At 40.5% G+C, this 230686-nt stretch carries 205 protein-coding genes and 2 pseudogenes (2 of these 207 only partly in view); 110 read left to right on the top strand and 97 right to left on the bottom strand.

The genetic code is table 11. The features are described from left to right. On the top strand, nt 1-64 hold the 3' end of the coding sequence (gene puuE, locus PESP_RS18175) for an allantoinase PuuE (RefSeq protein WP_089349432.1). 875 nt of this gene lie to the left of the window's left edge; only the last 64 of its 939 coding nucleotides appear in the window; its start codon lies beyond the left edge, outside the window; it ends in the stop codon at nt 62-64. A 293-nt stretch (nt 65-357) separates the two neighbouring features. Here the strand turns inward: puuE and PESP_RS18170 are convergent, their stop codons facing one another. The 4 genes from PESP_RS18170 to PESP_RS18155 form a co-directional block, all read right to left on the bottom strand. Then, nucleotides 358-1047, bottom strand: a complete 690-nt coding sequence (locus tag PESP_RS18170; protein ID WP_089349431.1) for a LuxR C-terminal-related transcriptional regulator — start codon at nt 1045-1047, stop codon at nt 358-360. Between the two features lie 173 nt (nt 1048-1220). Continuing rightward, a complete protein-coding gene (locus tag PESP_RS18165; protein WP_089349430.1) occupies nt 1221-2723 on the bottom strand; it encodes a trehalase family glycosidase in 1503 nt (500 codons plus the stop codon). 15 nt (nt 2724-2738) lie between these two features. Further along, nucleotides 2739-3977, bottom strand: a complete 1239-nt coding sequence (locus tag PESP_RS18160) for an MFS transporter (RefSeq protein WP_089349429.1) — start codon at nt 3975-3977, stop codon at nt 2739-2741. Nucleotides 3978-4136: 159 nt separating this feature from the next. After that, entirely contained in the window at nt 4137-5177 is a 1041-nt protein-coding gene (locus tag PESP_RS18155; RefSeq protein ID WP_281255091.1) for a LacI family DNA-binding transcriptional regulator, read from the bottom strand. Between the two features lie 246 nt (nt 5178-5423). Here PESP_RS18155 and PESP_RS18150 point away from each other — a divergent pair. After that, nucleotides 5424-7673 (top strand): annotated as a pseudogene (locus PESP_RS18150) (TonB-dependent receptor). Between the two features lie 33 nt (nt 7674-7706). Here the strand turns inward: PESP_RS18150 and PESP_RS18145 are convergent. From PESP_RS18145 to PESP_RS18125, 5 genes are all read right to left on the bottom strand, one after another. Beyond that, the gene (locus PESP_RS18145; protein ID WP_089349427.1) at nt 7707-8228 is read right to left on the bottom strand and encodes a hypothetical protein; all 522 of its coding nucleotides are present in this window, start codon (nt 8226-8228) and stop codon (nt 7707-7709) included. Between the two features lie 59 nt (nt 8229-8287). After that, nucleotides 8288-9838, bottom strand: coding sequence for an EAL domain-containing protein (locus PESP_RS18140; RefSeq protein ID WP_089349426.1), 1551 nt, complete (start codon nt 9836-9838; stop codon nt 8288-8290). Nucleotides 9839-9966: 128 nt separating this feature from the next. Further along, nucleotides 9967-10590, bottom strand: a complete 624-nt coding sequence (locus tag PESP_RS18135; protein WP_089349425.1) for a GDSL-type esterase/lipase family protein — start codon at nt 10588-10590, stop codon at nt 9967-9969. Further along, on the bottom strand, nt 10590-11102 hold the full coding sequence (locus PESP_RS18130; RefSeq protein ID WP_089349424.1) for a DsrE family protein: 513 nt from the start codon (nt 11100-11102) through the stop codon (nt 10590-10592). Before PESP_RS18130 ends, PESP_RS18135 begins: the two co-directional genes overlap by 1 nt. A 64-nt stretch (nt 11103-11166) precedes the next feature. Beyond that, a complete protein-coding gene (locus PESP_RS18125) occupies nt 11167-11640 on the bottom strand; it encodes a flavodoxin family protein (protein WP_089349423.1) in 474 nt (157 codons plus the stop codon). 77 nt (nt 11641-11717) lie between these two features. On the opposite strand from PESP_RS18125, the gene soxR reads away from it, so the two are divergent. From soxR to PESP_RS18105, 4 genes are all read left to right on the top strand, one after another. Further along, nucleotides 11718-12200, top strand: coding sequence for a redox-sensitive transcriptional activator SoxR (gene soxR / locus PESP_RS18120; protein WP_089349422.1), 483 nt, complete (start codon nt 11718-11720; stop codon nt 12198-12200). Between the two features lie 150 nt (nt 12201-12350). Then, nucleotides 12351-12656 (top strand): DUF1330 domain-containing protein, encoded by a 306-nt coding sequence (locus tag PESP_RS18115; RefSeq protein ID WP_089349421.1) that lies wholly within the window; start codon nt 12351-12353, stop codon nt 12654-12656. A gap of 179 nt (nt 12657-12835) precedes the next feature. Beyond that, nucleotides 12836-13480: a hypothetical protein gene (locus tag PESP_RS18110; protein WP_089349420.1), complete on the top strand. Its 645-nt coding sequence runs from the start codon at nt 12836-12838 to the stop codon at nt 13478-13480. After that, nucleotides 13470-14555: a rhomboid family intramembrane serine protease gene (locus PESP_RS18105; protein WP_089349419.1), complete on the top strand. Its 1086-nt coding sequence runs from the start codon at nt 13470-13472 to the stop codon at nt 14553-14555. The genes PESP_RS18110 and PESP_RS18105 overlap by 11 nt, the downstream gene beginning before the upstream one ends. Before the next feature lie 62 nt (nt 14556-14617). Here the strand turns inward: PESP_RS18105 and PESP_RS18100 are convergent, their stop codons facing one another. Both PESP_RS18100 and PESP_RS18095 read right to left on the bottom strand, forming a co-directional pair. Further along, nucleotides 14618-15124 carry a DUF6795 domain-containing protein gene (locus PESP_RS18100; RefSeq protein WP_245852302.1) on the bottom strand — a complete coding sequence of 169 codons (507 nt, stop codon included), beginning with the start codon at nt 15122-15124 and terminating at the stop codon, nt 14618-14620. Nucleotides 15125-15148: 24 nt separating this feature from the next. Continuing rightward, nucleotides 15149-15532 (bottom strand): DUF1294 domain-containing protein, encoded by a 384-nt coding sequence (locus tag PESP_RS18095; protein ID WP_089349418.1) that lies wholly within the window; start codon nt 15530-15532, stop codon nt 15149-15151. A gap of 53 nt (nt 15533-15585) precedes the next feature. Between PESP_RS18095 and PESP_RS18090 the strand changes: the two genes are divergently transcribed. Next, nucleotides 15586-16116: a hypothetical protein gene (locus PESP_RS18090; protein ID WP_089349417.1), complete on the top strand. Its 531-nt coding sequence runs from the start codon at nt 15586-15588 to the stop codon at nt 16114-16116. Nucleotides 16117-16176: 60 nt separating this feature from the next. Here the strand turns inward: PESP_RS18090 and PESP_RS18085 are convergent, their stop codons facing one another. Continuing rightward, a complete protein-coding gene (locus PESP_RS18085; protein WP_089349416.1) occupies nt 16177-16719 on the bottom strand; it encodes a carboxymuconolactone decarboxylase family protein in 543 nt (180 codons plus the stop codon). Nucleotides 16720-16851: 132 nt separating this feature from the next. Between PESP_RS18085 and PESP_RS18080 the strand changes: the two genes are divergently transcribed. Then, nucleotides 16852-17439, top strand: coding sequence for a TetR/AcrR family transcriptional regulator (locus PESP_RS18080; RefSeq protein ID WP_058547860.1), 588 nt, complete (start codon nt 16852-16854; stop codon nt 17437-17439). 88 nt (nt 17440-17527) lie between these two features. Here PESP_RS18080 and PESP_RS18075 read toward each other — a convergent pair whose 3' ends face one another. The 5 genes from PESP_RS18075 to PESP_RS18055 form a co-directional block, all read right to left on the bottom strand. Next, nucleotides 17528-19648, bottom strand: a complete 2121-nt coding sequence (locus PESP_RS18075; protein ID WP_089349415.1) for a methyl-accepting chemotaxis protein — start codon at nt 19646-19648, stop codon at nt 17528-17530. 99 nt (nt 19649-19747) lie between these two features. After that, nucleotides 19748-20965: an organoarsenical effux MFS transporter ArsJ gene (arsJ, locus tag PESP_RS18070; protein ID WP_089349414.1), complete on the bottom strand. Its 1218-nt coding sequence runs from the start codon at nt 20963-20965 to the stop codon at nt 19748-19750. 29 nt (nt 20966-20994) lie between these two features. After that, nucleotides 20995-22005 carry an ArsJ-associated glyceraldehyde-3-phosphate dehydrogenase gene (locus PESP_RS18065; protein ID WP_058404758.1) on the bottom strand — a complete coding sequence of 337 codons (1011 nt, stop codon included), beginning with the start codon at nt 22003-22005 and terminating at the stop codon, nt 20995-20997. A 38-nt stretch (nt 22006-22043) separates the two neighbouring features. Then, nucleotides 22044-22397, bottom strand: coding sequence for a metalloregulator ArsR/SmtB family transcription factor (locus PESP_RS18060; protein WP_089349413.1), 354 nt, complete (start codon nt 22395-22397; stop codon nt 22044-22046). A gap of 174 nt (nt 22398-22571) precedes the next feature. After that, nucleotides 22572-23000, bottom strand: a complete 429-nt coding sequence (locus PESP_RS18055) for an organic hydroperoxide resistance protein (RefSeq protein ID WP_089349412.1) — start codon at nt 22998-23000, stop codon at nt 22572-22574. 136 nt (nt 23001-23136) lie between these two features. Between PESP_RS18055 and PESP_RS18050 the strand changes: the two genes are divergently transcribed. Beyond that, a complete protein-coding gene (locus PESP_RS18050; protein WP_064387177.1) occupies nt 23137-23595 on the top strand; it encodes a MarR family winged helix-turn-helix transcriptional regulator in 459 nt (152 codons plus the stop codon). 3 nt (nt 23596-23598) lie between these two features. Here the strand turns inward: PESP_RS18050 and PESP_RS18045 are convergent, their stop codons facing one another. Beyond that, nucleotides 23599-24498 carry a LysR family transcriptional regulator gene (locus tag PESP_RS18045; RefSeq protein WP_245852299.1) on the bottom strand — a complete coding sequence of 300 codons (900 nt, stop codon included), beginning with the start codon at nt 24496-24498 and terminating at the stop codon, nt 23599-23601. A gap of 116 nt (nt 24499-24614) precedes the next feature. Here PESP_RS18045 and PESP_RS18040 point away from each other — a divergent pair, with 116 nt between their 5' ends. The 3 genes from PESP_RS18040 (at nt 24615) to astB (ending at nt 28490) form a co-directional block, all read left to right on the top strand. Continuing rightward, complete coding sequence (locus PESP_RS18040; protein ID WP_089349410.1) at nt 24615-25625, top strand: zinc-binding alcohol dehydrogenase family protein; 1011 nt, start codon at nt 24615-24617, stop codon at nt 25623-25625. A 2-nt stretch (nt 25626-25627) separates the two neighbouring features. Then, nucleotides 25628-26731, top strand: a complete 1104-nt coding sequence (locus PESP_RS18035; protein ID WP_089349409.1) for an L-dopachrome tautomerase-related protein — start codon at nt 25628-25630, stop codon at nt 26729-26731. Nucleotides 26732-27143: 412 nt separating this feature from the next. Then, nucleotides 27144-28490, top strand: coding sequence for an N-succinylarginine dihydrolase (gene astB, locus PESP_RS18030; protein ID WP_089349408.1), 1347 nt, complete (start codon nt 27144-27146; stop codon nt 28488-28490). A gap of 80 nt (nt 28491-28570) precedes the next feature. Here astB and PESP_RS18025 read toward each other — a convergent pair whose 3' ends face one another. Continuing rightward, the gene (locus tag PESP_RS18025; RefSeq protein WP_089349407.1) at nt 28571-29425 is read right to left on the bottom strand and encodes a mechanosensitive ion channel family protein; all 855 of its coding nucleotides are present in this window, start codon (nt 29423-29425) and stop codon (nt 28571-28573) included. 282 nt (nt 29426-29707) lie between these two features. Between PESP_RS18025 and PESP_RS18020 the strand changes: the two genes are divergently transcribed. After that, entirely contained in the window at nt 29708-30388 is a 681-nt protein-coding gene (locus PESP_RS18020) for an SDR family oxidoreductase (RefSeq protein WP_089349406.1), read from the top strand. A 228-nt stretch (nt 30389-30616) separates the two neighbouring features. Further along, a complete protein-coding gene (locus tag PESP_RS18015) occupies nt 30617-31297 on the top strand; it encodes an SDR family oxidoreductase (protein WP_089349405.1) in 681 nt (226 codons plus the stop codon). A gap of 209 nt (nt 31298-31506) precedes the next feature. On the opposite strand, the gene PESP_RS18010 is transcribed toward PESP_RS18015, so the two are convergent. Both PESP_RS18010 and PESP_RS18005 read right to left on the bottom strand, forming a co-directional pair. Continuing rightward, nucleotides 31507-31845: a hypothetical protein gene (locus tag PESP_RS18010; protein WP_089349404.1), complete on the bottom strand. Its 339-nt coding sequence runs from the start codon at nt 31843-31845 to the stop codon at nt 31507-31509. 482 nt (nt 31846-32327) lie between these two features. Continuing rightward, on the bottom strand, nt 32328-33488 hold the full coding sequence (locus PESP_RS18005; RefSeq protein WP_089349830.1) for a protein kinase family protein: 1161 nt from the start codon (nt 33486-33488) through the stop codon (nt 32328-32330). A 404-nt stretch (nt 33489-33892) separates the two neighbouring features. Here PESP_RS18005 and PESP_RS18000 point away from each other — a divergent pair, with 404 nt between their 5' ends. Then, complete coding sequence (locus tag PESP_RS18000) at nt 33893-35206, top strand: M20/M25/M40 family metallo-hydrolase (RefSeq protein ID WP_089349403.1); 1314 nt, start codon at nt 33893-33895, stop codon at nt 35204-35206. Nucleotides 35207-35221: 15 nt separating this feature from the next. Here PESP_RS18000 and PESP_RS17995 read toward each other — a convergent pair whose 3' ends face one another. After that, entirely contained in the window at nt 35222-36121 is a 900-nt protein-coding gene (locus PESP_RS17995; protein WP_089349402.1) for a LysR family transcriptional regulator ArgP, read from the bottom strand. A gap of 105 nt (nt 36122-36226) precedes the next feature. Here PESP_RS17995 and PESP_RS17990 point away from each other — a divergent pair, with 105 nt between their 5' ends. Beyond that, nucleotides 36227-36829 carry a LysE/ArgO family amino acid transporter gene (locus PESP_RS17990; RefSeq protein WP_089349401.1) on the top strand — a complete coding sequence of 201 codons (603 nt, stop codon included), beginning with the start codon at nt 36227-36229 and terminating at the stop codon, nt 36827-36829. A 68-nt stretch (nt 36830-36897) separates the two neighbouring features. Here the strand turns inward: PESP_RS17990 and PESP_RS17985 are convergent, their stop codons facing one another. From PESP_RS17985 to PESP_RS17975, 3 genes are all read right to left on the bottom strand, one after another. Then, entirely contained in the window at nt 36898-37695 is a 798-nt protein-coding gene (locus PESP_RS17985; protein WP_089349400.1) for a response regulator, read from the bottom strand. A 122-nt stretch (nt 37696-37817) separates the two neighbouring features. Next, nucleotides 37818-38534, bottom strand: coding sequence for an SIR2 family NAD-dependent protein deacylase (locus tag PESP_RS17980; protein ID WP_089349399.1), 717 nt, complete (start codon nt 38532-38534; stop codon nt 37818-37820). Further along, a complete protein-coding gene (locus tag PESP_RS17975; RefSeq protein WP_089349398.1) occupies nt 38531-39547 on the bottom strand; it encodes a Kelch repeat-containing protein in 1017 nt (338 codons plus the stop codon). The genes PESP_RS17980 and PESP_RS17975 overlap by 4 nt, the downstream gene beginning before the upstream one ends. Before the next feature lie 478 nt (nt 39548-40025). Here PESP_RS17975 and PESP_RS17970 point away from each other — a divergent pair, with 478 nt between their 5' ends. From PESP_RS17970 to PESP_RS17960, 3 genes are read left to right on the top strand one after another with little or no spacing between them, the layout of a single operon-like run. Then, nucleotides 40026-42086, top strand: coding sequence for a TonB-dependent receptor plug domain-containing protein (locus PESP_RS17970; protein WP_089349397.1), 2061 nt, complete (start codon nt 40026-40028; stop codon nt 42084-42086). Between the two features lie 8 nt (nt 42087-42094). Continuing rightward, nucleotides 42095-42625 carry a YfiR family protein gene (locus tag PESP_RS17965; RefSeq protein ID WP_089349396.1) on the top strand — a complete coding sequence of 177 codons (531 nt, stop codon included), beginning with the start codon at nt 42095-42097 and terminating at the stop codon, nt 42623-42625. A gap of 3 nt (nt 42626-42628) precedes the next feature. Beyond that, on the top strand, nt 42629-44662 hold the full coding sequence (locus PESP_RS17960) for a bifunctional diguanylate cyclase/phosphodiesterase (RefSeq protein ID WP_089349395.1): 2034 nt from the start codon (nt 42629-42631) through the stop codon (nt 44660-44662). A gap of 2 nt (nt 44663-44664) precedes the next feature. Here the strand turns inward: PESP_RS17960 and PESP_RS17955 are convergent, their stop codons facing one another. The 5 genes from PESP_RS17955 to trhP all read right to left on the bottom strand — a co-directional run bounded on the left by PESP_RS17955 (nt 44665) and on the right by trhP (nt 51743). Beyond that, nucleotides 44665-45300: a methyltransferase family protein gene (locus PESP_RS17955; protein WP_089349394.1), complete on the bottom strand. Its 636-nt coding sequence runs from the start codon at nt 45298-45300 to the stop codon at nt 44665-44667. A 134-nt stretch (nt 45301-45434) separates the two neighbouring features. After that, nucleotides 45435-48362 (bottom strand): TonB-dependent receptor, encoded by a 2928-nt coding sequence (locus PESP_RS17950; RefSeq protein ID WP_089349393.1) that lies wholly within the window; start codon nt 48360-48362, stop codon nt 45435-45437. A gap of 269 nt (nt 48363-48631) precedes the next feature. Further along, a complete protein-coding gene (locus tag PESP_RS17945) occupies nt 48632-49957 on the bottom strand; it encodes a methyl-accepting chemotaxis protein (protein ID WP_089349392.1) in 1326 nt (441 codons plus the stop codon). A 131-nt stretch (nt 49958-50088) separates the two neighbouring features. After that, a complete protein-coding gene (locus tag PESP_RS17940) occupies nt 50089-50343 on the bottom strand; it encodes a YfhL family 4Fe-4S dicluster ferredoxin (protein WP_089349391.1) in 255 nt (84 codons plus the stop codon). An 11-nt stretch (nt 50344-50354) separates the two neighbouring features. Beyond that, nucleotides 50355-51743 carry a prephenate-dependent tRNA uridine(34) hydroxylase TrhP gene (gene trhP, locus PESP_RS17935; RefSeq protein ID WP_089349390.1) on the bottom strand — a complete coding sequence of 463 codons (1389 nt, stop codon included), beginning with the start codon at nt 51741-51743 and terminating at the stop codon, nt 50355-50357. A gap of 224 nt (nt 51744-51967) precedes the next feature. Here trhP and ndk point away from each other — a divergent pair, with 224 nt between their 5' ends. The 9 genes from ndk to der all read left to right on the top strand — a co-directional run bounded on the left by ndk (nt 51968) and on the right by der (nt 62529). Continuing rightward, on the top strand, nt 51968-52399 hold the full coding sequence (gene ndk / locus PESP_RS17930) for a nucleoside-diphosphate kinase (RefSeq protein ID WP_008111339.1): 432 nt from the start codon (nt 51968-51970) through the stop codon (nt 52397-52399). A 185-nt stretch (nt 52400-52584) separates the two neighbouring features. Continuing rightward, entirely contained in the window at nt 52585-53715 is a 1131-nt protein-coding gene (gene rlmN, locus PESP_RS17925) for a dual-specificity RNA methyltransferase RlmN (RefSeq protein WP_089349389.1), read from the top strand. A 125-nt stretch (nt 53716-53840) separates the two neighbouring features. Continuing rightward, nucleotides 53841-55721 (top strand): type IV pilus biogenesis/stability protein PilW, encoded by a 1881-nt coding sequence (gene pilW / locus PESP_RS17920; RefSeq protein WP_089349388.1) that lies wholly within the window; start codon nt 53841-53843, stop codon nt 55719-55721. After that, entirely contained in the window at nt 55718-56617 is a 900-nt protein-coding gene (locus tag PESP_RS17915; protein ID WP_089349387.1) for a RodZ domain-containing protein, read from the top strand. The genes pilW and PESP_RS17915 overlap by 4 nt, the downstream gene beginning before the upstream one ends. 5 nt (nt 56618-56622) lie before the next feature. Continuing rightward, nucleotides 56623-57741, top strand: a complete 1119-nt coding sequence (gene ispG, locus PESP_RS17910) for a flavodoxin-dependent (E)-4-hydroxy-3-methylbut-2-enyl-diphosphate synthase (RefSeq protein ID WP_089349386.1) — start codon at nt 56623-56625, stop codon at nt 57739-57741. A gap of 137 nt (nt 57742-57878) precedes the next feature. After that, complete coding sequence (hisS, locus tag PESP_RS17905) at nt 57879-59159, top strand: histidine--tRNA ligase (RefSeq protein WP_089349385.1); 1281 nt, start codon at nt 57879-57881, stop codon at nt 59157-59159. 19 nt (nt 59160-59178) lie between these two features. Then, entirely contained in the window at nt 59179-59799 is a 621-nt protein-coding gene (locus PESP_RS17900) for a YfgM family protein (protein ID WP_089349384.1), read from the top strand. A gap of 10 nt (nt 59800-59809) precedes the next feature. Further along, complete coding sequence (gene bamB, locus PESP_RS17895) at nt 59810-60988, top strand: outer membrane protein assembly factor BamB (protein ID WP_089349383.1); 1179 nt, start codon at nt 59810-59812, stop codon at nt 60986-60988. A gap of 74 nt (nt 60989-61062) precedes the next feature. Further along, entirely contained in the window at nt 61063-62529 is a 1467-nt protein-coding gene (gene der, locus PESP_RS17890) for a ribosome biogenesis GTPase Der (RefSeq protein ID WP_089349382.1), read from the top strand. A 57-nt stretch (nt 62530-62586) separates the two neighbouring features. Here der and PESP_RS17885 read toward each other — a convergent pair whose 3' ends face one another. Together PESP_RS17885 and PESP_RS17880 are read right to left on the bottom strand one after the other, a co-directional pair. Next, nucleotides 62587-63090 carry a TFIIB-type zinc ribbon-containing protein gene (locus PESP_RS17885; protein ID WP_089349381.1) on the bottom strand — a complete coding sequence of 168 codons (504 nt, stop codon included), beginning with the start codon at nt 63088-63090 and terminating at the stop codon, nt 62587-62589. Between the two features lie 34 nt (nt 63091-63124). Beyond that, complete coding sequence (locus PESP_RS17880; RefSeq protein ID WP_089349829.1) at nt 63125-63712, bottom strand: DUF4202 domain-containing protein; 588 nt, start codon at nt 63710-63712, stop codon at nt 63125-63127. Between the two features lie 217 nt (nt 63713-63929). On the opposite strand from PESP_RS17880, the gene PESP_RS17875 reads away from it, so the two are divergent. Continuing rightward, nucleotides 63930-65657, top strand: coding sequence for a DUF885 domain-containing protein (locus tag PESP_RS17875; protein WP_089349380.1), 1728 nt, complete (start codon nt 63930-63932; stop codon nt 65655-65657). 155 nt (nt 65658-65812) lie between these two features. Further along, complete coding sequence (locus PESP_RS17870; RefSeq protein WP_089349379.1) at nt 65813-67120, top strand: DASH family cryptochrome; 1308 nt, start codon at nt 65813-65815, stop codon at nt 67118-67120. Between the two features lie 26 nt (nt 67121-67146). Here PESP_RS17870 and PESP_RS17865 read toward each other — a convergent pair whose 3' ends face one another. Further along, entirely contained in the window at nt 67147-68223 is a 1077-nt protein-coding gene (locus PESP_RS17865; RefSeq protein WP_089349378.1) for a YeiH family protein, read from the bottom strand. 137 nt (nt 68224-68360) lie between these two features. Here PESP_RS17865 and PESP_RS17860 point away from each other — a divergent pair, with 137 nt between their 5' ends. Continuing rightward, nucleotides 68361-69239, top strand: a complete 879-nt coding sequence (locus PESP_RS17860; protein WP_089349377.1) for a LysR family transcriptional regulator — start codon at nt 68361-68363, stop codon at nt 69237-69239. A 94-nt stretch (nt 69240-69333) separates the two neighbouring features. Here the strand turns inward: PESP_RS17860 and PESP_RS17855 are convergent, their stop codons facing one another. Further along, complete coding sequence (locus PESP_RS17855) at nt 69334-71193, bottom strand: retron Ec67 family RNA-directed DNA polymerase/endonuclease (RefSeq protein WP_245852296.1); 1860 nt, start codon at nt 71191-71193, stop codon at nt 69334-69336. A 329-nt stretch (nt 71194-71522) separates the two neighbouring features. After that, nucleotides 71523-71981 carry a thioredoxin family protein gene (locus PESP_RS17850; RefSeq protein WP_089349827.1) on the bottom strand — a complete coding sequence of 153 codons (459 nt, stop codon included), beginning with the start codon at nt 71979-71981 and terminating at the stop codon, nt 71523-71525. A gap of 128 nt (nt 71982-72109) precedes the next feature. On the opposite strand from PESP_RS17850, the gene PESP_RS17845 reads away from it, so the two are divergent. The 4 genes from PESP_RS17845 to PESP_RS17830 all read left to right on the top strand — a co-directional run bounded on the left by PESP_RS17845 (nt 72110) and on the right by PESP_RS17830 (nt 77341). Further along, on the top strand, nt 72110-74665 hold the full coding sequence (locus PESP_RS17845) for a CotH kinase family protein (RefSeq protein ID WP_089349376.1): 2556 nt from the start codon (nt 72110-72112) through the stop codon (nt 74663-74665). A gap of 76 nt (nt 74666-74741) precedes the next feature. After that, nucleotides 74742-75659 (top strand): polyphosphate polymerase domain-containing protein, encoded by a 918-nt coding sequence (locus tag PESP_RS17840; RefSeq protein ID WP_089349375.1) that lies wholly within the window; start codon nt 74742-74744, stop codon nt 75657-75659. Between the two features lies 1 nt (nt 75660). Further along, nucleotides 75661-76248, top strand: coding sequence for a DUF4956 domain-containing protein (locus tag PESP_RS17835; protein WP_089349374.1), 588 nt, complete (start codon nt 75661-75663; stop codon nt 76246-76248). Nucleotide 76249: 1 nt separating this feature from the next. Then, nucleotides 76250-77341: an OprO/OprP family phosphate-selective porin gene (locus PESP_RS17830; protein WP_089349373.1), complete on the top strand. Its 1092-nt coding sequence runs from the start codon at nt 76250-76252 to the stop codon at nt 77339-77341. Between the two features lie 268 nt (nt 77342-77609). On the opposite strand, the gene PESP_RS20530 is transcribed toward PESP_RS17830, so the two are convergent. The 4 genes from PESP_RS20530 to PESP_RS17815 form a co-directional block, all read right to left on the bottom strand. Further along, nucleotides 77610-77786: a hypothetical protein gene (locus PESP_RS20530; protein ID WP_164504453.1), complete on the bottom strand. Its 177-nt coding sequence runs from the start codon at nt 77784-77786 to the stop codon at nt 77610-77612. A 197-nt stretch (nt 77787-77983) separates the two neighbouring features. Beyond that, on the bottom strand, nt 77984-78517 hold the full coding sequence (locus tag PESP_RS17825; protein WP_089349372.1) for a hypothetical protein: 534 nt from the start codon (nt 78515-78517) through the stop codon (nt 77984-77986). 105 nt (nt 78518-78622) lie between these two features. Then, entirely contained in the window at nt 78623-79309 is a 687-nt protein-coding gene (locus PESP_RS17820; protein ID WP_089349371.1) for a hypothetical protein, read from the bottom strand. 87 nt (nt 79310-79396) lie between these two features. After that, nucleotides 79397-79912 carry a hypothetical protein gene (locus tag PESP_RS17815; protein WP_089349370.1) on the bottom strand — a complete coding sequence of 172 codons (516 nt, stop codon included), beginning with the start codon at nt 79910-79912 and terminating at the stop codon, nt 79397-79399. A 544-nt stretch (nt 79913-80456) separates the two neighbouring features. Here PESP_RS17815 and PESP_RS17810 point away from each other — a divergent pair. After that, nucleotides 80457-80942 (top strand): hypothetical protein, encoded by a 486-nt coding sequence (locus PESP_RS17810; protein ID WP_174694401.1) that lies wholly within the window; start codon nt 80457-80459, stop codon nt 80940-80942. Between the two features lie 27 nt (nt 80943-80969). Here PESP_RS17810 and PESP_RS17805 read toward each other — a convergent pair whose 3' ends face one another. Further along, complete coding sequence (locus PESP_RS17805) at nt 80970-82175, bottom strand: anhydro-N-acetylmuramic acid kinase (RefSeq protein WP_089349368.1); 1206 nt, start codon at nt 82173-82175, stop codon at nt 80970-80972. A 147-nt stretch (nt 82176-82322) separates the two neighbouring features. On the opposite strand from PESP_RS17805, the pseudogene PESP_RS17800 reads away from it, so the two are divergent. From PESP_RS17800 to PESP_RS17790, 3 genes and pseudogenes are all read left to right on the top strand, one after another. After that, nucleotides 82323-82821: pseudogene (locus PESP_RS17800) on the top strand (GNAT family N-acetyltransferase). 216 nt (nt 82822-83037) lie between these two features. Then, nucleotides 83038-84066 carry an NADP-dependent oxidoreductase gene (locus PESP_RS17795; RefSeq protein WP_089349367.1) on the top strand — a complete coding sequence of 343 codons (1029 nt, stop codon included), beginning with the start codon at nt 83038-83040 and terminating at the stop codon, nt 84064-84066. A gap of 48 nt (nt 84067-84114) precedes the next feature. Next, nucleotides 84115-84732 (top strand): glutathione S-transferase family protein, encoded by a 618-nt coding sequence (locus PESP_RS17790; RefSeq protein ID WP_089349366.1) that lies wholly within the window; start codon nt 84115-84117, stop codon nt 84730-84732. Between the two features lie 68 nt (nt 84733-84800). On the opposite strand, the gene PESP_RS17785 is transcribed toward PESP_RS17790, so the two are convergent. Next, a complete protein-coding gene (locus PESP_RS17785) occupies nt 84801-85109 on the bottom strand; it encodes a YkgJ family cysteine cluster protein (protein ID WP_089349365.1) in 309 nt (102 codons plus the stop codon). 45 nt (nt 85110-85154) lie between these two features. Next, nucleotides 85155-87083, bottom strand: a complete 1929-nt coding sequence (locus PESP_RS17780) for a RecQ family ATP-dependent DNA helicase (RefSeq protein WP_089349364.1) — start codon at nt 87081-87083, stop codon at nt 85155-85157. A gap of 244 nt (nt 87084-87327) precedes the next feature. On the opposite strand from PESP_RS17780, the gene PESP_RS17775 reads away from it, so the two are divergent. The 3 genes from PESP_RS17775 (at nt 87328) to PESP_RS17765 (ending at nt 92468) form a co-directional block, all read left to right on the top strand. Then, nucleotides 87328-88632 (top strand): NAD(P)/FAD-dependent oxidoreductase, encoded by a 1305-nt coding sequence (locus PESP_RS17775; protein ID WP_089349363.1) that lies wholly within the window; start codon nt 87328-87330, stop codon nt 88630-88632. 133 nt (nt 88633-88765) lie between these two features. After that, entirely contained in the window at nt 88766-90856 is a 2091-nt protein-coding gene (locus tag PESP_RS17770) for a cupric reductase (RefSeq protein ID WP_089349362.1), read from the top strand. A gap of 112 nt (nt 90857-90968) precedes the next feature. Further along, nucleotides 90969-92468 carry a phospholipase effector Tle1 domain-containing protein gene (locus tag PESP_RS17765; protein WP_089349361.1) on the top strand — a complete coding sequence of 500 codons (1500 nt, stop codon included), beginning with the start codon at nt 90969-90971 and terminating at the stop codon, nt 92466-92468. 360 nt (nt 92469-92828) lie between these two features. Here PESP_RS17765 and eat read toward each other — a convergent pair whose 3' ends face one another. The 3 genes from eat to PESP_RS17750 are packed head-to-tail and all read right to left on the bottom strand — an operon-like array spanning nt 92829 to nt 96528. After that, nucleotides 92829-94232 (bottom strand): ethanolamine permease, encoded by a 1404-nt coding sequence (gene eat / locus PESP_RS17760; RefSeq protein ID WP_089349360.1) that lies wholly within the window; start codon nt 94230-94232, stop codon nt 92829-92831. A 20-nt stretch (nt 94233-94252) separates the two neighbouring features. Then, complete coding sequence (gene eutC / locus PESP_RS17755) at nt 94253-95125, bottom strand: ethanolamine ammonia-lyase subunit EutC (RefSeq protein ID WP_089349359.1); 873 nt, start codon at nt 95123-95125, stop codon at nt 94253-94255. Continuing rightward, nucleotides 95125-96528 (bottom strand): ethanolamine ammonia-lyase subunit EutB, encoded by a 1404-nt coding sequence (locus tag PESP_RS17750; protein WP_089349358.1) that lies wholly within the window; start codon nt 96526-96528, stop codon nt 95125-95127. Before PESP_RS17750 ends, eutC begins: the two co-directional genes overlap by 1 nt. 219 nt (nt 96529-96747) lie before the next feature. Between PESP_RS17750 and PESP_RS17745 the strand changes: the two genes are divergently transcribed. Next, the gene (locus PESP_RS17745; protein ID WP_089349357.1) at nt 96748-97716 is read left to right on the top strand and encodes a helix-turn-helix domain-containing protein; all 969 of its coding nucleotides are present in this window, start codon (nt 96748-96750) and stop codon (nt 97714-97716) included. A 675-nt stretch (nt 97717-98391) separates the two neighbouring features. Next, nucleotides 98392-98955 carry a cytochrome b gene (locus PESP_RS17740; protein WP_089349356.1) on the top strand — a complete coding sequence of 188 codons (564 nt, stop codon included), beginning with the start codon at nt 98392-98394 and terminating at the stop codon, nt 98953-98955. A gap of 29 nt (nt 98956-98984) precedes the next feature. On the opposite strand, the gene arfA is transcribed toward PESP_RS17740, so the two are convergent. From arfA to PESP_RS17725, 3 genes are all read right to left on the bottom strand, one after another. After that, entirely contained in the window at nt 98985-99185 is a 201-nt protein-coding gene (gene arfA, locus PESP_RS17735; RefSeq protein ID WP_089349355.1) for an alternative ribosome rescue factor ArfA, read from the bottom strand. A gap of 173 nt (nt 99186-99358) precedes the next feature. Continuing rightward, the gene (locus PESP_RS17730; protein WP_089349354.1) at nt 99359-101899 is read right to left on the bottom strand and encodes a TonB-dependent receptor plug domain-containing protein; all 2541 of its coding nucleotides are present in this window, start codon (nt 101897-101899) and stop codon (nt 99359-99361) included. Between the two features lie 227 nt (nt 101900-102126). Then, the gene (locus PESP_RS17725) at nt 102127-103104 is read right to left on the bottom strand and encodes a sensor histidine kinase (protein ID WP_089349353.1); all 978 of its coding nucleotides are present in this window, start codon (nt 103102-103104) and stop codon (nt 102127-102129) included. 114 nt (nt 103105-103218) lie between these two features. Here PESP_RS17725 and nosR point away from each other — a divergent pair, with 114 nt between their 5' ends. Both nosR and hemH read left to right on the top strand, forming a co-directional pair. Further along, nucleotides 103219-104550 (top strand): response regulator c-di-GMP phosphodiesterase, NosR family, encoded by a 1332-nt coding sequence (nosR, locus tag PESP_RS17720; protein ID WP_089349826.1) that lies wholly within the window; start codon nt 103219-103221, stop codon nt 104548-104550. Nucleotides 104551-104673: 123 nt separating this feature from the next. Then, entirely contained in the window at nt 104674-105693 is a 1020-nt protein-coding gene (gene hemH, locus PESP_RS17715; protein WP_089349352.1) for a ferrochelatase, read from the top strand. A gap of 1061 nt (nt 105694-106754) precedes the next feature. On the opposite strand, the gene PESP_RS17710 is transcribed toward hemH, so the two are convergent. Next, nucleotides 106755-107912, bottom strand: a complete 1158-nt coding sequence (locus PESP_RS17710) for a benzoate/H(+) symporter BenE family transporter (RefSeq protein ID WP_089349351.1) — start codon at nt 107910-107912, stop codon at nt 106755-106757. A 376-nt stretch (nt 107913-108288) separates the two neighbouring features. Here PESP_RS17710 and PESP_RS17705 point away from each other — a divergent pair, with 376 nt between their 5' ends. The 6 genes from PESP_RS17705 (at nt 108289) to PESP_RS17680 (ending at nt 113992) form a co-directional block, all read left to right on the top strand. Beyond that, complete coding sequence (locus PESP_RS17705; RefSeq protein WP_089349350.1) at nt 108289-109005, top strand: hypothetical protein; 717 nt, start codon at nt 108289-108291, stop codon at nt 109003-109005. A 61-nt stretch (nt 109006-109066) separates the two neighbouring features. Then, nucleotides 109067-109810, top strand: coding sequence for a zinc-dependent metalloprotease family protein (locus PESP_RS17700; protein WP_089349349.1), 744 nt, complete (start codon nt 109067-109069; stop codon nt 109808-109810). Between the two features lie 179 nt (nt 109811-109989). Then, the gene (locus PESP_RS17695) at nt 109990-111306 is read left to right on the top strand and encodes a DUF5666 domain-containing protein (RefSeq protein WP_089349348.1); all 1317 of its coding nucleotides are present in this window, start codon (nt 109990-109992) and stop codon (nt 111304-111306) included. Nucleotides 111307-111448: 142 nt separating this feature from the next. Continuing rightward, complete coding sequence (locus PESP_RS17690; RefSeq protein ID WP_089349347.1) at nt 111449-111982, top strand: PepSY domain-containing protein; 534 nt, start codon at nt 111449-111451, stop codon at nt 111980-111982. Continuing rightward, nucleotides 111982-112671 (top strand): response regulator transcription factor, encoded by a 690-nt coding sequence (locus PESP_RS17685; RefSeq protein WP_089349346.1) that lies wholly within the window; start codon nt 111982-111984, stop codon nt 112669-112671. The genes PESP_RS17690 and PESP_RS17685 overlap by 1 nt, the downstream gene beginning before the upstream one ends. Continuing rightward, nucleotides 112664-113992, top strand: a complete 1329-nt coding sequence (locus PESP_RS17680; RefSeq protein WP_089349345.1) for a sensor histidine kinase — start codon at nt 112664-112666, stop codon at nt 113990-113992. The genes PESP_RS17685 and PESP_RS17680 overlap by 8 nt, the downstream gene beginning before the upstream one ends. A gap of 37 nt (nt 113993-114029) precedes the next feature. Here the strand turns inward: PESP_RS17680 and PESP_RS17675 are convergent, their stop codons facing one another. Continuing rightward, the gene (locus tag PESP_RS17675) at nt 114030-115250 is read right to left on the bottom strand and encodes an alkaline phosphatase family protein (protein WP_089349344.1); all 1221 of its coding nucleotides are present in this window, start codon (nt 115248-115250) and stop codon (nt 114030-114032) included. A gap of 135 nt (nt 115251-115385) precedes the next feature. Here PESP_RS17675 and dgt point away from each other — a divergent pair, with 135 nt between their 5' ends. Together dgt and PESP_RS17665 are read left to right on the top strand one after the other, a co-directional pair. After that, on the top strand, nt 115386-116852 hold the full coding sequence (dgt, locus tag PESP_RS17670) for a dGTPase (protein ID WP_174694404.1): 1467 nt from the start codon (nt 115386-115388) through the stop codon (nt 116850-116852). 69 nt (nt 116853-116921) lie between these two features. Then, entirely contained in the window at nt 116922-118562 is a 1641-nt protein-coding gene (locus tag PESP_RS17665; RefSeq protein WP_089349342.1) for a hypothetical protein, read from the top strand. A 55-nt stretch (nt 118563-118617) separates the two neighbouring features. On the opposite strand, the gene PESP_RS17660 is transcribed toward PESP_RS17665, so the two are convergent. The 3 genes from PESP_RS17660 to katG form a co-directional block, all read right to left on the bottom strand. After that, nucleotides 118618-119187, bottom strand: a complete 570-nt coding sequence (locus PESP_RS17660) for a hypothetical protein (protein WP_089349341.1) — start codon at nt 119185-119187, stop codon at nt 118618-118620. A 551-nt stretch (nt 119188-119738) separates the two neighbouring features. Then, a complete protein-coding gene (locus tag PESP_RS17655) occupies nt 119739-120497 on the bottom strand; it encodes an IS5 family transposase (protein ID WP_089346266.1) in 759 nt (252 codons plus the stop codon). Nucleotides 120498-120758: 261 nt separating this feature from the next. Beyond that, the gene (katG, locus tag PESP_RS17650; protein ID WP_089349340.1) at nt 120759-122939 is read right to left on the bottom strand and encodes a catalase/peroxidase HPI; all 2181 of its coding nucleotides are present in this window, start codon (nt 122937-122939) and stop codon (nt 120759-120761) included. A 591-nt stretch (nt 122940-123530) separates the two neighbouring features. Here katG and PESP_RS17645 point away from each other — a divergent pair. Beyond that, nucleotides 123531-124409: a tetratricopeptide repeat protein gene (locus tag PESP_RS17645; RefSeq protein ID WP_089349339.1), complete on the top strand. Its 879-nt coding sequence runs from the start codon at nt 123531-123533 to the stop codon at nt 124407-124409. Nucleotides 124410-124917: 508 nt separating this feature from the next. Here PESP_RS17645 and PESP_RS17640 read toward each other — a convergent pair. The 5 genes from PESP_RS17640 to PESP_RS17620 form a co-directional block, all read right to left on the bottom strand. Beyond that, on the bottom strand, nt 124918-125112 hold the full coding sequence (locus PESP_RS17640; protein WP_089349338.1) for a hypothetical protein: 195 nt from the start codon (nt 125110-125112) through the stop codon (nt 124918-124920). A 23-nt stretch (nt 125113-125135) separates the two neighbouring features. Further along, on the bottom strand, nt 125136-125456 hold the full coding sequence (locus PESP_RS17635; protein WP_089349337.1) for a hypothetical protein: 321 nt from the start codon (nt 125454-125456) through the stop codon (nt 125136-125138). A gap of 15 nt (nt 125457-125471) precedes the next feature. Then, entirely contained in the window at nt 125472-126221 is a 750-nt protein-coding gene (locus tag PESP_RS17630; protein ID WP_089349336.1) for a nuclear transport factor 2 family protein, read from the bottom strand. A 191-nt stretch (nt 126222-126412) separates the two neighbouring features. Continuing rightward, nucleotides 126413-127114 carry a purine-nucleoside phosphorylase gene (gene deoD / locus PESP_RS17625; RefSeq protein WP_055018945.1) on the bottom strand — a complete coding sequence of 234 codons (702 nt, stop codon included), beginning with the start codon at nt 127112-127114 and terminating at the stop codon, nt 126413-126415. 15 nt (nt 127115-127129) lie between these two features. Next, nucleotides 127130-128347 carry a phosphopentomutase gene (locus PESP_RS17620; protein ID WP_089349335.1) on the bottom strand — a complete coding sequence of 406 codons (1218 nt, stop codon included), beginning with the start codon at nt 128345-128347 and terminating at the stop codon, nt 127130-127132. 194 nt (nt 128348-128541) lie between these two features. Between PESP_RS17620 and udk the strand changes: the two genes are divergently transcribed. The 3 genes from udk to PESP_RS17605 all read left to right on the top strand — a co-directional run bounded on the left by udk (nt 128542) and on the right by PESP_RS17605 (nt 131565). Further along, entirely contained in the window at nt 128542-129171 is a 630-nt protein-coding gene (gene udk, locus PESP_RS17615; protein WP_004587190.1) for a uridine kinase, read from the top strand. Between the two features lie 17 nt (nt 129172-129188). Continuing rightward, nucleotides 129189-130412 carry a NupC/NupG family nucleoside CNT transporter gene (locus tag PESP_RS17610; RefSeq protein WP_089349334.1) on the top strand — a complete coding sequence of 408 codons (1224 nt, stop codon included), beginning with the start codon at nt 129189-129191 and terminating at the stop codon, nt 130410-130412. A 439-nt stretch (nt 130413-130851) separates the two neighbouring features. Then, the gene (locus PESP_RS17605; protein WP_089349333.1) at nt 130852-131565 is read left to right on the top strand and encodes a substrate-binding periplasmic protein; all 714 of its coding nucleotides are present in this window, start codon (nt 130852-130854) and stop codon (nt 131563-131565) included. Between the two features lie 15 nt (nt 131566-131580). On the opposite strand, the gene PESP_RS17600 is transcribed toward PESP_RS17605, so the two are convergent. The 3 genes from PESP_RS17600 to PESP_RS17590 all read right to left on the bottom strand — a co-directional run bounded on the left by PESP_RS17600 (nt 131581) and on the right by PESP_RS17590 (nt 134507). Continuing rightward, entirely contained in the window at nt 131581-132351 is a 771-nt protein-coding gene (locus PESP_RS17600) for a substrate-binding periplasmic protein (protein ID WP_089349332.1), read from the bottom strand. 105 nt (nt 132352-132456) lie between these two features. Further along, complete coding sequence (locus PESP_RS17595) at nt 132457-132666, bottom strand: cold-shock protein (RefSeq protein ID WP_004587186.1); 210 nt, start codon at nt 132664-132666, stop codon at nt 132457-132459. A 278-nt stretch (nt 132667-132944) separates the two neighbouring features. Then, a complete protein-coding gene (locus PESP_RS17590; RefSeq protein ID WP_425439922.1) occupies nt 132945-134507 on the bottom strand; it encodes a sensor domain-containing diguanylate cyclase in 1563 nt (520 codons plus the stop codon). A 251-nt stretch (nt 134508-134758) separates the two neighbouring features. Here PESP_RS17590 and PESP_RS17585 point away from each other — a divergent pair, with 251 nt between their 5' ends. The 3 genes from PESP_RS17585 to PESP_RS17575 all read left to right on the top strand — a co-directional run bounded on the left by PESP_RS17585 (nt 134759) and on the right by PESP_RS17575 (nt 139495). Further along, nucleotides 134759-136555, top strand: a complete 1797-nt coding sequence (locus tag PESP_RS17585; RefSeq protein WP_089349824.1) for a glycoside hydrolase family 3 protein — start codon at nt 134759-134761, stop codon at nt 136553-136555. 19 nt (nt 136556-136574) lie between these two features. After that, nucleotides 136575-137309: a 5-oxoprolinase subunit PxpA gene (locus tag PESP_RS17580; protein ID WP_089349331.1), complete on the top strand. Its 735-nt coding sequence runs from the start codon at nt 136575-136577 to the stop codon at nt 137307-137309. A 149-nt stretch (nt 137310-137458) separates the two neighbouring features. Next, nucleotides 137459-139495, top strand: a complete 2037-nt coding sequence (locus tag PESP_RS17575) for a S9 family peptidase (RefSeq protein ID WP_089349330.1) — start codon at nt 137459-137461, stop codon at nt 139493-139495. 510 nt (nt 139496-140005) lie between these two features. Here PESP_RS17575 and PESP_RS17570 read toward each other — a convergent pair. Then, the gene (locus PESP_RS17570; protein ID WP_089349329.1) at nt 140006-141607 is read right to left on the bottom strand and encodes an isocitrate lyase; all 1602 of its coding nucleotides are present in this window, start codon (nt 141605-141607) and stop codon (nt 140006-140008) included. A 233-nt stretch (nt 141608-141840) separates the two neighbouring features. Here PESP_RS17570 and PESP_RS17565 point away from each other — a divergent pair, with 233 nt between their 5' ends. Beyond that, nucleotides 141841-144012, top strand: coding sequence for a malate synthase G (locus PESP_RS17565; protein WP_089349328.1), 2172 nt, complete (start codon nt 141841-141843; stop codon nt 144010-144012). Nucleotides 144013-144139: 127 nt separating this feature from the next. On the opposite strand, the gene PESP_RS17560 is transcribed toward PESP_RS17565, so the two are convergent. From PESP_RS17560 to PESP_RS17545, 4 genes are all read right to left on the bottom strand, one after another. After that, nucleotides 144140-144865, bottom strand: coding sequence for a YebC/PmpR family DNA-binding transcriptional regulator (locus PESP_RS17560; RefSeq protein ID WP_089349327.1), 726 nt, complete (start codon nt 144863-144865; stop codon nt 144140-144142). A 121-nt stretch (nt 144866-144986) separates the two neighbouring features. Next, entirely contained in the window at nt 144987-145604 is a 618-nt protein-coding gene (locus PESP_RS17555; RefSeq protein ID WP_089349326.1) for an HAD family hydrolase, read from the bottom strand. A 257-nt stretch (nt 145605-145861) separates the two neighbouring features. Beyond that, nucleotides 145862-146353: a DUF6702 family protein gene (locus PESP_RS17550; protein ID WP_089349325.1), complete on the bottom strand. Its 492-nt coding sequence runs from the start codon at nt 146351-146353 to the stop codon at nt 145862-145864. Then, on the bottom strand, nt 146353-148788 hold the full coding sequence (locus tag PESP_RS17545) for a M1 family metallopeptidase (RefSeq protein ID WP_089349324.1): 2436 nt from the start codon (nt 148786-148788) through the stop codon (nt 146353-146355). The genes PESP_RS17550 and PESP_RS17545 overlap by 1 nt, the downstream gene beginning before the upstream one ends. Nucleotides 148789-149185: 397 nt before the next feature. Between PESP_RS17545 and PESP_RS17540 the strand changes: the two genes are divergently transcribed. From PESP_RS17540 to PESP_RS17520, 5 genes are all read left to right on the top strand, one after another. After that, entirely contained in the window at nt 149186-149422 is a 237-nt protein-coding gene (locus PESP_RS17540; protein ID WP_089349323.1) for a hypothetical protein, read from the top strand. Nucleotides 149423-149557: 135 nt separating this feature from the next. Next, nucleotides 149558-149794, top strand: a complete 237-nt coding sequence (locus PESP_RS17535) for a hypothetical protein (protein WP_004588266.1) — start codon at nt 149558-149560, stop codon at nt 149792-149794. A 77-nt stretch (nt 149795-149871) separates the two neighbouring features. After that, complete coding sequence (locus PESP_RS17530; protein WP_089349322.1) at nt 149872-151119, top strand: exonuclease SbcCD subunit D; 1248 nt, start codon at nt 149872-149874, stop codon at nt 151117-151119. Continuing rightward, entirely contained in the window at nt 151116-154766 is a 3651-nt protein-coding gene (locus PESP_RS17525) for an AAA family ATPase (protein ID WP_089349321.1), read from the top strand. The genes PESP_RS17530 and PESP_RS17525 overlap by 4 nt, the downstream gene beginning before the upstream one ends. 20 nt (nt 154767-154786) lie before the next feature. Further along, complete coding sequence (locus PESP_RS17520) at nt 154787-155443, top strand: class I SAM-dependent methyltransferase (RefSeq protein ID WP_089349320.1); 657 nt, start codon at nt 154787-154789, stop codon at nt 155441-155443. 1 nt (nt 155444) lies between these two features. On the opposite strand, the gene PESP_RS20525 is transcribed toward PESP_RS17520, so the two are convergent. Both PESP_RS20525 and PESP_RS17515 read right to left on the bottom strand, forming a co-directional pair. After that, a complete protein-coding gene (locus PESP_RS20525; protein ID WP_164504452.1) occupies nt 155445-155615 on the bottom strand; it encodes a hypothetical protein in 171 nt (56 codons plus the stop codon). Between the two features lie 98 nt (nt 155616-155713). After that, nucleotides 155714-156319, bottom strand: a complete 606-nt coding sequence (locus PESP_RS17515) for a short chain dehydrogenase (RefSeq protein ID WP_089349319.1) — start codon at nt 156317-156319, stop codon at nt 155714-155716. Nucleotides 156320-156463: 144 nt separating this feature from the next. Here PESP_RS17515 and PESP_RS17510 point away from each other — a divergent pair, with 144 nt between their 5' ends. Both PESP_RS17510 and PESP_RS17505 read left to right on the top strand, forming a co-directional pair. Continuing rightward, nucleotides 156464-157345: a LysR family transcriptional regulator gene (locus PESP_RS17510; protein ID WP_089349318.1), complete on the top strand. Its 882-nt coding sequence runs from the start codon at nt 156464-156466 to the stop codon at nt 157343-157345. A gap of 121 nt (nt 157346-157466) precedes the next feature. Beyond that, the gene (locus PESP_RS17505) at nt 157467-157913 is read left to right on the top strand and encodes a hypothetical protein (protein ID WP_089349317.1); all 447 of its coding nucleotides are present in this window, start codon (nt 157467-157469) and stop codon (nt 157911-157913) included. Between the two features lie 98 nt (nt 157914-158011). Here PESP_RS17505 and PESP_RS17500 read toward each other — a convergent pair whose 3' ends face one another. Both PESP_RS17500 and PESP_RS17495 read right to left on the bottom strand, forming a co-directional pair. Next, nucleotides 158012-158548, bottom strand: a complete 537-nt coding sequence (locus PESP_RS17500; protein WP_089349316.1) for a DUF6942 family protein — start codon at nt 158546-158548, stop codon at nt 158012-158014. After that, complete coding sequence (locus PESP_RS17495; protein ID WP_058405404.1) at nt 158549-159004, bottom strand: YaiI/YqxD family protein; 456 nt, start codon at nt 159002-159004, stop codon at nt 158549-158551. A gap of 120 nt (nt 159005-159124) precedes the next feature. On the opposite strand from PESP_RS17495, the gene PESP_RS17490 reads away from it, so the two are divergent. Continuing rightward, complete coding sequence (locus PESP_RS17490; RefSeq protein WP_089349315.1) at nt 159125-159646, top strand: lipocalin family protein; 522 nt, start codon at nt 159125-159127, stop codon at nt 159644-159646. Nucleotides 159647-159853: 207 nt separating this feature from the next. On the opposite strand, the gene PESP_RS17485 is transcribed toward PESP_RS17490, so the two are convergent. From PESP_RS17485 to PESP_RS17475, 3 genes are read right to left on the bottom strand one after another with little or no spacing between them, the layout of a single operon-like run. Beyond that, nucleotides 159854-160189: a DUF3325 domain-containing protein gene (locus tag PESP_RS17485; protein WP_089349314.1), complete on the bottom strand. Its 336-nt coding sequence runs from the start codon at nt 160187-160189 to the stop codon at nt 159854-159856. Continuing rightward, a complete protein-coding gene (locus PESP_RS17480) occupies nt 160186-161781 on the bottom strand; it encodes a PepSY-associated TM helix domain-containing protein (protein ID WP_089349313.1) in 1596 nt (531 codons plus the stop codon). Before PESP_RS17480 ends, PESP_RS17485 begins: the two co-directional genes overlap by 4 nt. Beyond that, complete coding sequence (locus PESP_RS17475) at nt 161778-162116, bottom strand: hypothetical protein (RefSeq protein WP_089349312.1); 339 nt, start codon at nt 162114-162116, stop codon at nt 161778-161780. The genes PESP_RS17480 and PESP_RS17475 overlap by 4 nt, the downstream gene beginning before the upstream one ends. A 222-nt stretch (nt 162117-162338) precedes the next feature. Between PESP_RS17475 and PESP_RS17470 the strand changes: the two genes are divergently transcribed. The 4 genes from PESP_RS17470 (at nt 162339) to PESP_RS17455 (ending at nt 166731) form a co-directional block, all read left to right on the top strand. Continuing rightward, nucleotides 162339-162695: a VOC family protein gene (locus PESP_RS17470; protein WP_089349311.1), complete on the top strand. Its 357-nt coding sequence runs from the start codon at nt 162339-162341 to the stop codon at nt 162693-162695. A gap of 150 nt (nt 162696-162845) precedes the next feature. Further along, nucleotides 162846-163436: a uracil-DNA glycosylase family protein gene (locus tag PESP_RS17465; protein WP_089349310.1), complete on the top strand. Its 591-nt coding sequence runs from the start codon at nt 162846-162848 to the stop codon at nt 163434-163436. Continuing rightward, nucleotides 163433-164170 carry a phytanoyl-CoA dioxygenase family protein gene (locus tag PESP_RS17460; RefSeq protein ID WP_089349309.1) on the top strand — a complete coding sequence of 246 codons (738 nt, stop codon included), beginning with the start codon at nt 163433-163435 and terminating at the stop codon, nt 164168-164170. Before PESP_RS17465 ends, PESP_RS17460 begins: the two co-directional genes overlap by 4 nt. A 176-nt stretch (nt 164171-164346) precedes the next feature. Beyond that, complete coding sequence (locus tag PESP_RS17455) at nt 164347-166731, top strand: TonB-dependent receptor (protein ID WP_089349308.1); 2385 nt, start codon at nt 164347-164349, stop codon at nt 166729-166731. Here the strand turns inward: PESP_RS17455 and PESP_RS17450 are convergent. Further along, nucleotides 166715-167644, bottom strand: a complete 930-nt coding sequence (locus PESP_RS17450) for a LysR family transcriptional regulator (protein ID WP_089349307.1) — start codon at nt 167642-167644, stop codon at nt 166715-166717. The two genes, PESP_RS17455 and PESP_RS17450, sit on opposite strands and share 17 nt — an antisense overlap. A 90-nt stretch (nt 167645-167734) precedes the next feature. On the opposite strand from PESP_RS17450, the gene PESP_RS17445 reads away from it, so the two are divergent. The 3 genes from PESP_RS17445 to PESP_RS17435 all read left to right on the top strand — a co-directional run bounded on the left by PESP_RS17445 (nt 167735) and on the right by PESP_RS17435 (nt 171516). Beyond that, on the top strand, nt 167735-168541 hold the full coding sequence (locus PESP_RS17445; RefSeq protein WP_089349306.1) for a class II aldolase/adducin family protein: 807 nt from the start codon (nt 167735-167737) through the stop codon (nt 168539-168541). Between the two features lie 127 nt (nt 168542-168668). Continuing rightward, nucleotides 168669-170654: an AMP-binding protein gene (locus PESP_RS17440; RefSeq protein ID WP_089349305.1), complete on the top strand. Its 1986-nt coding sequence runs from the start codon at nt 168669-168671 to the stop codon at nt 170652-170654. Between the two features lies 1 nt (nt 170655). Further along, the gene (locus PESP_RS17435; protein WP_089349304.1) at nt 170656-171516 is read left to right on the top strand and encodes a bile acid:sodium symporter family protein; all 861 of its coding nucleotides are present in this window, start codon (nt 170656-170658) and stop codon (nt 171514-171516) included. 254 nt (nt 171517-171770) lie between these two features. On the opposite strand, the gene PESP_RS17430 is transcribed toward PESP_RS17435, so the two are convergent. The 3 genes from PESP_RS17430 to PESP_RS17420 form a co-directional block, all read right to left on the bottom strand. Then, nucleotides 171771-173369, bottom strand: coding sequence for an ABC-F family ATPase (locus tag PESP_RS17430; protein ID WP_089349303.1), 1599 nt, complete (start codon nt 173367-173369; stop codon nt 171771-171773). 168 nt (nt 173370-173537) lie between these two features. Next, a complete protein-coding gene (locus PESP_RS17425) occupies nt 173538-174287 on the bottom strand; it encodes a transporter substrate-binding domain-containing protein (RefSeq protein ID WP_245852293.1) in 750 nt (249 codons plus the stop codon). A gap of 25 nt (nt 174288-174312) precedes the next feature. After that, complete coding sequence (locus tag PESP_RS17420; protein WP_089349302.1) at nt 174313-175050, bottom strand: substrate-binding periplasmic protein; 738 nt, start codon at nt 175048-175050, stop codon at nt 174313-174315. 431 nt (nt 175051-175481) lie between these two features. On the opposite strand from PESP_RS17420, the gene dptF reads away from it, so the two are divergent. From dptF to PESP_RS17390, 6 genes are all read left to right on the top strand, one after another. After that, entirely contained in the window at nt 175482-177074 is a 1593-nt protein-coding gene (gene dptF, locus PESP_RS17415; protein ID WP_089349301.1) for a DNA phosphorothioation-dependent restriction protein DptF, read from the top strand. Between the two features lie 3 nt (nt 177075-177077). Next, nucleotides 177078-178376: a DNA phosphorothioation-dependent restriction protein DptG gene (gene dptG / locus PESP_RS17410; protein WP_089349300.1), complete on the top strand. Its 1299-nt coding sequence runs from the start codon at nt 177078-177080 to the stop codon at nt 178374-178376. Beyond that, a complete protein-coding gene (gene dptH / locus PESP_RS17405) occupies nt 178357-183408 on the top strand; it encodes a DNA phosphorothioation-dependent restriction protein DptH (protein WP_089349822.1) in 5052 nt (1683 codons plus the stop codon). Before dptG ends, dptH begins: the two co-directional genes overlap by 20 nt. Continuing rightward, nucleotides 183398-183754, top strand: coding sequence for a hypothetical protein (locus PESP_RS17400; protein ID WP_214631487.1), 357 nt, complete (start codon nt 183398-183400; stop codon nt 183752-183754). Before dptH ends, PESP_RS17400 begins: the two co-directional genes overlap by 11 nt. A 77-nt stretch (nt 183755-183831) precedes the next feature. Beyond that, nucleotides 183832-184341 carry a hypothetical protein gene (locus tag PESP_RS17395; RefSeq protein ID WP_089349299.1) on the top strand — a complete coding sequence of 170 codons (510 nt, stop codon included), beginning with the start codon at nt 183832-183834 and terminating at the stop codon, nt 184339-184341. Further along, the gene (locus tag PESP_RS17390) at nt 184334-185464 is read left to right on the top strand and encodes a DGQHR domain-containing protein (protein WP_164504451.1); all 1131 of its coding nucleotides are present in this window, start codon (nt 184334-184336) and stop codon (nt 185462-185464) included. The genes PESP_RS17395 and PESP_RS17390 overlap by 8 nt, the downstream gene beginning before the upstream one ends. Nucleotides 185465-185614: 150 nt before the next feature. On the opposite strand, the gene dndE is transcribed toward PESP_RS17390, so the two are convergent. The 6 genes from dndE to PESP_RS17360 all read right to left on the bottom strand — a co-directional run bounded on the left by dndE (nt 185615) and on the right by PESP_RS17360 (nt 194574). Then, entirely contained in the window at nt 185615-185974 is a 360-nt protein-coding gene (gene dndE / locus PESP_RS17385; protein WP_089349297.1) for a DNA sulfur modification protein DndE, read from the bottom strand. A 1-nt stretch (nt 185975) separates the two neighbouring features. Further along, entirely contained in the window at nt 185976-187967 is a 1992-nt protein-coding gene (gene dndD / locus PESP_RS17380; RefSeq protein WP_089349296.1) for a DNA sulfur modification protein DndD, read from the bottom strand. Beyond that, nucleotides 187964-189589 (bottom strand): DNA phosphorothioation system sulfurtransferase DndC, encoded by a 1626-nt coding sequence (locus PESP_RS17375; RefSeq protein WP_089349295.1) that lies wholly within the window; start codon nt 189587-189589, stop codon nt 187964-187966. The genes dndD and PESP_RS17375 overlap by 4 nt, the downstream gene beginning before the upstream one ends. Then, nucleotides 189586-190671: a DNA sulfur modification protein DndB gene (gene dndB / locus PESP_RS17370; protein ID WP_089349294.1), complete on the bottom strand. Its 1086-nt coding sequence runs from the start codon at nt 190669-190671 to the stop codon at nt 189586-189588. The genes PESP_RS17375 and dndB overlap by 4 nt, the downstream gene beginning before the upstream one ends. Nucleotides 190672-190797: 126 nt before the next feature. Then, nucleotides 190798-192855: a DNA phosphorothioation-associated putative methyltransferase gene (locus tag PESP_RS17365; protein WP_089349293.1), complete on the bottom strand. Its 2058-nt coding sequence runs from the start codon at nt 192853-192855 to the stop codon at nt 190798-190800. Nucleotides 192856-193656: 801 nt separating this feature from the next. Then, nucleotides 193657-194574 carry a LysR family transcriptional regulator gene (locus PESP_RS17360; protein ID WP_089349292.1) on the bottom strand — a complete coding sequence of 306 codons (918 nt, stop codon included), beginning with the start codon at nt 194572-194574 and terminating at the stop codon, nt 193657-193659. 115 nt (nt 194575-194689) lie between these two features. On the opposite strand from PESP_RS17360, the gene PESP_RS17355 reads away from it, so the two are divergent. From PESP_RS17355 to PESP_RS17335, 5 genes are read left to right on the top strand one after another with little or no spacing between them, the layout of a single operon-like run. Continuing rightward, nucleotides 194690-195910 carry an acyl-CoA dehydrogenase family protein gene (locus PESP_RS17355; RefSeq protein WP_089349291.1) on the top strand — a complete coding sequence of 407 codons (1221 nt, stop codon included), beginning with the start codon at nt 194690-194692 and terminating at the stop codon, nt 195908-195910. Nucleotides 195911-195919: 9 nt separating this feature from the next. Next, nucleotides 195920-196741, top strand: coding sequence for an SDR family oxidoreductase (locus PESP_RS17350; RefSeq protein WP_089349290.1), 822 nt, complete (start codon nt 195920-195922; stop codon nt 196739-196741). 12 nt (nt 196742-196753) lie between these two features. Next, on the top strand, nt 196754-197827 hold the full coding sequence (locus PESP_RS17345) for a phosphotransferase family protein (RefSeq protein ID WP_089349289.1): 1074 nt from the start codon (nt 196754-196756) through the stop codon (nt 197825-197827). Then, a complete protein-coding gene (locus PESP_RS17340) occupies nt 197827-198531 on the top strand; it encodes a histidine phosphatase family protein (RefSeq protein WP_089349288.1) in 705 nt (234 codons plus the stop codon). The genes PESP_RS17345 and PESP_RS17340 overlap by 1 nt, the downstream gene beginning before the upstream one ends. A gap of 10 nt (nt 198532-198541) precedes the next feature. Beyond that, complete coding sequence (locus PESP_RS17335; RefSeq protein ID WP_174694400.1) at nt 198542-199288, top strand: SDR family oxidoreductase; 747 nt, start codon at nt 198542-198544, stop codon at nt 199286-199288. A 62-nt stretch (nt 199289-199350) separates the two neighbouring features. On the opposite strand, the gene PESP_RS17330 is transcribed toward PESP_RS17335, so the two are convergent. After that, nucleotides 199351-199923, bottom strand: coding sequence for a short-chain dehydrogenase (locus PESP_RS17330; RefSeq protein WP_089349286.1), 573 nt, complete (start codon nt 199921-199923; stop codon nt 199351-199353). Nucleotides 199924-200116: 193 nt separating this feature from the next. Between PESP_RS17330 and arfB the strand changes: the two genes are divergently transcribed. Further along, nucleotides 200117-200530: an alternative ribosome rescue aminoacyl-tRNA hydrolase ArfB gene (gene arfB, locus PESP_RS17325; RefSeq protein ID WP_089349285.1), complete on the top strand. Its 414-nt coding sequence runs from the start codon at nt 200117-200119 to the stop codon at nt 200528-200530. A 431-nt stretch (nt 200531-200961) separates the two neighbouring features. Here the strand turns inward: arfB and PESP_RS17320 are convergent, their stop codons facing one another. The 5 genes from PESP_RS17320 to PESP_RS17300 all read right to left on the bottom strand — a co-directional run bounded on the left by PESP_RS17320 (nt 200962) and on the right by PESP_RS17300 (nt 205189). After that, nucleotides 200962-202011 (bottom strand): DUF2955 domain-containing protein, encoded by a 1050-nt coding sequence (locus PESP_RS17320; protein ID WP_089349284.1) that lies wholly within the window; start codon nt 202009-202011, stop codon nt 200962-200964. 10 nt (nt 202012-202021) lie between these two features. Further along, nucleotides 202022-203086 carry an HlyD family secretion protein gene (locus tag PESP_RS17315; RefSeq protein ID WP_089349283.1) on the bottom strand — a complete coding sequence of 355 codons (1065 nt, stop codon included), beginning with the start codon at nt 203084-203086 and terminating at the stop codon, nt 202022-202024. Nucleotides 203087-203094: 8 nt separating this feature from the next. Continuing rightward, the gene (locus PESP_RS17310; RefSeq protein ID WP_089349282.1) at nt 203095-203568 is read right to left on the bottom strand and encodes a MarR family transcriptional regulator; all 474 of its coding nucleotides are present in this window, start codon (nt 203566-203568) and stop codon (nt 203095-203097) included. Nucleotides 203569-203688: 120 nt separating this feature from the next. Beyond that, nucleotides 203689-204573: a spermidine synthase gene (locus tag PESP_RS17305; protein ID WP_089349281.1), complete on the bottom strand. Its 885-nt coding sequence runs from the start codon at nt 204571-204573 to the stop codon at nt 203689-203691. Further along, nucleotides 204566-205189, bottom strand: coding sequence for a fused MFS/spermidine synthase (locus tag PESP_RS17300; protein WP_089349280.1), 624 nt, complete (start codon nt 205187-205189; stop codon nt 204566-204568). The genes PESP_RS17305 and PESP_RS17300 overlap by 8 nt, the downstream gene beginning before the upstream one ends. Before the next feature lie 159 nt (nt 205190-205348). On the opposite strand from PESP_RS17300, the gene PESP_RS17295 reads away from it, so the two are divergent. After that, the gene (locus PESP_RS17295) at nt 205349-207430 is read left to right on the top strand and encodes a TonB-dependent siderophore receptor (RefSeq protein ID WP_089349279.1); all 2082 of its coding nucleotides are present in this window, start codon (nt 205349-205351) and stop codon (nt 207428-207430) included. Nucleotides 207431-207508: 78 nt separating this feature from the next. On the opposite strand, the gene PESP_RS17290 is transcribed toward PESP_RS17295, so the two are convergent. Beyond that, on the bottom strand, nt 207509-208384 hold the full coding sequence (locus PESP_RS17290; RefSeq protein ID WP_089349278.1) for a LysR family transcriptional regulator: 876 nt from the start codon (nt 208382-208384) through the stop codon (nt 207509-207511). Between the two features lie 221 nt (nt 208385-208605). Here PESP_RS17290 and PESP_RS17285 point away from each other — a divergent pair, with 221 nt between their 5' ends. Beyond that, the gene (locus PESP_RS17285) at nt 208606-209184 is read left to right on the top strand and encodes a hypothetical protein (protein ID WP_245852292.1); all 579 of its coding nucleotides are present in this window, start codon (nt 208606-208608) and stop codon (nt 209182-209184) included. Nucleotides 209185-209231: 47 nt separating this feature from the next. On the opposite strand, the gene PESP_RS17280 is transcribed toward PESP_RS17285, so the two are convergent. After that, complete coding sequence (locus PESP_RS17280) at nt 209232-209564, bottom strand: gamma-glutamylcyclotransferase family protein (RefSeq protein ID WP_089349276.1); 333 nt, start codon at nt 209562-209564, stop codon at nt 209232-209234. A 221-nt stretch (nt 209565-209785) separates the two neighbouring features. Between PESP_RS17280 and PESP_RS17275 the strand changes: the two genes are divergently transcribed. Next, nucleotides 209786-210760: a transposase gene (locus PESP_RS17275; RefSeq protein WP_089349275.1), complete on the top strand. Its 975-nt coding sequence runs from the start codon at nt 209786-209788 to the stop codon at nt 210758-210760. A gap of 575 nt (nt 210761-211335) precedes the next feature. Here PESP_RS17275 and PESP_RS17270 read toward each other — a convergent pair. Then, nucleotides 211336-213417, bottom strand: a complete 2082-nt coding sequence (locus tag PESP_RS17270; protein ID WP_089349274.1) for a TonB-dependent hemoglobin/transferrin/lactoferrin family receptor — start codon at nt 213415-213417, stop codon at nt 211336-211338. Between the two features lie 139 nt (nt 213418-213556). Between PESP_RS17270 and PESP_RS17265 the strand changes: the two genes are divergently transcribed. Genes PESP_RS17265 through azu form a run of 5 tightly spaced genes read left to right on the top strand, consistent with a single transcriptional unit; the run spans nt 213557 to nt 217380 of the window. Next, nucleotides 213557-214366 carry a heme/hemin ABC transporter substrate-binding protein gene (locus PESP_RS17265; RefSeq protein WP_089349273.1) on the top strand — a complete coding sequence of 270 codons (810 nt, stop codon included), beginning with the start codon at nt 213557-213559 and terminating at the stop codon, nt 214364-214366. Then, the gene (locus PESP_RS17260) at nt 214363-215415 is read left to right on the top strand and encodes a FecCD family ABC transporter permease (protein WP_089349272.1); all 1053 of its coding nucleotides are present in this window, start codon (nt 214363-214365) and stop codon (nt 215413-215415) included. The genes PESP_RS17265 and PESP_RS17260 overlap by 4 nt, the downstream gene beginning before the upstream one ends. Continuing rightward, a complete protein-coding gene (locus tag PESP_RS17255; RefSeq protein ID WP_089349271.1) occupies nt 215412-216200 on the top strand; it encodes a heme ABC transporter ATP-binding protein in 789 nt (262 codons plus the stop codon). Before PESP_RS17260 ends, PESP_RS17255 begins: the two co-directional genes overlap by 4 nt. Further along, on the top strand, nt 216197-216940 hold the full coding sequence (locus tag PESP_RS17250; RefSeq protein ID WP_089349270.1) for a HugZ family pyridoxamine 5'-phosphate oxidase: 744 nt from the start codon (nt 216197-216199) through the stop codon (nt 216938-216940). The genes PESP_RS17255 and PESP_RS17250 overlap by 4 nt, the downstream gene beginning before the upstream one ends. After that, nucleotides 216937-217380, top strand: coding sequence for an azurin (azu, locus tag PESP_RS17245; RefSeq protein ID WP_089349269.1), 444 nt, complete (start codon nt 216937-216939; stop codon nt 217378-217380). The genes PESP_RS17250 and azu overlap by 4 nt, the downstream gene beginning before the upstream one ends. 39 nt (nt 217381-217419) lie before the next feature. On the opposite strand, the gene PESP_RS17240 is transcribed toward azu, so the two are convergent. Further along, complete coding sequence (locus tag PESP_RS17240; protein ID WP_089349268.1) at nt 217420-218352, bottom strand: ChaN family lipoprotein; 933 nt, start codon at nt 218350-218352, stop codon at nt 217420-217422. 177 nt (nt 218353-218529) lie between these two features. Here PESP_RS17240 and PESP_RS17235 point away from each other — a divergent pair, with 177 nt between their 5' ends. The 5 genes from PESP_RS17235 to PESP_RS17215 are packed head-to-tail and all read left to right on the top strand — an operon-like array spanning nt 218530 to nt 220384. Next, complete coding sequence (locus PESP_RS17235; protein ID WP_089349267.1) at nt 218530-218949, top strand: hypothetical protein; 420 nt, start codon at nt 218530-218532, stop codon at nt 218947-218949. 3 nt (nt 218950-218952) lie between these two features. Further along, on the top strand, nt 218953-219360 hold the full coding sequence (locus tag PESP_RS17230; RefSeq protein WP_089349266.1) for a hypothetical protein: 408 nt from the start codon (nt 218953-218955) through the stop codon (nt 219358-219360). Nucleotides 219361-219373: 13 nt separating this feature from the next. After that, the gene (locus tag PESP_RS17225; RefSeq protein WP_089349265.1) at nt 219374-219556 is read left to right on the top strand and encodes a hypothetical protein; all 183 of its coding nucleotides are present in this window, start codon (nt 219374-219376) and stop codon (nt 219554-219556) included. An 11-nt stretch (nt 219557-219567) separates the two neighbouring features. Further along, nucleotides 219568-220068: a superoxide dismutase, Ni gene (gene sodN / locus PESP_RS17220; RefSeq protein WP_089349264.1), complete on the top strand. Its 501-nt coding sequence runs from the start codon at nt 219568-219570 to the stop codon at nt 220066-220068. A 49-nt stretch (nt 220069-220117) separates the two neighbouring features. Next, complete coding sequence (locus PESP_RS17215; protein ID WP_089349263.1) at nt 220118-220384, top strand: S24/S26 family peptidase; 267 nt, start codon at nt 220118-220120, stop codon at nt 220382-220384. Nucleotides 220385-220459: 75 nt separating this feature from the next. Here the strand turns inward: PESP_RS17215 and PESP_RS17210 are convergent, their stop codons facing one another. From PESP_RS17210 to gcvA, 3 genes are all read right to left on the bottom strand, one after another. Further along, complete coding sequence (locus tag PESP_RS17210; protein WP_089349262.1) at nt 220460-221689, bottom strand: MFS transporter; 1230 nt, start codon at nt 221687-221689, stop codon at nt 220460-220462. Between the two features lie 57 nt (nt 221690-221746). Next, nucleotides 221747-222268 carry a carboxymuconolactone decarboxylase family protein gene (locus PESP_RS17205; protein ID WP_089349261.1) on the bottom strand — a complete coding sequence of 174 codons (522 nt, stop codon included), beginning with the start codon at nt 222266-222268 and terminating at the stop codon, nt 221747-221749. Nucleotides 222269-222424: 156 nt separating this feature from the next. Then, a complete protein-coding gene (gene gcvA, locus PESP_RS17200; RefSeq protein WP_089349260.1) occupies nt 222425-223354 on the bottom strand; it encodes a transcriptional regulator GcvA in 930 nt (309 codons plus the stop codon). A 169-nt stretch (nt 223355-223523) separates the two neighbouring features. Between gcvA and PESP_RS17195 the strand changes: the two genes are divergently transcribed. The 8 genes from PESP_RS17195 to PESP_RS17160 all read left to right on the top strand — a co-directional run bounded on the left by PESP_RS17195 (nt 223524) and on the right by PESP_RS17160 (nt 229882). Then, the gene (locus PESP_RS17195; protein ID WP_089349259.1) at nt 223524-224297 is read left to right on the top strand and encodes an SDR family NAD(P)-dependent oxidoreductase; all 774 of its coding nucleotides are present in this window, start codon (nt 223524-223526) and stop codon (nt 224295-224297) included. An 84-nt stretch (nt 224298-224381) separates the two neighbouring features. Next, nucleotides 224382-225056, top strand: a complete 675-nt coding sequence (locus tag PESP_RS17190; protein WP_089349258.1) for a cupin domain-containing protein — start codon at nt 224382-224384, stop codon at nt 225054-225056. Nucleotides 225057-225059: 3 nt separating this feature from the next. Then, the gene (locus PESP_RS17185) at nt 225060-226175 is read left to right on the top strand and encodes a flavin monoamine oxidase family protein (protein WP_089349257.1); all 1116 of its coding nucleotides are present in this window, start codon (nt 225060-225062) and stop codon (nt 226173-226175) included. Nucleotides 226176-226504: 329 nt separating this feature from the next. Continuing rightward, entirely contained in the window at nt 226505-226786 is a 282-nt protein-coding gene (locus tag PESP_RS20650) for an ECs_2282 family putative zinc-binding protein (RefSeq protein WP_089349256.1), read from the top strand. Continuing rightward, complete coding sequence (locus PESP_RS17175; protein ID WP_245852289.1) at nt 226783-227259, top strand: hypothetical protein; 477 nt, start codon at nt 226783-226785, stop codon at nt 227257-227259. Before PESP_RS20650 ends, PESP_RS17175 begins: the two co-directional genes overlap by 4 nt. Nucleotides 227260-227427: 168 nt before the next feature. Beyond that, nucleotides 227428-228399 carry an HNH endonuclease signature motif containing protein gene (locus tag PESP_RS17170; protein ID WP_089349254.1) on the top strand — a complete coding sequence of 324 codons (972 nt, stop codon included), beginning with the start codon at nt 227428-227430 and terminating at the stop codon, nt 228397-228399. Between the two features lie 370 nt (nt 228400-228769). Beyond that, nucleotides 228770-229189, top strand: a complete 420-nt coding sequence (locus PESP_RS17165; protein WP_125939521.1) for a hypothetical protein — start codon at nt 228770-228772, stop codon at nt 229187-229189. Between the two features lie 318 nt (nt 229190-229507). Next, the gene (locus tag PESP_RS17160) at nt 229508-229882 is read left to right on the top strand and encodes a molecular chaperone DnaJ (RefSeq protein ID WP_089349252.1); all 375 of its coding nucleotides are present in this window, start codon (nt 229508-229510) and stop codon (nt 229880-229882) included. 219 nt (nt 229883-230101) lie between these two features. On the opposite strand, the gene PESP_RS17155 is transcribed toward PESP_RS17160, so the two are convergent. Next, on the bottom strand, nt 230102-230686 hold the 3' portion of the coding sequence (locus tag PESP_RS17155; RefSeq protein WP_089349251.1) for a LysR family transcriptional regulator. Its footprint extends 309 nt past the window's final position; the window shows 585 of its 894 coding nt (coding positions 310-894); its start codon lies off the right edge, out of view; the stop codon is at nt 230102-230104.

Below are 230686 nucleotides of genomic sequence, written 5' to 3'. Positions count from 1 at the left end.
CACGCGCGAGCAAATCGCCGAGCACTGGCTTAAAACCCATCCGTATAATACCAATCCGCAATAATACTTAATCATTTTCAGGGGCTAAACGTGTCGCTATCTGCGTTAAAAAACTCTCATTTACGACTGCATGGATGCAGAAGGTAGAGCAATGCAGGAGCAATTGCCGAGAACAACTAAATAGCGAATTTTTTGCCTTGCTATCAACACGTTTATCCATCCTCAAAATAGATCATTTAATTATGCGGATTGGTATGATGTGAGCCGTTCAAACTAAACTCTAAGCGCTTATTAGATTTATCGTAAAACAAAAAAAGCCCAGCAATGCTGGGCTTGAGGTCACTTTAGAGTGCTAATTTATTTAACTAACGGTAGTAAAACGGAGATGTAGCGCTGGGCCCAATTAGCTAATTCTACACGGTTACGAGAGTTGGTTTTTTTAAACGCACTGTACAAGTGAGTTTTTACAGTGTGATCGCTAATATTTAGCTTATCAGCAATGGCGTTATTACTCGCACCTTGCGCAATTAAATGAATAACCGACTTTTCTCGCTTCGTTAAATGCGCGTAATCATCTTGCTTAAGCTCTATAGTATCGCTTAAGTTATTAAATGAAGCTGCAACAGCCAGTATATCGTTAAATGCTTGAGAAATGACCTTACGAGTAAACCAAAGTTCTCCGGCACTTACCCTTACTAATCCTTTAAAAATATCTTCAAGTTCGTCTGATTTATAAAACACACCATTTATATGATTTAGTAATAAGTTTTTTTCGCAGACACTTTCTTTATCTACATTAAAAACAACAATGCTGTATTGCTTAGCCAAGCATATTAGATCTGCTGGAATTAAATCGTGCCAATTATTATTAGCACCATCAATTAAAAACAAATCATAATGACCGCGTTGCTCAGCTTTAGGCAAAGTATCGTCCATTTTGATATTGCCAAAAAGCGCCTGGATAGTTTTTAAAATAGCTGTGTAGCTTTCAGTGTGAAAAGATGACTGGAATGTGGTCTTTACAAAAATAGCCTGCTGCAGTGACATAAATCTCATCCTTGAAATGTTTATGATACGTTAGCTAAATTATATACAATTTACAATGCGATTTTTTGTATAAAAGTTGCCGCTAAATATACTCATACTATTTAGAAAAATTTATTGTCGGATAGAATCTTATAAATAATATTTCGCTAAAGTCTGTATGAGTAGCAGCTCGTTCAGTCTTCACAGAGCGTATAAAAGCGCGAAGTTACGCCGTTTGTCCAGCCAAAACCTTGCTGTACTGCATACTCACCGCCACCTGCTTTTAGCTGTGGCTCACACACATTATACTTTTCTAGTAAGCACTTATTTTGAGCAAAGTCTTGCTCGACCATAGTTAACCAATTTTGCATTATACGCTTACTAAGGTTGCTAAAACCGTAGTTATTAAGCCCTTTTACGCTAAACCATTGAAGCGGAGCCCAACCATTAGGGCTATCCCATTGCTGTGGCGTATCTGTAATAGTGGTCACTACACCGCCTTCTTTTAAAAAGTCTTGCTCAATAAGTTTAGCAACCTGCTTAGCTTGTTTATCACAAGCTACATTTACAAACAGGGCTGTACTTGCTGCAGCGCTCAATACATCAGACTGACTCGCTTTACTGTGATTGTAATCAACAAAAAAGTGGTGCTCATCGCTCCATAAGTACGTATGTATAAGCTGCTTTCTATTAGCGGCATAGGTATTAAATACCTCAGCTTGCGAGTTATTACCTAATAAAGTGTAAAACTCACTAAGCTGATTTTCTAAGTTGTACATTAAGCAATTTAAGTCAATGGGCACTATATCTGTTGTTTGTATGGAACTTAGCGAAAGCGGCTTGGCTAACCAGCGAGAGCTAAAATCCCACCCTGATTCGCACGCTGCACGAATATTGCGATAAAAATCAGGCTTTTCATGATCTGCAAAATCATGGGCTAACTCTAAATCTTCTCTAAGCGACTCGGCCCTAGGAGCAGCCTCATCGTCCCAGTAACGATTTAAAACGCCACCACAATTGAGCTTTACTACACGCTTAATGGCTGTTTGCTCAGTATTTAAATTATCAGCACCTTGCATCCAAAACGCATACTCTTTTTCAAGCGCGGTAACACAGCTTTTAAGCCAGGCTAAGTTATTCGATTTGCTGTGCACATGTTGCCATAATAATTGCACCATAAGCGCTAAAATTGGCGGCTGGGAGCGAGATAAATAGTAGCGACGGTTACCATTTGGAATGCACCCAAAATCGTTTATTAAATCAATAAAGTTTTGCAGCATATCTTCAACAATGTCGGCTTTATTAGCGTCAATTAAGCCAAGCGCTGTAAAGTAACTATCCCAATAGTATATTTCCTGAAAACGCCCACCTGGTACAATATAGCTGTGCTTAAGTGCTAATAATGAATCGGCTTTAGGCGTGTCTGCCTCGCGGCGTAAACCACCCCACAGCGAGTTGATGTAACTTTTTACACTTGAAGTATCTACCTCAGTACTCATTTTTAATAGCGGGGTTGTTAAAAAGTGAGCGTTTACAAACTCTTTAAGATCAATGTTGCTAAGTGGTGCTACTTGCTCGTAGCTTTTACACGCACTTTGCCAATTGGTACGTGCTGTAGCATCTGCAAATGTTTTACAGTCACTAAAAATATGCTGTGTTTGTACATCTTTAAATAATTGGCTATCAAAAAAATTCATAACAATCCTAAAAAATTAAGCATTAGCTGTATGTTGAGAAATGGCATGGGTGCGTTTTTTAAAAATAATCACGCTAATAAAAATTAAACTAATGGGTATTAAAGAAAGGTAAAATGCATGTTGTCCGCTAAAATGCTCAAACACATAGCCTGTGATCATCGAACCCGTTGTGCCACCCAATGCAGAAAATACAACGATTAAACCAGTCATGGCCGCATGCTGGTATTTTGGTAGCGCATTTAACATCACAGAATTTAATACTGGGTAAATAGGTGCCATAAAAAAGCCAATAAGAGGCAAAATAAATGCCGCTAACGGAGCGTCAAATAAGCTTTTAACCTTAGTTGTTGGTAAGTTTTCAGTAAGCGGCAACGTAATAATAATCAGTGATGCCATCGCAACAAGGCAGCCACATAAAACAAAAAACCAATTAATGTGTTTAAGCACCTGCCCTGCAACTAATCGACCCAGCGCGAGAGCGGCGGCAAATATGCTAGCTAACTGAATGCTTATAGCTACAGGTAACTGTAATACTTGATTATTAAAGGTTGGTAACCACGTTCCAACGCCTTGCTCTATAAGTACATATAAAAAAGCACTTATAATAAAAATAACAACAAGTGGTTGGTAAGTTAGCTTTAACATGGCCACAAAGTCACTTAAGCTCGAACTGCTTTTATCGCTTTGAAGCGCAGGCTTAATAGGCGCAGCTATAACACTTACAATCACAACTAAAGTAAGTGCAGCAAGCCCATAATATACATTTAGCCATGCACTAGGCTCGCCTGGATTTATAAATGCCGTAAAAATCCAATAGCCGCTTAATACACCCACCATAAAAATACCTTCTATGGTGTTTAATAATGACGAATGGCTATTTGCATCGTCTGTTACTTGGCCAATAATTGAATAAACAGAGACTTTTACTACAGCAAAACCACAGCCAATAGCCGCAAATAGCACTTTAAACATATAAAAGTCGCTAATCATTGCGGTGCTTACACAGGCCGCTGCCACCACAGTTAATGCGCCAAGCATAGCGAGTTTATAACCTAGCCTAGGAATAAACGATGCAACAGCAAAAGACATTATCGCAATCGATAAATCTTTAAACCCTTCCAGTACCGATGCTTCTGTTTTACTAACGCCTAGCGTATTTATTGCCTGCAAAATAACGGTACCTACGCTATTTAATAATATTGCAAAAATAAAATAGCTTGCAGCAATTGCCAGTGTGATTTTTGTTTTACTCATAGCTTGCCCTACTTACAACGCAATGCATTGTAACTTTATAAGCTAATGCCCTTAGGGTATTAGCGTGTGTGTGTCAGTGAAGCTTGAGTGTAGTGTAGAATAAAATTCATTGCAATCGTTTGCATTTTAACTTTAACAATTAATACACATAGCTATAAATTAGCGCTTGCTAGACTGACGAGTTATTAATTCTATATCAATAACTTGAGATTCTACTTTTTCGCCTAAAAATTGTTGCATTAACTTTTTAACTATCAAAGAGGCAGCTAACTGGGTGTTTTGTTTAATTGTAGAAAGTGATGGGTGGCTTATATCTGCCATTGCAATATCGTCAAATCCAACAAGAGCAACATCGTTTGGAATACTCACATAACGCTCTTTTAAGGCTTTCATTGCCCCGAGTGCAACCATATCACTACATGCAACAATAGCATCAAAATACAGGCCTTTTTCACGCAGTAAATGGTTTACTGCTTGATAAGCCGAACCACTTGTAATATCAATTGAAACAACGTGTTGCTCTAGTTTATGTGTTGAAAGCGCAGCAGCGTAGCCGCGGTGTCTTTCGCTAATTTCGCCGTGTTCAGGGTCGCCTAAAAACACAATATTTTTAGCACCATGCTCTATTAAATGCGCCGTTGCTTGCATGCCTCCAAGGTAATTATCACTGCCGACTATGGGATAGCTGCTAGGTGTTTTAGGATCGCCCCAAACCACTAGTGGAATGCCAGCTTTAGCGGCAGCCTCTATATTGCGCTGGTCTTTACCTTGCCCAACAACAATGATTCCGTCGGCTCTGCGCCCGTTAATAAAGTAATTAGCCCAATCGTGTTGCGCCATTATGGAGTTTGATAATAAAAGCTCTAGCCCTTGTTGATTTAGTGCAAGGTTAATTTCGCTAACTACTTTTAATAAAAACGGATCACTAATTGACTGCTCTGTTTGCTCATCAAGGTTAATAATAACAGCAACTACATTTGTTTTTTGGGTGCGCAAGCGACTGGCCGCCGTGTTTAAGCTAAAGTTGTGCTTTTTTGCGAGCTGCTGCAGTTTGTCGCGTGTTTCTTTTTTTATCAATGGGTTGTCATTTAATGCGCGCGAAACGGTAGAGGTAGATACGCCTGCTAATTTCGCTAAATCAGCTAATTTAATTTTTTTATTGTTCATGAAAACCTTGAGCCGCTTTGAGTTCGCTAATATAAATTGTAACTAGCTGACAATATAGCATTATTAATTTTTACTGGCGCGTTCCAGCTACAAAAAATCAATTCATTCGCTATTACGCTTAATAATCCAACAAATTAAATTCATAAATAATTTACAAATAAATATTGCAAACGTTTGCATTTATCTCTAAGGTTTCACCATATACAGCCTGTTTACATTAACTTTTACTAATGGCGCTGTAAAAACACACTGTTTAACACACTAAAAACGGGATCACACATGAAATTCAATAAAGCAAAAAGCACACTCGCGTGTGCCATAACTTTAGCCCTAAGCTCACACGCTGCGTTTGCCCAAGAGCAAGCACAAGAAACAAAGGTTGAGCGCATTGTTGTTTCAGGCACGCCCACTGGAGTTGGTATCAGAAAAATTGATGCCGGCTACGCTGTAACAAATATTGATAGCCAGCAAATTATTAAACTGTCGCCAAAAAGCACCGCTGACCTTTTTAAAGCCGTGCCGGGTGTATGGGTAGAAAGCTCGGGTGGTGAGTCGGGCGCAAATGTATTTGTACGTGGTTTTCCTGGTGGCGGTGACGCCCCGTTTTTAACGTTAAGCATTGAAGGTTCGCCTGTTTACCCTGCCCCTACATTATCTTTTTTAGAAAATTCATCGTTGTTTAGAATTGATGAAACAATAGAGACAATGGAAGCCTTACGCGGTGGTCCAAACCCTGTTTTATCTAACGGGCAACCTGGTTTAACAACAAATTTTCGCTTGAAAAGAGGCAGCGAAGATACCGAAGGCTTATTTAAATACACCACATCAGATTACGACTTACAGCGTGTAGATGCGGTTATGAGCGGCGAGATCACTGACGATTTATACTTTATGGTGGGTGGATATGTTAAAAGCTCACCCGGTATTCGTGATGCAGGCTTTACCTCTGAAAAAGGCAGCCAATTTACAATTAATATAACTAAAGATTTAGATAACGGTGAGCTTAACTTTTACACTCGCCAAACAGATGACCACGGTGCATGGTACCTACCTACCCCATTAAATATAGAAGGGATAGATGCAGGGTACACACAACTTGGCACATTAAACCGCCAAGCAACAATATTCACAGGCCCAGATGCACAAGCACATGATATAGACCTAGGTGATGGCCGAGGCTGGGATGGGCATGTTTCGGGCGGTAGCATTAAATTAGAGTTTGATAATGGTTGGCAATTTTCAGATCGCTTTAACATAACCAAAGGCGATGCGAATACGTTTGGCCTTGTACCTAGCGGCTCAGCTACCACAGTTGGGGACGTTGCAGATAACGGCCAAACTGCGTTTGGCGCAGTAACCAATACAGAATACGCAAGCGACACCCCTATACAACAGCTTGGACGCTGGGTTGTACTTAAAGAAATTAGCTCATTTACTAACGATTTAGCGTTTTCAAAGCAATTTGATGACTTATCAGCCACGTTTGGTTACTACACAGCAAGCACATCGGCAAACGATTGGTGGAGTTTAGGTAATACGACTTACCACGTATTAGAAGCAGGCGGCGAGTCGTTAACTGGTATTGAGTGTAATCAAAGCACCGACGGCTGCGATTTTAACTACGATATAAGCTCAACAGGTGATGCACGCACCAACGCATTTTATATAACAACTCAATATAAATTTGCCGACGACTTTACCTTAGATGCAGGCATTCGCCACGAAAACCATGAAGTAGAATACAGTGTTGATGAAGGCCTAGACGGTATAATCACAAAGGCTGTTAACTACGATGAAAGTAAAACCTCGTGGACAACCGGTATTAATTACTCTATTAACGACGATATGGGCGTATTTGCCCGTGTTAACCGAGGCTATAAAATGCCTTACTTTGACGACTTTAGAGATAATTTTAGCGCTTATGAAGGCGGCGAAAAGCTAATCAAAGAAGTAACTCAAGGTGAATTTGGCTACAAACTTATTTCAGACTCTACCGACTTTTACGCCACACTTTTTGTGAATGAAGTAAAGGGCGATACATTTGTACGCCGCCCTGGCGTACCTGCTTAAATTTTAACAAATGAAGCATATGGTGTTGAGCTTGATTATAACTTTAATCATCAGTCGGGTTTTTCGGTTAATTTAAATACCACACTACAAGAAACCGAAATTACGCAAAGCCCTACAAATGAAGGTAATACATCGCAGCGCCAGCCTAAATGGCAAGTGCGTGTAACGCCAAGCTACGACTTTGAGCTACAAGGTATGTACGCCACGTTATACGGTACACTTTCGGCAGTTGATGACCGTTTTGGTAACAACGAAAACACAGTGACTCTTGATGGCTATGAAAAAGTAGACTTAGGCTTAATTTTAGAGCCAATGGAAGGTATAAAGCTTCAAGTAGCTATTGATAACTTAACTGATGAGCAAGGTATTACCGAGGGTGACCCACGTAATGCCGACGCGCCAAACGGTCGCTATATTATGCCTCGTACTACGCGCTTTAGTGTAAGTTACGAATTTTAAATACACGTAATAATAAAGGGAGCTTAGCTCCCTTTATTTTATTTTTTCTTTAAGTTTATTAAGCGCGTCAACCGAAAAACCACGGTCGTAAAAATGTAAAATTTTACCCGTTTTATTAATTAAGATTACACGAGAATTATTTGGGTTTTGATTGCCCGTAAACTTTTGTACTGCCTCTCCATCTTCATAAATGGTAATAACCCCGCCCCACAGCTCTTTTGGAATACCTTTGCGCATACCGCTGTCAATAAAGGTGCTAAACATACGCGGAGCCATGCCTGCAATGGTCGGCAGTTCGTAAGTTGGCAAGGTAACACCCGCCATATCTAAACCAATTAACCAGCGGTCTATATCAAACTGGCTATCTTGCTTGTAGCCAATTAATAAGAGTGTTTTATCGGCTTTAAAATCACTCGGTATGGCAACGTTTTTTTCCTCTAAGCTTTGGCCGCTAATCGTTGGAAACTGTTTACCAGCCACTTGTTGATTTGGATATTGAGCAGAACACGCACTAAGCATTATAAAAGCCAAGGCGCTGAGTAATACTTTAATCATTTTATAACCTACTAATTGTATAAACTGTATTTAGGGTGGTGTACTTGTACTACTAAAATCTAAAATTTTTGCGATATTAAATACGTTTTAAAATCGTAAAGTGCCATAGGTTTAGCGTATTTCCAGCCTTGCCCGTAATGAACACCCGCTAATTTTAATATTGCTTCTTGCTCGTTAGTTTCTATGCCTTCTGCCACACAGGTATAGTTAAATTTACGCACTAATTCCATAATATTGGGGATCATAGACGCTTTTAAGCCCTCTGTGGTTATATCTTGTACGAACGTGCGATCAATTTTAAGTTGATGAAAACTTAAATTTTGCAGGTTTTTTAAATTTGAATAACCTGTACCAAAATCATCAATAGATAAATTAAATCCGGCCTCTACAAGTGCTTTAAAATGCGCATGCGCAACGGTTGAATCTAAATATTCGTCTTCGGTTATTTCTAGGCAAATAATAAACCGCGAATCAGTTAATACTGGAATATCTTTTAAAAGAGCGACATTGCCGGTTTCTACGTCACACGGAAAAATATTAATCGAAATTTTAAATTTGCTAGGCAGTACTTCAAGCGTTGATAATTCTTTTATTACCTTATCAATCATTACTTGGGTAAAGCGCCAAGTTAAATTTGCTTTTCTGATAATGGGAATAAATTGATCCGGAAATAACACCCCATACTTATCTTCAAAACGAGCCAGCGCTTCGCAGCCTACAACCTTGCCTGTACGCAAACAAATAATAGGTTGGTATGTCCAATAGAATGAGCCTTTTTTAAGGCCTTTGCGAACGCGCGTTATGGTTGAGCGCCGTGCTGCTAGGCTGTAATCAACTAGTAAGCCACTCGATACGCCTGCTAACGAAATTAAAATAAGCGAAATAATTAACAAAAATTGATTATCAGCAAAAAATTGGCTCCAAGGTAGTTTTGCTGCAGTGCAGTACCCTGGGTTATTTGTGCTGCACTTTATAATTGACTCATAAGGTAAAAATGCGCTGTTTTTTACCTGCTCATACGTGCCATTTTTCCCAGCTAAATGGAACATTTTGTCTGTGCTTTTATAAATCACTTGCCATTGGGTAGATTCAATCACTTTATCGTTAAACGCACGGGTATCTATAATTAAATTATAATTGCCTTGCCTTACTATTATTACCTCCATTGCGCGGCTGGTAAATAAAAGTAAGTACAACTGAGGTTCGTACCTTACACGCACAGGCGTATTAGTTTGTGTATCTGTGCGGATATAGTCAGGCGGGTTATCGGTTATTGTGCGCGCTAATTTACCGGCGCCCGTAGTGCACACCAACTGATCGTCTGTAAAAAAGCCAATATCTATTACGTATTGTGCGTCAAATAAAGCACGGCGCATTTCAATAAGTGTATTACTGTTGCATTGATTAGACTTTAAATTATTTAAACGCATTAAAATTTGTCTGCGTTCGGCTGCTGCTGCATCTATGTGCTGAACAATATAATTAGAGTCACGTGCTAATTGCCTACCTAGCTTTTGCGCTGCAAAGTACAACAATGTGCTTGTACACATAACAAAAACCACGACTCCGGTTAGTACTGCAACTAATGACCTTTGTTGATATTGTTTCATAACACCTTTATTGCGTGGTTGTGTTTATTTGAGGTGCAATAATAATTGCATATCTAAGCATAAAAGCAATGCCGCCAGGTGAATTATTTAACCAAAAAGTAATTTTAATTCATTGATTTATTTGTATATTACAACGAATAAATTACAGCTGTAACAATTTCACTTAGCCGTTTATGTCCTTGGCTACTTAAATGAATGCCATCACTTGCGAGTAATGTTGTAAGGGGCGATAAATCAACATACGTAAGCGTGTGCTCATTGGCTACGTGTTTAAAGGAAATATTCAGCGGTGCTAATTTGTCTTCACAGTTTAAATAAATATCCCTTAACGGAGGCTGAGGGCTTATAAATAAAGGGCCGAATAACACTATATTGGGTAACTCGGCATCGGCATAAAAGTGTTTGATAGAGGTAATAAGGCTTGCTAAGCCGCTTGCAATTTTTACAGGCGATAAGTCAAAACGCTTTTTTAAATCGTTAGTGCCAAGTGCTATAACAATAGTACTTACCACATGCTGCGCTAAATAGGGTTTTAAATAGCTAATGCCGTTGAGCGCACCTGAAAACGGCGGGTTTTTCACCAAAGTACGATTTGGTTGCCCCGCCTCAATTACCTTGTATTCAGAGCCAAGTTGCTGGTTTAAAAGTGATGTCCATCGCGTATGCTCATCAAAACGTTTACCTGTTTCGCAGTTAAGGCCCCACGTGTTTGAGTCCCCAAAGCACAGTACATTTTTAATTAATTGCGTCATTAAAATGGATTGAGCGTATAGCCCTGTTGTTGAAGTTGCGCATGAGCGGTCATTGCTGAAAGCGACATTTTTACGCCATCAATTAAATGCTCTGGTGTTACTTTAAAGTGAGTAGCCGATTGCCCGCACACATACACTTTAGTGTTATTAGCAAGTAGCTGCTTAATTAAGGCTTGGTTTTTGTTGCCTGCACTAAAGCGCTTTTTATATTCGCTATTAGCTAACACATCAACACTTGCGCTGCCGTGCACAACTAATGCAAGTTGAATGTTTTCAGGCTTTACACCGTATGCTACATGCATATTAATAAAACGCGCAAGCGAATTTATTGAATTATTTTGCTCGCCTTTTTTAGCGCCATCGGCAACATCAAATGCTATTTTAAAAACCGTAGAGCTATTAATTTTATCGTACTCTGGTACATCATAATAATTACCAAATCCTTTAATTGGTTGCTCAGCTGCATTTATTAAAGGGCTAAAAAGTAGCACTAACCATAGTAAATATTTCATAAAACAATCCTGTGTTTTTAATATGGTTACTAAACTACCAGAGACAACCAAAAAAGGCTGCAATTTAAGCAACCTTTTGGGTACTTTTATGGCTGTGGTTAATAAACTGCATGCCTAAATAGCTAAACGTATTTTTAAACTGCTCTATAAAACATGCCGGCGCTTGGGTTGATGACGCATTAGAAAGCACAGAAAAATGCTTACTACGCAGCATTCGTAACTTTGGCTTTAATACTTCATCGTCCATGTAATCGGTTATTCTATCAATAAATAATTTCATTTGTACTGTGGTGCTGTACCAATAAACGGGTGAGGCAAAAACCCAGTGGTCATACTTTAAAAGTGCTTCAAATACTGCGTAAAAATCATCGTTTTTATAGTTTTTACTGTAGCAGTATGGCGCTATTTTATAATCATCTAAGCATATTACCCGCACATTATTTTGCTCTGCAAATCCGTTAACGTGCGCCTGTGTATTACCATTTTTACGTGCGCTTGAATAAATAATAACAGTACTACGCTCATTTTTTTGTTGCATTTAGTTAGCTCCTTTTTTAATGTTGAAAGAAGCTTAAAACCTCAAGTTATATTGAGGTCAAACGGAAATTTAAAATAATGCCAATAGATCAAACAAAATTAACAGAGGCCAACCTAACTGTTGGTTATGTAGCCAAGCGTAGCGGCGTAAAAGTATCAACCCTGCACTTTTACGAAACAAAACATTTAATTAAAAGTTGGCGAAACAGCGGCAATCAACGCCGCTATAAAAAAGATGTGCTACGCCGAGTAGCCGTTATAAAAGCTGCGCAAGCAATGGGCATAACCCTTGATGAAATTAAAACCACCCTTGCCACCCTCCCTGATAACCGCACACCTACAAAACAAGATTGGTCGGCACTTTCAAAACGCTGGCAAGCACAGCTTGATGAACGCATAGCCCATATGCAACGCCTGCGCGACAAGGTAGATAGCTGTATAGGATGTGGCTGTTTATCACTTAAAAGCTGCCCTATTTATAATAAAGACGACTATTTAGGCGAAACGCAAAACGGTGCCGTATTTTTAAATTCTGAAGCTGAAAATATTTTGCAAAAATGACTTTAATTATATATTTAAAGTAAAAACTAATTACCCTCATACTGGTATTATCAATTTTATATATACCAATATACTTACCTCATGCATTAAACAAGGCGCTAAAACTAGCGCTATTTTTTATTTTCTTTAACTGCTAAATGAGGAAGAACCATGAGCGCATATTTTATTTTTAATCACAAAGTAACCGATTCAAACAAGCTTAATAACCAGTATTTACCGCAATCAATTGAAACCTTTAACGGCTTTGATATGAAAATTTTAGTGGTAGATCAAAACATAGATGTAATTGAAGGCGATACAAAGAACGACCGCACTGTCGTGCTCAAATTTAAAACCCGCGAGCAAGCTTTAGGGTGGTATAACTCAGACGCTTACCAAAAAATTGTGCACTTGCGCCATGAGGCTACCAACGGCACTGCTGTGTTATGTGATGAGTTTGATATAAATGCGCTTTAGCAGCTTAATAGACTATGATTTGCCATACACATCGGTAATTTATAAATAACGAATTTATATGCTCAATGTATGAAAATAGCTGAGGATGTAAATCACTTTAAATTAATATCGGGTTGCAAGCTATATCTAATATAGGTACTCTAAACGCCTAAAAAGGAAGCAATTATAAGGATATAGAATTGGAACCCACAATACCCTCTCCACAACATAATAATACTAAAAACCCAGCAGCAACCCAAAAACTCGCGCAAGCACTAAAAACTGTAGATCATAAAGAACTAAAAAGCACTGGCTTTTGGCTAAATCAATTTTTTATGGTTATTTCTACTGTGTTTGGTGTGTATTTAGCTGCTCAAAGCGGTTTAGAACAAGCGCTTAAGTTCGATAATTTCAGTAAAATGGAAGATAACTATTACTTACGCACATCCCTATTTGATGAAGTAACCGATAACGTAAATAGTGTTAGCGAATATGCAGAGCGATTAGCTAAAAGCCCTCCAAAATCAGAGATGGAATACTTTAAGCCAACGCTTGAAAAATACATTTGGCAAACCATGCAATATTCGCCCACAACACTTGAAACGCCCAGTGAACTATTGACCCAAATACGCCGTTTCTACTCTCGTTCAGAGTTTTTAATCAACGCAGCAGTCAGCAGAAAAACCTCTGCTAAACATGCAGCAAGCGAGCTCAAAAAAATTGCGGAGCAACTACAATCCACGACCCTTCCCCAATTAAAAAATAGTGCCGAACAATTAAAAAAAGAGCTAAAACAAAACGATATTTCAGTCGGTTCATTAAAGGAGTTAACAAATGCCAACTAAGAACTGCCCTCATTGTAAAGACCACCCATTAGAAGCAACCAATTATCAAGGTGAAGAAATAGATATTTGCCGTGAGTGTGGCGGTTTATGGTTTGAAAAAAACGAAGTTAACCGTATGATTTCAGAAATAAATGAAGGGCCTGAAGGCGAAAAATTTGAAACTCACTTTGGTGAGTCCTTAGGAGTTTCTGAACTTGATTGCCCCGATTGCAGTAAGAGTTTAGAGCGATTTCATCTTCTAGAAGCTTTTCATACCGAAATTGACGTTTGTAGACATTGTGATGGCACATGGATTGATAAAGATGAACTTGAAAGTGTTGAAAAAAGCCCTGAAATAAAAGCGAGTTTAGGTGAGCTAAATCAAAAAGTAAGTTGGAAAACCTACTTGTTCCAGTTTTTAACACAAATGCCTGTAGAATATAATATCAAACCACAGAAAACCCCTTGGGTTACTCGTAGCCTTATTGTTTTAAATACATTGATTTTTGCACTTTACTTTTTAAACCCAAGTTCATTCAGCTATGTTATTGATAACTTTGCTATGACACCTGCTGATTTAAGCAAAGGTAATGAGCTGTGGACTGTATTAACTTGCGTATTTTTACATGGTTCTATAATGCATTTAGTCGGCAATATGTACTTTTTATACATCGTTGGTGATAACTTAGAAGATGTTTTAGGCCATAAACGCTTTCTGTTATGGTATTTAGTGTGCGGGTTACTTGCCTCGTTTACTAGCTTCATTGTAAGCCCTATGTCAGAAATCCCAGGTGTAGGGGCAAGTGGCGCAATTGCTGGCTTATTTGGCATGTATTTAATGTGGTTTAGACACGCAAGCCTTACTTTTATGTTTGTAATTTATCAAAAGAAACTTTCAGCTGTATGGTTTTTTGCTATTTGGTTAGGATTTAACATTTTTGGTGCAGTAACAGGCCCTGATGGCATTGATTATGGCGCGCATATTGGTGGCTTTATAGCGGGACTAATTATTGGTTATATTTTGAAAAGTAAAATATTAGAACAAAACCCTATAATTCGTTTACTAAACCAAAAAGAAGCACAGTTAAAACGTTAATAGTCATATTAATGCCACTAATAGAGGAATATTAGTGGCTTTATCAAACTTCTCACTAATTTCTATAACTTACAACGCGTATAAACACTATAAAATTGGCCAGAGTTTTTTATCGGTATATCGTACGTTATAGCCTCTTCACCAAGTTCGCATTCAAAGTTATTTAATATATCAGACAGCAGTGCTTGCTCCTGCGTAAACTGTATTGTGGCGTACCACAAAATTGAATCTTCATCTTGTTTGTTACCAATATAAATACTCTGTAGTAACGAGCTATTAAAAAACATGTTAGAGGGGTTTGAACTACGTATGGTTTTATTTTCAAAATAAAAATCCCCATTGCTATCGCTTACTACTTCATCTATGTAGGTATCCCCATAAATAAGCTCTCGGGTAATTTTAACACTTGCCAGCGGCTCACCATTTTTAAGTAATCGGCCTTTTATTTGCAGTGATAGCGTTACATCTTGTTTATTAAAAAAGCCAAACATATCTGCACATCCTTGAATTGGAAATAGTAAAAATAAAATAAGTGTTAAAGTTACACCTGATAGCTTTGAATTAATCATAAAAGTCCTTTTTCTATTTATACTTTAACCTAACAATAAATGTGGAAAATAAATAGCGACAATACTGCATCCCACATTAACTAAAATACATAACCACAATACAATAATAAAGCGTCGCTTTTGCGATTTATGACGAAGTAATTGTTGAGCAAGCAATGCACCGGGCCATCCCCCAAATAATGCAAGTAGTTGCAGCGTGCGCTCTGGGGTGCGGTTAACTTTTTTATGCGTTGATTGTTTAGCTTGTCGCTTATCCCAGGCGTACATTATAAAAGTGATTAGGCTCAGTGAACTTATATAAGCGGGTACATAAATAGGTATGTAAATAGGCAAGTACTGAGATAGATACGCAAGCCAAATTACGGCTAAAAAAAGCAATGAGAAGGTGATTAATGTTTTCTTTATCAATTAATGTTCGCCTATACTAAAAGCTGTTAAACCAAAATAATAAGAGCCAAATTATGACATATTTTAAAGCCCTATTCTTAGTATTATGCTTATACACAATTAGCAGCTATGCATCCGATGCCCCAACCAACCTTGATAAAGAACTTGCCGTATTTAAGCCTTATTTAGGCACTTGGCAGGCCGACTTTAAAGTGCCTGAAGGTGCCAAACCAGTACAAGATGTTGGCCGATGGGAGCGCGCATTAAATGGTAAAGCTATACATACCAAGCACTCTATTAATGAAGGCGAATATGGTGGTGAATCGATGATTTTTTACGACAGTAAAAAAGAGTCATTGGTGTTTTACTATTTCACTACCGCAGGGTTTTACACAAAAGGCACCATGAAAGTGCTCAGCCCGACTCAATTTGTAGCCTATGAAGACGTGACAGGCAGTCAAGATGGGATTACTAAGGTTAAGTCGATGAGTGAATTAAAAGACGATAAATTTGTAGTCTCAACCTCATATTTAAAAAAGGGTGAATGGACTAAGCCCGAGCAGCGTATTTATACTCGCAGTACAAAAACCGTTAAATTTAAATAATTTTGCATTTAAAACACAAAAAGGCAGCCTAGGCTGCCTTTGTTATTTATAAAATCGCTATTATTTAGCAAACTTTTTAAATGGTTCGTCAACTGGTGTATCTGCAAGGTGGTTTGTGTAATTGCTCATTACTTTTTGCGATAAGCCAACAATAATTTCTAGTAGTTGCTGTTTACCATAACCTGCTGCAAAAAACTTCTCAATTTGCTCATCGCTAATTACGCCGCGATCGCGTGTCATTGCAAGCGTTGTTTCACGTAGTGTTTCAAGTTTTGCGTCGACAAGTGGTGTTTTGTTTACTAGTGCATCAACAATACCTTGGTCAACTTTCATTGAAGCGGCAATTGCGCTGTGCGCTGGTACACAGTAATGACACTCGTGTTCAACGTTAATTGACTGCCATACAACTGTTAGCTCTTCTGCGTTAAACGATGTTTTTTGAAATAAGTCGTGCAGTACTTGGTAGCCTTTAAGTAGCGTAGGCGCTTCTGCCATTACTGCGTGAAGGTTAGGCACCATGCCAAATGCTGCTACTGAATCAGCCATAAGCGATTTTGATTCTTCAGGTGCGTTGTCTTGAGTATATAACGTAAATTCTGCCATGTTCTGCTCCAATAAATTAATGTGTTTTAGTAACCTGATGTCTGGTTAAGTAACTTCGAGACACATACTATTTGATTTTGAGCGACTGTTCAAGTTAAAATTGAGCATACGTTCAAAATAGTCGAGATTAAAATGGCTAACAAAGTTAAATTTGAACGCGAGAATGTAATTCGCGTTGCAAGCCAATTGTTTTGGGAAAAGGGGTTTACAGCTACCTCAACCCGTGATTTACAAGAAGCAATTAATATGCGCCCAGGCAGTATTTATGCGGCGTTTGGCTCTAAAGAAGGCTTATATAGTGAGTCTTTAAAAGACTACACCGTTCAAATGAAAAGCCAAATTGATGGCTTTTTAGCAAGCTCTGACACTGTTATAGGTGGTTTGCGTGCGTTTGTAGAAAACGTAATAATTAAAACCAAAGACTGTAGCCCAAGTGCTATTTGTATGTTGGTAAAAGCAAACAGTGAATTTGCAGAAAAAGATGCCTCTTTATATGAGCTGAGTTTAGACTTATCGGCAAAGTTTGAAGCCTACCTAACCACCTTGTTTGCGCAAGCTATTAAAAATAATGAGCTGAGCAGTAACCTTACGGCACTTGAATATGCGCAGTTTTTTCAGGTTCAATTTACTGGGCTGCGTGGCTATTTTAACCGCCCAGGGGTTGAGCAATTAGCACAGCCGATGATCAACCAAATGTTTGCCTTGATCAAAAAACTATAACTTTTCGCATTACTCACAACTAAAAAGTCTCAACAAAAAAAAGCGGCTAATTCACACTGAATTAGCCGCTTTTTTATATCTTACTTTTTTACGTTTTAAGCTTATTAAGCTCGCTATCTTGCTGCGCTACCAATGCATTAAGCGCTTCGCTGCTATCGCCCGCTTGGGTAGATAAATCAGCAAGCTGCGATGCCGCATCAGAGATAAGCGTTAGGTTACGGTTTATCTCTTCGGTTACTAAGCTTTGCTCTTCAGCTGCGGTGGCAATGTGCGTAATTTGATTAGTAATTTCGTCTACTTTTACTACCACGCTATGCAGTGCATCAAAAGCAACTGAGGTTTCGTCTACTGCGCTTTCAGCCCGTACTACGCCTTTTTCAATCACGGTAGATGCATTACCTACTTCTAACAATAAGCTATCAATAAGCTGGCTAATATCATCGGTAGATGAACGGGTTTTAGAAGCAAGTGCGCGTACTTCATCGGCAACAACCGCAAAACCTCGGCCATGCTCGCCAGCACGTGCTGCTTCAATGGCTGCATTCAGTGCAAGTAAGTTTGTTTGCTCTGAAATAGTTCTGATTACATCTAAAATTTGTGTAATGTCTTTACTACGCGACGCCACTTTTTCAACGGCTTGGTTAGCTTCTTTTATTTCTTCAGACATGGTTTTAACTTGGCTCATAGCCGATGACAAGCTCGACTCACTACTTACCACTAAACCATTTATTTCATCCGCTTGTTGTGCTGATTGCTCAGAGGCTCTTGCAACTTCAAGTGCAGTAGCGCTCATTTCGTTCATGGCGGTTACCACGCTTTCAATTTCTTGAAATTGCGATTGCACGTTATGCTTAGTATCAATAGCAATATGCTGCGCTATTTCGCCTTGATGCTTAGTTTGCGATGAAACATCTTTTAGCTCTGCAATTAAGCCACGTAATTTAGTTAAAAAGGCATTAAATCCACCAGCAAGGGCTATAAGTTCTGCATGCGTATCAACGTGGAGAGTGTGTGTTAAGTCGCCCTCAGAGCTGGCAAGGTTATCTACACGCTGTTGAATTTGCTCAAGTGGGGCAACCACAGAGCCTACTACTATTTTCATAATAATAAAGGCAATAACAGCAATAACGGCGCCCGTTATTAAAATAACTAAACCAAGCTGATTAGCCGAGTCACTCATGTTTTTAGCTAGAGCATTAGGCCCTTCAAGTGCTAAATTGCTTGGCACTTCAATAAGCAGGCTCCACTGTGTATTAGCAAGCTTAATATTTATAGGGTAATTAACTAGGTACTCGCTAGGTGTTTTAAACAAGCCATGTTGACCTTTAAATTTAACCAGCTCACGGTAAGTATTGCTGCTAACCGCTTCTTTAAACGGGCGGCCTAATTTAGATTTATAATGGCTGCTACCTACAATTAAACCAATGTCACTAAGCAGAGTTACTTTAGCTTGGCCGTTGTATAGCTCGCTCGAGAGTTTTTCGGTTAAGCCCTGAAAGGTAGGTAGCGTTAAATCAGCGCCAGCTAAACCAATAAAGCGGCCAGATTTAATAATTGGCACGGTTAATGATGTTAGCATGACAGAGTCGCCAGATGGGATCTCGTATAAGTACGGTTCCATAATACACGGCTTTAGCGTGTCTTTTGCACACAAGTACCAATGCGCTTCGCGAATACCAAACTCGTTTAAAGAGGTTAGGTATTTATCGGCAGCGTTAGCTACTTTTTGTTGCTCAATGTTGCCGTTTTGATCGCGCGTTATATACACCTCTAACGTGCCATCGCCATTAACAGAGTGTTTAAAACCTTGTTTAAATTGGGCGTCTTGTCCGTCAAAGGCGTTCGCTTCAAACTGCGAATAAATAGAAGATAAAAACTGGTTTTTTTCTAAAATAGAGCGGTTAATACTCACTACGGTATCACGGTCTAAGGTTTGCGTTTTAGCCGCATCACCAAGTAATGCAGCTAAAGAGTTTGGAACTCGGTAAGCTTCGTTAATAAAACCAGCTATTTTTTCGCCGTAGGCTGCAGCATTGGCGTTAAGCTTTTGCTCAACCTCAGCCACAATGTACTCCTCAGACTCTTTAGCGAGCGCCTCGCTGTTTAATGACATCTGCCACCATAAAACCCCAGAAAGTACTAATACTGTTAAAAATGTACTACCTACTGTTATCCATAATAACTTTTTTGCTAACGTGATTTCTCGCACTTATATTACCTTTTATTAAAATACGCCTACAGTTTAATATATAAACTGAGTGAAGCCATTAATAACATAAAATAATTTAGGTATTTTGCACAATCAAGCCTAACGCTTGGCCAAAATTGCCGTGGTAATTGTGGCACCAATCAGTAGCGCAACGCTCACCCATAAACACGCTACAAAACTATAAACCTGAAACACCCACCCCGAAAGCACGGTACCCAGTAAACGTCCCATGGCATTGGCCATATAATAAAAGCCAACATCAAGCGATACACCATCGCTTTTAGCAAAGCTGACAATTAAATAACTATGTACTGATGAGTTAACTGCAAATACACCGCCAAATATAAGTAAACCTATAATCAAGGTGGCATGCACAGCAACATCAAATTGCATAAGTAGTGCTAAAAGTGCAGTTACACCACTTAATAGCAACACCCATAAATACGCATGTTTAACAGTATCAACGTTTGAATTACTGGTGCCAGTAATACGTGGCGCTTGCGATTGCACGCCGCCATAACCAATCACCCAAAGTGCCATAAAGCCACTCACCCACCAAAAGTTCCAGTTAAACTGCTGGGCTAAATAAATAGGTAAAGCCACTACAAACCACACATCACGCGCGGCAAACAAACATAATCGTGCTGCACTTAATAAATTTATTGCACGAGATTTAGAAAATAGCTCTTTAAACTTGGGCTTATTTTTAGCTTTACCCATGTCGCCTTTTAAAAATACAACGCTAATCATCCACGCAATAGTAAGTAGTATAATAAGTGCTTTTAAAGCCCCTACAAACCCCAGTACCGTAAGTAGTAACCCGCCTAAAAAGAAGCCGACCCCTTTTAACGCATTTTTAGAGCCCGTTAAAATAGCCACCCATTTGTACAGCTGGCCTTGGCCGCTTTCTCCCTCGGGCACTAAGTGTTTAATGGCGCTTTTGGCACTCATTTTATTTAAGTCTTTTGCTATACCGCTAAGCGCTTGCGCCGCCATAACATAAGCCACTGTAAGCCATTCACTTGGCGCGCATAACATGGCAAGCGCCATTATTTGCAGCGCCAAGCCAAAGTTCATGGTTTTATTAAGGCCTAAATGAGCCCCAAGCCAACCGCCCACTAAATTGGTGATCACACCAAAAATTTCGTAAAACAAAAACAGCATGGCAATAGCCAACGCACCATACCCTAACTGATGAAAATGCAGCACCACCAGCATACGCAGTGCGCCATCGGTTAAGGTAAATGCCCAGTAATTACCGGTAATAATTAAATACTGTTTTATTGCTGTAGGTAAATTAGCAAGTTGCTCAAACATGGTTAAAGCCCTTTAAACCTTATAAATGGTTAAACCAAGTCGCTTTTAGCAACTTTAAGCATAAGCTCGGCGGTACGATTAGCGTAGCCCCATTCGTTATCGTACCAAGCGTATAATTTAAGCTGGGTATTATTAATAACCATGGTAGATAGTGCATCAATAATGCTACTACGCGGATCGGTTTTGTAATCAATCGATACCAGCGGTTTTTCTTCGTAACCTAATACACCTGCAAGCTCGTTTTTAGACGCTTGAGCAAACCATTCATTCACCTCAGTTGCAGTTACACCACGCTCAAGCTCAAATACACAGTCGGTAATTGATGCGTTAGTTAAAGGTACGCGCACGGCATGGCCATTTAACTTGCCTTTTAGCTCAGGGAATATATGCGTAATGGCTGTTGCGCTACCTGTTGTGGTGGGTATTAAACTAGTACCGCACGAACGGGCACGACGTAAGTCTTTATGTGGCGCATCAATAATAGTTTGGGTATTGGTAATATCGTGAATAGTGGTCATTGAGCCGTGCTTAATGCCTACTTTTTCTTGTAGTACTTTTACAATTGGCGCTAAACAGTTAGTAGTACACGAAGCCGCTGTAACAATTTTGTGCTCATCTGGGTTATATAAATTATCGTTAACACCCATAACCACATTTAAAATGCCGTCTTCTTTTACTGGTGCGGTTACTACAACGCGCTTAACACCTTGTGCTAAATATTGATTTAACAGCTCAGTGGTTTTCATTTTACCGCTGGCTTCTATTACTACATCGCAATCAGACCAATCGGTGTCGTTAATGGTTTTGTTATTGGTAACGGCAATAGTGTGTTTACCCACACTAAAGCTATTCTCGTTTGCTGTAACGCTGTGCGCTAAACGCCCGTGCACTGAGTCAAACTCTAATAAATGGGCATGTGTTTTAGCATCGCCTGCAACATCGTTTACTTTAATAAATTCTACTTCTGGCCACTCTAATGCCGCGCGCAGTGTTAAACGTCCCATACGGCCAAAGCCGTTAATACCTACTTTAATTGTCATAATAAATACCTTTAGTAAAGTTATATCAATTTACTTAATTAACAGCAGCTTGCTGCACGCTCTGGGCGATTACCCATTGCATTGAGTCGATTTAAATCGTCGTTATAAAACGCAGAATTTTCATCTTTGGTTTGTGTTAATACACTAAGAGCCCACTGTGGCAGGGCTTTATTAATGCTGTAGTACACCCATTGATTTTGCTTACGGTCGCTCAATAAGCCACATTGCCTAAGCTGTGCTAAGTGGCGCGACACTTTAGGCTGGCTAAGCTCAAGCGCAGCAACAAGCTCACACACACATAGCTCTTGCTCATGGCTAATTAATAACATGGCTTTTAAGCGCGTATCGTCGGCTAAGCATTTGTAAAATTGAAGTGGGTTGAGTTGTTCCATAGCATCCTCGTTTAGTTAGTGTGCATACAATAAAACAAAATTAGGATATATGGAATAGTGAATATACGATTTTTCGTATATTTATTTGTAAGCGTAGAAACTCTGCTAAATTGCAGCGCACAAAAAAGCCCAGTGGCAAAACCACTGGGCTTTTAAAATTATCTAATTAGATAATTAAATAACCGAAAGCTCTACTTCAATGTTACCGCGTGTAGCGTTTGAGTATGGGCATACTTGGTGTGCTTTATTTACAAGTTCTTGCGCTGCCGCTTTATCCATATCACCGAGTGATACCGCTAATTTAACTGCAATACCAAAACCGCCTTCAATCGCGCCAATAGATACTTCAGAATTAATGTGTGTATCACTTGGTAGTTCAACTTTTTCGCTACCTGCTACAAATTTTAGTGCGCCAATAAAACACGCTGCATAACCTGCTGCAAATAACTGCTCTGGGTTAGTGCCTTGCCCGTTGTCGCCACCTAGCCCTTTTGGGGTTGATAGTTTTACATCTAAACGGCCATCGTCAGATTTAGCTACACCTTCACGGCCACCGGTTGCAGTTGCTTTTGCTGTGTAGGCAACGTTTTGTAATACATTCATAGTGAACTCCAAAGTTTATCAATTAATTTATTTTGCATGCAAAATAATAGTGCAGATAAATAGTAATTGCAAATACTTTGCATGCAAATTAAAATGTTTTTTTGAGTTTAAAGTATTAACGCGTTGGGAGTTGGGCATGTCGTTTGAGCAATTAAAATTAAAAAATCAGCTGTGTCATAGGCTATATATGGCATCAAATAGCATTGCTCGCGCTTACCGTGAGCCTTTGGCTGCACTTAACTTAACGTATCCGCAGTATGTAGTGATGATGGCGCTGTGGGAGCAAGACGAAATCACCATCGCGCAGCTAATAGATAAAACCGCTATTGATGGCGGCGCTATGACCCAAATACTCAAAAAAATGACCGAAAAGTCTCTGCTGGCTGTTATTAAAGACGAACACGATAAGCGTAAACGCCTAATTCAGCTTACCCAAAGTGGACAAGCCCTTAAAAACGAAGCCGCTGATATTCCAAAAAATATATTATGTAAGTTTGAAAGTGTAGACCCTACGCAAGCTAAACAGCTTATGCAGCTGCTTGATTTAGTGGTAAACGATTTAACTAGCCACAGCTGCGCAGAAAATAAAGATTAAAAACTACCCCACTAACGCGGTTATTTTGTGTTGAATAAACGCCCTAAATGCGGTGATCACCGGGGTCATTTGGCGCCGGTCGGCGTACATCATATAAAGCGGTAGCGGATCGCTTTGCCACTGTGGGCATAAATGAACGAGCTCCCCGCTTGCTAAATTATCAATTACATCCAAATATGACTTATACGCAATGCCTTTGCCCTCTAGCGCCCAGCGCCTAACCATTTCGCCATCGTTTACTATGTGTTGGCAATTTAGCTGCACTTTTTGCACCGCGCCATTTTTATAAAATCGCCACTCTTTAAACACCTCACCAAAGCGCATAAACGTAATGGTGGTATGCTGCGTTAAGTTAAGGGGATGTGTAAGCAATCCATTTTTTGCTACATATTCAGCAGAGGCCACTAAAATACGCGCATTATTTAAAAATAGTGGCGCTGCAATTAACTGCGAATCTTTTGGTACACCAAAGCGCAGTGCAATATCAATTGATTGGCTGTAAATGTCGCTTACTTCGTCACTTAAATGCAGTTTAAGTTTTACATTTGGGTATTGCGCTAAAAACTCATTAAGCCATTCACTTAGTTTATTACGCCCTAAATCGCACGGGGCCGATACCTGAAGCGTTCCTGTTACTTCGCCTAATGCAGTTTGCACTGCGGCTACACCTTGTTGAATAAGTGAAAGTGAATCTTTGGCATAACTTAAAAACTGCTCCCCTGCCACACTTAATCGTAAGCTGCGGGTAGAGCGAATAAACAGCACGTTTCCTAAATCTTTTTCTAGGCGCTTAATAGCGGCACTTACCGCCGCTGGAGTTTGCGCGTTTTGCCGTGCGGCTTCAGAAATGCTGGCGCAACTAGCTACATCTATAAAAGTTTGAATATCGTTAAATGATCGCATATTTTCAATTAAAATTTGAAAGTGCTTTAGTTTTTCATGTCTTTTTCTATTTTTCAACTGAGCTATAGTGCTTATAAGTTAAAAATACTTACACGTTAAAATCATCAGGAACGCACATGAAAGCATTTGGCTACACCAAAAACACTAAAACGCTTACAGCAAGCTCTATACAAGCAATTGAGCTTGATACCCCAACCGCCACCGGGCACGACCTACTTATTGAAGTAAATGCTATTTCAGTAAACCCTGTAGATACAAAAATACGTGCCAATGTAGCGCCAGAGCAAGGCTACAAAGTATTAGGTTGGGACGGCGTAGGCATTGTAAAAGCCGTTGGCGAGTCGGTTTCGTTATTTAATGTGGGGGATCGTGTATTTTACGCCGGCGATTTATCGCGCCAAGGCAGTAATGCGCAATTTCAATTAGTTGACGAGCGTATTGTAGGGCGTGCGCCTAAAACATTAACCGACGCACAAGCCGCAGCGCTACCGCTAACCAGCATTACCGCCTACGAAATGCTGTTTGATCGCCTGCAAGTGCCTAAAAATAAGCAAAATACTCAGCAATCTATTTTAGTTATTGGCGCCGCAGGTGGCGTTGGCTCTATTTTAGTACAGCTTGCCAAGCAACTTACTGGGCTAAACGTGGTAGGTACTGCATCGCGCGAGCAAAGCGTAACTTGGCTTAAAGAGTTAGGAGCCGATCACGTGCTCGATCATTCTAAAAACTTAAACGAGCAGCGCAAAGAGCTGGGGTTAGTTGAGTTTGATTACGTTATTGGCTTAACCCATACCGACCAATACCAAGACCAAATAGTGGAGTGTATAAAACCCCAAGGTAAATTTGCGCTAATAGACGACCCTACATCGTTCGATATTTTAAAATTTAAGCGTAAGTGTATATCGGTGCATTGGGAGTTTATGTTTACCCGCTCGCTATTTACTACAACCGATATAACAGCGCAGCACACCTTACTTAATGAGATTAGTGAGCTGATAGACTCAGGTACACTTAAAACCACGCTTGGGCAAAATTTAGGCCCAATCAACGCCGCTAATTTATATAAAGCGCACCAAATTTTAGAATCGCACACATCACGCGGTAAACTTGTTTTAGAAGGCTTTTAAACATGATCGAGATTAAAAAATTACTTTTAGTTGCAGCCTGCAGCACCGCGTTGTTAACCAGTAGTGTGTTTGCTAATACTGCTAATCAAAATGCTGATTTAAAAACAGTAGCCACTTTCGACGCTCAGCACCCACCGGGTAACATTGCTATTACGCCATCGGGTCGTAAGTTTTTATCGGTACATGGTTTTTACGGCCAAAAACAAAAAATTATGGAGCTATTAAGCGATGGCACCACCAAACCCTACCCTAATGAAGAATGGGCATACGCGTATAAAAACGGCAAAGGCTTTTACGATGTACTTGGCATAAATGTATCAGCCGATGGCGTATTATGGATGCTTGATACATCAGGCCCTGATCATGCTGGGCGTTTAGTCGGATGGGATACCAATAAAGAGCAGCTGCATAAAATAATTTACTTAGCTAAACCCACCATTACCGACACCTCGTTTTTAAACGATTTAGTTATCGATAATAAACACGGTGTTGTATACATTGCCGACACCGCACAAGGCAGCCAAGCCGCTATTATTACCGTAAATTTAAAAACTGGTGAGGCGCGCAGAGTATTACAAAATAGCCAATACACCACAGCCGAGAACATCGACATGGTTATTGAGGGGCGCACCATGAAACTAGGCGGTCAACCAGCACGTTTAGGCGTAAACCCAATCACACTCGACCCAAGCGAACAGTGGCTTTACTTTGGCTCTATGTCTGGCACGTCGGTTTATCGTATTGCCACCAGCGATATTAACAATAAAAGCCTGAGCGCAAGCACCCTTGAGAGTAAAGTAACGCGCTACGGCACCAAGCCAATTTCCGATGGTATTATTGTTGATGGCGGCGGCAATGTGTATGTTACCGACATAACCAACGGCGCAATTGGCGTAGTAAAACCAAGCGGTAAATACCAGGTATTATTTAAAGACGAGCGCTTAAGCTGGCCAGATGGCTTTAGTTACGGCGCCGATCATAAAATATATTTTACCGTAGATGAGCTACATCGCTCGCCAGTATTAAATGACGGTAAAAATGCCAGCCAAGGGAAATTTAGTGTGCTGTCGTTTGACCCGCTAGTAAAGGGTAAAGTAGGGCGCTAATTACCACGTATAAAACATAAGCCACGCACCTACTGCGTGGCTTTTTGGTGCAACTTTTAAGCCCTTTAGCCCCAAAGTGGTGCTAAGCGCTCAAAAGTTATTTTTAGTGTTTTAATAAATTACTGATTTATATTCATAAAATATTCAATTAACAGTTGGCATAATTCTTCCACAGTACAGATGTGTTCAGTGAAACTTTCAAGGAAAATACCATGGCTAACTTATACCACACCCTTTACCTAATTTGGCGTTTAGACATTAGTGTATGGCAGGTAAACGATCCGAGTAATACCCATACAACGTGCGACAAAGAGCGAGTTTACAGCCGATAAATTTCGTATTTATAGGCTTTGCAAGCGCGGCCATTGCGTTGTATTGTTAAGTTACTAAAAACAATATGATTGGAACGTGTATGCACGCCTTAGAAGTAAATTTTGATGGCTTAGTTGGCCCTACTCACAACTATGCGGGTTTATCGTATGGTAACGTTGCCTCGTTAAATAATGCGGCAAGTTTTTCAAACCCTCAAGAAGCTGTGTTACAGGGCCTTGAAAAAATGAAAGCCATGCACGACAAAGGCCTAACACAAGGTGTGTTTGCGCCCCACGCACGCCCCGATTTAAACGTGCTACGTCGCTTAGGATTTACTGGCAACGATTCGCAAGTTATTCATAAAGCATTTAAAGCAGACCCTATTTTATTGCGCGCGTGTTATTCGGCCTCTGCTATGTGGACCGCCAATGCCGCTACTGTTTCACCTTCGCCAGATACCCTCGATGGCAAAGTGCATTTTACCTCAGCTAATTTAAACAATAAGTTTCATCGCTCGCTAGAGCCTGCTATCACTACCCGCTTATTAAAAGCCATGTTTAATAACGATAGCTATTTTGCACACCACACGCATTTACCCGATCAGGGCTTTTTTGGCGACGAAGGCGCGGCTAACCATACCCGACTTTGCGACAGCCACGGCGAGCAAGGCCTAGAAATGTTTGTATTTGGCGCAAGTGCCTTTAACAGCCAATTACCAAAACCGGCTAAGTTTCCTGCAAGGCAAACACTAGAAGCCTCAGAAGCCATTTGCCGATTACATAATTTAAAAGAATCGAGCCAAATTTTACTGCAGCAAAACCCAGATGTTATAGACCAAGGCGTGTTTCATAACGATGTAATTGCAGTAGGTAACGCAAACGTACTGCTTTGCCACCAGCAAGCATTTTTAAACCAACAAGATGCCCTGCAAGAAATTCGCGATGCCTACACCGGCAGCAAACAGCTATACATAATTGAAGTACCTACCGATAAAGTAAGCATTAGCGATGCAGTAAGCAGTTACTTATTTAATAGCCAATTAGTAAGCCTAGACGATGGCTCAATGCTATTAGTAGCACCACAAGAGTGCCAACGTAATAGCGCAGTAAACGCCTACATTGAAGAAATGATTTTAGCGGATAACCCAGTAAACCAAGTGCAGTTTTTTGACCTGCGCCAAAGTATGCAAAATGGTGGCGGACCTGCCTGCCTACGTTTACGTGTAGCTCTTAACGAGCAAGAACTTGCTGCAGTAAACCCTGAGGTTATTTTAACCGATACTAAATACACTCAGCTTTGTGACTGGGCAAAACGTAACTACCGCGATAAATTAGGCGCAAGCGACTTTGCCGATTCAGCCCTACTTACAGAAAGCTACCAAGCACTGGATGAACTAACCCAGCTGCTTAACTTAGGCTCAGTGTACGACTTTCAACTAGAAGGTTAATACCTCGGCCAACACATAGGCTAATACAAAAATAGCGAGCCAAGGCTCGCTATTTTTATTTGTGCTTATGCTAATAGAGTTTAAGTTTCTTTACTTACTGTTATTGCCGATGCCATCGACTCAGATATATGCAGCGTTCGCTGCGGAAACGGAATGCTCAGCCCAGCACCTTCTATGGCTTCTTTAACGCGTTTATTTAAATCCCACACGGTTTGCCAGTAATCGCCATTTACAGCCCATGCACGTAATTGAATGTTCACCGCGCTTTCGCCTATTGAGGTGACCATTACTTTAGGTGCTGGCTCTGCAAGTAGTCGGCTTTCTGATGCAGCTAATTCTTTAAGTACATTTAAGCCTACATCAATAGAGTCGGCGTACGAAATCCCCACCACTATATCCATGCGCCTTTTACCATTACGGGTAAAGTTTTTAATGTTGCCGCCCCACACTTTACCGTTAGGCGATACGATATAAAGGCCGTCGGTGGTTTTAAAAATGGTCGTAAATAAGTTTATTTCGTTCACTGTGCCAAGCGTGCCGCTCGCATCTACAAAATCGCCTATTTTAAATGGCCTAAGTATTAATAGCATAATGCCAGCGGCAATATTACTTAAGGTGTTTTTAAGCGCCAAACCAATCGCTAAACCCGCCGCGCCCATTAGCGCTATTAAGCTTGCCGTATTAACGCCAAAAATATCTAAAATAAACAGCCCAGCAATTATGTAAACTAAATACCCTGCAATGCTCGATAACAGCGGTAGTAGCGTTTCGTCTACTTTTTTTAATGGCGACTTAGAGTTTTTAATCGCTTTTTTAACCGAGCGCGCAATAAGTGCACTCGCAACTAAAATAGCCAACGCTAATACCACTTTGTAACCTAAAGTGATGATTGTTTCTGAATGGCTTTGCCAAAACACAATAAGTTTATCTTTCATACGTATTCCAAAAAACGGCTGACACTCAGCACAATTTAAAAATGAGCAAAGCTAAATGCGCCATACCCACAATTTAGCCTTAATGGCTAAAAAACCGCGCGAGTATATAGCTATAAATTAGTTATACCTATTGTTTTTGTATTAAATTAAAGCATTAAATAAAAGCTATGTTCCTCTAACGTTATTATTCAATTTAGGTTAACCACACACTGTTAGTGTTAGTACAAAAGTTACCGTAAATACTTTCCTTATTTTGAATAGGCCCACATAGGAGAAATAACCATGGCGAACAAAAAAATAATCCTCATTACAGGTGCCTCTAGCGGTATTGGCAAAGCAACTGCCAAAACGCTGGTTAATAACGGCCACAAAGTCATACTTACAGCCAGAAGCGAAGACAAACTAACAAAATTAGTCAAAGAATTAGGTGAAGATAACGCACTCAGCGTGCCGGCAGATGCAACCAATTTTAACGAGCTTAAAAACGCAGTAACAAAAGGGCTTAGCAAATTTGGCCGCTTAGACGCTACATTCGCAAACGCAGGTAAAGGGCTAAACACATTAGGAATAGAAAAAGGCGACCCCGACGAATGGGCAACTATGCTTAATATAAACATAAACGCCCTGCTGTGGAGCGCTAAACTGACCCTCCCCCATTTACGAAAAACCAAAGGCCATTTTATTATAACCAGCTCAGCCACTGGCCGCAGAGCTGTTAAAGGCTCAATATATGGTGCAAGTAAGTGGTTTACTTATGGCTTTGGCCAAAACCTCGCAGCAGAAATGAGCGAATGGGGCGGGCGCTGTACCACCATAACCCCAGGTGCTGTAAATACTCCATTTACCGATGAAGCAAGGCCCGACAAATTATACCCACAAGATGTTGCCGACGCCGTACTCTTTGCACTTGAAGCAAACCAGCGCAATAACATCAGAGAAATACACCTAAGGCCAACCAATTAATGGGGCCTGACCTTTCAGAATTAAAATTGCTTCTACCCAATAAAGGTTTAATCGTTCTGTGTTTATGCCCCTTACCCAAATACCAAGCACTCTGATGCAAACTCAACCTCAAAAGATAAACAGGCTTCTCCATTCAAGCCCTGTTAACCCAGTACTGTTACAGTAAACAGCACATATTAGTTAAACCGTTCTAATCATTTTGAATATGTAAACATAGGAGAAATAATCATGGCGAAAGAAAAAATAGTCCTCATTACAGGTGCTTCTAGTGGCATAGGTGAAGCAACCGCCAAAACACTGGTTAATAACGGCCACAAAGTAATACTTACTGCCAGAAGCGAAGACAAATTAACTCAATTAGTACAATCATTAGGTGAAGATAACGCACTGAGTGTACCCGCAGATGCCACCGACTTTACCGAGCTTGAAAACGTGGTAACAAAAGGGCTCGAAAAATTTGGCCGATTAGACGCCGCATTTGCCAATGCAGGTATGGGCGTTTCAACCGCAGGCACCGAAAAGGGTGACCCTGATGAATGGTCAACCATGATAGACATAAACATTAAAGCTCTGCTGTGGACGGCAAAAGCAACACTGCCCCATTTACGCCAAAACAAAGGTCATTTTATATTAACCAGCTCAGCCGCTGGTCGTAAGCCTATTAAAGGCTCTATTTACGGTGCAACTAAATGGTTTGCTTACGGGTTTGGACAAAACTTAGCTGAGGAAATGAGCGAGTGGAATGGCCGCTGTACCACCATAGCCCCAGGCATGGTAAACACCCCATTTTTTGATGAAGCTAAGCCCGACAAACTCGACCCACAAGATGTAGCCGACGCGGTATTGTTTGCAATAGAAGCAAACCAGCGCAACAGCGTACGCGAGATTTATTTAATGCCAACTAACTAACGTTGATTGGTTGAGTTTGAGCTGTCAGGTTTAATGCCAATGATGTTAAACCTGATGGTTGTTAACTCTAAATACCGGCTGGATAGACTAAAAATTTGAGATGGGTGTCTAGTTTATTATCTAATGATGCACACAGACATACGATCTAAAATTTGAGTCGGCTGCAATTCGCTCGTGCTATAGTCCTTGCGAGCAGCTTAATATGATTGTTAGCAGTTTATAACAACAACGTCTGCATCTTTAAAAATCCCTCTTGCATACTCAAAAATGGGCTTCGCTAGGCGATCGCTTGGTGCCCAAATATCAACAGCATTATCACTCGCATTGAAGAAACTAACATAGTTACCAGCTAACTGGATTTTAGTAACCGAAGACTTAGGAATAGTTTTCCCATACTTTTTATTTAATTTAGCAACGGGTAAGTGAGAAATGAACACTTGCTCTCCCATGTCTACCAACACTTTTTCGGGAATATAATGCCTAGACCCATAACTAAAATACAAAGATGTTACGCTAATAATAAAGCAAATTACTAAAAACCATTCCATACACTACTCCTTGAACTGTTAACGCCGCCATAACCAATAGACGTGTGCAAAGCACTCTTTAGGCTGTCCTGCCACAAAGTGGCGATGATTGGAAGCTTTGTTAGCTATCGAATACACTTAGGCCAAAAGGTGCAAACCTGCCACGCTGCTGACTCCGTAAGCCCATAAAGTTTCAAACGCAGAGCTTAAAAAAATACGAGTACGAGCAGTTATTGTTTTTACCATAGACACCTCCTTTTTACTGTTATCGTTTGCCAAAGGAACTAAACGAATGGTTAAGTAACGAAGTAAAATTAATAAAAGGGCTACAGAGCCAACAATCGCTAGAGGAATTGAACCTCCACCTAATACCCCTATTGGCCTAAATGTACTTTGCTAAATGTTACCTCCTAGATAGCTAACGCCGCCCACAGCGGCGAGCGAAGCGAGTCCGGTAGCCGAAGGCTACGAACTGCTGGGCTTTGATATGGTTCACGGCAAAATTACATTGGTGCGATAGCTTGAAAGGCTATGCGTAACTCATCAACATCTTTAAATCTAATAGACTTATCACTACTCAGGCCTATATCAATGAAAGCACGCACATTCTCTGGTGATTTTTCAGTCTTACTCTTTCCGGTTAAGACGTAATATAAAATACGAGTCAACGCGTATGTTTCATGCAAGATGCTATAACTATCAAACCCTTCTGTAACTAGGCTTGGATCATTATAGTAGCCTTTAAAATCCGTATTTTCAGAAGTTAGTTCGCTATCAACGATTTTCACCAGACCAAAATCCGCTATTTTCACTACAGCCACATCATCATATTCTTTGAGTAGAATATTTTTAGGGCTAATATCCCTGTGCAAAATATTTTTAGAATGTATGTACGAGAAAGCTCTGAGTATTTGCAGCCCTAACTTAACGCGATCTTGAAACGATAACTTGGAATTGTTTTTTAACATATACTTATCCAATGAGTTGTCCATAAATTCCATAATGTACTCATTGTTTTTTTCATTGTATCCATAAACTTCTAGAACATATGGTGAGCTTAGCATACTCATTTGTTCGTACTCTCGCTTAAACCTTTCAATTTCCTTTGCATTTAGATCTTTCTTTGCCCGCTTTAAAGCAAAGTTTTTATTATAGAAACTGTCAAAATACTTATAGACATTTGCATAAGACCCACTACCTAGAGCCTTTAGATCAGCGGTCTTATTTTTGTTCTCAATTTTCACTGAGCTTTGTGGAAAAAATATTGGGATAGTATAATAAATCTCTATCTTTTCAGTATAAGGAGGGATTGCACTCCCACCACTCTTACTCAGAAAGCTCTTACAAAAAGTAAGTCTATCTCGATGGTACTCCTCAATATAGAATGCATGTTCGGAGTTCTTCAAAGATCTCTCTAAAGCTTCAATCGTCTCTATAGATCTAATGAGTTCCCTACTCGGGTCTGCCCAGAAGTGAGCCGTGTCTTCATCTGTTGGAAGCCTATTATTCATCGAGTCAAAAAGACTAGTGACGCTAGAGTGAAGAGTAGAGAATAAAATCCTTAACTTGTCATTATTTATTGATTCGTAAAGATCTTCGAATTCATTATTCAAAATATCAATGAGCTTTCTGTAGTGACTCTCTATGGCATTATCTGCATTCATTAATATTATAAAACCTGTCTCTAATTGAACCATAACAACTTAGTCTACGACATTTGTCGTTTTACAAACCGACAGATGTCCCTATTTTATACCAGTTTCATCCTAACCATATAATAAACACCTGTAAACAGATAGTTAGCTTCGACTTTCCTTTCTTAAATGCAGCAAAACCCCAAAATGGTGGAGATCAGTAATATCAGACAAATCGTTGTTTAGTTATACCGGTTGATTATTAATTAACAGGTTATATTTTAAATATCTGAATTTAAGTCAATAACGCATACCCACTTTAACCTTTAACTTTGTAACTCATTATTGTTTGTACAAGTCATAATCTACTTCTATTGAATCCTCAGTATTTTTACTTCATATTAGCTGAACTATTTTTCACTTATTAGGCTGTTATGTCCCTTTTAAAGTTTAGCCACGCTCTTATCGTTACCCTTGCCACTACTATACCTATCACAAGCTTTGCTGCACTTGATAAAAACGAGCGGCAAATAGTTAAACAAGTTGAGCACAACATGCCGCAAGCGCTTGAAGAAATAAAACAAGCGGTAAACATTAATAGCGGCTCACTTAATATTGAAGGTGTAAAAAAAGTAGGCGCGCTTGCAAGTGAGCAACTAAAAGCGATTGGTTTTAAGGTTGAGTGGTTAGATGGCAGCACGTTTAACCGTGCAGGGCATGTACTCGCTACGCATGAGAGTAAAAACCCCGATGCAATAAAAATACTGATGATCGGCCACCTTGATACTGTGTTTGCCAAACACGATAACTTTACTACCTATAAACAAATTGATGAGAACACCGCGAGCGGCCCGGGTGTAGCCGATATGAAAGGCGGCAATACCATTATAATTACCGCCCTTAAAAGCTTACAAGCCCTTAATTTACTTGAAAACGTAAGCGTAAAAGTACTGCTTACCGGCGATGAGGAAAGCAGCGGTCGCCCACTTAGCTTATCTAAGCAAGCTATTGTTGATGGCGCAATATGGGCAGATGTAGCGCTTGGCTATGAAAATGGCGATAACAATATTAAAACCGCGATGGCTGCGCGCCGTGGTTATACTGGCTGGACGCTAAACGTAACGGCCAATGCTGCACATTCATCGCAAATATTTAGTGAAACTGTGGGCTACGGTGCTATTTACGAGGCCTCTCGTATTTTAAATGACTTTAGAGAACAACTTGCCACACAACCTAATTTAACCTTTAATCCGGGGCTTATTGTGGGTGGCACTGATGCACAGTACAACAGTGCTAACTCGTCAGCCACGGCGTTTGGTAAAAGTAATGTAATTGCACAAACCGTGCATGTAGCGGGTGATTTACGAGCGCTTTCGCCAAAGCAGGTAGAAGGCGCTAAAAAAGTGATGCAGCAAATAGTGGCTAAAAGCTTAAATGGCAGCCAAGCTGAGCTTATTTTTGAAGACGGCTACCCACCAATGGGGCTCACCGAAGGTAATAAAAAGCTGCTTGCACTGTATAGCCAAGCAAGCCAAGACTTAGGCTATAACAAAGTGGTGGCTGCAAACCCTCGTAATGCCGGTGCTGCTGATATTTCGTTTGCTGCAAACCATGTTGATATGGCGCTTGATGGGCTAGGCCTAATGGGCAGTGGCGCGCACACTAAAAACGAAACCGCCGATTTAACCAGCCTAAATAAAAACACCGCTAAAACAGCGCTGCTTATATACAGATTAGGGCAGCTATAAACACAAGCTGAGCCCTTATGGGTTAATAGGCTCTAACCGTTTGCTCGCTACTTGCAATGCAAATTTGCGTAGCGTTTTAAGCTGCGGGCTTTCGGTTTGCCAATAGTGCCAGTACAAAGGCGTATCAATATAATATTCTGGGAATAAATCGACTAACTCTCCTTTTGTTAACGAATCTCCTAGCTGTAATGTAGGTAATAACCCATAGCCTAAGCCTGCGATCATGGCTTGTTTAAATCCCTCTGACGAAGGGTATATATGGGTAAACAGGGGTGTTGAGCCGTTAATGTCGTTTAAAAACTGATGCTGTAATTTATCAAGGTCGCTGTACACTAAACACGGTAAGTGCGCTAACTGCGAAAGGTCGTTGATTTTATGCTGCTTTATAAATTCAGGACTCGCAATGGCTTTATAGCGTATAGCGCCAAGTGGGCTAACAAGGCCGCCATTTACAGGCTCGGGTGATGAGCTAATACACACCATTACTTCGCCGTCTTTCATTCTTTTATGGGCGACTGATTGATCTTCACAAATTACTTCAAACCTGAGCTTGCAGGTTAGTTCGGTATCGAGCACGGCGAGTGCTTCGGGAAGCCAAGTTGCAAGCGAATCCGCATTAGCGGCAAGCCTTACACTAAGTGGTGTATTTAAATCAGTATGCTCGTTAAGCGCCCCCACATTAAGGGCTACTTCTAGCTGTAATACTTGCTGTAAATGATTAAGTAAGCGCTTGCCTAATGCTGTTGGCGATGGTGGCTGGGTTCTTATTAATACGGGTTCACCTAGTTTGGCTTCTAACTGATGAATACGCCGGCTCACCGCCGATTGGGTAATAAATAACTTTTTAGACGCCTTTTCAAATCCGCCTTCACTTATAACGGCGCTAAGCGCATTGAGTAACTGATAATCAATCATGAGTATTACGCATATAACAATAAATATATTCATTGGATTTGTAGCAGAATACTCCCTACCCTGCAAGGCATTGAATAGCAGGTTTTATTTATTTGGATTTAAAGTATGTCGTTTTTGTCGGGTGTGATGCTGGGGCTGAGTTTAATTATTGCCATTGGGGCGCAAAACATTTGGATTTTAAGTCAATGTATGGCGGGCACTAACCGTTTTGTTTTAGCCGCGGTTTGTATAATTTGTGACGCCACTTTAATTATTGTAGGGGTATTTGCAGCTAATGAGTTAAAGCTATGGCTGCCAGGGTTATTACCGTGGTTAACGTGGGGCGGTATAGCTATGTTACTTTATTTAGCATTTGGCTCTGCGCGCAGTGCAATTAAAGGCACATCGGGGTTGAAAGTAACTCAGGTAATAAAAGTGAGCTGGTGGCAAACTGCCCTTGCGGCCTTTGCAATAAGTTTACTAAATCCACATGTTTATTTAGATACCGTATTACTGCTTGGCAGTATTGGCGCACTCCAACCAGAGCCTATGCACTTTGCTATTGGTGCTTGTGTTGCCTCTGTTATTTGGTTTAGTAGTTTAGTGTTATTTGCGCCAAAATTAAAAAAGGTTTTAAGCTCCCCTTTTAGATGGCGCATATTTGATAGCTGCGTAGCCGCTATTTTATGTTTTGTAGCGTTTCAGTTGTATAACGTGCCTAGCCAATAAGTTAAAAAAGCGGCAGTTATGCGTTACTACCGCTTTTTAATTTTTTACTTGTTCGCCGCTTTAATCTTCTAAGACATTATTTTATATAGAAGCTCTCGCACTGTTGCGGGTTCAAACGGTTTATCACAAATGGCATCAACTCCCGCTTGCGCAATATTAGCTAGGTGGGTGTCGTTTGCCTCTGAGCTCACCATTAAAATAGGAATATGCGAGTAAGCGTTTGAGCCGCGTACTGTTTCGGTTAGTTCGCGCCCATCCATTTCCGGCATGTTGTAATCGGTAACAATTAAGTCGAACGACTGCTCACTTAGATGCGCTATTGCCTCTTTACCGTTTTCGGCTTCTACTGGCTCAGGAATACCCATGCCAGCAAGTACGCGTATTATGTGTTTACGCGCAAAGCGGCTGTCGTCAACCACTAGCACACGCAGTAGCGTTACATCAAAATGATCAAGCTCTACTTCTTCTTCGCTTATAATATCGAGCGTTGCTTTTAATGCGCGGGTAATAGCTTTTGCGCTAAAAGGCTTAGGTAAAATAGCCAGCACACCCGATTGGCGTAATTGCTCAAGGTATTTTTTATTACGCTCGCTCGATATAAGCATAAAAGGTTGATGCTCAGTGGCTGGGTTTGATCTTATTTTTTGCAATAGCGAGTCGGCAGTGCCGTCAGATAAGTACATTGAACTAATCACTAAATCTGGGTGGTAGCCTTCAAGCATCGATAAAACTTGTTCTTGAGTAGAGGCAGTTTCAACCTGTTTAACACCACTTTCTACTAGCGATTTTATAATTATTTTTTGCTGAACCTCTGAAGGCTCAACCAATAATATTGATAAGTTAGCTATTGCAGTTAAGTCGCTCATTCAAGTCTCTTTAGTATTGTTATAATTAGGATAATAATATCACCTTTGCAGGTTAATATTATATAAAGAGGTTGTTGTGTTAATTGAATATTTTAGCAACCTCTCGATAAATATAGCACTTTCTAATTAGATTGAATGTAATCTAGCGCATTCATTTTTTTATACGTAACGTTAGCGTGCAAAATATGCGCAGGCTCTGGGTCAACCACTTCAACAGGAATGTCGTAATTTCGGGCTATTTCAATTGCCATTTGAGTAATATTGACACTAAATGAGGTGCCCATAAATACAATTTTATCGGCATTGAGCATACGTTGCTGTGCTTCGGTTATTCTGTAAAGCTCGGTGTAGTATTCATCAAATAACAAAACAAAGGGCTTAAATGAGTGGTTTAGCTCAGGCATTTGGTTTTGAATATTAAATAGCTCAAAAAGAGAGTTATGCAGGCGGTTTTCGTCTACGCTATCCCACGGGGTCTTAAGCGGTTTAACAGCTTCGCCTTGCTCATGAAATAACGTCATTTGATCGAGCCTGCCATGTATAGCAATGTAATTTTTATTACCCGCTTTGCCATCAAGCCCATCTATATTTTGAGTAATTAAGTTTTTATCACTAAGCCAATGGTGTACATCGTTAGGGCCATGGTTACGATACGTTGCAAAACGGTTGTAATACCAAGCTAAAAACTCGCGCGGATTGTTTTGATACATAGCACGCGTGGCCATTTCCATAGGTGTATAGTTTTTACTGCCTATCGTCCAAAAGCCATCTTCGCCCCTAAAAGTAGGTATACCACTGGCAGCGCTTACTCCTGCGCCTGTAATATAAAGCGTATTCACTGTGTTACCTCATAACCTGTTACATCGCTTATTACTTGCTGTTGGTTGTTCATACCCCCAACACGATACAAAGCCCCGTTGTGCTCAAGTAGACCGCGGTGATCCATGCTGCCTTTGGCTAAAGGCGGTAAAGCTTGCCATGTATTTTGCTCAATATTAAAACGCCACACGTGTTTACTTGCCGGTGCTGGCTTTTTATTGTAGCCAATACCATCGTAGTTATAGGGGTTGTTAGAACCAGCCATCATGTAAATGTTGCCTTTGTAGCTAGTAGCAGCCATGCGGTAATGCGACTCACCTGTAGGGTGAGGTAACGTGCGCCAATCTATTTTTTGCACATTGTTGGCATCTATTGTGCCTTTTAAACACTGCGCAACACCTGCAAACGAGCGGCGTGAGTCTGGGTTTGCTTGGGTTTTAACGCCATCGCATATAACAATGGTGTTACCACTAATAGCAGCTGCTTGGCCAAATACGGGCTCGCCTAAAAAAGGTGATGCCTGTTGCCATGTGTTGGTATGGGTATCGTACACCTGTACTAAATTTACGTTGCCATCGTTATGCCAGCCGCTAATGAGGTAAATGTAGCGCTCTTTGTAGCTAATCGCTACGCTGTCATCTACAGGTACTGGCATACTTGCAAGATGTTTGTATGTATTGCTTTTTATATCGAAACGGTACACATCGGGGCTTGAAATTTCAGTATGATCGCTATCTACCGTATAACCACCAAATATATAGGCGTATTCACCTAAGCCTACTGCAGTACTCGCTAAGCGCCCTTTTAAAGGCAAACTTGAAGGTACGCTCGCTTGTTGCTGCCATGCGCTCTCACCTAATTTAAGTGAAAACACCTTGTTGTGTACATCGGTATGTTGTTTGTTTTTACCCAGCCCCATAAAACTTAAAAAGTAGCTTTGGTTTTGTACTGTAACCTTAGCTACGGCATTGTTTGCAACGGGTTCGGGTAAAGCAGGAAGGCTTGCTAACGCAACAGAAAAAAGAAGGCTCATAAAACAAATAATATAAAAGTGACTAATGCACTTAGGGTAATTTATTTTACCTTTATGAACCAGTAATCATCAGGTTATTTAAGTAATCTCACTGGGTTTACCTACAGCAATACAAATACTATCGATTAATAAGCATATTAATGTAAGTGCTAAATATGGCATAAATAAACCGTTTTTACCTAATAAGTGTAAATAAATCATTAAACTGTATTAATGCGAGTTCATACTAATCGCTCTTTATAACATTGCTCAACTTGTACCTTTTTTATACAAATGTGCTATATATTAAGGTAAACAAAGCAATAACTTAATTCTTTAGGTTTACCCTTTACTTATTAATTAATTCAAAATGATTTGTTTTGAATTAATAATAAAGTGTACTTTTATAGACATAAAGTATGTTAATATTTTGTGGCGTAAAATGTTTTACAAAAACATACCTTGTTTTTGATTTTTGAACCGTGTGGAGAAAACCTAGGTGAAAGTACCTCAAATGTTGTTGTTCTCAATTCTTATTGTTTCACCAATGCTCGCTGCAGATCCATTAAACGATGATGACTTAGATCTTGATGCATTGATGGGTATGGATGTACAAGCAACCTCAGCGATGAAAAGAGCACAGTCGGCGTTTGATACAGCTTCATCTATTTATGTACTTAGTAAAGAGCAAATTGTAAGCTCTGGCGCTACATCTATACCCGAAGCACTCAGAATGGTCCCGGGTTTAGCCGTTAGGCAACTTGATAACAATCAATGGGCTATTTCAGCACGGGGCGTAGCTTCTCGCTACTCTGGTAAATTACTTGTAATGATAGATGGGCAAAGCCTTTATACGCCTAAGTTTGCGGCTGTATATTGGGAGTCGTTACACGTTCCACTTTATGATATTGAACGCATTGAGGTTATTCGCGGACAAGGTGGTTTGCTTTGGGGCAGTAATGCTAATAATGGTGTGATCAATATAATCACCAAAAACAGTATAGATACCCGCAATACCTTTGCTAAAGCAGTCACGGGAAACCAGATTAATGCCGATTTAAGCCTACGCCATGGTGGAGATATTGCCAATATAGGCAGTTACCGCGCCTATATTAATTCAAAAAACACTGAGCCCGCAATGAAGGGCACCCGCATAGAGCCAAGTGACTTTACTAAGCAAGAATCAGCAGGCTTTAGAACCGACTTTACCCCAAATGATGAATGGTCTGTACTTGTACAAGGTGATTACACGCATACAGAGCACGGCCAAAATTTAACTGGAGTGATTGACGCCACCAATGGCGCTCAACAATTTCCTACGACTGCCGACAGGCAAGATACGCGTTTAATGGCCCGTGTAGAACACCGCGTGGCAGATAACGCTAACCAAATGCTGCAAATGTCGTGGCTTAAGCAACATGGTGAGCAACCCTACCTTAAAGAAGATTTTGAATCTTTAGATATCGATTATCAAATGAACTTTATTACAGGTGATTGGCAGATTGATTGGGGCCTAAATTACCGTGTAAATGATATATCGTTTGCTGACAGCATTTTTATTAACAGCGATAAAGACCTTCAAGGCCTTCACCAATACGGGGCTATGCTTCAAGCGCAATATAATCTTATTCCTGACAAATTAAATATTATAGTAGGGACTAAAATAGAGCATAACGACTTAACGGGATGGGAAAACCAGCCTCTGGCTCGTTTTACTTACCAACCCACTGAAGATCAACTTGCTTGGGGATCAATATCGCGCAGTGTCCGTATACCTACGTTAGTAGAATATAACGACAACTTTAGGGTAAATGGCCTAAAAATTTCTGACGTAATAGGTATTGAAACGGGAATAACTGAAATCGATCAATACCGTATAGCCACTTTTTTAAATGGTAACGATAAAGTGACGGCAGAAAACTATACCTCTTACGAGTTAGGGTACCGTTTGTCAAAAAGTGATTGGTCTTTAGATGTGTCGGCGTTTACAACTAATGCGTACGATGTCGCTGTAATTAGTTTAAGCCCACATGTAGATGATTTTTTACCCGCTCTAAACTTTTATGTAATGGGGCAAATACCTCAAGCATTTAATGCGTTACAAAATACAAGCTTAGATTACGATATTGTCTCGGTAGGTAAAACAACGACCTCTGGCGCAGATTTATTAGTATCGATACAACTTATTGATAATTTAAGCAGTGAAATTGGCTACAGCTATACAGACATTAATTACGATTTACCTTTTGCAACAAGGCCAACCATTGGCTATGACTCAGTCAATAGACAGCTATTTAGCAAAATAGACTATCAAGTTGCAGAGAATCACTCTATTTTTGCAACATTAAGAGTTGAAAACTCAAGTACTTATAATACAAAAAACTACACCGCTTTAGACCTAACATGGAACTGGCAAATTAATAATAACTGGACCGCAGCTGTATCGGGTAAAAATTTATTTGCAGGTTCGCACATAGAGTACGGTAATACACGGGAAACATTTACAGTGCCAAACTATATCGACGAATGTGTTACGTTTTCTGTTAGTGCAACATTTTAAGAGACAAAATGTATAACCTTTTAAACAGGCTGCCATACATACTTTTATGCCTTTTGCTTTTTAAAAGCACAAGCGCATTAGCCGTGCAAAAAGAATACGTTCTTAAAGCTGGTTTTTTATATAATTTTGCGCGCTTTGGCCAATGGCAAATCCCAGCTGACACAACCGCCCCTTTTGCTATTTGCAGCCCTGATAAACAATTTATTGATATAGCTAATGCAGCCCTTGAAGGCAGAAAGGTGCATACTCGCCAGCTTATTAACAAGCATATAGAGCTAAATACACAAACGACTAGTAACTGCGATATTGTTTTTATAACTGATAACACCTACACAGCCTGGCAGTCTCTTAAAGTACATAACGTAAATAATGTAATGCTGGTCGGTGAAACCGATGGATTTATTGAACAAGGTGGTCAAATTCGGTTTTTTCTTTCAAGCGGTAAAATTCGTTTTGAGGTTGCCCCTTCCAAACTCAAAGAAGCTGGGATCACAATGAGCTCCAAGGTACTGCGCCTTGCGCGCGTGGTTGAGGGCTAGACAATGAAAAATATTTTCTCTATAAACTCTATGAGTAAAAAGTTACTACTTATTTTAATGAGTGTCGCCCTTATTTCTACCGCCACAGTGACAGCTGTATTTAGCGCCTATGAGCTTAAAAGCGCTCAAGAAGAGCAAACAGAAAGTCTACAGTCACTGTCTCAAATGCTGGCACCTAATATAAGCACGGCTTTAGTATTTGATGATACAGCCGCTATTAAAGAATTAATTACGCCTATTTTAATGCGATCAGATATTGTATCAGTTCACGTTATTAATAATTTAGGCATGCAACTCGCTCGAGCAGATTCTTTAAAATACAATCAAAATGAGCAAAATATCCATACCCTAGAGGTTGTAACCCAGCTTGTTATTGAAGGACAAAGCTACGGTAAGCTTATTGTGCGAGCAGATGATAGCGATTTAAACGATAGAGCTACATTTTATGGAAAATTTATTATTTTGCTGATGGGCTTTACCTTTATTGTAAGCTTGCTGGTATCGCTTATGCTAAGAAAGCGCTTTTTAAATCCTATTTTGTATTTAGCCCAAACGGCAGAAAAAATTACCTCATCTAACGATTATAGTTTACGTGCAAAAGAGCTCTCTCAAGATGAAGTAGGTAAGCTAACCAGCTGCTTTAACACCATGTTGCACACCATAGAACAGCGCGATAACTCATTAGAAAACCAAGTAAAGTTACGCACCCAAGAGCTCGAAAGTGCTAACAGCCAATTACACCAGTACGCCTATCAAGATGGTTTAACTGACCTGCCTAATAGGCGCTATTTTTACGAGCGCCTACAAGCGCTAGTGAGCAAACCAAATCAAAAGTTTACGCTTATATTTATTGATTTAGACGGCTTTAAAGAGGTTAACGATAGCTTAGGGCATGACTTTGGTGATTTACTGCTTCACGAAGTCGCGATTAGGTTACAAAAATGTATTAGCCAATACGATACAGTTGCACGTTTAGGTGGCGATGAGTTTACGCTTATTTTAGAAAATACAGATAACCCAACTGAAGTCATCAAAACCGTTGAAAGCGTTATGGACAACTTAACCAAACCAATCACCATAAAAAATGAAAGAGTAAATGTAACGGCCAGTATTGGCATTACATTTTATCCAAATAACGGTACAACGGTAGAGTCTCTTATTAAACGCGCAGACCAAGCAATGTATTTATCCAAAAATAAAGGGCGAAATCGTTACGAATTTTTCTCTTACGAAATGGAAGAGCTTGCTATTGAAAAGCGCCGCTTAATAGAGGAAATACGAACTGCGTTAGCAAAAAATCAATTTGAACTTTACTATCAGCCAATTTGCGAATCGGATACTAACCACGTACAAAAGGCAGAAGCGCTTATTCGTTGGAACCACCCGCAAAGAGGGTTAGTGGGGCCGGCAGAGTTTATTGATTTAGCCGAAAAAAATGGCTTAATTGTAGGAATTGGTCAATGGGTTAAATCGCAAGCTGTGCGTGATGCCGTTGAGTTTAATAACAAAAGCAAAACGCCTTTTCAAATTAGTGTAAATACATCTCCTCTTGAAATTGATGATGGCGGAAAGTGGGTTGATCAATGGATTGAAGCCAGTAAACGCTATAATTTACCTGCGCATGCCATTTTAATTGAAGTTACTGAAAATAGTTTAATGGCACCCGATAGCGCTATACAGTTCCACCTTAAACGCCTAGATAGCATTAACGTAGACATTGCAATTGATGACTTTGGTGTTGGCTATTCTTCACTTGCTTATTTACAGCAATTAGATATTGATATACTCAAAATTGATCAGTCTTTTATACAAAATCTAGAAAAACACAGTAACAGCATTACGCTCATAAAGGCCATTATCACTATGGCGCATAATTTAGATGTTAAGGTTGTAGCTGAAGGCGTAGAAACACAAGCACAATATAACCAACTTAAGCACTTAGGGTGTGATTATATTCAGGGCTACTTAATTGCAAGGCCTATGTCTAAAGACAAGTTTATTGATACCTATTTAGAGTCAAAAATAGGTATCAATTAAAGTTATAACCAACGCGGAACATTGCGTTTGTATTTAAAATAATCATTATTGAAACGCTCTGCTAGGTGAGTTTCTTCTACAGTTATTTGTCTGTAGAGTGCGTACAAGCCAATTAGTAAACACACCAAACTAAATACACAAGGTAGCGCTAAGAAAAACCCTATCTGAGCTGCTGCTACGCCTACATACATAGGATTACGAGAGTAGCTATAAAGCCCTGTGGTTTTAAGTTGCTCAGGCCCGTTTGGATCAATACCTGAGCGCCACAAAGAAGCCATATTAAAGTGAACTAACATGCTTAATGCAAACCCAGCAGTAAGTAAAATATTACCAAACATAACACCAGGCCAGCCATTAAACGCTGTAAACATACCTAAATAATTGTCAGCTGAGGGCACAAAAACGCGTACCACACACACTAACCAAATAGCAGCCCTAAAAAATTTAAACGCAGCGTGGTTCCACCAACTTGTACAGTACTTCTCGCCCGGAAAAATAACCCCACTAGGTGTAGTACGGTTTTTATAAATTATTCTAAACGTATAAAAACCTGCTACAAATGTATAAAAAAGCGCTAAATACACGCGCGTAAATTCGATTAGCGGCGCAGAATCATCAATCAACAGCTGGTAATTCATTAAACTGGTTCTTCAATCCTTTTCATAATGCTTTCATCTTAATAGCCATGCAGTGTATTAACAAGCTAAGTGTTTAAATGCCAATAAAATACATAAGCAAAGCAATAGCTATTAATCTTAAAAATACTCAGCCTTTAAAAACTATAATTTAAGCCGGCATAGTAGCGCCTACCTGAATAGCTTGAACTTAGTAAGCGGGCGTCGGTGTCATCACCTAAGCGAGTAATAGTTTCTGATTTAGTTAAATTAATAACCGCTGCGGTTAAACTTAAGCTCTGTGAAATATTAATGGCTGCATTTACATCTACTTGCTCGTACGGGTCTTGATATACATTTAAACCACTATTTATACCGAGTACGGTTTCGCCGCGTTTATTATATGAGGCGCGTACATTAAAATACTCTCCTTCATAATAAACCGATGTATTGTATTGATATTTAGCACTACCAATAAGCGCTGATTGACCAAACTCTTCGCCATTTACGCTTACATCTGCTTTGTTTGTTTTGTTGTAGGTGTAATTTGCGTAAAAGCCAAAACCGCCTTCAAATGCATGCTGAATAAACACCTCAGCCCCTTTTGATACTGCATCGGTGCCATTACCTACTGTGCTATATGGGGCCACAGTTATTGCGCCACTCTCTACAATATTGGCTTTACCAGCAAAGTCTTGCTGCATATCAATAACCAAGGGAACTACAAAGTTATCAACCTTTTTATGAAAAAGCGCCAAACCAAGAGCTGAGCCCTGTGCGTAATAGTATTCAATAGACAAATCGCTTTGTACTGACTCAAATGGTTTTAAGTTTTTATTACCGCCACTACCACTAAAGCCAGGTAGCTCATTAAATGCAGCTCTATCATCTGCCCATTCATCTGATACAAACGTAATGCGTTGCTGCGCACCTAAGTCGCTGTAATCTGGGCGCGACATTACTTTTGCAATGGCACCACGAATAACTAAATCATCAGTGGCATCCCACGCTATATTAAAACTTGGCAGTATTTGTGTATCCGTGTTTTTCTGAGTAACTAATTGATAGTCTTCTACAAACCGAGTATCACCCGTTACAGGCTCGCCGGTTTCATCATCTGTGTGGTCAAGCTGATAGGTATATAAATCAGTTGATGAGGTAAATGTTTTAGTACGCACTACACGTACCCCTAAATTACCGCGTACATCGGTAAACTCAAAGTCACCTTGAATATAAAATGCGGATATTTTTTCTTCTATGTCGTAAAAAAAGTTATCTTCTATGCGTGTATATGGGTTGTAATTAGCGGTTACTAAATCGCGATATGTATCCCAATCAATACTTGGCATTTGGTTAATATCAAAGCCGCCCACTATATTTGTTTGATTAGTAAATACATCTTGAGCCAGTGGCATGCCATCATTCCATTGGTAACTATCAAATTGCGTTATACCTTGGGCACTTGCTTCACCTGCAGCAATATCAAAGTTGGGATCTAAAAAAAAAGTATTGCCAGTTTCTCGGTGTAATGTGGCATGTCGGTATTTGGCACCGGTTTTTATGGTTTTTAAAAAGCCCCAATCAACATAAAAATCAACATCGGCTTGGTAGTAATCTTCTTCAAGCTCACTGCGTACAAAGCTTGAATTTGAAGAGCCCGCATCGCGCCCGCCTCCAATGCCATTTTGTAAGTTAGCTAGCGTATTAGGATCAATACTCAGCGCTACGCTATCTTGATTTAACGACCACGCCGCTGTTTGTGAGGCATTTTGTATGGTGGCTGCATTTTCGCCAGCGTTAGAACTTTTATATGCCGCTTCCCAGCTTTCTTCAGGGCCGCCTTCAGATTGTGTATTACCTATTACAAAGCGAGCTTTAAAGTTATCGCCTTCGTAGGTTAAATTAAAATCAAACGTGTCTGAGGTAGACTCTTCGCGTACGTAGCTTCCACGCATCCACGGAAACTGCATATCGTTTTCAATGCCACTTGCCGTTGCATCATATTGCATACCCGTTGCAATAGTGCCTGTTTGATCAAGTGTAACGGCGGTTAAAAAATCAGGATTGAGCGACCACTCAGGTATATCAATTACAGACTCCGTTCTGTCTTGCCCGAGCGTAAACCCAAAGTAGTTAAAGCCAAGCTCTAAGTTGTTAGTTGGTCGCCACTGCGTACTAAATTGAATACCTTCGCGTTCACGTTTTTCGTTCAGCACGGAACCTCGCACTACTTGCGGAAACCACACGCCTTGGTAATCATTTGCGTTGGTGTCGGTTATTGTGTCCCAGCCGTTATTGTTATCAACAGCGTTACCCTTTGTATCAACGGGTTGCCCACCGCCTGTGTATCGCCACACATTGGCATCTGTTCCACCAGTTAAAGTGCGGTTAGTACGCTCTTGGTAGGTATACCCCACCAATACACCAAAGGTTTCGTCGTCGTTTTTCCACGAATATAACCCAGTAAATTGTGGCTCGTACTCTTTTGTAACATCGGCGTAAGTGCTTTCTACATTCAATACACCAGAGTTGGCATCCATACTCAGTGGTTTTCGGCTATGCATAAGCACTGTACCGCCCACACCACCTTCATCTAATCGTGCCTCGGGAGATTTATAAACTTCAACACTTTCAATCATCGCAGAAGGCAGTAAAGTGTAGTCAAATGAGCGTAAAGGCTCACCCGGTGAAGACGCTATAAAGTTGCCATTTAACTGCGTAAATGTAAGCTCAGATGATAAACCACGAATACTTACCGACGCACCTTCGCCGCCATCGCGCTCAATAACCACACCAGGGACGCGTTGTAGCGAATCAGCTACATTTTTATCCGGAAACTTACCAATATCTTCTGCTGTAATTGCATCAACCACCGAGCCAGACATACGTTTAACGTCTAAGTTTTCGGCCATGCTTGAACGTATGCCGCGAACCTCAATCACTTCCATATTTTTTTTGAGTTGGTCTTTTGCGCTTTGCTTAACGGCATCTTCTGCAACGCTTACTTGGCTCACTGCAACAAACGATAAGCAAAACATAGATTTATAAAGCTTAGATAACGAAGGGGAGTATGGGCGATTTGTCATGTATACAGCTATTCCATTTAAATTGCTTTAGCTAAGCAAATAAGTGATTCCGTTAACGTAATGAGCTACGTATTGGTAAATTGCGGCAAAGTTTACATAGCTAAACTTAATCTATTGTTAACGCATGCCTAAATTTAAGTGAACTGCTAATAGTCATGACTAATCAAAGTAAAAAACAATAAAAACAATAAAAACAACGCACAAAAAAACCGCTTATGCGGCTTTTTAAAACATTTATATAAATAACAACGAGTAATAAGCGCTGCTAATTAGTTGTTTGAGTTTAATTGGCTAGTAAATTGCCCAACAGCATTTACTACTTTTTGCGCGCCATCTTGGATCTCAGCCATTACTTCGCCCGATTCTTTTGATAACGCAAGGCCTTGTTCGGCTTTTTCTTTACCTTGCTCTATTACTGCCACGGTACTTTGGGTTTGGGTTTGGTTTCGTTGTACCACCCCTACTATTTCTTCTGTTGCTTTAGAAGTACGTGATGCTAAATGCCTTACTTCGTCAGCTACTACCGCAAAACCTCGCCCTTGCTCTCCAGCCCTCGCCGCCTCAATAGCCGCATTGAGTGCAAGTAAGTTTGTTTGCTCGGCAATACTGCTAATACTTTGAACTATGCTCGATATTTGCTGCGACTGTTGATCTAGTGCCGAAATTTCATTAGCCGCCTGCTCCATATTTACTGCAAGCTCATTCATTACCGACACTGTTTCTTGTAATACGCTAGCGCCTCGCTCTGCCGTTTTATCGGTTTCTGTAGAAGTCCCATAGGCAATTTCGGCAGCTTCAGAAATAGCCATTTCTCGATTTACTTGCTCTGTAATAACCGTTGCAAATTTCATTACTTTATATAATTGGTCTGCATCATTAGAAATAGGATTGTACGAAGCTTCAAGCCAAATAACATTGCCATGTTTATCAATACGTTTAAACCTGTTAGCAATAAATTGGCCTTGTCTGAGTTTGTTCCAAAATTGCTGATACTCCGGTGAGTTAGCCTCTTCGTTTTCACAAAAAACGCGGTGGTGTTGGCCAATAATTTCTGACTCACTGTAGCCCATAGCAGATAAAAATTGATCATTGGCTTTTAATACATGCCCTTCTAAATCAAATTCAATTACAGCCATAGAGCGATAAATAGCTTTAATAGTATCGCTTTGCTCACGCGATGTAGTAATTGTTTTTGTAAGCACAGTGCCAAATATCGAAAAATACAGCAGTTGATTTTGCTCACCAACCACAGGGTGAACTATTAGCCTTAGCCACTCTACATCACCATCTTGACGCGTAAATTGTATTGCGCCGCTCCAGTGACCTTCTTTTTTTAAAGCTTGCTCAAGTTTTGAGTATTCTGACGACTGACGCGATTGATCAGATATGAAATCACTTAGTGGATTATTGGTTAAAGTGTCTTCATCGTAGCCTAACGACTCTAAAAAATGATCATTAGCATGCGAAATTCGTCCATCATACAGTACGTTAAGTACCAGCATTTCTTTATAAAGCCCTTCCCACACTTGCTCTAAAGGGTACAGTTGAGCTTTTAAAGCGGCTATTTCGTCTTGTTTACCTTTTGAGAAAAACATTAATATCCCTACCAAAAAACACTAAAAAATTACTCCCAGTATAGGAGGTATTGAACATAACGCGATAAATAATAAGCACTTTAGTAATAATTATTGCAAAGTATAATGCGCAGTTTCTATTTGTATGTTTTTCAGTCTACGTTATCAACTAACTTTATGTATTTTTGCGCTAATTGATCAAGTGATTCCCTGTGGCGTGGGTCGGGCTTTATACAATTTATGGGGCAAACAATGACACATGTTGGGTTATCGTAATGCCCAACACATTCGGTGCATTTATCGGGGTCTATTTGGTAAATTTTTTTACCCATAAAAATAGCGCTATTAGGGCATTCATCTACACATGCATCGCAGTTAATGCATTTGTTATTAATAAGTAGTGCCATACTCCCCCCCTTCACTCACTCGCAGCTTTTTGATAAGGGTTACGGGTATCTTGGTGCTCATTCAAATTACGCATTAGTATTGCATGCTCTAAATTAATGCTCTCATCTAATCGAATTTTTACAATATGCCCAGAGCCTCTTGCATCGGTAATACTTTCGCCCTTATTGTTTTGCATGTATCCAAGCTTAAAAGTCATGTTTCCCTGCGGTGTCATCAGTTCAAGTGAATGGCCTGTGCAAAATTTATTTTTAACGTCTATATTTACTAACCCATTTTCATCTGTGCCTAACACTTCACCTACAAATTGCTGCTTTGTAGATACCGAGTGACCATATTCGTAGTTTTGATATTCGTTATGGGCGTGGCGTTTTAAAAAACCTTCGGTGTAGCCTCTATGCGCCAAGTTTTCGAGGGTTTTAAATAAGTTAGTATCGAATGGCTTACCTGCGGCGGCATCATCTATTGCTTTGCGATACACTTGCGCGGTGCGTGCTACATAATAAAAAGATTTAATTCGTCCTTCTATTTTTAAACTATGTACGCCCATGTTTGTTAGCTGCTCAACATATTGTACGGCGCGTAAGTCTTTTGAATTCATAATATAAGTGCCGTGTTCATCCTCAAACGCTGGCATAAATTCACCTGGGCGTCCTTGTTCCTCTAACATAAATACATCGTTACTTGGCGCGCCTTCACCAAGGGTAGGAATAACCTGCTTAGGATCAAATTTATGCACCATTTCACCCGTTTCGTTTTCACGCCCTGGTTTTACATCGTAATTCCAACGGCATGCATTGGTACACGTTCCTTGGTTTGGGTCGCGCTTGTTTATATATCCCGATAATAAACAGCGACCAGAGTACGCCATACATAAAGCCCCATGCACAAACACCTCAAGCTCAGTATTTGGGCAAAGCGTGCGTATTTCTTTAATTTCTTCAAGTGACAACTCGCGCGATAAAATAACCCGCTCAATGCCTTGTTTTGCCCAAAACAATACACTTGCGTAGTTCACCGCGTTAGCTTGCACCGATAAGTGAATAGGCATCGTTGGCCATTTTTCACGTACCAGCATGATTAATCCAGGATCTGACATAATCAAAGCATCGGGCTGCATTGCAATAACCGGTGCTATGTCCTCTAAATACGATTTAACCTTAGCGTTATGCGGGGCAATATTAGAGACCACATAAAACTTTTTATTTTGCGCATGCGCTTCTTTAATACCTATTTGTAATGTATCTAGGTCAAATTCATTATTGCGCACACGCAAGCTATAACGCGGTTGCCCTGCATAAACCGCATCGGCGCCATAAGCAAAGGCATAGCGCATATTTTTTAAACTACCTGCCGGGCATAACAATTCAGGCTTAACATTAGGTGAGGTAATAACAGTCATAGCAGCTCCACACTTAACCCCACAAAAGCAAAGTTAATGTATTAAATTTAAGGAAAATCAACAAAACAAGGCAGTATAGAGGCCATAAAAACTTTACTTTTGATCAAGATCACAAAACTGCAACCAAACTGGTTTTTAATAAAATTAGGCTTTTTCAATTAAAGCGCGTATAATTCGCGCCCGTTAATATTCATACTTTTAATTAAAATTATTGGAGCATAAAGATGGCTTTAGAGCGTACTTTTTCAATCGTAAAACCTGATGCAGTAGCTAAAAACCACATTGGCGCTATCTACAACCGTTTCGAAACTGCTGGCCTTAAAATCGTTGCAGCTAAAATGGTTCACCTTTCACAAGAGAAAGCTGAAGGTTTCTACGCTGAGCACAGCGAACGTCCTTTCTTCGGTGCTTTAGTATCTTTCATGACGTCTGGCCCAGTAATGGTTACCGTTCTTGAAGGCGAAAACGCTGTTCTTAAAAACCGTGAAATCATGGGTGCTACTAACCCTGCTGAAGCACTAGCTGGCACTTTACGTGCAGACTACGCTGATAGCATCGACGAAAACGCTGTTCACGGTTCTGACGCTGTTGAATCTGCTGCTCGCGAAATCGCGTACTTCTTCGCTGACGAAGAGCTTTGCCCACGTACTCGTTAATTCGAGTTTTACAGTTAAAGCTGTAATGCAAAGTAAGAAAAGGGCTTTCGGGCCCTTTTTTAGTCATTACGTAAAGTATTCGTAAGTACATTTTTGATGTTTTACTTAATGATTAAACTGAGTGAATTGTGTACAATTCGTCCTCGTAAATTTTTATCTCCACCGTCACCGATTGAGGTTGTTTCATGACCGAGCAAAAAAAGATTAATTTATTAGATTTAAACCGAGATGCAATGCGCGAGCTATTTGTATCGTTCGGTGAAAAGCCATTTCGTGGCGACCAGGTGATGAAATGGATTTATCATTTTGGCGTAGATAACTTTGACGATATGAGCAACGTTAATAAAAAGCTAAAAGAAAAGCTTAAAAACGAATGCGAAATTGTTGCACCCGAAATCTCAGTACGCCAACAAGCAAGCGACGGCACAATTAAGTACGCATTAGTACTTGATGGCGGCCAAGAAGTAGAAGCTGTTTGGATCCCAGAAAAAGACCGTGCAACATTATGTGTATCTTCACAAGTTGGTTGTGCGCTTGAATGTACTTTTTGTTCTACTGCGCAGCAAGGTTTTAACCGTAACTTAAAAGTGTCTGAAATTATTGGCCAAGTTTGGCGCGTTGCAAAAGACATTGGTCTTGATGGCAACAGCGAAAAACGCCCAGTAACTAACGTCGTAATGATGGGTATGGGCGAGCCACTACTTAACGTTAAAAACGTAGTACCAGCCATGGAATTAATGATGGACGACTGGGGCTTTGGTTTATCTAAACGCCGCGTAACATTAAGTACGTCGGGTGTTGTACCTGCGCTTGATTTGTTAAAAGAAAAAATTGACGTAGCGCTTGCTATTTCTCTCCATGCGCCAGATAACGCACTGCGTGATGTTTTAGTACCTATTAACAAAAAGTACCCTATTGAAGAGTTTTTAGCTGCGTGTCGTCGTTATATTGATGGCTCTAAAGCAAATAAAGACGTAACAATTGAATACGTAATGCTAAATGGCGTAAACGACAGCACCGACCAAGCACATGAGCTTGTTAAAACGCTTAAAGGCACACCTTCTAAGGTAAACCTTATTCCGTTTAACCCATTCCCGGGCAACGAATATACACGCTCTAGTAACAGCCGTATTGACCGTTTTTCTAAGGTATTACAAGCCGCTGGCGTTACCTGTATTGTTCGTCGTACTCGAGGCGATGATATTGACGCAGCCTGTGGTCAATTAGCCGGCGATGTTGTTGACCGTACTAAGCGTATGGCGAAAAAGAAAATGCGCGACGATAACGCAATTAGCGTAAATATCCAACAGGCATAATGTGTAATCACCCTGCGTAAATAGCTTATGCAGGGTGGTTAAGTTGTTTATTTTTAAATAAATGATGCAACACTAAGGGTTTTAGGTAAGATAGACGCTATGGATAGAAAAACAGAGACAAGGTAATGCGATCTTTACTTGCTTTAACGCTTTCATCACTTGCTTTAACAGGCTGTGTAACAGAAAGTAGTTATAACGGCAGTGACAAACCCGTCATCGAAAACAAAATCAATAATGAAAGCGCAGCACGCACACGTATTGCCCTTGCTTTACAGTACCTAGATACGGGTAATAACTCTCAAGCTAAATATAATTTAGAACGAGCTATTGAGTTTGCACCTATGCTACCGGAAGTCCATTACTCGCTTGCTTATTATTACCAACAAGTAGGTGAAAACGAGCGCGCCGATAAAGCCTATCAAAAAGCCCTTGAAATAAAGCCAGATGATCCAAATACGCTCAATAACTACGGCGTGTTTTTATGTGGTATTAAAGAGTACGACCGTGCTACCGATCAGTTTTTAAAAGCAATTGAAATCCCAAGTTATATTCGTGTTGCCGAAAGCTACGAAAACCTTGCGTTATGTGCCATTGAATTTAACGACTTTGAAAATGCCGAAAGCTACTTTAAACAAGCAATTAATCACAGCTCGCAGCGCTCATCTACACTGATTAGTTTAGCGGCCTTATTTTACGCAAAAAGTGATTTACACAAAGCCGGTGAAGTACTAAAACGCCACGACGACATAGGCCGCGTATCGGCTCGCGCACTATTATTAAGTTATTTAATTAAACAGCGTATGGGCAGAATAGAAGAAGCTGAAAAAATAGCCGCTACTATAATGCAAACTTACCCTACGAGTAAGCAAGCCTATGCAATTCGCGATAACCGTACAAAACAAACAGAGTTTGAAATACTGCGCGAAAAATACCGTAAAGCCCAATTAGAAGAGTTACAAGAGCAATACGGAGAAGAGCAAGTTAAGGTTGAACAGCCAAAAATTAAAATAGTGCGTAAAAAGCGCCCTACAGCTTCAACAAGTTTAGTTACTCCAACAGCTAAAACACCAAGCCCAGTTTTAAATGAAACCGCAAAAGCTAAGTTAAATTTAGCAGCAACAACTAAGCTCGTTACTACACCCGTAACTAAAAAAAATGTTGCCGATAAAACACCAGTGCAACCTCAAAAGAATGCCCCAGCAAGCGTAGCTACAGTGGCAACTGTTAAAAATGATGAACCCGAAGCAGCTAATATAACAGCAACACATGTTCAGCCAAGCCAAGCTAAAACAAACACAGCTGCAAAACCTGCTGAAAACCTAAGCGCTAAAACCGATACTGCAGCGGTACTTACAGCGTTAACTACTGCGCATCAAAGCAAGCCAGCACCCGAAGCTAAGCCTCAGCAGCAGGTTGCTAAAAAGCCAGCGGTTCAAACAAATGATGAAGTAAAAATTATTTCGTTTGGCGCACCTAAACAAGCTAATTTTAATGCGCCGCAAGGCACGCAAGCGTCTGCAAGTAAACCGCAAAATAATGGCCCAAATAACAACGTTGTGTTTTACGAAGCAACAAAAAATGCTGATGTATTTGCACAAAACAATACAGATACCAACGCTGTAAAATTTAAAAGCTACCAAACTAGTGCAAAAACCGAGCTTCCTATGCTCAACCCTAAAGTATCGCCTTTGCAGGTGCCGTTTCATATTATTGAATTTGGCGAAAACCTATTTAGCATTTCGGTGCGATACAATGTTAAACTACAAAAACTCCTCCAGTGGAATGGTCTAAAGGAGTCGGATCGTGTTATCAACGGAAGTAAAATTTATTTAAACGATCCTAATATTTATTACGAAATTAAAGCTGGCGATACCCTTTACGACATAGCTACCCAGCGGCATGTATTAATCGATGAATTAATGCGATGGAATAAATTAAGCCCAGATATAGCACTTACACCTGGGCATAGACTATTACTAGTGGATCCAAATTCGTACCTATTATGACAGAAGAAACTACGCAACAACAAAGCGACGAGCCGAGCGTTGGGCAATTATTAAAAGCGCACAGAGAGCAAGCAAATGTGAGCCTAGAATCACTTACAGGCCCGCTCAAGCTTTCGGTTTCGCAGCTACAGCGCCTTGAAAGCGATGAATACAAAAGCCTAGGCCCTATTACCTTTGTTAAAGGGTATATTAAAAACTACTGCCGAGAACTAAAAGTAGATAGCGCGCCTATTTTAGCTAAATTACCAGCGCCGCCGGAGCCAACAAAACCTGCAAACATGCAAAGCTTTTCGCGCCGTACAGAAAAAGAAGCCCACGACAGCCGCTTAATGTTGGTGAGCTACATTATTTTAGCCATTGTTATTGGGTCATCGGCCTTATGGTTTTGGCAAAATGCGACCCCTATTGATGAGCAAACAAGTACTATCAATATTGAAAACTCAATTTTAGATAGCCAGCAAAAAGGTAACGAGTTAAACAACGCTAATACAGCGCAGCCAAGGCAAGACATAATTGAGCCAAGCCGCCCGGTTGTATCTACACCTATAACCGAAGAGCAAGTTAGCTTAGACGAAGTTGCAAATGTAACAGCCCCTGTTGCATCAAGCATTCAACAAGCTGCTAGCAATACCGATGAGCAAAACGATAACACCAGCACCATAGATATGGCTTTTAACGACGAAAGTTGGGTAGAAATACATGATGGCGAAGGTGAGCGCATTGCTTTTGGCGTAAAAAAAGCCGGATATAAAATGACAGTGAGCGGTGTAGCTCCTTTTTCGGTTGTGCTGGGTAAGCACGACGTAGTAAGTATTTCCCTAAACGGTGAGTCTGTAGATATTTCAGCTTTTCCAAAAAATCGTTTAGCCAAATTTAAATTACCATTAGCAGAGTAGTCGCTATGTTTTCAGAATCTCCAATTAAACGCAGAAAATCAACCCGTATAAATGTAGGTAACGTGCCTATTGGCGACGGCGCCCCTATTGCCGTGCAGTCGATGACCAACACCGACACTATGGACGTTGATGCAACCGTTGCACAAATTCAAGCTATTCAAGATGCCGGTGCCGACATAGTGCGTGTATCTGTACCCACTATGGATGCTGCTGAAGCGTTTAAAAGCATAAAAGAGCAAGTAAGTATTCCGCTTGTAGCCGATATTCACTTTGATTACCGCATAGCCTTAAAAGTGGCAAAATATGGCGTAGATTGTTTACGCATAAACCCAGGTAATATAGGCAGCGAAGAGCGTATTAGAGCCGTTGTTGACTCAGCACGCGAGCATAACATTCCAATTCGTATTGGTGTAAACGGTGGCTCGTTAGAGCGCGACTTACAAGAAAAATACGGCGAGCCAACACCTGAGGCATTACTCGAATCGGCTATGCGCCATGTAGATATATTACGCCGCCTTGATTTTGATCAGTTTAAAATATCGGTAAAAGCGTCAGACGTATTTTTAGCGGTAGGCGCGTATCGTTTACTTGCTAAAGAAATAGATCAACCCCTGCACTTAGGGATCACTGAAGCTGGCGGCATGCGCTCTGGCTCGGTAAAATCGGCTGTTGGCTTAGGTATGCTACTTGCCGAAGGTATTGGCGACACGCTACGCGTATCGCTTGCTGCCGATCCAGTTCAAGAAATCAAAGTAGGCTTTGATATTTTAAAATCACTGCGTATACGCTCACGTGGTATTAACTTTATTGCCTGCCCTAGCTGCTCACGTCAAGAGTTTGATGTAGTGAGCACCATGAACCAATTAGAAGAACGTCTAGAAGATGTTATTGAGCCTGTATCGGTATCGGTAATCGGCTGCGTAGTAAACGGCCCAGGCGAAGCCCTTGTGAGTGATATTGGCCTTGCCGGTGCAAACCGTCGCTCAGGTTTATATATTAATGGCGAACGCCAAAAAGCACGGATAGATAACAACAACATTGTTGATCAGCTTGAAGGCTACGTGCGCGACTTTATTGCTCAAAAAGAGCAGCAAACACCTATCGACGTTAAAATAGTCGAATAAATACCGTATAAAGCGTCAAACCACGGTGTTTGGCGTTTACCTTTATAGCTAAAACGCTATAATGTCAGGTCAATTTTTAGCATTCTTGTTGTGTAAGCATTTTTTTATTACACATAAACAGTATTTAGGATTTATCAGTGGCAAAACAAATTCAGGCAGTTCGCGGTATGAACGATTGTCTGCCGGGCGACACGCAAGTTTGGCAGAAAGTAGAAAACATTTTACGCGAGACAGTAGCTTCGTTCGGTTATCAAGAAATTCGTTTTCCTATTGTAGAATCAACCGATTTATTTAAACGCTCTATTGGTGAAGTTACCGATATAGTAGAAAAAGAAATGTACACCTTTGCCGATCGCAATGGCGATTTGCTAACACTTCGCCCAGAGGGCACCGCAGTGTGTGTGCGTGCAGGTAACCAAAATGGTTTACTGTACAACCAAGAGCAACGCCTTTGGTACATGGGTCCAATGTTTCGTCATGAACGTCCGCAAAAAGGTCGCTACCGTCAGTTTCACCAATTTGGTTTAGAAACATTTGGTATTGCCACAGCCGACATAGACGCAGAAGTTATTTTATTAACAGCGCAATTATGGAAAGCGTTTGGCATTAGCGAGCACGTACGTTTAGAGCTTAACTCGTTAGGGTCTAACGAAGCGCGCGCCGATTACCGCGATGCACTTGTAGCCTACCTTGAACAACATACCGACGTACTCGACGAAGACTCAAAACGCCGTATGTATTCAAACCCATTACGTGTACTTGATAGCAAAAATTCAGACGTGCAAGCGATCTTAGTGGATGCCCCTAAATTGTCTGAGCATTTAGATGCTGAATCAAAAGAACATTTTGCAAATTTATGTGAACGTTTAGACGCAGCTGGCGTCATATACACGGTTAATGAAAAGTTAGTACGTGGCCTTGACTACTACAACCGCACTGTATTTGAGTGGGTAACCGACAGCTTAGGCGCACAAGGTACTGTGTGTGCTGGCGGACGCTACGATGGCTTAGTTGAGCAACTTGGCGGTAAAGCAACACCTGCAGTTGGTTTTGCTATGGGCCTAGAGCGCTTAGTATTGTTACTACAAGCACTTGAGTGCGTGGGTGACATTCGCCGTAACGCTGATGTATATTTAGCGGCAATGGGCGACAAAGCAAGCGTACAAGCACCTGCCATTGCAGCGCAACTGCGCAGCGACGTACCAGGCTTACGCGTTATGGTACATGCTGGCGGCGGTAACTTTAAAAAACAATTAAAACGTGCTGATAAAAGCGATGCACTTGTTGCCGTAATTATTGGCGAAGATGAATTAGAAAAAGGCGTTGTGACCATCAAATATTTACGCGAGCGTAAAGAGCAAGTCACACTAGAATTAGAACAAGCTAAAGCGCTATTAGCTGAGCTTATAAATAGCTAAGCTAACTTAAGAGGTAACAATGGACATTTATTCAACAGAAGAACAACAAGCAGAAGCCATTAAACGCTTTTTTCGCGAAAACGGTATTTCACTTGCGCTAGGTGTAATTGTAGGTTTAGGCGGCTTATACGGTTGGAAAGCTTATAACCAAAACCAAATTACGACTGCTGAGCAAGCATCTGACGAATATACAACACTTGTACAAAGTGACGACGTACTTGGCTCTGCAGATACATTTATTAAAAATAATCAAGATACAAGCTACGCAACGCTTGCTGCATTTGTTGCGGCAAAAGACGCTGTTGATGAAAAAAAGCTAGACCTAGCTAGCGAAAAACTAAGCTGGATTGTATCAAATGCACAAAGCGAAGAGCTTAAAGCCATTGCGATTACTCGTTTAGCACGTATTCAACTTGCACAAAGCAAGTACGATGAAGCACTTACAACGTTAAACTCGCCACTACCAGAGGCATACAGCGCCAACGTAGCAGAACTTAAAGGCGATATTTACATTGCGCAAGGTAATAAGGACCAAGCTCGCACTGCATACCAAGCAGCGGCTGATGCAGGTGGTTTAAACACTAACCCTTTATTACAAATTAAGTTAGATGACCTAGCAGTAACTAGCCCAGCGGCATAAGGTTTTAGGTATGAAAAAAATAACAACAGCAACCCTTGCTTTATGTATGGCAACGCTAATGGGTTGTTCATCAAGTGATGATGAAGACGAGTTAGTACTTCCTGAAATTGTTAATCAGTTTGAAACAGACGTAGTGTGGCAAGAGTCGGTAGGCAATGGTGTAGAACATTATTTTTCTCGTTTATCGCCTGCTATATACAAAGACACTATTTATGTTGCAAGCCGTGAAGGTCAAGTAGAAGCGCTTTCGCTTACTAACGGCGATACATTATGGGAAACCGATGTACGTGAAGACCTATCGTTTTGGCCATGGTCTGATAACGGCACAGCAAAATTATCAGGTGGTATTTTACAAGCTTATGGTAAAATCTACGTAGGCTCTGAGCACGGTTTTATTATTGCCCTAGACCGCGAAACGGGTGAAGAAGTATGGCGTAAAAATGTACCTGGCGAAGCACTGTCTAAACCAGCTGCAGGCGATGGCCTAATTTTTGTAAACTTAGGCTCTGGTAAATTATTAGCGCTTCACCCAGATACAGGCGAAGAGCGTTGGAACTTTGAACAAGAAGTGCCACCGCTTACTTTACGCGGCCAAAGCTCACCAACGGTTGCAAATGGTGGTGTGTTAGTAGGTTTAGAAACAGGTAAATTAAGTGTACTTATTTCTGAAAGCGGCTACTCAGCATGGAGTGCAGAAATTGCCGTAGCTAAAGGCGCATCAGAATTTGAACGTTTAGTTGATGTAGATACACAGCCAATTATTAGCGGCCCTTATGCTTATGCAATTGCCTACAACGGCAACCTAGCAGCGGTAGATATTCGCTCAGGCAACGTAGTATGGAAGCGTGAATACAGCAGCTACCGCGAAATTGCGATGGATGCACAAACTATTTACCTAGTAGATAGCGATGGCGTAATTTACGCATTAGATAAAAATTCAGGTATTGAACGTTGGAGCCAACCCGCTCTACGTGGTTGGTACCTTACAGGCCCTGCAGTTGCAGGTAGCCACTTAGCTTTAGGTGACCAAGAAGGTAACCTACATTGGCTTAACAAAGAAACTGGCGAGTTAGTAGCGCGTGAAGACTTTGACAGCTCAGGCTTTTTTGTTGAGCCCGTTGTTGCCGACGACAAGCTAATTTTATACACCCGTGATGGTGAAGTTAGCGCGGTTAAAATACCGAACTAACTAGCTAACACTTAAAGGTTTTTTGTAAGGCTTCGCACTGCGAAGCCTTTTGTTGTTTTTTAAAGAGGTAGTTTATGCTTCCCGTGATCGCTCTAGTTGGGCGACCCAATGTGGGCAAATCCACATTATTTAACCGTTTAACACGTACTCGTGATGCACTCGTAGCCGATTTTCCAGGTTTAACACGAGATAGAAAATATGGCCAAGCTAATTACGATGGCTATGAATTTATCGTGGTAGACACGGGTGGTATTGATGGCTCTGAAGAAGGCATCGAAACCGAAATGGCCGACCAGTCGTTACTCGCCATTGAAGAAGCCGATATTGTATTATTTTTGGTTGATGCCCGCGTAGGTATGACCGTAGCCGACCAAGCCATTGCTAATCACTTGCGCAAGCAAGAGAAAAAGTGCTTTGTGGTTGCTAATAAAACAGACGGCATTGACGCCGACTCAAACTGTGCTGAATTTTACCAATTATCATTAGGTGAAATACATCACATTGCAGCTGCACATGGCCGTGGTATTACATTACTACTTGAGCACACGTTACAACCTGTGATTGCAGAACTTGCCGCACTAGATGAAGACGTTGCCGATGATGACGAAGAGCTAATTGACCTTTATCAAGAAGCCGAAGGTGACGATACAGACCATCAAGCATTTGCAGATAAACCTGTAAAACTGGCGATTATCGGCCGTCCTAACGTAGGTAAGTCTACACTTACAAACCGCATACTCGGTGAAGAACGTGTAATTGTATACGATATGCCAGGCACAACCCGCGACTCTATTTATATTCCGATGACCCGTAACGACAAAGAATATATTTTGATAGATACCGCAGGTGTTCGTAAGCGTAAAAAAGTAAGCGACGTAGTTGAGAAATTCTCAGTAATTAAAACACTTCAAGCAATTGAAGATGCAAACGTTGTTCTACTTGTTGTTGATGCTCGCGATGGTATTTCTGATCAAGACTTAAGCTTATTAGGTTTTGCGCTTAACTCAGGTCGTTCATTGGTTATTGCCGTGAACAAATGGGATGGGCTTGATGATTACGTTAAAGATCGTATTAAAACAGAGCTTGATCGCCGTTTAGGCTTTATTGACTTTGCACGCTTGCACTTTATATCTGCACTTCATGGTACAGGTGTTGGCCACTTATTTGAATCGGTTGATGAAGCGTACGAGTCAGCAACTAAGCGTATTAGCACCGCAATGCTTCGCCGTATTATGGACATGGCACAGGCCGATCACCAGCCGCCACTTGTTCGTGGTCGTCGTGTTAAGCTTAAATACGCGCATGCCGGTGGTTATAACCCGCCACGTATTGTAATTCACGGTAACCAAGTTCATGATTTACCAGATAGCTACAAACGCTACCTTATGAACTACTACCGTAAAGCACTTAAAATTATGGGTACCCCAATCAAAATTGAATTTAGAGAAGGTGATAACCCATTTGCAGGGCGTACTAACAAAGTAACGCTTTCGCAAAAACGTAAAATACGTGCCTTTGCAAAAGAAAACCGTAATAAATAAACTGCATAAGCGTTAATTTATTACAAAAAAACGGCGTACTTTTTAGTACGCCGTTTTTTATTGAAGATTAAGTAATGCCAATTGCACCAACCGTTCAACTGTCGTGGCTTGGGTATTTTTAGGCGCTTTGGGGTAATATTTTGATTTTGGTGGCTTAATAGTTATAAACCCATGGTTAGTTGCCATTTCGTGGGCTAACAACTTTCTCTCTTTGGGTGTTAAATGGTTTTCGTGTATTTTTGCTAGCTCACCACTATCAAGCCATATTCCTGCACAACCTGGGCATTCGTCTATTTCAACCACTTTGAGCGGTGAAAAATACCGGCGCATCATCACTATGCTTGGGCACTTTGGGCAATTTACTCGCGATGATACATCGCCCTCACCTTCAATGTAATTGCTCAAATACTTAAGTAATACCTGACCGTGCTTTAACTCTGGCGAGCTAAACTTAAAAATTTGGCTGTTATCAAAAAATACGCCGCCTTGCTCTGACGTAAAAACAGTAATGCCGCCAACAAGTAAAGGTTCAAGTGGCGTATTACTACGAGGACAATACATTTAAAATTCCTTTTTATTTTTATGCTTTTATTATTTATTCAAGTGCTTTATGAATAAGGCCAACTAAAGGTGCGGGCAATGTAATATTACCTGCAAGTACAAACTCATGCGCGTCATCTGACATTTTTTGCCATGTACGGCGAATAATCCCAATCCATTTCTCTTCATTATAATCTGGCTTTGCATTAGCAAACCCGAGCATGTAATGCTCAATAAATACAAGGCTTGCTATATCTTCTACTAATTGGCTGTCGGGGTTACGTTTAATATTTTTTTTAGCGACTGCATCGTACACTCTGTTTTGCTCAGCATCGCTGTACCCAGCTTGTTGCATAAGCGCTACAACACTACTTGCATGAAATATATAAAGTGCACTGCGCCATTGATGATAGCCTTGCTTGTTCATTTCAAAGTCACTACGCGGCGACTTCCAGCGTTGTATATGCTGCCCACGCACTGCAATTTGCATAAGCTCATCTGCACCTGGGTTAAAACGGCTAAGCATGTCGCTCATACGAGTAGCATAGAGGCTTTCTTTGGGCACGCTTTGCCCATTAAATTGCTCAGTATTTGGATCTTGGTTGTTAGCTTCATCAATTAAGGCGATTACTTTATTAAACATGACGGTCATTTTTTATAATAAGTTTTAATCATTCTAAACGCTGATAAAACAATAAACTAGTGCGCCACTCAGTTACGCAGTGAAATTTGTTCAACCAAAATATAAAACCAATAACTATGAGCTGTAAAAGTAAGCGCATTGATTAAATTAACTTGGTACTATATTGAGCACAAATTAAAATAAAAAAGCGCGACTAACTCGCCAATAACGGATAACTATGTTTAAAAAACGTATTTTAGCTATTTGCTTAGCTGCCACCTCTCTACCAAGCCTTGCCGACAGTAACGGCGATTTAAAAACCATTATTGATAGCCACTGGCAAAACGCCAAAGCTGAAAAAATATTTTTTCGAACCGATCCAGACGGTTGGAAACCAAATGGCACATTACCAAATTGGAGCGAGCAAGCCATTGCAAAGCGCCAAGCTTATAACAACAGCGTACTAAAAAGCTTAGCCAACATTGACCCAAAAACGCTCAACAACGAGCAGCTAATGAACTATCGCTTATTTAAATATGAGCGAGAAACCGAGCAGCAAAGCTACCTTTATCAAGATAAGTATTTTCCGATTAATTTTTTAAGTGGCTGGCATACTTATTTTGCTGAAGCACCCGCTAATATGGCTTTTTTAACAGCTGATGATTACGACGCATTTTTAATAAGCCTTGCCGACTACCCGCGCTTTAATCAGCAAAATATTGATTTAATGAAAGAAGGTATAAAAACAGGCTTTACTCATTACTGCAAAACCTTTGAAAATTACAGCCAAAGCATTAGTGCGCATATAGTTAAAAACCCCGAAAACAGCGCCCTTTACGAGCCCTTTACGCGTATACCTAATACCTTTAGTACAGCGCAAAAAGCAAGCTTAAAACAAAAAGCCCAAGCTGTAATTGAAGACAAAGTAATTCCGGCTTATCAGCATTTATACGACTTTTTTAAAGATGACTATATGCCACATTGTAGAGCACAGCCGGGCATTGCAAGCGTTAAAGGCGGGCTTGATTACTACAAATACACCGTTAATTACTACACCACAACAAACGCCACACCTAAACAAATACACGAACTAGGTCTTATAGAAGTTGCGCGTATTAAAGCGCAAATGCAAAGCATTATTGATGAAGTAGAATTTGATGGCACCTATAGCGAGTTTTTAGAATTTTTAGCAACCGATGAGCAGTTTTACGCAAAAGACGCGCAAGACCTGCTAGAAAAAACCGCTTTTATAACGCAAAAAATGTATGGCAAACTCCCCACTTACTTTGGCCATTTACCGCGTAATACCTTTACTATTAAAGGTTCAGCGAGTCGTGGGGCGTTTTATATGCCACCGGCCGATAACCGCTCTCCTGGCACTTACTTTTTAGCCTCAACACCTAAACTGCAGCCTTTATATAATTTAGAAGCACTTAGCTTACACGAAGCCATACCTGGGCATCATTTACAAAATGCCATTGCTATGGAGTTAAATGTACCCGAATTTAGACGCACACTTAGCCACTCTGCTTTTGGCGAGGGTTGGGCCCTGTATACAGAACACTTAGGTAAAGAAGCGGGCTTTTATCAAAGCCCGTACAGCGATTTTGGCCGTTTAGGATACGAAATGTGGCGCGCAGTGCGTTTAGTAGTTGATACCGGCATTCATGCCTTTGGTTGGAGCCGCCAAAAAGCAATTGATTACCTAGCCAGTCACACGGCATTGCCACAAAGCGCCGTAGAAGATCAGATAGATCGTTATATTTCATGGCCAGGCCAAGCGCTCTCGTACAAAATGGGGGAGCTAAAAATACGAGAACTACGTGCAAAAGCCGAAAAAGAACTCGGCCCACAATTTGACATACGCAGCTTTCACGACACAGTTATAGGCCAAGGTTCGCTCCCTATGGCAGTACTTGAAGACGTAATAAACGATTGGATAGCAAAACAAAAATCGGCTATTTAACATTAAAGGAGGCGGTATTATTTACCGCCTTTTTTTAAACCCTTATTAAACGCCTTTTTTTAAACCCTTTTTAAACCCTTTTTAAACGCCTCAAAACTAATCCCTACCAGCTTTTGCTTCGTAAAGTTAATGATTATAAAAACCAGAGCATAAGTATGAGCAAACGCATTTTATATTGGCTACAAAACGATTTACGCCTAACCGATAACCCAATTTTTAGTGGCCTAGCGTTGCAGCAATGTGCGCTTGATATTGTATTTGTTATAAACCCGCACTGGTTTAAAAATAATAACTACCAACAAAAACCCTACGGCATACATAAGCAGCAGTTTTTAATGCAAAGCTTGTACGAGCTACAACAAGCACTTATTGAGCGCGGGCAAACCCTGCATGTGCTTGAAGGCGAACCCGTATCGCTTTTAAAAGCGTGTATAAATGAGCAAAATATTGATGAAGTGGTATACAGTGAGCAATTTGGCCTGTACGAGCAACGCCAAATAAACTTACTCAAAGCACATTGCCCAAATACACAATTTACAGGAACTCAGCAAGACACGCTCTATAAACAAAGCGACCTCCCCTTTGATTTAAGCGAATTACCTAAACACTTTACCCCGTTTCGTAAAAAGGTAGAGGCCGCCAATAGCCCCATTACACCTTCTACTTTGCCAAACGGTTTGCTCCCTCAACCAATAACCTTATGCGCCAAAAAACCTATAGAACGTGTAACAAATAAAGGCGCAATGCATGGCGGGCTTAACAGCGCGCAAACACATTTAAAGCAGTATTTTGCAGGTGTAATGCCAAGCACTTATAAAACGACTCGCAACGAACTTGATGGCTTTAACAACACCACCAAATTTAGTACTTGGCTTGCCTTTGGCTGTATAAGTGCAAAACAAGTTTACAAAGCAGTGGAAGATTACGAGCAAAGCAACACGGCAAACGAGTCTACTTACTGGATTAAATTTGAATTGCTATGGCGAGAGTATTTTAAATGGCACGCACTTAAAGCGGGTAACAGTTTGTTTAGCTTTAAAGGTCAAAAACAAACTAAACCACTCACTACTTTTATACCAACACGTTTTGCAGCCTGGTGTAATGGCACAACACCTTACCCACTTGTAAATGCCATTATGAAAGAGCTAAACACCACGGGTTACATTTCAAACCGTGCAAGGCAAATTGCAGCAAGCTGTTTAGTGAACGAGCTTGGCCTTGATTGGCGATACGGTGCAGCCTACTTTGAACAACAACTTATTGATTATGATGTAGCAGCAAACTGGGGTAACTGGCAGTACATAGCCGGTGTAGGGGTAGATCCGCGTGGGGGTCGCCACTTTAATATACAAAAGCAAACCGCGCAGTTTGACCCAAATGGCACTTATACCAAAAAGTGGCATGGGCACAGTAATAAAACAGAGCAGCTTGATCACCTAAACGAGGTAGATTGGCCTTTTTAATCCAATCTACCTCCAGCAGGTTATATTTAAAACAGCTGCGCAATGCCTACATTAATAGCAAAGCCACCTAAGGTTAAAAACAAAAATAAACAGCCTGCTAATAACAGTGGTTTAATACCCGCTTGGCGAATAGCACCAACGTGGGTACGTAGCCCAAGTGCAACCATGGCAATGGTAAGCAATATATTATCAAACCATACAATGGCGTTTGTAGCACCTTGAGGAATGACCGATAACGAATGCACGCCACTTGCCACTATAAATAACACCGCAAACCAAGGAATCGTAATTCCCGATTTATGCTCGCTGCCCTGTGCGTTTATGTTTGCATGCTTTTTACTTTGCCAAAACGATAAGCCCACTAAAAATGGTGCAAGCATCATTACGCGTAGCATTTTTTCTATCACGGAGGTATCGGCCGCATTGGCGCTTACCGCTGTGCCCGCAGCAACCACTTGCGCAACTTCATGAATGGTTGACCCAACAAAAATGCCGTACGCGTGCTCACTCAACCCCATAAACTCAAACATTACTGGATAGGCAAACATACTTAACGTGCCAAACACCACTACCGTTGCCACCGCTACCGATACTTTATGCGCTTGTGCTTTTATAACTGGCTCGGTTGCCATAACTGCTGCGGCACCACAAATAGAGCTACCTGCCCCAATTAGTATGGTTGTTTGCTCATCAAGCTTAAATACACGTTTGCCAAGTTGAATTGCTAATATAAAAGTACCTAGCAGCATTACCACATCGGTTAATAGGCCATGCCAACCAACGCCCGCTACTTGTGTAAAAGTTATTCTAAAACCAAACAACACAACGCCCGCTTTAAGCAATATACTTTTAGCGTAATCAACACCTAAATCTGTACGCGCAGCAATGCGCGAAAACACACCGTTGCCCACAATAATGCCAAGCACAATACCAATAGTGAGTGAGCTAAATTGCGCACTTTGCATTATTTGTAACTTACTTAATGCAACAGATGCCCCCGCTAAAATAACCACCAGCAGCATACCTAGCCACCAGCGAGAGTCACTGTACTGCTTAGTATTAATACCCAAAGGTTGAAACCCATTATTAATAGCGCTAAGCATAATATTCCCTCAATTAAACAATGTTGATGTGTTGACTTAATTGTAAGAAAGCTCAAAATATAACTCCAATATATTAAAATCATGATTCGATAACTTAAAGTTATGCAGTTAAGAGTGATGAAATTTAAGGTTATACAATGAACTTACATGCACTTAGGGTGTTTTATACAGTGGCTAAATTGGGTAGCTTTTCAGGCGCAGCCGAGGCGCTTTTTATAAGCCAGCCCGCTGTTTCTAAAGCGCTAAAAGAGCTTGAGTATCAGTTAAATATTCTACTTATTGAACGTGCATCTAAGGGTAAAAAACTTACCTTAAGTGAAGGCGGACAAGCCTTGTATGATCATGCGCGTAGTATTTTTGCTATCGAAAAAGCCGCCGTTGACGATATTAAATCGCGCACAGGGCTAAAGCGCGGTACGCTCGTTATTGGCACCAGCACCACCATTGCCAGTTATTGGCTACCGCCTTATTTAGCTAAATTTTGCGCCCAATACCCACATATAAAAGTAGAAGTGCAAGTGGCTAATACCGCGCAAATTGAGCATGCGTTGCTAGAGTGCACCATCGATTTAGCATTGGTTGAAGGCACACCTACCGAGCCACATATAATAAGTAAGCACTGGCAAAACGATTTAATGAGTGTTGTTATACCGAGTAACTTTAAGCCCACTAAAAACTTAAAAGCGTGGTTAAATAAACAGTTTTGGTTATTACGCGAGCCAGGCTCTGGCACGTTAGAAATGTCGGTAAAGTTATTAGCAGAGCATGGCGTACAAGCAGAGCAAAGTATGCAATTAGGCAGCAACGAAGCCATAGCAAGGGCTGTTGCTCAAGGTATGGGGGTCGCTTTACTGCCAAATGTAGTCACTGAAGATTTAGTGCAGTTAGGTAAATTAACGCGCCTGAGCCAAAAAAGTAACGAGCAACTCTCTCGGCCACTTTATCAACTGCATTATAAAGACAGACCATCCTCGCATGCTGCGCAAGCATTCGAGAAAAGCCTGTTTAGTGAATAGTGATTATGTGAGTAAAACTAGATCAGAGTACTAAGCCATATAAATGGAGATAAGCGCTCGCTAAATAGAACGTGGCTGAATAAAGACGGGACGTCTATAAGCCTTTAACAGAATCATAGTGATTTATGACATTCACAATACGGTCTAATAATGGAATCAGTCCATTAAAATTAATATGTTTTTTTTGAGCTTTAATTATCTGAGTTGCGAATACTTCCTTGCTAAGGTCTTTCAAGGGGTCTCGATTCTGTACAGTGTTGAAAAACATTCCATTTGTATGTTTTCTCAATCTAGCATCGTCACCAAAAAAATATTCAATATCAGTGTCTTCATCTTGATCGCCGCGGGGTGTAAAAACAACATATAGATTATCAATAACATGTATAAATTCAGCTTTTCTTACATCTTTCTTCGGATCTAAGGTATTGGGAACCAAAGTCGTTTTTTTATTAAAGTTTCTAGATTGTAATAAAGTCTCTATTTGCTTGGGTCCATCATCATTATCAATAAAAATAATTACTGGGTTCTCTGGCTTAGGAGCATTATATATCTTACTCTTAACTGCATATGTATCGATAAAACCTCTTAAATAGTCAGCGCCTCCATATAGCTCTAATAGAAACCTTGTTCTTTTCGAATATTCTATAAACCTAACTAGTAACTTATACTCATCACCAATATTAACTAGTTGCTTATATTGATTATGTAATTGATTAATTGCGGACTTTAAATAAACATTATCGGTCTTACCTTCACATAATATAGTAGGTTTTTCATTTGCATAAAATAATCTATAAAACAAAAACTTACTAAACACAGTCTCTCTACCTGATAATAAGCCATTTGTACGTTTACCATAATTTTTAAGACTATATTCTGGACTTAACGGAGGGCTTTGTCTCATTCTATTGTAGTGATCAACTTGATCTATAAAATTCAGCTGTCCCTCAAGCTCATTGATATTCCCTTCGACTGACCTGCCATTCTTATTGGTAATAAAATGACCAGTATTAAATAATGAATTACATTTAGCCCTAGCTGTTCGCCAATATTCACTTTTTACATTTGGCTTTTTATTAACAATCAAACCGGTAACATCTTGTCTAGAGTTTTTATACTGAATGCGAGTTTTTCTTTCGTTAATACTAAAACCAGCATGTTTAATTGCTCTTTTAAGCCTTTTACCTGGGGCAAATCCATTGAGCGAATCACACATGATTTCCGGTGGAAAAACAGATAATCGAGTTGAGAAAGTTATATCATCAGCATAACGTGTATAAGTACATTTGTACCTCTTAGCTAACGAAGCTAAGCGAATATCTAGGTGGTGTGTGATCAAATTGGTTATTACTGGAGAGCATGGGCTCCCTTGAGGTAGGGTGTCTTTATAGCATGCTATTTGAGCAATTACTGTTGCAATAGATGGCGATAATTCAAAGTTTTTATTTTTTATAAAAAACCCTCTAACACGGCCAAAGTTAAAAGAGTCGAAAAAATTCTCAAGATCAATATTTAATACACTCTTTTGCCCTAAATGCATAACTGCGTTGGTCAAAATAGAACGTTGTCGTGTAAAGCCATGAGATAAGTAGGGCTGTTTAATGGCAGCATTTGAAATTTTAACTTTCAAAACCTCTGCTGAAGGATCATTTTTCTTTGAAATATTTTTTTTTGGAGATACTAGCTGTGAGTCTGGGTATTTTAATGTATTTATTTCATCAATACAGTCCAGCAACAATTCAGATAGTTTTGATTGAAGACCTTTGAGGTCTTCACTAGGGGCGGTTATCACTCTTTTACCACCCGACTTTTTGTTTACTTCAAACTGATGATATTGATTCTCAGGCTTTATAATATACAAACACTTTGTCAGAAAAACAGGGCTTACATTCAAAATACTAGCCAACTGAGGCTTAGTTGCTGCACCCTTTAAATTCTTTAGCCTACTCAACATTAATTCCTTTTAAATAATGGTTTATGGGCACTCCTAGGCACTTTTCTCAGGTAGCCTCATAATGATGATAATCTACTAATAGGCAGTTCTCTCGAACAATTTTTTCACAGGTCGCGAAACGCGACCAAAAATCTGCCCATAAACCATCTTCACTTTAACACAGACAAATCATGCTTTTAACTTTTTATTATACTTAAAAAAAACATATGGATTAAACCTCAACCTCAACCTCACACATTATAATACTAAGAGATTACTCATAGCAGCTCACCAGCTACCTCATAAATCTATTTGCTATATTGGTAAACTCTCATATCCCCAAGCTCTATTCACAAACCCTTAGTTAAATCTTGCGCCAATGTGCCTTTTGGTTTTTCAATTACACGTACTAACTCTTTTCCATCGTCTTTTACTATAAATGTTGGCGTGTATTGCAAGTCGTGCGCCTGTGCAACGCCTGCATCATCGCGTTTGTTGTAACCCACGGCCACGTAGTCAATACTGGCAAGTGTAACTTTAGATTCATCAAGTAACTTAATCAGCTTTGGTACTTCGCGCTGGCTGTCGTGGCACCAGGTGCCAAATAATACAATTAGCTCCTTGCCTTCTAGCTTTTGCATTAGGGCTATATCTTCCTCGGTTGGCGTAAATGCGTTGTACTGCTTATTAAACTTATCGTAATCGCTTAACAGTGCTTGAGTACTTATCTTGCCCGAAAATGGCGCAGTAGCGGCAATGCTTACTAGCGGCATACTTAACGCGCACAATAAAACTAATTGTTTAAACATAGGGTTAAGGTAACTTTTAAAGTGAGTAATTAAGCTCACTATACTGAATATTACTAAAAGTTTACACATTGTTTGCACCTTCTATTTTTATAGTTTGCACACTTTAATAAAATAATAAGCATGCATATATGAATATAAAACCCTTTATATTTTATTCAGTTATTGCCTCTACTGCCTTTTTGTATGGTTGTGGTGGTAGTGAACAAAGTAGCGACACCAGCACAGAGCAAACTGACTCATCATCAACAACCACCTCCACGGGCTTAGTTATTAACGAAATTGTCGCAAGCCCAAGTGATACCACCTACGATTGGATTGAGCTATACGCCACTGCAGACATAGCCGACTTATCGGTATTTTCGCTTGTTGATGATAACGCCGACAGAGAGCCTCAAGCTTTACCTGCTGTATCGCTTTCGCAAGGTGAGTTTATTGTTATTCAAGCCATTGATGAAACCGACACAGCGCCCGATAGCGGTTATTACGTTACCTTTAAATTAGGGAGTGACGATGCAGTCACGTTATACGAGGACGGCACTGCGGTGTCTGTACTTGATTGGGAAGAAGGCGAAGCCGCTGAAGGCTTTAGCTACGGCCTATACACCGATGGTACCGGTACAGCGCAAACATTAGCGCCAACAGAGGGCGCAGCTAACCAAACTGCCGATACCTCTACACTTGTTACTACGCTAATTGCTGAAGATGCGCCACTGCGTATAAACGAAGTAGTAGCAAAAGACAGCAGCGGCTCTGAGGATTGGATAGAGCTTTATGTAACAAGCAGTAGCGATGTTTATTTAGCCAACTACACACTAAGTGATGACAATAACGAGCAATTTGCTCTACCTGATATTACGTTATCGCCTGGTGAGTTTTACCGTATTTACGCAAGCACTGATGATTTAGGCGACCTGCCAAGCGTTGCGTTTAAATTAGGTTCAAGCGATACCGTAAGCCTTTACAGTAACAATGTAATTATAGAGCAGTTATCGTGGAATAAAGGCCAAGCGCTAAGTGGTTACAGCTATGGCCGCTACCCTGATGGCAGCGATGCAATTGCGGTATTAACTCCAACAGAGCTTAGCCAAAACAGCAAAGCAACTCACGGGCCACTCGTTATTAACGAAGTGGTGGCAAGCGCCGCAGACGATGGTAACGACTGGTTTGAGCTATACAATAACAGCGAAAACACAATTAACTTAGCCAACTACCACGTTATTGATGAAAGCGACGATATAGACCCAGTTACCCTGCCCGACATAGATTTATACGCAGGCCAATACATTACTATTTATGCCACCGATGAAGATCCAGGTACTAACTACGTGCCCTTTAAATTAGGCAAAGAAGACGAGCTAAGCCTAATTTTTAACGACGAAGTAATTGACTACATTGATTGGGACGAGAGCGATGTAGCCACGGGCTTTAGTTACGGCCTAAGTAACAGTACCGATTTTACTCATGCGTTTTTAACACCAACCCCAAGTAGTGAAAATACAGTTGCAAGCGCATTTACACCCACGGCTGTTAATACGCTTTCTATTACAATTACCGACGAAAACTGGCAAGACATCCTAGACAACCCACTTGATGAGGAATACCACGAAACAGCTATTACCTTTAACGGGGTAACGCTAGACAGCGTGGCAATTCGCACTAAAGGCGGCTCAAGTTTAAGCAGCGTTGCCAACTCTAGCAGCGACCGCTACAGCTTTAAGGTCGATATTAACGAATATGTGTCGGGGCAAAAGTTTTTTGGGCTAAAAAAGTTCACATTACAAAACTCGTTTAACGACCCGTCGTACATGCGTGAAGTAATTGCCTACGAGCTAATGGATGAAATGGGCGTGCCAACCCCTGAGCATGCCTACGTTAACTTTTATGTAAACGGCGAACTATTTGGTTTGTATTTAATGGTAGAAGCCGTAGATGGCGAATTTGTTGAAAAACACTTTGCCAACAGTAACGGCGATTTATACAAGCCAGATGGCACAGGCAGCGATTTACTATGGCTAGGTGACGATATACAAAGCTACACCGATATAAACCTGCAAACCAACGAAGGCACCACCGATAACGGCGCATTTATTAACTTTGTAGAATCGCTCGATAACGGCGAAACAAGCGCCATAGATATAGACACGCTTTTACGTTATATGTCGGTAAGTACTTCACTTTCTAATTTAGATAGCTACCACGGGCCGCTTGCTCATAACTATTATATTTACGATGACGATGGTGTATTTAGTATTTTGCCATGGGACTTTAACGAGTCATTCGGCACATTTAACATGGATTGTAATAGCGTAGATATAAGGGAGCTCTACATTGATGAGCCTGTAAGCGGCGCATTAAGCGAACGCCCGTTAATCGCTAATGTATTTGCCGAGCAAAGCAACCTTGATGTGTACCACAGTTATTTAACGCAGCTTATTAATGGCTCACTTTCAAGCGACACATTTAACGCACGCGTAAATGAAATAGCCGACCTAATTCGTGAGCACGTACAAAACGACCCAACTAGCTTTTATGGCTCAACCTACTTTGAGCAAAACCTTACCTCTACAACGGGGCAGTTTTACGGCTTAACGTCTTTTATGCAGTACCGCGTAGCAAATATGGCCGCGCAGCTCGATGGCACATTGCCTTCAGCTGGCGACGGCAGCGGATTTTGCTCTCGATAAACAGCCCATCCTTTGCGCAGTGCCAGCACTCTGGCACCGCCTCTATTACTTTGCAATTTAATAATCTGAGAAAATTATGACAATTCAAGCACGTTTTAAGGATGAACTTTTTGAAAAGGACGCTTCAATCTCACCTGTAGCAATTACTGCTATAAATACTAAAAATAAGCAGGCTCAGCCTGAAAAGCCAGATGCGCGAGGCTCATTAACAAGCTTAATTAACGAGTTGCTCGCCCCGTTTGAAGGTTACGGGTTAAACGATCTTAATAACGCTAATTTAATGAACCGTGTAGACAGCAAGTTTATGCTACCACTGTCTTTTTTACCTGAGCTGCTTACTCATATACAAGGCCAGTATAGGGTACTTGATATACAAGGTAAGCGTTTATTTTCTTATTATAATCAGTACTTTGATACGCCCGAACTTGATTTATATAAAGCCCATCATAACGGTAAGCTTAATCGCTACAAAGTACGCCAAAGGCGCTACGTTGATACCGCCACCGAATACCTAGAAGTAAAACTAAAAAACAACCAAAGCCGCACAGTCAAAACACGTATAAAGCTCGCGCAAACTAGCAACGAGCAAGCTAACAGCACGGCGTTTATTAAAGAGCAAATGAAAAACAACTTTGCACATTTAAATGTAACCCAGCAAAGCGGCTATAACCGCATAGCCCTAGCTAACGAAGAAAAAGCCGAGCGCTTAACGCTTGATTTTAACTTGTGGTACAACACCCCAAAAGGCGATAACAAAATAACCTTACCGGGCTTTTTTATTGCCGAGCTTAAGCAAAGTAAAAAAACAAAACACTCGCCATTTTATAAGCTCATGAGTAAACACCACATATTCCCAGCCTCGTTTAGTAAATACTGTATTGGCTGTGCTTTGCTCTACCCCGAGCGCTTAAAAGTAAACCGCTTTAAACCTGTTTTAGCCCATTTAAAACACCTTAACCGCACTAACCCGCTTTTACCTTTAGAGAATAATTAAAATGACAAAATTAGATCTTATTTTTCTTTCCCGCTTTTTAGTAAACATCCTATCGCTGGCTGTACTTTGCTATGGCTGTTACTTTCGTATTAGTAAAAATGCAGTGGTGGCAGGCTCATTTATTTTATTTGGTGTAGGCGTTTTTATTATTACCTTTTTGCTGCACGGCGTTGATATGTCGATGGAATTTGCATTTGGCCTATTTGCCGTATTTACCATGCTAAGGTATCGCACTGAGTCTATCTCTATTAAAGAAATGACCTACTTATTCCTTGTTACTGCCATTGCTTTACTTACCTCTGTAGGGCAAATGAGTTTAATTGAGCTAAGCATTCTTAACGGTATTATTTGCTTAATTGCCTTTTTGATTGACTCAAGCGTATTTGTAAAACGCTACGAAGTACAAAGCGTTTGCTACGAGCGCATAGAAAACATAACCCCACAAAACCAAGCCATTCTCATCAATGATTTAAAACAGCGCACAGGGCTAAACGTCGTTGCCGTAGATATAGAACACATCGACTTTTTAAGAGACGTAGCGCAACTAAAAGTAAGTTACTTAGCCGAAAAACAAACAAAGGCAGCCTAACATGACCTCTAAACAAACGATTACTTATGCGGCACTTTCAGCACTTTGCTTTGTTAGTAATGCAAGTTTTGCCAAAATTAACGACGATATAGATTTAAGTGGCTATATCATGCTCGACTACAACAAATTTGATACCGCATTATTAGAGGATCAATACGACAGCAACAGCTCAGAAAGCACCTCTGAAATACGCCGCGCACGCCTAAGTTTTAAATCAGACATAAGCAAAGACTGGAAAAGTAAATTTCAACTTGGCTTTGCCGATGGCGAAACCGAAATAAAAGACGCCTATTTAGAATACTCGGGCTGGAAATATGCCGATTTGACCATAGGCCAGCAAAAAGAAGGTTTTGGCCTAGAAAAACTAACCAGCTCGCGTAAATTGCTAATGCTTGAGCGCAGCATGATAAGCGAAGCATTTTCACCAGGGCGCAGCTTAGGTATTAGCCTTTCCGGGGACATAGCCTCAGTAAATTGGCAACTAGGTTATTACGAGCCCGATGAAAACGAAGCAACATCTGCTATTACAGGGCGCGTAGCTTGGGTGCCATGGCAGCAAGATACTAACTTATTACATCTTGGGGTTGCATTTAGTGAGAGGCAGTACGATGGCAACGAATTTAGAGTAAATGAACCACTTGAAGTTTATACCGCCGACTCATTAATAGAAGGCGATAAAATTAATGCCGATAGCCTTTCGCAACAAGGCGTAGAACTACTATGGCTACAAAACAGATTTACCATGATGGCCGAGTGGCAACAAGCACAAGTAACCAGTATTGAAGAGTCAACCAATGATTACGAAGGCGGCTATTTGCAATTTGGTTATCAACTATCGGGCGGAAACCGAAAATATAAAAACGCAAAACTAGGCGCAAGCTCAGAGCCAGGCTGGGAAATTACAGGCCGCTATAGCTTACTTAAGCTCAAGCAAGAAAACCAAGACGCAAAAACCTACGCCCTTGGCGTTAACTATACCGTAAACAAAAACATAAAATTTATGGCCGACTACATTAAAGCCGATTACTACGAGGCAGGCGGTACTATCACATCGGGCAATGCAATCTCATTAAGGCTGCAGTATTCGTTTTAATGCGCTTTGCGTGTTTAATCGGTTAACCTAAAACTATAAAACCCCTGTATTAAACGTTACGTTTAATACAGGGGCTATTTTAATTGAGCTGTTATAAACAATATCATCAATGCAAACTATCTTAAGATAACGTATCGAGCTCGAACTTATCCCTAGCTTAAAAGCTTAAGACTTCTACCACGCCAACAGTAGCAATGAACGATAGTGCTAATAACTTAAATACCTTAGTTCGGCTTTTAGAAAGTTTAACTATGAAATAAAAATCTATTTACTCACCTTTTATATTGCCTTTCCCCTGCACTGTTTTTATTAAAGGGATACATGCTAAAGAAAGGATTAGTGCAATAAAAAAACCGATCATAGAGTTGCCAAACCAGATCCTGAAAATACTAGTTAATAAAGCTAAAATAAGAGCAGATATAAGCCATGGATTAACGTTTTTCATTTTTAATTCCTTTTATATTTGAACAACTCTTTTATCTAACTGGACTACACGTATTTTGCTAGCCACTCAAGTACATTTAAGGTTTAGGGATATAGTTAATTTGATAGGTGTACTCTTGCAAGCTTAGTTAGTGTGGCATCAGCAGACACTGGTAAACCTTGATGTATGAAGTCAAAATTTGCCCCCTTTAACCTTAATTACCAATCAGCTGCATACTGTTTATTTGCTTTAAAAGCCTCGACTTCTAAATGTGCTTGGTCGTAACCAAATTCAGCTATGTCAGAGAAGTGCTGAGTTATCACTTGGTCAAGACTAGATCTTTCGATTTGTAGCACATGAACCAATTCATGAGCCAATTTTGGCCTATTGAGCTCATATCCATTACGAACATAAATGAAATAACCGAAAGCCTGGGCATTATTAGTAATACCTTCACCAATAAAACCTAGTGCTTCACCTAGTGTTTTTAGAGCGAAGTTTTCGTATGGAAACGGTACTTCTTCAACATGTACAATCCTAACTTTCTCTGGTTTTTGAATTCCTATATCAGCTGCCAAAGCTAATTCTCGTGAATTTAGTGGAATTCCTGACTCAAAGCCTTTTCTTTCAGTTTCATAAGCCCAGTCAACATACTGAGGTATTAATATGTCTGAGATGATTTTCTGGTATGACAGTGCTGCACCAATAATTAAAGCAAATAATATTAGCACTGTAAGTTTGAAAAATTTCATTCAATTCAAATCCCTTTAAAAATTCCTACTAACTCGAAAAAAAATATAACGCCCAATTCAGCGGGCAAAGTTTGCGAAGCTAATTTTGCCCGCTGCAATTTATTGTTAGTTTTCATCTGGCTCCAACGTCTTTCTTATACTTTCAATGACTTTCTCTTTCGCAGATTGAATCCCTTTGTCCATAATTTTTACAATCTTCTGAAGTTCTTCCATTGATTGAGTGAACTGGGCTGTATTAGCTGGGCTAACACCACAATTGAAAGCAGCACCATGAATCATACTATCTAGACTAAGCGCAATACTTTCGATTTCATCAAAAAGCGCTTTATCCATCCAAAACTTGTTGAGTTTTGAGTAAGAAATGAATTCATCAACAGCTTTGCTGGCTGCATCAAACTGGGACCCGAGTTCGTGTGTAGGCCCCGAGCTATAAACGAAATCCTTGCCTTTCGACTCCATATTAACCAAACGATGATAAAGTCCTTCGATAACCTCAATTCGCTTTTCGTGAAGCTTCGAAAATTTAATTTGATGCTCTATAGTCCCAATTCCTATCGCATACTTTATTTCTTCAGTTAAACGAGTCGTTCTTTCAAGTCGGTCAATCACATCATCAAAGCTATCTTTGAGGGCTTGTTCTTCGCCTCGTTTTTTTAAATAGGAACCAAAGTATGCACCCAATGCCGCAGATACTAAGGCCACCAGAGTAATGTAGACGTAATGAATAGCCGACAGTGATACGCCATTCTCAACAATTTCTTTAGCTAGATCTTGTAGATTTTCAACTGCCACTGCTTGTGTCTCCGTAAAACTAACGCCGCATTAAGCGGTGAGAAATAGTTGGCTATAATGTGTAGCGAAGCGAAACCGAGCCAACTGTTACGAATCCGACTTTAATGCTTTGTTAAGTAGCTCTTCAGTGATACTGCGAACTGCTCTTTGAAAATTTAAAACACCATCATAGCTTAATTGCACTCTATCTAGATGAATACAATACAAATCTGGGTTACGGACAATTAAATCGTTTAATGCTTTAGTCTCTTTTGATAGTGACACTCTCCCCGCAATGTGAAGCAAAGAGTTTCTAATTTTTTGAGCATCAGATATTTGCTGATATGCGTGATGCTGCCCAATGTCTGTTTGCAATGTCGTTTTAATATAGGTTTTGAATTTCGTAATTCCAAAACCTTTTTTGTCCAACTCAATATTTAAAGGATTGTACTGTTTCCATAAGAGATATAGCATTTCCTCGAAATGCCCAAACATCATTAGGAATGTTGTGTTTCTCAACTGTTTAGGGAAGTTATTTTCATATATATTCTTCCAATAAACCTTATCTTTGTCAGATAAAGTTTCTATTTCCGGAATATCCTTGACCTTTTCTTTTAAAATCAAATCAAATCAATGTGATTGTGAAAAATAGCAGACCAATTTAGGTTATTTTCCATCATCCATTTAAACATTTCGTGCTGGATAGTATGATACTCCGTATAGCTACTTAACAATTTAATAGTGCGCTCATCGCGCATATTTCTACCGACTTAGCGCTCATTTATCTACTTTATATAGTTTTAACAAATTACCTAAGGTATTACTATTACTAAGTCTTCTAGAGTTTTTAGGTAAAGTTAAATAATCCAATTTGCGCGCAGCGCTCATTTTCATGGATATATGCGCAAAGCGCAGTTTAACCAATCAATTAACGACGATATTTAGCCAATATTAATAACCTGTTATCGCTCATAAACGCCTTATATAGCTCTTCATTCCAGATGTGTGAGAAACCATTCCAAAACCGAATGAGAAAGAACAATAACGATCTTTTTTTATCAAACAACAGCTATTATTCGATTAAGCGCAATTTGTCATAAAACTGCAATCAAAATAGGTGATAATTTAAACTCGAACTGTATTTTTTATAATCTAGAAGTTGAAGTAAATGAGCACACCAATGACGCAACTCACATTTGCGTTACAATCTTTTGAAGATCCCCTTTCTGCGGCTATGGGCCACACTATGGAATACGAGCAGTTAACCTTGCAAGCCAGCGCTATGCACGAAATAACGCTGCAATGCGTATTGCCTGACGACGCCCATGAAAACGATATTATTTCGTTGAGCGCAACGTATCCTAGTGCGCGTGATGCACAATACTTTACTGAAAAAACACTGATTAATGCTGATTTAGAGCGCGGTTATGTGTATTTAACTTTGAGTAAAATTACCCAAAGCCACTGCTTGGTAATGCAATTGATGTTGCATGGCTTAAACGCTACTTTAAAAAATAGTTTGCAGTTTGATATGCAAGTAACTGCATTTGAAGCAGGTTATAAAAAACAGCAACAGCTTAAAAGCCAAGTTAAGCCACACGGCGTTAAAAAATACTTTCGTAATATGAGCTCAAGTTTATTTTCGTTTTTTTAATGTGTTGGTATACAAACTCATAAAACCTTAATCAGCAAAACTTACTTTACCCATAGTAACTCCAGCAATACCCTGCGCAGTGTTATTTAGGTGTTGCTGCTCACCTGCTAGGCACTCGTTGGCTAAAATAGCAAATAGCACGGCTTCTTTGGCATCGGGGTTTATGCTCAAATCATCTGTATTTTTAAACGCTTTTATACTCGGGCACAGCGTATTAAGCTGGGCCATTAATAACGGGTTATGAATACCGCCACCACTTGCGTACACCACACACTCTTTAGCACTTTGCGCGCATTCATTTAACGCATTAGCGATTACCGCCGCGCTAAACATATTTAAAGTTGCCATTACATCTTCATGGCTTAAGTGCTGTGTATTTGTTTGCAGCTGAGCAGCATGCAAATACGCTAAATTAAATACTTCAGGTCCAGTCGTTTTAGGCAGCGCAAGCTTAAAAAATGCGTTGCTACACAATGCATTTAATAAGGGTGTATTTACCTTACCGGTTTTTGCTATTTTTGCACCATCATCAAAATGCATGCCTTTAAAATGCTGCTGCACGTATCCATCCATAATGGTATTACCTGGGCCAATGTCGCTACTAAACACGCTGTTTGCATCACCGCTTTTAGGTAAAAACGTTAAATTAGCAATGCCACCCATGTTTAATAAAATGCGATTTTCATTAGGATTTGCAAAAAATAAGTAATCGCCATATACCGCAAGTGGTGCACCTTCGCCCCCTGCTGCTATGTGCTTTTGCCTAAAATCGCCAATCGTTGTAATGCCGGTGGTAACGGCTATTTGGTCGCTATCGCCAATTTGTAATGTGCCATTAGTAAAGCTTTTATGATTATGCTGCGACTGTGGGCAGTGGTAAATTGTTTGCCCGTGGCTGGCTATTACATCAATACTTGCCGGATTTACCTGCCAAGTATGTAAGCACTGATTAACCATATCGCCATGGAGTTTACCCACCCATGGGTGTAATAGGGTTACAAGTTCTAAATCACACTCTCGTTTGGCAAATACCTGCTTTATTTTAGTTTTGTACTCGTTGTTATATTCAACGGTGGTAAAATTTAAAACCTCAATCTGTGTATTTATACCCGCCCCCGTTACTTTACACAGTGCTACATCGAGCCCATCTAACGAGGTACCGCTCATTAAACCTATAATTAAACGACTTGGCTTTTGGGCACTATTATAAAGGGCGGCTATGTGTGGGTGCATAATGGCATCTTAATCAGGTATCATATTTTGCTTATATTAGAGTACTTTAAAACAAAGTTATAGGCGTAAAGAGTTAATCTTTGTGATTGTACAATCCCTAATTGCTTGCTAAGTTGCCCCGTATGCAACAGACACTTAATTAAAACAATGATCATCCTAAGAGACTTTAAACCACAAGACGCGCCACACATTATTAATACCTTAAACGATGAACAGGTTACGCGTTTTCTATCGTCTAAAATTCCGTTCCCGTATACGCAAGCCGACGCCGACTGGTGGATAAACCAAGGCTCTAAAAATGGGATTATTAAAGCCATTGTTGTAAATGAGCAATTTGCAGGGTGCATTGGCATAACCGCCCGGAGAGTTTGAGTACAACCGCAGTGGCGAAATTGGTTATTGGCTTAATAGTCACTTTTGGGGGCAAGGAATAATAACCCACGCAATTACACAAATTTGCAATGAGGCTTTTAAAAACTCAAATCTAAACCGTATTTTTGGCGCTGTGTTTGCTGGCAATACTGGCTCTATAAAGGCACTGACTAAATGCGGCTTTGAAGCCGAGGCCATACTTAAACAAGCCATTTATAAAGATGGCGTGTTTTACAACAGCCATATTTTTAGCAAACTAAAACAACACAGTTAGCGCATAAATAGCTGCTTGAGATAGGTTTATTATTTAAAGCTCAGATTAAATTATCTTAGCAAAGCTTGAATTAGCAGCCCCCCGCCCAAAACTCCTGTTATAAGGTACAAATTTGTACATACATATACTACTTAGCGCGCATTATTGTTTATGCCAATTAGGTTATTAAACGCATAAACATTCGTTAAGTGGCTTCACCCTCAAAAGGAGATTTTTATGTCTGCGACTAGTCGTCAACTTACTTTAGCATCACGCCCACATGGCGCCCCTACCGATGAAAATTTTGAACTTAAAACAGTAGATTTACCAGCGCTTAAAGATGGCGAAGTGCTACTACGCACTATATACCTTTCACTTGACCCATACATGCGTGGTCGTATGAACGATGCAAAGTCGTATGCAGATCCGGTAAACGTGGGCGATGTAATGGTTGGCGCTACAGTGTGCCAAGTAGAAGAGTCTAAAAACGACAAATTTAGTGAAGGCGAATGGGTGCTTGCGTACACCGGTTGGCAAGACTACGCCATTACTAACGGCGAAGGCCTAATGCAATTAGGTAAAGAACCTGCAAACCCGTCTTATGCGCTTGGTATTATGGGTATGCCTGGCTTTACGGCTTACATGGGCTTACTTGACATTGGCGCGCCAAAAGAAGGCGAAACGGTAGTAGTAGCCGCAGCAACGGGGCCAGTTGGTGCAACAGTTGGTCAAATAGCTAAAATTAAAGGCTGTAAAGTGGTAGGTGTTGCTGGTGGCAGCGAAAAATGTACCCATGCCGTTGAAAAGCTAGGCTTTGATGCCTGTATTGATCACAAAGCCGATGACTTTGCAGAGCAACTAGAAAAAGCCTGTGATAACGGCATAGACGTATATTACGAAAATGTGGGCGGTAAAGTATTCGACGCCGTATTACCCCTACTTAATACCGCAGCACGTGTACCGCTGTGTGGTTTAGTATCGCAGTATAACGCAACAAGCTTACCAGAGGGGCCAGATCGCTTAGGTATGCTTATGGGTCAATTACTTACTAAACGTATTAAAATGCAAGGCTTTATAATTTTTGACGACTACGGCCACCGTTATGACGAGTTTGCACAAGACATGCAAAAATGGCTACAGGATGGCAAAGTTCAATACCGCGAACACATGGTAGAAGGTATTGAAAACACCATAAGCGCATTTAACGATATGCTTAGTGGTAAAAACTTCGGCAAAACCGTTGTTAAAATTAACGAGCCTCTTTAAATTTTACTAAGCGTTATTGCCTATGCAGTAACGCCAACAAGGACTGACATGATAAAACTACACCATTTAAATAAATCGCGTTCTAAACGTATTATTTGGCTTTTAGAAGAGCTAGATGTTGATTACGAAATTGTTGCCTACCAGCGCAATACAGAAACATTTTTAGCGCCTGACGAACTAAAAAAAGTGCACCAATTAGGTAAGTCGCCTGTTATTGAAGACGATGGTTTAATTGTTACTGAATCTGGCGCCATCACCGATTACTTAATTACTAAATACGGTAACGGAAAATTTGCGCCAAAAGCAGGCACCGCTGAATATGTAGATTATCAGCAATGGCTGCACTTTGCTGAAAGCTCAGCTATTTTACCGCTGCTACTTAAAATGTTTGTTTTAAAAGATGGCGCTAAAACAGAGTTTTTAGAAAATTACGCCGATGCAGAAACTGTTAAAGTAATTAGCTATTTTAACGACCGACTACAAGGTAAACGTTATTTAGTAGGCGACACCCTTACCGGTGCCGACATTATGATGTCGTTTATTGTTGAATTAGTTAAAAACTCAGGTCAGCTTGCCCACTTTAAACACCTTGCAAAGTACGATGAGCAATTACAAAGCCACGAGAAGTTTCATACGGCTAATGAGCTAGAAGCTAAATACGATTAATCAGCTTAAGTAAAAAACACAGATAAACCAAAGGGGCTTTTAAGCCCCTTTTTTAGTGCATATGTTTATTAAATACCCGCTATTTCGCGCTCAGTAATACACTCGTTTGAGGCCATTTCGAACTCGCGGCACGTAAGAGGGCGATTTTCGTAAATGGTACACATTAGGGTATTACGGTCGAGTGCTTGGCACCAGCCGTCGTCTGCGCGTTTCATTACTTCGCTGCCCCACTTATCGTAATCAATGTACTGAAAAGGCACGCCGGTGTCGGTCACTATGCGCACTTCTAGTTGGCAGCAGCATGCCTGGCAATTAGCGCAGGTTACAGGCTCAGGTGCAGAGGAAATAGTTTTACTTGGAATAACAGTGTTAGGCATAGTGACTTACTTTTTTGAATAAGCCACTAGGATACAGTAACTAGTTTAACGCGCTAGTAGTTTTGCTTTTATATCGCTGTAACGCATCTGCTCGCACAGCGCAAAACCACTCAGTTGGCGCACTTTATTACGAGCAAATAATGGTACACTCATGCCCGCTAAAAACCGGCACTGCGTTTCAATACCTACATTATGAATACCTTTTGTTGCCATGTGCGCTAAAAATTCATCCACTTTTTGATAAATAACATCATCGGCAATGTGAGCAGGCTCTATTGAATACTCAAGCTTAACAGCATTACCACGGCATACACTACAATGCCCGCATTGCGCTGGCGCATTTTGATCGTCAAAATAACGCGCTAAGTTATAGCTTAAACAACTTTGTAGCTCAAAAAAGCGTACCAGTGCAGCTATACGTTTAATTTCGGCTTGTTCTTTATCGCTAAAGTAGTCATGGAGTTGCTTTGCAAGCTCAGGGTCATTTATAACCTCACTATGCACTTTGTAAACTTGGGTAATACGTTTGGTTTCAAGGGTTATTAGGTTTTTTTCGGCTAGGTAATCAAGCGCTGCTACTACGCGTTTACGGTCAACCTGCGCGGCTTGTGTAAGGGTATCAAAATTAAGCGTGCCCCATATTTTTTTAAAATCGGTATGGCTAAATATTTGTGTTAAAAAGGCTTGGCGCTGCTCGTCAAACTGGCTAAGTAGCTCGTTTTTATCTACCAAAAATTTGTATTTAAAATCGGCGTAATAGGCGTACTGCGGCGTTATTGCGCCTTGCATTTCTAGTTGTACCAGCAAGGTTTTAAGCGCTAGCTGCCTAATATTACTCTCGCTCGATAAGCTGTACTCTTGCATTTCCCATTGCTGCGGCTGGGCTTTAATATCGTTAATTACGTATTCAATGCCACTAAGCTCGGGGGTGTCGCCGTATACAAAGTTTTCGACCGTATTCAGTCCATCTAAATTAGCAAGGGTGTAGCAGTTTGATGGGTTACCATCGCGCCCTGCGCGGCCAATTTCTTGGCTGTAGTTTTCAATCGATTTAGGTAAATCGTAATGTATAACAAAGCGAATATCTGATTTATCAACGCCCATACCAAAGGCAATAGTTGCTACTACTACGTTAATTTTACCCGCCATAAAATCATCTTGAATTTGCCAGCGTAGTGTATCTTCTAGCCCCGCGTGATACGCAACCGCCTGTATACCTTGCGCACTTAGCGTATTAGCCACTTGCTCAGCACTTTGCTGAAGCGTTACATACACAATACCTGGGCCGTTTTGCGCACGCACTATGTTAGTAAGCTCGGTATTTTTATCTGCCGTTTTTATACTTAGCACGCTTAAATCAAGGTTAGCGCGGTAAAAGCCAGTTTGTACAATACACTCAGGTGCAATATTAAAACGCTCGCTCATATCGCGTTTTACTTTTTTAGTGGCTGTGGCGGTAAGTAATAGTACTAGTGGAATATTTAGCTCTTCGCGGTATCGCGGTAGTTTTAAGTAATCGGGTCTAAAGTTATGGCCCCATTCAGATATACAATGCGCTTCGTCTACCACCAGCATAGAAAGCGCAACTTGGCTTATAAACTCTCTAAAACGCTCGTTTTTAAAGCGCTCAACCGACACCATTAATACTTTAATTTTACCATTTCGCACATCGTTCATTACTGTGCTGCTTTGCATTTGGTCTTGGCTTGAATCAAGGCTTGCCGCGTAAATACCTTTGCTATTTAAAAAGCTAATTTGATCTTTCATCAATGCAAGTAAAGGCGATACCACCAAGGTTAAGTTTGGTAAATGCATAGCCGTTAGCTGATAACACAACGACTTACCCGACCCCGTAGGAAATATAGCCAGTGACGATTGCCCATTTAAAAGCTGCTCAATGGTTTGCTGTTGCCCTGTTCTAAATTGGCTAAAACCAAAATGTTGCTCAAGCGACTGTATTAATGGCGAGGTCATAAATAATCCTTTTTGGTGTTTTTAACAGCAATTTAACTGCACAGCTAAACGATAAGAAAGAGAGTATAACTTATATGCCTTTATTCAGCATTTTTTGCTGACATATCCTTTATTTAGGCGCAAACTAATAGCGCAAAAATAAATAGTCGCGTTTGCCAAAAATAACTTTGTCTATACCCAAGTGACCTCAAAATACTAAAAATAATACAGATTATTTGGGTATATTATTTTTGAGGGCAACGTTATGAATATCACTAAACCTAAAATCGTCGTTATAGGCGGTGGCGCTGGTGGATTAGAGCTAGCAACACAATTAGGGCATAAACTAGGAAAGAAAAAACAAGCAGAAATTCTACTAATAGACAAAAACCGTACCCACATATGGAAGCCGTTACTTCACGAAGTAGCGACAGGCTCTATTGACCCCGATTTAGATGGCGTTGTGTATTCAGCACACGCTGCAAAACACCATTATAATTTTCAGCTTGGTACGTTTTGTAATATTGATCAAAGCAATAAAACCATCACTCTTGCGCCGCACCTTGATGAGCTAGGCCACACTATTTTACCAAAGCGCACCGTACGCTACGACCACCTTGTTATTGCCATTGGCAGCGTAAGCAACGACTTTAATACCCCAGGCATAAAAGATCATTGCTACTTTTTAGACTCAAACCAGCAAGCAGAGCGTTTTCAGCATTCACTGCTCGACAGCTTTACCCGCCTACACCAAGACGATAACCAACAGCAATCCTTAAATATTGCTATTGTGGGCGGCGGCGCAACCGGCGTTGAGCTCTCGGCAGAACTGTACCATGTATCTGAATTACTTAAGCTTTACGGCCTTACAAATATGTCGTCTAAACGTTTACATATACACCTAATTGAAGCGGGCCCTCGTATTTTACCCGCCCTACCTGAGCGAATTGCCGTAAGCGCTAAACGTGAGTTACTCAAATTGGGCGTAAACGTGCGAGAGCAAACCTTGGTAAAAGAAGCCACCGAGCAAGGTTTTATAACAAAAGACGAAGAACACATAGATGCCGACATAATGGTATGGGCCGCAGGCGTAAAAGCGCCAGACTTTATTAAAGAGTTAGGTGTTTTTGAGCTTACCCGTAGTAACCAAATTCAGGTTAACGAGTTTTTACAAAGCACCGTGGATGAGAGCATTTTTGTCATTGGCGATTGCTGCGCCTTTACCCAAGAAGACGGAAAACTTGTACCGCCACGCGCACAATCGGCTCATCAAATGGCCCTATGTGTAGAAAAAAATCTCATTGCCACTTTAAAGCAACAGCCACTATGCGGCTTTAAATATAGTGACCATGGTTCACTCGTTAACTTATCGCGATACAGCACGGTAGGTAATTTAATGGGTAACTTAACCAGCAACACCTTTTTTATAGAAGGTAAAATTGCTCGCTTTATGTATATATCGCTGTATCGCATGCATCAACGTGCCATACACGGCAGCGCAAAAACGTTTGCGTTATGGATAAGCGAAAAAGTACTACGTGTTGTGCGCCCTAAAATGAAATTGCATTAATACGTAAACACAACGGCTAAGTAATCAAAAGCTTTAAGAGGTAGTATTATTTCTTAAAGCTTTTTTGCACTATGCGTATCTAAAATAGTACCATGTAGATAAATATATTTGTGAATTCAAAGGATTGGCGTTGATGAAAAAAGTACTTTTTGGGATTGTAACAATCACTGCCTTGGCCGTTTATTTTTTTCAAACTCAACCACACACTGAAGCTGTAGGACAAGCAGAACAAGTGGACCCAATCACAGCTGAGCCTAATGTAGTTAATAAAAAGCAGCCAAATAAAGGCTCACCACTACAGATTGTCAACGACCTAAAAAAACAAATTAGTCTGTGTAGAGATCAGTCACAACAGCAAAGCACTAAAGTACAAATATTAAATCAGTCGCTTGTTTCATTTTTTGTAAGAGAACTTAAAAAAGGGACATCGGTATCCACGCTTTTAAAGTATTCAAAGTTATCAGAGCTTAATCAGCGTAAATACATTGCCCTTTTAAAAGATGCCATTGTTGCGGAGCAAAAGCAGCAGCTTAACATTACCCGCTCTTTAAACGAGTTAGCTAATTGGCAAGGCATTGAGGCAATTAAGGGCTTCACCAATGAAAAATTAAAAGAAGTGATTCAACAGCTTGGAGATAATAAACATAGCCCTCCGGGGCTTACTCTGAGCGTCCCCCTTGATGAAAATGTACAAAAAGAAACCCTTTACGCTTTATTAAGCAACACCGATACATTTACAACTTATGTGCAGTCGTTTATTAAACTTGAGGGCAGTGAACTTATATCTCCTGCGACATTATTTGTGCTTAACGCAAATAAACTCTCACTTAAAGAATTTGAGCAGGCAATTTCATCAAACCAATTTACAGTGAATGAAGTGGCTACGGCTATAAAAAACGATATTCCTAATGAGTATATTATTGCGCTTTTGCAGCAAGTTCCCGTGCTGGATGCCATGCCGTTATACGAAAAAAACACTGTTTTATATAACTTAGCTGATATTGCGGTCAGTAAATTTAATTTACCCCTTGTAAAAGCACTGCAACAAAAAGGGATTGTGCCAACCAACGAGCCAGGCTTATTCACAGGGTTAGATGTGGCTATTGTAAACCTGCCTAAAAGCGCTAACTTAACCCTAGCCCCACTAAATACTAAGCACACTGAGCTTTTAGACTACCTTAAAGAGCGTGGATACAAAGCACATAGCGGCAATGCGAATAACGACCTAAATAGCAAAGGGGTATTTTTTGTAAACGATTTTATTTACCAGCAAGGCGCCTATATTAATGAGCAAGACAACCCCGCGCAATACGCTTACTTTAGCCCCATAGAGGAAATAAGCAATGCAGAACTACCTAAAGTAACAACGGCTGATAACTCTGACATAGCTAGCTTTTTAATAGACATAGAACAACAAAAAAATGAGCTACAAACTCGCAATAACAACTGTAATGACTTACATAAAAATTTAAGAACAGCCGAACAGTTAGTTGGAATAAGGCAAGCTTATAACCAAGTTCGCAATGCAAATGAAGAACACGGTGATCAAAGCGCAGCTGTTTTGCACGCAATAGACCCAGTGTTAGCTAACTATTGGTATAGTATGAAATCCAACCAGATTTCAAACGATACAAGCCAAAGCACATTTAGCGAATATTTATCTAAAGAGCAATACCAAAAAGCGTATGAATACAGCCTCAGCACAGTATTAACTCAAGCCGAAACCGACACGCTTTTTTATTTATTACTGTTAAAGCCTGATGATTTAATCACTATTTGGCAAAGCCGAGTTGAGCCTAAGCTACCGAGTAAGTTAACACGATTAAGCCTCTTTTCACTTAATGATTGGCAAGCACTTGCAGAGGCGGGTTTTGATTTTTCAGTGACTGACGTGTATGGCCGCGATGTATACTTACAGGCAATGTTTGCCTCAAACGATATAGTGCAATTTTTAATAGATAATAAAATTCCCACTAATGCTAAAAAGCGGGGGGTAGATATACTCGACCTAGCGCTAGAACAAAGCTATAAGCAAGGAAAATTAAGTAAAGCAGTTCCTTTAGCGCTTAAGCTAGTCAAGGAGTTTGAGCCAAACCACTTAGCCCGCGTAGCACGATTAAAAATGTTTTACCCTGAGGCTTATCAGCAATTAATTCAGCTAAACCCAGCGCTTAAGCCTGCCAAGGGCACAGAGCTAAATCATTATATGTTTAATAATCACTAAATAACCCTTTATGCACGCTAACGCCACTTAGCGTGCTATTTATCAAAATTAATGTCTTTAATATTTAACATTGCCTGTGTAGAGTATTTAAAACAATTAAAGGGTTAGGGCTATGACGGGTAAAACGCTAATTTTTAATTTTGATGGTACGGGCAGCGAGCCCCGCGATGCAGAACAAGTTAGCTCAGCGCATTTTAAAGAAGACAGTAGTATTTCTAATATTCTTAAGCTGCATTTATTACTCGGCGGCAAGCTTGATGGCTCCCCTACCACACCCTTTACAAACCAGCTTAGCTTTTATTACCAAGGTATAGGCACAAAAGGCAGCCGTTTAAAGCGTATTTTAAATCAAACCTTAGCCCCGCGCGGTGATGATGTAGCAAGTATTTTAAATCAAGCAATTACTGATTTTAAAACACACTACCAAATGGGCGACACCCTACTCCTTAGCGGTTTTAGCCGAGGAGGCGCACTTGCTAGGCGCTTTGCAAAATGCCTAGAGCCTTTAATTAGTAATAATATTTATGTGTGCGCGTTTGATACTGTGGCCTCTATTGGCTTTTCAAAAGTAAGTAAAGCAACACGCGGCGCTGAACACGTTATTTTTGAAAACCACACTATCGCTAGTAATATTACGCAGGCGCTGCATTGTGTGGCCCTTGATGAAAAACGCCGGGCGTTTGAACCCACCCTAATGAACCATCAAGCTAATATTACTGAACTTTGGTTTGCAGGGGCGCACTCCGATATTGGGGGTGGATACTACCGTGATGGACTCGCTGATATTTGCCTGCGTTATGCGCTTGAGTGGTTAATTGATCAGCCACTTAATATATCGTTATTAACCAGCCACGATATCGACTACAGCGCATTACTCCCTAATAGCAACATAGTCGATCAGGATGATGTAACAGTTACTCCCGATTCGCTTGCATTAAGTCATCAACAAAATTACTTTTGGTTTAACCCGTTTTTTAAATTGGTTGATAGGCAATGTTATGTACTTATTGATGACCAAGTCAGTCAGCTTGAGCCATTAGTTCACCAAAGTGTAGCTACACGTATTAATAAGCTCACCAGTTATCGCCCTGAATCACTTAAAAAATGCCATTACAAAATAAGTTATAACGATGGTACAACACTAAGCTTTGTAGGATTAAGCCAACATATAGCACTTGAAAATCAAAACATGAGTGTATTGCAGCCTAACCAAAGCCACGATGTAATGGTGTTTGCCAGCGAAGCACATAACAATACCGGCCTTATGTTAGAGGCAGGTGCCACTTACGCGTTTACACCCTACCCTGATCAGTACTGGTACGACGATGGCGTAAAATGCACGCCAAGTGGGTGGCATCGAGACAACGTACAACTCGGCGTAAAAGAAATCCCCATGGCCTTACTTGAACCTTTTAGGCGCTTGCCAAGTGCTCAGTGGTTTACTTTAGTTGGTGCTATAAATAACAACGACGGGGATTTATTTGAAATAGCCAATGGTGCAACGGTTACCCTAACTAAATCAGGAGAATTTACCCCATTTGCCAACGACCTAAGCCGCTTTTATGGCGCTAATGCAGGTAAAATAAAAGTAAAAGTAACTCGGCTAAAATAACGAAAAATACAATGCGTAATTACAAACGACTAAGTCACACTTAGGTTAATTAAGCGCCAAGCGCACAGCTTGCTGACACGATGGGCATGTTGTTTTTATGGCTATTGTCGCTTCTCAGTTTCTACTCTTTGTGCATTTATGTTTTAAAGATCAATAATTCACAAAGAGGATAAGAGACGCTGCGCTTTTAGAGGAGTAACAAGCCACTTTATACATGGAATTAGATGCTTAATCTTGCGCGAGCAAGCTCTACGCCTACCGCCAACATTAACACAAAGGTTAAATTAACTAGTAGGCGCTTAGCTTGCTGGCGCGATGGGCGATAGCGCGTATTATTTATAGATATCGCCGTTAGCTCGCTCAGTTTGACGCTGCTAAATCCGCTTCAGCATCGGCAAGCATTGCAAACTCTTCATCTGCACTTTTAGCTACTAAATGCTTTGCGCTATAGCCAAAGTAATAAGCTGCGCCAATAACAAATAGGACTACCGTGTATAAAAATGCACGAGGGTCGAACGCATATACACCCGTTAATGCAATGAGCGATAACACCAATGCAATGCCGGATGTAACCATACCGCCCGGTGTTTTATAAGGGCGTACTAAATCGGGTTGTTTTATACGTAGCATAATATGGCTAAGCGCCATTAATGCATACGATACTGTTGCACCGACTACCGCCATAGCTAATATTAAATCGCCCTCACCGCTAAGTGATACAACAAAGCCAAATATAGCAGGTACAATTAGCGCACGCGCGGGTACTTTACGCGCTGTGGTAATTGATAACGAACGCGGTAAATAGCCTGCACGCGAAAGTGCAAACACTAAGCGGCTATAGCCATAAATAATTGAGAAAAACGATGCAACCAAACCAGCTAAGCCTAAAATATTTACGGCTGTTGCTAAGCTTGTGTTACCCGTTACATTAAGCGCATCTACCAGTGGTACGGCGCTTGAACCCATAGCTTGAGCACCTGCAGCACCGGGTACTAATACAACAACCAGTAATGCCGTAAACAGTAAAAATAACATAGCGCCAATAATGCCTTTAGGTACATCTTTGGCAGGGTCTTTAGCTTCTTCGGCGGCCAGCGGCACACCTTCAACAGCTAAAAATAGCCACATAGCAAATGGTAATGCAGCCCACACGCCATACCAACCAAGCGGTAAAAAGTCGCTTGCACCTGCCGCGTCGGTTACAGCTACATCAAATAAGTTTGAGGCGTCAAAGTTAGTAATAAGTACAACAGCCGTTGCAATAATAGCCAATACAGCTAAGCCACTGATCACCATCATCACTTTTAAGGCTTCGCCAACACCCGCTAAGTGAATACCCACAAACGCCAAATAAAACAGTGCATAAACCCACGGGCCATTAAAACCCGTTAAAGCTTCTACTGCTGAGCCAATAAATATAACAATCGCGGCGGGGGCTAGTGCGTATTCAATTAATACCGCAAGGCCCGTTAAATAGCCCCCAGCAGGCCCCATTGCTTGTCGCGCAAAACTGTAACCACCACCGGCAGCAGGAATAGCAGCCGACATTTCAGCAAGCGACAACACAAGCGTTAAATACATTATTGCCATTAGCACGGCAGCTATTGCAAAACCGCCCCATCCGGCTTCTGCTATACCAAAGTTCCAACCAGCAAAATCTCCCGATATTACATACGACACACCTAAACCAGCAAGTAATAGCCAGCCAGCGGTGCCGCCTTTTAACTGCCTTTGTGCAAGATACTCTTTATTGTTATTAGACATTTTGACCTCTTTTTATAGTTTTATTCCGCGATTAAAAAATTAGTTGTTTGAACCTGGTGCTCAATTACATCGTCTTGAGTTCTGTCTTTTAAATTAACCCCTGTAAGCCCAAGCTTTTTAGCCTCTTGCAGCAAATACACAGCTCTTCGAGCGGCTTCAGAGTAACTAAGCCCTGCAGGGCGAATATTAGAAATACAATTACGGCACGCATCGTTAAGCCCCGTTTTTGGCTCCCACGTTAAATAAAGGCCTAGACTGTCGGGCGAACTAAGCCCGGGGCGCTCACCAATGAGTACCATTACAACTTGTGCGTTTAACAGCTCGCCAATGTCATCACCAATCGCTACGCGACCTTGCTCTACAAGCGTTATAGGCGCTAATTTATAAGACATTGAATTGCTGTGTAATTGGCTAAGCAGCTCGCTAATAAACGGCGCAGCATTTTTTTGTACCGCTAAAGACGAAAGCCCATCTACCACTACAATGGCTAAATCATATTGCGCCTGAGTACTGTTTTGCCTACTTTGCATACTGTTTAAAAGCGTTGTACGCCCTGCTTCGTTTAGCTTTCGGCCTAAATCGGGGCGCTGCAAATAGGTAACCCGATCCACAGCCTCGCTTTGCACACTCAAAGGTTTATCTACACCGCTAAGCGCATCAATAGCACTGAGTGTTTTTGTCATTTCGTTAATATCTAACGGAAAGTTAACCGCATCGCGCGCCTGAGCATGTGATAACTGAAACGCTAGCATTTCAGCTGTAGGTAAACTTATACCCGCTCGGCCAAGGCCAATTCGGGCATCGGTAAAGCGGCGTAAATCGCTCCATGGGTTTTCAACCACTTTACCGTTATTTATATGATGGTTTGTTTTTATAGGCTCAACAGCTTTCATCACATCCCTCCTTGCACAGATTTTAAAGGCTTAGCAAATGCGCTTGGTAAGGTATTTGATAAAATAGACTCGGTGGTATTTTCCATAATTTTCATTTTACTTAGCCATGCTCCAAACTCGGGGGCAGGGCGAGAGCCTAAAACCCGGCGCACATAGAGCGCATCATGAAATGAGGTCGTTTGGTAGTTAAGCATTATGTCGTCCGAACCTGGAATTCCCATAACAAACGAGCAACCCGCCACGCCTAGTAAGGTGAGTAAGTTATCCATATCGTTTTGGTCGGCTTCGGCGTGGTTGGTGTAACACACATCACACCCCATAGGTATGCCCAAGAGCTTGGCGCAAAAGTGATCTTCAAGGCCTGCGCGAGTAATTTCTTTACCATCAAATAAGTACTCAGGGCCAATAAACCCCACAACGGTATTAACTAATAAAGGGTTAAACTTACGCGCTACAGCATAAGCACGTGCCTCACAGGTTTGTTGATCAAGCCCATGGTGCGCATTTGCCGAAAGCGAGCTGCCTTGCCCGGTTTCAAAATACATTACATTATTGCCAACCGTGCCTCGCTTTAAGCTAAGCGCAGCATCTTGCGCCTCTGCTAACGTATTTAAATTGAAACCAAAGCTTGAATTTGTAGCCTCTGTACCGCCTATTGACTGAAAAACTAAATCAACCGGCGCGCCTGCTTCTATGCACTCTATGGTGTTAGTTACATGGGTAAGCACGCAGCTTTGTGTTGGAATTTCGTATTTTTGAATCACATCATCCATCAGCGTCATAAGCTTAATGGCTTGCGCTACGTTATCGGTTGCAGGGTTAATTCCTATAACCGCATCGCCATTGCCGTATAAAAGCCCATCGAGCATACATGCGGCTATACCATTTATGTCATCAGTTGGGTGGTTTGGTTGCAAACGCGTAGATAAATGCCCTGGCAAACCTATGGTATTTCTAAATGCACTTTTTACATGGCATTTTTTAGCAACTAAAATAAGATCCTGATTACGCATTATTTTACTCACCGCAGCGGCCATTTCTGGTGTAATGGCTTGCCTTACACTTGCAAGCACCGCAGGGGTGGCATAATCACTTAATAGCCAGTTTCTAAAATCTCCCACGGTTAAGTGCGATATAAGCGAAAATGCGTTTGCATCGTGCTCATCAATTATTAAGCGTGTAATTTCGTCTTGTTCGTAGGGAATAAGTACTTCATTCAAAAATGTTTTAAGCGGTACTTCGGCCAATGTCATTTGTGCTACAGCACGTTCTTGCGCCGATTGTGCAATCACTCCCGCTAACCTATCACCCGAGCGCTGAGGCGTAGCTTTAGCCATTAACTGCGCTAAACTCTTGAATTTATAAGTATGTGTTCCTAACGTATAACTGTACGCATGCCCCATGATTTACTCCGCATAACTAATATTACAAACCTTGGTATAGGTCTTGCCTTATATAAGCTATAAATCAATTTTGAATAGTCACAAGGGAGCTTAATTTGTACCAAGTGACTATCGAATTTTGGCAAATCACGTTTTATTATTTTATTTCAGTAAGTTGCTGCCTTTATTTGGCACTAACTTAAACTAAAAATATGTTTACTTTAAAAGAGCATCACCTATATGGCGCAGCAAGGCAGCAACAACGCACCACAAAAGAGCAAGGTATATACGCACGATATTGACGAGCAAGCGCATAACCTCACTCAGTGGCAACAAAAGTACGACCAAGTAAGCGATGGCAGCTTTTTTGGCTGTATAGAAGGTGTTAATTACAGCGATATTCATGCTTTTAAAGAATACACCGAGCGCTCACTTCGTCAGCAATGCAACATAGCGCCTAACTCTATTTGGCTTGGAATACCGAGTCAGTCGCAACAAAGCAAAATTAATGGCCTTGATGTAGCGAGCAATCAATTTATGTGCCGTACAAGCAATAGCGACTTTGAACTAATTACGCCAGAGCAATTTGATATTTACGGTTTGGTTATTGATTGGCATTCAATTGAGTACATGGCGCAGTTACAAGGCGTAACAATTAAAAATTTATCATCAGCACAATCTGCTCGTTTGTCAGTAAGTGACTCCTCACTGCAAACGGCAAGGCAAATTATTAACAGTATGGTGGTAAATAAAGGCTTTGGGCTTAGGCCAGAGTCTCAGCAAGATATGCTCAGCATGCTAGCACTTCACTTATTGCAAGCCGATAACCCGCAGCAAAACATTGCCCCAAGTTATAAACACCGCAAAGCGGTGGTCGATAAAGTTAAAGAGTACGTGGCAGCCAACCCACAAAGAACAATTACTATAACTGAGCTTTGCGAGCTTACTTTTGTTAGTAGACGTACTTTGCAGTACAGCTTTGAAAGTATATTAGGTATTAATCCGCTTAGGTTTTTGCGTTTAACCCGACTTAACAATGTCAGGCGCGAACTTAAATTGGTCGGTCAAACCAAGCCAATTTCAACCATAGCAGCCAATTGGGGATTTTGGCATGCCGGGCAATTTACCAAAGACTACACTCAGTTATTTGGCGAAAACCCATCACAAACAATTGCAAATAATTTAAAAGAAGGTGGCTTAGATTATTAGATGCTGCGCATCTCGCGTGAGCAAGCTCTACGCCTACCGCCCAAATTAACACCGAGTAAATTACCTGTAGACGCGCAGCTTGCTGGCGTGACGAGCGATAGCTCGTAAATAAAGTAAATTGATTCACAAAGAGGTTTTTAAGTGCTTCGCTTTTAGAGAAGTAACTAGCATCTTGTTTGAGCACGCTTTTCGCCTAGCGCCAAAATTAACTCAACGGTAAATTCCCTGTAGACACGCAGCTTGCTGGCGTGACGAGCGATAGCTCGTAAATAAAGCCAATTTATTCACAAAGAGGTTAAGAGGCGCTTCGCTGTTAGAGAAGTAACTAGCATTTTGTTTGAGCACGCTTTTCGCCTACAACTTTCACTTCTCATTTACTCCTCATTCTCTTCTCTTTGTGCATTTTTTATTAAAGATCAATGAGTCACAAAGAAGTTTAGATGCGCTTCGCTTTATCGAATATATCACTTAAGTAATTAAATGCTTCGCACCTCGCTTGAGAAAGCTCTAAGCCTACCGACAAAATTAACATCAAGAAAATTATTTTCTAGACGCCAATTTCGTTAACCCTACTTTAACCTTCTATGATTTAAGCTAACTGCATTAATGTAGTTTGTTCAATTGTATAACTACATATTAAAAACTTTTTGAGTATTAACGTTAGGAATAGACTGTATGAAACTTATAAAAGATACACCCCTCACGCTGAGCAAAACCACAATCAGCCTACATTGGATTGTAGCGGTACTTATTATTGGGTTATTAGGCTCAGGGCTGTACATGGAAAACTTTGAAGCGTTTTTTCTTATGAGCTGGCATAAATCGTTTGGGGTATTACTCTTTGCTTTTGCTTTATTAAGGGTAACGTGGCGCATTATAAATGGTTGGCCAAAACACACTAATACTCATCCACAGTATGAAATGATACTCGCTAAAGTTATTCATTACGTATTGATAATTAGCATGTTATTAATGCCAATTTCAGGATTAATAACCTCAGGTATGGGCGGGCATGGCGTAGACCTATTCGGGCTAGAAATTATTCCGCATAATCCTAACCCAGAAAACCCACAAAGAAGCATGCCATTTAGCGAAAGCTGGTCAGATTTAGGTAAAACCGTTCACGGCATAACAGCTAATGCGCTATTAGTTGCGCTAGGCTTGCACATAGTTGGCGCTATAAAACATCATGTTATAGATAAAGACAACACACTTACCCGCATGCTGGGCAAAAAGTAATTTAAAAAGTCTTATTTGATCGGTGCTATTTAAGCCGCGATTAAATAAGACTCTCGTCCTACGTGTTTGTTGCTGCGTTTAAACGAGCCTTTCCCTTTTTTAGCTTTTACTACTTGTGGTTTAAACACTTTAGAGGTTACTAGAGCCGCAAGCGCATTATGATTAATAACCCCTCGGCCGGTGTCTACCGCGCTTTTATTTACTGATTTGTTTTTCGGTTTTTTAGCCATTTTATTTCCTATTTTGACTGTGAGTTTCTTCTTTAAGAAGTGGCGATTGTATGCCTAATTTTCAAGCTTGCAAGTATTTTTATCATTGCACAACACTATTTTTTTTATAATAAATAAACATAAAAAAAGCGCAGTAAATAACTGCGCTAATTAACAATATTTAGCTCAAATAATTAAAATTCAAAGCTTACTTTTGCATAGTAAGTGCGCCCGTCAAAGCCATAAGGCAATGCACGTACAGGGTATTTAAACGCACCATTGGTGATAAAGTTAAGTACTTCGTCGTCACCTAATTCATCTGGTGTTTCATCAAATACGTTATCGGCGCCCACTGATAAATTAAATATTTCGTTAATTTGGTAGCTAACGTTTAAATCCACTAATACAGCTGATTCAACCGTGCTTGTTGGTTTAAACGAACCCGTTGGCGAAAGCTCTCCTGGTAAAGGGATGTGGTCGTTACCAAAGTACTTAACGTCTGTTTCGCCAAAGTAGTTAAAACGAAGTGTTGTTTGATACGCATCACGCTCGTAATCAAACGTTAATGTTGCACGTTCACTTGGCTGCCCATCAGTGAAAAAGCTACGTTGTAAATCATCAAACGCAACCGACTCAGGAATGCCCTCTTCGGCATTTACGTTATCAATTTTAGTGTCGTTTAAGTTACCAGCAAAGGTTACACCAAAGTTTCCGCCTTCAACTTCTGTACGGTAAGATGCAATAATATCAACACCTTGCGTAGTTGAGTCTACAGAGTTTGAAAAGTAGTTAGCTTGCACTGCGCCTGTTGCTTGTAAAGCGGCTACGGCTTCATCGCTAAAGGCAACATCCTCTGCAGAAAGTAAACTACCAAGCGTAATACGGTCTTTAATTTCTACGCGGTAAAAATCAACCGTTAACGAAAGCTCGCTTGTTACATCGTAAACAAAACCTGCGCTGTAGTTAGTTGATGTTTCAAGCTCTAGGCTATCAACCCCTAATGCACTAGGAAAAGCAGTACCCGTATTTGCAGTGAACGACTGCGTAAGTGTTCCATCAGAACCTAGGTTAGTTGTAAATGCTGTATAACCACTTTGTTGAAGCGAAGGTGCTCTAAAGCCAGTAGATACCGCACCGCGTACAGCAAAGTCATCGTTAAATTCATAACGTGTGGCTAATTTACCAATTAAATCGTCACCCGCATCTGAAAAGTCTTCGTAGCGCAGCGCACCACTTACGTTCCATGCGTCAGTGATCATAGTTTCTACGTCTACATAAAACGCGTGACTGTTGCGATCGCTCTCATTGGTTGCCTCTGGGCGCAGGCCGTTATATGCCTGAAAACCACACTCTGCAAATTGATCAGGATCGTTTACTGATGGGTACGAAGCATCGGTATTCGCAAGGCCACATGCGTACGAAGCTTCATCGCCTGGTACTATTTCATAGTTTTCTTTACGGTATTCTGCACCAATAGTCACATATAAAGGCTCACTTCTACCGATATCTACAATACCGTTTACATCTAAATTAACCGTAGTTTGATCAAACCTAAAGCCACCAGAGTAGCCGCCGGTAGGGCCTGCATTTGCTGCTATATCGGCATCGCTTGCATCTGGGTTATTAAATACATATTCAGCGGCATAAGAGGCGTTAATAGTGTTACGAGAAGTAAAATCATACTCGTTTTCACCATACACAGCCGACACATCGTAATTCCAATCTGGATTAATATCGCCTTTAAAGCCTACTGCTAGGGATATATCTTGTGCTTCGTTATAAATACGCGGTAAAAAGCCATCGCTGTACACTTGAGTTACGTTTTTAGACGCTTCATTAAAATTGCGGTAAAAGCCATTACCTAGTGCAGTACGCTCAGAGTAGCCACCAAACGAGTAAAGCTCGCCATCGCCCATTGGTAATGCCATATTGTAAAATAGTGAGGTAAATTCACTTTCTGAATTACCTTGGCCCCAACGTACATCCTCACTTAGCGTGCCTGGTTCAACATTTAACGAGCCACCTGTATCGCGCTCAGCTCTATTTGTGCCATCGGCATCACGGTATTCAAGTGATAAATTAATAAAACCGCCTTCGCTACCTAAATCAAAACCACGATTTAAACCTGCAGAAAGCGTATCGCCGTCACCTTCACTGGTGCCACCGTACTGAACGTAACCAGTGGTTACACCCGTTGAATTATTAAGTGATAAGTTAATTACGCCCGCAATTGCATCTGAGCCGTACTGCGCTGCTGCGCCATCACGTAATACTTCTACACCTTTAAGTGCAGTAAGCGGAATCGCGTTCATATCGGTACCGGCAGCACCCGCACCTACAGTGCCGTTAAGGCCAAAAATAGATTGATTATGGCGACGTTTACCATTTACCAAAACTAACGTTTGATCAGGCTGTAAACCACGAAGCGTGGCAGGTCTAAATAAATCCGAGCCATCAGATACCTGCGTACGCGAAAAGTTAAACGAAGGCGCTGTTGCTTGCAGGCTTTGCCCTAACTCTGTAAAGCCACCTTTATTTAAATCATCTGCGTCTATTAAATCTATAGGTGACGAAGACTCAGTTGAGGTACGGTTAGAAACGCGCGACCCCAATACAGATATTTGTTCTATGTTTTGCTGCGCCTGAACAGGCGCTTCTTGTGCGTTTACAATGCTCGGTGCGCTAAAAGCAAACGCAACGGCTGCAGCTAATGTGTTTAAACGGTATGTTGACATAGTGACGACCCTGAATAGTGTGTTCTTAAAATTTGTTATGGCGATGTAACACCTCGCTAAGTGAGAACATCCTAGCAACATATGCAAACAAAAAGAAATAAAAAAAACTAAACAATAGGTCTAAGTATGCAAAAAAAGTTTAAAAGCAGAAAATAACACTTAAAAGCGGTCAAAATACACACTAAACAGAAGTTTAATTTCAAAAACAACAGAGATTAACACTTTATTTACAATGACATTGTAAAGCTTTCTTCTTCTTTTAATGGTAACCAACAGCAAATGGTTGTACCTGTACCTAAAGTGCTGTTAATTTCTATATTTCCTAAGTGATCTTGCAGCATAAAGTTTACAACAGTCATTCCCATACCTAATGCATACTGCGCTTTTTTAGTAGTAAAAAAAGGTTCAAAAAGTCGCGTTTGGGTGCTTTCATCCATACCACAGCCGTTATCTTTAATTTTTATGCATACACCTTGGTTTTTCTCAAATACGCTCACTTCAATAATTGCCCCTTTTTCTAAATCGTGTGCACATGCTTGTTGCGCATTTAAAAGCAATTCTATAAATATTTGGTTAATAGAAGAGAGCTCACCCCAAACAAGGGGGACTTTGTCAAAGTCAGTTTTTATTTCACAATATTTAAGCTGTCCTTCTAATACATTGACTGCTGAACGAGCAGCGTCGCTTAAATCAATAAATTGCTTATTATGATTGTGAGCAAACTGACTGAGGTTTAATAAGTTATGTACTATTTGCTTAATACGCTTTAAGCCATCGATACTTTCGTTTAGCTGTGAGTGAATTTCATTACCTTGCCATGCAAGTTCGTATTGCTTAAAGAGCTCATTAAGCACAGCTTTTAATTGGCTTGGGCTTAATTGCCCATTTAAAAATTGTTCGTTGTAAAATAAGGACTTGGATAAAAGAGGGCTAACATACTGAAGGCTTTCAATATTATTTATAACATACGAAAGTGGGTTATTAATTTCATGGGCAACACTTGTGCATAAAGTACCTATACTGGCCATTTTTTCGGTTTGCACAAGCATGTTTTGATATAAAGATAATTCGTTAACTTTTTTGTTTAACTCATTATTGATGGCTACCAGCACTTGGCTCTTGTCAGATAAAAGTTGCTCGGCTGCAATACGTTTTTTTTGTTCGTTTAAAAATGCCTGTTTGTAGTCATCGACTAAATTGCTCATCCTATTTGCTCTAAATACGCTCATCCATGTATAACGTTTAGTTTGCCAAAGGTAATTATGCAAACTAGCAGCTGTTTTTAGACTATGCTTAGTATTATTTTACAAGGCGATGCCATGACCGAAACTGCAGCCCCAGTAAATTCAATCACAGCTGTTGATGTACTTTGTGTTGATGACGATGAAATAGTTCTTCGTTCGCTGGCGCGGTTGTTAAAAAACAACCGGCTTACCTGCATAACGCAAAGTAGTCCAGAACACGCACTAACACTTTTAAAAAATCACGAATTTAGTTTAATAATTAGTGATATGCGTATGCCCACTATGAATGGTGCGCAATTTTTAGAGCAAGTAAAAAATATAGCCCCCGACACGCAACGAATTTTATTAACCGGTTACGCTGAAATAGAAACCACTCTGGCGGCTGTTAACCAAGCACAAATTCATGGGTATATACAAAAACCATGGCAAAACGATGTGCTTTTAAGCAGCATTACCGATAGCCTCGAAAAGTTTCAACTTAAAAAGCAAAATAAACAACTCGAAATACAAGTAAAGCAACAAAACAAAGAGTTACTTGAGCTAAATAACTCTTTGGAGCAACGAGTAGAAAAGCGAACAAAACAAATAAAGCAGGTGCTCAAACAACTCGAGGAGGCAAACGAACGTGAAAAACATGAACATAAAGCCACCGTAGAGCTACTTTATAATTTTATAAACGCCAACCCATATTTAGATGGCAACAAAGCACAAAAAATTGCCGACACTTGTACGCAAATTGCACTTTATTTAAATTTATCGCAAAAGAGCATTGATTTAGCCCCTATGGCTGGGTATTTAGCTCAAATTGGCTTACTAGCTATGGACCCCGAGCTTTATAAAAAGCCCATTAACCGCTTATCAGAGCAACAACGAAAAACATTTTACACCCACCCAAGTACAGCACAGTTAATGTTAATGCCTGCGGTTCATTTGCACGATGTATCAGATGCAATTTATCATCAATATGAGCGGTTTAATGGGAACGGCTTACCAAAAGGCTTAGCCGGAAACGATATCCCAATAGGTGCTATGGTACTGGGTGTATCTCGTGATTACTGGGAAGCCTTTGAGCAAAGCAATAGCCCCACCGATAAAGAGCGCCATAGTGATGCACTCGAAACGGTAAAAATGTATAGCGGTACGTTTTATCACCCAAAAATTGTAAGGGCACTAGAAGCGAGCCACAGTAAACTTAATGAGCAAATAAATAGCGTAGGTACAATTACAATATGCAATGCACAAGAGCTTAAAACAAATATGGTATTAGGGCATACTTTACACAGCCACACCGGGATTATGCTGCTGCCAAAAGGCCATGTATTTGGTAAAAAATCAATCGACAAACTGCAACAGCTCGAAGCGAAAAAGCCAACCCCATTTAGGATTATGGTTAAAAGCGCTAAATGATTGATCTAAACGGTGGTTTTTTTCGTTAAAATAGCCTTAAATGAGCTAAACTAACTAGAATATAACAGCCCCATTTAGGGTTGTTTACAATTACTTTATCTACTCTGCTTGAAGGAGCACAACGTGTCGCGATTTTCTGCTGTTACTGATAATCCCCACGACGGGCGTTTTAATCAAAAAACAGGCATCTTACTAACCAATTTAGGCAGTCCAGACGCACCAACCCCTGCGGCGCTGCGTACTTATTTACGCGAGTTTTTATCAGACCCTCGCATAGTAGAAATACCTCGTTTGGTGTGGATGATAATTCTACACGGTATTATTTTACGTATCCGACCAAAGCGTTCTGCAAAATTATACGAAAGTATATGGACCGAAAACGGCTCTCCACTTACGCACATTACCCGCTTACAACGCGACAAATTAAATACTCTGCTGCAAGAGCAAGGCTATACCAATACTGAAGTTGTTATGGCCATGCGCTACGGTAACCCTTCAATTGAAGCAGGGCTTGAAGAGCTTCGCGACAAAGGCTTAACGCGTATTATAGTACTGCCTTTGTACCCACAATATTCTAGCCCAACGACAGGCTCTACGTTCGATGCGGTTTCAAATGTATTACGTAAATGGCGCTGGGTGCCTGAGCTGCACTTTGTAAATGGCTATCACAAAAATACATCTTACATAGACTCGCTTGCAAATAGCATTAGCGAAGATTTAGAAAAAAATGGCATGCCACAAAAACTGGTTTTTTCGTACCATGGTATGCCTAAGCTGTTTTTAGACAGAGGCGACCCTTACCACTGCTTATGTTTACAAACTACTCGCTTAGTATCTGAAAAGTTAGGCTTAGACAAAGATGCAGTAATAAGTACTTTTCAAAGCCGTTTTGGTAAAGCTGAATGGCTAAAGCCTTATACCGATGCAACGCTATCGGCTTTTCCTGATGAAAATATTACCGATGTAGCAATTATTAGCCCTGCTTTTAGTGCCGACTGCCTAGAAACACTTGAAGAGCTAGAAGAAGAAAATCGTGAAATATTTGAAAATGCCGGCGGAGAAAAGTACCGCTATATTGCAGCATTAAACGACAGGGACGATCACATTAGCGCGCTATATGATGTGCTAAAACCTATGCTTTAAAACTAAGGTGCTGATTTGATCATAAAAAAGGGGTGTTAAATTTTAACACCCCTTTTTAATTTTAAAGACAGGCATTTATTAAAAGGTAATTAGATGCTTTGCATCTCGCGTGAGCAAGCTCTACGCCTACCGCCAAAATTAACACAATGGTTGAAGTTGCTTGTAGACGCACAGCTTGCTGGCGTGACGGGCGATAGCTCGTAAATAAAACCAATGTATTCACAGAGAGGTTAAGAGGCGCTTCGCTTTAGAGGAGTAACTAGCATCTTGTGTGAGCACGCTTTTCGCCTACAAGTTTCACTTCTCATTTACTCCTCATTCTCTTCTCTTTGTGAAATAAATCACTTAAGTAATTAAATGCTTTGCACCTCGCATGAGCAAGCCCTACGCCTACCGCCAAATTATCATCGAGTAAATTACCCTGTAGACGCACAGTTTGCTGGGTGGCGAGCGATAGCTCGTAAATAAAGCTAATTTATTCACAAAGAGGTTAAGAGGCGCTTCGCTTTAGAGAAGTAACTAGCGATTCTGTTACCTACTAATTTAGCTTCGGCTCTTCTCATTTACTCCTCATTCTCTTTGTGAAATAAATCACTTAAGTAATTAGATGCTGCGCATTTCGCGTGAGCACACTCTACACCTACCAGTAAAATTATCACCGAGGAAATTATCCTGTAGACGCACAGCTTGCTGGCGTGACGAGCGATAGCTCTTAATAAGGCCAATTTATTCACAAAGAGGTTAAGAGGCGCTTCGCTTTAGAGGAGTAACTAGCATCTTGTGTGTGCACGCTTTTCGCCTACAAGTTTCACTTCTCATTTACTCCTCATTCTCTTCTCTTTGTGAGATCCATCACTTTAGAAATTAGATGCTGCGCATCTCGCGTGATCAAGCTCTTCGCCTACCGCCAAATTATCACCGAATAATTTACTCTGTAGACGCACAGCTTGCTGGCGTGACGGGCAATAGCTCGTAAATAAAACAATGTATTCACAAGAGGTCCAACACAGCCTAAACACCTTTATAAACATATAGTTTTATAAGCGTTTGTATAAATCCCCTTAATTTTTGCGGGTGATCATTAACGTACACACGCCAGCAATAATTCCCCAAAACGCTGAGCCAACCGACAGCATAGTTAAATCAGACGCGGTAACTAAAAAGGTCACTATAGCCGCTTCGGTATATTGCGCTGAGCCTAAGGCTTGCTGCAAACTATTTGCTATCGTGCCAAATAGCGCAATGCCTGCCAGCGCTAAAATAAGTGCTTGGGGCAAGCTTGCCACTAACCCAACTAGGGTTGCCGCACAAAGTGCCATTACAATATAAAAAGCACCAGCAGCAACACTTGCCCAATAACGTTTATCTGGGTTTTTATCTGCTTCATCACTCATACAAATTGCAGCAGTAATTGCCGCTAAGTTTATAGAGTAAACGCCTAAAGGTGCCGTAATAATATTAATAAACCCTGTTGTGTTAAGCGTACTAGAGATAGGTGTGACGTAATTATGTGCTTTAAGTACTGCAATGCCAGGTAGGTTTTGTGAGGTCATGGTGACGATATAAAGCGGTAAGCCAATACTTATACACGCTTGTAGGTTAAACACCGGCGCAATGTAAGCAAATTCACTCATTTTCCAATGAATGGCACTTGTGTCTATATGCCCCATTTGCCAAGCAAGTAGCACCCCTGCAATTAACACACTAAGCATCGCAAAACGCGCAAAAAAACGTTTACCTATAAAATATATTAATACCATTAAACCAATTACTAATGGCAACTCATTCATAAAATTAAATACATCAATGCCAAATGTAACTAACACACCGGCAAGCATGGCGCAGGCCAGTTCACTCGGGATCCGGTTCATTATTTTTTCAAACCAACCAGTTATACCTGATAAAAATACCAGCCCCGCCGCAAACATAAACGCACCTATGGCTTCAGCTAAATGAAAACCCTGTGCGCTGGTAATCAATAACGCAGCCCCGGTAGTCGACCAAGAAATTAATATCGGTACCTTATAATAAACCGACATAACAATAGACATGCTACCTATTACAAGGCCTAACATTAAAATCCAGCTAGCCACTAAATCAGCGGTGCCACCTAAGGTAATTACCACCTGGTAAATAAGCGCAATTGAGCTTGCAAAGCCAATAACAACAGCTACTAACCCTGCAGTTGCTCGGTTAAGTAACTGATCCGAAAACGTCATAAAATCCCTCTTAATTTAAGATTTTTAAGGCAACAACATACGTTGCCTGTTTATGCTTTGCAATTGGCGATATTGCAACTTGGCGTGAAAAAAATTCATTTTTATAAAAGTTTTTTTACAACCAAGCATGAGCCTATTAATTGCCAATTTAAAAACAAATAGTTTTTATCGAATACTGCCACACCCAGCTAAAACACTAATAAGCACTAATCTTTTAAAGTGAAAATAAATACCTAATAAAGGTAACTTATTTATTTACAATGATTTACAAAACAACTTATTAGCACTTTATTACTACACCTGATAACTTGATCTAATCTCACTTATGATATAAAACATAACAACTAGTTAACTTAAAAACCCGTAAGAGAAACAAATGAAACGCGCTATTATAATAATTATTGCTATTCCATTAACCATATTTGCTGCATATAAGTTGTTATTTAATACCCAAGAACCAACGCAACAAGTAGCCCCCGTTGCAATAGATATAGTGCCTGTTAATTCAGAATTTGTTAAAAAAACACACGCGCCAGCACCAATTGATATGAGCAAAGATCCCATTAAAACAACAGCTAATATAAGTACAACTGATGAGCAAGGGACTGATTTTGATGCAATTAATAAAGTATCAAGCAAAGCAAAAGAAGTACTTAAAAATGCAAATGTATTGCCTAGCGATTTAAATAACGAAGCCTATATAGAGTTTGACCTAGATACATTAAAAGGGCTCAAAACCGGCGATAGCTTTGATTTAGCTATTCCTCAAACAGCCGAAACATACAGTGCCGAAATCACTTCGTTAAGCGAAGCCAGTAATGGCGATAAAAGCTTGTTTGGCCAAGTAGTAGGCGCCGATGGACGATTACACACAACGGTTTTAACCATAGGCAACAATGCCATTTACGGACAGTTTACTGCACCTAGCGGAAACTATGTTTTTGAAAGCAAAGGCAAGTACGGCTGGATAGCGGCCAAACGAGACTTATATAAAAGTCATATTGAGCACCAAGTAGAAGCGCCTTCACCAAAAACAGATAAAACCATAGATATATTTGCACCTAAAAATACTGAACAACCAACCATGCAGTAATAACAACCAAATCAATCAGCAGTAAAACTTCCAACCACTACATAAGTAAGGAAATACAAAAATGAAAAAACTCATCTCAACGGCAGCGATTGCCAGCGCACTTTTAGCAACAAGTGCAGCACAGGCAGTAACTATTGATATTGGTATTTTATATACCGACCAATCTGCCGCGGCCACGAGTAATATAAATACAAAAATAAACCAGTTGATTGCATTTAGTAACCAAGTTTACAGCCAAAATGGAGTAGATATTACACTGCGTTTAGCAGGTTCAGAAAACTTAGGTGATTACGCTATTACACCGTCTGAAGATTGGTTAGATGCGGTAACAAATAGTAGCTACGTAGATGGTTTACGTAATACTTGGAAAGCCGATATGGTAGCCGTACTGGGCACTGGTCAAAGTGCAGGCAATGGTTTAATTTCGTGTGGGTTAGCATGGGTTGGCCAAGGCACAAATGGTAATTTATACAGCTCAATGAGCGACCGTATGTACTCTATTACAGCGATTGACTGCGGTGCATCTACGTTTGTACACGAGCTTGGTCATAACCAAGGCTTAGCGCACTCACGCAAACAAGGCGATACATCGGGCGGCGTATATGTTGATGGTATGGGCCACGGCGTGCAAAACGAGTTTGCAAGTATTATGGCTTACCCGCATGTCTTTGGTAGCGCAACCCAGTACGATTATTTCTCTAACCCAAACTGGACTGTTAACGGTTTAGCCTTTGGCGTAACTAACCAAGCGTATGCCATTCGTACCGTTACCGACACAAAAACAAGTATTGCTAACTTTAAATAAGTAACGCAAGCAGTAACTAAAGTGAGCCGTTTAAAGGCCACTTTTAATTATTTCCCTTTAGAGCGCACTTGCGCTCTTTTTTATTTACCTCAAACATTAACAAAATTTAATGTTACGTCCACCTTTACAATATTTGGTAATAGGTACACTTACTCCATATTAATCACTAGGAGTAAGCTATGAATAATTCACCAATTAAAAGTACTGTTAAACTCATTTCTTTATCTGCCATTTCACTCGCGTTGTGTGCATGTGGCAGCAGCTCATCTAGCAGTGAATCAGATGCAGTGTCAAATGTTAGCAATTTTCCAAGCGTAATTATTGGCCAAGTGTCTGATGTAACCAATAGTGCAATTACTATAAACAGCCACACAGTGCCTGCAAGCTCTGCCGAGGTAGAACTAGATGGCAACAACGCCAGTCTTTCAGACATAAAAGTAGGTATGTACGTTGAAGTAGAAACCAACGGCACGCAAGCAACAGAAATAGAATACGACCCACTATTAAAAGGCCCAGTGTATATTGATGGCGATACCCTAAGCATTGCAGGCATTACTTTAAATAACGCGCAAAACACAAACCTTGGCGAAGGCGAATTACTTGAAGTAAGTGGATACAGCGACTCAACCAATAGCATTACAGTCACTTATCAAGCAGCAATTAGTAACGCCCAAGAAGAACTTGAGTTACTAGGAAATATAAGTAATTTAAACACTCAATCTGGCACGTTTAATTTAGGTAACCTACTTATTAACTACCAACAAGCTGAGGTAGAAGGTGCGTTAAATAACGGCCAGTTAGTAGAGGTAGAAGGTGCTTTAAATGCAGATACAGTTATTGCAACAGAGGTAGATGCAGAGCAAAACCTTAATTTTAATGACGATACGCAAGCAGAGCTTGAGGGCGTCATCACCTTTGTAAATAACGATGAAACACTAATAACTATCAACTCAAAATGGCAAGTTACTGTTAATGATCAAACTCAATTTGAAGATGGCACAGCCACTAATTTAATTACCGGCCAACATGTTGAAGTAGACGCTCAGTGGCAACAAAATAACAACCAATTGTTAGCCACAAATATTGAATTTGAAAGTAGTAACACAGAACCTACTGAAACGAGTTATACGTTTTCGGTTTCAGGGCAAGTGTCGGTTAGCGGCAACACCGCCACTATAAATAGCAATAACTTTACGCTTACTAATCAAACACGCTACGAAGATGGCTTAACTGCACAAACGCTAAACGGGCAATGGTTGGAGCTTGAAGGCACCTACAATAACGAGCAAACTCTTGTTAGTGAAGTTGAAATTGAAGACAACACCAGCACGCTAGACTTAAAAGGCAATGTTACATTAAATGAAAATAACCAAGCTGAAATATGGGGCTACGTAAGCGAAGATAGCACCCTATCGCAATTTGTAGACCAATACGTAGGGCTTGAATGCCAATGGGTTAACGCAAACCAAGTAAGAGCCTGTGCACTAGGCGATTAAATACAATAAGTTATGTTTAACTTAGTTTAGCAAAGGGCATGTTAGCTTTTACGGTAACATGCCCTATTAAAGTTAAACATAGCCTTACCTTTATTTGATAAACTTACGCGTAAAATAACGTTCAAGCCACAAGAGCCTATTTATGAAATATATCTTATTAAGCGCAGCCCTTTTTGTTAGCGCATTTTGCCACGCTAATAACTCAGCCATATTTGATAAGCTCAATACAGCTAAGGATCCATCGGCTCAGAGTATTTTAAATAATATAGAAACCAAGTATGCCACCCAAGGTGTGATTGTTGAATTTGAACTTGAGTTTGAAAAAGGCATTACAATTTACGAAGTAACCTTATTTGATGAGCAAAACAAACGCTTTATTGAGTTAATTGTTAACGCGCAAGGTAAAGTAATTGAACAAGAATACGAGCAGCCAGAACTTGACGAAGAAGACGAAGTAGCCGCAGCCAAATTAATGAAACAAAAAAACTACCGCATGCATCAACTTGTAAAATCAATAAGCCCAGCGCCACCATATTACTTACTAGAGTCGCAATTAGAGCAAGATATTGGCATAACCTACCTAGTTGCTACCTTTATTACAGAAAAAGGCAGGCACAAAAAAGCCATTGATTTAGCCACAGGTAAAAACTTACCTTTGCTGCGTTGGGGTAATTAATGAAGCTGCTTTTAGTCGAGGATGACCAACAAAACAGAGAGTTTTTGTATAACGCATTTAATGAACAAGGCTACACCGTAGATACCGCAGCCGACGGCCAACAAGCATTGCTTATGGCTACCTGCGAAGAACACGACATAATAATACTCGACCGTATGCTGCCCAAACTTGATGGATTACAAGTGCTTGCTGCACTTAGAGCTACCGGTAAAAACACTCCCGTACTTATACTTTCAGCACTTGATAAAGTAGACGAAAGAGTCGCTGGTTTAAAAGCCGGCGGTGATGATTACCTTACCAAGCCGTTTGCGTTTTCAGAGCTTGCAATAAGAGTAGAAAAGCTTATAAAACGCCCTTTGCAGTCAACGCAACAAACAAGCACACTTGAGCTTGAAAACGTAACCTTAGACTATCGCCACTATAAAGCACAGGTAAACGGGCAAGTACTAAACTTGCAGCCTAAAGAGTTTAAGTTATTACACTTTTTGTTAGAGCATCAAAGTAAATTAGTTACTCGCACCTTATTGTTTGAATCAGTGTGGGAGTACCATTTTGACCCAGGCACCAACGTAATTGATGTACACATTGCTAGGCTTCGTAAAAAGCTTTTACAACATAACGCCCATGTTCACATTGAAACTATACGAGGTGTAGGCTACCGCTTACAAAAAGCGCACGCCAATGAATAGTGAGCATTCGTTATGGTGGCAATTTAACCCACGGGTAAGCTCGGTTTGGCGCTTAACGCTCGCCTTTGCGACTATTACCTCTGTGGTATTGGTTTTATGTATTGTACTTATTTATCAGTTATTACTTGGTGAGCAAACACGCCAAGTAGAAAGACGATTAAACGCCGAGCAAGTGCGCATAGAGGGGCTAGCTAATAAATTTGATAAAGCCTCGTTTTTTAAGCAACTTAATGTGTTTAGAAACGAAGGCGATATTTTAATTTTTTGGCAAAACGACGATGTGCAAAGCCAAGGTTTAAGCTTTTTTCCAAACGATATTCCTAAACTACCAAACACTGTTGAGTTTCCGGTACTCGATACTCAGCGCGCACAAATACGCTTATTAACCACAGGAATAGTGTATACAAAACACGGTAAAATTGTCATTGCCACTGCTACAGAGCACTTAAGCCGCCTAATTACAGAATTTAAAACTATTGCCACATGGGCGTGTTTGCTCAGCTTAATTTTTACCTGTGTGTTTGGTTATATTTTTGCAAGGCAACATTTACGCCGCGTAAATTACTTTAATAATGTGGCCGAGCAAGTACAAAAAGGCGATTTATCGGCGCGAGTGGTGCATAAACAAAAGGGCGATGAGTTTGTTACTTTAGCCAAGCATATCAATACCATGCTGCAAAGCATTGAAGAAAACTTTGCTTTAGTTCAAGGGATTACCGACAACATAGCGCACGATTTAAAAACCCCGCTTACCCGCTTGCGTTTGCATTTAGAAAACGAAGCCATTAAGCAGCCAAGCCTTGGCATAGCAATAGAGCAGCTAGAAAGCGTATTACATACCTTTGATGCCATGTTAAAGCTAACACGTTTAGAACATGGGCAATTTCCGCTAAAGTTAGAGCCCGTTAATGGCTTTACTTTAATGAGCGACATAATAGATATTCTTGAACCCACAGCAGATCAAAACCAGCAGCAAATAACTCTGCTTAAAACCCACGAGCTTACTTTTGAAGGCGACAAAAACTTACTGTTTCAAGCGTGTTATAACTTGCTGCAAAATGCCATTAAATATGCCGGTAACGGCGCAAAAATTACAATAACACTTTCTAAAAGCAGTATAAAAATTAGCGATAACGGTAAAGGGGTAAATAAACAACAGCTTAGTCAGCTAACCAAACGCTTTTACAGAAGCGACCTTGCAAGGCAAAAAGACGGCTTTGGATTAGGCCTTGCCACTGTAAAAGCTATTTGCGATCGCCACCACTTTACGCTTACCCTGCAAAGTGATGAAAACGGATTTAGCAGCACTATTAGCCGTTAAAATTTAGCAAGTTATAAGCCTAATAATGCGCAGCTAATTAATGCACTACTATTTTTTGTTTTATAGCAGGCAGTAAGGTTTTACCGTCGCCATCTACTTTGCTTAAAAGTTTAAGTCCCATTACTTTTGCAAGTACCGGGTAAATATCGAGATTACTTACTTTATCTAGGCTTAGACCTTGTTTAAAGGCAGGGCCTACTGCAATTAATGTTGCCGCCATATCATCAGTATAGGCATAGCCATGCGTGCCTAAATACATGGCTTTACCCGAGTTTGTAAATACAGCGGGAGCCGTTGTTTGCACAACAATATCGCCCAAACGGGTACCTTTATTATAATGATACCCAGCTAACTGCTCGTCAGTAAGTACAATATAACGCCCATTAGCGGCTTTTTGTAAGCGAGCCTTATAACCTGCTATATCTGCGTTTTGAATCTCAGATTTTGCGTAAATAAGTAAACGTGGGCCCGTGTTTTTTATTAAAAAGTTATCGTCTTTTGGCAATGTAGAAACATCAATACTTTGCTCAGGGTTTACATGCGCCATACCGTGATCGGATACAATAACTAGGTTAATCTCTTGCTCTAGTTTGCTTAAACGGGCTTGTAATTGGCCCATTAAATCGTCTAATTGCTTTACCGCATCGCGAGTTTGCGGTGCGTCGGGCCCAAACTCATGCCCCATGCTATCAACCAACGAAAAATAACTCGCTACAAAACGTGGACGCTGTGCTTTAGGTAAGCTTAGCCACTGTATTATTTGATCAACACGGCCTTGGTATTCACTGTATTTTGAGTAATGAAAGTAATAGTCGGGCGTCATACCATTAAAGCGCGCATCCGACTCAGGCCAAAAATACGTAGCCGATTTTAGCCCCTGCATTTTAGCTAAATTCCAAAGTGGTATGCCGTTGACCCATGTGCTATCGCCCATACCTTTACCCATGCTGTAACACTCGTTATTGCGCGCTTTATCACAAAAGTTGTTATCAACAATGCCGTGGTTAACAGGTAACAAACCGGTAATAATAGATATGTGATTAGGAAACGTTTTAGTTGGGTATACAGGCATTAGCTTTTGTGCGCGTACACCTTTTGCCGCCATGGCTTTTAAATTTGATGCGCCGTGTTTTTCTATGTAGTCCCAACGCATGCCATCTATTGATATAAGTACTACTGTTTGCTCTTTAGCAGCAAACGCGCTATTCGTCCCTAAAATAAGGCAAAACAACACTGCCTTTACAATCCACTGCTTCATTATTACAACCTTAAAAATGCACTTATTGCTAAAAAAATTATTTTAAAGCAAGTTGTTACTTTATGATACAAACTGATAGATTAACCTCAGTTTATTAATTATTAATGACGCTGCGCGCAATGAAACCACGGAGAGATAATGATCGACTTTAGTAAAAAAATAACCCCAGCGCGCATGTATCGCACTACCGCCAATTTACAAATGGCAATGGAAAGCGACCGCGGACGTATAATTAACAGTGCCGCTATTCGTCGGTTGCAGCAAAAAACCCAGGTTTTTCCGCTAGAACGCAATGCCGCCGTGCGCTCGCGCCTTACTCACTCGCTAGAAGTTCAACAAGTTGGTCGTTTTATAGTACAGCGCATTTTTGCCAATTTAAGCTTTGATCAACAAACCGAATATGGCTTAAAAGGGCTAGAACGCCCGCTCGAAAGCCTAGTAGAAATGGCTTGCTTAATGCACGATATAGGCAACCCGCCGTTTGGTCACTTTGGCGAAGCCGCCATAAATAACTGGTTTAGCCAAAACCTACATAGTGTTACCCCGCCTCGTTGCCAAGAGCCAAATACCGGCATAGGCGTTATTTTTAAACACTTAGCACACGATATATGTAACTTTGAAGGTAACGCGCAAGGCGTGCGTATTATTCACTCCTTGCTTAGCCTAAACTTAACCTATTGCCAAAGCGCGGGCATTTTAAAATACACTCGCCCAGCAGGGCTTGATGTAAAAGATATACCGCAAAACAAAAATTACTTAATGAAAAAGGTAGGTTACTACTACAGTGAAAAAGCCTTTGTAGAAGCACTACAAACCGAGCTAACCATAGAGCCGTATTGCCGCCACCCTGCAAGTTATATTATGGAAGCCGCCGACGATATTTCGTATTGCCTTGCCGACATAGAAGACGCCGTAGAAAAAGATATAATAAGCACCGAGCTATTATGCCAACAGCTTAAAAGTGAGTATAAAAAAGCACTTATAAACTTAACCATAGACGATACAGAGCATCTTAATTTTGTAGATAAAGCGGTAGATTACGCGTTAGAGCGAGCAAACTTACAGCCCTATAATTTTAACAGTGAATTTTTTATATACCTGCGTGTAGCACTGCTCCACCCGCTCGTTAACCACGCCGCTAAACGCTTTATTGAGCACATTGAACCTATTTACCATGGCGACTTTAACCAAGCCCTGCTTGAAGACAGCAGCCACCTACACGCAGTAACTAAAACGCTTAAACAAGTTGCACTAAAACATGTGTTTTCTCATAAAGAGGTAGAAAAACTCGAACTGCAAGGCTACAGAATAATTAACGGCCTGCTTGATTGCTATAAGCCTTTGTTAGCACTAAATAGCGATGACTTTAAACGAGCGCTCAATGGTGACTCGCGTTTATTAATTGAATCGCGATTAGTTAAAAAGCTCTCTAAAAAGCACTTAAACAGTTACCAACATGCTATAGATGCCATGCAAGAGGAGCCCGACCACTTTGCCGCTTACGAGTTTTATTATCGCTGCAGGCTAATTCAAGATTACATAAGTGGCATGACAGACCAATTTGCTTATGATGAGTACCGTAGCCTAATGGTGATCGACTAAGTCGCGCCCCTAGATATATTTTAATTTTGCGCTTAAAATCAGACTATTGATACTTAAGCGCCGTGTTTTATGATTATTCGACTCTCTCAACTTATTTTTTGCTTTGCTTTATTTTATAGCAGCCAAAGTGCTGCCTATAACGAAGCCATGTGTATTTTAATTAAGCAAGAAATGCAGCAGTATAGTTTTAATAAAAGCAGTGCTAAGTACCGAAATGCAGCCCGCGATTATAAAAGAAACTGTAACAAACCCAAGCAAGTACAAGCTCAGCCTAAACCTGTAGAGCCACAGCCTGTTATTAACGAGCCACAACCTGTTGCTTTAACACCCGAACAAGAGCAGCAAATGTTAGAGCAAATAAAAGCTGCTGAACAAAAAGCGAATGAGCTTAATAATACCTTGCCTGAAAATGCAAAAAACCTGCAGCTTGAAAGTGCTCCTACAGAGCAAAACACTGTAAATGAACCCGAGCCGTTAGCTACAGAGCCTGAAACTTCAACCCTATTAAACGAGCAAAATACTACGCCCGTAACGCTTACTCCTGAAGTGAGCGAAAAGCCTAAAGTACAAACAGCTTCATCAGAGCCTTCTCCAGCGCAAGTTCAGCCCGTTACACCAATAAAACCAAAGCCTACACCTATTGTTACTCCTAAACCTGTAGTAGAGCCTCCTAGCTCTTTATTATTGCCAAGTTTATTATTGCTAATTGTAATATTAGTTGGCGCCATGGCGCTCATACGTTTGCGCCGCGCTAAACAAAATAAATTAGAGCAAGTGGCTAACCCAATTACACCAAATAAAACAAAAATCAAACCTGATAATATGGCAAAAGCCAGTGCTCAAAATAAGGATATTGACTCAGCACCAGCTATTAAAGAGCAAACCAGCTCAGAACATGTTAACAGCCCTGAGTCTATTAATAGCCCTGAACCGTCAAATAGCCTTGAGCCAAATTTAGCCGTACAATCACCTGAAAGCTCTAAACCAGAAAACGCTGAGCTAAATAGTGCTGAACTTCTAAATACACAACAAAAAGCAAACAATACAGAAGAGGTGGCTAAATCAGAAACGTCTAAAAAGCCGATAATAGAGCCTAACACAGCTGAATTTGAAGCCGCGGCCAAAAATACATTGGCACGCATACAAAGCGCTAACGGGTTTGCAGAGCCAGAGGTTAGAGAGTTTGATCCTGACGCACCGTCAGTTAAGCGTGAGCGCAAAAATAAAGTATCAGATGTTACGGCGCAGCCAAAGGCTAAAAATTCAGAACAAGAATCAGTATTGTTAAAAGAAACCGAATTACCAAGCAACCCAGTTGATGATACTAATGTACACACACAAATAGATACAGCTCCTAAAGATAGTGACTTAGAGCAAGTAACTATTAATGCTGAGCATGGCTTTAAAGAGCCAGAAATACGAACTTATAATCCTGATGCTCCTTTAAGGGCTGATAAAAAGCCTTCACAAATTAAACCATCAAATAGTAATAACCAACAAAGTACTCACGCTTTAGATGAGCACAAAACTGATGAGGCTAAAGAGCCTGAAGCAAAGTCCGACAACCCTTTTGCAAACCTATCGCTCGATGAAAGCTGGGATCCCAACTCAGATAAAAAGCCGACTATAGAGCAAAAAAAGAAAGCCCCTAAATCACAAGCTTTAATAGATGCAGAGCAGCGCGCTAAAAATATGCAAACAAAAGACTAAACCAAAAAAGCGGCTAACAAGCCGCTTTTTTAATATCTGACATGAGCGCTTTAGTTTATTCAGGCAAGTTATTTTTTATATTAAGGTCGTACTGTAAAATTCCATCATTATTAACTGCAACGCCAGCTAACTGTACCGAGTGATTAGCAAACTCTTCAGCAGATGATAAGTGCGCTAACACACCCGCAATGTCTTCATGCTTTGGCTGTCCATCTGTTGCCACAATTCCTGCGTTACAGTCGTTTTTTTTGCATTCAAAACTATATAAAAATAATGATTTTTCAGCAAAGCTGCTTTGTACCGTATTTAAAACGGTTTGTTCCGAATGTTTTAAAACAGGGCTTGCCAGCCCATTCGCAACACCTTGCGACCTTAGTTCTGAATACGCCCCTACTTCTTGAGGTGTTATTACAATTTGCTCAGTAAGCGTTATACCACTGTCACTCACAGCCATTATTTGCTCTGGGCTAGCTTGTATATCTACAACTGCTGGGGAGTGAATTTCTACAAAATCGTTATCGGCGCTAAAATCAGCAAAACTGCTTTGCGCAAAGGCGGTTAAATCATTTTTAAACATGTACAAAGCTGCAACTAATAGTGTGCAAACTAACAGTAATTTGTTCATTATGTTTTCCTCCTTCTTGATAGACCTAACTAAAGGTGCACTGTGCTGTAAAATAAAACGCTATTAACACATAAAAGCTTTACCTCACAGCCAATGTTAATATTGTGTTTTATTTATGTGTACTGTGTCAATCTTTAATACTAGGTTATGACGATATAAAGAACAATTTTGTTAACGTAAAATTTTCATAGCTGTAAGCGATTAAAGATAACTTTATTTTAATGAACACGCGCTAGCTAAATACCCTTTATTACTAGGGCGTGTTGATCTTTGATTGCTGAATTTGCAGCAGTATGTTTGGCTTTTAGGCAAGACAGAGCCTATGAAGTGTGGTTACTCCCCATAAATAGGCGATAACGCAGCATAAATGCCAAACATGCGCTGCCCTCCGGGTTCTGCCTAGGGGCAATAAACTCTTTGTTACTCGGTTTTTACTTAGCCCACTAGGTTACAAACCTCGCGCCGCGATTTAATCGCCCCTAGATTGAACAAATTTCAATCCGCAAAGTTCAACACGCCCTAGGGGTTGTTGATCTTTGTTTGTATTTTAGTCAGGTATGCATCGATAACCACATAATAGCGAATGCTAATGAAACCATTGATGCATAGTTCCTTTCTAATTTATCGTACCGAGTTGATACTGCTCTGAAGTGCTTTATTCGTGCAAACGCATTTTCAACTAAGTGTCGATACTTGTATAGATCCCAATCCATATCATTGTTTTTCTTGGTGTTATCTTTACGCCGAGGGATTAGTGGCTCACTTCCATGCTCAGTTACATAGTCACGAATTGATTGGCTATCGTAGCCCTTATCAGCAATCACATAGTCACTTTTAGGCGAATGTTTTATTAGGCTTTCTGCCATAACAAAGTCATTTCGCTGACCACCTGTTAATTCAAAGTGTACTGGGTATCCATAGCTATCAACGGCCAGATGAATCTTAGTTGAAAAGCCACCCCGACTTTTACCTATCGACTCATCTTTGTCGCTCTTTGCACCACTACTATGTTGATGTGCTCGCACAATACTGCCATCAATGAATAGCCATTCAGAATCAGTGATGAGGGCTAAATGTTTAAAAATAGTATTTAAAATGCCTTTCTTAGACCATAAGTTAAAGCGCCTAAACACAGTACTCCAAAGCCCAAAGTGTGGTGGTAAATCTCGCCAAGGAATTCCTGTGCGCATTCGATACAAAATACCTTCTAGCGTCATTCGGTGGTCAAATTTATTATAAACTCGACCACTATTGAGCATTAATTCTTTGAGCTTTAACCAGCGTTTATCTGTTAACATTGTTCTTGGCATAGCAACATCCGTTCTCGGTGGTATGTTTGATTTTTGGCGAAACCAATTATACCTTGTTGCTATGCCGTTTACTTTTTCAACAAAGATCAACACGCCCTAGGGTTAATAAAATAAAAACTAAAAAGAATTTTTCAAATATATGAAGGGGGCTTGTAGCTTTATTGTTAAAAGCACAAAAATGTATTGTGAGGGAATTTATTGCGTTTATAAAAAAGGGGAAGCTATTACACTTCCCCTTTTATATACACTTATAAGTTATATTTATTTAAGATCGAACCTATCTGCGTTCATTACTTTAACCCATGCATTCACAAAGTCATGTACAAAACGCTCTTTATTATCGTCTTGTGCGTAAAACTCGCTTAGTGCACGTAAAATAGAGTTTGAACCAAACACTAAATCAACTCGTGTAGCAGTCCATTTAATAGTACCGGTTTTGCGCTCAACTATATTGTAAATACCTGGCTCTAATGGCTTCCAGTTGTTTGCCATGTCGGTTAGGTTTACAAAAAAGTCTGTTGAAAGTGTTCCTACATTGTCGGTAAACACACCATGTTTAGTGCCTGCGTAGTTTGTACCAAGTACACGCATACCACCCATAAGCGCGGTCATTTCTGGTGCTGTTAAGCCCAGTAGTTGGCTGCGCTCTAACAATAACTCTTCTGCCGATACACTAAAGTCGTTCTTAAGGTAATTTCTAAAACCATCATGTACTGGCTCTAGCGGTTCAAACGATTCTGCATCAGTCATTTCATCTGTTGCGTCACCTCGCCCTGGTGCAAATGGCACGGTTACATTAACACCGGCTTGCTTTGCCGCTTGCTCAACAGCCGCTGTACCACCTAATACAATTAAGTCAGCAATACTGACTGGTTTAGCCAAACCAGCTTGAACTTTTTCAAGGGCAGTAAGTACACTTGCTAAGCGCTCTGGTTCGTTACCTTGCCAATCTTTTTGTGGTGCTAAACGAATACGTGCGCCATTTGCGCCGCCACGGCGATCAGAGCCTCTGTAAGTACGTGCGCTATCCCACGCGGTATTAATTAAATCACTCGCGCTTACGTCACAATCAAGTAGCTGTGCTTTTAAGCTTGTGATTTCGTCATCTGACAAGGTGTAATCAACTGCTGGAATTGGATCTTGCCAAATTAGGTCTTCGCTTGGTACATCTTTACCTAAGTAACATGCTTTAGGACCTAAATCGCGGTGAGTTAGCTTAAACCATGCACGTGCAAACACATCCGAAAAGTATTCAAAATCGTTGTTAAAACGTTCAATAATTTTGCGGTAGATTGGGTCCACTTTCATGGCCATATCGGCATCAGTCATCATTGGGTTTAAACGAATTGATGGATCTTCTACATCTACTGGTTTGTCTTCTTCTTTAATATTTACAGGTTCCCACTGATGAGCGCCCGCAGGGCTTTTAGTTAGCTCCCACTCGTAGTTTAGTAGTAAATGGCAGTAGCCGTTATCCCACTTAGTTGGGTGAGTTGTCCAAGCGCCTTCAAGGCCAGAAGTTACTGTATGACGGCCAAACCCGCCTTCTTTGGTGCTATTCCAACCAAGGCCTTGTTCGTGCACATCGGCGGCTTCTGGTTCTGGGCCTAAGTGCTCTGCTTTACCATTACCATGGGTTTTACCTACTGTATGGCCACCTACGGTTAGTGCAGCGGTTTCTTCGTCATCCATTGCCATGCGCGCAAAAGTTTCACGTACGTGCTCAGCCGTTTTTTGTGGATCGGGTATACCATTCACACCCTCTGGGTTTACATAAATTAAGCCCATTTGTACTGCTGCTAATGGGTTTTCCATGGTGTCTGGTTTTTCTACGTTGTCGTAACGCTCATCACTTGGCGCTAGCCATTCTTTTTCTGCGCCCCAGTATATGTCTTTTTCTGGATGCCAAATGTCTTCACGACCACCGGCAAATCCATAAATTTTTAAACCCATTGATTCATAAGCCATGTTACCAGCTAAAATGAATAAATCGGCCCACGATAATTTGTTACCGTATTTTTTCTTAAGTGGCCATAAAAGTCTGCGTGCTTTATCTAAGCTTGCGTTATCTGGCCATGAATTTAAAGGTGAAAAACGCTGGTTACCCGTACTTGCGCCACCACGTCCGTCAGATAAACGGTATGTGCCGGCTGAGTGCCATGCCATACGAATCATTAAGCCACCGTAATGCCCCCAATCGGCTGGCCACCAATCTTGGCTGTCGGTCATAAATGTTTTTAGGTCGGCTTTTACTGCGTCTAAATCAAGAGATTTAAATGCCTCTGCATAGTTGAAATCTGTACCGTAGGGATTTGACTTAGTATCGTGTTGATGAAGAATGTCTAGATTTAGAGTATTTGGCCACCAATCTGTGTTTACTTTAGAAATCACAGAGTTACTGCCGTGCATTACGGGACATTGACCCGATTTAGTGCTGCTCATTTTCAGCTCCTTACTTTAAATGAAGATTTTTACTATTTTACACATGCCCCTGAGCTTGCATTTAACGTTACACGCTGAGGCTGATAAGCTTTGTTTAATGCTTAAACAATATAGACCCCAAATAGCTGATCCGCCAGTGTATAAACCATAATAAAACCGATTGAAGCCATTGATTTAATTAATAGAGTTTAAACTTTTATTACTTATGTGATCGGATTAATTAAATAACGCGTAATGGTATGTGAAGGGTTTGAAAGTGGCTTTTAACTAAGCGCACAGTGGAATACCCCCCTTCACCATGAAATTAAAGTTGTTTATAAAGGTGCATTACTAAGCCCAATGCGCCTTTACTTTATAACTTCTTGAAATCTATTTTGAATAATTAAGTAAATGTTCAGATTAACTTGATTATTATGACCACTCACTCCTGTTATTTCCCTGCGACAATTTATTGTTGTTTTAAGCAGTTTTGCCAGCCCACATTGGGCTGGTTTTTTTTGCGCTTAATTTATCAAACTAAACGCCCTCTAGTGCCAATAAGCACGTCATGTTAAAGTGTAATTAGTCACTAATAATTAACTAGGCGTATCAATGCGTTTTTACTTATCTATTCTTTTTGTTTGTTTTTTTGCGCTTATAAATACCGCAACTGCACAAGACTCTGTAGCTCCCTCTGAAAACGAGCAACAACAAGCTCTAGAGCAACTAAAAGAGCCCATGTATAAACCACTTTTAGAGCGTTATATTCTTGATGAACTAAAAGCAGTTCGCCAAGACCAGCAACAACTTCGTGAAGATGTTACTAAACAAGTAACACATGCCCAGCTAGATACAGCTGACCGTGCGCTAATTTACACAACCGACACAATTAACAATGTGTTTTTTATTATTACCGCCACCGCCTCTATTTTGGTTTTAGTTGGCTGGAACTCTTTACGCGATGTTAAAAATAAAGTAGAAGACATAGTAAATACCCGCGTAAGTGTGATCACTGACGAATACGAAGACCGCTTAAAAGTACTTGAAGAAAAACTACGCGTACGCTCAGAAGAAATTCTCAGTAACCAAGAACGTATATCGGTTACCAACGAAGTGCACTCGTTATGGATGCGTGCAAATCTCGAAAGTGATTTTGCAAATAAAATTGAAATATTTGACGAAATTTTAAAACGCAAACCAGAAGATGTAGAAGCCATTGCCTATAAAGCCGATGCATTGTTAGAACTTAACGAAACGGCAAAAGCCATTGAGCTTTGTAATCAGGCTATTGATATAGATAGCGACTATGGTTATGCCTACTGGCAACGTGCCTGTGCCTACGCACTTACATATAAACATGCCGATGCCCTAGCCGATATTAAAATGGCGCTAGATTACTCGCCAAACTTACGTAATGAGTTATTACACGAAAGCGCCTTTGCCAGCCTTCACGATAACGATAGCTTTAATACCATAGTAGCGGGTAGTTAATTTTAATTTACTCTTTCGGCGCAGCTACTGACGTTTAAAAGCAGCGCTTTTAACTCGGGATTAAGCGCCTTTACTAAAATCATGAGAAGCTACGCTTCTAACGTGAGCAAGCTCAACGTCAACAATCTAACATTAGCGCCGGAGCTAAACCTTACCTTGTAGACGCACAGCTTGCTGGCGTTTAAAAGCAACACTTTTACCTCGGGCTTAAGCTTAAACACCTTAGCTAAAACCATGAGAAGCTGCGCTTCTAACGTGAGCAAGCTCAACGTCTACAATCTTAACATTAGCGCAAGAGCTAAACCCTGCCTTGTAGACGCACAGCTTGCTGGCGTTTAAAAGCTGCGCTTTTACCTCAGGATTAAGCGCCTTTACTAAAACCATGAGAAGCTACGCTTCTAACGTGAGCAAGCTCAACGTCTACAATCTAGCATTAGAGCCGGAGCTAAACCTTACCCTGTAAACTCGCAGCTTGCTGGCGTTTAAAAGCAGCGCTTTTAGCTCAGGATTAAACACCTTTTTTACTAAAACAATGAGAAGCTGCGCTTCTAACGTGAGCAAGCTCAACGTCTACAATCTTAACATTAACGCAGGAGCTAAACCCTGCCTTGTAGACGCGCAGCTTGCTGGCGTTTAAAAGCAGCGCTTTTACCTCGGGATTAAACGCCTTTGCTAAAACCATGAGAAGCTCCGCTTCTAACATGAGCAAGCTCAACGCATACAATCTTAGCGTTTAAAGTATAAATCGATGGCTTTGGTGAGGAGTTCGTCGAGTTGCTCTTCGAAGGTATCTATATCTATTTCAAAATGATTTAAATACGCTTTGGCCTGCACACGTGAAAGGTTACGGCTTTTAACACTGTATTGGCGCTCGTCTTTTTGTTTATCAAAGCGTGGTAAAAACAAAAATTGGCCGTAATAAGGCGATTTAATATGCTTATTAGCGTAACGACAAAAGTCTTCTATGTGATCTGCGCCTTGCGGGCCTAAGCACCCAGGTTCAACACGGTACATTAAGCGAATTTTTTTGTCGTCAGGTAATTGCATAGTATGCCTTTCTTATTATCTGAAAAATAACACGCGGATTATTTTTCCATCTTTTATTTGGTAACTCGAAACAAGCTCTGAGCGTTTATCAACCACGTTTTCATCTGTTGAGCAGGTTTCTGACAGTTCATGATCTATTACTATGTCTCCGTGTACTATGCGCTTTATAGGCGAGCTATTAATACACTTTAACTTTTTAAACATTAATCCGTAACGGGCGATTAGTTTTTCTTTTCCTTTAAATAATAGCTCATTAGGGAAAATATAAAACTCTACATCTTCATCATACATACGCAGAAATTGCTCAATATTACGTGCATTATATGCTTCTACTAATTGCTCAACTACAGCTAAAGATTCGCGAGATTGCTTAGCCTTAGCTTGCTGCTTTGCGGTTAGTGCTTCTTTTGCTTGCGTAACTGCTTTTTCGGCTTCTGCGACAGCGGCGGCTTTTTCTACTTTATTTTTTGGTTTTTCTACTGGTTTGGGTGTTTCGTTACCCAATACTTTTGAATCGTCTGGTTTGGTGGTATCTATTATTGGCTTTTTAAGCTCAGGCTCTTTGTATTCGAGCGTATTGAGTTTTTCGTCACTTGCTTGTGTATTCGTATCGTTTTTAGTTTTAGTAGATTCAGCGGCCTTCTCTGAATTTGTCTGCTCCGCAGATTTTTGCTCAGCTTCAGTGTCTTGAGTTTGCTCTGCTGCATAGCTAATAAGAGCTGCAGTGGTAATAAGCGTGGCAAAAATAATAGATAACGATTTCATAACTTTCCTAATATGAACATATAACGCTGTTAATGCTGCAACATAACAAATTTTAGGGTTTTTAGGTAGTTTTTACATTTTTGTAAAGCATAAAAAAAGCCGCATAAAATGCGGCTTTGGGGGTTTAGTCTCACTTCACTTTGGGCGTGTCTCCAAAATAAGTGAATACGTTACCAAGGAACTGTTATTGCTTAGATAGACTCTAATGCAATTTTAACCATTTCGTTAAACGTGCTTTGACGCTCATCGGCTGGTGTTGCTTCGCCAGTGATCACGTGATCGCTCACAGTGAATAATGCCATTGCATTGGCACCGTATTCAGCGGCAACGCCATATAAACCAGCAGTTTCCATATCTACCGCTAGTACACCTAGTTTGTCTAAGTCTTTGTAGAATGTGTCATCTGCTTGGTAAAAAGTATCTGTTGTAAATACGTTACCCACTTTTGCTTTAATACCTAATTCTTTAGCAGCATTTACGCCGTTTAAAAGTAGGTCAAAATTAGCAATAGCAGAAAAGTCATAACCACGTACACGTGCACGGTTTACGTTTGAATCTGTGCTAGCACCTTGTGCAAAGATTACGTCACGAATTTTAATGTCAGTACCAATACCACCACAGGTACCAATACGAATAATATTTTTAACGCCAAAGCTAACAATTAACTCACGCGCATAAATAGACATAGAAGGTATGCCCATGCCCGAACCCATAATACTTACAGGCTTGCCTTTATACGTGCCAGTAAAGCCGTACATATTACGTACGCCAGTTACTTGTACTGCGTCATCTAAAAAGTTTTCAGCAATGTATTGTGCACGAAGCGGATCGCCTGGCATTAATACTGTTTCGGCGAAGTCACCAACGTTTGCACTAATATGCGGAGTACTCATTAATTGTTTTCCTTTTTATTTAGGCGCGTTTAGCTTATTTATAAAGCCGTCACCGTATTCAAGTGCAGGTAAGTTAAACCACTGGGCTAGGGTTTGACCGATATCTGCAAAGCTATTGCGCTCGCCAAGCGGGGTATTTTGCATGCCCGGTTGATAAGCTATAACTGGTACGTATTCACGGGTGTGCTCAGAACCTGGAAAAGTTGGGTCACAGCCATGATCTGCAGTGATCATTAATACATCATCTGCATTTAATTGGTTTAGTATAGTAGGTAAATAATCGTCAAATTCTTTTAATGCTTTTGCATACCCTACCGGATTACGGCGATGGCCAAATTTTTCGTCAAAATCGACTAAGTTTGTAAAAATTAAGCTGTTATCTGGCGCACTTGCTAGTACTTCGCTGCTTTTTTCAAGCAGGTTCATAAGCCCTGGGGCTTTATGCTTTTGCGTAATACCTTGATGCGCATAAATATCGGCAATTTTACCAATGCTTATTACTTCACCGCCATGTTTTGATAGCACATCTAATAATGTAGGTGCTGGCGGTAGTACAGAATAATCACGGCGGTTACCCGTACGTGCAAAGTCTGCATTGCTTGTGCCTAAAAATGGTCTTGCGATTACGCGACCAATATTCAGTTTATCAAGTAATTCGCGGGCAATTTCACAAATTTCGTAAAGTCGCTCTAAGCCAAATGACTCTTCGTGAGCAGCAATTTGAAATACGCTATCTGCAGAGGTATAACAAATTGGCTTACCTGATTTTACGTGTTCTTCACCAAGTTGCTCTAAAATAGTGGTACCTGATGCATGGCAATTGCCTAAAATCCCAGGAATACCAGTACGAGTTATAAATTCATCTACAAATTCTTGAGGAAAACTCGGCTGTGTTTTAGGGAAATAACCCCAATCGAATAACACAGGTACGCCTGCCATTTCCCAGTGGCCAGATGGCGTATCTTTACCGCTCGAAAGCTCTTTAGCATAACCCCATGCACCTTGAGATGCTTGACGTTCAGAAACTAAACATGTTTCACCGCCAGCGGCTTCGCAAGCGTCTATTAAACCTAATTTAGATAAATTAGGAAGTGACAACGCATTACCTGTTTCATCGTGATATGCTTTTAATAAGTGGGCGAGTGTATTAGCTCCAACATCCCCAAATTTATCTGCATCGGGTGCTGCGCCTATACCTAGGCTATCTGCCATTAAGATGATTGCTCTTGCCATGTTAACCTCACTTTGCTTCTAGGTGGTTACTTTATCTGCTGATCGAATTTTCCGTACAGGACATAAGTCCTGTTTCATAAAAGCTAAACATTATAAATTTGAGTTCTTAAGCAAAGCAAAAGAGATTAATCGTGTCTTTTTTGCTATTGTGATCAACCAAACAACATTTCCTATCTGTGTGGGTGAGAACTTTAGTGACACGAACTATTATAGCTATTGCTGGCGCGTCGGCGTCGGGCAAATCTCTTTTTAGCCAAACTATTTATAATGAGTTGGTTAATGAGCTTGAACCAGGCGCTATCGCCATTATTGAAGAAGATGCTTATTACAAGGATCAGTCGCATTTGCCTATGGAACACCGTACGCAAACGAACTACGACCATCCGGATGCATTTGAACATGAGTTAATGCTTGAACATTTAACTCAACTTCGTAGTGGTAACTCTGTCGAAGTACCTACTTATGATTATGCACAACACACACGAAGCGATGAAACTCGTCGCGTTGCTGCAGCAAAAATTTTAATAGTAGAAGGTATTTTATTATTAAGTGATAAAGCACTTAATAAAGAATTTGATATTAAGGTGTTTATAGATACACCCCTTGATATTTGCTTAATGCGTCGTATGCAACGAGACATGGAAAAAAGAGGCAGAACATTACAATCTGTTGTTGAGCAATATCAAGCGACTGTTAGACCGATGTTTTATCAATTTATTGAGCCTTCAAAGCATAACGCTGATTTAGTTGTGACTCGAGGCGGAATGAACCGTGTTGCGATTGATATTATTAAAAGTAAAATTAAGTATTTACTACAAGAATAATAACGGGAAACATCTGTATGACAACATTTATGAGCTTAGTAGGCATGTTTGTACTACTAAGTATTGCTTTTGCGGCATCGACTAATCGCAAAGCAATAAACTTACGCACCGTTGCTATCGCATTTATTATGCAAGTGGTTATTGGTGGGTTTGTACTGTTTTTTGAAGCCGGAAAAAATGTGTTAGCAAGTATGTCTAGTGCCGTATCATCGGTGATTAGCTTTGCAAATGACGGGATTGGGTTTTTATTTGGCCCACTAGCCTCGCAAGATACATTAGGTTTTATTTTTGCTATCCAGGTTTTACCTGTCATTGTGTTTTTCTCGGCACTGGTTGCCGTGCTTTATCACATTGGCATAATGGATTGGATAATTAAGATTTTGGGCGGTGGTTTACAAAAACTGTTAAAAACCTCTCGTACAGAATCGCTTTCAGCAACGGCAAACATTTTTGTTGGCCAAACTGAAGCACCCTTAATTGTTAAGCCATTTATTGCAACTATGACCAAGTCAGAATTGTTTGCAGTAATGGTAGGTGGCTTAGCCACTGTAGCAGGCTCTGTAATGGCTGGTTACGTAATTATTGGTGTAGAACTTAAGTATTTAATTGCAGCAAGCTTTATGGCCGCTCCTGGCGGGTTTTTGATGGCAAAAATGATTGTGCCAGAAACAGAAACACCTAAAGATACACTTGCAGATTTAGACAACGACGAAGACAAACCAGTTAATGTAATAGATGCAGCAGCATCTGGCGCAGCTAACGGTATGCATTTAGCGCTAAATGTGGGCGCAATGCTACTCGCTTTCGTGGCTTTAATTGCATTATTAAATGGTTTATTAGGCGGAATTGGTGGTTGGTTTGATTACCCTAATTTAACGCTACAAGAAATTTTAGGTTATGTATTTGCACCTGTTGCATGGTTACTCGGTGTACCGTGGGATGAAGCAATCATAGCTGGTAGTTTTATTGGTCAAAAGTTAGTAGTAAATGAGTTTGTTGCTTACTTAGACTTTATAAATTATCGCGATACGTTAAGTGCGCACACACAAGCAATTGTAACATTTGCGTTATGTGGGTTTGCTAATCTATCGTCGATAGCAATTTTACTAGGTGGATTAGGCGGTATGGCGCCTAGTCGGCGAAAGGATATCGCACGCTTAGGGCTCAGAGCAGTGTTAGCAGGATCTATGGCTAACCTTATGAGCGCAGCAATTGCTGGGTTTTTCCTCTCGCTAGCTTAGAAACTTATTGAGATGAACACCGGTGTTGCAAAACAAGAAGATAGTACTTTAAGGGGTTAAAGCACTATCTGACTTGAACGATACTTCACCAAGGGCCGCAAGGCCCTTTTATCGTTTTAGGGCTTTTAAAACTTACTTTGGTTATATAAGCTCAAGCCTATCTACTTCTCTCAACTAATTGTTTATCCAAATACCCGTAATAAATAAAGTTTTCCTTATAAAACCCTTTAATTATTGGTAAATTTACAATCTTAGACCACACTTAATAATAATTTTTTGCTGTAACGCTGCCGCTTCTTTTGCACAACAATGGCGAGAGTTTTGCTTTTAAGCTATTAGCCACAGAACTAACAAAAATATAAATATTTTCATGTTTTTATATTTGATGGCTAGCTGAGCGTAACATTCGTTATTAAACACTATGAGATGAACTTAATTAATGCGTGTAATTATATCTTTATTGCTGTTTTTTTCTTTTTTTAGCTTTGCCTCATCTAAGCAAATTCTAGTCGTTACAGAGCTTTCACCACCGCATCAAACCCTAGTTAATGGAGAGGTCTCTGGCTCTGGTACTGCGTTTATACGTGATGTTTTTAGAGCTGCTAACTTATCGCCCGACATTCATATGTACCCATGGGCGCGTGCGTATAAAGTAGCAACAACCGTTAATAACACGTTTATATACAGCCTTGCCAGAACCCCAGAACGAGAAGCTAATTTTCACTGGATTGGTGGCCCCATTGGCCATTTCGAACTTGGGTTTATTAGCTTAAGTAGCCGCTCAGACATAAACATTTCAACAACTGATGATGCAAAAAAATATAAAATTGCAATGCAGCGCAACGATTTTGCAACTGACACATTAGCAAAAATAGGCTTTGAGGTGGTGCTCACGTCTGACATAAAAAAATCATATGCGCTATTGTTAGCAAATAAAGTCGACTTAATTGTAGATGATGAAAATTTCATGGTTAAAATGGTAGAGTACTTAGGCTATAACAAAAACCATTTGAGCTTTCTTTATAAAGTTGATGAATTAACCATTGATGCGTATTTAGCGGCCAATATAAATACTGAGCTAAAATACGTTAAAGCACTTAACAAAGCCTATTTTGAAGTTGTAAAAACAACGCCCCTACCCTATAAAAATTAGACCTGTTTAGCTCAGTTAGTTTTCATAGGGACTCATAAAACGCGCCAGCCCGTGTTCCTGTACAAGCTTGTTATAAGCAATTTCAAAGCGCTTAGTAATCTCTAAAGGCACCTGTTTATTAAACGCTAAATAGTTATCTCTTAGTGAGGGCGGTACAGGCAGCTCATACAGTTGTTCAACATTGTTTAGCGATAAACCATATGCCTTAAGTTGGTTGTTAACGACTTGCTCCGACCCCATTATTAAATCTAACCTGCTTTTTATAAATAACTCAATGTACTCTTGTTCATGAGCCACTATTAAGAGGTTTTTGTCGCGCTCAAAGCCTGCCTTTTCAGCAAGCGTGCCGTATATATCTCCTCTAACAATACCTAAAGTATAACTTTTAAGCTCACTCAAACTAGCGCCCTGTACTTTATTATTAGTGGCCAACTTATAAAAGTAAGTTTCTCCCGAAACTAATGGCCCAAGCCAATTGAATACACTTACCCGGTTTTCATGTTTAGCTACAGAAAAGATTGCAGAGTGGGGATCTAAAGACACAGACTTCATAGCACGCGCAAAGGGCTGTACTTTAAATGTGCACTCTACATTTGCGTCAATGCATAACGTATTTACGATATCAAAGTTTACACCCGTCAAATCGCCTTTATCGTTTAAAAAGTTATACGGTGCAAAATGATCAGTATATATGGTTAGCTTAAAGTTATTTGCCAATACAGGTTGTACGCAAAATATAAAAAGAAGTGAGAATAAGCCTTTAAAAATAATAACACCGTAAAACATAATAAATCGTTATAAAAGAATAGGTGTTTAGGTAGGACAGTCAAATTTTAGACATAAAAAAAGCGCCTTAAGCGCTTTTTTTTATTTTTACTTTAAAAGTAAAAATTATAACGGAGTGATGTTATCCGCTTGAGGACCTTTTTGACCTTGTGAAAGAGTGAACTCTACACGTTGGCCTTCAGCTAAAGTTTTGAAACCTTCGCTTTTGATTGCTGAGAAATGTGCGAAAACATCTGGGCCGTTTTCTTGCTCGATGAAACCAAAACCTTTAGACTCGTTGAACCACTTAACTGTACCTGATACGATGTTAGACATTGTAATATCCTGATATAAAAATAAAAAATATGCTCATAAGAGCGGGTGTAGCAAAAAATGAGATGGTACTTAAAAACTTCAGGACGGTACTACAAGTATTACTTATACAACAACGAAATAAAGATTTATAAACTATCATGCTTTCTTTCTAGCTGCGGCCCACTATATAGAGTTAACTATATATGTCAAGCCTTTATAATTTTAAGCCCATAAATACTTGCTTTAAAATTATAAAACCAAACACTTAAATTAATACTTATTTAAGCCCAACTCCTTAATTAATCAGCAATACAGCAACGGTTACGGCCATGGTTTTTAGCATAATACAGTGCTTTATCGGCACTTTTATATACTTGCTCTATATCTTCACTATGATGCGGCCACGTAGCAATCCCAATAGACACCGTTATAAAACCCGCTGTTTGCATTTGTGTATCGGCAACCGTATTTCTTAGTCTTTGTGCAATATGAAACGCGCTTTTGCTATCCTCATTAGGCAAAATAAGAATAAACTCCTCGCCACCGGTGCGCGCTACAATATCGCCTTTACGACATAAACTTTTAATAATATTAGTTAGCGACTTTAATACTTCATCACCAATATCGTGGCCAAAAGTATCGTTTACGCGCTTAAAAAAATCAATATCTATTTCTAATATGGCAAATGGCGTTTGCTCACCTATTAAGCAGTCAACAATACTATCTAAACTTCGTCGATTATGTGCCCCCGTTAAAGGGTCTGTTTGCGCATCATGGCGCAGCTGCCCTATCTGACTTTGCAATAACGACACCCCTTTTAACATTGCCGTTTTAAGTTGATGACTTTCAAAATACCACGACTTTACATTTTTAAGTTTTTCTAAACTTTTAGGTGTATCAAGTGTATTTGCGTTATCCGCTAATCGCTTTAGTGGTCTTGCAATAAAGTGAGCAAATAATCCAATAAAAATAAATGTAACTAACGCCATGGGAATTGTTCTTTTAATCACTTCAACAGTTAATGTATCTAACGAAGATAAGGTCGACTTTAAAGGTCTCTGCGCCACTATCCCCCAGCCAGACAATGTAACGGGGGCATACCCTGCAAGCATAGGTTTATTTTTGCTATTGGTGACCTGCAACACTCCTTTTTCGCCACTTAGCACGGCATCTATAACTGCATTGTTAGTAACAACTGAGCCAATCCTATTCGGTTCTGGGTGATAAAGAATTCGCTTATCTGAACTCACAACATAAAGATAAGAGCCGCCTTCATAGTAGTGCTGCTCAAGTAGCGCATTAAGAATGTTTTTTTCTTTTAAATATAAGGAGCCACCAATGTAGCCTAAATAATTCCCTTGTGAGTCAAAAAGTGGATGCGATATAAAAACAATTAAATTCCCCGCCGCCGACATATAAGGGTGGCTTACTAATGGGCGTTTTTCTTTTAATGCTTCTAATGCGCCAGGTGAATTAATAGGTTTGCCTATAATTTTTTCAAAGCGTGGTGATGTTGCCGCTATTATTCCATCAATATTAATAACCACAGAATTAAAGCTATTTGTTTGATGGTTTAATCTAATCGCTTCGTTATTTAGCTGCTTTATATCATCTGTAGCTTGCTCAATCACTTTAGCGGAGTAAGCAAGCTGCTGAAGGGCTGATTCTAAAAAGTTATCAGTTGTAGAAGCTAGCTTTTGTGCATAGGCCAAATTACTTTTAAGCGTAAAAGCGGTAAGCTGCTCTTTTTGAACTTGATAAGTAGAGTAAAAGCTACCTATTAGTGTGCTTGTTGCTGCAGAAAAAGCGAGCAGCAAAATAAGCAGCCTTAAATTTAAAGCCGGTAATAATTTTTTAAACAAAACTCTTCCAAAACCAATTCATAACTACACACAAAAGTGTACGCAAAGCGTTCAATTATAACTCCATGCTGAACATTAAACCATTAAATATACTGTTTTAATATGCCCCCTGCCTTAATCGCTACAGTCGCTTTGCAGTTGCGCCTAAAAGTAGATAAGCTGCGTGTACTTATCTATTTTATTTAGCTTTGGAGAGTATTTTGCTAAATAAGTACGTTGTATCAACTATTGTTTTTTTATCTGGGTGCTTAATGCCATTACAATCTTCTTTTGCTAAACCCACACTGTCTCTTGAACAACAGATAGGACAAAAGCTAATTCTCGATTTGCGCTATTTTTGCCAACAAGGCACCGCTAAGCAATGCAGAACACCGGTTACTTCATTACCTGATGAACTAGCAGCAGCCATTACAAAGCATAATATTGGCGGCGTTATTTTATTTTCAGAAAATACCCAATCAATTGAGCAAACCATAAATTTAAATAGTCAGCTGCAACAAGCGGCTAGTAAATCAAGTAGCAAATTACCGCTGTTTATTTCAATCGATCAAGAAGGCGGACGCGTTGCCAGATTACCGCGCGATATTGCCACATCATTTACAGGTAACATGTCTATTGGTGCTACATATAAAAAGCATGGCACTAAATACGCAACGCAAACAGCAACGGTTATAGCAAAAGAGCTTAAATCGTTAGGTATTAATGTTAACTACGCTCCCACAGTAGATGTAAACATGAACCCCGATAACCCGGTAATCAATGTACGCTCATTTGGTGAAAACCCGGCTTTGGTTAGCAAGCTTGGCGCAGCCCAAGTTGCAGGGTACGAAAACAATGGGGTAATAACGTCGTTAAAGCATTTCCCTGGCCACGGTGATACCAACGTAGATAGCCATACAGGCTTGCCACAAGTTAACCATTCTAAAGAAGAAATTTACCAGCAAGATCTCGCCCCATTTAAACATATTATTGCTACACAAAACCCTGGGATGATTATGACGGCGCATATTCAATACCCACAGCTCGATAGCAGTACTTTTGTAAGTGTTGACGGCAAAAGTATGATTAAACCTGCCACTATGTCGCGCACTATCATTACTGATATTTTACGAGGCGAATTAAATTACCAAGGCGTAGTCGTTACCGACGCACTCGATATGGCTGGCATTAGCCATTTTTTCACTCCTACCCAAGCGGTAATTAATACTTTTTCAGCCGGTGTAGATTTAGCCCTAATGCCAATAGAAATAAGAACACCGGATAATTTAGCCACCCTAGATAAACTAATAGAAGAGCTAGTTACAGCGGTAAACACAAAGCAGCTAAACAAAACCGAAATTGCGCAATCGGCGATGCGTATTACTTCTCTCAAAAATACATTTAAGTTAACCACCAACTTTGATGCATTTAATGCACTGGTTGATGCAAAGCAAATTATAGGCTCGCAAGCTCACCGAAAAATAGAAGCCGAGCTTGCCGTAAATGCTATAACCGAGGTTAAAAATAATAATGCTGCTTTACCACTCAAACTAACAAAAGGTCAGCATGTACATATAATTATGCCCGATACGCGAAAATGTATGGCTATGCAACAAGCACTTGAAGCGGCAAGTTCAGCATCGCTTAGCTTTAGCTGCAGTAGCTTGCAAGGGTATAAACCTACCGATGCACAACACTTTATAAAACAGGCCGATGTAATCATTGCCGGCAACGCAACCCCTAATCAGAGCGCGGTAGAAATAGGCGGTATGGATGATTTAAAAGACGATCCTAATTTTTCACTTAACAGCGCACAACAACCTAAAGCATTGGCATCATTGCTTAGTTATGCTCAGTCGCAAAACAAAAAAACGGTGTTTATAAGCTTACGTGCCCCCTACGACATCGCACAGTTTGGCAACAGTGCAGATGCAGTTCTTGCCTCTTATGCGTATAATATCGATACAGATAAAAACAATATAGTTGCTGGCCCTGCTTTTACAGCGCTTGCTAATGTATTATTAGGTAGCACCAGTGCAAACGGTGAGTTACCGGTAACCATAAAATAATAATAACAAGGGTTTTAAAATGAAACTTAATTGCGATTTAGGCGAAAGCTTTGGCGCATGGACAATGGGATTAGACACTGAGGTAATGCCTCATATTGATATGGCAAATATTGCCTGTGGGTTCCATGGTGGAGACCCTGATGTAATAGCCGATACCCTATTTTTGGCTAAGCAACACAATGTACAAATTGGTGCGCATCCAAGTTACCCCGATCAGCAAGGCTTTGGTAGGCGCTCCATGTCACTTAGCGCACAAGAACTGACTAATTGCCTTCATTATCAGATAGCAGCACTAGAAGGCATGGCTAAAGTACAAGGCTTAACCTTAAGCTATGTTAAGCCACACGGCGCTTTGTATAACGACATGATGAAAAACGATCACATTCTACAAACTGTTATTACCGCCATCGCACACTACCCTTCCCCATTAAAACTAATGATTTTAGCCACTAAAGAGTCCGCCAAGCATACTTTTGCAGCCAATAGCTTAGGTGTAGAACTTATTTTAGAAGCCTTTGCCGACAGGCAATACACAGATGAAGGTCACTTAGTGTCTCGCCATCTTGATGGCAGCGTGCACAATAAAGCAGCTCTTATGGCACAAGTAAAACAGCTACTAAAAGATGGCTGTGTAACTACCCGCTCCGGGAAAAAACTCAACTTAGATGCAAATAGTTTATGTGTACACGGTGATAACGCCGATGGCATTGCGCTTATAAAAGACATTAAGTCACTTTGTAACTCTGCTGAATAATTAGCTGGTCAAAATTATAAGCTGTAAAGGCCCTTTACAGCTTTAACTCATAGAGTTAAATAAGAGCTTCATCGCATCCTTCTTTTAATCCCTGTTTAGCTAACATATAACTACTTATAGAGTAACTAAAAATACAACAGGGAACATTAATGAAAAAGTTATTTGCACTGAGTTTAAGCAGTAGTTTAGCGTTAGGCTGCAGCCAGTTAGCTTACGCAAGCACTGACACACTCCAACTTCAAGATGTATTTAATTTAGAATACGCAAATCAGATAGATATTACTGACGACGGTAAAACGGTTTATTTTGTACGTAATCGTATGGATATAAAAACCGACCGCAAAGTGAGTAATATATGGTCTGTTGATTACAAAACTAAGCAACTGCAGCCACTTACCTCCGGCGTGCACATGGATTACTCACCGGTGCTTTCACCAGATGGCCAACGCCTTGCTTTTATTTCTAATCGCGATGGTAGCAGCCAAATATATATGAAATGGCTTAAAACCGGTGCGGTTGCCAAAATAAGTAATCTAACTGCAAGCCCTCGAGCCATTACGTGGAGCCCTAATTCTAACCAGCTTATTTTTAGCATGTTTGTACCAAGTAGCAGTGCACCACCCATTAATTTACCTGGCAAGCCAAAAGGCGCTTCATGGGCAGAGCCTGCTAAATTTATAGATGATGTTTATTACCGAGCCGATGGCGGTGGTTACACACAAAAAGGCTTTAGCCAACTATTTGTAATTGATGCAAATGGCGGTAATGCAAAGCAGCTCACTGATGATGAATTTGATAATGCAGGTGAGGTAAGTTTTAGTAAAGATGGTAAATCACTTTATTTTTCAGCTAATAGACACGCTCAAAATCAGTTAAAACCTACCAATAGCGAAGTGTATAAACTTAACTTAAACACTCTAGCTATTGAGCCAGTAACCGTTAGAAATGGCCCAGACCAACAACCTAAAGTATCTCCCGATGGCCGTTATTTAGCCTACACAGGCTATGACGATAAGCGTACCAATTACGAAAATACCCAACTTTATATTCGCGATTTAAAGTCTGGTAAAACAACAAGCCTTACGCCTAACTTTGATAGAAGTGTTGGCCAAATAAAGTGGAGTGCTAATTCTAAAGGCGTTTATTTTAGCTATGCAGATGAAGGTCAAACAGCCCTTGCCTATCAGCCTCGCAGTGGCAAGCGTAAAGTGATCACTGAGCAAATCGGTAGTGTTGCTTTTGGTCGCCCTTATTCTGGAGGAGATTTTGATGTGAGCGAGGATGGCGAAATTGCCTTTACGCTTAGTGATACACAACGCCCAGCCGATATAGCCACCATTAAGCGCGGAAAAGCGCAACGCCTAACCACACTCAATGCCGATGCACTTGATGACAAACAACTGGCGAAAGTAGAAGAAATTTGGCTTAAATCAAGCCACGACCAACTCCCTATTCAAGGCTGGATTGCATACCCACCAGGGTTTGATAAATCAAAAAAATACCCACTGGTACTCGAAATTCACGGCGGCCCTGTTGCTAACTATGGGCCACATTTCAGTGCAGAGGTTCAGTTATTTGCCGCCAAAGGCAATGTGGTTTTATACATGAACCCGCGCGGTAGTGATTCATACGGCAAAAAATTTGCCCAAACAATTCATCATAATTACCCAAGTAATGATTACGATGACTTAATGACAGGCGTTGATGCATTAATAGCGAAAGGCTTTATTGACGAATCAAAATTATTTGTAACCGGTGGCTCTGGCGGTGGTGTACTAACAGCGTGGATTGTAGGTCATACTGATAGGTTTGCTGCAGCCGTAGTTGCTAAACCTGTTATTAATTGGCTCAGCTTTGTACTAACTGCCGACTTCTATCCATTCTTCGCTGATTACTGGTTTCCGGGTAAACCATGGGATCATATTGAGCACTACATGAAGCGTTCACCTATTAGCTATGTAGGTAATGTAACAACGCCAACCATGCTTTTAACGGGTGAATCAGATTACCGAACTCCTATCTCAGAAACAGAGCAATTTTACCAAGCGTTAAAACTTCAAGGGGTTGATACCGCTATGGTACGCATTCCAAATGCGTCGCATGGAATTACAGCGCGCCCTTCTAACTTAATGACCAAAGTGGCCTACATTCAATGGTGGTTTGATAAACACACCAATAAAAAATAACTACTGAGTTTAATTTATACAATAGCCACACTTTTGTGGCTATTTTTTTGCTATAAACCCACAACTGTAAACCCCCTTTACAGTTTATGTATTTATACATATCGGACTTAGCTATTTTTCAGTTAGTAAAATTTCGGTTTATTGCAGTTTTTACGGCATGAGTTAGTAAAAAATCGGTTTGAGTCACTGTTTATAAGCACTCAGTTAGTAAAAAATTGCTTTATATCGGCGCTTAGTTAGTAAAAATTCGGTTTATTATTTTGTAATAACCGCCATAAAATATAAAAAACGGCCTATTTGGCTAAATATTTACCGTGTTTTAGCCCTTTTAAAGTCAAAATAAGCCATCAAAGCGCTTTAATTCAACAGCTAGTTAAACACTGATCTAAAAATCATAAGGCTAGTTAAACGCTGATCTAAAAACATAATAGCTAGTTAAAACGTGATCTCATAAATAATCAGGCAATAAAAAAGGGCCTTACGGCCCTTGAGTAACACTATATAGCGTGGTTAAAACTGGTTCATGGTGTTGTCTTCACCGCCGGCTTTAAGGGCGTTATCACCAGAGAAGTACTCTTTATGTGTATCACCAATATTAGAGCCTGCTAAGTCTTGGTGCTTAACCGAGGCTTGTTCGCGGCGAATTTCTTGGCGTTGTACATCGCGTACATAAGCAAGCATGCCCATGTCACCAAAGTACCCTTCTGATAAAATATCGGTGCTCAGTGCAGCCGTATGGTACGTAGGCAAAGTAATTAAATGATGGAAAATACCCGCTTCACGTGCGCCATCGCGTTGGAAGTTTTGAACCAATACATCCGCTTCAGCAGCAAGCTCTGTTGCATCCATTTCTGGCGCCATAAAGCCTTTGTTATCACCAAGACTTGGGTAAGCGCTCAAATCGCGACCCGCTTCTTGCCACTCTTGGTACACTTGTTCGCGGAACTTAAGTGTCCAGTTAAATGATGGCGAATTGTTATAAACAAGCTTAGCATCAGGTACTTGCTCTTTAACGCGGTTTACCAGCTCTGCAATTTGTTTAACATGTGGTTTTTCGGTTTCAATCCACAGTAAATCTGCACCCGATTGTAAGCTTGTTACACAATCAAGCACTACGCGGTCTTTTTCTGTACCTTCGCGGAACTGGTAAAGGCCATTTTCAAGGCGAGTTGGTTTACAAAGCTCACCATTAATTTTCATTGCTGTATCGCCTTCATTTAAATCATCTACGCCATTAATAGGTGTAGTCTCTAAAAAGGCATTATATTGGCTAGCTAAATCACCAGGAGTTTGAGACACCGGTACTTTTTGCGTAAGGCTTGCACCTAGTGAGTCGGTACGCGCTACTATTACACCGTTATCTATACCAAGTTCTAAAAATGCGTAACGTACAGCATTAATTTTTGCTAAAAAGTCTTCGTGCGGCACGGTTACTTTACCTGCTTGGTGGCCACACTGCTTAGCGTCAGACACTTGGTTTTCTATTTGAATGGCACATGCACCCGCTTCAATCATTTTTTTAGCAAGTAAGTAAGTGGCTTCTTCGTTACCAAAACCTGCATCAATATCGGCAATAATTGGCACAACATGAGTTTCAAAGTTATCGATTTTATCAAGCACTGCTTGTACGTCGCCACCGTTTGCCTTTGCTTCGTCAAGGTCATTAAACAAGTGGTCTAACTCACGCGCATCGGCCTGTTTTAAAAAGGTATAAATTTCTTCAATAAGTGCAGGCACTGATGTTTTTTCGTGCATGCTTTGATCAGGTAGAGGGCCAAACGCAGAACGCAGTGCTGCAACCATCCAACCACTTAAATATACATAACTACGCTTAGTTGTTTTTTGATGGCGCTTAATAGCCATCATCATTTGTTGCGCAGTAAAACCATGCCAGCACCCTAAAGATTGTGTGTATTGGCTTGTGTCTTTATCGTATGCGGCCATATCTTCACGCATTACATCGGCAGTGTATTGTGCAATTTCAATCCCAGTACGAAAGCGGTTTTGTAAACGCATGCGGCTTGCATATTCAGGGTTAATGGCTTTCCATGCATTACCTTGAGATTGACAAAGCGTTGCTAGAGTATCGGTTTCACGTGTATATGTTGTCATAATAAAATCCTTCGAACGGGTCTATAAATTATTCAATTATTGTGAGAGTGGCTAGGAGTGTGTGCTCCGTATCGCTTAATTCAACATTAGGCTTATTTTTTAGATTTAGTAAATTTATAGTTTTTATTACGGCTATATATTTTGTGAATGGTTAAAAAGCACGCAAGTAACGACTTTTGCGTTATTGTTGCTCTAACGCACAACAACATCGCGACCGTTTAAGGAAGGTAAATATGGCACACACTCTCACACACTCAGGGCTAAGCGTAGACACACAGTTAGCTAACTTCGTTAAAACACAGCTACTGCCTGGCACGCAATTATCGGAGCAACAGTTTTGGCAAAGCTTTGCACACATAGTACAAACGCTAACACCGCAAAATAAGGCACTGTTAGCTAAGCGAGAGCAGCTACAACAACAAATTGATGAATACCATCAAGCTAATAAAACGTGGGACAGCGCTAAATACCAAGCGTTTTTGCAGCAAATAGGCTACCTAGTACCCGAACCTGCTCACTTTAATATAGAAACCGAAAATGTAGAGCCCGAAGTAGCCCTTACTGCTGGTCCACAGCTTGTAGTACCGGTAAGTAATGCACGCTTTGCACTTAATGCAGCTAATGCGCGCTGGGGTTCATTGTATGATGCACTATACGGCACCGACGTACTTAGCGAAGACGATGGCGCAGAAAAAGGCACCACCTATAACCCGGTACGCGGCTTTAAAGTCATGGCGTATGCACGTCAATTTTTAGATAAAGCGCTGCCTCTTGAAAATGGCTCACACATAGAAAGCACTAACTACTCAATTGTAGAAGGCGCACTATCTATCACCCTCAGAGATAGCTCGCACACCACGCTTAAAAACCCTGAACAACTTATTGGCTACCAAGGTGAAGCGCAAAACCCAAGTGCTATTTTATTAAAAAATAATGGTTTACACGTAGAGCTACAAATAGATCACCACCACCCTATTGGCCAAGCCGACAAAGCCGGATTAAAAGATGTAGCATTAGAAGCCGCCCTCACTACCATAATGGATTGTGAAGACTCAGTAGCCGCAGTAGATGCCCAAGACAAAGTACAGGTATACCAAAATTGGCTAGGTTTAATGCAAGGTAACTTGGTTGAATCGTTCAAAAAAGGTGATAAAACCATAGAGCGCGCATTACAAAATGACAGACACTACACTGCGCTTAACGGCAGTAATGTTACGCTAAAAGGCCGCAGTATGATGTTTGTACGTAACGTAGGGCACTTAATGACCAACCCCGCCATTACCGATATTTACGGCCAGCCAGTATTTGAAGGAATTATGGATGCAATGTTCACAGCAACCGCTGCCCTACACGATTTAAATAAACAAACGGGTATTAAAAACACCAGCGCGCAAAGCATTAATATCGTTAAACCTAAAATGCATGGCCCAGAAGAAGTCGCCTTTACTAACACATTATTTAGCATGGTAGAGCAAGCACTTAACCTGCCTAAAAACACCCTTAAAATGGGTATTATGGATGAAGAGCGCCGCACATCGGTTAATTTAAAAGCCTGTATACACGCAGCTAAAGAGCGTGTTGTATTTATTAATACCGGCTTTTTAGACAGAACCGGTGATGAAATTCATACTTCTATGCACGCAGGTGTTGTACTGCCTAAAGCCGCTATTAAAGCGCAGCCTTGGATCAAAGCTTACGAAGACCGTAACGTAGATACAGGCCTTGCATGTGGCTTATCTCAAAAGGCACAAATAGGTAAAGGTATGTGGCCAATGCCAGATAAAATGGCATTAATGATGGAGCAAAAACTTGCCCATCCACAATCTGGCGCTAATACTGCGTGGGTGCCCTCCCCTACAGCAGCTACATTGCATGCCATGCACTACCACGATGTAAACGTATTTGCAGAGCAAAAAAGCATTGAACAGCGCGAAATAGCCAGCCTAACTGACCTACTCACTCCGCCATTAATGGCAGAGCCTGAGTCTCTTACAAAAGAAGATATTCAAAGTGAGCTTGAAAACAACGCGCAAGGTATTTTAGGTTATGTTGTACGCTGGATAGATCAAGGCATTGGCTGCTCTAAAGTGCCCGACATTAACCATATAGGCTTAATGGAAGACAGAGCAACACTGCGTATTTCAAGCCAGCATATGGCTAATTGGTTACATCACGGGGTATGTACACAAGCACAAATTGAGTCAGTTATGGCTAAAATGGCAAAAGTGGTTGATGGCCAAAATGAGCACGACGCCGCCTACCAACCAATGGCAAATAACGAGCAATCACTTAAAACAAGCATTGCTTATCAAGCGGCTTTAGCCCTTGTTTTAGAAGGAGCTAACCAGCCTAGCGGCTACACCGAACCGCTACTTCATAGCTACCGCTTAAAATATAAAGCGTAGCACCATAACCTAGCTGAATAGCTAACATTTATTTAACACTAAAAAAGCGCGTTTTGCCCACACAAAACGCGCTTTTTGTTTTATTAAGCGGCAAAATAGCTCAAATTCGCCTAATTAAAGCTACCTATTAGTTTTTTACAATCGCATTGTGATAAACATTTTGTACGTCATCACAATCTTCAAGCATGCTAATAAACTTATCAAAGTTGGCAATTACTTCTTCATCTTCAATTTCTACATGCACTTGCGGCACAAACGTAATTTCGTCAACTTCAAAGTTAATGCCTTCAAAGTTTTCTTCTAGGGCTGTTTTAGCTTTAAAGTATTCAGTGTGTGGTGCAAATACCGACACTTTACCGTTTTCTACTTCAACATCGGTTACATCAACATCTGCCATCATTAAGGCTTCAAGTACCACTTCGTCGTCATCACCGGCAAAGCCAAGTACAGCAAAATGATCAAACATGTGCGCAACACAACCCGGAGTACCAATTTTTGACTCTGTTTTAGTAAACGGCAAACGCACATCTTTAATAGTACGGTTTGGGTTATCTGTTAAACAATCAACAATCACCATACAGTTACCCGGGCCATAACCTTCGTAACGTGCAGTTGCGTAATCTTCCCCTGCTCCACCGGCTGCTTTTTCAATTGCTTTTTCTATTACGTGCGCAGGCACTTGGTCTTTTTTTGCTTTTTCAATTAGGCGACGCAGCGATTGGTTTACATCAGGATCTGGTTCGCCATTTTTAGCGGCAACGTAAATTTCTTTACCGTACTTTGAGTTAACTTTAGTTTTAGCGTTGGCTGTTTTAGCCATCGAGCTCTTACGGACTTCAAATGCTCTGCCCATCTTGTGCCTCTAATCAATACGTTAATTTTGCCAATATTTTACCAATTCAAACCCTATTGGGCTAGTTATGAAATTTAAATTAAACCAGGATTATCACACAAAAATTAAAGCAGAGGCTTATTTAACATAACTCAACTTTTTGTGAGTAACTTTCAACTAAAGTCACTAATTCAACAAAATCACGTAAAACATAGTCTGCTTGGTCGGCATAAATAGGAGTAGCCTCGGGGGCATATAAACAGGCGCGCATTTTTGCATTGTGCGCAGCTTGTATATCGTATAAAAAATCGCCCACGTATAGTAAGTTGCTTGGGCTAATATTCCAAAGTGTCGAAATAGCATTTAAAGCACTTGGATCTGGTTTTGCTGGCGCATCACTCCGGGTTAAAACCGTTTCGATGGGAAGGGGATTATTTTGAAGCTTAATTGCAGCCGCTTTATCAAAATTGCGGGTCACAATCGCCATAGGAATATTTTTAACTTTTAGTGCGTTAACAGCTTCTGTAACGCCCGGTAATATAGTGGCAAACTGCGCATCTTGCAGTTCGTGTTGATGCACTATATTCATTGCCTCTTCGCGCATATAAGGCGAAGGAAGCTGTGCAATATAATCAAGTAGGTCTTGCTCACATGGGCAACCTATTTGTGCTTTTATAAGGGAAAAGTCCAACTCCGACGATACCAAAGTACCATCTAAATCAAATATAACTCCCTGAATAGCCTCTACTTGCGCTTTCATATCATTCCTTGAATGGGGTAAAAATCAATACAACATGTATACACATAATGACTCTACTTCATGAGAATAATTTAGCAAATTTTTATCAAACAAATTATTAGAAAAGCACTTACTCATCTAAAATTCAGCCTAATAAACACCAACTGATTACTAAAATTCTACGAACAGCTATTAATAACAGATCAAATATGAACACAACATAAACAAGTGAAGAATATGCGCACGTTAAACACTGTGCGCATATGTTGGGGAAGTGATTATTGCTCAAATTTGGCTTCGAGCCATGTATCGTTTTGAGTAAAATGTAAGGTTTTAACTTTACCTTTACCCTCAACGTTTACCATATTTACTTGCGAAGGCCATAAGTCACGCAGTGCGCCGTTACTCATTTTTATACCTTCAATCCCTTTAGGGATCGGTGCTTCTTGGTACACCCAAAAAAACTTACCATCAATTTGCGCACCCACAGAGCTAAGCGTTAGCGGCTTGCCATTAAGCGTTTGCAAAGCAACATGCGACTCAACATAGTCAACAAATCGCTGCTGGTCTGCTTTATTGCTAATAATGTCGGCTTTACCGTTAAATAAATGTGCTACTGCATGCTCGGTATCGTGTAAATAAAACCGATGCATGAGCTCTATATTGCTTGTACGTTTATTAAAAAGCACCGTGGTAACAGATGACTTTAGTTGATGCGCCATACTCGGCGCAGCAACTAAAAGGCAAACAATAATAAGCAAAAAGCGCATTATTGTTGCTCCTCACCGTCTTTTTCTTCGTCGGTTTTAAGCTTAGTTTTAATGTCTTGCATAATATCGCGACTCACTTTAGCTTTGCTCTTTTCCTTTTTAAACACTTCTATACGTGAAGGAATAATACGACGAGGGTAGTTGTTGTTTTCAACATCTACATCGGCTGTTTCCCAGCGCGGGTCAACAGTTACCGATACAAGCGGCTTGTTTTTATCTGTAACAATTAACTTTTGAACATTTTTATGATTACGACGCCAAATTTCAGCCGGAATGTAACGTTCTTCCGTTGTGCCATCTTCATAGGTAAGTTCAAGCAATATAGGCATTACTAAGCCACCTAAATTAGAAAACTCCATTACATAGTAATTTTTGTCTTCTTCAAGGGCACGCTCAAGCGTTTTACGCTCCCACGGCTCTAACCCTTTAATAAACTTGTTGTACTTGTTACGTTCTTTATTGGTAACAGTAAAACGGTCGTTTTCGTCGTAAAAGTCGGTAATGTCTGGGTTTTGCTCAACCCAGGTTTTTTTACCTTCTTCGCGGTTACGCTTAACAAATAGCGACGTTGGTTTATCAGCTTCAATATCGCGTAAACGTTTAAAGTCAATGTCTGGGTTTTTAGTATCTAAACGCAGTTGATACACTTTATCTAAAGCAATATCTACATGGTCTGTAGAGTAAAACCAGCCACGCCAAAACCAATCTAAATCAACACCAGAGGCTTCTTCCATGGTACGGAAAAAGTCAGCCGGAGTAGGGCGCTTGTATTTCCAACGCTGCGCGTACTCTTTAAACGCAAAATCAAATAAATCACGGCCTAAAATCACTTCACGTAAAATATTAAGTGCAGCTGCTGGCTTGGTATAAGCATTAGGACCTAAACGTAATACGCTGTCTGACTGTGTCATTACAGGTACTTGGTTTTCTGATTTCATGTAGCTAACAATATCGCGCGGCTCAACACCCCAAGGAATTGTCGGATCCCATTCACGCCCAGCAACACCATCTAAAAAGCTATTTAAACCTTCATCCATCCACGTCCATTGGCGCTCATCTGAGTTTACAATCATAGGAAAGTAAATATGACCAACCTCATGAATAACCACGCCAATTAAAAAGCGTTTTTCGGCTTGCGAATAAGTACGAGTGCCATCATCTTGCAGCTCAGTACGCGGGCCGTTAAAGGTAATCATTGGGTATTCCATACCACCTACAGGGCCGTTTACTGACTGTGCAACTGGGTATGGGTAATCAAATGAGTATTTAGAGTACACTTCCATAGTGTGCACTACAGATTCAGTTGAGTACTTTTTCCATAAATCGCCACCTTCTTTAGGGAAGAAAGACATAGCCATAACAAGTGGTTGCTCGTCACCGCCTTGCTGATACCCTTTTGCATCCCACATAAATTTACGAGACGACGCCCAAGCAAAGTCACGTACATTTTCGGCTTTAAAATGCCATGTTTTAGTTTTATCGGTGCCTTCTTTTTCGTTTTCTAGCGCTTCTTCTTCAGTCACGATAAATACAGGGCGTTTTGCAGTTTCGGCTTTTTCAAGGCGATTACGCTGTGTGCGAGTAAGTACCTTACTTGCGTTATCAAGCTTACCTGTAGCCGATACAATGTGATCCGCAGGTACGGTAATTTCTACGTCGTAGTCACCAAATTCAAGCGTAAATTCACCACGGCCTAAAAATGGCTTGTTAGTCCATGCTTCGTAATCGGTATAAGCAGCTAAACGCGGAAACCACTGCGCTAGTAAAAATATATCGTTGCCATCTTCTTCAAAGTGCTCATAACCAGAACGAGCGCCAACAGCGTCTTCTTCAACAATATTAAAAGCAAAGTTCATACTAAACTCTACTTCTTTACCCGGCTTTAATGGCTCATTTAAATCAATACGCATTAAAGTATCAACAACAGTTACACGCAGCTCATCACCATTGTCGTCTTTTACATTGCTAATCGTGTAGCCAAGCTCGTTGTCGCTCATAAATTGCTGACGACGAAGCTCGCCTAAACTCAACTTAGCTGGCTTTTGTGCAGGTAAGCTATTTAGCGTGCTTTTAAACGTTTTAGTTGTTTCAGCAATAGAGTCGCTTTTAAAAATATTTTGATCTAACTGTAACCATAAATATTTAAGCGTATGAGGTGAGTTATTTTTATATTCAATACTTTGGCTTGCGGTTAAACGACGCTTTTTTTCGTCTAGCTTTACATCAATGTCGTAATTAACGCGTTGTTGCCAATAGTTTTCGCCAGGCTCGCCTGCGGCACTTCTATAAACGTTAGGCGTTGGTAACGCTTCATCTAATTGACGAAACTTATCAACAAATGAGCCTTTAGTTTGCTCAACGGATGACGCTAATACAGTGCTCGACATTGCCAATGGCAATACAAAAGCACTCAGCGTAAGAACTGTTTTTTTCATTATGAGTCCTAATGGGATTTTGTGAGCGTACTTTGACAAAGTTAGCTATTTTGTTCAATTAATTAGCGACCAAACGCCCATTAAACAAGGTAATATTCACTTCGAATTAACATGTGTATTTTATAAGCTTTTAACAAGGCTTATAACTGTAAAGGGGGTTTACAATAAGCCTAAATAATTAGTGTTAAATTAGGTACGAACTGTTGTATTTAAGGGGTTCAGGCCTAATTCATACCATTAGCTTACAGTTAAAGTAAGTAATAAAGATGTGTTGATAATTTTAGATTAAATTCTACAGCGTTCTATTACTTTAAAGCGCAGCAATTAAACCAATTGCAGTACTTTAAATAAGGTGTAAAACGCAAAAGCCAACACGTCCTAACTTAAGGGGCACGGTATGAAATTTTACATAGTAAAAAAAGATCATCAGCTCGAAGCAATTCCTGCTGAAAAAGCATTACTTGAACGCTACGAAGCAGACCAATATTCGTACGTAAATGTTGTATCCGCATGTACAAAGCAAGATGCGCTAAAACGCCTACCTACTGAACAAAAACACAGTAAAAAGTGGTTTATAATTGGCGCAAATATTGCCGTGATTTCACTATTATTAACTATTTATACGATAAATTAAAAATAGTGTAATTTTAGGTTGATATTTAGTGCATTTTATATTTAAAATCGCCCACTTTTTTTATTTGAGCAAAATAAATTCGTCACATTTATTCTCAAATATGTACTTATTACCAGTTAGCAATGCGGTGGGTGTATGGATTTTTATATCCTAAAAAAACAACAAGAGCTTATAGCCATTCCAGCAAATCAGCAAAGTTGTAAGCAGTATCTTGACTCAGGCTACTTTTATATAGATAAAGTAGCTGCCTGTAACGAAACCAATGCCATTAAAGCATTGCAAGCAAAGCAAACTAAAAGTTTAAAAATGCCTTTGGGCATGGCTTTGTTAGCGCTTCCTGTAATTATTATTGCTATATATAGTTTTACTTAAGGTAAAGCCCGCCCGAGGCTTGCATCTTTACCTGCCTTGGGTATATTGGCGCTCTTATGGTTTTTTAAGAGCGCGACATGAAAGTTCTCCACACCTCAGATTGGCACCTTGGCCAACAATTTTATGAACATGACCGCCGTGAAGAGCACACTGCTTTTTTTACATGGCTACTTACAACACTAAAAGAGCAACAAATAGACTTACTGCTTGTTGCTGGCGACATTTACCATACCGCCACGCCAAGTGCCAGCGCCGAAAACCAACTTTATCAATTTATAAAAGACGCTAAAAAATGCTGCCCACAATTACATGTGGTTATTATTGCCGGTAACCACGACTCTGCTAATCGTATATTGGCGGCTCAGCCTTTACTTGCACAATTTGACACACACGTAGTGGGCCGGTTTGATATAAACACGCCTAGCAACACAGTTATTGAACTAAACATTAATAATAAGCGCGCTGTAGTCGTTGCTATGCCTTTTTTACGCTCAAGCGATATAAGTTCACTAAGCCAAACAAAAAACGGCCCTAGCTACGCACAAGGCGTTGCAAATGCATATGAGCTTGCCTTAGATCATGCTTATAAAATAAATGAGCAAAACTCACCGCTTATAGTAATGGGCCACTTGCACGCTAAAGGCGGCGATATATCAAGTGATTCAGAGCGTAACTTAGTAATAGGTGGGGAAGAGTCTATTTCAGCCAATGTATTTGGCAATAAAGCCAATTATGTAGCTCTGGGGCATTTACACAAAGCCCAGCAAGTTGCTAAAAACGAGACTATTCGCTACAGCGGCACGCCTATTCCTATGTCGTTTTCAGAGCGTAATTACACTCATCAAGTTAATGTTATAGAATTTAAAAGCGATGAAAAACAAACCATTAGCACAACTGTAAACCCCCTTTACATTCCGCGCTCAGCCGACGTTATTATTTTACCTAAAGGGGAGTGTGTACCGCTGAGTGATTTATGTGAGCAAATAAAAAACTTCGATACAGCGCAAAATACCGTAGCACCCTATTTACGCGTAAAGCTTAAATCAAGCGATACCGACACTACATTCAGAGAGCAAATTGAGCTTGCACTTGAAGGCAAAAATGTAAAATTTTGCGGTATCGAACGCGTACGCGAACAAACAACTCAAACCAACAACGACCCCGTATTTGAAGATTTAAGCGAAATAGAAATGCTCAACCCACAAAATTTATTAGAGCAAGCTTTTGCAAACGATAAAGACATGGCAGGGCAAAGTGTACCCGATGAACTAAAAGCCCTTTTAAACAACGTAATAAGCGAACTGACGGAGCAAGAACAACTATGAAAATAACCGCAGTACGCATACATAACTTAGCATCTATTGTTGACGCCGAAATTGACTTTACACAAGCCCCACTAAAAGATGCAGGTTTATTTGCTATAACCGGCGACACCGGTGCAGGTAAAAGCACCTTTTTAGATGCCATTTGTTTAGCGCTTTACACAAAAACAGCGCGGCTAAAAGGCGATAAAGGCAACCTGATTGACTTTAATGGCGACAGCATAAAATTAAACGATGCGCGTAACTTATTGCGCCGAGGAAAGTGGGAAGGCTTCGCAGAAGTTGACTTTGTAGGGCAAGACAAACAGCTTTACCGCGCGCGATATTCAATCCAGCGCACCCATAAAAAAGTAACGGGTAAATTAAAAGTAGCCGAACATACATTAGTTACCTTGCCCGATGAAACCCTCATAGCCGACAAAAGCCAAACCATAAAAGAAATAGAAACCAAAATAGGTTTAAGCTTTGAGCAATTCTCCCGTGCGGTATTATTAGCGCAGCACGAGTTTGCGGCATTTTTAAAAGCCACAGGCGATGAACGCGCGCAATTATTACAATGCCTTACGGGCACCGATAAATTTAGCCTTATTGGTAAGCGTATATTTGAGCGCAACAAAGAACTAAAAGATGAGTTTGATTTACTACAAGCAAGCCTTGCAAGCTATACCTTATTAAGTGAAGATGAATTAGCAGTAAAGCACGCCACGCTTAATGAGCTAAAACTGCAAATAGAAGACACTAAAAAAGCACTAATAAGCACAGAGCAAAACCTAAACTGGTATAAGCAAGCCAGTACACTTGAGCAAGCTCTTGAAGAAGCCACAAAAAATCAGCAGCATGCAAACAACGAACTTGCAGCAATTGCACAGCAAAGTGAGCAAGCAAAACAAGCACAAAGCGCGCTAGAAATAAAAGATAACCGCAAGCGACATGGGTATTTAACGGCGCAAAATAACGACCTTAATACACAAATAAGTGACTTAAAAAACATTGACCATGCAGCGCTTATAGAAAAGCAGGCCGCAACACTTAAAACAAAGCAAAGCGAATTAACAACAGCGCAAGAGCAAAAGCAATCTGCTGAGCCTATTATTGCAAAAGCACGCGAGCTCGACAGCCAGCTTGCTATACACGCACAAAGCATTACTAGCCTTACTCAGCAACGCGACAAAGAGCAACAGCAATTAAGTGATTTACACGCGCAACATAAGCAAAGCCAAACCGCGCTTGATGAAGCAACTAAGCTAAACACGCAGCATCAGCAATGGCTTGCTGAGCATACACAGCTTAAACAGCTAGCCAATGATTGGAACTACTACCAACATAGCTTTAATCAGTATCTAAGTGCTAATGAGCAACTTAATGTAGCAGCAACTCAAAACCAGGCGTTACTAGCAGAGCAAACCAAACAGGCTGAGCTTTTAACAGCGCAAAATAAAAAGGTAGAGCAGCAAGAGCAGCAACTAAGCCATGATCAAAAAAACCTAAACGAGCTGAACGAGCAACAACGCCAATTTAATATTGAGCAATGCGACAGCGAGCTTAAAAATATTGATTACTTAAAAGAGCAGCGAATACGCTACACACAATTTACCCAAGAGCTTAAGCAAAGCACGCAAGCGCAAAATAACATTGCAGCTAAACTTAGCCAAAGTGAGCAACAGCAGCAGTCGCTTTTACAAAACCTAGCAGCGTGCGAGCAAGCACTTAAACATAACGAATACGCGCTAAACCAAGCTCGCCTGCGTGCCAGCGAAAACGTAGAGCATTTGCGCGCACAGCTTAACCCTAACGAGCCCTGCGTAGTGTGCGGTGCAACCGAGCACCCCTATGCTACTAACCAAAACCCGCAATTAAACAACTTAATAGCCGATTTTGAAGCCAGCTATACTAATGCTAAAAAGCAGCACGATAGTGCCCAAACGCAGTTACACACGCATCAAACACAGCATGCCGTACTCGTTAACGAACACGCTCAGCATAGCCAAACCATTCAAACGCTCAATGCTAAACGAAGCGAAATGAAAACCACCATGGAGGCTGCGCGTACTCACTTAAATGCCCTTACATCAGAACAGCTTGATGAAACCTATAAACAGCTTAATGAGCAAAAAGCGCAGTATTTTGAATCGCAAAAACAGCAAAATGCCCTGCAAGCAAAAGTAAACCAGCAACAAAGCTCACTAAAAGCAGAGCAACAAACACAACAACAATTGCATAATTTAAATAGTGAATTAATCAATAAACTAAGCCAAATAAATACAAAACATACTGAGCTAACGTCGCAAATTAGTGAGCTAACTACAGCGCTTAATGCGCAATTTGAACACAGCAACTTTTGGCAGCAACTACAAGCCGGCTCGCTTAACCTAAGCGATTTAAACCAGCAGGTTGAGCAGTATCAGCAAACACATGCGCAACTTGAGCAAAGCCAAAAACAAATAGACACTGCTAATCAGCAATTGAAGCAACTTACGCCGCTAATTTCTAAAAGTGAGAGTGCACTTAAAACACTAAAAGAGGATTTAGCCAGTGCTCAGCAGCTACGAAATACAACACAAAGTGAGCGCCTTGCGTTATTTAGTAACGAACAAATAAGCGCAAACGACTATCAAGCAAAAATTAATGCCCAGCTTGAGCAATGCCATACACAGTTAAACGCAAGCCAGCAAGCTTACGATAGCGCTGTTAAAAAACGAGATGAGCATGCAATTGAGCTTAAAAACGCAGAGCTTCGCTTAGCCGAGCAAAGCACAGAGCTTGCAACCCTTGATGCGCGTTATAAGCAGTGGTTTAGTGACTTTAAAGCTCAGTACAGTGAGGCAACGCATGAGCAGATCACAATTTTACTAACGTTAAGTAGTGAGCAAATTAAAGCCCATTTAACCCAGTTTGAGCAGCTTTCAGCAGCACTTTTAGATGCAAATGCTGCGCTTAAACAGCAACAAAGTGCGCATACAGATCACCAAAATACTAACAAGCCATCACAAAGCCACACTGAACTTAGCGAGCAATTAGCGGCATTAAATACAAAGCAAACTGAGCAGCAAAATAGTTTACTTATCACTAATACCGCCATAGAACAGCATAACCAAAATGCCAAAGCGCTTGAAGGCAAACAAGCGCAGCTAGCTGTACTTAAAAAGCAGGTAGAGCAATGGCATTTATTAAATAAAGTATTAGGCGATGCAACCGGTAAAACCATGCGTAACTTAGCCCAAACACAAACGTTAAAAATATTACTGCATTATGCTAACAGCCATTTAAAAACCCTTAATAAACGCTACGAGCTAACAGCTATTGCGCAGTCGCTCGATATTGCCATTATTGACCGCGACATGGCCGACGAACAACGCTCGGTTAATACGCTCTCTGGTGGTGAGTCATTTTTAGTCTCACTGGCACTGGCGTTAGGGCTTGCATCGCTTTCGTCAAACAAAGTGCAAATCAACTCTTTGTTTATTGACGAAGGGTTTGGTACGTTAGATAGCGAAACACTCAGCGTTGCTATGGACGCGCTCGATTCATTACAAGCACAAGGCCGCAAAGTAGGGGTTATATCGCATGTGAGCGAAATGAGCGAACGTGTAGCCACGCAAGTACATGTAAGTAAACAAAGTGGTGGATACTCCACTGTTGAAGTTTTATAAGCTGATTAAAGGAGTTAAAAATGCCAACATTTACAGGCGAGCAAGCAACCCATTACAACAGCCGCATAACGCGTTTAGTACCTGGTTATGAGCTATTGCACCAACTTACAAATGCACAACTTAAAGCAACCCTTAACGATAACGCGCATATTTTAGTTGTGGGCGCAGGCACAGGCAGAGAAATACTCGCCCTTGCCGCGCTTAACCCTACTTGGCAATTTACCGCGCAAGATACCTCAAGTGATATGCTTGCAATTGCTAAACAAGAGTTTGAAGAGCACGGCATAGCAAAGCGCGTTAACGTTATTGAAGGCGAACTAGATAAACTCTCTACCAAGGCCGATGCCGCACTATGCCTACTCGTTATGCACTTTTTAGAAGACGACGGCAGCAAAAAGCAGCTACTTAAAAACATTAAAGCTAATTTAAATAAGAGCGCACACTTATATATTAGCGATTTAATGAAACCCGAAACCGACTTTGAGCGCGAAGCGCAAATTACTGTGTGTGCCGATTTAGGCCTAAGTGATGCAGGGCAAGCCTATACAGCTCAAAACTTAGAAAGTGAATTTTATCCACTTGATAGAATGCGCTTTAGCGAGTTACTTAACGAGTGTAAATACGGCATTCCTAAGCTTTACTTTAAAGCGCTTGGTTTTAGCGGGTACGTTGTTTAACTTACCTTGAAGGATGCGGCCTGCACCATTTAACCGTATGTTTATGGCGCGGTATGGTTTTACATTCTTTATTAGAATCGGCACCTGGCTCGCTAACATATTGCGAGCTTGGCGCTACATTGGCACAGCCTGCGGCCAATAATATCGCAAATACGGGTATTAATTTTTTCATTTCATCACCTATTAAAATCTGTATTTAAGCGCTTTGCAGTTACTGTTAATGCAAAGCACTTATTAGTTTGCCAATTGCATCACCAATTTGGCGGGTAGTTATGCATCTACAAAAATAACTTCGCCAGTAATAAAGCCATCAACCGAGCGCTCAAACGCTTGACCTACAAGCTTGCTTGGTACAGGTTGAAAACCTGGCATCATTTCGCCATACACACCCCACGCTTCTTCAAGCACAGTAGGGTTAACCACATTAATGCGCGTGCCACGCGGCATTTCTAGTGATACGCATTTTGCAAACGTATCTATTGCGCCGCTTGTTGTTGCATCGGCAATCGCAAAAGGAATCGGTTTAACGTTTAAAATACCGCTAATTAGCGTAAATGAGCCGACATCAGCAATGTACTTTTGACCAATACGTACAAGGTTAATTTGCCCCATCATTTTGCTCATAATGGTTGTCATCCACTGCTCTTCGCTCATATCAGCAAAGGTTTCGTATTCACATAAACCCACTGTATTTACTAGGGCATCAAAGTGGCCTACTTTTTCGTACAAAGCGGTAATTGACGCTTCACTCGTAATATCAACAATATGATCTACATCGCCCGAGCGACCCGCTGTAATTACTTTATGCTTAGATAAACCGGTTAATGCCGCTTGACCCATTTTGCCCAGTGCGCCTATTAAAATTACTGTTTTCATTGTTTGCTCCAATCATTCAATTTAGTGTGTAGGAGCATAGTAAGGGGACAGTTCAACAATTAGAAACAACCCTTTCATGTAAGTGATACAAAAATAAATGGTAATGTGATACGTTAATCATGCTTAAACAACAAAGGCATTGGTATGAGTAAGTTAGACAGGCTAGATATAAAACAGCTACGTATTTTTCAAGCGCTCATTCGCGAAAAAAACGCATCAAAAGCGGCCAGTAAATTGGGTTTAACCCAGCAAGCAGTGAGTGAGCAACTAAAAAAGCTACGTGATGTATTTAACGACCAGCTGTTTTTAAGAAAAACCACCGGCTTTGTACCCACGCCTTATGCAGAGGAGTTGTCGGTAGATATAGACAAACTGCTAAACGACTTTCAGGCATTATTAGCGCCTAAAATATTTGACCCAAAAACGGTTGATGGTGCGTTTGTAATAGCCGCTACCGACTACGCACAACAAGTTGTTTTGCCAGCGCTTGTAAAAGAGCTAAGAGAGCAAGCGCCCAACTTAAAACTAATAATAAGAGACTTTGAACTCGACAGCCTGCACGATTTAATGGAAAACGGTAAAGTCGATTTAGCTATTGCCTTCCCCGACTACATCCCAAGTACTTATCCCATTATTAAGTTATTTGAAGAGCAACATATTTGCGTTACCTCAGCTAACTCATCAATAGCAGGTACACAACCCACCCTTGCACAAATAGCCAGCTACCCAAGCATTATTGCCTCGCCTTCGCGCCCAAATTTTAAAGGCTCTATTGACGATTGGTTTAAAAGCTTTGATTTAACGCGCAATGTTGTTGTGTCGGCCCCGTGTTTTTCTATTGTGCCTATGTACTTAGAAACCACCGACTCCATCGCGTTTTTACCCTCACGCGCGGTAAGTTCAGATCTGGTAAAAATAGAGCTACAACAGCTACCAGCCCCGTTTGATGTAATTGCCGCGTGGCACCCACGCTATAATAAAAACCCCTTGCATAAATGGGTGGTGTCAAAGTTGGTGGTTGAGTAAAATAATGTGTGTATTTCACTACACACGCTTACAACTTCTAACAGCTACAAACAAACTCCTCACATATTTTTTATGCTTTCATACTTACTATCTCCCTATTAAATATTTTTAGGGATTCAACATGAAAAAGTATCTTATAGCGGTATTACTACTCTCAGGCTGCGCATCACAAGGGGTCGATCGAAACAATCAAAACCAAATAGTTAAGCGTTACTACGCATCGGTAGAATCAATGCAACCTGTAACGCTTTCATCTGAAGTAGGCACAGGCATAGCAGCTGGCGCCGGGTTTGGCTTTGTAGATAGCTTAGATGGTAATAGCGAAGAAATGCTTGGCGGAGCAATAATTGGTGGGTTAGTGGGAGGCCTATTTACAGCACTATTTGAAGGCGGGAATGACGCCTATCAATATAATTTATACGCTGCCAACGAGGGCGAATTTACTGTAATTCAAAAGCAAAAGCTCGATAAAAACACGCAATGTGTAGCCGTAACTGCAGGCGATAAAGTAAAACTTGAGTCTGTTGATAAGCATTACTGCGAAAACAGCTCAAATATGCACAAATAAACTGGTATTGCTCTATATCAATATCAGTTTTTTGTAGGTCGGTTAAGCACAGCCCCACCCAACGGGTTAATATCAACATCACACATCTCGTTGTAGTATTACCTTTTTAATTGCGCAACTAGCTCGCTTAATCGAGCTATTTTAATATTACTTAGCTGCCTGTAATCAAAATACGGGCACACAATAATGTGGTTAGTTGTATCAATTGCAAACTCATCGTCTAGCCAATTAAATTGCGCTTTAAGCTTACCTTGTTGTAGTAAGTTTTTTGCATGCGTACGCCCAGCAATTATATGTAACTGGTTTTTATTAGTGCCGTTAATAATGGGCGCACTAAATAAAAGGGCTGTTTTACTGTTATTTTGCAGTAAAAATGTATCACGATACGCTTGCCAACTATCGGCTTGTTTAGCAAAGCTGTAATGCTCGCTCGGTAGTGCAAATAACACTTTAGCGTATACGTTAAACACCTTACGCCAACCATTTCCACAATGCTGATTTATGGTATTTATTTGCTCGTTTATTACAGGCTCAACACTTTGCAGGGTTTCAAAGTAGGGCATAGGCGGTGCTTTTTCGACATACACGGCTACATTAAAATTTTGTTCGCCTAGGCCAATAGCTTGCTCTGTCACTTACTTGGCCTTGTTTTGCGCTAAAATGCGGTCAAGGTTATTAGCAAAGTTTTGGCGGTCAGTTTGGCTAAGCGGTGGTGGCCCGCCACTCATTTCAACGCCGCTTGAGCGCATAGTATCCATAAAATCGCGCACGTTTAATAACGAGCGAATGTTTTCTGGCGTGTAAAGCTCGCCGCGCGGGTTAAGTGCTTGGCCGCCATTATCAATAACTTCGCTGGCAAGGGGTATGTCGCCCGTAATAACTAAATCACCTTTTTCTACACGTTTTACTATTTCGTCATCGGCAACATCAAACCCGCTCGAAACCTGCACGCGGCTAATAAACTTTGAAGGCGGAATGCGCATTGCATGGTTAGCCACTAAAATGGTTGGTGTTTGCGTGCGCTCTGCTGCTCTAAAAAGAATTTCTTTTATAACCACGGGGCACGCGTCGGCATCTACCCATATTTTCATGCTTTAATCTTTTAATTGCTCTAGTATTTAGCTGATCCTATAGCAATTTATTTTAATCGGCTAGCAAACTTTATTTGCTTAGAGCCGTACAAACAGCATCACATTTAAAAAGGAGCTTTCATGAAGGCCATTACGACTATTTTACTTATTACAGGGTTATTTTTACTCACTGCCTGCACAAGTGCACCTGAAGGTATTACCCCCGTTAAAAACTTTGACCTTGAGCAATACAAAGGTAAGTGGTACGAAATTGCCCGCCTAAATCACTCATTTGAAGAGGGTATGGAGCAAGTAACAGCCACTTACACAGTAAACGACGACGGCACAGTAAAGGTGCTTAACAAAGGGTATATCACTAAAGAGCAAAAGTGGGATGAAGCAGAAGGTTTAGCAAAGTTTGTAGAAGGCAGTGACACGGGCCATTTTAAAGTGTCGTTTTTTGGCCCATTTTATGGTGCTTACGTAATTTTTGAGCTCGACCAAGCCGATTACCAATACGCGTTTATAACCAGTTACAACCGCGACTTTTTATGGTTTTTATCGCGTACGCCAACAGTGAGCGACGAGCTTAAACAGCATTTTATAACTAAAGCTAAAAAACTAGGTTTTGCTACAGAACAAATAATTTGGGTTGAGCATTAGGATGTAAAGCCCCTTTACAGCTGTAATAAAAGGATCACCTTACTGTAAAGTAAGTTAAATATGTTGGCGCTATATTAGCTGCACTTGCAACGAGACATGCAAGTGTTGGACATACTGAATATCCCCCTTATTGTTGGCAAGCCTTATAGCTTGCCAATTTTTTTGCCTAAAATTTATAGTTACAGATCACAATTTTACTAACTAAAGCTAATTTAACGCTAAAAATAGCCCACTCACTGTAATTAATACCGCATTTAACACACTAAATAGTTTTACAAGCCCAGTTAGTAAATTATAAAAAATCGTTATAATTAAAACACTTAAACTCATAAACCCACAAAAAAGCAGTGCGCCATAGCCACTTTGTGTTTCTACACATATCGCTAAACTTAGTAAAATACTGATCCAAGCAATAGCTAAAAGCAGTGTGCGTTGTAATTCGGTAGGACGTTTTTTAAAAACATCTTTAAAGTGGTTAAATTTAGCCAGCGCAAAACCATTAAACGCGAACAAACACAGGCTAGAACTGAGTAAATCAATCATGCTTTTTGCCTTTTATTAGTGTTTGAACGACTACTTGAGGGTGTGTGTTTTGCTTTTGTAGCAGTACGTAATTTTTCGGTTTGTACTAAAAACAATATACTAAAGAGCAAAAATAGCGCATCAAATATAAATAACGCCCACTGTTTATGCATTAAATAACTAACAATATTGCCATTAGTTGTAAGCGCATTAACTACAGGTACGCTTAAACATGCCAGCGCATTAATAGCGGCCATTACCCGCCATTGCAGCTTATCGCGTTTAATTAAGGCAATAACACCCGCCACTAACCAAGCTAAAAAGAACGCTGTTACTTCTTTATCGTCGCGCCCAGAAAGGGTAGGGCTAAGTAACCTATTGGCAATAAAAAATGCGCAGGTTGCAAGCGGTAGGCCCATAATAGTCGCAAGGTTTAAACCTTCTACTAATTGTAAGCCAAACGATGCTTTACCTTTACTGCGCTCGCGTATACGTTTAGCCCACATTATGCAGCCAGTAGCTATCATCACACAGCCTGCAATACCGCCTAATACATACAACCAGCGTAAAAACGGTGTGGCAAAACGCCCTGTGTGCATAGAGTTAAGTGACTCGTAAAGCGCCTTGCTGTTAGTGAGCTCATCTGCCGATTGGTCAACAAGCTCGCCTGTGGCACCACTAAATAAAAGCCTTGGCGTTTGATCGCGCAACTGCTTACCTGGGTCTACCAAAACAGTAACCGTTGAGGCCGCCATATTAGGCTCGCTTACTCTAACACTGCGAATATCTGCATCTGGCCACTTAGTATAAACCTGATCCAAAATAGTGTTAATAGGCATCATTGCTGCGCTACCTTGCGCTTTATTAGTCACGTTATTACTAGGCGATACATCGTTAAAAAAGCCACGCATGCCATTGTCGTAGTTAGTTAGCGCAGGGTAGGGGAACAACATAAAAATAAGCGTAATAATACCTGTGTAGGTAATCATTAAATGAAACGGCAAAGCGAGTACCGAGCTTAAATTGTGCGCATCTAACCAGCTACGCACTCCTTTATTACGCCTAAAACTAAACATATCTTTAAAAATACGTTTATGAATTACCACGCCCGATATAATCGCAAGCAACATAAAAAAGCTGGCAAAACACACCACCCAGCGCCCTGTTATGGCATCTAAATAATAAAGCTGGTAATGCAGCCGATAAAAAAAGTTACCGCCTTTGGTTTCTACAAAAGGTGGCAGTTCTTGCATTGTGTTAGGGTTTATTTGAGTATTTACAAATCGACTACGACGCTGCCCTGGCTCTTTTGGTTTAGCATAGCCATACACCAAATAGGGAATGCGCTGCTCTGGTAGTGTTACTTGCCAACTGTTAGAGCCAGCACCATGGTGGCTTAAATAATCAAAGCCTTTAACAATTTGGATACGCTGCGCGGCCACTCTGTCGGTTTGCGCTTGCACATTATGAATTGCGGGCTGGTTCCACAGGTTTATTTCATCTCTAAAAAAGCTAACCGTACCTGCAAAAAAAATGACGTAAATAATCCAGCAAGTAAGTAAGCCTACCCAGGTGTGTAGCCAGGTCATCGACCTAAAAAAACTGTCTTTCATAGCCAATCCTTTAATACTGCAAGTATGCCAACAAACAGTCCTGTACTTAGTAAAATACTGATCCAAACAGTTTTGAGCGACTTAATAGCAAACGCATAAATAAACACAATCGCATAAATTAAAATACTAATAGACACGCAAAACAAAACCGCATCTTGTTTAGCAATTGGCAACACAACACTTAATAATGCAATACTCGCTGAGGTAAAAGCGTAGCCGCCCACAATGGCAATAAAAAACCGTAAAAACACTAATACCTTGTAACTACTAGCAATTTTTAATAATGCAGCAAGGTTAAACTTAGTAAAAGATGCACGATGCAACGGTGCCTGCATAGCTAACAAATCCTTTATTTAAACATGGAGGATAAAATGAAGGCGCTATTATATAGGGTTCAAATACAAAAGATAGCGATTCTCATTTGTATAATTAAGTAAATCTAAATTGAATTTTTAAAGCTTAGTAAAATACTGATCTGGGTAGTTTTAGCATTGTTGATTAGCCAATGGCTTAGGTTTAAAGTGATAACTACGGCCAACACAAAGAGCAAAATTATAATGAGCAACCACGAAAAACTAAATTATGTCGAGTTTCCAGCGTGCGATTTAACAGCCACAAAAAGCTTTTTTACTAACGTGTTTAATTGGCAATTTACTGACTACGGCCCAGAGTACACGGCGTTTAGCGGCCAAGGGCTTGATGGCGGCTTTTTTAATGCACCGCTTAAATCACTTACACAAAATGGGGCTGCTCTACTGGTTTTTTACAGTAACGATATTCACGCAACTTATAAAAAAGTAACGCAGTTTGGCGGTGAAATAGTAAAACCTATTTTTGAGTTTCCGGGTGGTTGCCGGTTTCATTTTACAGAGCCCAGTGGTAACGAATTTGCAGTTTGGTCTGAAAAACACTAAGTATTACAAGGGCTGCAGCGCTGTTTTAAACAGAGATCACGATTTTACCAACTACTGGCCGTTTTAATTAAAATAAACCGATTTTTTACCAACTCATTGGGTCAAAATGGCCATTTAGAATAAATATTGAGCATTTAAGGCCAAATAAACATGAATACCAGCCAATTAATAGAGCAAGTTAGTAAATGCGTGATCTGCGAACCTCATTTACCTTTGGGCGCTCGCCCAGTAATACAATTTAACCCTAACGCCCGCATTTTAATTGCAGGCCAAGCGCCTGGTATTAAAGTGCACCAAAGCGTTAAACCCTTTAACGATGCCAGCGGAAACCGCCTGCGCGAATGGCTTGGGCTAACACCTGATGAGTTTTATAACGCGAATAATATAGCTATTTTACCTATGGGCTTTTGCTATCCTGGTAAAGGTAAGTCGGGCGATTTACCACCTCGTAAAGAATGCGCGCCCGCATGGAGAGAGCAATTACTGGGCACTCTGCCAAATTTAGAACTAACAATAGTGCTTGGTAAATACGCGCAGGCGTATCATTTACCTCACACAAAAAATAGGCCTTTAACCGAGTTAGTAAAATCGTGGCGTATGTATTGGCCACAATATTTAGTGTTACCGCACCCAAGTCCACGCAATAATATTTGGCTTAAAAAGAACCCATGGTTTGAGCAAACAGTATTACCAGAGCTTGGCGTTCGTGTAGCTAAAATATTAAACAAAGAGCCACAATGAACAGTTACAAAACAAATGGTTATATGCTTGTAAAGGGGCTTTACAGCACCAAAGAGCTAAATAAAATTAAGCTCATAGTTAATGCCTTTCATACACAGTGGAAAGCTAATAACCGTGAGTTTTATATATCCCGTGCCATTAATAGCTCAGGCATAACAAATAGTGAGTATATAACGGCGCAGCAAAACGAAGCTTTATTTAGTTTAATAGCTGATAACAAATTAATTAAGCGTGTAAATCAGGCGATTAGTGAGCCACTGTTTTTAAACACTCAGTTATTTTTTAATCCCGTTAATGTTTCACAAAAAAATTATTGGCATCGCGATATGCAATACCATTTAAATACGCAAGAACAACAAGCCGCGTTAAATGGCCCAGACGTAGTGCACTGCCGGTTAGCCCTACAAGACGAGCTAGGTATTGAGCTTGTGCCCCAGTCGCATAAAAATTGGGATACCCCAGAGGAGCTAAGTGTACGTCTGGCAAAAAATAATAAACTGCCAAGCGATAACTTAACTACAGGTAAAAAAATTAAGCTAAATGCGGGCGACTTATTGCTGTTTTCAGCCAATATGATTCATCGAGGTTTATACGGTAAAAACCGCTTAGCACTAGATATTATTTTTTGCGAAAATGCACCACAGCTTACTGCTTTTATTAATGCAGCAAACACCCCAAGCTCAGCAATAGCAAATAAAACCGCTAATCCACAGGTATTTTTTAACCCGCTCTAACTCCTCACTAAACCCGCACTAACCCCCCATAAAAACTAAACTTTTTTAGCTCAACTATAAATATTACTAATAGTGCTCAATAAATAAACATCACTGTTATTTATTTTAAGACTCGTCAGTATGAAATAGACGCAAAAATATCCAATAAAAATAACCTTTATAATGGAGTTGCAGCTATGACAACTGAACACACACAGTCACACACACGTTTAAATCATGCTTTTTTAAAGCAAAAAGCACTTACTTTATTTACCCTAAGCGCACTCAGTGTGGGCATGGCACAAGCCGCCGAGAATAAAGTAAATAAAAGCGAGCTTGAAACCATCACCGTCACTTCGCAAAAGCGAGTGCAATCACTGCAAGATATTCCTACTTCTATTCAAGCGCTTTCGGGCGACTACCTCGAGCAAAACAGCGTTGACGATTTACTCAACCTAAGCGAAAACCTACCCAACGTACATATAACCGAAACCTCAAGCAGTAAGCGTATTTTTGTACGCGGTATTGGCTCGGGCACTAACTCAGGGTTTGAACAATCAGTTGCTATGGTCAAAGATGGCGTGTACTTAGGGCGCGGGCATCAGGCTAAATTTCCATTTTTAGATATGCAGCGCTTGGAGCTTGTTAAAGGCCCGCAGTCGGTTATGTTTGGTAAAAACGCAACGGCAGGCGCATTTAGTATGGTTTCAAACTCGCCAACCGATGTACTTGAGGGCAACGTATCGGCAGAGTTTGGATCAGATAACGAAAAGCGCTTTACAGGCGTTATAAACATTCCTATTAACGATGATTTAGCCATTCGTATTGCCGCGTTTGATCACTCGTTAGATGGCTTTTTATATAACCAAGCGCGGCAAAGCGATGAACAATCTAACGATTCATCTGGCGCGCGTTTGTCTGTAGATTGGCAAATAAACGATGATATAAAGGCATTATTTAAATGGGAACACGGTGAGTTTGAATCGCATGGCTCGCGCTATCAATATATTATTGATACACCCAACCGCGATTTACAAATAGCGAAAGACCCTACAAACCCAGGCAATGTAGGGTATCGCTCACTTTTATTAAGTGATAACTCAGGCCTTGATTATACAAGTTCAGTATCGGGCAATGGCCACCCAGGTGGTCTAAATGAGCAAAGTAAAACCACGCTTGATAATGCCTCATTACAGTTAACCTATAACCATGGCGAATACGAATTTACCTCTGTAACTACGTATAGCGAGTACGATTGGGACTCAACCTTTGATGCCGACTTTTCAGAAGTCCCGCTTATAAAACAAGATTACTTAGAAAACTATAACCAGTTTACGCAAGAGTTTAGAGTAAGCTCGCCAACAGGGCGCACGCTTGAATACGTAGCAGGCATTTTTTATATGAGCAGCGAGCTTGAGCACCCAAACAATATATTATTTGGCGCATCGTTACTTATTCCTGATTTAGTGGGCACATCACTGGGCGTAAATGCACTATTTGATCAAGACCAACAAAGCTACTCAGCATTTACAGCTCTTACGTGGAATGTAAACGCGCAATGGCGCGCTAATTTTGGCCTACGTTATCAAAAAGAAGAAAAAGAAATAAGCAGCGTACAAAGTGTATATAGCGTATTTGAGCCAAACACACCGCAAGCAGTACAACAATTTGCCAATGTGGCCGCACCCACTATTGCAGGGCAGCTCTCAGGTGCGGGTGTACATAACCTTGCTGCTAAGCGAGATGAGTCGCACTTATCACCCAATATTAGTGTGCAGTATTTAGGGTTTAACAACACCATGCTATTTGCAAGCGCTGGCATAGGTTACAAAGCCGGTGGCTTTGATGGCTCAGGGTTAAATGGCTCACAAGGTAATACGATTGATGAAAACTCAGGTTTTGAGTTTGAAGACGAAAAAGCCACAAACTTTGAATTTGGCATAAAAGCCGAGCCAATTAAAAATGTATTACAAGTAAACGCTACGCTGTTTTATACCCTGTACGATGACCTACAAGTATCTGAATTTAATGGTAATGCATTTGTAGTTAAAAATGCTGCCGAAACCAAAGTAAAAGGAGTTGAAGTAGACTCGCGCTGGGCAATAAATCAAAGCTGGCAGGTATCGGCAAATCTTGCTGTGCTTGATTTTGAATACGAGCAATACGCCAGTGCCTCACCAACGGTTATGCAAAGCGAGCTACTTGGGCAAGCGTTTCAAGATTTAACAGGAAAAACCGGCGCATTTGCTCCCGATTACTCAGGCAATATAGCAATTGATTACAATACAGAGGTGTTTTCAAACCTTACTTTAAGCAGTAATTTGGCGCTTAACTTTAGTGACGATTACTTTTTAGAGCAAGATCTTGACCCAATAGCCAAGCAAAGCGCATTTGAAAAGCTAAATTTACGCATAGAACTAGGCAGCAGTGAGGGAGATTGGTCGGTGTCGTTATTAGCTAAAAACCTAACCGATAAACAAACTTTTTCGCAGGCCAACGATGTGCCAGTAATTAGCTACGCACATCGTTTTTTATCAGAGCGTGGGCGCAGCTATCACGCACAGTTTAATTACCGCTTTTAAGCTTGTTAGTAGGGATAAGTTGCTGGGCCAAACCTAGCAGCTTTTCTCGCATCCAACTATTTACTAAATCGTTTTCGGCTTGTTCGTGCCAATACATGTGCACGGGCATTAACGGCACATCAAAGGGCAAACTAGTCACGTGCACGGGCATTTGCTCTTTTAATACTTGCGCGTACGAGTTTGGCATGGTCATTATCATATCGCTTTGGCTAATCACTTTAGTAGCCGCAAAATAGTGTTCACATTTAAGCACCACATTGCGTGCAAGTGCATGCTTTGCCAGCGCCATATCAATAATATCTACCTGCGCCCCTTTTAACGACACCAGCGCGTGCGACGCCTTTGCGTAATTTTGTACGGTTAAATCATTTAATATTGGGTGATCGTGCCTACAAATTAGCGAAAAGTGCTCATTACAAATAAAGGTGTTTTTTATGTGATTACTGGTAGGGGTAAGCACATCAATAACTATATCGAGCTCTTGGTTTTCGAGTGATTTTTCCATATCAACATGCGAAACCTGTCGGCTGTTAATTGTGATATTAGGGGTGTTTGTAAGTAAATCGCTCATTAGTGGCGGAAAAAATATCGATTCTAAAATATCTCTAAAGCCAAATTTAATTTCGCGCTTAAACGCGGCTATATCAAAAAGCCGCTCGTTGTTCATGGTGGCCTCTAATGCCTGCACCGACTCAATCACTTGCGCTATTATTTTTTGGCAAAAAGACGAGGGCACCATACGCCTACCGTGGCGAATAAATAAGGGGTCGTCAAACTTGTCTCTAAGGCGAGAAAGTGCATGGCTAACAGCCGGTTGTGTTAAGTGAAGTTTATCGGCTGCACTGGTAATACTGCCTTCTTGGTACACCGTTTTAAGTATTACAAACAGGTTTAAATCTATCTTTCCATGCATAGTATTTATGTTTAACCATTAATTAACATCACTTCTATTTATCATAAGCGAGACTAAACTAAAGTCAACAGAGTTTAATTTAGGATTATTATGAGCAATACACTAGAGCAGCAAGCCGCAAAAATGACCATAGGCAGCGACAAATTTAAACTTATTATGCCGCCTAAATTTAACACCCTAGAAGAACAACGCAGCTACGAAAAACAACGCCTAGCCGCGGGCTTTAGAGTATTTGCTATGTACGGCTTTGACGAAGGCCTTGCGGGGCACATAACGCTACGCGATTGCATAGAGCCCGATACTTTTTGGGTAAACCCCGTAGGCATGCACTTTGCGCATATTAAAGCGTCAGATCTGATTAGAGTTTGCCATAAAGGCAATATTATTGAAGGCAGCACACCGATTAATAATGCCGCGTTTGCTATTCATTCACGCATACATATGGCGCGCCCCGATGTAAACGCAGTAGCTCATGCGCATACACGTTATGGCCGTGCGTTTTCGGCATTAGGTGAGCTACTTAAACCTATTTCGCAAGACGCCTGCGTATTTTACGAAAACCACAGTGTATTTGATGTATTTAGCGGCGTAGTAGCCGACAGCGAAGAAGGCGATATGATAGCTAAATCACTGGCTGACAATTGCGCTGTTATTTTACAAAACCATGGCTTGCTAACTGCGGGTTCGTCGGTTGATGCCGCTGTTGCCAATTTTGTATTGCTAGATAGCTGTTGCCAAAGCCAGTTATTAGCGCAAGCCGCAGGCGAGCCTAAGCTTATCTCACACGAGGTAGCGCTACATACAAAGCAAGCAAATGGCTCAGAGCTGGTTACATGGGGGAATTTTCAGCCCATGTATCAAGTAGTTGCCGCTAAAGATAACAGCTTTTTAGATTAAAACACTGGTAATGGTTTAATTTTGATAGACTAAATTTTGCGCGGTTAATGCCCACACAACATAGCCGCGTTTAAATACCATGCACTCACACAAAACACACACATTATAAAAATACGTTGAGGGTTTTATGAATATAACAACAATTAAAAACCACGCCGATGTTGGCAATTTAAACCTTGCTGAAATATCACCAAAGCAACTTCCTCGCTCTACTTATCATGCCATTTTACAGTCGGCAAAAAACTTTGGTGATGCAACCGCTATTGAATACATTTTAGATGGCGACTGTATTAACCCAATGCAAATTCCGTTTGCAAAAAAGCTTATTCACCGCATTTTAATGACCTTTAAAGGTAAAAGCTTTGCAAATCCTCACCGTAAAATGAGCTACAAAGCGCTTGCCAATAACGTAACAGGGCTTGGTAATGCATTGCACTCGTTAGGCATAACAAAAACCGATGTAACCTCGCTGGTGTTACCTAACTTTCCTGAAACCTATGTATCGCTTTGGGCAGCAGAGGCCGCTGGCATTGCAAACCCAATAAACCCCTTGCTTGATGAGTCCATAATGAAAGAAATTATGATCTCTGCCAATACCAAAGTCATTATTGCTCTAGGCCCAGTACCCGGTAGCGATATTTGGCAAAAAGTATTAGCAATTAAAGAGCAAATTCCCGGCCTAAAAGCGGTTATTAGCTTATTTGGAGACGACATAGCGTGCTCGCAAAACAATAAAGTACCCGTGTATGGGTTTAAAAAGTTACTCGCGGCGCAAAATACTCAAGCAGCTAATTTTACTGTGCCTGAGCAAAGCGATGTGTGCGCGTATTTTCATACAGGGGGTACAACCGGCTTACCAAAACTTGCCAAGCATTTACACTTAAACCAGCTTACCAATGCAGGTCAGGTTAATTTACTTTCGCCGGTAAACGCAGGCGATACCATGCTAGTAGGTTTGCCCATATTTCATGTAAATGCGGCAGTGGCAACGGGCATTGCCTCAGTAATGAAAGGCTGTAAAATTTTACTCGCAAGCCCTTCAGGCTTTAGAGGTAAAAATATAATTCAAAACTTGCTCACCCTCATTAATAATTACGATGTAGCCGTTATGACCGCGGTACCCACAGTTTACGCTGCTATGGTTGAGCAAATTACGTCGCAAAAAATCACTGTACCACCGCTTAAAATGAAGTTTGCCATTTGTGGTGCTGCGCCGCTTTCATCAGACTTACAAGCCCTGTTTACTAAACTCACCAACACCCCACTGGTAGAAGGTTATGGCTCAACCGAAGGCAGCTCGGTAAGTACGTTAATGCCTGTAAATCCAATTAATAAAGAGGCGTCTGTAGGGCTGCCAATACCCGGCATTACACTTAAAATTGCCGATATAAACGAGCAAGGCACGCTTATAAAAATGTGCGATACGCGCGATGTTGGCGAAATAATAATAACTGGTAATAACGTATTCCCAGGTTATGTAGAAGATGCGCATAACCAAGGTGCATGGGTTGTTGATGAAAACGGCCAAAATTATTTTAGAACCGGCGATTTAGGAAAAATAGACGACAACGGTTATGTATCGTTATGTGGTAGGCAAAAAGAGCTAATAATACGCGGCGGGCATAATATAGACCCAAAAATGATTGAAGATGCCGCAACCAGCCACCCCGATGTAACACTTGCAGCCGCCGTGCCACGCCCCGACAGCTACGCAGGTGAAGTCCCCGTACTTTACGTAACGCTAAGCCCGCATAGCACACTTAGCCTTGATGAGCTCACCACGTATGTTAGTACCCACGTACCTGAGCGAGCTGCAATTCCTAAAGCTATTTATATAATTGACGAAATACCGCTAACTGCCGTAGGTAAAATTTATAAACCAGAACTGGTTTGCCTCGAAATAAAACAAACCATTACAGAGGCACTTAACGCGCATTTAAACAACAAAACCGTGCAAATAAATGTATTTGCTGATAAAAAGTTAGGCATAAAAGCCACAATTTTAGTTAAAGAAGATGAGTTAAACGCGCTGCAACAACATATAAAAACGCTGCTAACCCCGTACTCATTTAACTACGAAGTGCTGGCATTAAAAACAACAGAGGCCGCCTAATTTGAATGCATCATTTTTAACAGAAATCATACTCCCCCTCGCGCTTGCCCTAATTATGTTTGGTATGGGGCTTGGGCTTACTATTAGCGACTTTACGCGGCTTTTTAAAAAGCCCGTAGCAATTGCTATGGGCTTGGTGGGCCAAATTATTGCCATGCCACTACTGGCTTTAGGCTTATGTTATTTACTTAATTTACCCACGCCAATTGCAATAGGGTTAATGATTTTAGCCGCGTGCCCAGGCGGTACTATGTCAAACGTAGTGAGCCAGCTGGCAAAGGCTAATTTAGCGCTGTCGGTAAGCTTAACCGCGGCCTCAACCGCTATTAGCATTATTACCACACCGTTTATTATTGGCTTTGCCATGCACCAATTTGCCCCGCAAACTGATGCCAGTTTTTCTATATTAACCACATCACTTGGGCTATTTGTAATTACCTTAGTACCGGTAGCAATAGGCATAAGCCTGCGCCATTTTAAAAGCGAGTTTGCGATTAAAAGCGAGCCGTTTTTTAGGCGTTTTTCGTTATTTTTTATGCTCGCCATGATAGCCGCACTAGTAATAAAAGAACGCGCATTACTGGTAAGCTCGTTTAACGATGTATTTTGGGCGTGTATAGCGCTTAATATTGGCTCAATGATTATTGGTTTGCTCATAGCAAAACTTTCAAACCTTAACCTTACCGATTCGCTTACACTGGGTATTGAGGTAGGGATTCAAAACGCATCGCTGGCTATTTTAATTGCTATAAGCTTTTTAAATAAGCCCGAATACGCAGTAACAGGCGGCGTATATGGCCTAGCCATGTTTATAGGCCCACTGTTATTAATTGCAGGGTTAAAGTTTAAAAAAACACGCTAACACCCATCGCGCCAACAAGTTGTGCGCCTACAACCCAAACGCAACACATCACCTGTAGGCGCTGAGCTTGCTCGCGCGAGAAGCGAAGCTTCTAATTCCACTTAACATACACAAAATTTATGGGCTAACACCCATCGCGCCGACAAGTTGTGCGCCTACAACCCAAACGCAAGAAGCAATGCTTCTAAATACAATAATTAAAAACAAAAAAGGCGCTGTATCAGCGCCTTTTACGGTTTAAACACAAGCTAAGCTTATGCTTTTTTCTCTTCTATGCTTGCTAGGTATTCGTCAAACGTACCTTGAAAGTCAATTACTTGCTTGTCTTTAATATCAATAATACGTGTAGCAAGCGACGATACAAACTCGCGGTCGTGGCTTACAAAAATAAGCGTACCGGCAAAGTCTTTTAATGCATTGTTTAATGCTTCAATGGCTTCCATATCCATGTGGTTTGTTGGCTCGTCCATTACAAGTACGTTTACGTCTTGCATCATTAACTTACCAAACAACAAACGGTTTTTTTCACCACCTGAACAGTTACGCGCTTTTTTGTTTGAATCGTCTGCGGTAAACAATAAACGCCCTAACATGCCACGAACCATTAAATCGTTATGCTTAGCAGTACGCCATTGCGACATCCAATCAAACAAGCTTAAGTCGTTATCAAAATCTTTTGTGCTGTCTTGCGGGCAGTAACCAAAGGTCGCATTTTCAGACCATTTAATTTCGCCTTCATTACTTTTAAGCTCGTCTACTAAACAGCGTAAAAAGGTTGTTTTACCCACACCGTTTTCGCCAATTACCGCAAGCTTAGCGCCCGCTTCTAGTAAAAAATCGCCGCCGCTAAATAATGTTTCGCCATCAAAACCGTGGCCAAGTTTATTAACTTCAAGCGCTTGGCGGTACATTTTTTTGCCTTCGTCAAAACTAAGTGACGGGCTCATACGGCTTGAGGCTTTAACTTCATCAAGCTTAATTTTATCCATTTTTTTAGCGCGCGAACTCGCTTGTTTAGCCTTAGACGCGTTAGCACCAAAACGGTTAACAAAGTCTTGAAGCTCGTCAATCTCGGCGCTCTTTTTAGCGTTTTCGGCTAAAAGCTGCTCACGTTGCAGGCCGGCCGCTTCTAAAAACTTCTCGTAGTTACCTGGGTAAATACGCAGCTCGCCGTAATCAATATCGGCCATGTGTGTACATACCGAGTTTAAAAAGTGACGGTCATGAGAAATAATAATCATGGTGCATTTACGTTTGTTTAGCTCATTAGCCAGCCACGTAATGGTATGAATATCCAAGTTATTGGTAGGCTCATCGAGTAGCAGTATGTCTGGGTTTGCAAACAGTGCCTGCGCTAAAAGCACACGTAGTTTCCAACCTGGGGCAACGTTTGCCATTAAGCCATAATGAAATTCTTTTTCTATGCCTGCTTCTAGCAAAATTTCTTCTGCGCGGCTTTCGGCTGTGTACCCGTCCATTTCGGCAAAAACGCTTTCAAGGTCGGCTACTTTCATGCCGTCTTCTTCGCTCATTTCTGGTAATGAGTAAATACGGTCGCGCTCTTGCTTTACTTTCCAAAGCTCTACGTCGCCCATAATTACCGCATCAACAACGCTGTATTGCTCAAAGGCAAACTGGTCTTGGCTTAGGTTACCTACTTTTAACCCCGGCGTAATCGACACATTGCCCGAGCTTGGCACAAGCGCACCGCTTAAAATTTTCATAAAGGTCGACTTACCACAGCCGTTAGCACCAATTAAACCGTAACGGTTACCGTTACCAAATTTAGCTGAAATGTTTTCAAACAACGGCTCTGCGCCAAATTGCATAGTGATATTTGCGGTGGAGATCAAAAGAGTAGTCCTAGATTAATACTGACAGGGACGCACTGTAGCAACATCGCCACAAACAAGACCAAGCAATAGGGGGTAAATAAGCTGGCGAATTATACAGATCCCCCAAGGGGATTGAAAGGTAAAAGGCAACCAATTTGAAGGGCAGCGCACAAAGCGCGGTTTTAACTAAATAGCACCATAAATAGCTGCAATAGCGGCTTGGTTTTTTTTAATAAGTGCATTAACAGCGGCAACATCACTAACCGAAACCGACTTTTTACTCATCATAAAGTGCACACCGTTAACATTAACTGGCGGCACATTTTTAGCCTGCTCAACCGTTACGTACTTTTTTGCAAAGTACTGCGCAACAATAGAGTCGTCTATTACGTAGTCAACACGCTTTTTATTAAGCATACCAAAGCGTTTATTGGCATCGCCCGTAAGTACAACTTGCTCAGGGTATTGAGCACGTAATTGCTCAAATTGTTCACCAAAAAAGCTACCTCGGTTTACACCCGCGCTATAGCCTTTTTTAAACACAGCCGCTAACGAATCAACACTAGCAGCCGCAGTATGTTTATAAAGCAACATGGTTTCTTGGCGATAAGGCAAACTAAAGTGCGCATACCGAGCGCGCTGCTCCGTAAAGCTTGCTGCAAATGTAATGTCTATTCGGCCGTGTTTTAGTTCTTCTTGTACGCGTAACAAGCTAGGAAAATAATGCCACGATACACAAAAACTAGAATGCTCAAAAACGGTGTTTATAGTGTCTATTTCAATACCTACAAACTTATTACCTTGTTTAATAATATAAGGCGCCCAGTTAACCTCGTTTGTGCCCATACGTAAGGTTTTACTGCATGCCCATGCCGCTTGCTGAGCAAACAACAATGTAATTACACACAACAATATAGGTTTAAATACACTTTTCAAAACACTGCTCTCTTAAAACATATAGCTATTCAAATAACGCATTTAACTCCGCTTTATTACTGTTTATTAGTTGGTTAATTGTTTTAAGCTCTGCTGGAGTAATTATTTTTTTGCTGAGTAAAAAGTGAATATCGCTTTTATTCACGTAGCCAATATTTTCAACCGCCTTAATATTGCTAACTTTTTTACTAAAATGCGCCCCAACTAGTTCGTCGTCTACTGCAAAATCAATACGCTGCTTGTTAAGCATTTCAAAACGCTTAGTAGCCGCACTGGTATACATAATTTGGCTTTTATGGGTGGTTTTAAAACGCTCAAACTCCTCGCCATAATAACTACCAAAATTAGCACCAACCACATACCCTTTAGCAAAAATATCGGCAAGGCTAGTTACCTCATGAGGGTTATTAGCGTTTTCGTATAAACGCATAACCTCGGTACGGTAACTCGTAGTGTAATGCGCAAATTGCGCACGGTAATCGGTATAACTTGCCGCCCAAATAAGCTCAAACCGGCCATGCCTTAGCTCACTTAATGCCCGTTTAGAATTTGGCAACAATTTAACATCAAAACAAAATGGCGAACCGTTAAAAATAATCCCTAAAGCATCAACCTCTTTACCCTGCATAACCCCATTAGTACCAATTACATACGGAGGCCAAAAAGCATCATGCGAAGCCACTTTAAGCAGCTTATCGCAAGCTAAGGCACCACCACAGGCGCTAAAAGCTAAATACAAACATAAGCTTTTTATAATTTTCATTGTGTGCCTATTAACAGTTGATATTTAAACAGTATAAACCAGCCAAATCATATAAGGGTGAAGGAATCATTAAAGTTGTAAAAAAATGTATCTAAAAAGGTATGGTTTAAAAGAGTGGCGGGTAGGTTTATTGCCATACCCAAAATTGTATTAAAAACCGACGCAGCGCAATAGCCCTTAAATAAAAAACTAACCCCATGATTATTAATGAAGTTTAATTAACAAACACTAAGTAGCTATAATTTAAGCAATCACAACAATTAATAATATTTACGTACTTTTTTAAGCTGCATCTACCTAATAAGCCTATATTTTTTAAGTTTTATCATGTAGATTGTTTCTAAATGAATACTAACTTAACAGTAAGTTAGTTTTAAACAGATAAACCAAGGAGCGGTTTTATAAAGCCGTTCTGTATTGGAAGTATTATTATGCGGTTGAAAGAAGCCCTCAGCGTCTTATCAAAGTCATCTCCTTATGCTGTATCTACTGAGCGCAGCGCTACAAATCAAAATATTTTGGATGATGTAAAGTCATTCTTGTATATTCAGATGCCAATCGAAGCTGCGGTAAACAAAGTCATCTCGTCTTTTGGTGCAAACGATAAAAAAATCTTGTTTTTATGCGGTAGTAGTGGCGATGGTAAATCAGAGTTATTGACTAAAGCTAAAGTTAACTTTGGGGCGAGAGTAAAATTCCATTTAGACGCTACCCATAGCTTTGACCCCCACGGCACTGCAATTCAAACATTAGATAAAGTATTTAATGAGTTTGAGGCTTCAAGTACTCCCCTAGTTGTCGGCATCAACGCAGGTATGTTAGGCAACTATGCTGAAGAAGGTCAAAATCAATTAATACGTAGCAAAATTAGTAAATATCTTAAAAATAAAAATACCCAAGATGGCACTGCTATTTTTATTAACTTTGAAGACTATCCAAAGTTTGAAATAGGTGAAGATGGCTACAAATGTGATTTTGCAAAAAAAATATTAGAGCGAATCACACAGCAAGATAACAATATTATTCGTCAACTTGTCGAAAAAGAAAAGTTACAACAAAACGATCCGTTAACGTTACGCTTGATAGCGAATTTCGAATTACTCAGCCTACCTTCTGTTCAAAAAGTTATTATAGATCTGTTATTTAAAGCACGCTTAATGCGAGATCAATTTTTAACTGCCCGCGCACTTCTTGATTTCGTCCATGAACTTTTATTAGGCGAAGGATATTTGTTCGATAATTTATTTGCAGGTGGAGATAATGAACTTGCAAATAAAATTGAGAATTTTGACCCTGCACACCTTCGCACCAAAGAGGTCGATCGTTTTATTCTTGCTTACGATCTTGGTTTGCCTGATGAGGAGTTTGATATATTCAAAAATGCATTAGACCAGTTAGGTATTACTAATATTGAAACCGGTGCTCAGTACTTACGTTTATTTTACCTACTTAAGTATGACGATTTCGCTAATAATTATCATCGTAAATTTACTAATGATTTCAGCGAGTCACTAATCGAAAGCTACATTTCTATTTACCAGCTACATAGAGCTTACAGTGGCGATAGCAAACAAAAAAACAGCTTAAAAGAGTTTTATAGAGATACTTTAATTTCAGCAATTCGTACCTACATAAATCGTAACGCGCCAAAGTTAGGTAAAAAATTCTTTTTATTATCTGATTTCGGAGATTACCAAATTGCTGCCCCAGCAGAATTATCAATGGATTCTAAATCTATAGCAGCATCTTCCCCCGCTAGCAGTGCAACATTTAATGCACATTTAAAGCTGCAAGATAAAAAATTCAAGCTGCCAATAAATATTAACCTTTTGTCGTTACTAATTAATATCAACAATGGTTATCGGCCTAATAAGCATGACAAAAATTCAGTAATACTGCTAGATGAATTAGCCGCAGAAATCGTACAGCAAGCAAAGGCCGCCAAAGAAATAATCATTACAGGTGTAGATGGTAAATATCATCTAGAACTTGATGATGAAGACATTATGGTTAGTGAGGGTTAGTAAATGCCATTATTAGAACAATTAAAGCCAAAAAATAATAGTGCTGCTAGTTATTTCCCTGTTTCAGCGAATAGCGCTAACAATAAGTATGACTGGGAAACTGTAGTTGGCTTTTTCATTAAATCTTTACACAGTCTTAAACTTGAAAAAAACATAGAATCACTCGACGACTTTAAAAAACTATGTAAAACGCACTTTACTGATAAGTTAGACGGTGAACCGTTTTGGCATGTTATCGAAAAAATGTATTTTGATAATGAGCAAGTATTAAATATAGCCCCTGAGATGCAAGCCTTAAAAGTGCTAAACCCTGATACAAGTAACTCAGGTGATGAGCGGCTTACGTCATTATTTAATAGCTTAATGGGTGATGTTGAGGTCACTGATGCACCAAAAGCTCAGCTTAATTTTTTAGAGCAAGAAGTGAAAAAGGTTTTTGACTCGCCACTTGTTAGTAATAAAAACCAAAAAGTTCGGAAACAACATATTGCTTATCTCCCTTCCTTATCAGAGCAATTTCAGCAAGATCTTAAATTCTTAGTTAGCTACCCCGAGCACTTTTTACATAATATTAAGGCCTTTTTAAAGCTATATGGTTTTTTATATACTGCGCAACTATCACTCAATATAAAAGGGTGGGCTCAAAGGCCTGAAATAAAGCCATGTTACTTTATTTTAGATAGTGAAAAAGCGAGTAAAGAGCGCACTAAATTGCAATTACACGGGCACAAGCAAGTTATTGAATCTAGTTATTCATTGTTTCCATATTTGGCTCTAAACGAAAGCCTACAAGATGCAAAAACAACGATAAGTCCTCTATGGCAATTATTTGAAGAGCTCTCTGATACTGATATTGATGCTTTAAACAATTATGCTGCCGAATTTCATACTGATAGAAACTTAACTAGCCAACAATGCCAAGCGGCGACGCCGAGTGAAGCAATTAGTAATTTAGCCAAACTTTTTACTGAACAGTTTAAAAAAGGTGCCACGCGTGAAACGGCTTTTAATAATTTTGTTAAAGCCACCCGCGAAACCTTAATTAAGCCGTTCGAACAAAACCGCCGCCGAGCAGGATCTTTTTTAGTACTAAACCAAGACTACCTACTGTTGCTCACAAATTTATGTATAGGTGAAGGCGAAAAGTTAAGGCTCCATGAGCTGTTAATTGAGTTTCAAAAACGCGGTGTATTTTTTGATAAAAGCAGTGAAGAATGCTTGATAGATTTGTTTGAAAGAATGGGTAATGTAGAAAGAATGAGTGATAGCGGAGATGCAGTTTATGTCAAAAAAACTATATGAAGACTTTTTAGTTGAACACTTTTGCCAGTGGGCAACTAAAGGTTTTGAAGGTGAAAGCCGCTTTCAGTTTCGCTCACCGGATAGCGACAATAGCTTAAAGCTTTATCAGGCAACGCTTAATAAGGCAGATACAAGTGTTGCATTAAAAACTAATGACATAAACCAAACGCTGCCTGCTATTACTTTTGGTAAAACTACGTTAATACCTGTTGTACATAGCGAAAGCGCACAAGGGCTGAGTGAAAACTTTATCTCGCATTTACGCGATCTAGTATCAGCGCAAGACGGCCCTTTAAAAGACTGCGCATTACTCGTTATCCACAACTCTTATTTAGATACACTAATTAATTCAGCACGTGATTTAGGTAAAGCTGGTGAAGTTTGGCACCCCTCAACAATAAAAAAATCACTAAGTGAGCTTATTTCGTCAATAAGCGGTACTGATAAAGTATCGCAGTGCCTGCTCGATCATCGCTTTAAACTAATTATCGAAGACGGCGCAACCATGTTTGGTTTTACTGAGCTTTATGATGCGCTGGAAGATGGGATTATTCAATTTAGTGAGCTAGGTCTTTTTAACGACAAAACTATTGTGAGCTGGGATGATACAGACCAAATAGATAAACGTTTGTCACAAAATCACCAGTTATATAGCAATATTAGTGAGATAGTTGAAAAGTACCCACAAGAGCTTGTTGAAAAGCTGGGCGATTTAGATCTTAGCGAAAAATTTGTGAATACTCATTTTGCAGATGGTCAAAATTGGGAAGAGCTCGACTTTGGCGCAATTATAAAAGAGCGCCGAGACAATAAAGAAAACCTACTGTCATTTGAAAGTGAAACAATTACTGATGTAGACTTTATAGCGCGCGAAAACAAAAAAGAGCGCCATTTAATCATTCAAATGCCCGCAGATAAAACTGACTTTAAAATTGAAGCAAGTTTTGTGGGCGGTAAAATTCAAAAAAATGAATTAAAACTACAGCACACTAAAGAAGAAATTACCCTTGATGTAAACAACCGTTCGCAAAAGCGTAGTATTGCTGAAATTTCGGGAACGTTTAATAATCAACCGCTTTATTTTAGTGTTGATTTTAAAAGAGAAAAGCCACAAGAACGCTTTAAGTATAGAGTGTTAGTTATTCCAAAGGGCGCTTTTTATCTTGATGATTTAGCCGATAGTTTTTTACTCGTACCACGTAAGCAGCTTATAACTTTGCAAACAAATGCAGGTGTTTTACAGATTGCTGAACAAGGAACTCCGGCTAAAGTTACGCAATCAAACCAAACTTTCCTAGTTGACCAAACACAGGTTGTCGATTTTGCACAGTTTGCCAATGAAACAGACACACTAACCTTTGCAGTTCAAAGTGGATCGCATGTACTTAATTTTGAAGTAGATGGTGCTGTTTCTTCAGATACATTAAGCCTACCTCTAGTGCTTGATACCAACCTGTTCAACCGTCTATACAATGATAATTTCAATGGCTTATACAATCGCGCTAAAGAAAAGGTGGTTATTGACGGGAAAGACTTAAACCCAACCGGTATGCGTAAAAATCTATTAAATTGGGAAGCAAAACTACAAGATGAGCGCATACTTGCAACACAAACTGCTGGTAGACCAGAAGTTACATTAGAAAATATTGAAAGCGCATTTCCAGATTTATTTGCAACTTATAGCTCACTTTTTGATTACCTGGACGAGCGAAAAGCGCTTATAAGCACTTGCTCTTGGGGCGCTGACTTCTTGAGCTTGACAAATAAAGTGGTTGAAAGCTATTTAGCTCACATTGCTAAGTTAGAAACCAAATCGCTGTTATCACCGCAATCTAATATGCTGGTAAATATAGGTATTGCTGAATTTGAAGAGCAAGAATACATAACACCGCTTCACCCACTAACACTCGCTTATTTTGCGCAGTTGGTTACACGTGCCTGTGACGACAACGACAGTAGTTTTAATACGTTACCTAAAGCTACAATCAAACGTTTAAATGCCGAAGGCTTATTACCATTTGTTTGGCATGCAACAGACGGTTTTGCATACAACCAAGCTGTGGCTGATAACCGCATGTGGTGCAAATTAGTTTCTAATAAAAAAGCGGCGCTAGAATATGTACGACCGCTAGTTAGGCAAAAAACGAGTGAGTTTACTAAAGCGTTTGATGTCCTTTTTGATAAAGGCAGTAAAGAAACTGTTTATATTAATTCTATCAATAATGGTAACAACACCGCGCTATTTTTAGGCTTAGTTGATTACCTAAAAAAGAAGTCCCCTGACGAAGCAAATCGCATTCACGTAAACATTTACGACAAATCACTACAACGTACTTATTTTGATGATTTTGCAGATGCACCAAGTTATGACGAACTAAAAGACTTAGCAGAGCTAAGTAGTGAAAAAGACAAAGCCGATGCTATTGCCGATATGCTTAAAAATCGCATAACGTACAGTAAGTTTAAATTAAATGCACAAGAGCCAACATTTAATTATGCACACATTAGCTTTGTACGTAACGATACAACAGTAGAGCCAGTACCTGTTGATGTACTCACCGAAAAAACAGGCGTTGCTTGTCATGGCCTATTAGCTGGCGAAACCGCATATCAAGAGCAAAACACGTACTTCACAACCTTTGGTCTTAATAAACTCGATGTTGAGAGTAAAGCTACATTAAAACTAAGCAGTCAGTTTAACAGTTTAGCTAAAGCTGCGTGGTGCGGCCAAAAGTACGAAACTAGTAATGGCTTAGGTTTAAAAGTGGCGGGGCAGTTGTCAGAGCTACTTGATGGGGTATACGAAAACTCAGTATGGACAGTGATTATTGACCCTAAAGTAACACTTGAGTTTTTTAAAGGCCAAAAAGATGCGGTACTTATTCACTACTCAGATAACTTTACTAACTCAGCAAATTACGATGCGATAACCGTTACCAAGCGCAGAGACTTATACGACCAAGTGCTTTCTCAAGGTATTAAAGGCCTAATAGACGAATTTAATGCCTTTAATGGTGAATGGTTACTTAAAATGATCACCAGTAACGACAACGACCGCAAAGAGAAAAAAAGCATAATAGGTGCTTATAAATACGTAAACTGCTTGCTGCATCAAAGCGATATAACATGGGTGCCAATGAGTGTGGCCGAAATGCTGCGCGTAGCAGGTAATATTGGTTTAAAAATGAGTGATAGCGACTTCTCGCGTTATTCCCAAAATGTTAAAAGCGGCGCTATATCTGACGATGTTTTATTCGTTGGTTTTAAAGGTAGCAACATGTACTTGCTACCGCTTGAAGTTAAAATTGGTAAAAAGCGCACACACGGCAAAGGCATTCAACAAGCTAAAGAGCTTAAGCGTTACTTAGTCGAAAACTTATTTGGCCGTGACGACCTTGCGGGGCATTTATACAGAGGCCTATTTATTCGCCAAGTACTGATGCAAGTGGATAAGTTTGAATTATACAAAGTGTACGAGAGTGATTACTTTAACGAGCTACAAAGTAATCGTGAGTGGTGGTTGCAAGGTGATTACCAAGTAGCCGATTTAGCTGACTACCCGCAAGGTTTTATGATGGCATTTTTTGAAAACGCCGATTTTGCCAAAGAAGAATACACCGTTGAAGACGATATTCTGCAAATCATACTACCCAGCGCTAACTTAAATCGCTTTATAAGTACGCCACTACAAACATTACTTTCTAACATTCAAAGTAGTGAGCTTTGCTATATACCCGAGCAATATATTCTTGAAGGCGAAGCGGTAAATAAAAGTAGTGTGACACCAATAAAGCCCATTGAAAAAATAGACCTAGATAAACCAAAACCTGTTGATGAGGTACTACCTAAAGTAGCCGAAGACGCTGCGACAAGTATTGTGGCAAAGCCAACTTCAACAAACTCATTAAAAGTGCTTGTTGGCCATGTTATACAAAATAACGAGCCTGTTTACTGGGAGCCAACCAACACAGCTAAATTTATGAATACTAATTCAGGTATTATCGGCACTATGGGCACGGGTAAAACCCAATGTACTAAGTCGGTGGTAACTCAACTTTATCGTAATCAGCACAATAATGTTGATGGTAAACCAATAGGTATACTCATTTTCGATTACAAGTCTGATTACATAGACGATAAGTTTATAAATGCGACTAATGCTAAAAAGTATAAGTTGTTCAAGCTTCCATATAATCCTTTGAGTTTATTTGGTGATACACCTATGCTTCCAATTCATACTGCGGCAGGTTTCTCACAAACAATGTCTAAAGCATATGGCCTAGGGCCTAAGCAGCAACTCAAACTAGAAAATATTATTTTAGATGCTTATAACTTGGCTGGAATTAGCTCTGAAAACCCAAGTACATGGACGAAACCAGCTCCAACTATTGAAGATATTTGGCAGTTATTTTTAAACCAAGAAAAAGTGGAAGAAGACTCACTTTATGCAGCGTTGTCCAAGCTAGCTCGCTTCAAAATTTTTGAAGACCAGCCTGAGAAAATGACTAGCCTCTATGAGCTTATTGACGGCATAACGGTGATTGAGCTTGCAGGTTACCCTAGTGAAATCCAAAACCTCATTGTGGCGCTTACTCTCGACTTGTTTTACTCGCAAATGCAAAAACAAGGTAAGCCAGAAGTACAAGGCGACTTTAGACAAGTTACTAAATTGGTACTGGTTGATGAAGCCGATAACTTCATGTCGCAAAACTTTCCAAGCCTTCGCAAAATATTAAAAGAAGGCCGTGAATATGGTGTTGGCGTTATTTTATCAACCCAAGATATCACCCATTTCAAAACCAGTGAAAACGACTATTCAGCGTATATTTTAAGTTGGATTGTGCATCGCGTTGCGCAAATAAAAACTCAAGATATTAAAGGTATATTCAACAAAGATGATAAGTCAGAGCAAGAACTCTTGATGAAAAACATCCGTGAACTTGAAAAGCATACAAGCCTTTATATTGATGGTGAAAAACAAATTAAACGTATTAAAGATAAAGCGTTTTGGGAGTTATTGAATGATGAATGATACAACGGTTCAAGAGAAAAAGATGCTAAGCAGAAAATCCCCTGAGGTTATTGCATACATACAAATGGTTGAAAAAGCTAAGCGTGACGCTGAAGTTGTTACGTTACGTGAATGGTATGACTCAACACCAAATCACCTACAAGAAATTATTGATTATATGGCTGTTTATAAACAATTAGGGCCGCTTGGAAAAGAGCTCCATAAGCGTGGGATTAAAAGAGTAACAGAAAGATTTGGTGACAATGTACGGACATTAGTTGAGGCAACTTATCAAAGGGGGTTGCTTGATGCTTCAGCTCCCTTATGCGCTATTGCATGTATCATAAATCGTAAATTAGAGAGCTAGTTAATTTGAAAATGGTAACACATATTGGAGGTGAAATTGATTTATAGAAAATATACGCCTGAGTTAAAGGTAACCTTATGGTAGATCTATTGGTTTATATCTGGGCTTCTTTTTGTAAGCCATTCAAGAGCCGTTTGTTCATTATTTTTTTCTTTTTGTTTTTTGTTCCATTAGGTCCTTTTGGTATTTATTATCAATGGTTTAATAACAAAGGAGATAAGGGGTTCTGGGATTATTTTACACCTGAATCAATTTTTACTTTTACCGCACCTTTAATGGCTGCAATTATAATTGATGGGCTAATTATTGCTATAAGTGAACAGAAAAATTTGGAGCACAATAGTGTTGAGTTTGAATTGTTTCGGGACAGCATAATATTGGCTGCCATTATTATGCTTATACAGTGCTTACTAATATTCAGCTCTATATCTCACAATAGCCTTATTTTAAGTGCTATTTCTGTTGTTATCTTATGGATATTTTGGATTATTATCAGTTCAGCTAAAAATGAATTCTCGCCTCACAAGCGGTGGAGACCAACAGGTACAGCAGATGATACTTCTTCAGAGGCAATTTCAAATGAATAATATTACAACTACGGCAAAACCTTATTTTGATACTTCATGTATTGAAGTCTTTCAGCCAATAGGCCCATTCTATGTTTTTAAAATAAAAGCAACAAAATTAGTAAATTTGGTATTCTCTATGGCCGCTTATAGTCAGGAAGGTAAATTATCAGGGGTACAGAGAAAGTTGAGAGAAGATAGGATTAAAGAGATTGGGCTGTATTGTAAGTCCAATAATGCAACTTTCCCTAACTCCATAATATTAAGTGCTAATTATAAAAAGTCAGGGGAATATGTAAATGACGAAGATATTAGGTGGTTTGTTTCAGGAGAGCGATTAATAATACCGCAAAAAATTGAGCTTGCATCGATAATTGATGGACAACATAGAATTGAGGGATTAAAAGAGGCAATTAGATCAAATGATTTTGTTGATTTTGATATTTTGTGCTCTGTCTACTTAGATATGCCGTTCTCTCAGCAGGCGGAAGTATTTACTTCGATTAATTTTAATCAAAAGAAGGTTGATAAGAGTATTGCCTACGAACTTTTTGGCTATGATTTAGATAATACAGATAAACAATTTTGGTCACCTGATACTTTAGCTGTATATTTCGCTAGGGTTTTGAATAATGATAATAACTCCTTTCTTAAAGGAAGAATACATACTGCAATCAACGGTAATGTTAAAAATCAAGATTGGTTTGTATCTACAGCTTGTATAGTAGAGTGTATTACATTATTGATTTCAACAGACGCAACAAAAGATAGATATACAATTCATCAAAATAGTTTCATTAATAAAGGTAGAAAACGTTTAAAATCAATTAAGTCAGATAGCCCTTTAAGGGCTTTGTATATTGAAGGTAAGGACAAAGATATATTTGACATAGTTAGTATTTTCTTATCTAAAATAAATAGTTTAGGATGGTTTAATAGTAAAGATTTAGTTACCACTAAAACTATTGGCTTTTTAGCCTTATTTGAAATTTTACGTGATATTTTGAAAGATAAGGAAGAAAAGGTTTTAACCTTAGCTGATTTAGCATTTTTAGATAATGTTGAAATTGAATTATTGAAAAAGTCTGAATATAGCTTTTCAGGTATAGGTAAAGGACAACTAAAACAAGTGCTTTTAGGTTAACTTGAGTCAAACTGTATATCTACCTACCGAATAAAAGGTGGGTAAATATACAATAATCAGTGAATTCACAGTGAAAAGTAACTACTTGATTTTTGATCTCTGAGAGGTTAAGTTAAGTTTAGCTTGCAAAAAACACTGGTAGCTTAACAACTAAGCAGTGTTGATATTATGAATTAAGTTAACAAGGTCTCTTTGATTCCTTATTGTTGCAATCCCATCCTCAACATGTGCTGCCCAGGCTGTTTGTAGTTCCTTATCAGAATACTCAGGGTAGCGCTGCTTAAGTAGTAATTCAGTCACCATTTGGGTTTTACCTAACCAGGTAAACTTATCGAGTTTGAGGCTGCCAGAGAGCTTATAGTCTTTTTCTTTATTGAATATAAACCCCTTTTCGATGGAGCGAAAAAACGCGATACGGGCTGCTACGTTGGGTGTAACGCCTGTTTTACCTTTTAGGGTTTGGAGCTGTTCTTCAACGGCTTTATTAAGCCACATTGTTTGTGGGAGCATGTTATATGGCCTCCTGTGCAAGCTCTGCCCAAAAGTAACCTTCTCGCAGGGTTGAACAATTAGTATGTTGGTTAAACTCAATCTCGAACGCGTGAGATACTTTATGCTCAATGGCTTGGTAAAAGTCTTCGTCTACTTCGGTATCGGTTGAAAGCAGGATTACTTGCTCGCTGGCCTCTGGGAAGTAGTGCTTAATAAGTTTGTCGCGATGTTTTGAATCTAAACGTCCAAGTGGCGTATCAACCACGACTGGCAGCACTTTACCTGAAAGCTTACCGAGTGCTTCTAAAATAGCAAAAGCAAATATTTGCTTTTCACCAGCCGACATAGATTTACGGTTAATAATAACACCTTCGGCATCGACGAGATTTACGTCAAAACTGGTGGGGTCTATTTTAGCTGAAAGCTTTAAGTCTTCTTTACGGGCAAGCTTACGGTATGCTTTTACAAATAACTCTTCTAACTGGGTTACACGCAGCTCTGTAAGCGCGTGTTTAAAGTCTTGCAATACATATTGGCTAAGCTCTACACGCTCAACGGCTTTATCGGCTGAGTGGTTGTTTTTAAGCTTGGAATAGTCTTTCTCTAAGCGTTTAGCCAGTTCTAGCTCTTTAGCTTTAAACTCTTTCGCTTTAAGAAGTTCGCTTATGTACTCTTTGCTTGTTGTATCGCGCTGTTTTTCAAGCTCGCGCAGCGATGTATATAACTCATGTAAGTCGGCAGCATCTGGAGCTCGCTCAATATTAATTGAAAGTGAGCTTAATTTATTTTGCGTTTGTGTCAGCGCTGTTGATAGCTCTTTTATTAGCGCTTGCGATTGCGAAGCCTCTGTTACTTGTGCGTTTATAAGCGCAAATTCAGAGTCTGAAATATCTAGCTTTGGCTCGGCAAGCGCGGTTTGGTTTACTAGCTGACCAAAATAGCTATTTACTGTTGCCATTATATCGCTGCTTTGCGTATCAAACTTTTGATTAAGCGCGCTTTCAAGGTTTGGTAACGCTTGTACCAGCTCGTTACCAAACGCTTTAGCTTGTTTAATTTGTTGGTCGCTGGTTAGCTGCTCAATTAAGCTTTGCATTGCCGTTGGCGCAAGTGCCATTGGTAGGCTGCCACTTAGCTCTTGGCGTATTTTAGCGGTTAGCTCTTTTTCAAGCTCAATAAGCTCAGAGGCTTTTGCTTGCTCTTGATCTTTTGTTTTAGCCCATGCGCCACCTTGGGCTTGTATTTCGTGCTCTTTAGCGGCTATTTTGTTTTTAAGCTCTGTTAATTGCGCACCAATGCTGTCGGCTTTATCCCTTGTTGTATTTACTTGCTGGGTAATTTGCTTTTTTTGATCTTCTGCAGCTTTAATTTTTTTAAGCGTATCTTTGTCGGCGGTTTCTGCGCCTAGGCCTTTTAGGTAAATATCAAGGTCGTTGCTTAAACGGTTTATAATATCGATCCCCAGCAGTTTTTGTACGGCCTCTTTTAAGTAAGAGCCGGTATCATCCTCTGCTAGCTCTGCTATTTTTTCGCCATCAAAAAAGAATAAATCACCGATACCCGGCGGAACTATTTCGTGTAAAAACGCTTGTACTTGCTCTGAGTTTAATGAGGTATCTTGCTCACCATTAATAGTAAGCGTTAACTTTTCATCGCTTTCAAGCTGCCATTTTCGGGTTACTTCATAAAGGTTATGTTTGCCTTGATGAGTATGCGAAAAGCTAAGCGTTATGCTGCTCTCGGCATCTTGCTGGGCTTTGGTTGCGGTTTTGTTAGTTTGCTCGTTTAAGTAGCTTAAGTAATCTTTTTTTGTGATTACAGCACCCAACGCACGTTTACCTAATAAGGCTAAGCGAATGGCGGTAAGAATAGAGGTTTTACCCGCACCGTTTAAACCACCAAATAAAATAATAGGGCGCTCAAACATGCCTTCTTTACGAGGGTCTAGGTCTATAGTGGTTTGGCCGTTAAAAACTCGAAAGTTATTTAGGGTCAGTGTTTTAAAAATCATTCTATGCCCTCAGCTTTGAGCAATGCAGTAATTTGTTTTAGGTCGTCTTCTAGCGCTTTTACTTCGTTACTTTGGCGCATTTGGCTCTGACGAATATCTAAATTAGAGGCAATAATAACTTCGGCGCTTTCCCAATCCTGCTGAATTAAGCGGCCAATACGATTAAAAATACCCGTACGGCGAGCAAGGCCGCTCATTTGAGTTTCAACGTCGATTAGCTTTTTAACCATTTGCGGCGATACGCCGTGCTTAGGTGCAATGTCGTTAAGCAACTGGCCTTCGGTAAGGCTAAATTGGTTTGAGTCGTCTATTGTCCAGTCGAGCTTTATGCCTAGCGCATCAGATACAATACCGGGTAGGGTATCGTCCCAATCAGGCTCGTTAGGGTCGTTTAACCATTCATGCCTTACTGCATGTAATTCATCAACTGTAATTAGCTCAACATCACGGCCTTGGTCGTTAAATTGCTTTTGTATATTAAGCAGTAAACGCATGGCATGCTGGCGATACTTTAATTTGTAAGGGCCTGTTGTGTAGTCGTCTGTTAATACGCGCTCTTTATCCTCTTTTAGGGTTTTAAACGCTAAACGGCCATCGCGACGAATATGGTTACGGTATTTCTTTTTAAGCTTAGGCGATGTACTTCGCGATAAAATATTGCGGTATTTAAGTAGTGGAGTCATCCACTGCTCGCCGTTTTGAATTAGGCTTTCCATTGCGCGGTCGCGCGTGACTACGGTACATGTCCAACAACCAAAACGTGAGTTACCACACGATGGCGTGGTTTCGTCAATAACCATTGGGCATTCGCCTTGGCCTGATGAGTCCTTGTATAAGTTCCATAACACAAGGTTTTTACCGCCCCATGGGTTTTCCCATTCTAGGTCGTACTTATTAAACCATTTGTTTTTAGTGCCGTATGGTGTTTCTTCGGTTTTTAAGTGACACAGGCGTAGGATTTTCCACACATCGTCAACACTCCATGTATCAATTGGTGTGTAAATAAATGCGTTGCTTAAGGTTGTATGTACGGCGAGATCTGAACCATCAATTTTATGCTTTTTAATTACTTGCGCACGCGATGCACTTTCTTGAGAGCGAGAGCCTAGTACAACAATTACTTCGTCGTATTCACTTACGCGTTCTTTAATAAAAGTACTTACAGGGTCAATTTTCATTCGCTCTGTACACCAGCGAAAGTTACGCGTTGGTGCAGGGTAGCCTTTACCTAGTAAATTAGCCCAAAACGTATTATTCGACTTTGGCACTACTTTATGTGAAGTAATTGGTAGGCCTTCGCGCTTTGCACCTTCTTCAATAAGTTTTAGTGATTTTTCAACGTGATCAACCACCATTGGTGTTTCTACTAAGGTATCGGACGCAACTACAAAAACAGGCTTGTGGCGGTCTTCTGGCTTTAAGCCAAGTAACGCAAAGTAAATTAAGGTCATAACGGCAGATGAATCTTTACCGCCACTGTAACCTAATACCCATGGGCGTTTATCGGCCATGTAAACTCGTTGGGTGTCGGCTACAAAGTTATGTAGTTGGCTACCTGCAAACGATTCGTTTTCGATAAATTCGATGTAGTCTTCTAGATCGTACTGGTTTAATAATTTCATGCGCTTAAGTATTCATTCTCTTTTTGTACATCTTCTTTCGAAAGAGGGAGGCCAATTTCACGTTTTATTTGCATGCTGGTAAGGAAAATATTGCTCATAGCTTTTGAAAGCCTGCCATGTTGCATTGCTCGATGAGTCCAAGCAGGGTTACTTTTAAGCCAGTTGATATTGGCAATTAACTTAAGCTTTTTTTGTTTTTCTGAATCGCTAAGTGTAAGTAAGCTTTTACCAACTAGTGCAAGTGCCTGTAATCCAATACCATGCGCCGAAATATACTCTTGGCGAAATTCAGCAGCAGAGAGCTGTTTGTTTTGTACTTGTATCCATTCTGGCATATAAATATTTAGTGATTCCCAAAACTTTGCAGCAACTTGCCTTTCGTCTTCGTTAAAGCCTTCCTTAGTCCCTTTACCAAGTAAAACGCGGTTTGCTTGTTTAATGCCACTAAGGGTAAACAGTTTACTACTTTTAACAGCAATTGTAGAGCGCTCAAACTCAGTAAATCCTGCAAAAGGTTTTGTATTTAAAGCTAAATAACGTGCAAGTTCAGATGCTTGATCGCGGTGATCGTACATGGTGCCAAGCGATGGGCTAGGGCGTACTGCGTATTTATTTAAATCAGCAAACATCTGTTGGCTACGCTGTAAGCCTTCGTCTACAAAAAAGAGTACAGCGATGTTGTCTTGGCTTAGCTCTGGGCGCTCTTTCAGAGCTTCTTCTATAGCTGCGCGACGATGTTGGCCGTCGTTTATTAAAATTTGCGCATCCATGGGGACTTTTAAATTACCGATATTGCTATTTTTATCTACTTCGATAAAGTCGATTTCAGCTCCAATTGAGGCGGTTATAGCCGAAAATACATAATCGTGAGGTGACTCAACTAGGTAACGAGCCATTTCTGGTATGCGACCTTTATTGAGTGTGCGCTGAGCCCTCAGCTCTACGGGGACTTCTTCTTCGTCATACATGAATATTTTAGGTATGAGCCTTAAAGGGCAAGTTGCTATATAAAAGGGTTTACCAGCCTGCTGGCCACGAACTGCGGGGAAGCTGTAGCAATAATTACTTTCAAGGTTGCTCATAATTTAATCCCATCACGTAAGGTACGTAATATTATTACGTACCTTACGTGATAAATACAGTTTTTATTGTTTTATTTATCACAATGTAGCTGCATGAAAACCTAGTTCCTTGTTATGAATAGGATTTTATCTTTTATAAAATTTATTATTTTTTAATTCCACTCCCCAATAGTCAAACACCTTTTGTAATATGGGCCAGTTGGGCCACTCGGCTTTGGCTACGCCTTTGAGCATGTCAGCTAATTTTTTATCAAACCGTTGTTGGCTTTTGTATTCACTACTGCCTTTTTGTAAATAATCTATTTTGTTATAAAAAGGCTGATAGGGGTAAATATCGCCGTAGTAAAAGTAGTCGATATCTTGCTCTAGCATCTTTACTTTTATTCGCTCGGTTAGTAACGGCAGCTTTTTATTAAAGTCATTGTATTTTAAAAATGTAACTTTGCCCGATCGCATGTGTATTTTTACTAAATCTACGTCGTCAATATCGCCATACAGTTGCACAGCACAGCCAATGTAAACACGCAGTATTGCGGGGAGCTGATTTAAATAGCGAGTGTGTAAAATGTATGAGTGGTTGTCGTGTAACTCACCCAGCTGAATTTGCTCGTAAGCTTGGTAACAAGCATTACCAATATTTGCGGGCTCTGCAATTGAGAAAAGCAGTTGCTTTGCTTGCTCTAATGCTTGATTGTAATCATCAAAATGTATTTTTAAATCGCGCGTTAAACTTGCTGGCATGTGGCTTTTAGCTTGGCGCTTACCAAATAGGCTAAGTGCAAAATACACTAGTAAATCGTGCTTTCGCTTTAGTTGTGCTTGATCAAACTCACTTTGTTCATAGTAATTTTGTAGCATGCTAAATGCTTTATTGTGGCTGGTGAAATATTTGCGCAATGTTGTGCTTTGTTCAAACTCATCGTTTGCGGGTAAGCGGCCAAAGTGCAGGCAGTGTTGCCAAAAATCATCAAGCAGTGTTTGGTGTTTTTCGAATAAGGTTTTTTGCTGAGCTTTGGGTAATGCTTTTGGTTGTGGCCTTTGCGTTATATGTTGCCAATTATAATTTTGAAATTGTAGCTCTAAGTGATGAGCTTCTTCTAATTGTGGGCATTTAAAAATAGCGATAATGCCTTGCCCAAATGCCATGGTTTTAACGTTTAAGGTTTGCTCTATGTAAGCTCTTATTTGGGCTTGGCTATAGTATTTTTGGAAGGTATTCCATTTAGTAATTACGCCATCTTTGTATTGTTTAAAGTGTTCTTGTTTGGCTTCGTTTGCGAGCATTACTGAGACTAAAAGTAATTTTTTAGTGTGTTGGTAAGCAGCGGTTAAAGTGTCTTTTCGCTCTCGTTGCTCTTCAATTACATTAAGTACAAAGCCCAAATTAACAATATCACTCGTTTGTTTATTTCCGTTTGGCCTGTGTACTGGATCCCATGCGTTAATATTAAGACCGTGGGCTTCTAGCTCTGTCGCGTCATCTGCTAGGCCGCAGCCGTAATCCAGTATTGAGTAATCCCCATTTAAATAACCGTATTTTGCGAGCTTTTGAAAAGGCGCTGAAAGTCTATCGCGGTTTATTGCGGTTAAATGGCGCTGTATTGTTTGTGGTTTATTTTCAATTTCAGGTTTTGGTAGCTCAGCTATTTTGTTTAGCCTGCCTTTTTCATCCAATTCAAAGCCTTTGCGTTTAATTAAGTTTTGCCATTGCTGTTTAAAGCCAATGCTTTTGGTATTTTGATACAGGCCTATTTGCTCGCCTTCTTTCGTAATAGCTTTAAATAATGCGTTATGAGGGTAACTAGGCAGTACAAAGGTTTCTTTACGATGCAAAATAGGTGGGTTATTTGAGTTACTGTAGTTTGTTGCTTTTATTGTTTGCTCGTCAGCATCAATTGTATAGCTGGTGTGGAGTTCGGGGTATGCGTATTCATCAAAATGAGGGTAGTTAAGTAACGTAAATTTTAGATCGCGTTTATAGAGTTTAATTAGGTTCCAAGGCTCATTTATGTTTAGTTTGCTTATGGTGCTCTGAATAAAACTTAGTAACTCAGGCGGCAGCGCTTCCTGTAATGAGCTTTTGTGTAAATAAATAGCTGTTGGTAATGATTTACCATGTTTGAGCTTTTTTACTAAATCACGGTATTGAGGAAAGTTTAGTGATGATGGTGGGTCAGCAGCCATTAAAATTACTCAAACAGTTAAGATAAGTTAAATATACATAACGCTAATACCAACAACAAATTTAAACGCCGCTGTTAAAACACTCTCCCCGTCATTTTGCCCGAAAAGACTCAATTGATGAGTAATTGATTGCATGGAAGCAATTGAAGTCGTGGCTTCGCCACGGACGGCGAATACACGGCGGTTACGTTCATATCAATTTAGGCTTTGAGGAAATTGCAAAATGCTCGGGGCGCCGTGGGGTTCCAAGGGGCGTTCGGCGCTATGCGCCCCTTGGTTGCCATCGCCAATGCGATAAAAGTAAATATAATTTAAAAGCTTCGCTTTTCGCGCGAGCAAGCTCTGCGCCTACAGCGAACCCTAGGTAAATAGCTGCGTTTATACCTTGTAGACGCGAAACGTGTTTTCGTAATGGGCAAAGCCCATAAATAAAGTGCTGGGTAATTTAGCAAAGTGAAATAGGTGCGAGCGTGTAGAAGGTTTAAGCCATTAAAAGCTACGCTTTTCGCGCGAGCAAGCTCTGCGCCTACAGCGAACCCTCAACCTTGGGTACATAGACGCGTTTATACCTTGTAGACACGAAACGTGTTTGCGTAATGGGCAAGGCCCATAAATAAAAAGCTGGTTAATTCATTAAACAAAATAGGTGCAGATGTTTAAAGCCATTAAAAGCTTCGCTTTTTGCGCGAGCAAGCTCTGCGCCTACGGCGAACCCTCAACCTTGGGCACATAGCTGCGTTTATACCTTGTAGACGCGAAACGTGTTTGCGTAATGGGCAAGGCCCATAAATAAAAAGCCCGTTATATACCTTCACGCTTAAATATATTTTCTACTTGGCTGCGCAGCCACATTAGGGCGTCGTCTTTATCGGTATTTTGGTGCCAATATAAATGCTGATAAATAGCAGGCATTGTGGTGGGTACAGGCCGTGCTATAAGCGTGTCATCTAGCAATTGGCTTGCAACCATTGAGGGCAGGGTGAGCAAAAATGGCGAGTTTTTAATTACCTCTTTTGCGGCAAAATAGGTTTGGCAGCGCATAGCTACCTCGCGATTAAAGCTTAGCTGCAATAAGGCTATGTCTTCAATTACGGTGCCGGTGGCTCTGTTTGAAACCGCTACATGTTTAGCACTTAAGTAATTTTCTATATTTAACTTATTTTTTAGCGGGTGATTTTTTTTCAGTAATACACAAAAGTGATCGCTTGAAAGCACAGCATGGCTAATAGGCGCTTTTATAGGCCGCGCTACATCTATCGCCATATCAATTTGATGATTAGCCAATTGCTTGTGCATGTCGTCGCGGTTTAGCTTAACGCTTGCAAGGCTTGCGTTAGGGGCGTGTTTTGCAATTATTAACTGCAACTTTGGCAGCACTATGGGCTCAATGGCATCGTGCAGGGCTATTTTAAAGGTTTGCGCGGTGGTGGCTAGGTCAAAATCGCCACAGGCTTGCAGTACTTGGCGTAACTTTTCCAGTAAATCTATTAGCGCTGGCGCCATGCGCTGGCATGCTGGGGTGGGCAACATTAATTGCCCTTGGCGCTCAAATAGCGGGTCGTTTAATACACTTCGCAGGCGTTTTATAGCATGGCTTACTGCTGAGGGCGTTATGTACAGCACCTTTGCGGTTTCGCTCATGTTTTTTTCTCGGTAGAGGCACTCAAAAATTTTAAGTAAATTTAAGTCTAACTGCTGAATATTTTTAGCTTCAATCATTATTACCCACCCACACTATGAATGTAATTCACACTTAACTGGTAATATATTTCATTTAATTCATTGGGGCGAATGTTTTATGCTGGGTTAACTAAAAAATAAACAGGCAACCCTAATGAACTTTGAGCCAAGCCAAAAAAGCCAAGACTACCTAACGCGTGTTACCGCCTTTATGAATGAACACGTATTGCCTATTGAGCAAGCGGTAGTTGCGCATAACCACGCAAAAAATAATTCAAACGATTGGACCACTTGGCAGCTAAGTGAGCACATTGAGCCATTAAAAGCGAAAGCAAAAGCCGCTGGCCTGTGGAACTTATTTTTACCCGATACAGAACTAGCACAAGGCTTAACTTGTTTAGAGTACGCCCCTATTGCAGAGCAAATGGGTAAATGTTTATTTGCATCAGAAATATTTAACTGTAACGCCCCCGACACCGGCAATATGGAAGTGCTGTATCACTTTGCAAACGATGAGCAAAAACAGCAGTGGTTAACGCCTTTATTAAATGGCGAAATACGCTCTGTATTTGCCATGACCGAGCCCGACGTAGCCTCTTCAGATGCCACAAACATGCAAGCAACCATAAATGTTGATGGCGACGAACTCATTTTAAATGGCAAAAAATGGTGGACCACCGGCCTTGGCCACCCCAATGCTCAGGTAGCTATTTTTATGGGGCTTTCTAACCCCGAAAACGATAAACATAGCCAGCACTCCATGGTACTTGTGCCATTAAACACACCCGGCGTAAATATTAAACGCATGCTAAGTGCCTGTGGCGATTTTGATGCCCCCTACGGCCACGGCGAAATGGAATTTAGTAACGTACGTGTACCAAAACAAAATCTTATTTTAGGGTTAGGCAAAGGCTTTGCTATTGCACAAGGGCGTTTAGGGCCTGGGCGAATTCATCACTGTATGCGCGCAATTGGCGCAGCAGAGCGCTGTTTAGAGCTAATGATTAAGCGCGGGCTTTCGCGCAGCGCCTTTGGTAAACCGTTACTTAAATTAGGCGGCAATTTAGAACGCGTTGCGCAGGCGCGTATGGCAATAGATCAAGCCCGTTTATTAACACTGCACGCCGCATGGAAAATAGATACCCAAGGCGTTAAACACGCCATGACCGAAATATCGAGCATAAAAGTAGTGGTACCCAATATGCTGCAAATGGTCTCTGATATGGCCATACAAGTATTTGGTGGCGCTGGCGTGTCGAGCGACTTTCCTATTGCCTCGTTTAATGCAATGGGGCGAATTTTACGCCTTGCCGATGGCCCAGACGAAGTACACATGGGCATGGTTTCGCGCCTCGAACTTAACAAATACCGCTAAGGCAACACCATGAAAACAAAATTAATAATAACAGGTGGAGCCACAGGGCTTGGCAAAGCATTAGCGCTTAGTTACGCGAGTAATTTGGGCGCAAACTTACAAATTTGTATTGCCGATATAAACGCCGAACGCGCAGCCGTAACTATTAACGATCTACAAGCATTAAAAGCCGATGCCTTTTTTTACGCCTGCGATGTAACAAAACAAGCCGATGTAAAGGGGCTTTACGATTTTATTCAAACCAAGTGGCAAGGCGTAGATATTGTTATTAATAATGCAGGCGTTGCAACCGGCGGATCACTTGAGGGCGAATCGCTTGAGCAATGGCAGTGGATTATGGATATTAATTTGCTCTCTATGGTGCGAGTGTGCCAAACGTTTTATCCGTTATTTAAGCAACAAGGCAGTGGCTACTTTATTAATGTAGCGTCGCAAGCGGGGCTTACACCTATTCCGTTTATGAGCAGTTATAACGCCGTAAAAGCCGCCGTAATTGGCTTTAGCGAAACCCTAAAACTCGAGCTTGCTTACGATAATATAGATGTAAGCGTAGTGTGCCCCAGCTTTTTTAAAACCAACCTTAATGAGTCGTTACGCACCAGCGAGCCGGCTATGCAAACAATGTTAAACCGTGCATTTGAGCGCTCACCCATTAACGCCGAGCAAGTTGCAAATATTATTTATAAGCAGTCACTTAAACGCCCATTTTTAATTTTGACCCATAAATTAGGTAAACAGGCCTTTTTAATGAAAAAACTACTCCCCGTTGAGTGGTACATTAAAAACATGCTGAAAAAAACACGCTCTATGCAACGTTTAAAATCAAAATAATAAAGGCTAACAATGAACACACAATTATTAGATCAAGCCAAAAGCGTGCGCCAAGGCGAAGAGCTCGACACCCAAAAAGTAGATGCCTGGCTTAAACAACACATACCGCAGTTAACTGGCGAGCCAAACGTTACACAATACGCAGGGGGCGCTTCAAACTGGACCTACTGCCTAGACTACCCAGAGCAATCGCTTATTTTGCGCCGTGCCCCAAAAGGCACCAAAGCCAAAGGCGCACACGATATGGGCCGCGAGTTTAAATTACAGCAGGCGCTAAAACCGGTTTACAGTTACGTACCTACTATGCAAGCGTTTTGCGATGATGAAAGCATACTTGGCACCGACTTTTATGTTATGGAAAAGCTTACGGGTATTATTCCGCGTAAAAACTTACCGCGCGGATTAACGCCCACGCCCGAGCGCACCAAACAGCTGTGCGAAAACGTACTCGACTGCCTAGTAGAGCTACACAAAGTAGATTACAAACAGGCCAATTTAAGCCATTTAGGTAAAGGCGAAGGGTATACGCAGCGACAAATTAGCGGCTGGAGTGAGCGTTTTACTAAAGCTAAAACATGGAATGTACCCAGTGGCAAAAAAGTAATTAAATGGCTCGAAAACAACATGCCAAGCCACGAGCGTATTTGTATAACGCATAACGACTTTAGGTTTGATAACGTTGTACTTGATGCAACCGACTACACCAAAGTACTGGGCATTTTAGACTGGGAGCTTGCCACCCTTGGCGACCCACTTATGGATTTAGGCAACACATTGGCTTACTGGGTAGAACCCGGCGATGACTTTTTAGTGCAAGCCACGCGCCGCCAACCTACCCATTTAGAGGGCATGCTAACGCGCAAAGAAGTAGTGACCTATTACTGTAAAAAAATGGATATAACGGTAGACGATTTTACTTTTTACGAAGTGTACGGGCTATTTAGGCTTGCAGGCATAGTGCAGCAAATTTATTACCGCTACCACCATGGGCAAACAAAAAACCCAGCCTTTAAAAACTTTTGGGTGTTTGTACATTACCTTTTATGGCGCTGTAATAAAGCCATTAAAAATCAGGGAAAAGCCTAATGTGTATTTTATATTTAGTGCGCCACGGGCAGGCCAGCTTTTCGGCTGATAACTACGATATGCTCTCAAATAAAGGGCAGCAGCAAGCCACATTACTTGGTGAGTATGTAGCACAAAAGCAGCTAACGCCCGATGTGGTATTTGCAGGGAATATGCTACGCCATAATCAAACCGCAGAGCTTAGTTTAGCAAGTGTTAATAATGCGCCAGTGCTAATAAACGATGCGCGTTTAAACGAGTACGATCACGAACATATTTTAGCGGTTTATGACCCAGAGCTTGCCACCGCCAGCCAAGTGCGTACTGCACTTAGCAAACAAGCCGACCCAATGGAATATTTTAAAACGGTATTTATTAGCGCCATTGAGCAGTGGGTTCTCAACCCCGATAGCACATTATACAACGAAAGCTTTAATGCATTTACTGCGCGAGTACTGGGCGCACTTGAGCAAATAACCAATGAAAACCATGGCAAAAAAGTACTTATTTACACCTCTGGCGGGCCTATTAGCATTATTACCAGCCAATTAATGGGGCTAAAGCTCGAGCACTTTATTGATATTAATTGGAGCTTAGTAAACGCAGGCGTAACCAAAGTAGTGGCGCGTGGCAAAGGGGCAAACCGTAAATTAGGCATTAGCAGTTTAAACGAGCATCACTTTTTAGAGTGCCACCCACAACAAAAATTAATTACATACACCTAAGGATTTAATTATGCGCAAAAACATACTAATAACAGGTGCAAGTTCAGGCTTAGGCAAAGGCATGGCAAAAGAGTTTGCAAAACAAGGCTGTAACCTTGCTTTATGTGCTCGGCGCTTTGAGCTACTCGAGCAACTAAAAAGCGAGCTTGAACAGGTAAACCCTAATATAACCATTAGCATAAAAGTGCTCGATGTTAACGATCACGAGCACGTGTTTAGCGTATTTAACGCCTTTAAAGAAGAGCTAAACGGCCTTGATAGAGTCATTATAAATGCAGGTATGGGCAAAGGTGCGTCTGTTGGTACGGGTTATTTTAATGCCAACAAACAAACCGCACAAACCAACTTTGTAGCCGCCCTTGCCCAGGCAGAGGCCGCAATGGAAATTTTTAGAGCGCAAAACCATGGCCACTTAGTAACTATTTCGTCTATTAGTGCGGTGCGAGGTTTTAGGCGCGCCATGACCGTTTACGCTGCTACAAAAGCGGCCATTACCTCATTAAGCGAAGGCATACGCATAGATGTAATGCACACACCTATAAAAGTAAGCTGTGTACACCCAGGTTTTATAAGAAGCGAAATAAACGAAAAAGTAAAAACAGTGCCCTTTATAGTCGATACCGAAACCGGCTGCAAAGCGCTTGTAAAAGCCATTAATAAAGAAAAAGCCAACAGCTTTGTGCCAACCTGGCCGTGGGCGTTTTTACATTGGATTTTACGCATAGCACCGCTTAGTACAATTCGTAAAATGTCGTAATTATTAAATTTAGGCATTAAAAAAGGTGGCAAATGCCACCTTTTTAGTAAAAATTTACTTAATTACAGTAGTGCAAAAAGCTTTTGAAGCTGTGGCATGTATTCGCTCACAAGCTCAAGGTTGTTTTCGCTTACTAGCGATTCAGTCGACTCTTCAGCAGCGCTTGACGCTTTACCAAACGAGCCCATTAACGAGCTAGCATCACTACTTTTTGCGCTTTTAAGGCTTTGTAGACCGCTCATTACTTTTGTTGCTGTTTCTTGGTTTTCAGCAGAAAGGCCCGATTTTAAGTTTTCGATGTAAGCCATAGATACTTCAGAACCCACAGATACTAACTCTTCAGGCGAAAAACCGTAGCGGTTTGTAATGCTTGCAAAGCTTTTGTATAGGTCTTGCTCTCTGATCATGCTAAGTGCAGTGTTTGCCATTGAGCTTTGCTCATCAACACTTTGCTCGGCAGAGCCACCTAGCATACTTGCTAAATCTAGGCCTTTAAGTGATTCTTGGCTGCTTGCCCAGTTAGACACTGCAGGCAGTGCTTTCATGTAGCTTTGTAATTGGCCTTCGCTAATGTCTTCTGCAAGGCTTGAAAAACTCATTGCTAGTAAGCTAAGTGATAAAATTATTTTTTTCATTGGGCATTTCCTATTATTTAATTAAAGCCATTAAAAACTAAATGTAAGCGCTTGCCAATACAAAACTAAAGTATTAGCTGCATTTAAACTACAAAGTAGTATAAATACTTTAAACCCCTATAACTTAAGCTGATTCAGCACAAATATAGTTACAAATGTTATAATGCATTTTTGTCGATAAGAGCTGAACGTAATGTTAACTATTTCAAATACTGTCACTATAGATGAGTGGGAACTAGAGCTAACCGCTATTCGTTCGCAAGGTGCCGGTGGCCAAAACGTTAACAAAGTAGCCAGTGCCATTCATTTACGCTTTGATATTAACCGCTCAAAGTTACCTGACTTTTACAAAGAGCGCTTATTAAAGCTAAACGACTCACGCATAACCAAAGATGGCGTATTAATAATTAAAGCGCAAAGCCACCGCACACAAGAACTAAACCGCGAAGACGCACTAAACCGCCTAAAAGACTTAATACTTAGTGCTACCAAGGTAAATAAAGCCCGCCGCGCAACCAAGCCAAGCCGTAACTCGCAGCGCAAACGCATGGATAAAAAAACCAAACACGGACAAACCAAAGCCCTGCGCGGAAATATTAAGTTTTAATAAAAGTTTGGGGTTATAAGTTTAATTTACTTGTAGATGCGAAACTTGTTTGAGTGATGGGCAAGGCCCATAAATAAAGTGCTGGTTAATTTAGAAAGCGAAATGAGTGCGAGCGTGTAAACGCTTTAAGCCATTAAAAGCTTCGCTTTTCGCGCGAGCAAGCTCTGCGCCTACGGCATAATCCTAACCTTGAGTTTAAATTACTTGTAGACGCGAAACTTGTTTGCGTGATGGGCAAGGCCCTTAAATAAAGTGCTGTTTAATTTAGCAAAGCGAAATAGTGCAAGCGTGTAAACGCTTTAAGCCATTAAAAACTGCGTTTTTCGCGCGAGCAAGCTCTGCGCCTACGGCATAATCCTAACCTTTGAGTTTAATTACTTGTAGACGCGAATAGACGCGAAACTTGTTTGCGTGATGGGCTGCGAAAATAGCTACTCATAGGTATGATGGCGGGTTGCGCTAAAGCGGTTTAATATATGATGCATTATGTAAACTGCACATAAGCTTGCCACAATGGCGACAGCAACCGAGCTAAAGCGATACAGCGCGCTGTAAACTAAATCTTGCCCTGGGCCGAGTGAGTTGCCAAACAAAATACCAAAGGTAGTTAATACACCAAATCCTATACCTGGCGGGCCTCCGCCTAAAATATGAAAGCGGCTAAAAATAAACGAAAGCGTCCACAATATTAATACCGGAAAAAGTAAAAAGTCGGTGTGGTTATAAAGTAAAACTTGCGCTAACAACGCCGCATTACAGCCAATCAGTGTGCCAATAGCACGCTGCCAACCGGCCATACCTGCGGCTTTCCAACACAAAGAAAACAATATAAGCACCGAAGACGCTTGCGCCGATATTGAATCTTGTAAATCAAGCACCTGAAACGCCACAAACGATAACGTAGCCACTGTGGCGCACAGTAATACCTCATGACGAATACTTTCTTTTGCTTTTGCCGGTACCGCTCTTACAGGGCGAGCGGTTACATCAGGGAAAATACCATGCATAGCAAAAGCGATAGCCGTAGAGAGTAGGGTCGCCAAGCCATTACTTAAAATAAGCGGATAAACGCTATCGGTGCCTGTTACATAACTTGAAAAGTGCAGCTGAATAGATAACCCAACCACACCTAACGCACCAAATAAAAAGGCGGCGCCCGAGCTCATTTGATAAAACAAAAAACAAAACGCTAAAAATACAATAATGGTCATTAAAACAGGTAAATGCGAAAACAACCCCTGCATAACTAACACCATAGGAATACTAATTGCGGCACTGGCTAAAAACTGGCGCACTATGCTTTTATTTAATACCGGCACTAAACCAAGTAACAGCATGGGGTACACCGTAAAAAATATACCGTACGGCCAGTTCATTAACTTACTAATAGTAAAACCAATAGTGCAGCCACCGGCTATACGCAGCGCTTGGCGTAATCCATTTGAGTCTAATTGCGGCGCTTGGCTTATAACTTTGCTCATACCGCCTCCATTAATAAATGTAGTGTAACCAACTAATAAACCTAATTTGGGCTATTGCTAGCCATTGCCCAATGCTCGACTCTGGTAATAATTGTACGGTGGCACGGGCGCCGCTTGGCATGCTGGCTATTAATTTAGCGTGGTTGGGCATAACTAAATGAATGCGCTGGCGCTGAGCGTCGCGCACCCAGCGGTTACTGGTTTCGGTGCTACTAAGTGAGCCATTTGCGCTGAGTTGTCCATCGCTTACTCCCGCTTCAAAGGTGCTTATTTGGGCAATGTATACCTCGCCTGGCCGGCTATCAAATACTACTCTAGCTTGGCTGCCTGGTTGCATATTTAGTAACGACTTTTCTCTAAAGTCAGCCACTAGGTCGGCTTTGTTTGCCACTATTGCAAGCAAAGGGCTGCCCGTTACGGCATACGCGCCATCAAGTAGTTGTAGGTTAGACACTACACCCGCGCTTAGCGCACGCACTTGCGTGTACGATAAGTTAAGCTCTGCTTGTGCTAACTGGTTTGCTGCGTGGCGAATTGCTAAGTTTTGTGTGCCGCTTTCGCCTCGGGCAAGTACGGCCTCGGCTAATTGCGCCTGTAATGAGGCTACATCCGACTTACTGGCTTCAAAATTGGCTCTAATGCTTTCAAGCTCTTGCTCTGAAATAGAACGCTGTTTATAAAGGGTTTCGCCACGGTTTTTTAATAAATTTTGCTCGTGCTGCTTTGCTTTAGCAGCACTAATTTGTGCCTCAAGTGCTTTTACATTGGTATCTAGGCGTTTATTTTGTAATTTGGCATCGTCAAGGGCGAGCTGTGCTTGTTCGAGCGCTAGCTTGTATGGGTCTTGGTCTATTTCAAATAGTACATCGCCCGCTTTTACGGTTTGGTTATTGGCTACCAATACGTTAGTTACGCGGCCACTTATTTGCGGTGCTATTTGCACAACAGGGTGGTAAACCCGTGCCTGTGGCGTTACCGGCATAAACATGTCGGCAATTAAATAATATATAAATACAACTACAAACGTCGCTAACGAAAGTCTTACATAACGTGTAAATTTTTGATCGGGGGTCATTACGTGCTTTACCCTTTAACTTGGTTTTGAATACAGTTTAGTGCGTTTTTTTCTATTTTAACTATGCCATGCGCGAGTGCGTCGAGCTGCTGTGTGCTTAAGCCGCTATAAAGCTGGCTTTTAATATCAATCAGCTTTTTGTTTAGCGACTGTAAAACGGTGCCACCTTGCTCGGTAAAGTAAATTTTTTTACTGCGTTTATCGTGCTCATCTACTTTTCGTGTAATTAATTGCTGCTCTTCTAATTGCTTTAGTGTGCGAGTAAGCGAGGGCATTTCTATACCTAAGCTATTGGCAAGCTCAAGTTGAGTTAATCCTTCACCTTGCATGTCTATATGCATAAGTGCGGTCCAGCGCGATTGCGTAAGCCCCAATGGCTCTACAGCTATGGTTACTGCTTCGCGGCATAGCCTATGAACACGCCCCATATTACCAATTAAGGTTAAGTCGAGCGTTTCGTGAAAAGGTTTTTGAGTAGTCATAACCACCTCAATTTAGTTAGCATGCTAAGTACCTTACCATTAGTTAGCGTGCTAAGTAAATATTGTGGTAGTTCGTAAATAAAAAAGCCCCAAAACTGGGGCTAAATAAATTTTGTACGTTTAAAAATTAAGAAGGTTAGCGGGGGAGTACTGGTCGGTCAGTATTTTGGTATTTGCTGGCCAGTCTTGGTTGTTTTTGGTGCTTTGCATGTAGGTACTAATTGCTTTTATATCTACATCGTATTTTTTTAAACGTGGCGCAAGGGCGTTAATGCGCTCGTTAAGCTGCGCTGCAGTTGGCATAGTTTTAACGCCCGCTAAAATAATACGATTACTGCGATTAGGGCGGCTTACATTAATAAAGTCGCCAAATACACTATGGTACGTTGCCGACTCGTGCTCGTATAATTTACTGCTCGAAAACGTATTAGCTGCAATAACACCGCCTTTGGCTAGCACGCTTTGTACTTCTTCAAAAAATTCTTTGGTAAGTAAATGCTCAGGAATGTAGTCGCCATTGAATGCATCAAGAATGATCCAGTCGTACTTTTGCTTTTTAATAGCGGCGCGTTTTATAAATATACGGCCGTCTTGCACGCTTGATGTTACGTTATCGGTTTCTATAAAGTTAAAGTAATCGCGGGCTACTTTTAAAACTGCTGGGTCTATTTCAACATTATGAATTTTAGCGGCAGGGTAAAGCTCATTAATTACATTAGAAAGCGTACCGCCACCTAAGCCTATAACCAGCACATTTTTAGGGTTTTTAGTTACTAACAAACTGGCAAAAGTAAGCTTGGTGTAGTTAAAAACGAGTTTGTCGGGGTCGTTTTTATACATACAACTTTGACTAGTTTTACTGCTTTTAGTATTAAATTTAAGGCAGCGTAGGTCGCGTGTTTCATCAACAATAATATTGCGATACAAGGAGCGTTCTTCGTGTATTACATTACTAAGCGCTGCTCCTGAGAACACACTGGCAGCTAAGAGTAAGTATTTAAGCATGCGCTAACTCCTTATTACCGCCAAGGCTGTTAACAGTAATAGCAAGTACACCGAGTAGGCCAAGTGTTGATGCAAACGCGCTAATTATGGTGTTTACGTCGAACGCGAGCACAAAGTAAAACGAGGTAATAATAGTACCCAAGGCACTGCCTAGCGTGCTTACAAAATATAATACACCCGCCACTTGGCCACTTTTATGGCTGTCGGTTACTAATAAGCGTACCGAGTAAGGCGAGATCATGCCTAAAATAACGGTAGGAATAAAAAATAAAGCCGTAGAGGCAAGCAAAGAGCCATAGCGTGTGTCTTCAATGTGGGTAAATATAAATTCCATTATTGGCTGCGAAAACAGCGCAATAGGCACCACCATAATGCTCGCCACTAAAAAAATTAACCCATATTTAGTAAGCGATGCATTTTTAGTACTAAGTTTGCCACCGAGTAAATAACCTAAGGATAAACTAAGCATAAATACGGTAATTATGCTGCCCCAAATATGTACGCTGCTGCCAAAATAAGGCGCCAAAATACGCCCACCTAAAAGCTCAATACCCATAATGCAAAAGCCACTGCAAAAGGCTAAAAAGTAAATTAATGCGTTTGTTTTTATGCTCATATAATTATCGTTATGTAACCTAAAGAGATCACCATACTAACGTGATGTATACAAAGCTGCTAATGCAATTTTTAAATTCAAAAAAGTCTTTTTGTTATAAAGTAACACATGCTAAACTTATCGTTATAATATCACATTTGCTTATTCCCTATTATCATCATGAAGTACTCTTTAATTTATTTAGCCTGTTTAGGCATTAGTGCGCAAACACTTGCGCAAGAGCAAACCGACGAAATTGAAAAAATATCTGTTACTTATAAACAAGCTTACCGTGGCGACATTCCTCAAAAGCAAATGCCGCAGTCTATTGTAAGTGTTAGCAGCGCTGCGCTTGATCAAAAAGGCATTACCGAATTACAAGACGCCCTTGATTTTTCGGCGAGTATTTCGCGCAAAAATAACAGTGGCGCATTATGGGATAGCTTTTCTATTCGTGGCCTTTCAGGTAACGAAAACATGCCGTCGGGCTATTTAATTAATGGCTTTAGCGGCGGGCGTGGTTTTAGCGGCCCGCGCGATGTATCAAACATTGAATACATAGAAGTATTAAAAGGCCCAGGCTCTGCACTTTATGGGCGCTCGGAGCCAGGCGGTACTGTAAATATTGTGACCAAAAAGCCACAGTTTGATTCTCAAGGAGAGCTAAAGCTAAGCTTAGGCAGCGACAGTTTTAACCGTGTTGAAGGCGATTACACTAACGGTATTAACGATACCACTGCGTTTAGAATAAATGGCGCGTGGCAAGATAGCGACAGCTACCGCGATGAGGTATACACCAACAAAAAGGTGATTACGCCGTCTGTTTATCATCAAATAAACGCATCGACCAGTGTAACGTATGAGTTTGAATACGTAGATTTAGCCCAGCTATTTGACCGCGGTGTTGTAGTGCTCGATAACGATTTTGACACTGTACCAAGCTCACGTTATTTAGGTAACCCAAACGATGGCGACACGCAGGTTTATTCTCGTGGTCATCAAATTACGTTAAATCACGACATTAACGACGAATGGTCACTTGTTGTAGGTGCAAACTACCGCAGCTCTACATTAACGGGGTTTTCGTCGGATGCTGAGCTTTCACCATCGCGCCAATCGTTATTTGACGATGGCCGCACACTTACCCGTCAGCAGCGCTATCGCGACTACGAAGTAGAAGACACAAGCGTTAAGTTTGAAGTTAGCGGAAGTTTAGCTACAGCAGGTATTACGCATCACTTATTGATAGGTGCCGATGCATATAAGTACGATTTACGTACAGCGCTTTCACGCTACCGTGGTGGTAATGGTACTTATACTGTTGATATTTTTGAGCCAAATTACGATGTTGAGCGCCCAGCAGTTAGCTTACTTTACGAAAACGACGAAGAGCAAAAAGCATACGGTATTTATGTTCAAGACCAAATGGATATTACCGATAAATTTAAGCTATTAGTTGGCCTAAGATTTGACAGCGTTGACCAAGACATTTTAGAAACCAACAGCGGCGTGTTTTCAACCAGTTCTGAAAGCCAAGTAAGCCCACGTGTTGGCGTAGTGTACGAGCTAAACAATGCACTCACCTTTTACAGCAGCTACTCAGAAGGCTTTTTGCCACTAAGCGGCACTGATGCAAGCGGCGACCCGTTTGGCTTTGAATACAGCGACTCGTTTGAAGTTGGCGCTAAGTTTGAATACTTAGGCGTAAACGGTACTGTGGCATTTTTTGATGCTTCTAAAAGTAATATGTTAGTGGCAGACCCTGTAAACGTTGGTTTTTCGGCGCCTATTGGTAAAGCCGATAGTAAAGGTTTTGAACTTGATTTAAACACCTATATTACTGATGCAACGGCATTTAACTTATCGTACGCCTATATAGATGCCACCACAGCAAACGACATTATTAATGCCGATTGGGGTGTGCCAATTGAAAAAGGCAGCCCGCTAGTAAATGTACCAAAAAATAACTTAAACCTTACGCTTAGCCACCAAACAGCATTAATGGGCAAAGAGCTTGAGTTTGGTGCAAGTTACCAATACACAAGCAGCCGTTTAGGTGATGCCGCCGATTTAAGTTTTAGGCTACCAAGCTACCAATTAGTGGGCGTGTTTGGCCAAGTTAATTTAACCGAGCAAACCGAACTTAATGTAAGTGTAAATAACATTTTTGATGAAGATTACGCCGAAAGCAGCTACAACGCTTTATGGGTTTACCCAGGTGCGCCAACTCAATTTAAAATGTCGTTAGCTTATAATTTTTAATAGCTAGCAAATTAAACCAGTTTTCATCCTAAAGCGTCTTAATGTAGTGGTTAAGGCGCTTTATATTTTTAAACCCACTTATAAAGCGTGCATGAGTTTATTAAGCCAACCATCGGCCTTAGATGGTTTGTATATCATTACAATGCTTTCATTGTAGTGACTGTTAACCCCCTTTACAGTTAATTTTTTAAGCCCTAAATCGTCAATTACAAAGTTAGGTAAATACGCCAACGCCAAACCACTTTGCACCACCTCTATTAATGCACTGTAATCGCTACATCTAAATACAATATTGCGCGGGGCAATATTATCTTGCCAGCCGTCGGAGCCTATACCTTGCTCTAAGCCGCATAACGGCGAAAACAAAGGGCATGCAAAAGCCGCGTGCAGTAATTGGTTTTTATTAAGCGTTAATGCACCTTGTTGTACTAGCTGATGCGAAGCATGCCCAGCCACACTAAACCCAGTATTAAATACATCAACCGCCACTAAATTAGTATGCGAGCTATTATTAAATGCCTCGCGAGTAACTAGCGCAATCTGCGCCGAGCCAGACGCAACTTGGCTTATGGCTTCACCTTCAAACACATTGTTAATGCGCACCGAGCAAGGCAGGCTGCTAAGAGGTGTAAGCAGCTTTTTAAGGCCACTTTTTAGTAAAATGGCAGGACCTGCAATAACCGCATTAAATTTATGATTATCGCTTTTAAAACGGCTAGTAAGCTGCTGGTAATTATGAACTAAATCGCTACTGTGCTTAACAAACTCTTTGCCTTTATCATTAAGTACTAAGGTTTTGCCTACACGATTAAACAGCTCTGTGGCTAAGTTTGCCTCAACCTTTTTTAGCGTTTTAGACAGCGCCCCTGGGGTAATATTAAAGTGCTTAGCGGTTGTATGCAGATTTTGCGAACCCGCCATATGAATTACTTTTTCAATGTCGTCTAAATGCATAGCGCCAAACCATGTTGATTAAAAGGAAACAACTAATAACTTATTATCGATTATTTATACATAAAAACCAGCTTATAGTAACGCTATATTTATTTTTGAGCATTAACATGAAACACATACTGCTACTTTTTATTTTATTGTCGAGCGCAGCGCTTGCAAACACACCTCAACATAATTCACACAACACACACAAACCCCACAGCTACGTGGGATTTCATGGTATGGCACTTATATCAGCGGGAGATAAAGTACTGGCTAGCCACATGCCGTTATACGCCCCTCCACACGACTACCAAATAGTGTATGAGGTAACTACACGTGACACCCACTTTAATAAAATCAAAAGTGTTTTAAAAAAAGCAGCAACCGAGCAAGGTCAGATCACTATTTTACCAACCAAATTTGACCTAAACTTATTAATAAATAAAAAGACACCCACCTTAAACTTAACTGTATTTAACGGCCATTTTGAACGCGGTGGCAAAGCACTTTTTACAACCAAGCTAACTTTTAAAAACCCGCTATACGTTGAAAAAATAACGACCAGTAAAGTGCATAAAAATGCGTTTGAGTTAATAAAGCTAACAGAGCAGCAAGGCTTGGTAATTCATAAAATACAAAGTAAACCAAGCTATGACTCATTAAGCTTAGTGCCGCTTAGTAGAGGTGAATATAATAGGGAGTTAAAGTGTGAGGCTGCATTAAATACCTCGGTAAACGCTGCGCTGAAAAACACGCTAGAGGCATGTTTTAAAAGCGTGCCACGCTATTTAGAAACAAAAGACTTTGCGGTTAATTAATTTATAAATAGCCAGCGCTTGATCTTAAAAGCGCTGGTTTATAAGTGTTACTTTGTATTTAATGAGTACACGTTTGCCTGAACATACTCACCATTGTGTAACTTAACTTGCGTTAATATACGAGAGTAAGCCTCGCCTTCAAACTCATCGAGCTCTGCCCAATGATTTTTTAAATTAGTAGAGCTAAATACATAGCCTTTTATCTCTTGACCTGAGTCATCTAACACCAGTGCAGGAAAGCCCATTTTAGCACCCCAGCCTTCGTTAATTAAATTACCTACTACACTGCCTTCTTCAAAAGTGCCGCCAATATTGGCAAGAATATGCTCGTTTGGATGACCAGGGCACAAAGTACCATATACAAATAACGCTTCTAACACGTAGGCTCCTAAAATTATGGCTAATTACTACTATTTTTGGGGTTACAGGTTAAGTAATCGCTTACAAAAACTCTACTAATAATTTATTTTTTACAACGATATTTGAGTAAATAAAGTAACTTTAATTATTAAGATAGTTATGAAGACACCCACTGTTAATTTTGTATTCTAATCATCTAGCAACTAAAGTTTATTTAGCTCAACAAATAAATAGGTGCTACATGGCTATTGCAAGAAAACGCCTAATTAGTTTGGCCGATACAAAATACTATCACTGTATTTCACGCTGTGTACGCCATGCTTATTTATGCGGCGAGGATTCATTAACGGGTAAATCTTATGAACACCGCAGAGGCTGGGTAGAGCAAAAACTATTTAGCCTCGCTAAAATATTTTGTATTGATATATGCGCTTATGCAGTTATGAGTAATCACACGCATATTGTGCTTTATGTTGATGATAAAAAAGAAAATAGATTGAATGACAAAGCCATAGTGCTGCGCTGGCATAAGCTATGTAAAGGTACACCACTAACGCAAAAATTTTTACAAGGTGAAGAGCTTAGTAATACTGAGCGCTACTTTTTAAGCCAAACTATTATTCAATACAGAGAAAGGTTATCTAGCATTAGCTGGTTTATGCGCGTTTTAAACGAACATATTGCACGAAAAGCTAATAAAGAAGATAAATGCACTGGCCGGTTTTGGGAAGGTCGCTTTAAATCACAAGCTCTACTTGATGAAGCAGCCCTTGCAGCTTGTATGGCTTACGTTGATTTAAACCCAATTAGAGCAAAAGTAGCTAATACTCCTGAAGACTCAAACTTTACCAGTGTGCAAAAGCGAATTAAGAGCGCAGAAAATTCAAAGCAGCCCAAACAACTTTTAAAGTTTGCAGGTAAACCCCGTAAATTTATGCCAAGAGGTTTACCGTTCGAGCTTAAATATTACCTTGAATTAGTTGAGCTTACAGGGCGCATTATTCGCAATGATAAACCAGGTTTTATTGAAAACACTCAGCTCCCTTTATTAGAAAGAGTAAACATATCGCCAGAAAATTGGTTAAAACTCACTACTGATTTTACCCGCGTATTTCACGGCGCTGTAGGTAAGCCGCAATCACATGTAAGTTACTGCGAACACTTAAATAAAAAGCGACGAGTAAATTATAGTAATTGTAAAAAGCTACTAGCCTAAAATCCTCCTTAATAGTTTTAAAACTGCCTAGCTGCAGGTTTAAGCATGCCCCTAATTTAGCTAACCACACACATAACAGCACATTTTTAAAATAACCACCGTAAATGCCTTTAAATAAGCCATTAGCTTATGAGTATTTAAAAATTGGTTAGTTGATTAAGCCAATTTATTTAAAAATTAAGATGGGTGTCTTTTTAATTTTTTCATAAATATTAAAATGGGTGTCATCTTAAATAACCCATTGAAGAGCTTTAAAGGGCTACCAACACAACTTTAACCTTATTCAAATAACCAGTTTTTGCTTAAAGTTAAGTGATTTATTTTAAGTTTAAAATATGGGCTGTTAGCCCAATCAATAACTTAAAAATTTAAGATGGGTGTCATCTTAAAATATTTTAGAAATTGAGATGGGTGTCATACTAAAATAAACATTTTAAATTGGGCAGCTAATTAAATCGATTTTTTAGAAATTGAGATGGGTATCAACCTAAAATTAAGATGGGTGTCATCTTAAAAATAAACAAACGCTACAGCTTTATGCAGCGTTTGTTGTCATTTTACTTTCTAAGTGCTAATTAAAACTCATAGCTTATTTTGGCTGAAAAGTTACGCCCAGGTTGGGTGTATTGGCTAAAATCAGCACTTGCAGATTGCCCTGCAATTAGCTCAAAAGGGACATATTCTTTATCAAGCAAGTTAAGTACACCTACATTTAACTGCCATGCTTGCCATTCGTAGTTTGCGTATAAATCAACTATGCCGTAACCATGCCCTTGGGTGGTTTTATCGCCATTTGTATCAAGTACTACGTCCGATTGCGATTTAGCTAAACGCCACGCAGCGGTCCAGTTAATATCGCCAAGCTCAGTGCTTAACAATACCGAGCCATTTAACGGGCTAATGCTGGTAAGTGGCTGATCGGTTTCTTTATTTTCACCATCTACGTAGGCCACGTTTGCCTCAAGTAGTATATTTTCAGCTACATACATGGCAATTCCGGCTTCCACGCCGCTTATTTGGGTTTCGCTAATGTTTTGGTATTGGTACAACGTTTTGTTTACGCCAGGAATATATGTTGGCTCAACCCCCACTACGGCAGTTTCAATAAAGTCATCATAAGCGGCATAAAAAGCACTTAAATTTACGCTAATATCGCTGCTTGCGTATCGTAAACCAAGTTCAAATGAGTCGCTGCTTTCTGGGTCTAAATCGGCGTTTGGTAATATTTGATAAAACGGCTCAACACCGTGGCTTTGATAGGCTTGGTCGTGTGGTGGAATTTTAAAACCTCGTACGTATTGCCCGTACCACGATAAGTTATCATCTACTTGGTATATAACACCTAGCTTAGGCGAAAAAGCAGACTCGGTAATATCATCAAGCTGTGCATCCAAGTAAAGCTCATCATTTTTAGCCTCTAGGGTGTAGTAATCATATCGCACACCTGCAATAACCGACCACGCACTGTTTTTAAACGAAATACTGTCTTGTACGTAGGCACCAATCAAAGAGGTATCAGCCCCTGGGAATGCTTTTTGTTTTTGGTCTGTAAAATCAACGTTGCCATCGGTTAAAACACGGGTTTTAAAACGTGGGCGGGTGGTGTCGTATAAGTCTACATCTATGCCGTAAACCACTTCGTGATCGGTGGTTTCTCCTTTGAGCCCTTTATTAAATACTGCTTTTAAGCCTAAAATATTTTGCTCAAAGCGATAGTCGTTATAATCAGTGTAGGTGCTTGCGCCACTAATTTGGTCGCTTTGCTGCTCGTAACTACTGTAAGACACTTGCCCGTGCCATTTATCAAACGCCGCTGTTGCTACCTCTGAATGGTAATCTAGCGCCAGTGACCAATTAGTGTCATCTTCTTCGGTCTCTTGAACGGCGGGAGTAATTACTTGCTCAGTTGTTTGGTTAAAGTAATCAAGGGTGTATTTAACTGTGCGTTTTTCATCAAGCTGTTGCTCAAATTTAACTAATAAAGCGTCCGACTTAGCATCATAACCGGGTAAGTTTTCGTCATAGTTTTGTACTTCTTCGCTGTCGCGGTGGCTATAAACGGCGCTTACAGCAAAGTCGCCTAAATCTTTTGCAGCGGTAATATCGGCGGCAACTTGGTTGCTTTGACCTTGATACCCAAGCGCCATTTTTACAAAGCTGCTGTTATCTTTTAAATAATCGCTTGGATCTTTGGTGGTTATAACCACAATGCCACCCAGTGCATCTGAGCCATATAATGACGATGCAGCACCTTTGGCTACTTCTACTTGTTTTACGCCTGATACATCAAAGTAATTACGGCCAACTAAATAACCCCCTCCGCCTGCGTAGCCATCGTTAGTGCGTCGGCCATCTTTTATAAATACAACACGGTTACCGCCAACACCACGTACGGTAAGTGTTTGCGCGCCTGCGCCACTGCCTGTGGTTGCAATGCTTGAATCGTATTTAAACATGGTTTGTAAATCTACTGCTAGCTGGCGCTCTATGTCTTGCTCGGTAATAACCGTTACTGAGCCTGTTACATCTTTAAGCTTTTGTTCAAAGCGCGAGCCACTTACAACAATATGATCGTCAATTATGTTTTCGGCAATGGCCGTACCCGAGCCAAGTAATAAGGTTGCTATAGCAGTAAATTTAAATACTGAGGGATTCATTTTAACTCCAAATGATAATAGTTATTATTTATGGCGGGAATGTTACAACTAAGTCAAATTAAGATCAATTAATTATGATAATCATTTTCATTTAGATTTAATTGATTATAATAACCAAAAATAAAAACCGGAGTATGTAATGAAATACCTATTTATAGTGTTTGCTTTAATGGCCCAACCTGCACTTGCGCAAGAACGCGTTATTAGCGCGGGCGGCACCCTTACTGAAATAATTTATGCGCTAGGCAAACAAAATAACCTTGTAGCGGTTGATCAATCTAGCATGTACCCGCAACAAGCTACGCAATTACCACAAGTGGGTTATTACCGCGATTTAGCAGCAGAAGGCGTGCTTTCTATGCGTCCAACCACCTTATTAGCGCTTGAAGGCGCAGGGAGAAGCCAAGCACTTAAGCAAATTGAGGCAACAGGGGTTAAGCTCATTCATTATAAAAAGCCTACTTCAGTTAACGAGCTACTTGCGCTAATTAAACGCCTTGGTGACGATTTAAACGCCCAGAAAAAAGCACAGTCACTTATTACTAAAATTACTAAATCGCTGCCCAAAAAAGCAAAACAGAAAACGCACAGTGCGCTATTTTTACTCTCAGCTAATGAGCGCGGGCTTGTTGCTGCAGGGCAAGAAACCGTGCCTAATTTATTATTTAGCTATGCAGGTATTACCAATATAGGCGCTACGCATTCAGGCTTTAAAGCAATTAACACTGAGGTGCTGGCTGTAAATCAGCCCGATTTTTTAGTCGCTCCAGCCCATGTTGTACACAGCCTTGGCGGTAAGCAGGCTTTTTGTGAGCAGCCTACACTACGTTTATTAAAAGCGGCGCAAACCTGTAACTTACTTGTAATGGATAGCCTACTTTCGCTTGGCATGTCGCCGCGTATTGCCACAGCAATTAATGAGCTAAGCGAGTATAAAGCCCGCTTATGAACACCCTAACATTGAGCCACTTTAATCCTGTAACCCTTAGCCCAACCCATAAATGGATGCTAGTAGCCTCTATGTGCATTTTTGCTTTGGCGCTACTTAGCATAGGGTACGGGCCTGCCGGGTGGGATTGGCGTTTAGCCATTGCTTGGCTTGCGCCCGAGCGCTTTAATCAGTTTAATGCACTACAAATTAATGTGGTAATGCAAATTCGTTTGCCTCGTTTTATACTTGCTGTGCTTGTAGGGTTGGTACTTGCCCAAACAGGGGCATCAACGCAAGCGCTTTGTCGCAACCCATTGGCCGACCCATCCATTATTGGTATTAGTGCGGGTGCGGCCATGGTTGCAGTAGCATTTATTGCACTTAGCGCGCAGTTTAATTTTAACGCTCAGTTGTATTTACCTTATGCCTCGTTTTTAGGGGCGCTTGGGGTTACCTCGCTGGTATATTTTATTGCCAAGCAGCAGGGGCAAATAAATATCACCACACTTATATTGGTGGGGGTTGCCATTAACGCATTAGCATTTGCGGTTATTGGGATACTGAGCTTTTTTGCCGACGACAGCGCACTACGATTAATAAATTACTGGACCATGGGCTCATTAGGCGGAGCAAGTTGGAGTACTATTATTCAAGCTGCACCGCTACTGCTTATTAGCCTTATTGGCCTGTGGCGATTAAAAGAGCCCATGAACTTGCTCCTAATTGGCGAATCACAAGCTCAGTACCTAGGAGTAGACACCAATAAGCTTAAATTATATGTAATTATACTTGTTGCATTAGGGGTAGGTGCGGTTGTGGCGCTTACCGGTTTAATAGGGTTTGTTGGTTTAGTAGTACCGCATATTGCCCGCTTAATGGTGGGGCCGCATTTACGTAATATGCTGCCGCTTTGTATGTTAATTGGCGTAGTTGTATTGCTACTTTCTGACTGGTTAGCACGTATTGTTATAATGCCAGCAGAGCTACCAATTGGCATTATTACTGCACTTTTAGGTGCGCCATTGTTTATTTATTTAATCGTTAAAAATAAGCGAGGCTGGTCATGATCGCGTTTAACAACCTAAGCGTTGGCTTTGGTAACCATAACGTTTTAAACACCATTAATGGCAGAGCTAAACAAGGCCAACTTGTTGCACTACTTGGTGAAAATGGCGCAGGTAAGTCTACTTTACTGCATACCTTAGCTGGTATGCATGCCTTTACAGGCAGTGTACTTTTTAATAACAAGCCGCTGGCCGCTCACGCTAAAAAAAGCCTAGCCACACAGCGTGCAGTAATGATGCAAGCTAACCACGTCGGGTTTGATTTTACAGTATTTGAGCTTATTGCCATGGGTCGCTACCCGTATGTAGAGTCATTAAAAATGCAAAGCGAAAAAGTACATAAATACGCCGCTATTATGGATTTAAGTAATTACTTAACTCGCCGCGTCAGTGCGCTTTCGGGCGGCGAGCAACAGCGTGTGCATATGGCGCGTACTTTGGCGCAGCTAAACGCCTTTACACAATCGGCTGAGCCAAAACTCATGCTGCTCGACGAGCCTACATCCGCACTAGATATGCGCCATCAGCATGCTTTGCTCAGCTGTGTTAAAGCGTTTGTAGAGCAAGGTAACAGCGCAATTATTGCAATACACGATCTAAATTTAGCCAGCCTGTATGCAACCGATGCTATTTTACTGCACAACAAAAAAGTGCTGCAAAGCGGGCCTATAAACACCGTATTAACTGAACAAAACTTACAACAAATGTACGCCATGAAACTGCACGTAAACCCTCATCCTTATAACGATGCACCCATGGTTTTTTCTCAACGTCAGGAGTTTTTATGAGAGAGCAAGCGTTAAACGATGCACGTACCTTGGTTTACAAAACCTATGCCGGTGTCATGTCGACTATTTCTAATAATTTACGCGGCTACCCGTTTGGCTCAGTAACCCCCTATATGTGCGACGAACAAGGCCGAATATACTTTTTTATTAGCGATATAGCCCAGCACACTAAAAATTTAAAGCACGACTCGCGTATGAGCCTTACTGTATTTGACGCCGCCGACAGTGGCGATCAAAATGAGCACGGGCGAGTAACACTTGTAGGCGATGGCTCTATTGTGCCAAGTGAGCAAGCACACACTTTACTTAATAACTATATAGCCTTATATCCTGAAGCCGCTAGCTATCGTAATGCACACGACTTTCAGTTATGGCAATTAGACGTAGTGCGAGTGCGTTACATTGGCGGGTTTGGCAAAATATTTTGGCTTGAGCAAAACGAATGGCAAAACGAGGCAAAAAGCTGGGATGAAAGCCAACAGCAAAGCATGATTAACCATATGAATGAAGATCACCAAGATGCTATGTCGCTCATATTAATGCAGCACTATAACGTTGCCGACAACACACCAATCATGAGCGGCTTATTACCCACAGGCTTTTATATTCAAAGCCAAAAGCGTAATTACTTTATTAATTTTAAAACCCAGTGCAACAGCCCGCTAGAGGTTCGTAAAGCGTTGGTTGCACTAACCAATCAAGCACGCAACAACTTAGCTAATACAGAGGAAACAGTATGAAAAAGTTAATACTAAGCTTTGCACTACTACTTAGTGCCAATGCTGCATATGCAGACGAATGCACACTAAATATAGATGCAACCGACATGATGCAGTTTTCAACTAAAACACTAAGCGCGCCTAAAAGCTGTAAAAAAGTAACCGTAAAGCTTAATCATGTAGGTAAATTACCCGCCAATGTAATGGGCCATAACTGGGTGCTATCTACTGAGCAAAATATGCAAGGTATTATCACCGATGGCAACGCGGCAGGGCTTAGCAACCAGTACTTAAAGCCTAACGATAGCCGCGTACTTGCCGCTACAGACATTATCGGTGGCGGTAAAACAACCGAAGTGACCTTTGATACCAGTGGCTTAACCGCCGAAACCGATTATACTTATTTTTGCTCTTTTCCGGGTCATTACGCCATGATGAAAGGCACATTTACACTTAAATAAATAGCAAAACATGTATTACACAAACACAGTGACAACCTATTATTGGCACTGTGTTTTTTTGCCTCGTTTAGCTAAAGCTTTAAAAGCTGCTTGTTGATGTTCTTTTTGTACATAACGGGGTGGCAACGCGTTAACCTGCAACTGAAACCCTGTTTGATTAGCTTGCACACTTGTTACTGGCGATATCCAAACAACATTTAACTCTGGCGCTAAACGCTTGATAACACGCGCTATACCTTCGCCATTTTTTACATGAAAATCGCCCGCAATATGCATTACCTGCGTATTTTTATGTGCGACCACATAGTTAACAATAGACTCAGCCATGGTTTCATCCCAGGTAACTTGCGCAGCATAATAGTTTTCGTTTTGACTGGGCGAGCCGTGGTGCATTGAGGTCATAAAGCGTTGTTTATAATCGCTTGGTGAAGTATCAATTGTGCTGGCAATATAAGTGCGCTGTGTTTCATCAAGTTTATTTAGGTAACTTATCCCTTGCCTGCCAATACAGGTAACAATATTTTTAGGCGCATTGGCGGCTATTACATCGCTATTGTTCGCTTTAGCCAGCTCTATAAGCGCCCGATAATCGCTTTTATAATTAGGCCACGCTTGCGTGTTATCAATTAAATATTGCTCGCCAATTTCTCCCTTAACGTACTGGTTTAAAGTATGCTTATCGGCGCGGCTAAATTGCTCAAGCGAAAGGGCAGTGCGCTTATTACCTTTACTTAATTGCTCAAATAACTCCGCCTGAAATAAATGCACACCTGGGTGTGTATGCCACTCACCCACTAAAATCACATCGGCATTTAAAAGAGTTGGCTCTAATAATACAGAACTAACAGGCTTTGATTGTGCATTGTAAAGTGCTGAAAAATATAACGATGAGCTGTTATCAGGCTGTACAGCTGTTGTACTACAACCACTCAAACCTGTCATTAACGCCAAAGCTAACATAGACTTTTTCATACACACTTTACACATCCCGTTAATACAAATAACAATCAATATCATATATTTATAATACACTTTAAGCCACCTCAATAAAACACAAAAACCCACCAATGAAAATAAAAACAATTATCATTTGATCTATTTGTATTTCTGCTTTACAGTTTTAGCAAGTAAATAAATGAGGAACATATTATGGCTTTGCCATTTCTGTGCGCTAGACATAAACAACATGTTTTATGCCAACCTGAACAAGCACTTATAGATATTGAAACCGCACAATTAAGTGGCGAGACATTATTTAAGCAGTATCAGTTTGCACAGGCATTACCGCATTTAGGTAGTGCGCTAGAAGGCGTTACGCTGCTAACACAAATGCATAATTACGCCGATAAAACGCAGCTTGTACAAATAACCTCACTTACAGAGCGCCTGTATGCCACGCTGTATTTTTTAGGCGAAAAACACGCATCCCATAACGCTTTAGCGCAATCAATTAACCTGCTATACGACCTTTATTATTGTGACGACAAACTCAGTGATTTTGTTTTTTCGTGTATTGCACAGCTTAAAAAGCTCGCATTACAACACCCACAATACCTTACAGAGCACTAATATATGCGCAATTTAAGCGAGTACCAACAGTGGCAAAGCTATACAAAAGCAGGTAACGAATGCTTTAACAATGGCAATATTAAAAGTGCTAAAAGCCACTACCATGTTGCTTTGTCGTTATCTAATAACTTGTTAAGCGCACACCCAACAAATAAGGCCGCTGTATGTGCCATGTTGGTCGCCCATCATAATTTAGCAACATTACTAGCGCAGCAAACGCAATGCGGCTCAGCCTACAGTTTATTAAAACAAGCCCAACAGCGCCTAGAAAAACAGCTTAGCAATAGCCATAAGCACAACGACTTATCGGCTTTATTGTGGGGGCTAAGTAAAAACCGCAGTGAGCTTATGGTGTTTGTTAAAACGCATTCATTTACACCCGTATCGTTTGCAACACAGAGACTTAATTAAAGGAGATAAACAATTGAAAAACTTATTCGTTATTTTTATAGCCATGGTGAGCCTACCGCTTTTTGCCCACGAAGGTCATGACCACGCGCATTGGTCTGCTGCGTACTTACACCTACTATTTTATGGCGCCATTATAGCCGTAGTCGCCGCTTTTTCGTTTTCGTTTTACAAACGCGCCAAGCGCAATAAATCATAAGGAAATGCAGCATGCTTTACTCATTTATTAACAGCCTAGATAAACTATTAAAATTTAAAAGTGCAGCAGCGCATTGCGATATTCCCTGCAAAATATACGACCCAAGCACAGCGCAAATTGCAGCATTAAGCGTAATACGATTTATAGATATTATTAACGAATTAGAACAACCGCTATCAGTGGCAAATACTGCACAACTTGCACGGTTAGTGCGCGAAAAAGAAATTCATGCAGCTAAAGTAAAAGAAGAAGTACGCGTAATTTGGGGCGACTACTTTAAACAGCCTCAGTTTGATCAGTTTCCAGATACGCATGCATTAGTGCATTCAATTATGCTCACTGCATCAAAGTGTAAACAACATATAGAGCGCGAACACGCTGAGCAATTACTCGCGCTAGTAAATCAATTTGCAGACTCGTTTTGGCAAACCAAAGGCATTGCAACCTATCAAGCAAAAAGCCCATACCCGCCAAGCGAGCACGCGGTCTACCCAGACCTAAAAAGCGCCTAGCTCTCACGTTGTGTTAAAGTGCAACATAAGCAAAGTAAGGGGGCAGAGTATGTCTCCTACTTTTTTTGATTTAGATTATGTACTGAGCATGTGCTGGCCAAATATAAACTACAAACTAGGTGATGTAGTACTGGTAGAGCACCCAAAATATGGACGCATCATTAAACGTATTTGCCATATAGGGCTGCATAATACCTATCTATTAAGCGGCGACCACGTCAGTAGTACAAGTACAAAAGAGCTTGGTTTAATCAAGCAAGGGAATATTTTAGGCCGCGTTGTATTTCATATAAAACAGCCTCGCTACAAAAATTAAAAGTAAGGCTACTTTAGCTTGCTAATATAAGCAGCTTGTAGGGCGGTTAATGGCGTGTGTTTAGATTATTTGTGTTTAGGCTTGCTCGCTAAAATTGGCTTGGTATTTTTTGGTTAATATCAAAACAATAACAGCCAGTAATAAAGGCACAAACGATGCCCATAAAACGGTGTTCCAACCGTAAGCACTTAATAACCCACCCGATGAAAAAGAGCCCACAGCCATTAAGCCAAACACAATAAAATCACTAAACGATTGAGCGCGGTTTTTCTCTTCTGGCTTATGAGTTTCTAGCACCAACGCTGATGCCCCTAAAAAGCCAAAGTTCCAACCTATGCCCAACAAAATTAACAGCGCATAAAAGTGATATACACCTTCACCTAAAAATCCTATAGCTGCTGATATTGCGGTTAAAATAATACCAAAAATAGAAATACGAGCAGCACCAAAACGTGCAATGAGTTTGCCGGTAAAAAAGCTAGGTGCATACATAGCAATAACATGCCACTGCATTCCTAAATTGGCTGACTCTTGACTATGCCCGTGCATATGCATTGCCAAAGGGGCCGAGGTCATCAAAAAATTCATCACCATATATGATGCTGCACCACAAATAACCGCGCTTATAAAACGTGGTTGCAGGGCAATTGTGCTCAATGACCTTCCTGAATATGCTTGATTTGCTAAAGGCTTAGCTAATTTAACTCCAAACAAAATAACACCAGCTAGAGCCGCAACAATGGCTTGCGCTATAAATGTGGCAGCAAACATTTTGCCTGGCCAAAGGTGCATGGTATGCGTGACTAACTGCGAGCCATTAATACCTGCAGCCACGCCCCCTGCCATTACCATAGAAAGTGCTTGCGGGCGTTTATTTTCGGGCACACCATCGGTTGCAGCAAACCGAAATGACAAGGCCACTGCCGCATAAGCGCCGCCCAACAGCGCAGATAAACAGTACAGCCAAAAGCTGTCTATATACAACGCAATAGCCGCTAATAGTCCGGTTAAAACACCAGCGCCAGTTCCTGCCATAAATGCTGCACGCCGGCCATATTTTCGTGCTAATTCACCGGCGGGTAAAACACACAAAGCCATACCTAAAACAAAAATAGAAACAGGTAATGTAGCTAAAAGTGCAGTAGGAGCCAATAAGCTCCCCACAACCGCACCCGTTGCATACAGCACAACGCTATTAGCCCCAGACAGTGCCTGCGCTAACATTAAACGCCATAAGTTAGAGGTTTGAACTTGAGGATCGCTCGGCTCAAACATATCTGAGTCTATAGCGTTTAATTTTGGCATGGGTTCACTTTCCTAAAAGTATTCAAGGAGCTAAAAAGATTGTTATGGTTGAGGTATTTAAATGTCTAACGCCACTAAAAAGCGCGATACCATGTTATAAGCAGCCACAGTTGCTACCGCTTCTACAGTTTGCGTTTCGCCAAATAGCGCTTTTAAACGCTCAATAACGCCGCCATCAACATTTACTTTAGTGGTTGATTGCTCAGTAAGTTCAAGCAGAGCCAGCTCCTGCTCAGAGAATAATTCAGCATTTACTACCACGCTTTTAAGTGCAGTTGCTTTTTCATCGGTACCGCCAGCTTGTATGTATGCAGGGTAGTGCACATTCCATTCAAAATCGGCTTTGTTTAATACCGCTACACGCAGCATAATAAGTTCGCGGTACTCAAGCGATAAGCCAAAGTTTGCTCTAACTCGCCCTAGCAACTCGTTCCAGCCTTTAGCTAAAGGAAAGCTTTTTAGTAGCACTCTATCTATGCCTATTAGTTCACCGTTTGGACGACGACCTTGCATTTCGGCTAGTAATTCGGCTGGGGCTTGCTCGCCATCTTGCCATGGCGTTACTCTTACTTGTGACATAATTTTCACTCCTAATTAAACGCCACTTTAGTCATTAAAGTGGCTAACTTGGAGCAAAAGCTTACGGGGAGTGAACGTAGTTAACCACAGAGATTATCTTTTACCATGGTAAATATTTTCTTTACTGGTTGTATTTTATAAAAATACTGCTGAGTTTTAATCTCTTTTAGCATGCGAGTTTTCTACCTCTTTAAACAGCCATTCTTTAAATGCCTGTATTCTTGGCAGCTCAGCACATTCGGGGCGATAAATAACGTAATACGCCAAAGGCGATTCAAAATAAATATTAGGGAATAACCTGACTAACCGCCCTGCGGCTAGGTCATCTTTAGCCATTACACTGCGCGCTAAAGCTACGCCGTGGCCGTCAATAGCTGACTGCAATACAGCCGCGGAGTTATTTATTTGAATGCTTTTAGTGGTTAAAGGCCCTGTTACTCCGGCTTTTTTTAACCACGCCGACCAAGATGGAAAACCAGTATGGTCATCCATTGACTGATCGTGTATTAAGGTTTCGTTCAATAGTTTATCAATGGTATTTAAGCGGTTTGAGTCTTCTAAAAACTTAGGTGAGCATACCGGGTATACCTCTTCATCCATTAATTTTTCTGCGCTCAAGCCTTGCCAATTGCCTACGCCAAAGCGTATGCCTACATCTATACGCTGCTCAGCAAAATCCACTGGCTTTAAATTAGTATTTAAATTTACATTGGTTTGCGTACATATTTCTTGAAAGCGATGCAACCTAGGTAATAACCATTTAGCAGCAAATGCAGGGCTTACTGCAACTGTTAACGCGCCGCTTATTGCGTTGTCTTTTAAAATGTCTAGCCCTTGGGCAAGTTTATCAAACCCTTCGCGTATTAATGGCAGGGCACTTTGCGCGGTTTCGGTGGTTATTAGCCGTGTTTTACCCGAGCTCATTCTATGAAACAGCGGCGTATCGAGCCACTCTTCCAATGTTTTTACCAGCTGCCCAACTGCAGCAGGCGTTACGTTTAGCTCATCAGCTGCTGCTGAAAAACTTTGGTGCCTTGCGCTGGCTTCAAACGCTTTTAATGCATTGAGATGTATAGGTGATTTCATACGATAAACTTTTTCTTTATTGATGGTTCAGATTATCTCGTTTGTTAAAGCAAGTAAATAAGTAAAAAATACCTCCCAAGCCAAACAGCAAGTTACTTGTTATTAGGCAACTCAATACTTTTTATTTATATAACAAATACAGCGCATAGTGGCGCTTGGAGAAATAATCATGACTAAGCAATTTTCAGGTAAAAAATTACTCGTTATTGGTGGTACTAGCGGCATGGGTTTTGAAACGGCTCGATTAATTTTAGAGCAAGGCGGCCAAGCTGTCATTGTTGGGCATCGTAAAGAAAAAGCCCAAGCAGCAAAAGAGCAACTATCAGCTTTAGGCACTGTTGAGGTGTTAACCGCTGATTTAACCAGCGATGAAGGCGTGCAAAACTTAATTAACACACTTTCACAAGACCACGCAGATGTCGATTTACTGGTAAACGCCGCCGGTGTGTTTTTCCCTAAACCATTTTTAGAGCACGAAGCGGCTGATTACGATCAGTACATGCAAATTAACCGCGCCTTGTTTTTTATTACTCAAAAAGTAGCCGCTAATTTAGTGGCAGCAAAACGCGCAGGCGCCATTGTAAATGTGGGTTCTATGTGGGGTAAGCAAGCTATCGCTGCTACACCATCGTCGGCATATTCAATGGCTAAAGCAGGTTTACATGCGCTAACTCAACATTTAGCAATGGAATTAGCCGCGCACAACATTCGCGTTAATGCAGTATCGCCAGCGGTTGTACACACGCCAATTTACGAAGGTTTTATTCCTAAAGCACAAGTAAACGATGCCCTACAAGGCTTTAACAGTTTCCACCCAATTGGCCGTGTAGGTACAAGCGAAGATGTCGCCAATACCATTGCGTTTTTACTCAGCGACAAAGCCGCTTGGGTAACGGGTGCAGTATGGGATGTTGACGGCGGTGTAATGGCTGGTCGTAATTAATACGTAATTTTAAAGCGCTTAATGAGCGTAAATTTATAGAGCAATAACATACATTATTGCTCTTGTTTAATTTAGGTTGGATAAATGCGAGTCAATTCAGATTTTTCACAACAAGCTTCAATGCTGGCAAGTCAATATAGTTGGCAAACATCGCCTCAGGCGGGTGTTGAGCGGGTAATGCTCGACAGAATAGGCGCAGAAAAAGCCAGAGCAACAAGCGTAGTACGCTACGCGCCTGAGTCTACTTTTCCAAGTCATGCTCACCCAGGTGGAGAAGAAATTATGGTACTTTCGGGCACCTTTTCAGATGAGTCGGGCGACTACCCACAAGGCTTTTATTTACGGAACCCGCCAGGGTCTTCACATGCACCTAAGAGTAAAAGTGGCGCAACAATTTTTGTAAAACTGTGGCAAATGTGCGTAAAAGAAACCGCCCCAGTGCGCATAAATACAGACGATCCCGCTACGTGGATAACACAAAACAACCGCACTATATGCCCGCTTTATAAAGATGATAACGAAGTAACTAAACTGGTAAAGTTAGCTCCGCAGCAGCCCCTATTTGATAATGTAAATGCACATAATGCCTTAGAGTTATTTGTACTGAGCGGCAGCGTAGTACATAACGAGGTAGAATATTCAAAAGGAAGCTGGCTTAGGCTGCCAAGCAATAATAAAGCGTTAATATCAGCGGGAAATAACAGCGCTAAAATTTATCTTAAAGTAGGTAATTTTAACAATATAGGCTGTGGAGGCTAAATAATGCGTACAAAAATTGCGATTATAGGCGGTGGGCTAAGCGGCTTGTATGCAGCTTACCTGTTAGAAGAACAAGACATTACCGATTACATATTGCTTGAAGCCAGAGCCCAATTAGGTGGGCGTATTATGGACTTTACAAGCCTTTCGCAAGCTACAGAAAATAGCTTTGACCTTGGCCCAACGTGGTTTTGGCCAGAGTTTCAGCCGCAATTAAATGCGATTATTAAAACCCTAAACCTAGAAGCATTTGCCCAGTACGAGCAAGGCAATACGTTAGTAGAGCGCTCACATACGCAGCCGCCCACAGCGATGCGCGGTTATACGCATTCTCCTACCTCTATGCGATTAAAAGGGGGTATGGGCACTCTCATTAAGGCCTTACATGCAAAGCTTAGCAACAAACAAATAATTACCGGCGCTTTGGTAAACACAATTACCAACCAAAACGGTAATATTGAAGTTAGCTTTAGCACCTCAAACACAGCAAATAACCAAGTAAATAATCAGGTAAATGTGGATCATGTAATGCTTGCGCTGCCGCCACGCTTAGCCGTAAGCCAAATAACGTTTATCCCCGCATTGCCAAGCAATTTAGTAACGCAGTGGCAAAATACCGCAACCTGGATGGCACCACACGCTAAGTATATTGCTGTGTACGATACGCCATTTTGGCGCAAGCAAACGCTCTCGGGAAGCGCACGCAGCAGTGTTGGGCCAATGGCAGAAATACACGATGCATCAAACCCAGAAGGTCAAGCCGCATTATTTGGCTTTATTGGCATACCCGCCGATGATCGAAAACGCATTAGTAATGAAGATTTAATCACACATTGTCGAGCGCAATTAGTCAGGCTTTTTGGCGCACAAGCCGCCACACCAAAAGCCGACATCATTAAAGATTGGGCACAAGACCCTCTCACTGCAACACATTTAGATACACACGCAGCAAATACGCATGCGCCTGCTCCTAACATAACCGCGCAAAATGGCCCTTGGCATCAAAATTTAGTAGGTATTGGCAGTGAATGGTCGGTGCAATTTCCGGGCTATGTTGCCGGTGCCGTTGATTCAGCAAATATAGGCGTGGAGCATTACTTAAAAAATGTTAAAACGTGATGTGTAGAGGCTGAGGTTTGAGCTTAGCGTTTTAATGGATTGCTCATAACGGCAGCTGATGGGCGTTTATGGCGATAACCGGACACTGAAAAAGTTAAATTTTTACTGCTTTTTTGAGTAGAAGCTTAGTTTTGACCAATAACATTATTAAACGCCGTTTTGTGGCAAAATAACATGCTTAATTCCTAGCTCTTTTAATTACTTGTTTACAATGGTAATTATTGGTGAAATTATCAGGGTATGTAATATACGCCGTTTTGATGTGTTATGAACTCCCACAATGATGTTCAATAAGCTGTTACGTGCTCCCTACATGACGGAGAGGTAGGATGAATCCTGAAAAATACGACAGAAGTGTAAACTTGCTTTGCCCTACATGCGGCTGTTCAGACTTTTCTTATGAAGAAGGGTCTGATGAAACAACACAAATTATGACTTGCGCGTCATGTGAGCGAGAGTTTAATAAAGACGAGCTAATCCAAGAAAATAGCGAAAATATTGAAGAGCATCTTTCAGAGATGAAAGAAGAGGTAGTTAAAGACGTTGCTGAAGAACTTCGTAAGTCTCTGAAGAAAGCATTTTCTGGTAGCAAAAATATAAGGTTCAAATGATGCCGGTAACTATTGACGCGGGCGATGTGATAGCCGGGTTAGCATTTCTGTTATCTGGCTACGCAACTTGGCAAACAGTTAGTTTTAACAAAAAGCAAAAATCTTTTGTCGAAAGCCAAGAGAAACTAAACAACCTTCTTTTAGAAAAAGAAAATGAAGTTGCGGTTAAAGAGAAAAGTGCCGATCTCGGAGCATCATTTATTAAGCTGGGAAGTAGTAAATATAGGCTCAAGATTTGGAATAAAGGTTCTGCTACAGCCAGAAATGTCAGAATTGAATTTCCCGAAGGAAATGATGTGGTTATTGATTTGGAAATCTCTGACAAGTTTCCGATGGAAAGCTTTGAAAGACATCAGTCCGTTGAGCTTATTGCAGCTGTTCATATGCAAACGAAACGAAAGCACGTTGTTCGGCTAATTTGGGAAGATGATGCAGAAGTCCACAATGAAAAGCTGTCTTACCCCACACTATAAACACGTAACAAGAAGTGTAATGGGTGATTCTTCTCCCGTAATGAATATTAAACAACGAAAATTCTACAGATAGCCTCCAGTAAAAAATGGAAAGGTTACCCTCCATTCTTAATACTATGATATGTATTTAGAATTAAATTATAAGCTTATATTTGAAGGAAGAATATTATGGCAGGTCATATTATAAAAGCCGGTAAGGATTATGAACAAAAGTTAGAGGATATCGCTAAAGCTTTATATGACCATTTATGTAAAGAGTTAAAAATAAGAGGTCTTGTAAAACTCACTTATGTAGAGTCATTGTTAATTAATTTAACACAAGTATTCGGACCTCTGGACATTTGGTATAGAAACGATAACCGTATTGGCTTTGGAAGTTTTAAAGGAAGCAGTGGACACGCGTTATTTACTCTAAATTATGAAAAAAAGATTAAGCAGCCTGAACTTTATGTGGCTGGTACAAAAACTACAAAATCAAAGCTTTGGCCCGAGAGCCATTTTGGTCATGAACATCCTACTTTACCACTCAATAAATCTGCATTGATTTCGGGTGAAGTTGCGCAATATATCTCGCAAGTAAAGTCTTTTGGTGATTTAAAAAATAGACTTCCTTTACCGCTACCTGAAAAGACAGAAATCTACCCAATCGTTGAAGTAAATGATATTAAAAGTAAGGAAGATAAACACGTATTTCAAAAAATTCGAGATGCAAAAAGTCAACGTCAGTTCAGAGAGAAGCTAATTGAAATTTATGGACTTAAATGTTCAATAACAGGGTTCTGTCCAGAGGGGGCATTAGAGGCCGCTCATATTATTCCTCATTCTAAATCAAAAGTAGAAGAGAGTTTCTGTATCAATAACGGCTTACTCTTGCGTGCTGATATCCATAGGTTATTAGACAGATATGATTTAGCCATTAATGAAAAAAGCTTAAAGCTAGTTATCAAAAATAAAGAAATTAATGACTTTCCAGAATATAAATTACTTGAAGGGAGAAAGTTAAATCTTTTAAAACAAGTATATAGTGAAGATAAGCAAAAACTAGTTAATATTGCGAATGAAATAATTAATGTAGAAAAAATTAAAGCCAACATTTCCGAAGCTTACAACTATTACAGCAGTGATACTAAGGTGAAATAGTTTTATGCATGTAGTATTTTGATTACAAAGGGATTATGTCGGTCTAATTACCGAGCGACGTTGATTTAAATAGCATATCAGCCAGTTACTAAACTGAAATACAGCTATGAGCAGACGTTGAGGTTGACTAAATATTGTAGTTCTTGATTGGCCAAACTGCTCTTTGCGTATATATTCATGAAAATGAGCGCTGCGCGCAAATTGGATTATTTAACTTTACCTAAAAACTTTAGAAAACTTAGTAATAGTAATACCTTAGGTAATTTGTTAAAACTATATAAAGTAGATAAATGAGCGCTAAGTCGGTAGAAATATGCGCGACGAGCGCACTATTAAATTGTTATCTCTCTTTGGAGTTCTGAGTAAATTTATGGATTGGATCTTAGTTGGGTTGCAGATTTTAGTTCTCCTTGCTATAGGATGTATCTTCCTATTTCGGAAGTATCTATTTTCATATACTACTGAAAAAGGAAAGAACCTAGCGACAAAGGAAGATATTGAAGAAATAACCCGTAAGGTCGAAGAGGTTAAATCTGGATATGTGGCCGAAATTGAGAGGCTCAAAGTCGATCTTTCAGTTCTATCCAGAAAGCACAATATTCTATTGGATGAAAAAGTTAGAGTTTTCAAAAAACTTCAAAAGAGATTGGTTGATTTCAAGAAATTCTGTGAAGCAGCTCTTGGCTCATACGATTCACGAGGTGAATTTCATCCAAACCTTGAAGTTCTGTCAAAAGATATAGATAAGGCTTCTTTACAGCACATTACCGCACTGCATGAAATTGAGTAGGAAGATTTTATATTTCTATCTAAAAAGTCGAGAAGTTTGTTATCCGAGCTACACGGTAATTGCTCTATGATGTGCAGTATGGAAATAGCTATTTTTGGTGAAGAAAATGATTCTGAAATGGCGAGGAGTACTATACCTGTCTACGAGTCTGCCATGAACAACATCGATACCTGTTTACAAAGCCTCTATGAAGAGCTGGAGTTTCCATCCAGTGAGAAATAAAGATAATAAGGCAATGAAAAATCGCCCACAAAAAACGTGGGCTGGACTCGCTAACGCTTGCCTTTTATTGCGGCGTTATGTAACACGGAGAGTTTAGTGAAAATTATATCTTTAGGATTCTTGAGCGCATTAATCGCTTTTCCATCCTTTTCCTCTGAAAGCAGCTCTATCGGGTATAAAACAGTCGACCTCGCTCTTCAAGCACTTAAAAATAAAGCCGGAACAAAACTAAGCGTCCAAGGTGGCTGGACTATTATCGAAGATCAAGAAGATTCAAATTTGGTTTTATGGTCGTTTACTCCTGAGTCACACTCTGCACATCCCGCAGCGATAAAGCGCAAAGTCCTTGAGAAAAACCAAGCCATTTACATTCAAATGTCAGCACTCTGCCAAGCTAAAAAAACAGATTGCGATAAATTAATGGAAGAGTTTGAGCAACTAAATAAAAACATCATGAAAGGTTCCGGTTAGGTGTTACATAACAAGTGACGATGGTTACCACTGTCCGCAATTGGCACATAGCCCCCTTCGGATATAAAGTATTTTATCCACTAAACACATACTCCAAACCACTATAAAGTGTAATTTATATCTTGCTCTTTTTTAAAGTTTGGTAAATGGCTCTAGGTGGAGTTAGCTAATTTGCTACCAGATGAAGTTAACTGTAGTGAAAACCCTAAGAAGTTAAGTCTATTTTGAAAGGGGATTGCTTTTTATCCATTCTTTCAAGTGGTCAATGAAGTTCCTAACTATTATCGATTGGTTTTTCCTAGACGGATATAATAGGTTAATTGAAATTGATGGGTCACACTCCCAATCTTCTAAAATAACCTTTAAGCGCCCTTTTTCAACACGTTCTTTAATATGCCAATCTGACAAAAGTGCAATACCATGATCTAATTCCACCATACCCAAAACGCTGTCCCCTAAGCTAGAAGAAAAGCTGGGGTTTAACTTAACTGTTTTTCGTTCACTTTCTCTAATGAATGACCAGTTAGTTTCATTCCCAACGGTTAATAAACTATGATCAGTTAAATATTCAGGTGATTGTGGTACTCCTTTTTTTTCTAAATAACTCGGCGTTGCACATAATACTCTCTTTGTATCAGATAGCTTTTGACCAATTAATGATGAATCTCGCGAAGGGCCATGTCTAATTGCCAAATCAACACCTTGTTCAGTTAAATTAACTAAACTATCTGTAGAAATGATTTCAATATTAACTTGCGGGTAACTTTCTAAAAAGCTGCTAATCACAGGTAATAGATAGCTTTG

Origin of the sequence: Pseudoalteromonas espejiana DSM 9414 (assembly GCF_002221525.1) — a bacterium.
GTDB lineage: Bacteria > Pseudomonadota > Gammaproteobacteria > Enterobacterales > Alteromonadaceae > Pseudoalteromonas > Pseudoalteromonas espejiana.
Note: the sequence above shows the minus strand (reverse complement) of the source record. Positions and strands in the feature narration are given on the sequence as shown.

Excerpts from the sequence above, each read along its gene's own strand:
- dptH (WP_089349822.1), top strand. The coding sequence starts at position 178,357 with ATGTCAAAAAAACTATATGAAGACTTTTTAGTTGAACACTTTTGCCAG.
- PESP_RS17270 (WP_089349274.1), bottom strand. The coding sequence starts at position 213,417 with ATGAATCCCTCAGTATTTAAATTTACTGCTATAGCAACCTTATTACTT.
- PESP_RS17785 (WP_089349365.1), bottom strand. The coding sequence starts at position 85,109 with ATGCCTAACACTGTTATTCCAAGTAAAACTATTTCCTCTGCACCTGAG.
- PESP_RS17835 (WP_089349374.1), top strand. The coding sequence starts at position 75,661 with ATGACAAAATTAGATCTTATTTTTCTTTCCCGCTTTTTAGTAAACATC.
- PESP_RS17860 (WP_089349377.1), top strand. The coding sequence starts at position 68,361 with ATGAACTTACATGCACTTAGGGTGTTTTATACAGTGGCTAAATTGGGT.
- PESP_RS17975 (WP_089349398.1), bottom strand. The coding sequence starts at position 39,547 with ATGAGCCTTCTTTTTTCTGTTGCGTTAGCAAGCCTTCCTGCTTTACCC.
- dndB (WP_089349294.1), bottom strand. The coding sequence starts at position 190,671 with ATGAGCAACCTTGAAAGTAATTATTGCTACAGCTTCCCCGCAGTTCGT.
- PESP_RS17580 (WP_089349331.1), top strand. The coding sequence starts at position 136,575 with ATGAAACTTAATTGCGATTTAGGCGAAAGCTTTGGCGCATGGACAATG.
- PESP_RS20525 (WP_164504452.1), bottom strand. The coding sequence starts at position 155,615 with ATGAAAAAATTAATACCCGTATTTGCGATATTATTGGCCGCAGGCTGT.
- PESP_RS17655 (WP_089346266.1), bottom strand. The coding sequence starts at position 120,497 with ATGCCAAGAACAATGTTAACAGATAAACGCTGGTTAAAGCTCAAAGAA.
- PESP_RS17585 (WP_089349824.1), top strand. The coding sequence starts at position 134,759 with ATGCCATTACAATCTTCTTTTGCTAAACCCACACTGTCTCTTGAACAA.
- PESP_RS17870 (WP_089349379.1), top strand. The coding sequence starts at position 65,813 with ATGAGCAAACGCATTTTATATTGGCTACAAAACGATTTACGCCTAACC.
- PESP_RS20530 (WP_164504453.1), bottom strand. The coding sequence starts at position 77,786 with ATGAAAAACGTTAATCCATGGCTTATATCTGCTCTTATTTTAGCTTTA.
- PESP_RS17540 (WP_089349323.1), top strand. The coding sequence starts at position 149,186 with ATGAAATTTTACATAGTAAAAAAAGATCATCAGCTCGAAGCAATTCCT.
- PESP_RS17375 (WP_089349295.1), bottom strand. The coding sequence starts at position 189,589 with ATGAAATTATTAAACCAGTACGATCTAGAAGACTACATCGAATTTATC.
- PESP_RS18015 (WP_089349405.1), top strand. The coding sequence starts at position 30,617 with ATGGCGAAAGAAAAAATAGTCCTCATTACAGGTGCTTCTAGTGGCATA.
- PESP_RS17255 (WP_089349271.1), top strand. The coding sequence starts at position 215,412 with ATGATCGCGTTTAACAACCTAAGCGTTGGCTTTGGTAACCATAACGTT.
- PESP_RS17455 (WP_089349308.1), top strand. The coding sequence starts at position 164,347 with ATGACAACTGAACACACACAGTCACACACACGTTTAAATCATGCTTTT.
- PESP_RS18100 (WP_245852302.1), bottom strand. The coding sequence starts at position 15,124 with ATGATTAATTCAAAGCTATCAGGTGTAACTTTAACACTTATTTTATTT.
- PESP_RS17885 (WP_089349381.1), bottom strand. The coding sequence starts at position 63,090 with ATGTATTGTCCTCGTAGTAATACGCCACTTGAACCTTTACTTGTTGGC.
- der (WP_089349382.1), top strand. The coding sequence starts at position 61,063 with ATGCTTCCCGTGATCGCTCTAGTTGGGCGACCCAATGTGGGCAAATCC.
- PESP_RS17620 (WP_089349335.1), bottom strand. The coding sequence starts at position 128,347 with ATGGCAAGAGCAATCATCTTAATGGCAGATAGCCTAGGTATAGGCGCA.
- PESP_RS17725 (WP_089349353.1), bottom strand. The coding sequence starts at position 103,104 with ATGAGCAATTTAGTCGATGACTACAAACAGGCATTTTTAAACGAACAA.
- PESP_RS17880 (WP_089349829.1), bottom strand. The coding sequence starts at position 63,712 with ATGTTTAATAAAGTAATCGCCTTAATTGATGAAGCTAACAACCAAGAT.
- PESP_RS17960 (WP_089349395.1), top strand. The coding sequence starts at position 42,629 with ATGAAAAATATTTTCTCTATAAACTCTATGAGTAAAAAGTTACTACTT.
- pilW (WP_089349388.1), top strand. The coding sequence starts at position 53,841 with ATGCGATCTTTACTTGCTTTAACGCTTTCATCACTTGCTTTAACAGGC.
- PESP_RS17495 (WP_058405404.1), bottom strand. The coding sequence starts at position 159,004 with ATGAAAATATGGGTAGATGCCGACGCGTGCCCCGTGGTTATAAAAGAA.
- PESP_RS17340 (WP_089349288.1), top strand. The coding sequence starts at position 197,827 with ATGTGTATTTTATATTTAGTGCGCCACGGGCAGGCCAGCTTTTCGGCT.
- PESP_RS18115 (WP_089349421.1), top strand. The coding sequence starts at position 12,351 with ATGAGCGCATATTTTATTTTTAATCACAAAGTAACCGATTCAAACAAG.
- PESP_RS17660 (WP_089349341.1), bottom strand. The coding sequence starts at position 119,187 with ATGAACAAATTACTGTTAGTTTGCACACTATTAGTTGCAGCTTTGTAC.
- PESP_RS17840 (WP_089349375.1), top strand. The coding sequence starts at position 74,742 with ATGACAATTCAAGCACGTTTTAAGGATGAACTTTTTGAAAAGGACGCT.
- PESP_RS17395 (WP_089349299.1), top strand. The coding sequence starts at position 183,832 with ATGGTAGATCTATTGGTTTATATCTGGGCTTCTTTTTGTAAGCCATTC.
- PESP_RS17570 (WP_089349329.1), bottom strand. The coding sequence starts at position 141,607 with ATGACAACATATACACGTGAAACCGATACTCTAGCAACGCTTTGTCAA.
- PESP_RS17390 (WP_164504451.1), top strand. The coding sequence starts at position 184,334 with ATGAATAATATTACAACTACGGCAAAACCTTATTTTGATACTTCATGT.
- PESP_RS17440 (WP_089349305.1), top strand. The coding sequence starts at position 168,669 with ATGAATATAACAACAATTAAAAACCACGCCGATGTTGGCAATTTAAAC.
- PESP_RS17675 (WP_089349344.1), bottom strand. The coding sequence starts at position 115,250 with ATGAAGCAGTGGATTGTAAAGGCAGTGTTGTTTTGCCTTATTTTAGGG.
- PESP_RS17240 (WP_089349268.1), bottom strand. The coding sequence starts at position 218,352 with ATGAAAAAGTCTATGTTAGCTTTGGCGTTAATGACAGGTTTGAGTGGT.
- PESP_RS17605 (WP_089349333.1), top strand. The coding sequence starts at position 130,852 with ATGCGTGTAATTATATCTTTATTGCTGTTTTTTTCTTTTTTTAGCTTT.
- PESP_RS18020 (WP_089349406.1), top strand. The coding sequence starts at position 29,708 with ATGGCGAACAAAAAAATAATCCTCATTACAGGTGCCTCTAGCGGTATT.
- PESP_RS17305 (WP_089349281.1), bottom strand. The coding sequence starts at position 204,573 with ATGCTTAAATACTTACTCTTAGCTGCCAGTGTGTTCTCAGGAGCAGCG.
- nosR (WP_089349826.1), top strand. The coding sequence starts at position 103,219 with ATGACCGAAACTGCAGCCCCAGTAAATTCAATCACAGCTGTTGATGTA.
- PESP_RS18005 (WP_089349830.1), bottom strand. The coding sequence starts at position 33,488 with ATGAATGCAGATAATGCCATAGAGAGTCACTACAGAAAGCTCATTGAT.
- rlmN (WP_089349389.1), top strand. The coding sequence starts at position 52,585 with ATGACCGAGCAAAAAAAGATTAATTTATTAGATTTAAACCGAGATGCA.
- PESP_RS17945 (WP_089349392.1), bottom strand. The coding sequence starts at position 49,957 with ATGTTTTTCTCAAAAGGTAAACAAGACGAAATAGCCGCTTTAAAAGCT.
- PESP_RS17175 (WP_245852289.1), top strand. The coding sequence starts at position 226,783 with ATGATGCCGGTAACTATTGACGCGGGCGATGTGATAGCCGGGTTAGCA.
- PESP_RS17315 (WP_089349283.1), bottom strand. The coding sequence starts at position 203,086 with ATGACCCCCGATCAAAAATTTACACGTTATGTAAGACTTTCGTTAGCG.
- PESP_RS17845 (WP_089349376.1), top strand. The coding sequence starts at position 72,110 with ATGAATATAAAACCCTTTATATTTTATTCAGTTATTGCCTCTACTGCC.
- PESP_RS18060 (WP_089349413.1), bottom strand. The coding sequence starts at position 22,397 with ATGGAACAACTCAACCCACTTCAATTTTACAAATGCTTAGCCGACGAT.
- dptG (WP_089349300.1), top strand. The coding sequence starts at position 177,078 with ATGCCATTATTAGAACAATTAAAGCCAAAAAATAATAGTGCTGCTAGT.
- PESP_RS17195 (WP_089349259.1), top strand. The coding sequence starts at position 223,524 with ATGACTAAGCAATTTTCAGGTAAAAAATTACTCGTTATTGGTGGTACT.
- PESP_RS17265 (WP_089349273.1), top strand. The coding sequence starts at position 213,557 with ATGAAATACCTATTTATAGTGTTTGCTTTAATGGCCCAACCTGCACTT.
- PESP_RS17635 (WP_089349337.1), bottom strand. The coding sequence starts at position 125,456 with ATGCAATTACCTGACGACAAAAAAATTCGCTTAATGTACCGTGTTGAA.
- PESP_RS17695 (WP_089349348.1), top strand. The coding sequence starts at position 109,990 with ATGAATAATTCACCAATTAAAAGTACTGTTAAACTCATTTCTTTATCT.
- PESP_RS18035 (WP_089349409.1), top strand. The coding sequence starts at position 25,628 with ATGATCGAGATTAAAAAATTACTTTTAGTTGCAGCCTGCAGCACCGCG.
- dptF (WP_089349301.1), top strand. The coding sequence starts at position 175,482 with ATGCGGTTGAAAGAAGCCCTCAGCGTCTTATCAAAGTCATCTCCTTAT.
- PESP_RS18010 (WP_089349404.1), bottom strand. The coding sequence starts at position 31,845 with ATGGAATGGTTTTTAGTAATTTGCTTTATTATTAGCGTAACATCTTTG.
- PESP_RS17445 (WP_089349306.1), top strand. The coding sequence starts at position 167,735 with ATGAGCAATACACTAGAGCAGCAAGCCGCAAAAATGACCATAGGCAGC.
- PESP_RS17355 (WP_089349291.1), top strand. The coding sequence starts at position 194,690 with ATGAACTTTGAGCCAAGCCAAAAAAGCCAAGACTACCTAACGCGTGTT.
- eutC (WP_089349359.1), bottom strand. The coding sequence starts at position 95,125 with ATGAAAGCTGTTGAGCCTATAAAAACAAACCATCATATAAATAACGGT.
- PESP_RS17685 (WP_089349346.1), top strand. The coding sequence starts at position 111,982 with ATGAAGCTGCTTTTAGTCGAGGATGACCAACAAAACAGAGAGTTTTTG.
- PESP_RS18040 (WP_089349410.1), top strand. The coding sequence starts at position 24,615 with ATGAAAGCATTTGGCTACACCAAAAACACTAAAACGCTTACAGCAAGC.
- PESP_RS17940 (WP_089349391.1), bottom strand. The coding sequence starts at position 50,343 with ATGGCACTACTTATTAATAACAAATGCATTAACTGCGATGCATGTGTA.
- PESP_RS17900 (WP_089349384.1), top strand. The coding sequence starts at position 59,179 with ATGGACATTTATTCAACAGAAGAACAACAAGCAGAAGCCATTAAACGC.
- PESP_RS17700 (WP_089349349.1), top strand. The coding sequence starts at position 109,067 with ATGAAAAAACTCATCTCAACGGCAGCGATTGCCAGCGCACTTTTAGCA.
- PESP_RS17710 (WP_089349351.1), bottom strand. The coding sequence starts at position 107,912 with ATGACGTTTTCGGATCAGTTACTTAACCGAGCAACTGCAGGGTTAGTA.
- PESP_RS18090 (WP_089349417.1), top strand. The coding sequence starts at position 15,586 with ATGACATATTTTAAAGCCCTATTCTTAGTATTATGCTTATACACAATT.
- PESP_RS17640 (WP_089349338.1), bottom strand. The coding sequence starts at position 125,112 with ATGTTAGAAGCGGAGCTTCTCATGGTTTTAGCAAAGGCGTTTAATCCC.
- PESP_RS17790 (WP_089349366.1), top strand. The coding sequence starts at position 84,115 with ATGATAAAACTACACCATTTAAATAAATCGCGTTCTAAACGTATTATT.
- PESP_RS20650 (WP_089349256.1), top strand. The coding sequence starts at position 226,505 with ATGAATCCTGAAAAATACGACAGAAGTGTAAACTTGCTTTGCCCTACA.
- PESP_RS17215 (WP_089349263.1), top strand. The coding sequence starts at position 220,118 with ATGTCTCCTACTTTTTTTGATTTAGATTATGTACTGAGCATGTGCTGG.
- PESP_RS17460 (WP_089349309.1), top strand. The coding sequence starts at position 163,433 with ATGAACAGTTACAAAACAAATGGTTATATGCTTGTAAAGGGGCTTTAC.
- PESP_RS17810 (WP_174694401.1), top strand. The coding sequence starts at position 80,457 with ATGAGCACACCAATGACGCAACTCACATTTGCGTTACAATCTTTTGAA.
- PESP_RS17210 (WP_089349262.1), bottom strand. The coding sequence starts at position 221,689 with ATGCCAAAATTAAACGCTATAGACTCAGATATGTTTGAGCCGAGCGAT.
- PESP_RS17535 (WP_004588266.1), top strand. The coding sequence starts at position 149,558 with ATGGATTTTTATATCCTAAAAAAACAACAAGAGCTTATAGCCATTCCA.
- PESP_RS17520 (WP_089349320.1), top strand. The coding sequence starts at position 154,787 with ATGCCAACATTTACAGGCGAGCAAGCAACCCATTACAACAGCCGCATA.
- soxR (WP_089349422.1), top strand. The coding sequence starts at position 11,718 with ATGCCAATAGATCAAACAAAATTAACAGAGGCCAACCTAACTGTTGGT.
- PESP_RS18000 (WP_089349403.1), top strand. The coding sequence starts at position 33,893 with ATGTCCCTTTTAAAGTTTAGCCACGCTCTTATCGTTACCCTTGCCACT.
- bamB (WP_089349383.1), top strand. The coding sequence starts at position 59,810 with ATGAAAAAAATAACAACAGCAACCCTTGCTTTATGTATGGCAACGCTA.
- ispG (WP_089349386.1), top strand. The coding sequence starts at position 56,623 with ATGTTTTCAGAATCTCCAATTAAACGCAGAAAATCAACCCGTATAAAT.
- PESP_RS17260 (WP_089349272.1), top strand. The coding sequence starts at position 214,363 with ATGAACACCCTAACATTGAGCCACTTTAATCCTGTAACCCTTAGCCCA.
- PESP_RS17750 (WP_089349358.1), bottom strand. The coding sequence starts at position 96,528 with ATGGGGCATGCGTACAGTTATACGTTAGGAACACATACTTATAAATTC.
- PESP_RS17205 (WP_089349261.1), bottom strand. The coding sequence starts at position 222,268 with ATGTCACAAGTAAGAGTAACGCCATGGCAAGATGGCGAGCAAGCCCCA.
- PESP_RS17645 (WP_089349339.1), top strand. The coding sequence starts at position 123,531 with ATGCGTTTTTACTTATCTATTCTTTTTGTTTGTTTTTTTGCGCTTATA.
- azu (WP_089349269.1), top strand. The coding sequence starts at position 216,937 with ATGAAAAAGTTAATACTAAGCTTTGCACTACTACTTAGTGCCAATGCT.
- PESP_RS18080 (WP_058547860.1), top strand. The coding sequence starts at position 16,852 with ATGGCTAACAAAGTTAAATTTGAACGCGAGAATGTAATTCGCGTTGCA.
- PESP_RS18130 (WP_089349424.1), bottom strand. The coding sequence starts at position 11,102 with ATGAAATATTTACTATGGTTAGTGCTACTTTTTAGCCCTTTAATAAAT.
- PESP_RS18160 (WP_089349429.1), bottom strand. The coding sequence starts at position 3,977 with ATGAGTAAAACAAAAATCACACTGGCAATTGCTGCAAGCTATTTTATT.
- astB (WP_089349408.1), top strand. The coding sequence starts at position 27,144 with ATGCACGCCTTAGAAGTAAATTTTGATGGCTTAGTTGGCCCTACTCAC.
- PESP_RS18055 (WP_089349412.1), bottom strand. The coding sequence starts at position 23,000 with ATGAATGTATTACAAAACGTTGCCTACACAGCAAAAGCAACTGCAACC.
- PESP_RS17365 (WP_089349293.1), bottom strand. The coding sequence starts at position 192,855 with ATGGCTGCTGACCCACCATCATCACTAAACTTTCCTCAATACCGTGAT.
- PESP_RS17995 (WP_089349402.1), bottom strand. The coding sequence starts at position 36,121 with ATGATTGATTATCAGTTACTCAATGCGCTTAGCGCCGTTATAAGTGAA.
- PESP_RS17705 (WP_089349350.1), top strand. The coding sequence starts at position 108,289 with ATGAAACGCGCTATTATAATAATTATTGCTATTCCATTAACCATATTT.
- PESP_RS17185 (WP_089349257.1), top strand. The coding sequence starts at position 225,060 with ATGCGTACAAAAATTGCGATTATAGGCGGTGGGCTAAGCGGCTTGTAT.
- PESP_RS17730 (WP_089349354.1), bottom strand. The coding sequence starts at position 101,899 with ATGTCAACATACCGTTTAAACACATTAGCTGCAGCCGTTGCGTTTGCT.
- PESP_RS17560 (WP_089349327.1), bottom strand. The coding sequence starts at position 144,865 with ATGGGCAGAGCATTTGAAGTCCGTAAGAGCTCGATGGCTAAAACAGCC.
- PESP_RS17965 (WP_089349396.1), top strand. The coding sequence starts at position 42,095 with ATGTATAACCTTTTAAACAGGCTGCCATACATACTTTTATGCCTTTTG.
- PESP_RS17990 (WP_089349401.1), top strand. The coding sequence starts at position 36,227 with ATGTCGTTTTTGTCGGGTGTGATGCTGGGGCTGAGTTTAATTATTGCC.
- PESP_RS17855 (WP_245852296.1), bottom strand. The coding sequence starts at position 71,193 with ATGTTGAGTAGGCTAAAGAATTTAAAGGGTGCAGCAACTAAGCCTCAG.
- PESP_RS17795 (WP_089349367.1), top strand. The coding sequence starts at position 83,038 with ATGTCTGCGACTAGTCGTCAACTTACTTTAGCATCACGCCCACATGGC.
- PESP_RS17170 (WP_089349254.1), top strand. The coding sequence starts at position 227,428 with ATGGCAGGTCATATTATAAAAGCCGGTAAGGATTATGAACAAAAGTTA.
- PESP_RS17235 (WP_089349267.1), top strand. The coding sequence starts at position 218,530 with ATGGCTTTGCCATTTCTGTGCGCTAGACATAAACAACATGTTTTATGC.
- PESP_RS17470 (WP_089349311.1), top strand. The coding sequence starts at position 162,339 with ATGAGCAACCACGAAAAACTAAATTATGTCGAGTTTCCAGCGTGCGAT.
- PESP_RS17775 (WP_089349363.1), top strand. The coding sequence starts at position 87,328 with ATGAATATCACTAAACCTAAAATCGTCGTTATAGGCGGTGGCGCTGGT.
- PESP_RS17850 (WP_089349827.1), bottom strand. The coding sequence starts at position 71,981 with ATGTTTAAACAATTAGTTTTATTGTGCGCGTTAAGTATGCCGCTAGTA.
- PESP_RS17490 (WP_089349315.1), top strand. The coding sequence starts at position 159,125 with ATGAAGGCCATTACGACTATTTTACTTATTACAGGGTTATTTTTACTC.
- PESP_RS18125 (WP_089349423.1), bottom strand. The coding sequence starts at position 11,640 with ATGCAACAAAAAAATGAGCGTAGTACTGTTATTATTTATTCAAGCGCA.
- PESP_RS18045 (WP_245852299.1), bottom strand. The coding sequence starts at position 24,498 with ATGCGATCATTTAACGATATTCAAACTTTTATAGATGTAGCTAGTTGC.
- PESP_RS18085 (WP_089349416.1), bottom strand. The coding sequence starts at position 16,719 with ATGGCAGAATTTACGTTATATACTCAAGACAACGCACCTGAAGAATCA.
- PESP_RS17780 (WP_089349364.1), bottom strand. The coding sequence starts at position 87,083 with ATGACCTCGCCATTAATACAGTCGCTTGAGCAACATTTTGGTTTTAGC.
- dndD (WP_089349296.1), bottom strand. The coding sequence starts at position 187,967 with ATGATTTTTAAAACACTGACCCTAAATAACTTTCGAGTTTTTAACGGC.
- PESP_RS17295 (WP_089349279.1), top strand. The coding sequence starts at position 205,349 with ATGAAGTACTCTTTAATTTATTTAGCCTGTTTAGGCATTAGTGCGCAA.
- PESP_RS18140 (WP_089349426.1), bottom strand. The coding sequence starts at position 9,838 with ATGAAACAATATCAACAAAGGTCATTAGTTGCAGTACTAACCGGAGTC.
- PESP_RS17345 (WP_089349289.1), top strand. The coding sequence starts at position 196,754 with ATGAACACACAATTATTAGATCAAGCCAAAAGCGTGCGCCAAGGCGAA.
- PESP_RS17190 (WP_089349258.1), top strand. The coding sequence starts at position 224,382 with ATGCGAGTCAATTCAGATTTTTCACAACAAGCTTCAATGCTGGCAAGT.
- PESP_RS17320 (WP_089349284.1), bottom strand. The coding sequence starts at position 202,011 with ATGAGCAAAGTTATAAGCCAAGCGCCGCAATTAGACTCAAATGGATTA.
- PESP_RS18145 (WP_089349427.1), bottom strand. The coding sequence starts at position 8,228 with ATGATTAAAGTATTACTCAGCGCCTTGGCTTTTATAATGCTTAGTGCG.
- PESP_RS17350 (WP_089349290.1), top strand. The coding sequence starts at position 195,920 with ATGAAAACAAAATTAATAATAACAGGTGGAGCCACAGGGCTTGGCAAA.
- PESP_RS18050 (WP_064387177.1), top strand. The coding sequence starts at position 23,137 with ATGTCGTTTGAGCAATTAAAATTAAAAAATCAGCTGTGTCATAGGCTA.
- PESP_RS17310 (WP_089349282.1), bottom strand. The coding sequence starts at position 203,568 with ATGACTACTCAAAAACCTTTTCACGAAACGCTCGACTTAACCTTAATT.
- PESP_RS18135 (WP_089349425.1), bottom strand. The coding sequence starts at position 10,590 with ATGACGCAATTAATTAAAAATGTACTGTGCTTTGGGGACTCAAACACG.
- arfB (WP_089349285.1), top strand. The coding sequence starts at position 200,117 with ATGTTAACTATTTCAAATACTGTCACTATAGATGAGTGGGAACTAGAG.
- PESP_RS17475 (WP_089349312.1), bottom strand. The coding sequence starts at position 162,116 with ATGCAGGCACCGTTGCATCGTGCATCTTTTACTAAGTTTAACCTTGCT.
- PESP_RS17740 (WP_089349356.1), top strand. The coding sequence starts at position 98,392 with ATGAAACTTATAAAAGATACACCCCTCACGCTGAGCAAAACCACAATC.
- dndE (WP_089349297.1), bottom strand. The coding sequence starts at position 185,974 with ATGCTCCCACAAACAATGTGGCTTAATAAAGCCGTTGAAGAACAGCTC.
- PESP_RS17525 (WP_089349321.1), top strand. The coding sequence starts at position 151,116 with ATGAAAATAACCGCAGTACGCATACATAACTTAGCATCTATTGTTGAC.
- PESP_RS17530 (WP_089349322.1), top strand. The coding sequence starts at position 149,872 with ATGAAAGTTCTCCACACCTCAGATTGGCACCTTGGCCAACAATTTTAT.
- PESP_RS17550 (WP_089349325.1), bottom strand. The coding sequence starts at position 146,353 with ATGCGCTTTTTGCTTATTATTGTTTGCCTTTTAGTTGCTGCGCCGAGT.
- PESP_RS17955 (WP_089349394.1), bottom strand. The coding sequence starts at position 45,300 with ATGAATTACCAGCTGTTGATTGATGATTCTGCGCCGCTAATCGAATTT.
- PESP_RS17250 (WP_089349270.1), top strand. The coding sequence starts at position 216,197 with ATGAGAGAGCAAGCGTTAAACGATGCACGTACCTTGGTTTACAAAACC.
- PESP_RS17555 (WP_089349326.1), bottom strand. The coding sequence starts at position 145,604 with ATGAAAGCGCAAGTAGAGGCTATTCAGGGAGTTATATTTGATTTAGAT.
- katG (WP_089349340.1), bottom strand. The coding sequence starts at position 122,939 with ATGAGCAGCACTAAATCGGGTCAATGTCCCGTAATGCACGGCAGTAAC.
- PESP_RS17665 (WP_089349342.1), top strand. The coding sequence starts at position 116,922 with ATGATTATTCGACTCTCTCAACTTATTTTTTGCTTTGCTTTATTTTAT.
- PESP_RS17420 (WP_089349302.1), bottom strand. The coding sequence starts at position 175,050 with ATGAAAATTATAAAAAGCTTATGTTTGTATTTAGCTTTTAGCGCCTGT.
- PESP_RS17690 (WP_089349347.1), top strand. The coding sequence starts at position 111,449 with ATGAAATATATCTTATTAAGCGCAGCCCTTTTTGTTAGCGCATTTTGC.
- PESP_RS17165 (WP_125939521.1), top strand. The coding sequence starts at position 228,770 with ATGGATTGGATCTTAGTTGGGTTGCAGATTTTAGTTCTCCTTGCTATA.
- PESP_RS17745 (WP_089349357.1), top strand. The coding sequence starts at position 96,748 with ATGGCGCAGCAAGGCAGCAACAACGCACCACAAAAGAGCAAGGTATAT.
- PESP_RS17465 (WP_089349310.1), top strand. The coding sequence starts at position 162,846 with ATGAATACCAGCCAATTAATAGAGCAAGTTAGTAAATGCGTGATCTGC.
- PESP_RS17630 (WP_089349336.1), bottom strand. The coding sequence starts at position 126,221 with ATGAAATCGTTATCTATTATTTTTGCCACGCTTATTACCACTGCAGCT.
- PESP_RS17485 (WP_089349314.1), bottom strand. The coding sequence starts at position 160,189 with ATGATTGATTTACTCAGTTCTAGCCTGTGTTTGTTCGCGTTTAATGGT.
- PESP_RS17290 (WP_089349278.1), bottom strand. The coding sequence starts at position 208,384 with ATGCATTTAGACGACATTGAAAAAGTAATTCATATGGCGGGTTCGCAA.
- PESP_RS17985 (WP_089349400.1), bottom strand. The coding sequence starts at position 37,695 with ATGAGCGACTTAACTGCAATAGCTAACTTATCAATATTATTGGTTGAG.
- deoD (WP_055018945.1), bottom strand. The coding sequence starts at position 127,114 with ATGAGTACTCCGCATATTAGTGCAAACGTTGGTGACTTCGCCGAAACA.
- PESP_RS17610 (WP_089349334.1), top strand. The coding sequence starts at position 129,189 with ATGACAACATTTATGAGCTTAGTAGGCATGTTTGTACTACTAAGTATT.
- eat (WP_089349360.1), bottom strand. The coding sequence starts at position 94,232 with ATGTCTAATAACAATAAAGAGTATCTTGCACAAAGGCAGTTAAAAGGC.
- PESP_RS17595 (WP_004587186.1), bottom strand. The coding sequence starts at position 132,666 with ATGTCTAACATCGTATCAGGTACAGTTAAGTGGTTCAACGAGTCTAAA.
- PESP_RS17825 (WP_089349372.1), bottom strand. The coding sequence starts at position 78,517 with ATGAAATTTTTCAAACTTACAGTGCTAATATTATTTGCTTTAATTATT.
- PESP_RS17915 (WP_089349387.1), top strand. The coding sequence starts at position 55,718 with ATGACAGAAGAAACTACGCAACAACAAAGCGACGAGCCGAGCGTTGGG.
- PESP_RS17600 (WP_089349332.1), bottom strand. The coding sequence starts at position 132,351 with ATGTTTTACGGTGTTATTATTTTTAAAGGCTTATTCTCACTTCTTTTT.
- ndk (WP_008111339.1), top strand. The coding sequence starts at position 51,968 with ATGGCTTTAGAGCGTACTTTTTCAATCGTAAAACCTGATGCAGTAGCT.
- PESP_RS17285 (WP_245852292.1), top strand. The coding sequence starts at position 208,606 with ATGGCACTTATATCAGCGGGAGATAAAGTACTGGCTAGCCACATGCCG.
- PESP_RS17510 (WP_089349318.1), top strand. The coding sequence starts at position 156,464 with ATGAGTAAGTTAGACAGGCTAGATATAAAACAGCTACGTATTTTTCAA.
- arfA (WP_089349355.1), bottom strand. The coding sequence starts at position 99,185 with ATGGCTAAAAAACCGAAAAACAAATCAGTAAATAAAAGCGCGGTAGAC.
- arsJ (WP_089349414.1), bottom strand. The coding sequence starts at position 20,965 with ATGTTTGAGCAACTTGCTAATTTACCTACAGCAATAAAACAGTATTTA.
- PESP_RS17575 (WP_089349330.1), top strand. The coding sequence starts at position 137,459 with ATGAAAAAGTTATTTGCACTGAGTTTAAGCAGTAGTTTAGCGTTAGGC.
- PESP_RS17400 (WP_214631487.1), top strand. The coding sequence starts at position 183,398 with ATGATGAATGATACAACGGTTCAAGAGAAAAAGATGCTAAGCAGAAAA.
- gcvA (WP_089349260.1), bottom strand. The coding sequence starts at position 223,354 with ATGAAATCACCTATACATCTCAATGCATTAAAAGCGTTTGAAGCCAGC.
- PESP_RS18065 (WP_058404758.1), bottom strand. The coding sequence starts at position 22,005 with ATGACAATTAAAGTAGGTATTAACGGCTTTGGCCGTATGGGACGTTTA.
- PESP_RS17515 (WP_089349319.1), bottom strand. The coding sequence starts at position 156,319 with ATGAAAACAGTAATTTTAATAGGCGCACTGGGCAAAATGGGTCAAGCG.
- PESP_RS17950 (WP_089349393.1), bottom strand. The coding sequence starts at position 48,362 with ATGACAAATCGCCCATACTCCCCTTCGTTATCTAAGCTTTATAAATCT.
- PESP_RS17275 (WP_089349275.1), top strand. The coding sequence starts at position 209,786 with ATGGCTATTGCAAGAAAACGCCTAATTAGTTTGGCCGATACAAAATAC.
- PESP_RS17680 (WP_089349345.1), top strand. The coding sequence starts at position 112,664 with ATGAATAGTGAGCATTCGTTATGGTGGCAATTTAACCCACGGGTAAGC.
- PESP_RS17545 (WP_089349324.1), bottom strand. The coding sequence starts at position 148,788 with ATGAAAAAAACAGTTCTTACGCTGAGTGCTTTTGTATTGCCATTGGCA.
- PESP_RS17300 (WP_089349280.1), bottom strand. The coding sequence starts at position 205,189 with ATGAGCATAAAAACAAACGCATTAATTTACTTTTTAGCCTTTTGCAGT.
- PESP_RS17830 (WP_089349373.1), top strand. The coding sequence starts at position 76,250 with ATGACCTCTAAACAAACGATTACTTATGCGGCACTTTCAGCACTTTGC.
- PESP_RS17330 (WP_089349286.1), bottom strand. The coding sequence starts at position 199,923 with ATGAAAAAAATAATTTTATCACTTAGCTTACTAGCAATGAGTTTTTCA.
- trhP (WP_089349390.1), bottom strand. The coding sequence starts at position 51,743 with ATGACTGTTATTACCTCACCTAATGTTAAGCCTGAATTGTTATGCCCG.
- PESP_RS17480 (WP_089349313.1), bottom strand. The coding sequence starts at position 161,781 with ATGAAAGACAGTTTTTTTAGGTCGATGACCTGGCTACACACCTGGGTA.
- PESP_RS17765 (WP_089349361.1), top strand. The coding sequence starts at position 90,969 with ATGACGGGTAAAACGCTAATTTTTAATTTTGATGGTACGGGCAGCGAG.
- PESP_RS18105 (WP_089349419.1), top strand. The coding sequence starts at position 13,470 with ATGCCAACTAAGAACTGCCCTCATTGTAAAGACCACCCATTAGAAGCA.
- PESP_RS17360 (WP_089349292.1), bottom strand. The coding sequence starts at position 194,574 with ATGATTGAAGCTAAAAATATTCAGCAGTTAGACTTAAATTTACTTAAA.
- PESP_RS18025 (WP_089349407.1), bottom strand. The coding sequence starts at position 29,425 with ATGAAAGATAAACTTATTGTGTTTTGGCAAAGCCATTCAGAAACAATC.
- PESP_RS17805 (WP_089349368.1), bottom strand. The coding sequence starts at position 82,175 with ATGCACCCACACATAGCCGCCCTTTATAATAGTGCCCAAAAGCCAAGT.
- PESP_RS18170 (WP_089349431.1), bottom strand. The coding sequence starts at position 1,047 with ATGTCACTGCAGCAGGCTATTTTTGTAAAGACCACATTCCAGTCATCT.
- PESP_RS17770 (WP_089349362.1), top strand. The coding sequence starts at position 88,766 with ATGAAAAAAGTACTTTTTGGGATTGTAACAATCACTGCCTTGGCCGTT.
- sodN (WP_089349264.1), top strand. The coding sequence starts at position 219,568 with ATGCTTTACTCATTTATTAACAGCCTAGATAAACTATTAAAATTTAAA.
- PESP_RS17230 (WP_089349266.1), top strand. The coding sequence starts at position 218,953 with ATGCGCAATTTAAGCGAGTACCAACAGTGGCAAAGCTATACAAAAGCA.
- PESP_RS17335 (WP_174694400.1), top strand. The coding sequence starts at position 198,542 with ATGCGCAAAAACATACTAATAACAGGTGCAAGTTCAGGCTTAGGCAAA.
- PESP_RS17450 (WP_089349307.1), bottom strand. The coding sequence starts at position 167,644 with ATGCATGGAAAGATAGATTTAAACCTGTTTGTAATACTTAAAACGGTG.
- PESP_RS17865 (WP_089349378.1), bottom strand. The coding sequence starts at position 68,223 with ATGCTTAGCGCTATTAATAATGGGTTTCAACCTTTGGGTATTAATACT.
- PESP_RS17505 (WP_089349317.1), top strand. The coding sequence starts at position 157,467 with ATGAAAAAGTATCTTATAGCGGTATTACTACTCTCAGGCTGCGCATCA.
- PESP_RS17875 (WP_089349380.1), top strand. The coding sequence starts at position 63,930 with ATGTTTAAAAAACGTATTTTAGCTATTTGCTTAGCTGCCACCTCTCTA.
- PESP_RS18165 (WP_089349430.1), bottom strand. The coding sequence starts at position 2,723 with ATGAATTTTTTTGATAGCCAATTATTTAAAGATGTACAAACACAGCAT.
- PESP_RS17565 (WP_089349328.1), top strand. The coding sequence starts at position 141,841 with ATGGCACACACTCTCACACACTCAGGGCTAAGCGTAGACACACAGTTA.